General features: G+C 54.0%; 131 protein-coding genes and 1 riboswitch (2 of these 132 only partly in view). Of the genes, 8 read left to right on the top strand and 123 right to left on the bottom strand.

Annotated elements, in window-relative coordinates; genetic code table 11:
* From ligA to GZH47_RS18640, 7 genes are all read right to left on the bottom strand, one after another.
* Window positions 1–739: the start of an NAD-dependent DNA ligase LigA gene (gene ligA / locus GZH47_RS18670; protein ID WP_225446125.1), read on the bottom strand. The gene continues 1,307 nt to the left of window position 1, outside the view; the window shows 739 of its 2,046 coding nt (coding positions 1–739); it begins with the start codon at window positions 737–739; its stop codon lies off the left edge, out of view.
* A gap of 58 nt (window positions 740–797) precedes the next feature.
* Complete coding sequence (gene pcrA / locus GZH47_RS18665; protein WP_162642493.1) at window positions 798–3,131, bottom strand: DNA helicase PcrA; 2,334 nt, start codon at window positions 3,129–3,131, stop codon at window positions 798–800.
* A 204-nt stretch (window positions 3,132–3,335) separates the two neighbouring features.
* On the bottom strand, window positions 3,336–4,046 hold the full coding sequence (locus tag GZH47_RS18660) for a heptaprenylglyceryl phosphate synthase (RefSeq protein WP_162642492.1): 711 nt from the start codon (window positions 4,044–4,046) through the stop codon (window positions 3,336–3,338).
* A gap of 33 nt (window positions 4,047–4,079) precedes the next feature.
* The gene (locus GZH47_RS18655; protein ID WP_225446124.1) at window positions 4,080–4,448 is read right to left on the bottom strand and encodes an STAS domain-containing protein; all 369 of its coding nucleotides are present in this window, start codon (window positions 4,446–4,448) and stop codon (window positions 4,080–4,082) included.
* Between the two features lie 15 nt (window positions 4,449–4,463).
* Entirely contained in the window at window positions 4,464–6,626 is a 2,163-nt protein-coding gene (locus GZH47_RS18650) for an ATP-binding SpoIIE family protein phosphatase (protein ID WP_162642491.1), read from the bottom strand.
* Window positions 6,617–8,464, bottom strand: a complete 1,848-nt coding sequence (locus GZH47_RS18645; protein WP_162642490.1) for an AfsR/SARP family transcriptional regulator — start codon at window positions 8,462–8,464, stop codon at window positions 6,617–6,619. The genes GZH47_RS18650 and GZH47_RS18645 overlap by 10 nt, the downstream gene beginning before the upstream one ends.
* A gap of 214 nt (window positions 8,465–8,678) precedes the next feature.
* Complete coding sequence (locus tag GZH47_RS18640; protein ID WP_162642489.1) at window positions 8,679–11,228, bottom strand: U32 family peptidase; 2,550 nt, start codon at window positions 11,226–11,228, stop codon at window positions 8,679–8,681.
* Between the two features lie 409 nt (window positions 11,229–11,637).
* On the opposite strand from GZH47_RS18640, the gene GZH47_RS18635 reads away from it, so the two are divergent.
* Window positions 11,638–12,606 carry a sugar phosphate isomerase/epimerase family protein gene (locus GZH47_RS18635; RefSeq protein ID WP_162642488.1) on the top strand — a complete coding sequence of 323 codons (969 nt, stop codon included), beginning with the start codon at window positions 11,638–11,640 and terminating at the stop codon, window positions 12,604–12,606.
* A 164-nt stretch (window positions 12,607–12,770) separates the two neighbouring features.
* Here GZH47_RS18635 and GZH47_RS18630 read toward each other — a convergent pair whose 3' ends face one another.
* Complete coding sequence (locus GZH47_RS18630; RefSeq protein ID WP_162642487.1) at window positions 12,771–12,986, bottom strand: hypothetical protein; 216 nt, start codon at window positions 12,984–12,986, stop codon at window positions 12,771–12,773.
* Window positions 12,987–13,290: 304 nt separating this feature from the next.
* Here GZH47_RS18630 and GZH47_RS18625 point away from each other — a divergent pair, with 304 nt between their 5' ends.
* Window positions 13,291–14,901, top strand: a complete 1,611-nt coding sequence (locus tag GZH47_RS18625) for a nitrite/sulfite reductase (protein WP_162642486.1) — start codon at window positions 13,291–13,293, stop codon at window positions 14,899–14,901.
* Window positions 14,902–15,075: 174 nt separating this feature from the next.
* On the opposite strand, the gene uvrA is transcribed toward GZH47_RS18625, so the two are convergent.
* From uvrA to ftsE, 7 genes are all read right to left on the bottom strand, one after another.
* Window positions 15,076–17,961: an excinuclease ABC subunit UvrA gene (uvrA, locus tag GZH47_RS18620; protein ID WP_162642485.1), complete on the bottom strand. Its 2,886-nt coding sequence runs from the start codon at window positions 17,959–17,961 to the stop codon at window positions 15,076–15,078.
* 23 nt (window positions 17,962–17,984) lie between these two features.
* The gene (gene uvrB / locus GZH47_RS18615) at window positions 17,985–19,988 is read right to left on the bottom strand and encodes an excinuclease ABC subunit UvrB (protein WP_162642484.1); all 2,004 of its coding nucleotides are present in this window, start codon (window positions 19,986–19,988) and stop codon (window positions 17,985–17,987) included.
* Window positions 19,989–20,311: 323 nt separating this feature from the next.
* Complete coding sequence (locus tag GZH47_RS18610; RefSeq protein WP_404823692.1) at window positions 20,312–21,619, bottom strand: PDZ domain-containing protein; 1,308 nt, start codon at window positions 21,617–21,619, stop codon at window positions 20,312–20,314.
* Window positions 21,620–21,719: 100 nt separating this feature from the next.
* Window positions 21,720–23,189: a S41 family peptidase gene (locus GZH47_RS18605; protein WP_162642482.1), complete on the bottom strand. Its 1,470-nt coding sequence runs from the start codon at window positions 23,187–23,189 to the stop codon at window positions 21,720–21,722.
* Between the two features lie 144 nt (window positions 23,190–23,333).
* Complete coding sequence (locus GZH47_RS18600; RefSeq protein ID WP_162642481.1) at window positions 23,334–24,509, bottom strand: murein hydrolase activator EnvC family protein; 1,176 nt, start codon at window positions 24,507–24,509, stop codon at window positions 23,334–23,336.
* A 12-nt stretch (window positions 24,510–24,521) separates the two neighbouring features.
* Complete coding sequence (ftsX, locus tag GZH47_RS18595) at window positions 24,522–25,439, bottom strand: permease-like cell division protein FtsX (protein WP_162642480.1); 918 nt, start codon at window positions 25,437–25,439, stop codon at window positions 24,522–24,524.
* On the bottom strand, window positions 25,429–26,115 hold the full coding sequence (gene ftsE / locus GZH47_RS18590) for a cell division ATP-binding protein FtsE (RefSeq protein WP_162642479.1): 687 nt from the start codon (window positions 26,113–26,115) through the stop codon (window positions 25,429–25,431). The genes ftsX and ftsE overlap by 11 nt, the downstream gene beginning before the upstream one ends.
* A gap of 324 nt (window positions 26,116–26,439) precedes the next feature.
* Here ftsE and GZH47_RS18585 point away from each other — a divergent pair, with 324 nt between their 5' ends.
* Complete coding sequence (locus GZH47_RS18585) at window positions 26,440–27,924, top strand: VanW family protein (protein ID WP_162642478.1); 1,485 nt, start codon at window positions 26,440–26,442, stop codon at window positions 27,922–27,924.
* Between the two features lie 234 nt (window positions 27,925–28,158).
* Here the strand turns inward: GZH47_RS18585 and argH are convergent, their stop codons facing one another.
* From argH to GZH47_RS18525, 12 genes are all read right to left on the bottom strand, one after another.
* Complete coding sequence (gene argH / locus GZH47_RS18580; RefSeq protein ID WP_162642477.1) at window positions 28,159–29,574, bottom strand: argininosuccinate lyase; 1,416 nt, start codon at window positions 29,572–29,574, stop codon at window positions 28,159–28,161.
* Window positions 29,575–29,658: 84 nt separating this feature from the next.
* Window positions 29,659–30,894 carry an argininosuccinate synthase gene (locus GZH47_RS18575; protein ID WP_162642476.1) on the bottom strand — a complete coding sequence of 412 codons (1,236 nt, stop codon included), beginning with the start codon at window positions 30,892–30,894 and terminating at the stop codon, window positions 29,659–29,661.
* Between the two features lie 356 nt (window positions 30,895–31,250).
* Complete coding sequence (gene argF / locus GZH47_RS18570) at window positions 31,251–32,210, bottom strand: ornithine carbamoyltransferase (protein WP_162642475.1); 960 nt, start codon at window positions 32,208–32,210, stop codon at window positions 31,251–31,253.
* Between the two features lie 16 nt (window positions 32,211–32,226).
* Entirely contained in the window at window positions 32,227–33,432 is a 1,206-nt protein-coding gene (locus tag GZH47_RS18565; RefSeq protein ID WP_162645320.1) for an acetylornithine transaminase, read from the bottom strand.
* A 42-nt stretch (window positions 33,433–33,474) separates the two neighbouring features.
* The gene (gene argB / locus GZH47_RS18560; RefSeq protein ID WP_162645319.1) at window positions 33,475–34,263 is read right to left on the bottom strand and encodes an acetylglutamate kinase; all 789 of its coding nucleotides are present in this window, start codon (window positions 34,261–34,263) and stop codon (window positions 33,475–33,477) included.
* A gap of 49 nt (window positions 34,264–34,312) precedes the next feature.
* Complete coding sequence (gene argJ / locus GZH47_RS18555; protein WP_162642473.1) at window positions 34,313–35,554, bottom strand: bifunctional ornithine acetyltransferase/N-acetylglutamate synthase; 1,242 nt, start codon at window positions 35,552–35,554, stop codon at window positions 34,313–34,315.
* Window positions 35,555–35,636: 82 nt separating this feature from the next.
* Window positions 35,637–36,686 carry an N-acetyl-gamma-glutamyl-phosphate reductase gene (argC, locus tag GZH47_RS18550; RefSeq protein WP_162642472.1) on the bottom strand — a complete coding sequence of 350 codons (1,050 nt, stop codon included), beginning with the start codon at window positions 36,684–36,686 and terminating at the stop codon, window positions 35,637–35,639.
* A gap of 135 nt (window positions 36,687–36,821) precedes the next feature.
* The gene (locus tag GZH47_RS18545) at window positions 36,822–37,661 is read right to left on the bottom strand and encodes a YitT family protein (protein WP_162645318.1); all 840 of its coding nucleotides are present in this window, start codon (window positions 37,659–37,661) and stop codon (window positions 36,822–36,824) included.
* 454 nt (window positions 37,662–38,115) lie between these two features.
* A protein-coding gene (prfB, locus tag GZH47_RS18540; RefSeq protein ID WP_162642471.1) for a peptide chain release factor 2 occupies window positions 38,116–39,229 on the bottom strand; the annotation gives its coding sequence in 2 pieces (ribosomal slippage) (window positions 38,116–39,156 and window positions 39,158–39,229; 1,113 coding nt in all).
* A 57-nt stretch (window positions 39,230–39,286) separates the two neighbouring features.
* On the bottom strand, window positions 39,287–41,794 hold the full coding sequence (gene secA, locus GZH47_RS18535; protein WP_162642470.1) for a preprotein translocase subunit SecA: 2,508 nt from the start codon (window positions 41,792–41,794) through the stop codon (window positions 39,287–39,289).
* A gap of 172 nt (window positions 41,795–41,966) precedes the next feature.
* Complete coding sequence (hpf, locus tag GZH47_RS18530) at window positions 41,967–42,512, bottom strand: ribosome hibernation-promoting factor, HPF/YfiA family (RefSeq protein ID WP_162642469.1); 546 nt, start codon at window positions 42,510–42,512, stop codon at window positions 41,967–41,969.
* 253 nt (window positions 42,513–42,765) lie between these two features.
* On the bottom strand, window positions 42,766–42,963 hold the full coding sequence (locus GZH47_RS18525; protein ID WP_161745713.1) for a cold-shock protein: 198 nt from the start codon (window positions 42,961–42,963) through the stop codon (window positions 42,766–42,768).
* Window positions 42,964–43,318: 355 nt separating this feature from the next.
* Here GZH47_RS18525 and fliB point away from each other — a divergent pair, with 355 nt between their 5' ends.
* Window positions 43,319–44,395, top strand: a complete 1,077-nt coding sequence (fliB, locus tag GZH47_RS18520; protein WP_162642468.1) for a flagellin lysine-N-methylase — start codon at window positions 43,319–43,321, stop codon at window positions 44,393–44,395.
* A 279-nt stretch (window positions 44,396–44,674) separates the two neighbouring features.
* Here the strand turns inward: fliB and GZH47_RS18515 are convergent, their stop codons facing one another.
* From GZH47_RS18515 to pgsA, 45 genes are all read right to left on the bottom strand, one after another.
* Entirely contained in the window at window positions 44,675–45,364 is a 690-nt protein-coding gene (locus GZH47_RS18515) for an acylneuraminate cytidylyltransferase family protein (RefSeq protein WP_162642467.1), read from the bottom strand.
* Entirely contained in the window at window positions 45,361–46,413 is a 1,053-nt protein-coding gene (locus GZH47_RS18510) for a nucleotidyltransferase family protein (RefSeq protein WP_162642466.1), read from the bottom strand. The genes GZH47_RS18515 and GZH47_RS18510 overlap by 4 nt, the downstream gene beginning before the upstream one ends.
* Complete coding sequence (neuC, locus tag GZH47_RS18505; protein ID WP_162642465.1) at window positions 46,400–47,578, bottom strand: UDP-N-acetylglucosamine 2-epimerase; 1,179 nt, start codon at window positions 47,576–47,578, stop codon at window positions 46,400–46,402. Before neuC ends, GZH47_RS18510 begins: the two co-directional genes overlap by 14 nt.
* Window positions 47,575–48,573: an N-acetylneuraminate synthase gene (gene neuB / locus GZH47_RS18500; protein ID WP_162642464.1), complete on the bottom strand. Its 999-nt coding sequence runs from the start codon at window positions 48,571–48,573 to the stop codon at window positions 47,575–47,577. Before neuB ends, neuC begins: the two co-directional genes overlap by 4 nt.
* A gap of 21 nt (window positions 48,574–48,594) precedes the next feature.
* The gene (locus GZH47_RS18495) at window positions 48,595–49,656 is read right to left on the bottom strand and encodes a lipid II:glycine glycyltransferase FemX (RefSeq protein ID WP_162642463.1); all 1,062 of its coding nucleotides are present in this window, start codon (window positions 49,654–49,656) and stop codon (window positions 48,595–48,597) included.
* Window positions 49,657–49,673: 17 nt separating this feature from the next.
* Window positions 49,674–50,342 (bottom strand): class I SAM-dependent methyltransferase, encoded by a 669-nt coding sequence (locus GZH47_RS18490; RefSeq protein ID WP_162642462.1) that lies wholly within the window; start codon window positions 50,340–50,342, stop codon window positions 49,674–49,676.
* On the bottom strand, window positions 50,339–51,427 hold the full coding sequence (locus tag GZH47_RS18485) for a DegT/DnrJ/EryC1/StrS family aminotransferase (RefSeq protein WP_162642461.1): 1,089 nt from the start codon (window positions 51,425–51,427) through the stop codon (window positions 50,339–50,341). The genes GZH47_RS18490 and GZH47_RS18485 overlap by 4 nt, the downstream gene beginning before the upstream one ends.
* A gap of 17 nt (window positions 51,428–51,444) precedes the next feature.
* Window positions 51,445–52,629: a LegC family aminotransferase gene (locus GZH47_RS18480; protein WP_162642460.1), complete on the bottom strand. Its 1,185-nt coding sequence runs from the start codon at window positions 52,627–52,629 to the stop codon at window positions 51,445–51,447.
* A gap of 31 nt (window positions 52,630–52,660) precedes the next feature.
* On the bottom strand, window positions 52,661–53,668 hold the full coding sequence (locus GZH47_RS18475; protein WP_162642459.1) for an NAD-dependent 4,6-dehydratase LegB: 1,008 nt from the start codon (window positions 53,666–53,668) through the stop codon (window positions 52,661–52,663).
* On the bottom strand, window positions 53,668–55,893 hold the full coding sequence (locus GZH47_RS18470) for a motility associated factor glycosyltransferase family protein (protein WP_162642458.1): 2,226 nt from the start codon (window positions 55,891–55,893) through the stop codon (window positions 53,668–53,670). The genes GZH47_RS18475 and GZH47_RS18470 overlap by 1 nt, the downstream gene beginning before the upstream one ends.
* The gene (locus GZH47_RS18465) at window positions 55,871–58,126 is read right to left on the bottom strand and encodes a motility associated factor glycosyltransferase family protein (protein WP_162642457.1); all 2,256 of its coding nucleotides are present in this window, start codon (window positions 58,124–58,126) and stop codon (window positions 55,871–55,873) included. The genes GZH47_RS18470 and GZH47_RS18465 overlap by 23 nt, the downstream gene beginning before the upstream one ends.
* A 78-nt stretch (window positions 58,127–58,204) precedes the next feature.
* Entirely contained in the window at window positions 58,205–58,534 is a 330-nt protein-coding gene (locus GZH47_RS18460) for a flagellar protein FliT (protein WP_162642456.1), read from the bottom strand.
* Window positions 58,527–58,928: a flagellar export chaperone FliS gene (gene fliS / locus GZH47_RS18455; protein WP_162642455.1), complete on the bottom strand. Its 402-nt coding sequence runs from the start codon at window positions 58,926–58,928 to the stop codon at window positions 58,527–58,529. The genes GZH47_RS18460 and fliS overlap by 8 nt, the downstream gene beginning before the upstream one ends.
* Window positions 58,929–58,940: 12 nt before the next feature.
* Window positions 58,941–60,512, bottom strand: a complete 1,572-nt coding sequence (gene fliD / locus GZH47_RS18450; RefSeq protein ID WP_162642454.1) for a flagellar filament capping protein FliD — start codon at window positions 60,510–60,512, stop codon at window positions 58,941–58,943.
* 12 nt (window positions 60,513–60,524) lie between these two features.
* A complete protein-coding gene (locus GZH47_RS18445; RefSeq protein ID WP_162642453.1) occupies window positions 60,525–60,917 on the bottom strand; it encodes a flagellar protein FlaG in 393 nt (130 codons plus the stop codon).
* A 126-nt stretch (window positions 60,918–61,043) separates the two neighbouring features.
* Window positions 61,044–61,814, bottom strand: coding sequence for a flagellin N-terminal helical domain-containing protein (locus GZH47_RS18440; protein ID WP_162642452.1), 771 nt, complete (start codon window positions 61,812–61,814; stop codon window positions 61,044–61,046).
* A 466-nt stretch (window positions 61,815–62,280) separates the two neighbouring features.
* Window positions 62,281–63,641, bottom strand: a protein-coding gene (locus GZH47_RS18435) for an IS1182 family transposase (RefSeq protein ID WP_162638950.1) whose coding sequence is annotated in 2 segments (ribosomal slippage) — window positions 62,281–63,074 and window positions 63,074–63,641 — 1,362 coding nt in all. Because the reading frame shifts where the segments join, the coding sequence is not laid out codon by codon here.
* 155 nt (window positions 63,642–63,796) lie between these two features.
* Window positions 63,797–64,567 (bottom strand): flagellin N-terminal helical domain-containing protein, encoded by a 771-nt coding sequence (locus tag GZH47_RS18430; protein WP_162642451.1) that lies wholly within the window; start codon window positions 64,565–64,567, stop codon window positions 63,797–63,799.
* Between the two features lie 122 nt (window positions 64,568–64,689).
* The gene (gene csrA, locus GZH47_RS18425) at window positions 64,690–64,932 is read right to left on the bottom strand and encodes a carbon storage regulator CsrA (RefSeq protein WP_162642450.1); all 243 of its coding nucleotides are present in this window, start codon (window positions 64,930–64,932) and stop codon (window positions 64,690–64,692) included.
* Between the two features lie 17 nt (window positions 64,933–64,949).
* Window positions 64,950–65,387 (bottom strand): flagellar assembly protein FliW, encoded by a 438-nt coding sequence (gene fliW / locus GZH47_RS18420; protein ID WP_162642449.1) that lies wholly within the window; start codon window positions 65,385–65,387, stop codon window positions 64,950–64,952.
* Window positions 65,388–65,478: 91 nt separating this feature from the next.
* Window positions 65,479–66,048, bottom strand: a complete 570-nt coding sequence (locus GZH47_RS18415; RefSeq protein ID WP_162642448.1) for a DUF6470 family protein — start codon at window positions 66,046–66,048, stop codon at window positions 65,479–65,481.
* A 14-nt stretch (window positions 66,049–66,062) separates the two neighbouring features.
* Entirely contained in the window at window positions 66,063–66,977 is a 915-nt protein-coding gene (flgL, locus tag GZH47_RS18410) for a flagellar hook-associated protein FlgL (RefSeq protein ID WP_162642447.1), read from the bottom strand.
* A gap of 18 nt (window positions 66,978–66,995) precedes the next feature.
* Entirely contained in the window at window positions 66,996–68,531 is a 1,536-nt protein-coding gene (gene flgK, locus GZH47_RS18405) for a flagellar hook-associated protein FlgK (RefSeq protein WP_162642446.1), read from the bottom strand.
* Window positions 68,532–68,545: 14 nt separating this feature from the next.
* Window positions 68,546–69,046, bottom strand: coding sequence for a flagellar protein FlgN (locus GZH47_RS18400; protein ID WP_162642445.1), 501 nt, complete (start codon window positions 69,044–69,046; stop codon window positions 68,546–68,548).
* A 10-nt stretch (window positions 69,047–69,056) separates the two neighbouring features.
* Window positions 69,057–69,335 (bottom strand): flagellar biosynthesis anti-sigma factor FlgM, encoded by a 279-nt coding sequence (flgM, locus tag GZH47_RS18395; RefSeq protein WP_162642444.1) that lies wholly within the window; start codon window positions 69,333–69,335, stop codon window positions 69,057–69,059.
* A 156-nt stretch (window positions 69,336–69,491) separates the two neighbouring features.
* Window positions 69,492–69,911 (bottom strand): flagellar protein, encoded by a 420-nt coding sequence (locus GZH47_RS18390; protein ID WP_225446556.1) that lies wholly within the window; start codon window positions 69,909–69,911, stop codon window positions 69,492–69,494.
* A gap of 302 nt (window positions 69,912–70,213) precedes the next feature.
* A complete protein-coding gene (locus GZH47_RS18385) occupies window positions 70,214–71,050 on the bottom strand; it encodes a ComFC family protein (protein ID WP_162642442.1) in 837 nt (278 codons plus the stop codon).
* Window positions 71,051–71,057: 7 nt separating this feature from the next.
* Window positions 71,058–73,484 carry a helicase-related protein gene (locus GZH47_RS18380; RefSeq protein WP_225446123.1) on the bottom strand — a complete coding sequence of 809 codons (2,427 nt, stop codon included), beginning with the start codon at window positions 73,482–73,484 and terminating at the stop codon, window positions 71,058–71,060.
* 382 nt (window positions 73,485–73,866) lie between these two features.
* A complete protein-coding gene (locus GZH47_RS18375) occupies window positions 73,867–74,598 on the bottom strand; it encodes a glycosyltransferase family A protein (protein ID WP_162642441.1) in 732 nt (243 codons plus the stop codon).
* A gap of 229 nt (window positions 74,599–74,827) precedes the next feature.
* Window positions 74,828–75,556: a response regulator gene (locus GZH47_RS18370; protein ID WP_162642440.1), complete on the bottom strand. Its 729-nt coding sequence runs from the start codon at window positions 75,554–75,556 to the stop codon at window positions 74,828–74,830.
* A gap of 6 nt (window positions 75,557–75,562) precedes the next feature.
* Window positions 75,563–76,723, bottom strand: a complete 1,161-nt coding sequence (locus GZH47_RS18365; RefSeq protein WP_162642439.1) for a sensor histidine kinase — start codon at window positions 76,721–76,723, stop codon at window positions 75,563–75,565.
* 72 nt (window positions 76,724–76,795) lie between these two features.
* Complete coding sequence (locus tag GZH47_RS18360) at window positions 76,796–79,498, bottom strand: stalk domain-containing protein (RefSeq protein ID WP_162642438.1); 2,703 nt, start codon at window positions 79,496–79,498, stop codon at window positions 76,796–76,798.
* 167 nt (window positions 79,499–79,665) lie between these two features.
* Entirely contained in the window at window positions 79,666–84,081 is a 4,416-nt protein-coding gene (locus tag GZH47_RS18355; protein ID WP_162642437.1) for an Ig-like domain-containing protein, read from the bottom strand.
* A gap of 185 nt (window positions 84,082–84,266) precedes the next feature.
* Window positions 84,267–85,469 carry a methionine adenosyltransferase gene (gene metK, locus GZH47_RS18350; protein ID WP_162642436.1) on the bottom strand — a complete coding sequence of 401 codons (1,203 nt, stop codon included), beginning with the start codon at window positions 85,467–85,469 and terminating at the stop codon, window positions 84,267–84,269.
* 320 nt (window positions 85,470–85,789) lie between these two features.
* On the bottom strand, window positions 85,790–86,059 hold the full coding sequence (locus tag GZH47_RS18345) for an alpha/beta-type small acid-soluble spore protein (protein ID WP_162642435.1): 270 nt from the start codon (window positions 86,057–86,059) through the stop codon (window positions 85,790–85,792).
* Between the two features lie 92 nt (window positions 86,060–86,151).
* Window positions 86,152–86,652, bottom strand: a complete 501-nt coding sequence (locus GZH47_RS18340) for a hypothetical protein (RefSeq protein WP_162642434.1) — start codon at window positions 86,650–86,652, stop codon at window positions 86,152–86,154.
* Window positions 86,653–86,789: 137 nt separating this feature from the next.
* The gene (locus GZH47_RS18335; protein WP_162642433.1) at window positions 86,790–90,110 is read right to left on the bottom strand and encodes a hypothetical protein; all 3,321 of its coding nucleotides are present in this window, start codon (window positions 90,108–90,110) and stop codon (window positions 86,790–86,792) included.
* A 176-nt stretch (window positions 90,111–90,286) separates the two neighbouring features.
* Complete coding sequence (locus GZH47_RS18330) at window positions 90,287–93,145, bottom strand: S-layer homology domain-containing protein (RefSeq protein WP_162642432.1); 2,859 nt, start codon at window positions 93,143–93,145, stop codon at window positions 90,287–90,289.
* 507 nt (window positions 93,146–93,652) lie between these two features.
* A complete protein-coding gene (locus tag GZH47_RS18325; protein ID WP_162642431.1) occupies window positions 93,653–97,714 on the bottom strand; it encodes an S-layer homology domain-containing protein in 4,062 nt (1,353 codons plus the stop codon).
* A gap of 173 nt (window positions 97,715–97,887) precedes the next feature.
* Window positions 97,888–99,021: a glycosyltransferase family 4 protein gene (locus tag GZH47_RS18320; protein WP_162642430.1), complete on the bottom strand. Its 1,134-nt coding sequence runs from the start codon at window positions 99,019–99,021 to the stop codon at window positions 97,888–97,890.
* Window positions 99,022–99,252: 231 nt separating this feature from the next.
* Window positions 99,253–100,452, bottom strand: a complete 1,200-nt coding sequence (gene csaB / locus GZH47_RS18315; protein WP_162642429.1) for a polysaccharide pyruvyl transferase CsaB — start codon at window positions 100,450–100,452, stop codon at window positions 99,253–99,255.
* Window positions 100,401–102,512: a DUF5693 family protein gene (locus tag GZH47_RS18310; protein WP_162642428.1), complete on the bottom strand. Its 2,112-nt coding sequence runs from the start codon at window positions 102,510–102,512 to the stop codon at window positions 100,401–100,403. The genes csaB and GZH47_RS18310 overlap by 52 nt, the downstream gene beginning before the upstream one ends.
* Window positions 102,513–102,569: 57 nt before the next feature.
* Window positions 102,570–104,282 carry a phospho-sugar mutase gene (locus GZH47_RS18305; RefSeq protein ID WP_162645316.1) on the bottom strand — a complete coding sequence of 571 codons (1,713 nt, stop codon included), beginning with the start codon at window positions 104,280–104,282 and terminating at the stop codon, window positions 102,570–102,572.
* 245 nt (window positions 104,283–104,527) lie between these two features.
* Window positions 104,528–104,959 (bottom strand): 3-hydroxyacyl-ACP dehydratase FabZ, encoded by a 432-nt coding sequence (fabZ, locus tag GZH47_RS18300; protein WP_161745759.1) that lies wholly within the window; start codon window positions 104,957–104,959, stop codon window positions 104,528–104,530.
* A 158-nt stretch (window positions 104,960–105,117) separates the two neighbouring features.
* Window positions 105,118–105,699 (bottom strand): CDP-diacylglycerol--glycerol-3-phosphate 3-phosphatidyltransferase, encoded by a 582-nt coding sequence (gene pgsA / locus GZH47_RS18295; protein ID WP_162642427.1) that lies wholly within the window; start codon window positions 105,697–105,699, stop codon window positions 105,118–105,120.
* A 426-nt stretch (window positions 105,700–106,125) separates the two neighbouring features.
* Here pgsA and GZH47_RS18290 point away from each other — a divergent pair, with 426 nt between their 5' ends.
* Window positions 106,126–108,315, top strand: a complete 2,190-nt coding sequence (locus GZH47_RS18290) for an Ig-like domain-containing protein (RefSeq protein WP_162642426.1) — start codon at window positions 106,126–106,128, stop codon at window positions 108,313–108,315.
* A 190-nt stretch (window positions 108,316–108,505) separates the two neighbouring features.
* Here GZH47_RS18290 and GZH47_RS34165 read toward each other — a convergent pair whose 3' ends face one another.
* The 28 genes from GZH47_RS34165 to GZH47_RS18155 all read right to left on the bottom strand — a co-directional run bounded on the left by GZH47_RS34165 (window position 108,506) and on the right by GZH47_RS18155 (window position 138,411).
* Window positions 108,506–108,856: a DNA-directed RNA polymerase subunit beta gene (locus GZH47_RS34165; protein ID WP_225446122.1), complete on the bottom strand. Its 351-nt coding sequence runs from the start codon at window positions 108,854–108,856 to the stop codon at window positions 108,506–108,508.
* Window positions 108,857–108,867: 11 nt separating this feature from the next.
* Entirely contained in the window at window positions 108,868–109,689 is an 822-nt protein-coding gene (locus GZH47_RS18280; RefSeq protein WP_162642425.1) for a flagellar hook-basal body protein, read from the bottom strand.
* 104 nt (window positions 109,690–109,793) lie between these two features.
* Window positions 109,794–110,660 carry a flagellar hook-basal body protein gene (locus GZH47_RS18275; protein ID WP_162642424.1) on the bottom strand — a complete coding sequence of 289 codons (867 nt, stop codon included), beginning with the start codon at window positions 110,658–110,660 and terminating at the stop codon, window positions 109,794–109,796.
* Window positions 110,661–110,846: 186 nt separating this feature from the next.
* Window positions 110,847–111,857 (bottom strand): rod shape-determining protein MreB, encoded by a 1,011-nt coding sequence (mreB, locus tag GZH47_RS18270; protein ID WP_162642423.1) that lies wholly within the window; start codon window positions 111,855–111,857, stop codon window positions 110,847–110,849.
* Between the two features lie 104 nt (window positions 111,858–111,961).
* Window positions 111,962–112,249, bottom strand: a complete 288-nt coding sequence (gene spoIIID, locus GZH47_RS18265) for a sporulation transcriptional regulator SpoIIID (RefSeq protein WP_090575384.1) — start codon at window positions 112,247–112,249, stop codon at window positions 111,962–111,964.
* Between the two features lie 186 nt (window positions 112,250–112,435).
* A complete protein-coding gene (locus GZH47_RS18260) occupies window positions 112,436–113,101 on the bottom strand; it encodes a M23 family metallopeptidase (RefSeq protein WP_225446121.1) in 666 nt (221 codons plus the stop codon).
* Between the two features lie 198 nt (window positions 113,102–113,299).
* Window positions 113,300–114,493 (bottom strand): stage II sporulation protein D, encoded by a 1,194-nt coding sequence (spoIID, locus tag GZH47_RS18255; protein WP_162642421.1) that lies wholly within the window; start codon window positions 114,491–114,493, stop codon window positions 113,300–113,302.
* 184 nt (window positions 114,494–114,677) lie between these two features.
* The gene (murA, locus tag GZH47_RS18250) at window positions 114,678–116,090 is read right to left on the bottom strand and encodes a UDP-N-acetylglucosamine 1-carboxyvinyltransferase (protein WP_162642420.1); all 1,413 of its coding nucleotides are present in this window, start codon (window positions 116,088–116,090) and stop codon (window positions 114,678–114,680) included.
* A gap of 214 nt (window positions 116,091–116,304) precedes the next feature.
* Complete coding sequence (locus GZH47_RS18245; protein ID WP_162642419.1) at window positions 116,305–116,550, bottom strand: DUF1146 domain-containing protein; 246 nt, start codon at window positions 116,548–116,550, stop codon at window positions 116,305–116,307.
* Window positions 116,551–116,564: 14 nt separating this feature from the next.
* On the bottom strand, window positions 116,565–119,066 hold the full coding sequence (locus GZH47_RS18240) for a S8 family serine peptidase (protein WP_225446555.1): 2,502 nt from the start codon (window positions 119,064–119,066) through the stop codon (window positions 116,565–116,567).
* Entirely contained in the window at window positions 119,009–119,845 is an 837-nt protein-coding gene (locus tag GZH47_RS34160; protein ID WP_225446120.1) for a hypothetical protein, read from the bottom strand. Before GZH47_RS34160 ends, GZH47_RS18240 begins: the two co-directional genes overlap by 58 nt.
* Window positions 119,846–120,128: 283 nt before the next feature.
* Window positions 120,129–121,691, bottom strand: coding sequence for an NADH-quinone oxidoreductase subunit N (locus tag GZH47_RS18235; RefSeq protein ID WP_162642417.1), 1,563 nt, complete (start codon window positions 121,689–121,691; stop codon window positions 120,129–120,131).
* A gap of 5 nt (window positions 121,692–121,696) precedes the next feature.
* Window positions 121,697–123,325: a complex I subunit 4 family protein gene (locus GZH47_RS18230; protein ID WP_162642416.1), complete on the bottom strand. Its 1,629-nt coding sequence runs from the start codon at window positions 123,323–123,325 to the stop codon at window positions 121,697–121,699.
* On the bottom strand, window positions 123,325–125,196 hold the full coding sequence (gene nuoL / locus GZH47_RS18225; RefSeq protein WP_162642415.1) for an NADH-quinone oxidoreductase subunit L: 1,872 nt from the start codon (window positions 125,194–125,196) through the stop codon (window positions 123,325–123,327). Before nuoL ends, GZH47_RS18230 begins: the two co-directional genes overlap by 1 nt.
* A gap of 5 nt (window positions 125,197–125,201) precedes the next feature.
* Window positions 125,202–125,504: an NADH-quinone oxidoreductase subunit NuoK gene (nuoK, locus tag GZH47_RS18220; RefSeq protein ID WP_162642414.1), complete on the bottom strand. Its 303-nt coding sequence runs from the start codon at window positions 125,502–125,504 to the stop codon at window positions 125,202–125,204.
* The gene (locus tag GZH47_RS18215; RefSeq protein ID WP_162642413.1) at window positions 125,505–126,023 is read right to left on the bottom strand and encodes an NADH-quinone oxidoreductase subunit J; all 519 of its coding nucleotides are present in this window, start codon (window positions 126,021–126,023) and stop codon (window positions 125,505–125,507) included.
* 3 nt (window positions 126,024–126,026) lie between these two features.
* Window positions 126,027–126,482 (bottom strand): NADH-quinone oxidoreductase subunit NuoI, encoded by a 456-nt coding sequence (nuoI, locus tag GZH47_RS18210; protein WP_162642412.1) that lies wholly within the window; start codon window positions 126,480–126,482, stop codon window positions 126,027–126,029.
* A 142-nt stretch (window positions 126,483–126,624) separates the two neighbouring features.
* Window positions 126,625–127,635 (bottom strand): NADH-quinone oxidoreductase subunit NuoH, encoded by a 1,011-nt coding sequence (gene nuoH, locus GZH47_RS18205; protein ID WP_162642411.1) that lies wholly within the window; start codon window positions 127,633–127,635, stop codon window positions 126,625–126,627.
* Complete coding sequence (locus GZH47_RS18200) at window positions 127,635–128,735, bottom strand: NADH-quinone oxidoreductase subunit D (protein WP_162642410.1); 1,101 nt, start codon at window positions 128,733–128,735, stop codon at window positions 127,635–127,637. Before GZH47_RS18200 ends, nuoH begins: the two co-directional genes overlap by 1 nt.
* Window positions 128,736–128,741: 6 nt before the next feature.
* Window positions 128,742–129,947: an NADH-quinone oxidoreductase subunit C gene (locus GZH47_RS18195; protein WP_162642409.1), complete on the bottom strand. Its 1,206-nt coding sequence runs from the start codon at window positions 129,945–129,947 to the stop codon at window positions 128,742–128,744.
* The gene (locus GZH47_RS18190; RefSeq protein WP_162642408.1) at window positions 129,944–130,462 is read right to left on the bottom strand and encodes a NuoB/complex I 20 kDa subunit family protein; all 519 of its coding nucleotides are present in this window, start codon (window positions 130,460–130,462) and stop codon (window positions 129,944–129,946) included. Before GZH47_RS18190 ends, GZH47_RS18195 begins: the two co-directional genes overlap by 4 nt.
* Window positions 130,447–130,818 (bottom strand): NADH-quinone oxidoreductase subunit A, encoded by a 372-nt coding sequence (locus GZH47_RS18185; RefSeq protein ID WP_162642407.1) that lies wholly within the window; start codon window positions 130,816–130,818, stop codon window positions 130,447–130,449. The genes GZH47_RS18190 and GZH47_RS18185 overlap by 16 nt, the downstream gene beginning before the upstream one ends.
* 311 nt (window positions 130,819–131,129) lie before the next feature.
* Window positions 131,130–132,161 carry an FTR1 family iron permease gene (locus GZH47_RS18180; RefSeq protein WP_162642406.1) on the bottom strand — a complete coding sequence of 344 codons (1,032 nt, stop codon included), beginning with the start codon at window positions 132,159–132,161 and terminating at the stop codon, window positions 131,130–131,132.
* Between the two features lie 59 nt (window positions 132,162–132,220).
* A complete protein-coding gene (locus GZH47_RS18175) occupies window positions 132,221–133,048 on the bottom strand; it encodes a hypothetical protein (protein ID WP_162642405.1) in 828 nt (275 codons plus the stop codon).
* Between the two features lie 444 nt (window positions 133,049–133,492).
* Window positions 133,493–134,926 (bottom strand): glycosyltransferase family 39 protein, encoded by a 1,434-nt coding sequence (locus GZH47_RS18170; protein ID WP_162642404.1) that lies wholly within the window; start codon window positions 134,924–134,926, stop codon window positions 133,493–133,495.
* A gap of 112 nt (window positions 134,927–135,038) precedes the next feature.
* The gene (locus GZH47_RS18165; RefSeq protein WP_162645314.1) at window positions 135,039–135,839 is read right to left on the bottom strand and encodes a glycosyltransferase family 2 protein; all 801 of its coding nucleotides are present in this window, start codon (window positions 135,837–135,839) and stop codon (window positions 135,039–135,041) included.
* 26 nt (window positions 135,840–135,865) lie between these two features.
* On the bottom strand, window positions 135,866–137,326 hold the full coding sequence (locus GZH47_RS18160; RefSeq protein ID WP_162642403.1) for an alkaline phosphatase family protein: 1,461 nt from the start codon (window positions 137,324–137,326) through the stop codon (window positions 135,866–135,868).
* The gene (locus tag GZH47_RS18155) at window positions 137,323–138,411 is read right to left on the bottom strand and encodes a lysylphosphatidylglycerol synthase transmembrane domain-containing protein (RefSeq protein WP_162642402.1); all 1,089 of its coding nucleotides are present in this window, start codon (window positions 138,409–138,411) and stop codon (window positions 137,323–137,325) included. Before GZH47_RS18155 ends, GZH47_RS18160 begins: the two co-directional genes overlap by 4 nt.
* A gap of 377 nt (window positions 138,412–138,788) precedes the next feature.
* On the opposite strand from GZH47_RS18155, the gene GZH47_RS18150 reads away from it, so the two are divergent.
* Entirely contained in the window at window positions 138,789–140,339 is a 1,551-nt protein-coding gene (locus tag GZH47_RS18150) for a glycoside hydrolase 5 family protein (protein WP_162642401.1), read from the top strand.
* A 235-nt stretch (window positions 140,340–140,574) separates the two neighbouring features.
* Window positions 140,575–142,119, top strand: coding sequence for a glycoside hydrolase family 5 protein (locus tag GZH47_RS18145; RefSeq protein ID WP_162642400.1), 1,545 nt, complete (start codon window positions 140,575–140,577; stop codon window positions 142,117–142,119).
* A gap of 172 nt (window positions 142,120–142,291) precedes the next feature.
* Here the strand turns inward: GZH47_RS18145 and GZH47_RS18140 are convergent, their stop codons facing one another.
* The 20 genes from GZH47_RS18140 to GZH47_RS18045 all read right to left on the bottom strand — a co-directional run bounded on the left by GZH47_RS18140 (window position 142,292) and on the right by GZH47_RS18045 (window position 159,694).
* On the bottom strand, window positions 142,292–142,690 hold the full coding sequence (locus tag GZH47_RS18140) for a F0F1 ATP synthase subunit epsilon (protein ID WP_162642399.1): 399 nt from the start codon (window positions 142,688–142,690) through the stop codon (window positions 142,292–142,294).
* Between the two features lie 61 nt (window positions 142,691–142,751).
* Complete coding sequence (atpD, locus tag GZH47_RS18135; RefSeq protein ID WP_162642397.1) at window positions 142,752–144,170, bottom strand: F0F1 ATP synthase subunit beta; 1,419 nt, start codon at window positions 144,168–144,170, stop codon at window positions 142,752–142,754.
* A gap of 136 nt (window positions 144,171–144,306) precedes the next feature.
* Window positions 144,307–145,167, bottom strand: a complete 861-nt coding sequence (gene atpG / locus GZH47_RS18130) for an ATP synthase F1 subunit gamma (protein ID WP_162642396.1) — start codon at window positions 145,165–145,167, stop codon at window positions 144,307–144,309.
* A gap of 123 nt (window positions 145,168–145,290) precedes the next feature.
* Window positions 145,291–146,805, bottom strand: coding sequence for a F0F1 ATP synthase subunit alpha (gene atpA / locus GZH47_RS18125; RefSeq protein ID WP_162642394.1), 1,515 nt, complete (start codon window positions 146,803–146,805; stop codon window positions 145,291–145,293).
* A gap of 16 nt (window positions 146,806–146,821) precedes the next feature.
* Complete coding sequence (locus tag GZH47_RS18120) at window positions 146,822–147,370, bottom strand: F0F1 ATP synthase subunit delta (protein WP_162642393.1); 549 nt, start codon at window positions 147,368–147,370, stop codon at window positions 146,822–146,824.
* On the bottom strand, window positions 147,367–147,849 hold the full coding sequence (gene atpF / locus GZH47_RS18115; RefSeq protein ID WP_162642391.1) for a F0F1 ATP synthase subunit B: 483 nt from the start codon (window positions 147,847–147,849) through the stop codon (window positions 147,367–147,369). The genes GZH47_RS18120 and atpF overlap by 4 nt, the downstream gene beginning before the upstream one ends.
* 103 nt (window positions 147,850–147,952) lie before the next feature.
* On the bottom strand, window positions 147,953–148,177 hold the full coding sequence (gene atpE, locus GZH47_RS18110; RefSeq protein WP_162642389.1) for a F0F1 ATP synthase subunit C: 225 nt from the start codon (window positions 148,175–148,177) through the stop codon (window positions 147,953–147,955).
* 74 nt (window positions 148,178–148,251) lie between these two features.
* On the bottom strand, window positions 148,252–149,025 hold the full coding sequence (gene atpB / locus GZH47_RS18105) for a F0F1 ATP synthase subunit A (protein WP_162642387.1): 774 nt from the start codon (window positions 149,023–149,025) through the stop codon (window positions 148,252–148,254).
* A complete protein-coding gene (locus GZH47_RS18100) occupies window positions 149,026–149,436 on the bottom strand; it encodes an ATP synthase subunit I (RefSeq protein ID WP_162642385.1) in 411 nt (136 codons plus the stop codon). It lies immediately after the preceding gene.
* The gene (locus GZH47_RS18095) at window positions 149,436–149,687 is read right to left on the bottom strand and encodes a hypothetical protein (RefSeq protein ID WP_162642383.1); all 252 of its coding nucleotides are present in this window, start codon (window positions 149,685–149,687) and stop codon (window positions 149,436–149,438) included. The genes GZH47_RS18100 and GZH47_RS18095 overlap by 1 nt, the downstream gene beginning before the upstream one ends.
* A gap of 189 nt (window positions 149,688–149,876) precedes the next feature.
* Complete coding sequence (wecB, locus tag GZH47_RS18090) at window positions 149,877–151,025, bottom strand: non-hydrolyzing UDP-N-acetylglucosamine 2-epimerase (protein ID WP_162642380.1); 1,149 nt, start codon at window positions 151,023–151,025, stop codon at window positions 149,877–149,879.
* 15 nt (window positions 151,026–151,040) lie between these two features.
* Window positions 151,041–151,670, bottom strand: coding sequence for a uracil phosphoribosyltransferase (gene upp, locus GZH47_RS18085; protein ID WP_162642378.1), 630 nt, complete (start codon window positions 151,668–151,670; stop codon window positions 151,041–151,043).
* A 184-nt stretch (window positions 151,671–151,854) separates the two neighbouring features.
* Window positions 151,855–152,913: a glycine-rich domain-containing protein gene (locus GZH47_RS18080; RefSeq protein WP_162642375.1), complete on the bottom strand. Its 1,059-nt coding sequence runs from the start codon at window positions 152,911–152,913 to the stop codon at window positions 151,855–151,857.
* Window positions 152,914–153,131: 218 nt separating this feature from the next.
* Window positions 153,132–153,923, bottom strand: a complete 792-nt coding sequence (locus GZH47_RS18075) for a sugar phosphate isomerase/epimerase family protein (protein ID WP_162642373.1) — start codon at window positions 153,921–153,923, stop codon at window positions 153,132–153,134.
* 355 nt (window positions 153,924–154,278) lie between these two features.
* The gene (locus GZH47_RS18070; protein WP_162642371.1) at window positions 154,279–155,526 is read right to left on the bottom strand and encodes a serine hydroxymethyltransferase; all 1,248 of its coding nucleotides are present in this window, start codon (window positions 155,524–155,526) and stop codon (window positions 154,279–154,281) included.
* 100 nt (window positions 155,527–155,626) lie between these two features.
* On the bottom strand, window positions 155,627–156,229 hold the full coding sequence (locus tag GZH47_RS18065; protein ID WP_162642369.1) for a TIGR01440 family protein: 603 nt from the start codon (window positions 156,227–156,229) through the stop codon (window positions 155,627–155,629).
* Window positions 156,230–156,241: 12 nt separating this feature from the next.
* A complete protein-coding gene (rpiB, locus tag GZH47_RS18060; RefSeq protein WP_162642367.1) occupies window positions 156,242–156,709 on the bottom strand; it encodes a ribose 5-phosphate isomerase B in 468 nt (155 codons plus the stop codon).
* A 120-nt stretch (window positions 156,710–156,829) separates the two neighbouring features.
* Window positions 156,830–156,912, bottom strand: a riboswitch (ZMP/ZTP riboswitch).
* 116 nt (window positions 156,913–157,028) lie between these two features.
* Window positions 157,029–157,610, bottom strand: a complete 582-nt coding sequence (locus tag GZH47_RS18055) for a low molecular weight protein arginine phosphatase (protein ID WP_162642364.1) — start codon at window positions 157,608–157,610, stop codon at window positions 157,029–157,031.
* 37 nt (window positions 157,611–157,647) lie between these two features.
* Window positions 157,648–158,208, bottom strand: coding sequence for a manganese efflux pump MntP (locus tag GZH47_RS18050; protein ID WP_162642362.1), 561 nt, complete (start codon window positions 158,206–158,208; stop codon window positions 157,648–157,650).
* 385 nt (window positions 158,209–158,593) lie between these two features.
* Entirely contained in the window at window positions 158,594–159,694 is a 1,101-nt protein-coding gene (locus GZH47_RS18045) for an L-threonylcarbamoyladenylate synthase (RefSeq protein ID WP_162642360.1), read from the bottom strand.
* 301 nt (window positions 159,695–159,995) lie between these two features.
* Here GZH47_RS18045 and GZH47_RS18040 point away from each other — a divergent pair, with 301 nt between their 5' ends.
* A complete protein-coding gene (locus GZH47_RS18040) occupies window positions 159,996–161,459 on the top strand; it encodes an MDR family MFS transporter (RefSeq protein WP_162642357.1) in 1,464 nt (487 codons plus the stop codon).
* An 87-nt stretch (window positions 161,460–161,546) separates the two neighbouring features.
* Here GZH47_RS18040 and spoIIR read toward each other — a convergent pair whose 3' ends face one another.
* The 3 genes from spoIIR to prfA form a co-directional block, all read right to left on the bottom strand.
* Window positions 161,547–162,320, bottom strand: a complete 774-nt coding sequence (spoIIR, locus tag GZH47_RS18035) for a stage II sporulation protein R (protein ID WP_162642353.1) — start codon at window positions 162,318–162,320, stop codon at window positions 161,547–161,549.
* 233 nt (window positions 162,321–162,553) lie between these two features.
* Complete coding sequence (locus GZH47_RS18030) at window positions 162,554–163,564, bottom strand: N5-glutamine methyltransferase family protein (RefSeq protein ID WP_162645313.1); 1,011 nt, start codon at window positions 163,562–163,564, stop codon at window positions 162,554–162,556.
* Window positions 163,565–164,087: 523 nt separating this feature from the next.
* Window positions 164,088–164,735, bottom strand: the 3' portion of a protein-coding gene (gene prfA, locus GZH47_RS18025; RefSeq protein WP_162642351.1) for a peptide chain release factor 1. Its footprint extends 426 nt past the window's final position; only the last 648 of its 1,074 coding nucleotides appear in the window; the start codon falls outside the window, past its right edge — the gene reads right to left on this strand; it ends in the stop codon at window positions 164,088–164,090.

Here is a 164,735-nt window from a genome sequence, read left to right as displayed (position 1 = left end):
CGCCTTCCGCAAAGCCGACATTATAGAAGTAAGCATTCAGTTTGCGCTCCGCCGTAATCCTTGGATTCTGGTTGCGAAGCGCCCCGGCCGCCGCATTGCGGGCATTCTTAAGCGGTTCAACCGCCGTTGTATTGTAAGCTGCCAGTACCGACAGGTTCATGATACCTTCGCCTTGCACTTCAATTAGACCGTCCGTAAACGGAATGCTGAGCGGGATGGAACGAATCGTCTTGACCTGCGCCAATATTCCTTCTCCAACCGTGCCGTTGCCACGCGTGGACGCCTGCACGAGATTGCCCCCGTCATACGTCAAATTCAAGGTAAGCCCGTCAAACTTCAATTCGATGGCATAAGACGGATCGGGAAGCGGAGCCGCATCCGGGTTCTTGGTGTTGTAGTCGGCGATTGCTTTCCGAACACGCGTATTCCATGCCAATAAATCCTCCGCATCCTGCGCTTTGTCGAGACTCCATAAACGGGCACGATGGCGATGCGGCTCAAAGCCTTTCAAAATCTCGCCGCCTACCCGCTGCGTAGGCGAGTCAGGGAGCGTAAGCCCGCTTTGCTGTTCCAGTCCAACGAGCTCATCGTAGAGCTCGTCATACTGCACGTCGCTGATCGTCGGTTGATCCAGCGTGTAATAGTTATGATTATGGACCGCTAGCAGGTCGATCAGCTCACGCATACGGAGTTGTTTCGTCGAATCGGCATTCGATCCCGGTTCCATCGCAGTCGTCATTGACGTCCTCCCTCTCTCGTTCGAATCGAACATTCCGCACTAAATTAAAATCGTTTCGTTATACTTTTTGAATCGGAGCATGGGCAGCAGAAAGCTTCCTGACTCCCGTCGGTGCGTTGAACGCAACCTGAATCTCCTGGCCATTGGAGGTTTCGCGAACGGCAACTACCGTGCCAATGCCCCATTTGCCATGGGAAACCTTATCGCCTACCGTGAATTTCTCGCTTGCCGCTCCGCCGGCGTCCGGCGTCCTTCCAGGAAGAACAGGACGCGAATGATCAATCACGCGCACACCGCTGCTGCCATTCGCTGCCGTCGCTCCCGGCCGCGGAGGCGTTGCAGCCCCTCCGCGGAAACCAAAGCCGTTCCCTGACGGGCTGCTCGTACGTCCGCCGCTGAAACCGCCCCCGCCCGCCGGACGCCCGCGACCAACTGCCGATGCATCCGTCTTGAGCTCGTCTGGCACTTCCCGCAAGAAGCGCGATGGCATGTTGGCATTCGTCCGTCCGAAGAGCGTCCGCATCCGCGCGCAAGTCATAAACAGCTGCTTCTCGGCACGGGTGATGCCCACGTACGCCAAACGGCGTTCTTCCTCCAGCTCGTCGTTATCGTTCAGCGCCCGGCTGTGCGGGAAGACGCCTTCCTCCATGCCGACGATAAAGACGATCGGGAACTCGAGTCCTTTGGCGCTGTGCATCGTCATCAACACGACCGCATCCTTAACGCCGCCTTCAGGCTCATCCTCGTCCATGGAGTCGATGTCGGCGATCAGCGCGAGGTCCGTCAGGAACGAGACGAGCGACTTGTCTTCGTTGCGCTTCTCGAAGTCCTGCGTAACGGACAGGAACTCGTCGATATTCTCGAGGCGCGCCTTCGATTCCAGCGTATTCTCGCGATGCAGCTCCTCGCGGTAGCCGCTTAACTCCAGCACTTTCTCCGTCAACTCCGTGACGGATAAGTATTCCACCATCCGCGTCAGGTTGAAAATCATCTCCTGGAACTCCCGGAGCGCCGTGCGGGCGCGTCCCGTTACGTCCAGCCAATCGAGCTGTTCCAACAAGTTAAAGACGGAAACGCCGCGGCGCCCCGCTTCCTCGAGCAGTTTCGCGACCGTCGTGTCGCCTATTCCCCGCTTCGGCACGTTAACGATCCGCTGGAAGCAGACATCGTCGTCGGGATTGGAGATAAGCCGCAGATAAGCGAGCAAATCCTTAATCTCTTTGCGGTCATAGAACTTGACGCCGCCGACGATTTGATACGGAATGTCGGATTTAATGAGCGTTTCCTCGATGACCCGCGACTGGGCGTTCGTCCGGTACAATATGGCATGATCGGCAAATTTGCGGCCTTTATTCACTTGCTGGCGAATTTGCCCGGTGACGAAAAACCCTTCATCATGCTCCGTGTCGGCCTGATAGATCATGATGGCCTCGCCCTCGCCTTGATCGGTCCACAGCTTCTTATCCTTACGGGAGCTATTCAGCTTAATGACGGCATTCGCCGCGTTCAGAATATTGGACGTCGAACGGTAGTTCTGTTCCAGCAAAATCGCTTTCGCCTCTGGATAGTCTTCCTCGAAGTTCAAAATATTCGTAATATCCGCGCCCCGCCAACGATAGATGGACTGGTCGCTATCGCCGACGACGCAAATGTTATGATGCTTCTCGGCGAGCATTTTACACAGCATGTACTGCGCCCGGTTGGTATCTTGATACTCGTCGACGTGAATATACCGGAATTTATTTTGGTAGAATGTCAGTACGTCCGGCTCTTCCTTGAACAGCTGGATCGTTTTCATAATCAGATCATCGAAATCAAGCGAGTTGTTGCTCTTCAGCTTCTTCTGGTACATCGTATACACTTTAGCGACGATCCCGTCGAAATAATCCCCGACCTTCAGCTCGAACTGCTCCGGCGTGATCAGCTCGTTCTTTGCGCCGCCCAAGGCCGCCTGCACGCTCTTCGGTTCGACTTTCTTCGTATCGATGTTCAATTCCTTCATGCAAGTGCGGATAACCGACAACTGATCGGCCGAATCCAAGATGGAAAAACTGTTCGTAAATCCGATCCGGCTGATGTCCCGGCGTAAAATCCGTACGCACATGGAGTGGAACGTGGATACCCAGATGTCTTGCGCAGACGGGCCGACGAGCGAGCCGACCCGCGTCTGCATTTCCCTTGCCGCTTTATTCGTAAAAGTAATCGCCAAGATGCTCCATGGCGCTACGCGTCTCTTCTCCATCAAATACGCAATGCGGTGCGTCAACACGCGCGTTTTACCGCTGCCCGCTCCCGCCATTATGAGCAGCGGCCCTTCTGTCGCTTGAACGGCCGCGCGCTGCGGCGGATTCAACTTACTGACAGCTTGATCGATGCTAAATTCATTCAACATAGTGAACATAAACCCCTTTGTTCGCATTTGTTCGCCTATCCTTCAGTCTAGACAACCGTGCGGGATGTGTCAATTAGAGGATGGAGGAAAAACAGAAACGGCCATAAAGAAAAACGGCCGTGATACGAAGGCCAGCCTGTCTGATGCCCGATTCGTTATCAAAGCCGTTGTCGTTATCGACTATCTTGTTGTCAGGCTCTTCCTCTATCTTCCAAACGCAACTTCCGCAACCGCAGCGACCGTCGATAAAGCCGCTTCCAAATCCTCATAGATGATATTGCCGACGATGACGGTATGCGCCGCTTCCGCCGCCTGACGCGCTTTATCGGCGTTGTCGATACCTCCGCCGTAGAACACTCTTGCGCCGGAAGCCAGCCTTGCCGCCCGCCTCACTAGCTCCATATCTCCGAACTTTCCGCTGTATTCCATATAAATAATCGGCAGCCGCATCAGCCTGTCCGCCATATACACATGCGCCGTCAATGTCTCCGCGTCCATCGCCGACCGGGCCCCCGTCAGCTTGGCGGCTTCGGCCTCCGCATTCAGAATTAAGTACCCCTCCGCCGAAGTATCTTCCCAAGGAATAAACGCGCCGAATTTGCGAAGCCCGTCAATCTGTCTGCCCGTCATCCATTCTGTCCGGTCCGTGTTCAGCACAAGCGGAACGAAATAGTGGTCGAAGCCCGGAACGGCTGCTTCCTCGCTCGATACCTCCAGCGCGCAAGGCACTTCGTACCGCCGAATGCGCGACATGAGGTCCACCGTGTTGTCGAACGTGACGCCCGTCGATCCGCCTACGATCACGGCATCCGTGCCTGACATGCATATGGCATCCAGCTGTTCGTCGCTGATTTCACGGTCTGGATCGAGCTTAAAGACATGCCGCCAATTCCCGTATATCGCTTGCAGCTCCATGATAGCCTCCACCGCCCCAATTACTTCTCATCGTTAAATATTAAGTGCCTCAATGCGTTGCATAACCGCGAATTCATTCGGATAAATCATCATATATTCCGTCAGTCCCACCATGCGGAACAGCTTCTCGTAGTGAGGCGTCACGCCCCAGGAAAACGTATGGACCCCGGCCTTGCTCCCCATGCGGGCAAGACGGATCAAGACGGCCATGCCGCCGCTGTTGATGTACTCTACCTTCGTCAGGTCCAGCGCCAGAAAACGGATCCCAAGACCCAGGTCAGTTTCCTGTTCCAGGCCCGCGATCAGCTTCGCCTCCGCTGATTTCGTCAGCTCGCCGCTCAGTTCAAGCACCACGCCGCTGGGAAATTTTCGCGCATGCATCGAAAATGGTTGTTCTGCCACGGTCTCTCTCCTCCTCTATGTAGACTGCCCATCCGGAGCATTTCTCGATTTGCGCATAAAATACAGCTCGGTATAAAATCCGCGCTCATCCCGTCCCGTCGTCCAGTAATCGGCAAGCGAATCAATCATGACAAGCCCCCACCCGCGGGGATCTTCCGATTCCAGCTTCTTGCGCATCTCGTCCTCGTCTCTGGAAAGACGAGGGAAATGGCCGCCTCCTTCGTCATAAACGCGGCAAACTGCCAGCATGCCGCCGATTTGGGCAATGACCGTCACATATTTGTTCGGCTGCAGCTTATTGCCATGTTCAATGGCATTAATCATCGCCTCGCAAATCGCGCTCTGCGCATCCTCGCGGATGTCGCATTCCGGCCATCGCTCATCCATCCAGTCGCCGATCTTCATGGCAATGAGCCGCTCGTCGCCCAGTATGCTGCGCACCGACCATTCACGGGAAAGAAACGGATTATCGAACGGCGCGGGGCTCGTTCCCTGCTCGCCCGGCGCCAAATTAAGCTTCCCGAGCAGGCTGCGATACTCTCCGGCAAGTTCGAGAACGACGACCGTTCGGTCGTCTTGGCCCGGACCGCACTCCCGATCGACGCGCGAAAGCCACTCGTCGATGACCGCCTCAAGGTCTGCGACCGTATTCCAAGTGGAAAGCTCGGCCTCCAAGCCTTCGAAGCTGTACATCTCTCCTCGTTGATTAACGGCCTCAATTAATCCATCGGTATAGAGCAAAAATCGATCCCCGCTCTCCAGTTGCAACGTGATTTCTTCATAAACGGCTTCCGGATCGAAACCAATTGGTAGCGAGCTGCAGTCAAGGGCTTTGAAATTGCCATCCCTCGCAACGACGTAGGGCGACAAATGCCCCGCGCTCGCATATTGCACTTGATTGTTCGTCAAATCGATGACGCCGACCCCGATCGTTACGGAGCCCTCCTCGCCCATGGCTTCGCAAAGCTGGCGATTCATGCGCGCAAGCACCTCCGACGGGCTGCCGTTACGCCGAATTTCGGAACGAAAGACGAGCAGCTGCGCGGACATCAGCAGCGCGGCAGGCAAGCCTTTGCCGGATACGTCCCCAATCATGATGGCAAACCGGCTAGGGCCAAGCGACACCACGTCGAAGAAATCCCCGCCTACTTCGCGGTAGGACTGGCAGCGTGCCGCGATCCGATAGGAACCGATGGTCAGATCGCCGGGCGGTAGCAGTTTCTGCTGGACGTTGTAGGCCAGCTTCAGTTCGCGTTCAAGCGAGTCGTACTCGCGATTGATCCGGTTCTTCAGCTCGTTGAAGGCGATCGCCAATTCCCCCGCTTCATCATGCAGGAATGCTTCCGCTTCGTTCGGCGGAAGGTCATAGCCGCCTACCAGTCCGCGAATGCCGCGAATCAGTCTCCGCAGTTCCTGCCTGAATTGCATCGTCACATAACAGAATAAGCTTAAGCCCATTATAAAATAAAACAACGCGATGATGCCAAATTTGTACGGATCCATCGTTTCATGTGGCCTGGAGGTTACGATGGCAAGCTGCAGCAAACTCAGTATCGTCACGATAAATGTGCACGTATACGTAATGACGAGCGGCTGCGCGACCGAAGCTCGGCCGTCGAATCCGCTTGGGAGCGGCTGCAGCCGCATGAGTACCGGTCTGAGCATGCGCCGCACCGATGTAAACAAGATAATGGCGATAAAGATAAACAAGCTTTGTTCTCCGACCATCGTTCCGAGAAGACGATAGCCATCCATTTCAAGGCCGATGCTTTGGAAACAATCCTTGCCGTGCAATACGACCGAGAAGAGCAACCCGAACAGTATGATGCCGTAAAGCAGCTCGTATGGGAGCCGGTACAGCCGGCGCAGCGCCGTATTGATACCTATTTCGTCCGACAGCCGGTTCCCCGGCGCTGCGCTGAACGGCAACACGCTGAACACCGGCTGCAGCCGTAAAGCCGAGATGAAGAGCAGCGCCAATCCCAGCAGGAGAGCGCCTAGGCTAACGATAACAAGCGGAAACGGAAACATTTCTTCAAAATGGGCGTCCAATGTGGACTCCGCTCCCAAAATCAGCACGCCTCCGAACATGGTTAGCAAATAGACGGCAAGCAAGCGATTAAGCAGCCCGGCATGATAAGAAAACGGAGACTTCTGCGGCTGCTCGTTCAACTCCATAGCAGTTTTCTTACCTCTTCCCGCGGCTCGATTCCGAGCTCTTCCTTGCAAATGCGCTCAAGCCTGCGGTACCAGCCGATCGCTTCCACGCGCCGAAATCCGCGAAGGCAAAGCTTGATCATAGCTTCATATGCCTCCTCTTGTTCCGGACGCAGAGCGATCCAATCCGAAAGCCGTTGTTCCTCGCGCGCCTCTTCGTTCGATTCCCCATAGTACGCCGCGAGCCTTCTCAGCATGTTCGTCTGCCTGTCCAGCAGCTGTTCTCTCGTGCGCTCCAGCCACTCTGAATAGGGGAGTTCTGGCGCAAGCATCCCATACAGCGGAATTGCCTTCTCGAACAGACGGGCAGCCTCCTCCCGGTCATCCGTCCAAAGCTGGTCGCCGACGCGGGATAAGGTCATAAACGTCTCGGCGTCCACCGATTCGACGATCTGTTCCGAAATGCCGATAACGCCGCGTTTGGCATAAACGGCATCCTCCAGCAGCCCGACCTCTTTGAGCGCAGAACGCAAGTCATGCAGCGTCACGTACAACTGATTGGAGCGCTTCGCGGGATCGCCTTCGCCAAAAACCCGCTCGATGATTTGTTCCTTGTTCGATTTATATCCTTGCTGCATCAGCATGTGCACGAACAATTCGCCCGCCTTCCGGCGTTTCCAGACCGGTTCGGAATGTTGTCCGTTCCCTTGACTGAAGGCAATGCCGCCGAACAGCTTGATTTTCCATTTCGATGGTTCTATAGCCGGCGTCGCTTGGGTGCTGCGGCGCTCGCTCTCATGCGCAGGAGCCAGGATCGGTTTCAAGCCCTTGCCCGACGAGGGTTGAACGGATTTGGCGGTTCCGGCCTTCCGGGCCTTCGGCGACTCCGCGGCTTCCGACGCTTGAGCGGCATTCGCCGCTTGTGCCCGCAATTCTAACTTTGCCCGCAATTCGGCGGCCAGCTGCTCGATCGCAGGCGTGGACACGAGCCGGCGCTGCCGATCGAGCAACCGGAGCCCCTCGGCCGCAGCGTCAAGCATCCCTTCCGCCAATTGCCTCCTAATCGCCGCTCCGGCGGCGTAAATGCCGCTCTCGACATCATCGCTCAGCTCTTCCGGCAGCCGCTCTTCCGCTTCGTTCAATAAAACGGCTTTCGTCAGATAGGCATAACGGGCGGGAAGCCGCCCGCACATGCCCTTATCCCGATTGACGCTCGTCAACACGCGCAAAACATCCTCCGTAAGCGACTGCTCCTCCGTACGCCGTTTCAGCCAATTCATCCAGAACTGCCAGTCCGGATGCGTCCGCTTCCGCGGATCGAAAATCAATCCGTCCAGCAGAACGAAACTAGCCCATAGCGGCCGTCCCTCTTCCCTGAACCGTTCCGCCGCAGCCATCAGCAACTCCGGCACATCCTCCATCCGAGAGACAAGGTCCCCCGCGTTCGCCGCGGCACGGGCCAACGCCCAAGGAACGAATCCGCTGCAGTTCTCCGGGTTGCGCTTCCACTCCTGTTCAAGCTGTGACATAAACGGCTTCGACTCCTGTTTGTCACCGACTTGAATATATAAAAGACCGAGCATCGCCATCATCGTCAACATCGCGGACTCGTCGGCCTGTGCGGCGAACCCGCGCAGCGCGGCTTCCAACCGCTGTTTCGACCCCGCTAGCTGCCCATGAAGCAAACCGTTCTCGCACTCGACGCGAAGCAATAGGGGGGACTTCATTCTTATTTCCGCCGGAATGGCAAGCAGCTGCTCCATCGGCGGAAGGTGCCCGTCCAGAATGATTTGCTCCGCTTTCATCACTTGACCCAGCCATTGATGCTGTTGTGGCACGTAATTGCTGTACTGATTCATTTGCATCCTCACCGCGCTTCGTTTATTGACGTTCGGCTTTTCAAAAAAAGCAATCCGCCGATCGTCTCATTACATGACGCTAACTGTTGCTACTATTCGCGTCTCGTCTCCAAAATCCTTTCTGCAACCGTCGATATTGAAAGAAATGTGTAAGAATCTGAACCTTTCGCATAAAAAAAGAGAGACCTTAGTAATAGGTCTCTCGTACGATGCGTTACTTCACCAGCTGGCCTCTCGTGACGCCAAGCTGGTTGATTGCTTTCAGGCTGCGCCACACCTGTGTGCCGCCAATACGTCCCGCAAGCGCGTCGCTGTATAACTCGATAACCTCATCCACTTTATCGGCTGTCTCTTCCAAAAATTCAATACGGAACGAATTCACGCCTAAATCGCGGAACTGAACCATGTATTCCGCCCCGGACTGTTCGATGGCGTTGTATACGGTGTTCCGGCAGCCTTCGTCGACGCGAACGGGATGCGCCATGCCGATTCGATCCTGCAGCGATGCGCGATGGTCCTCGCACGGCCGCCCGCAGTTCGTGAAATCCGTCCCTTCGCTCATGAAGGTACAGTAGACGCAATGCTCCGTATGGAACATCGGCAAATGCTGATGAATGACCACCTCGGTCCGCGACGTGTCGCTGGTGCGCAGCAGGTCGAACATTTGCTGTACGTTCAAGTCGTACGAAGGCGTGATCAGGCTGCAGCCGGCATCCAGGAAGAGATCCGAAGCTTTGTGGTTGGCTACGTTCAAAGAGAAATCCCCGATCAATTGCGGGAACGCCTCGTTCGGGTTGGCCGCCTTGGCGCGCAGGTAATAATACAAGGCGCCCGTATTGCGTACCAGCACCGCGTCCGGCTTCAGCTTGAGAATATTGGCGTGGTAGCCGTTCTCGCCAGGCATATGGATCCGCGGCGTCGCCAGCGCAATCGGCTTGCCTGCGCTCCGCGCGAGCTCCATAGCGGCGGGAAACTGTTTGATGAACTCGAAGTCGGCATAGACCATGTCGACTTTCTCGGATCGCACCGCCGCTTCCAACTGCTGCAAGCTGCGGCAGAGCACCGTCAGCTTGGCAGGCCGATCCGCCGGCACGCGCTGCGCAGCCTCGCTGCCGTGCGCGCTGCCAACGGCGGCTTTGCCGCCGCGCGCGTCGGCATAGACCTCGACCTCGCGCTTCACGTACACGGGCGGCTTCGGCCGTTCGCCCGCCAAAGCCTCCGCAGCTTCGCGGCGCATCCGGTTCAGCTCGCGCATCGGCACGATGAGATCGCCTCGCAGCTCGACCTCGAGCACCTCCAGCTGATAGACCGTGCCGCCAAGGCGGCCGAGCTGCTCGCGCAGCAGCGCCTCGTCCATCGGGCGCTTCTCCGCATGTTCAAGCGGCAGTTCGGAGACGACTTCGACCGTGTTCCCTTTCTCCACGTCCGTCCACCAGGAACGAAGCGGCTGTCCCAGCTCGCCCTCGACCTTCACGTGCAGCGGGAACACGCGGTACGGCTTCTCGGTTTCGAAAGTCGCGCGCAGCCGTTTGTCCAGCGCCGGATCGCTCGTCTTCCAGACGCGATCGCCGACATGGACGCGGCGCAAGTCGATATCGTTGCGGCCGGGCACGATCTCGAGCACGATGCCCTCCTGCGCTTCGCCCTCCAGCTTGACGCCTTGTCTGCGCACGTCGTAGACGCGTCCGCCTTCTTCTTTCTTCGTCGGATCTCCGGCGTCGAACACGATGCCGTCCCCGCGTTTCAACGGGGCTTCGATGCGGACGACGACGGCGTCGCGCAATACCCGCTCCACGCGGCCGAGGAAGACGCCCCGGCTCTTCGGAAACGTACCCTCCACGAGCTTCTTGTTGTTCGTGCCATCCAGGAAGCCATGCGTAAATCCGCGCGAGAAGCTTTGCTGCAGCTCGCGCATCTCTTCCTTCGACGGCGCGGAACGATCGCCGTCGAAATATTTGTCAATGGCCCGGCGGTACTTGCTCACGACGTTCGCCACATACTCGGGACTCTTCAAGCGGCCTTCGATCTTGAACGAAGACACGCCCGCTTCGATCAATTCCGGAACGAGCTCTACGGCAGCGAGATCCTTCGGCGAAAGCAGATAAGCCACGTCGCCCATCGGCTTCACTTCGCCGTCCACCATGAGGTCGTACGGCAGCCGGCAGGCTTGCGCGCATTCGCCGCGGTTGGCGGAACGTCCGCCCCACATCTCGGACGTGAGACACTGACCCGAATAAGACACGCATAACGCGCCATGCACGAACACTTCCATCGGCAGCTTCGCCTGCTCGCCGATCGTCTTAATCTGTTTCAAATTGTTCTCCCGGCCAAGCACGACCCGTTCAATGTCGAACGGCTTCGTGAATTCCACCGCTTCCGGCGAGGTGATCGTCATCTGCGTGGAGCCGTGGATCGGGAAATCCGGCGACAGCTCACGGATGAGCTTCACCAGCCCCAGATCCTGGACGATAACCGCATCTACGCCTGCATCGATACAAGATTCGATCAGCCGCTTCGCGTCCTCAAGCTCATTCTCAAACACCAATATATTAAAGGTCAGAAACCCTTTCACGCCGTAGCTGTGCAGAAAGGCCATAATTTCAGGCAGTTCGTCCGTTTGGAAATTATTTGCCCGCGCCCGCGCATTGAACTTCTCCACGCCAAAAAATATGGCATCGGCTCCGTTCGCCACAGCCGCGCGCATGCAATCCCAATCTCCGGCCGGAGCCAGCAGCTCGACATCTTGCCGTTTCATCGTATTCATGTAAACTTCCGCCATCCTATCTTTCAATTCGCATATTTACTTTCAGTTTACCAGAGCGGACGCGTAAACAAAAGCGAACGCGGGGGAGGGAACGGCTGGGCCTGCTTCCGGTTTATTAACCAAGTTCGCCTCCATGGAACCCGCCCTTCTTCTTTATCATTGCCAATCGCAGCACAACTTCATCTTCCTGATAACCGCAATACGAAATATTTTGCCATCTATATAAGTAGGGTCTATTAAAATCGTATCGAAATAGGAGGATCTAAATGAATTGAAAAGCGTTTTCATATTTGTCCTTTATGTATGCATTTTTGTCATTGGACCCTTGGAATCTTAACCTTGGAATTTGCCCATGCTATAATGAAGGCAGACTCACAGTACATAATTATCGGGAGGTAACTATACACGTATGAAACTCGGAGTATTTGCCGTACTATTCGCGCAAAAGTCGTTTGAAGACGCATTGGACTACATCGCTTCCAAAGGCCTCGATGCCATTGAAATCGGCACGGGCGGCTACCCTGGCAACGCGCACTGCGATCCGGACGTCCTGCTCGCTGACGAAAGCAAACTGAAAGCATTCAAAGACGCTGTCGATTCCCGCGGTTTGACAATCAGCGCACTTAGCTGCCACGCTAACCCGCTGCACCCGCAAAAAGCGATCTCCAGCGAGCATGACGCCATCATTCGTAAAACGATCGAACTGGCTTCCAAACTGGGCGTTCCGGTCGTTAACACGTTCTCCGGCTGCCCTGGCGACCACGAGGATGCGAAATATCCGAACTGGCCTGTAGCTCCATGGCCGAACGATTATCAAGAAATTCTGGACTGGCAGTGGGAAAACAAAGTTATCCCTTACTGGACGGAAATCGGCAAGCTCGCTACGGAAAGCAATGTCAAAATCGGTCTGGAGCTGCACGGCGGCTTCTCCGTTCATACTCCGGCAACGCTTCTTCGCCTGCGTGAAGCAGCTGGCGACGCAATCGGCGCTAACCTTGACCCAAGCCACATGTGGTGGCAAGGCATCGACCCGGTTCAAGCGATTCACATCCTTGGCCGCGCCGGCGCTATCCATCACTTCCATGCCAAAGATACGTCGATCGATCCGATCAACGTTAACCGCCACGGCGTAACGGACATGCAGTCCTACGCGCTGATGCTGGACCGCGCTTGGCAGTTCCGCACGGTCGGCTACGGCCACGACATGAAAGTATGGTCCGATATCATGAGCGCGCTTCGTCTTGTCGGCTACGACTACGTTGTCAGCATCGAGCATGAAGACGGTCTGATGTCCGTGGACGAAGGCTTCTCGAAAGCCGTGCAAAACCTGCAATCCATCCTGATTCGCGAGCCTCTTGGCGAAATGTGGTGGGTATAATAACCCTCACGCATGCAATTGCATGAGAAAAAGCTCCAGCTATTCGCTGGAGCTTTTTTGTATGGTACCGGAGCCTTTATGTAAAAAGCCGCCGCAATCTTGAGCCCAAGATCGCCGGCGGCTTTATTATCCAATCATCCGTTCATATGCGTGCGAAACAATGATTATGAAATCCAAACTTTGAAGATCATAACGTAGTTCGCGAACAGGAATACGAGCAGCGATACTGTAGTAAATCCGATTGCAAATAGATCCTTCTTCGGTTTAGCCGTCAGCAAACGAATCCATCCGATGAATATAACAATCGTAAACAGCAGCATCATAATATCCATGGGATCGAACTTCGCGAGCCCAGTTGATGCGGTTTCAGCTAAAAACATGGGTGAGATCCTCCTTCATTTTCGCACGTAGCCTATGTTACCTATGTTAGCCTCATCACGAGCCCGATGCAAGTCACATTGGACAATCGTAACAAGTTTGTCACCATTTCTGAAAGGTTGCTTTTATTATAAACAGACCTGAATTTAATTATAAAAAAATCTTATAATTCAATACCCGCTTTTCGTTGTCCGCTGAACTGAATTATGATACGATTCACTGAAGAGATATCATACGAAAATTGTCGGATTTTATCGGCTTTCCGCTCGCCGTGCGACACGACTAGACAAAGGGGAAAATAATAACATGGCATATGAAGCCGTATGGATGAACGATCCTTCCAAACTCAATAAATTCGAATTTATTAAGATGGAGAAAGACGGACTTGACGTTATCCGCACGATCATCGACAAGTACTCGAAAGAAGGCTATGCCTCCATTTCCGAAGATGACATGAACCGGTTCAAATGGGCTGGCGTCTATGAGCAGAAGCCTAGGGAAGGCTACTTCATGATGCGGATCCGAATTAATACGGGCATCATGACTTCCGCGCAAGCACGCGCGATCGCTTCCATCGGGCGCGATTACGGACGCGACTTGATCGACGTTACGACGCGCCAAGCGATTCAGTATCACTGGCTCAAAGTAGAAGACCTGCCGGACATCTTCAATCGTCTGGAGGCCGTTGGCCTGTATTCGTACGAAGCTTGCGGCGACTGCCCGCGTACAATCGTCGGCAATCCGCTTGCAGGCATCGACCGCGACGAGCTGATGGACACGCGCGAGATCGTCGAGCAAGTCAACGATTTCTACTTAATGAATCGCGACTTCTCCAACTTGCCGCGTAAATATAAAATGTCCATATCGTCCAATATCTATAACAATGCGAACGCTGAAATCAATGACCTTGCGTATGTGCCTGCTACCAAAGTCATCGACGGCGAAGAAGTTATCGGCTTCCATATCTATGTCGGCGGCGGATTGTCCGCGAAGCCGCATATGGCCAAAGAATTGGACATGTTCGTTCGTCCCGAGGACGTGCTGAAAGTTTCGATCGGCGTTACGACGATCTTCCGTGATTACGGCTACCGCGAGAAGCGTCACCAAGCCCGCCTGAAATTCCTTGTCGCGGACTGGGGTCCGGAGAAATTCCTCGAGAAGCTGAAAGAAATCATCGGCGACATGCCTTCGGCCGGACAAAACAAGACCGTCGGCTGGAACGGCGTGTATTACGATGGCGTTTATCCTCAAAAAGAAGAAGGCCTGAACTTCATCGGCTTGAACGTTCCTGTCGGCCGCACGAACTCCACTGAGCTGGAACAGCTTGCGGATGCCGCGGATGAATTCGGCGATGGAAAGATCCGTACGACAATGTCGCAGAACATTATCCTTGCCGGCATTCCGGACGAGAAAGTGGAAGCGGCGCTGCAAGTGCCTGTACTGAAACGTCTCTCGCCGAACGCAAAACCGTTCTTGAGCCGTACGGTTTCCTGCACAGGCAACGAGTTCTGTAACCTGGCCGTCGTCGAAACGAAAGAACGTGCCGTTCGCGTTGCGGAGTACTTGGACGAGCACATCCAATTGGATGAGAAAATCCGGATTCACTTCATCGGCTGCCCGAACGCTTGCGGTCAGAAGCATATTGCCGACATCGGCCTGCAAGGCGCGCTCGTGAAAACGCCTGAAGGCATGGTCGATGCATTCGACATCGCCGTTGGCGGTATTCTCGGCCCTGGCGCGAAGTTCAACGAATCGCTGAAAGGCCGTGTCAAAGGCGACGAGCTGGGCGGCGTACTCGTTCAGCTGCTTCACTTCTATAAAGAAAATCGCGAGTCGGACGAAACGTTCCACAACTATGTCAAACGTGTCGGCGTGCCGGCATTCCAAGAGAGATTGACGGCCATCTTGGCTGGTTAATTGGCTAGTTCATGCAAGAGTTGAAAGGCCCGGAGGTTTCTGCCTCCGGGCCTTTCTATGCATTTTGGTTGGAACGGACCTTCAACGGCCAAGTTGAAAAGGAAGAGGGATTGCTCCCTCCATTCAAAATGGTGGGGGCAATCCCTTTGTCATTCCTTGTTCTATTACTGCTGTCTATTGTTCGGAGCCTGCAGCTACGCTCTCCATCTCGCGCTGCTGGGCAATCGTCCGTTCGCGGTCGCGCTCCAGTACCGGTTTCAAGTAACGACCCGTGTACGAGCCCTCGACTTTGACGACCTCTTCCGGGGTACCGGTGGCCACGATTGTTCCGCCGCCTTTGCCTCCCTCAGGACCGAGATCCACGAGATAATCGGCCGTCTTGATGACATCCAGGTTATGCTCGATGACGAGCACCGATTCCCCGGAATCTACAAGCCGATGAAGGACAACGAGCAATCTGTCGATATCGTCGACATGCAACCCCGTCGTTGGCTCATCCAGAATGTACAGCATCTTGCCCGTGCTTCTGCGGTACAGTTCAGCGGCCAGCTTGACGCGCTGCGCTTCGCCGCCGGAAAGCGTCGTTGCAGGCTGTCCCAGATTCATATAGCCAAGACCAACATCAAGCAGCGTTTGCAACTTACGGTGGATCCGAGGCACGTTACGGAAAAACTCGCACGAGTCCTCGATGGTCATTTCCAGTAGGTCCGCGATGCTCTTCCCTTTGTATTTCACATCGAGCGTCTCGCGGTTATAACGTTTGCCTTTGCAAATCTCGCAGGGCACGTAGACATCCGGTAGAAAATGCATCTCAATCTTGATGATGCCGTCCCCGCGGCATGACTCGCAGCGGCCGCCCTTCACGTTGAAGCTGAAGCGGCCTTTCTTATACCCGCGCACCTTCGCTTCGTTCGTCGATGCGTACAAATCGCGAATATCGTCGAATACGCCCGTGTATGTCGCCGGGTTGGAACGCGGCGTCCGGCCGATCGGCGATTGGTCGATATCAATGACCTTCTCGACGTGTTCAAGACCGCGGATTTCCTTATGCTCGCCGGGGCGAACTTTAGCTTTATTCAGATCCCGCGCAAGCGTCTTATACAGAATCTCGTTGACCAGCGTCGATTTCCCCGAACCGGAGACGCCTGTCACTGCGGTAAACACACCGAGCGGGAACTTCGCATTAATGCTGCGCAGGTTATTCTCCTTCGCACCGCGTACCTCAAGCCATTTGCCATTCGTCTCGCGGCGCTTCAGCGGAACCGGAATAAACTTGCGCCCGCTCAAGTAAGCGCCTGTCAGGGAATTCTCGTCGGCCATGACTTCCTTCGGCGTCCCCATGGAGACCACTTGGCCGCCGTGAATGCCCGCGCCGGGGCCGATATCGATAATATAATCGCTGGCCAGCATCGTATCTTCGTCATGCTCTACGACGATCAAGGTATTTCCGAGATCGCGCATATGGAGCAATGTCTGGATAAGCTTGTCGTTATCCCGTTGATGAAGCCCGATGCTCGGCTCGTCGAGAATATAGAGAACGCCCATCAGACTGGATCCGATCTGCGTGGCCAATCGGATGCGCTGCGCTTCCCCGCCCGATAACGTACCCGCGGCGCGGTTCAGCGACAAGTATTCCAAGCCCACGTTCACAAGGAAGCCGAGACGGCTGTTGATTTCTCTCAAGATTAGATGCGCAATAAGCAATTCTTTCTCCGTCAGATCAAGACCGTTGAAGAACCGCTCCGCCTCGCCGATCGACAGTCCCGTCACGTACGAGATGTTCTGGCTGCCAATCGTGACGGCCAAGCTTTCCTTCCGCAGACGATGACCTTTGCAGCCGGAACACGGCTTCGCGCTCATGTACTGTTCGATATGCTCGCGGATGCCTTCAGAACCCGTGTCCCTGTAACGGCGTTCCAGATTGTTCACGATGCCTTCGAAAGGCACCAGCGCTTCCTTGGAATGACCGAAGTCATTCTCGTATTTGAAACGGACGCGTTCGCCGCCCGTTCCGTTCAGCAGCTTCTTCATTTGCTCCGACGTCAGCTCGCTGACCGGAACATTCCGCGGGATGCCGAAATGCTTGCATACCGCCTCCAAGAATTGCGGGTAGTAGTTAGAGGTGCTGCCCGCCCATGCCTCGAAAGCACCTTCTTCGATCGACTTGCTCAAGTCCGGTACGAGCAGATCAGGGTCGACGATCATCTTGGCGCCCAATCCGTCGCAATCCGGACATGCCCCGTATGGGCTGTTGAACGAGAACATACGCGGAGCCAGCTCGTCGATGCTGAAACCGCAGATCGGACATGCCAGGTTAGAACTGAACAGCAGCTCTTCCTTATCCATGACATCGACGAGCACTTGGCCCCCGGACAGCTTAAGTGCGGTTTCGAGCGAATCCGCCAAACGGCTGTGAACATCGTCCTTCACAACGATCCGGTCGACGACGACCTCGATGTTATGTTTCTTGTTCTTCTCGAGCTCGATATTCTCGCTGAGCTCGCGAAGCTCGCCATTCACCCGCACGCGCACGAAACCTTGCTTCATCACGTCTGCCAGCAGCTTGGAATGCTCGCCCTTGCGGCCCGAAACGATCGGCGCCATGATCTGCAGCCGTGTCCGTTCCGGATATTCCATGATGCGGTCGACCATCTGCTCTACCGTCTGGGACGAAATCTCGATCCCGTGCTCCGGACAGTGCGGCTTGCCGACGCGAGCGAACAGCAAACGCAAATAATCGTATATTTCAGTCACCGTACCGACGGTTGAACGCGGGTTGCGGCTTGTCGTCTTCTGGTCAATGGAGATCGCCGGCGATAGACCGTCGATAGAATCGACATCCGGTTTCTCCATTTGGCCGAGGAATTGACGCGCGTAAGCCGATAACGATTCAACGTACCGCCGCTGCCCTTCCGCATAAATGGTGTCAAAAGCCAGGGAAGACTTTCCGGAACCGCTGAGCCCCGTCAATACGACAAATTTGTCGCGAGGAATCGTTACATCGATATTCTTAAGATTATGGGCACGCGCCCCTTTGATTACGATCGAATCACTAGCCACTTTGTGTTACCTCTCCTCCCGGCCTACAGGCCCAACTCCGCTTTAAGCTCAAGCAGCGCGTCGCGAAGCTCCGCCGCACGTTCGAACTGCAGGCTCTTGGCCGCTTCCTTCATCTCCGCTTCCAGACGCTGCAGCAATGACTGGCGCTCTTTCTTCGACATCTTGTCGACGCCGACACCCGTCAAATAATCGCTCTTCTGCTCGGCGGCCTTCGTTGCCTCGATAACGTCATGCACTTTCTTGCGGATCGTCTGCGGGGTTATGCCATGCTTCTCATTATAAGCAATCTGAATGGCACGACGGCGTTCCGTCTCGCCAATCGCGGTGTTCATGGAGTCCGTATGCCGGTCCGCATACATGATAACCCGGCCCTCGGAGTTACGCGCCGCACGGCCCATCGTTTGAATCAAGGAACGCTCCGAACGAAGGAAGCCTTCCTTATCCGCATCAAGAATGGCCACGAGCGAAACTTCCGGCAAATCCAAGCCTTCCCGAAGCAGGTTAATCCCGACGAGCACATGGAATGTTCCGATCCGCAAATCGCGCAAGATCGCCAAACGCTCCAGCGTCTTGATATCGGAATGCAAATAACGCACTTTAATGCCGACATCCTTCAAGTAGTCCGTCAGATCTTCCGACATCTTCTTCGTCAGCGTCGTGACCAGAACACGTTCATCCTTGGCGATCCGGTCGCGAATCTCGATAAGCAGGTCGTCGATCTGTCCCTTCGTCTTGCGCACTTCGACGATCGGATCAAGCAGTCCTGTCGGACGGATGATCTGTTGAATCATGTCAGGGCAATGCTCCAATTCGTAGGGACCCGGCGTAGCCGAAACGTAAATGGCTTGCTTCACCTTCGCCTCGAACTCCTCGAAACGAAGCGGCCGGTTGTCCATGGCGGACGGCAGCCGGAAGCCATGGTCCACGAGCACTTCCTTCCGCGCGCGGTCCCCATTGTACATGGCGCGGATCTGCGGAAGGGTCACGTGGGACTCGTCGATGACGATCAGCATATCGTCGGGAAAATAATCCATCAGCGTATACGGCGTCGCTCCCCGCTCGCGGAACGTCAAAGGTCCGGAGTAGTTCTCGATTCCGCTGCAGAAGCCCATCTCCTGCATCATCTCCAGGTCGTAGCGCGTCCGCTGCTCCAGCCGCTGCGCTTCCAGCAGCTTCCCGTTATCGCGCAGCTCCGCAAGCCGCTCCTCCAGCTCCCGTTCGATATTCTTGATGGCGACCTTCATCGTATCTTCATGCGTTACGAAGTGAGAGGCCGGGAAAATCGCGACATGGTCGCGTTCGCCGATGATTTCGCCGGTCAGCACGTCGATTTCGGTGATGCGCTCGATCTCGTCTCCGAACAATTCCACGCGCATCGCGCGCTCGTTATTGGCTACAGGGAAGATCTCGATGATGTCACCGCGGACGCGAAACGTACCGCGCGTGAAACTGATATCGTTGCGCTGGTATTGAATGTCGACCAACTTGTGCAAAATCGCGTCCCGCGACTTCTCCATGCCGACGCGCAGGCTCAGAACGAGCTTCCCGTATTCGATCGGGGAACCGAGGCCGTAAATGCAGGACACGCTTGCGACGATGATGACGTCCCGCCGTTCGAACAACGAACTTGTCGCGGAGTGACGGAGTTTATCGATCTCGTCGTTGATGCTGGAATCCTTCTCGATAAACGTATCGGAGGACGGGATGTAGGCTTCAGGTTGATAATAATCATAATAGCTGACGAAATAAGAGACCGCGTTGTCCGGGAAAAATTCCTTAAACTCGCTGCAAAGCTGCGCCGCCAGCGTCTTGTTATGCGCAATGACGAGCGTCGGGCGGTTCAGCTTCTCGATCGTATTGGCGATCGTGTACGTCTTCCCCGTCCCGGTCGCGCCCAGCAGCGTCTGATGCATCGTGCCTGCTTCCACGCCGTTCACGAGATGACGGATCGCCTCCGGCTGATCGCCTTGCGGCGTATAATCCGATTTCAACACGAAGCGCCCGCCCTGTTCTTGCTGTTCAACCATAAATTCGCTACACCCCGATCCTATGTCTTCTATGAAATCCCTATTAGCTTGTATGCCCAAAATGCCTCGAAAAAATAGACGAGAGTTGTAATTTACACATAAGAAAGCGCCTTGTAAACAAGGCCGCTGAGGCCTAGGCGCTCATCCCCTTGAAAGATGGACTCGCATAAGAATATGTGTTCCCATTCTCGTATATTATACCGTGTTCCCTTTGACGTTGCAATGAGCGGTTCATCTTTCCAAGAGCAGGCTTGCTTCGTTTTCGGCATAGAAAAACCCCCGTGAAGTCGGGAGCGACTTCAACCGGGGGATCCGAATCGAGCTTATAAAGAGGAAGATGCCGACGTCGAACGGCTGCGGCTCTTGGCCGTCCGCTTGCGAAGCAAGTCGAACAGCGATGCCGGAGACGCGGCGGCGTAAAATCCGGCTTGATCGTCCGGCGACAGCACGACGCCAAGCTGATGGTGCTCACCGGCATAGCGGGCGCGCTGCACGAATTTCACATGCCCCTCCAGGTTAATCGCTTCCAGTTTGCAGAAAGCCGAGTTAATATGCAGCGCGGCATGCAGCTCTTCTTTCGACCTCACTAGCGCGCCGTTAACCTTCTGAATGATTTCTCCGGCCTGCAGGCCCATTGCCTCTGCCGGCGTACCCGGAATGACAGCCAGGATTCGCAAGCCGCGGCCATCGTGCACATAGAGCGATGTGTTCGCGTCTTCCTTGTAGTAGCTGACCGCGACAAGCGCCTCGTGAAACAGCAGCGCGCACAGCGCGGCCGCCAACATTAGCGGCGACCAGTAGGATGCCGCAACGGCCACGACGCCGACGGCAAGACCGTAGAGCAGCAGCGCTTTCGAGGCGCTGCGGGCCTTCGCGCCGGGCAGCATGGTCCGCGTGAGCTCCGTGAAACCGATCATCATCGGGAACCCGATCATCGTCACGCCATGGCTCCAAGCCGATCCGCCGCCTAGCAGCAGCGACCACGGCAGGTCAACGCCGCCGCCGCCCGCGGCAGCCGGCACAAGCAGCAGCATCGGCACAGGCCAATACCCTTGCAGCATGTAGCCGCCGACAAGCTTGCCCCGCTTGCCTTCCAGAAACAGCGGGCTTGCAAATCGCGCGCCTTGCCAGCGCACCAGCAAACCTTCGGCGATATGCATCAGCGCCACGAGCACGAGCAGGCCCGGTATATCCAATCCGCCGATCGAACGGACAGCGGTTCCGATCCAATCGCCCCGGCCGTCGAGCGATGACCAGCCAAGCCCCCATTGCAGCAGGCCGAGCATCCCTGCGCTGTAGGCGAAGCATAGATAACGCACGCGCACGAGCAGCAGCACGACAGCTGCGCCCCATAGCCAGAGCACCGCCTCGCCGTTAACCGTGACTCCAAGAAACAAGCCGATCAACGTAATCAATACACCGACAACGAGTCCCGCGAGCATCGTTCGGGCAAGTTGATTCGGCCAAGCGTGAAGGCGCACATGGAACAGTTTGCGCTCCAGCCGCGTCTGGCGAAAATATTGCAGCATGATGAGCAACACGCCAATATAGTAGAACGGGGACAGCAGCAGCCCAAGCGCCGCCGATCCCGCCAATCGAAGCAAATCCGTAGCCGCTTCCAATCCTTTCACCTCCGAGCGTTCATGGCAAAAAAAAGAAGGCCGTATCCCGAAATCAACGGAATACTAACCTTCTTCTTATTCGACATCGGCTTCCTAATCCCTGCTGGTTTTATTTTACATTCCCCAGCTTGGCTTGCAAAACGCTGACGGCCTTCTGCAGCTGCGCATCGCTCTTCTCGTCGCGAATCTTCGCGATCAGCTGCTCCTCGACCTTCTCGGCCGTCGCTTTGTCCGCATTGCCGGTCATGGACAAGCCTGCCTTCTGCTGGAACAAACGCACGCTGTCCGCCGTAGCCGTGCTATAATAACCGTCCTTGCGGTCGATCTTATAGCCCAAGCCCGTCAGCATGACCTGGAGGCTCTTCGTATCCTCGCTGATCGTGTTCGGCATCAGTGTTGTCGTCTTGGACATGCGCGCTGCCGTGTAATAATCCGGCGGTTGTACCGCAACGTCCGGCTTCAGCCCCTTCTCGTGCACCCAGTTGCCAAGCGGGGTCAGCCATTTCGCGATCGTCATCTTGATCATGCTGCCGTCCGCCAGCTGCTTGTCGTAGCTGACCTGCACCGTCCCTTTGCCGAACGACGTTTCGCCGACGAGCACGGCATTGGCTTCTTCCTTGAGCGCACCGGCCAGCACCTCGGAGGCGCTTGCGCTGCCTTTGTTGATCAACACCGCGACGGGGTACTGCTTGCCCGGTCCGTTCGAAGCGGTTTTCTCCCGGTGGCCGTTCTTATCTTCGACTTGCACGATCGTCTTGCCCTTCGGCACGAACGGCTGAGCGACGGACACAACAACGGGCAGCACGCCGCCGGGATTGCCCCTCACGTCTATAATGAGCGCCTTCATATGCTGCTTTTCCAGTTTGTCCAACTCTTCGGCGAAACGGTCTCCCGTGTTCAGCGAGAATTGACGGATTTCTATCACGCCGATGCCGTCGTCGCGCAAGTGCGCATAGACGGTCTCGTAATCGATATCGTCGCGGACGATGGTCAACTGCAGCGGCTGGTTCATACCGGACCGTTGAATGAGCAGTTTGACCTTCGAGCCTTTCGGCCCGCGAATCTTCGCCACGGCGTCGTTCAAGGACAAGCCGGACAGCTTCTCGCCGTTCACCGACAGGAGGACATCGTTCGGCATGACGCCCGCGCGCTCCGCGGGAGAGCCTTTGATCGCCGATTCCACGGTGATTTTGCCATCCTTGATTTGCACGCCCGCGCCGATGCCCGTGAACGAGCCTTCGATCGTCTCGGAGAACTGCTTGGCAACGCTCTTCTCCATATACACCGAATACGGGTCGCCTAGCGCGCCCATCATGCCGTTCACCGCACCGTCCAGTACCTTCACCCGGTCCACGTCGCGGAAATATTTCGTCTCGATTAATCCGAGCACGGTATTTAGTTTGCGAAGCTCTTTCTCATTGAGCCCGTATTGTCCGGACGATGCCGATGACGCCGCTCTTGTCGTCGTCCCTTCGCTTCCGAAGGCGATAAATCGATCCGCGACCGTCAGCGTGACCAGTACGGAGGCTGCCATCGTAAGCAAAATAAACGCCGCCACTGTTCGTCCTTTAAACTGCACGTCAACACCCCTTCATAAGCCGGCAGTTCAGCCGGCAGCAATATTCCCAACTTTCCTAGTATATGACAAGCCGCACCCAATTATTTGTGATCGGGTGCGGCATCGTCGTATCGGCAAGGGGCTTGCCTGCCCCTTGCCCGCTATTTATTTGAGATAAGGCGCCGGATTGACGGCTTTCTGATTCAGACGGACTTCGAAGTGGAGATGGTTGCCCGTGGAATCGCCCGTACTGCCGACTTCCGCAATCTTGTCGCCGCGTTTGACCGACTGTCCCTCTTTAACCATAATGCCGCCGTCGCGGATATGACCGTAAACCGTCCATAAACCGCCGCCGTGATCAATGATGACGCAGTTGCCGTAACCGTTCGACCATTGGGCAACTAGGACGACGCCGGATTCCGCCGCGTAGATCGGAGTCCCTTTCGGAACCGCCATATCCATGCCGGTATGCAGCCTGCGCACGCCATAAATCGGATGCGTTCGGTAGCCGAACGGGGAGCTGAGCCGCCAGCTGGCCTGAAGCGGCATGCCCAGCTTGCCGCCGGGGTTGTAATACACTTTGATCGTTTTCTTCTTCGCTTCCAGATCGGATACTTTCTTCGCCAGCTGAATGAGCAGTTCTTCCTGCTCCTCGCTGATTTCGTCGAGATCGTCCGCCTGGCTTTTATATTTCTGTACCATGACTTCTTTCTGCTGTTCCTTGTCTTTCAGAAGAGCCTTGTAGTCTGCCAGCTTGCCGTACATCGTTTTCACTTCAGCCAGCGATTGCTCGACTTCTTGTTTCTTCTCTGCGACCAGCACCTTATCTACCTTGCGCCCATCCAATATATCGCGGTCCTGTCCAAGGATGGATGAGAGCGAATCCATCCGATCGAGAAAATCGCTGAAGCTCGAAGCGCTGAGCAGTACGTCCAGGTAGGATACGATGCCGTTCGTGTACATGAGGCGAATACGCGATTGCAGCAGCTTATCCTGCGTCTTGATCCGCTCCTCAGCCGCTTCCAGATCCGCGCCAGCCTGTCTGGCCTGCGCTTCCTTCGCGTCGATTTGCGATTGCACCGTATTCAGCTGCGTGCCGACTTCATTGATTTGGGACACGATCTCCGTCACGGATTTCGCCGTCTGATCTTTCATGGCCAAAACGCTTTCCTTGTCCTTATCCGCCTGATTGCGGTTATGCGTGGCCGCGCTCATCTCCTTGCGGACTTCGGCAAGCTCCTTATTGATCTTATCGAGCTGCGAAGAAGCTTGACCTTGCGTTGGTTGAAAGATGTATCCCGCCAAAACGATGATCGCGAGAACCAATAGTCCTTTCTTCACGTTCACAGTCACCTACACTTTCAAATATTTCCGAACGGATAACGTGCTTCCCCATATTCCGATCAGCGTGCCGAGCGCCAGCGTAATGGAGGAAACGGTGAATCCCGCATCCTGCAGCGTCACCAGCTTGATCATCATGAGGCCGAGCTCGAACTGGGAGGCATCCACCAGCTGCGAATAGCCGAACAACAGCAGTACGATCGTGATGGCTGAACCCAGGATGCCGATTAGCGCGCCTTCGATAAAGAACGGCCAGCGGATAAAATTGTTCGTCGCGCCGACGAGCTTCATGATGCCGATTTCGCGGCGACGCGCCAGAATCGTCATTTTGATCGTATTGGAGATCAGGAACATCGCGGTCAACGCCAGACCGACGACGATGACGAGACCGATATTGCGGACGGCGTTCGTCACTTTGAACAGCGTCTCGACCGTCCCTTTCCCGTATTTCACGCTCGTGATCGGCTTGCTCTCGTCCGAACTGCCGATCGCGTCGATTTTCTTCGCGGCGTAAGCAATATTCTGCGGATCGAACACGTCGACCGTGAACGAATCGGGCAGCGGATTGTTGGTCTTGTCATAGCCTTCAAGCAGCTCCGAACCGTCCGCGCCGATGCTGGTGCGCAAATCCTCCAGCCCTTGTTCCTTGGAAACGAAAGCTACCTTCTTCACTTCGGGGATGTTGCCGATCGCATTCTTCAGTTCGGAAATCTTGGCTTCCGGCGTGTTCAGCTGCAGGTACACGCGGATTTGAACCTGACTTTCGATCTGATCGGCCAAATTATTGACGTTGAGCGCAAGCAGCAGGAAAACGCCGAGAATAAACAGCGAGATGACGATGGAGCTCACGGAGGCGAAGGTCATCCATCCGTTGCGTACCACATTCTTGACGCCCTCCCGCAGATGGCGCAGCAGGGTGCTAATTTTCATAACCGTACTCTCCTCTCAATTCGTCGCGCACGATCGAACCGTTCTCGATCGCGATGACGCGTTTGCGGAGCGTATTGACGATTTCTTTGTTATGCGTAGCCATGATGATGGTCGTGCCGCGGAAATTGATCTCTTCCAGCAGGTTCATGATGCCCCAGGAGGTTTCGGGATCGAGGTTGCCCGTCGGTTCGTCCGCCACGATGACGGAAGGATTGTTGACGATGGCGCGCGCGATGGCGACCCGCTGCTGCTCGCCGCCGGACAGCTGCTGCGGGAGACTGGCGTGCTTGCCTCGCAGTCCGACAAGATCGAGCACCTCCAACGTCCGTTTCTTAATGATGCGTTTGGGCGCCTCGATGACTTCCATCGCGAAAGCGATATTCTCATAGACGGTCAGCTTCGGCAGCAGGCGGTAATCTTGAAAAATAACGCCGATGTTGCGGCGGACAAACGGGATCTTGCGCGGCTTCAGCTTGCCGATGTTGAAACCGTTCACGGAGATTTGGCCTTTAGTCGGAATTTCCTCGCGATAAATCAATTTCATGAAGGTCGACTTCCCGGCTCCGGAAGGACCGACTAAATAAACGAACTCATTGCGTTCTATAAGAACGGAAACCCCGCGCAGGGCATGGGTTCCGTCGGCGTACGTTTTCCATATGTCTTGAAGCTCGATCACAATATCACATCCTGTAGATAGTCAGCTTTGCTATATTCGACATAAGGGTGTTAAATCCTCTACGAAAGTCCCACATTCTGCATTTTTCATAATTCTCATGAATGTCTTTTGGCGAATTGCGTGTATAAAGGCATATATTTTTCGACAAATCCGCTAGCTTGACAGCTTGTTAGCAAAAAACAGCCTGGCTCTGCATATACATGTACGAATCGCTTCTAAGACCGTGTTCTTCTTAGGCGAGCGCGGCGCGTCTATTCCGCAGAAATATAAGCTTAAACATGAGGTGAACCTTATCCATTCCTATAGTTCAAGGAGTTGAGTGAAGTGAAAATCAAATGGATCCATCTCACTTGGACGCTGCTCGTCCTGTGTCTGCTGCTGTTCTCCGCCGGCTGGGGCGGCATTTGGGTGTATGCATCGCAGAAAACGGTACCCGAGAAGCTGTCTCTGGCACTTGACGGCACAAGTTCGGGGAAAGGCATGATCCCGCTCAAAAGCGAAGCGGTTGTCGATCTCGGCAGCCTGAACATAGCCGAGGCCAAACAGAAAATCACGAATCGCCAAGCGGCCTTGGAGCAGCTGCGGCTGACCGTGAAAGGCGGACCTCCCGGCACCAAGCCGAAATCGTGGACGCTGGCCCAGCTCGGCCTATCCGTCGACGCCCGTGCAGCCGCAGCGGCGCTTGGTACGTTAGGCAACGGGAGCGTGCTGGAACGCGCGAAAGCCCGATGGCATTTCCCCGAGCGGTTAAGCGTCAGCGCGAACTGGAATCAGGCACAGTTCGTCAAGCAGATGCGGAGCGAGTGGGGCTATCTCGATGCCGGAGATCCTGTCAATGCGAAGCGGACGATTACAGACGACGATCAGATCGCATACGCCGCCCATAAGGATGCCTACCGTCTGGACACGGACAAGATGTTCAAGCAGGCGGTGCAGGCGGTGGAACAAGCCATTGGCCGCGGCTGGAGCAGCGCCATGAAGCCGGTCAGCATCCAAGTGGAGCTGAAAGTCGTTCATCCTTCGGTCACGCTCGATCGACTGAAAGCCGAGGGCGTCGACCGGATGATCGCTTCGTTCACGACAACCTTCAGAACGAGCGGCACCGGACGCGCGTATAACGTTGAGATGACCGCCCGCACGCTGAATGGGTGGACGCTTGCGCCGGGCGAAGTGTTCGACTACGGCAAAGTCGTCTCGGCCACGAACGAACATTACGGTTACCGCGCGGCACCGGTCATTCTGAACGGCGCTTTTGTCGAAGGCGTCGGCGGCGGCATCTGCCAAGTTTCCAGTACCTTGTACAATGCGGTGCTGCGGTCGGGACTCGAACTAGTAGAGCGGCGTAACCATTCATTGCCCGTCGCTTACCTGCCGCTCGGGCAGGATGCGACCTTCGCGGAAGGGGCCATCAATTTCCGCTTCAAGAACACGACAGGCAAAACGCTGGTCATCCGCACGGCCGTGAAAGACCGGCAGTTGACCGTGAAGCTGTTCGGTACGATGCCGAAAAACGTCAGCTACGCCATTACGTCGAAGACGATTCGCACGATTGCGCCGTCGGTCAAGGAAGTGGCGCGCGCCTCGCTTCAACCAGGTTCCAGGCTTTTGCTGACTTCCGGCAAGTCCGGCTACATCGTAGAAACGTTCCGCTCCAAGCTTGTCGACGGCAAGGCCGTATCGAGCAGCCGGGTCTCGCGTGATACGTATAAAGCGCAGCCAACCGTATATGCCGTTGCACCGGAGCAAACCTCGCCCGGCGGCAGCCTGGAGAAGGAGAAGCCGCTGCTGGAGGACGGCGTGGCGGAGTAAGCGAGGCAGCATAAGAAAGGAATGGTAAGTATAGCTAGGTGAACGAGGCTGAGTAAGCAAGGCTGAGTATACAAGACGTGGGAAGCAAGGCGAAGTAAGCAACAGCGAAATAAGCGGGATACAGAGTTGGGTTTCCTCCACTGGCGATCCGATACATAAAAAAGCCCCGTCTCGGAGCGCTGACCGTGAATTCGTCAGCCCGGGACGGGGCTTTATCGTATGCATGTGATTCAATTAGCGGCTGCGTTCCGCGTATTCCGTGACCCAAGACGCCGTTCCCGCCAATTCGCCTTCCGCGCGAACGATGGCTTCCGTGACCTGTTTCGTTGCCGTGCCGCCGTAAACGTTACGGGCGTTCACGACATTCTCCGGCTGCAATACGCTGTAGATCCGATCATCGAACAACGAGGAGAATTGCTTGAATTCATCGAGCGTCAGGTCGAGCAAATATTTGCCCTGCTGGATGCAGTAGAGCACCGTTTTGCCGATGACCTCATGCGCTTGACGGAACGGCAAGCCTTTGCCGACGAGGAAGTCGGCGATATCCGTCGCGTTGGAGAAATCCTGATTGACGGCTTGACGCATCCTGTCCTTGTTGACCTTCATTGTCGCGATCATCGGCGCAAACAACTGAAGTGCGCCTTGCAGCGTGCGAACGGTATCGAACATGCCTTCTTTGTCTTCCTGCATGTCCTTGTTGTACGCCAGCGGCAGCGACTTCAGTACGGTCAGCAGGCCGACGAGGTTGCCGTAGACACGGCCCGTCTTACCGCGGACAAGCTCGGGCACGTCGGGATTCTTCTTCTGCGGCATGATGCTGCTGCCCGTGCAGAACGCATCATCCAGCTCCACGAAATGGAACTCCGTGCTCGACCAGAGGATAAGCTCCTCGCTCAGACGAGACAGATGCATCATGATGATCGACGCATGCGACAGGAATTCCAAGATGAAATCGCGGTCGCTGACGGCATCCAGGCTGTTCTCGTACACGCGGTCGAATTTCAATTGGCTCGCCACGAAATGGCGGTCGATCGGGAACGTCGTGCCTGCGAGCGCGCCGGCGCCGAGCGGCAGCATGTTCACGCGCTTGTAGCTGTCCTGCAGACGCTCGATGTCGCGGCCGAACATGCTGACGTAAGCCATCATATGATGCGCGAACAGGATCGGCTGCGCGCGCTGAAGATGCGTATAGCCCGGAAGGATCGTATCGATATTGGCTTTCGCCTGCGAAACGAGCGCCTCCTGCAGCTTCTGAAGCATGTCGACGAATTCGACGACGCGTTTGCGCAAGTACAGGTGCATATCCGTCGCAACCTGGTCATTACGGCTGCGTCCCGTATGCAATTTGCCGCCTACGGAGCCGATATCGTCAATCAGCGTCTTCTCGATGTTCATATGGATGTCTTCGTCTGCGATTGAAAACTCCAAGTCGTTGCGCTTGATGCGCTGCAAGACGCGATGCAAGCCGTCCTTGATCGTCTCCACGTCCGCGGCCGGCAGGATGCCCTGCTTGCCCAGCATCGTTACGTGCGCCAAACTGCCTTGAATGTCTTCCTCGGCCAATTCTTTATCAAATGTTATCGATGCCGTGTATTCTTCAACCAGCTGGTCGGTTTTCTTCGTGAACCGGCCGCCCCATAATTTACTCACAAGCGGTGCACTCCTTTATCGTTTCGTGCCTTTTCTGACGAACGACCCGGACCGGCATGGTGCGCCGGCACGGGTCTGTCGTTATTACTTCTTGTTCTGCTCGACGCCGGACGATACTTTCAGGCGAAGCGCGTTCAAGCGGATAAAGCCGGTTGCGTCGCCTTGATCGTAAGCTTTGGACGGATCGGCTTCCATCGTCGCGATGTCCGGGTTGTACAGGCTGACAGGGCTCTTCACGCCTGCGCCGATGACGTTGCCTTTGTACAGCTTCAGGCGAACGACGCCGGTGACGTTCTTCTGGCTTTCCAGCACGAGCGCTTGCAGCGCAAGACGCTCCGGCGCGAACCAGAAGCCGTTATATACGAGCGATGCGTATTTGGAAATGAGCGAGTCGCGCAGGTGCATGACGTCGCGGTCCATCGTGAGCGATTCCATTTTGCGATGCGCGGTGAACAGGATCGTGCCGCCCGGTGTCTCGTAGACGCCGCGGCTCTTCATGCCGACAAAACGGTTCTCGACCATGTCGACGCGGCCGATGCCGTGCTTGCCGCCCAGCTCGTTCAGCTTCTCCATGACTTGCAGCGGGCTCAGCTGTTCGCCGTTAATGGCGATGCAATTGCCGGCTTCGAACGTCAGCTCTACGTATTCGGATTGATCCGGCGCATCCTCAGGGGAGACGGACAATACGAACATGCCCTTGTTGTCGTCGCTGCTCGGATCGAACCACGGATCTTCCAGCATGCCGCTCTCGAAGCTGATGTGCAGCAGGTTGCGGTCCATGGAGTACGGCTTCGCCGCGGAAGCCTGTACCGGAATGTCGTGCTTCTCCGCGTACGCGATCATTTCCGCGCGGCCCGGGAACTGCTCGCGGAATTCTTCGAGGCGCCAAGGCGCGATGACGGCGATGTCCGGTGCCAGAGCGGCAGCCGTCAGCTCGAAGCGCACTTGGTCGTTGCCTTTGCCCGTCGCGCCGTGCGCGATCGCCGTCGCGCCTTCCGCGCGCGCGATGTCGACCATGCGTTTCGCGATAAGCGGACGCGCGATGGACGTGCCGAGCAGGTACTGGCCTTCATACAGCGCGCCGGATTGGAACATCGGGTAGATGAAATCTTGCGCAAACTCGTCGCGCAGGTCGTCGATGTATACTTTGGACGCGCCAGTTGCCAACGCCTTCGCTTCCAGGCCGTCGAGCTCGTCCTTTTGGCCGATGTCGGCCGTGAAAGCGATGATTTCCGCGTCGTAGGTTTCTTTGAGCCATTTCAAGATGACGGACGTGTCTAGACCGCCGGAGTATGCGAGAACGATTTTTTCCTTTGCCATAAGTACGCTCCTTAATGGATGATAATTTCGGGAAAATGCTTAAGTGCATGCCCTGCGGGCGGGGTGGTTCTGCGCTCGCTGTTGTAGTCGGATTTCTTTGATCACCTCAATTATAAATTGGGTGAAATCCGACTACAAAGGCGACCACTTCGTTGCTCCGACTCCTCCCCGCCCTCCGGGCACTTCTTAACGCAATTCCCGGAGTGAGCTGGGGTAGAAAAACCGGTGCGGCCTAGGCATTGATCTAGGCCGAGTATAAGACGAGCATAAAAGCCAGACAACGTCTACTGTACCAGTACCAACGCCTAACCAATACAAAAACTTAAATCTAAATCAAAGCCAAAAACTTAACAACATTAACCCATAATAGCAGCCATAATCGCTTTCTGCGCGTGCAGGCGGTTCTCCGCTTGGTCGAAAATAATAGAATGCTTGCCGTCGATGATGCCTTCGCTGACTTCTTCGCCGCGGTGCGCGGGCAGGCAGTGCATGAAGATGAAGTCGCTCTTCGCGTAGCTGGCGAGCTCTTCGTTCACTTGGTAGCTCGCGAATGCCATTTCGCGTTCTTTCTGCTCGGCTTCGAAGCCCATGCTTGCCCATACGTCCGTATATACGACGTCCGCGCCTTCGATCGCTTCGCGCGGATCGCGGCAAACGGTAATGCGCGAACCCGTCTCAGCTGCGTAATCCTTCGCCATGCGTACGACATCCTCATCCGGCTCGTAGCCTTCCGGCGTCGCGACCGACATGTGCATGCCTAGCTTCGCCGCGCCGATGAGCAGCGAGTGAACCATGTTGTTGCCATCGCCGATATAGGCGATTTTGAGCCCTTCCAGGCGGCCTTTGTGCTCCAGCACCGCTTGGTAGTCGGCCAGCACCTGGCACGGATGCGCCAGATCTGTAAGGCCGTTAATGACCGGTACCGTCGCCGCGCGGGCAAGCTCGATGACCGTGCGATGCGCGAACGTGCGGATCATCATGCCGTCCAAGTAACGCGACAAGGTTTGCGCGGTATCGGACACGGTCTCCCCGCGGCCGATTTGCAGATCGTTGCGGCTCAGGAACAGCGCCTGGCCGCCAAGCTGGTACATGCCAACCTCGAACGATACGCGCGTGCGCGTGGACGATTTCTCGAAGATCATCCCGAGCGTCTTGCCTTTCAACGGATGATACGTCTCGCCCGCCTTCAGCTTGCGTTTCAGCTCGATCGCAAGATCGATCAGGTACCGGATTTCATCCGGCGTGTAATCGGACAGTTCTATAAAATCGCGGCCTTTCAGGCTGACCGCGAGCTCTTCTTTTAACAATTGGGACATGGTGAATCTCCTCTCGTTACAACTGCGCCGCAGCCGTTTGGTCTGCGAAAATCGAGCTCAGGATGCTTACCGCTTGATCGACTTCTTCACGCGATACCAGCAGGCTTGGAAGCAGACGAACGACGTTTGGTCCCGCCGTAATGACGAGCAAGCCGCGTTTCTGCCCTTCCGCAATGATTGGCGCGACCGGCCCCGTGCACTCGATGCCCACTAACAGGCCTTTGCCGCGAACGTCCTTCACGAATGGATTGCCGGCCAGTTTGCCGCGCAGTTCGTTCATCAGGTATTCGCCTGTTTCCGCCGCGCGGTCAGCCGCTTTCTCTTTCAACAGCGTTTCGATCGTCGCTTTCACGACGGCCGTTGCAATCGGCGTACCGCCGAACGTGGAACCGTGGCTGCCTGCCGAGAACGCCTCGGCCAGCTCGCCTTTGGCCAGCATCGCGCCGACCGGGAAGCCGCTTCCGATCCCTTTGGCCAGGGTGAAAATATCCGGTTCGATGCCGTAATGCTGGAATCCGAACATTTTGCCCGTACGTCCCATGCCCGTTTGGATCTCGTCGATGATGAGCAGAACGCCGCGCTCTTTGCACAGCTTCGCCAAATGCGCAAGGAAAGCCGGTTCTACCGGAATGATGCCGCCTTCGGCTTGAATCGTCTCGATCATGACTGCAGCTGTCCGGTCCGTAATCGCCGCTTCCAGCGCCTCGATGTCGTGCAGCGGAATGTAGCGGAAGCCTTCAGGCAACGGCAGGAAGCCTTCTTTCACTTTCTCTTGGCCGGTCGCCGTCAGCGTCGCCAAGGTGCGTCCGTGGAAGGATTGGGCGAACGTAAGAATCTCGTAGCGGCCATTGCCCTTCACTTTCTGCTGATAACGGCGAGCGAGCTTGATCGCAGCTTCGTTGGCTTCCGCGCCCGTGCTGCAGAAGAAGACCGCGTCCGCCGGGCTATTGTCCGTGAGCAGCTTCGCTGCCGCTTCCTGGTTCGGAATGTGGAACAGGTTGGAGACATGCCACAGCTCGTCGAGCTGCTTTACGAGCGCGTCCTTCACCGGCTTCGGCGCGTGGCCGAGGTTCGTGACGGCAATGCCGCACATAAAGTCCAGGTATTTGTTACCTTGGTCGTCCCACAGCCAACTGCCTTCTCCTTTCACCAAGGAGATCGGATATCTTGCGTACGTCGGGAACAGCGAGCTTCCGCCGTTGGCTGCTGCGTCTTTGTTCATATCGCTCATCTTACGTTCACCCTCTCATTTAAAATAAATGGATTATTGCTGGACGATCCGCGTGCCAATGCCGCCTTCGAGCACGACTTTGCTAAGTACGCCAGGCATGTCGCCGTTGACGATCACGACTTCCTTCACGTCGCCTTGGATGCAGGCGATCGCCGCTCGCACCTTCGGAATCATGCCGCCGTAAATCTCGCCGCTGGCGATCATCGCTTCGATCTCTACTACCGTCACGGACGGCAGTACCTGCTTCTCGCCGTTCACCGTCTTCATGATGCCCGGCACGTCGGTTACGACGATCATCCGCTCTACGCCGAGGCGGGAAGCAACCGCCCCTGCCGCCGTGTCCGCGTTGATGTTGTAACGCTGCGCTGCCGCATCGATGCCGATCGGCGCGATGACCGGTATATAGCCCATGCCCATCACGCCTTCGATAATCGCGGCGTTCACGTCCGTGACGTCGCCGACGAAGCCGATCTCGGCCGCGTTCGCAACCGGCTGCGCCTTAATCAATTCGCCGTCCACGCCGGAGAGGCCGAGCGCCTTCGCTCCGCTTTGTTGGATGCGGCGGACGATTTCCTTGTTAATGCGTCCAGCCAGCACCATCTCGACGACATCCAGCACCTCGTTGCTCGTCTTGCGCAGACCGCCCACGAACTCGCTCTCGATGCCGAGCTTGCCGAGCGTTTCGGAAATCGCCGGACCGCCGCCGTGCACGATGACCGCTTTCACGCCCCGCGCCTGCAAGTCGCGCAAATCCTCGAAAAAGGAAGCCGGCAGCGCCGCCAGCGTGCTGCCTCCGCATTTCATGACAAACCGTTGTTCCATATCAGCTTCCGTTCCCTTCATACCGAGATTCATCGTTTCGTATAGCCGCCTAGGTCCGATACGCCGCGTTAATGCGGACGTAATCATAGGTCAGGTCGCAGCCCCATGCCGTTGCGGCGCCTTCGCCCATGTGCAGGTCGACGTGAATGACGACCGTGTCGCCCTTCAAATATTCCAGCGCAGCTTCCTCGTCGAATGCTACCGGACGGGACTGCGTCAACGTAACGATGTCGCCGAGCGCGATATCGACCGTCTCCGGATTGACCGGTACGCCTGCGCGGCCGACCGCCGCAATGATCCGTCCCCAGTTCGCATCGGCGCCGAATACAGCGGACTTCACGAGCGAGGAACCGATGACCGTCTTCGCGATCGCCTGTGCCGATGCAGCGTTCTCCGCGCCGCGCACTTGCACTTCGACCAGCTTGGTAGCACCTTCGCCGTCGCGTGCGATCGCTTTGGCCAGCACTTCGCACACGTAGCAAAGCCCTTCGGCGAATGCGGCAAGATCCGCATGCGCTTCCGTCAGCTCTTCGTTGCCCGCCAGCCCGCTCGCCATCGCGACCAGCATATCGTTCGTGCTTGTGTCTCCGTCCACGGTGATCATGTTGAACGTCAGGTCCGTCACTTGACGAAGCAGCTTATGCAGCGTCTCGCTGCCGATGGCAGCATCCGTCGTCACGAAGCCGAGCATCGTCGCCATGTTCGGATGGATCATGCCGCTGCCTTTGGACGCGCCAGCGATATGTACGGCCTTGCCGTCCACCGTGACGGACACGCAGACTTCCTTCTTCACGAGGTCCGTCGTCAGAATCGCTTGGCAGAAATCATCCGCCGCTTCATAGGAATCGCCAAGCCGAGCCGGCAGTTCCGCGATGCCGCCGCGTACGCGGTCCATCTTCAGCAGCTCGCCGATGACGCCCGTCGATGCTACCGCTACCTGCTCCGCCGGCACGCCGATGGCCTGCGCGAACGCGCTGCGCATCTCGTACGCGTCTGCTTCGCCCTGCTCGCCGGTGCACGCGTTGGCGTTGCCGCTGTTGACAATGACGGCGCGCAGCTTGCCGCCTGCGCCGATGCTCGCGCGCGTGACGGCGATCGGTGCCGCCTGGAACGCGTTCGTCGTGTACACGCCAGCTGCCGCGGCGGGTACTTCGCATACGATAGCGCCAAGGTCGTGGCGCGTCGTTTTCTTCAGGCCGCAGTGCAGGCCGGCGGCTTTAAAGCCTTTGGGGGTCGTGACCGAGCCGTTCGGCACGACCGTGTATGATGCGGATGTGTTCCCCTGTCCCATTGTTCAATCGCTTCTCCTTCTGCGTTTTTCACACCGCGCACAACGCTCCAGCTTGCAATGTGAAAGCATATTCATACTATTCTTAAGGATAAACCGGTACGAATCTGAGTCCCAGCGACTCGTCCCAGCCCATCATCAAATTGAGATTCTGAATGGCTTGCCCTGCAGCGCCCTTCACGAGGTTATCGATGACCGATACGATCGTGACGCGGTTCGTCCGCGGATCAACGGCAAAGCCGATGTCGCAATAGTTGGAGCCCGATACTTCTTTGGTCGCCGGCCACACGCCGTTCTGGCGAATGCGCACGAAAGGGCGGCCTTCATAATAATTGCGATACAGCGAGATGAAATCTTCATTCGTATGATTGCCGGTCATCGATGCGTACATCGTGCTCATGATGCCGCGCGTCATCGGAACGAGATGCGTCGTGAACGTCGTGACGACCTTCTTGCCCGCAATATCCGAAAGCACTTGCTCGATTTCCGGGATATGCTGATGCTTGTTGATTTTATAAGCTTTGAAGTTCTCGTTGACTTCTGAATAGTGGTTACCCAGGCTCACGCCGCGTCCTGCGCCCGAAACGCCGGATTTAGCATCGATGATGATCGAAGCCGGATCGATCAGACCCGCTTTCACCGCAGGTACCAGTCCAAGCAGCGTCGCCGTCGGGAAGCAGCCGGGATTGGAGATCAGGTCCGCGCCGCGCACGGATTCCCCGTAAACCTCGCACAAACCGAAGACCGCTTGGTCCAAGTACTCCTGCGCAGCCGGTTCTTTCTTATACCATGTCTCATATTCCGAGCGGTCCTTCAACCGATGGTCGCCGGAAATATCAATGACCTTCAAGCCTTCTGCAAGCAGCAGCGGCGTTATTTTGGACGCAACGCCCGCGGGCGTCGCGATGAATACTACATCGGCCTTGCTCTTCAAGAGCGCCGGATCGACGTCATCCAGCAAGTCTGTACGAATTTCATTCAAATGCGGAAAACCCTCCGCGATCGGCGCGCCTGCGCTCGAAGAGGAAACGACCGACGTCACTTCAACCTGCGGGTGTCCCGCCAGGAGCCGAATCAGCTCTACGCCGCCGTAACCGGTCGATCCAATGATCGCTGCTCTTACCACTGTGCTCATGTCCGTCTCTCCCATCCTTATCCTTCCTAGTTATTCATTCATTGTACACAAACGGAAGGATCGTGGAAATAGCTTTTACTCTGTATTATTATACATAGGTATTCATATAAATACAACGAGAAATTCGGCTCGTTTTCAGGGTAATTGGAACCCTTCCCCCAACACTTCCGCGGTGTCGCTGATAATGACGAACGCTCCGGGATCAGCCGTTCTGACCAAGCTTTTCAGCTTCGATACCTCGCCTCTGCCGACCACGACCATCAACACCGTCCTCGATTCGCCCGTGTATCCGCCGTGGGCGTCCAGCTTCGTAAGTCCGCGGTCCAGATCATGCAGCACGACCTGAGTGATCTCCTCCGGATGGTCGGAGATCACGAACGCGACTTTCGAGATCGCAAGACCCGTCTGCACAAAATCGATTGTCTTGCTCGTGGCGAACAACCCGACCAGTGCATAAAGCGCATTTTCCGGCGCGATCAGGATGCCCGCCGCCGCGATGACGATACCATCAAAAGCCGGGACGGCCAGCCCCAAGCGGACGCCCGTATAGCGATGCAGCAGCTGCGCAGCCAGATCCAGCCCCCCTGTCGATGCCTTGCCGCGAAACACAAGGCCAAGCCCTGCTCCCACGCCGATCCCGCCATAGATGGAGGCCAGCATGGCGTTGTCCGTCAGCGGCTCCCAATGAGAGGTGAAGAGCACGAATAGCGGCAGCAGGAATGAACCCAGCGCCGTCTTCAGCGCAAATCGCTTGCCGAGCAGCCACAGCCCGAGCAAGAACAAGGGTACGTTGAGCGCCCATTGCGTATAGGCCGGCGGGATGCCTGTCTCATAATGAACGAGGATAGATATGCCCGACACGCCGCCGGATGCGATGCCTAGCGGTACGAGAAAGACATTGAAGCTGAATGCAATTAGGAAGGATCCCGCTAGCAGCAGCACGACGCTTAGCAAAGTCTCCGTTCTGGCATTCATGTCCCGAGCCTTGCGCTTGTTGGCGCGAGCTTCGCGGTTTATTTGCTCTCTCGGTATCGGAACCTGTTCTGTCCCCTTCTGCCGGTTGTTCTGCTGGTTGTTCTGCTGGTTGTTCTTTTGGTTGTTCTTTTGGTTGTTCTTTTGGTTGTTCTTTTGGTTGTTCTGCTGCTTAGGATGTGAATGATTGCTCATGGATGTCTATATCGCTCCTTTTCATGTTACCGCCGCCGGATCCGCTTGCTTTACCGGTTTCCATGCCGTTCGCTCTGTTCGTTTCTTTGCCTTTACCGCATTCCCAGCCGCTCGCTCGCACGCTTTATGTATGACTTCTTTGATCCTTCGATACGCTGCCTCTTTACTGCGGTTATGTGTTTTTGGGCATGCAAAAAGAGTTCCAACACTTATCAGTGTCGGAACTCTCTGCAATCCCTATGCATCCAAAGCGATAATCGGCTTAATTGTCGTCATGGCGGATTTTGCTGCGCAAGTATCCGTCAATGAACGAATCCAGATCTCCGTCCATGACCGCGCCGACGTTGCCGGTTTCCACCGAAGTCCGGTGGTCCTTCACCATGCTGTACGGATGGAACACATAAGAGCGAATCTGGCTGCCCCATGCGATATCGGATTGTTCGCCGCGAATTTCCGCGAGATGCTTCTGCTGCTCTTCGATCTTCCGCTCATAGAGCTTGGAACGAAGCATCTGCATCGCGCGCTCCCGGTTCTGGATCTGCGAACGCTGCGTTTGGCACGAAACGACGATGCCGGATGGAACGTGCGTGATCCGGATGGCCGACTCCGTCTTGTTGATGTGCTGACCGCCGGCGCCGCTCGCCCGGTAGGTATCCACCTTCAAATCCTCGCTGCGGATATCGATTTCGATATCGTCGTCGATCTCCGGCATAATGTCGCAGGAAACGAAGGAAGTATGCCGGCGTCCCGCAGCGTCGAACGGAGAAATCCGCACGAGCCGGTGCACGCCTTTTTCCGCTTTCAAATACCCGTAGGCATTGTAACCTTTAACGGAAATCGTGACGCTCTTGATGCCCGCCTCGTCTCCGGCCAAATAATCGAGCAGCTCGATCTTGAAGCCGTGCTTCTCGGCCCAGCGCGTGTACATCCTGTACAGCATCTGGCACCAATCCTGCGACTCCGTGCCGCCGGCGCCCGGATGCAGCTCGAGGATCGCGTTCAGCTTATCGTAAGGCTCATTAAGCAGCAGCTGCAGCTCAAACTCGCTTACTTTCGCTACGAGTTCAGTTACGCTCTTCTTGAGATCGGCGTAAATGTCCTCGTCGTCTTCCTCTTCCGCCAGCTCCAGCATCGTCTGCAGATCTTCCTGCTCGCTGTTCATCCGTTCGTATTGGTCCACGACGGATTTCACGGCATTTAGTTCCGCGATTGTGCTTTGCGCACGCTCGTTGTCGTCCCAGAAGTCGGGGGCGCTCATTTTCTCTTCGAAATTCAAGATCATCTCCTGCTTAATATCTAAGTCAAAGAGACCCCCTGAGTTCTTGGAGACGCTTCGCCATTTCACGCAGGTCTTGTTTAACCGTTGTATCTAACATGACTGTCGCTTCACCTCAAAGTTCGGTTCTATGTCCTACCTTATGCAAAAGCTGGGCCTATTGTCCATGACACTGCTTGTATTTCTTGCCGCTGCCGCAAGGGCATGGATCGTTGCGCTTCACGCGCTCGTCTTTGCGGACAGGGCGTTTCTGCGCATTCTCGCTGCTGCCGCCGGATTCCGTTTGGCCTTTGGCAACCTCTTGACGCTCCAAGTTGTTCTCGACATGCGCCTTCATGATATATTTCGTCACTTCTTCTTGAATATGTTCGATCATTTCCTTGAACATCTCGAAGCCTTCGAATTGATATTCGCGAAGCGGATCGGTACCGCCGTATGCGCGCAAGTGAATCCCTTGACGCAGCTGGTCCATCGCATCGATATGATCCATCCATTTGCTGTCTACCGCGCGCAGTACGACGACCTTCTCGAATTCGCGCATCGTTTCCGCGCCGATTTCTTCTTCGCGCTGATCATACAAACCGATTACTTTGTCGTACAGGAATTCGATGATTTCCTGCGGTTCCTTGCCCCACAGATCATCCTTCGTGATCATGTCCTCGTTCAGGAAGTTGCCTTCCGCGTAATCGACGATCTCCTGCAGCTCCCAGTTCTCCGGAACATCGTCCGAAGGGCAGTGCGCTTCTACGATCTTCGTAATGCTAGGCTTAACCATCTCAAGCACGATCTCGCGGATATTCTCGGAGAAAAGCACCTCGCGGCGCTGCTTATAAATGATCTCACGCTGCTGGTTCATGACGTCATCGTATTGGAGTACGATTTTACGCTGATCGAAGTTATTACCCTCTACCCGCTTCTGCGCGGATTCGATCGCACGCGAGATGAGCCGGCTCTCGATCGGCTGGTCTTCCTCGAAGCCGAGGCGTTCCATCATGCCCATGATGTTCTCGGAGCCGAACCGGCGCATAAGATCATCCTCGAGGGACAGATAGAACTGCGATGAACCCGGGTCGCCTTGACGTCCTGCACGACCGCGAAGCTGGTTATCGATCCGACGGCTCTCATGGCGTTCCGTACCGATGATATGCAGACCGCCAAGCTCGCCGACGCCGTTCTCAAGCAAAATATCCGTACCGCGGCCGGCCATGTTCGTCGCGATCGTAACCGAATCCGAGATACCCGCGCGCGAGATGATTTCCGCTTCCTCGGCATGATACTTCGCATTGAGCACCTTATGCTGGATGCCGCGTTTCTTCAGCATCTCGGACAGTTTCTCGGAATTCTCGATGGAAACCGTACCGACCAGTACCGGCTGCTTGTTCGCGTGGCGTTTGACGATTTCCTCGACAACCGCTTTGAACTTGCCGTTCTCCGTCTTGTAGACGACGTCCGCGATATCGTTCCGGATATTCTTCCGGTTCGTCGGCACTTGAATAACTTCAAGACCGTAGATTTTCTTGAACTCTTCTTCCTCTGTCTTCGCCGTACCGGTCATGCCGGCCAGCTTGCGGTACATCCGGAAGTAGTTCTGGAACGTGATCGTCGCGAGCGTCATGCTCTCGTTCTGAACCTTGATCTGTTCCTTCGCTTCGATCGCTTGGTGCAGACCATCGCTGTAACGGCGGCCCTGCATCAGACGACCCGTGAATTCGTCGACGATCATGACTTCTTCGTCTTGAACGACATAGTCGACATCGCGCTTCATAATGACATGCGCCTTCAGCGCCTGTTGAATGTGATGGTTGATGAGGATATTAGCGTGATCATACAAGTTCTCGATACCGAAGGCTTTCTCGGCTTTCGCCACGCCTTCGTCCGTCATCGTGACGGAACGGACCTTGATGTCTACCGTGAAATCTTCTTCTTCTTTCAAACGCTGCACGAAACGGTCTGCTGCAAAATACATCTCGGTCGACTTTGCCGCCTGACCGGAGATGATAAGCGGCGTACGCGCTTCATCGACAAGAATGGAATCCACTTCATCGATAATGGCAAAATAAAGCGGACGCTGTACCATTTGTTCTTTATACAGCACCATGTTGTCGCGCAAGTAGTCGAAACCAAACTCATTATTCGTTCCATATGTGATATCGCATGCATACGCTGCCTGCTTCTCATCATGCGAGAGGCCGTGCAGGTTGCAGCCGACGGTCATGCCTAGAAATTGATACACTTGACCCATTTGCTCGCTGTCGCGCATTGCGAGATAGTCATTGACGGTAACGACGTGAACGCCTTTCCCAAGCAATGCATTCAAATAGACGGCCAGCGTTCCGACCAGCGTTTTACCTTCACCGGTTTTCATCTCGGCGATTTGTCCTTCATGAAGAACCATACCGCCAATCAGCTGTACATCGTAATGACGCTTTTCCAATACGCGTTTGGACGCTTCTCTAACAACGGCGAACGCCTCCGGGAGCAGAGCGTCGATATCCTCTCCTTGTTCCAGACGGGCTCTGAATTCCACCGTCTTCTCTCGAAGGGCCTCGTCCGAAAGCTGAGCGATCTGCGGCTCCAGTCCATTGATTTCCTCTACGGTACGCATAAGACGCTTAATCTCTCGTTCGTTGGCGTCTCCGAATAATTTCTTTACAAGTCCGAGCATGGTCTTCCCCTTTCGATGTTACGCCTGTTTGCATAAATTGTAACAGTTTGCGGCTGTTCTCGCAATGTTAGTGCCCTTTAGGAGCCTAGGAATAAGATGGGTAAACCGTGCAACGACATTGCGTCGACATGAAAAGAAGCCCTGGTTGCCCAGGGCTTGCTTGCGATTGATCCTAATCGGCTTCCAGTAAGCCGTATCGGCCGTCGCTGCGGCGGTAGACCACATTCACTTCCTTCGTATCCGAATTGGCGAACATATAGAAGGAATGACCTACCATATTCATTTGAAGAATCGCCTCTTCAACGTCCATCGGCTTTAATAGGAAGCGTTTCGTGCGAACCAGTTCGTAGTCTTCCTCTTCCTCTATGACGCGTACAGCCGATCCTTCGTCCGTGAACATGGCCCGGATGCCGTTTCCTTTTCTGAACTTGCTATTTATTTTTGTTTTATGTTTGCGTATTTGCCGTTCCAGTTTGTCCACCACCAAATCAATGGACGCGTACATATCCTCGCTTCTTTCCTCGGCTCGCAGCATCACGCTCGCAAGCGGAATGGTTACCTCGATGACATGTCTACCTTTCGTAACGGATAACGTTACGTTCGTTTCGGAGGCTGAAGGCTCTTCAAAATACTTTTCCAGGCGGTTTAGTTTCTTCTCGACATACTCGCGCAAGGCGTCTGTCACTAAGATGTGTTGACCTCGAATGTTGTATTTCATGTGGCATTCCTCCTTTTACATGAACTTATTATAACATCTTATTCGGGCGATCTCAAAGATATTTTCAGTATTTTGTGAATTATCTAAAAACTTTGTGTCGAATGATACTTAATAGAATGCTATTTTAAACACGTTTAGAACGCGCTGTCTTTAAATAGAACAACAAAAAACCCCGGTTGCCCGGGGCTGTTGTTTATCACATTCGGTTAAGCGTGCAAACCGTGTATGATGTGGCCGCTATACAGCGGAATAATTACAGTTTTTGAACGTTAGCAGCTTGAGGGCCGCGAGCGCCTTCTACGATGTCGAATTCGACCGATTGGCCTTCTTCAAGAGTCTTGAAGCCTTCGGATTGGATTGCGGAGAAGTGAACAAATACGTCGCCGCCTTGCTCAGTCTCGATGAAACCGTAACCTTTTTCAGCGTTGAACCATTTAACTTTACCTTGCATTCAGAACATTCCCTTCATCTTCAAATAGCTGCGAGATCACGTAAGCGTGGCCCACAAACAGAATATAACAGAGGCTTCACAAATTTGTCAATAAGTTTTTGTAAGCGAATACATTTCACTTCTTATAGAATTGCAATCGAGCAGCCCAAGGTAAGATTACCACACCAATGTCAAATTATGTAGTAGAATGAACTTTGAAATTGATATCGGGAGATAGAGTCGCGTTACTACATATCCACAACGCGAGACAGATCCTGTTGCGTTCCCGCGCTACAGCAATATGACTTAATAGAATCTTCTACCTATTTTTTGTATAATGTTCACATCCCTATATGTAACGAATGGAGGATTTACCTTGCCCTCGTTAATCCCAGATTACTTCGAACAATTCAAGTGCATTGGTTCCAGCTGTGAAGATACATGCTGTGCAGGTTGGCGAGTCACGATTGACGCAAGCACGTTGCGTAAATATAAATCAGTGCCCCGAAATGAACTCAATATTATGCGAGATGTAGAAGGCAATCAATTCCGCGTCCGCAACGATTGCTGTGCTTTCTTGAATGAGGACAAGCTCTGCAAGATTCAACTCAATCTAGGCGAATCGTACTTATCGACGACGTGCGATCAATATCCCCGCAGCTATCAATTAGTAGATGGCGTCAAGGAAGCTTCCGCGACACTTTCCTGCCCTGAGATCGCTCGGCTAGCCCTGCTAAATCCAGATGGGATCAATGTTCACTATTCAGAACACGATCAATCAGGACCAGTTCAACATGTGTTTAACTCGAACGAATATTTTCAGAGTGTCCGTGATCTTGTCCTTGGTATGCTACAAAATCGATTGTATACCGTTGCCGATCGGCTCATCGTACTCGCCATGTATTTTACCGGGCAGAACCAATATCGCGGTATGGAACACGCATTCGCACAAGAAGATTTTCACGGCATTCTAAGTGAGGTAAAAGGCAATCGCATGGAACAGTTTAAACGTAGCCACTACCTTGTCGAGTTGCTAAAGGACGAGAAAAAAGAGACAAAGCGATATGCCGCGCTCTATCGGAATATTACAGCCTACTATGGTAATGATCCGATACGTTATGGAGAAGCATGGAAATCATACATGGAGCTGTTCAACGAGAAGCACGAGTACGTCTTGGAAAATTATCTTGTGAACTACGCGTACCGCACCGTTGATTTCTCGCAAAACAGCGACGCGTTCGCGCTGATGGTTGTTTACTATGCGATGCTGAAATGGCACTTAGTTGGAATTGCCGGACAGAAGCAGGAAATGAATCCTCATCTAGCGGTGGAGACAATTCAAATTTTCACAAAGCGCTATGAGCATCATCCTGCAACACAGATGGTCACACAACATTTGAAGCAATCAGGGTTGCTGGAATTGTCGGAACTTATTGTTTTTCTGAAAGATTAGAGGCAGTTTAATGTAGTGTTAAGCTATTTAGACGACACTAGAGGAATTCGGAATAAATAACTCAATTCTTAAAGATAAGATCACGGGTTGGTCCATTCGTTCAGAAGTTGTTCATCCCGAGGTTAAAACGTTGAAAATGTTGATACGGCAAACAAAAGATATGCGCATGTTCTTTGAACGCCATCAAATGGTACTCCTTCATCTGCAAGGCATGACCTATGCACAAATCGTTAAGATTATGGATCGTTTAGCTATGACGGTTGGCAAGTATGTGCAAGCTCATCGACTATGAGCTATCATCCACTCAACATGAACAAATTCTTCGATCGTATCAATATCCTGCGAGCGTTCACGCGGCATAACATAAGCCACGGTTTCGTCATTTATGAATAGCCCTTGCTTCCGTAACCAGTCACACTCCGTTGCATAAACAGCACCATTTAGCATATAGAAAACAGGAAGTTGTTGACGTGTGGCTGCACGGGTATTCGTATCAAGCAACGGCACCATCGAATCCCGATCACCCAGCGTATACATCCATAACGGAGACTTATCCACAGTCGTTACAGATACGCACGAAGGTGTATCGGACTCCCTAAGCTTGTCCAAGCAACCGTCAATATCTCCGCTCGTTCGTAACGGGGAGGTGGGCTGTAAGAGCACTACATAATCATAGCCGGAGCAACTATCTAGCGCGTGTAGGACAGGTGCAATACCCGGGGTATCATCTTGCGCGAGATGAGCCGGACGAAGAAACGGAACATCCCCCCCCCACTGACGAGCTACAGCTGCGATTTCCTCATCATCCGTGCTGACGATACAGCGATCAATGTATTGGGAAGCTGCCGCCGCTTCCAGCGTCCACGCAATGAGTGGCTTGCCTGCAAGCTCACGGATGTTTTTGCGCGGTAATCCTTTAGAACCACCACGGGCGGGTATAACAGCTAGCACTTTTTTATTCCCTATCATAGCATACCCTCCTTATAAATCTCTCGATTCGCTCGTTCGAAATCATCCATTCGTCCGATATCAATCCAATACTCCCGGATTGGAAATACAGAGGTGTTAAGTTCTCGCCCAATAGCTTCATCGAACAGTGTCGGCATATCATAGAAAGAATCTTTCGGAATCATTTGCATGAGTTCTTGATCGATAACATAAATGCCCCCGTTAACAAAAAACTTCTGCGTTGGTTTTTCTTCAATTTTCCTCAGACAGTGTCCTTCCGCCTGAACAACGCCATACGGGATTTGAAACTCATATTCCCTTACGCACATCGTTGCTTTTGCATTCGTCTCTACATGAAAATCAACCAATTGACGGAAATTCACTTTCGTAAGCAAATCACCATTCATCACGATAATCGGATGGCTCGGCACTTCCTGAAGTAATCTAAGCGCCCCGGCTGTCCCTAACCGTTTTCCTTCGTGTATGTAGCAAATCTCCACTCCCCACTTCGATCCGTCACCAAAGTAATCTTTAATCATCTCCGCCTTGTAATTGACGGATATAAAGAAACGATGGAAGCCGTTAGAAATGAAGCTTTCGAGAATAATTTCCAATATTGGCTTCGTACCTACTCTAAGCAACGGCTTCGGGCAGTCCTTTGTCAATTCTCCGAGCCTTGTCCCAAGTCCACCAGCCATAAGGACAACCCAATTGTCGCGGTTATTCCGTTGCAGCAACTCATCAATTAACTCCAGTCGAATTACGCGCCCCGCTTCGTCCAGTACGGGAAATTGACGCAAATTCAAATACTGCATTACACTCAGAATCATATCCCGGTCCATGTCCAGTTTTGCAGTTCGTGGTTCCCGATTCATCACTAACGATAGGGGAGATTCCAAACTAATACCACGTAATATCCCCCTGCGAACATCGCCATCTGTAATCGTCCCTAGCAAACGCTGCTCCTCATCCACAACCAGAGCAATTTGCACCGATCCGCGATCGATAATTTGAAGAGCCTCTATGATTGACGCTGTCGGAGAAACAAAGATGTCTTCAATGGCTTTCATAGCGATCCCCTCTGTAAAAAGATTTGTGCATTCCTGAATAATTGGCGAGGCATTCTTTCATTCGTGCTACGATTTGTTCCGATGTGCCGTTCGATTCATACGGATTTACGGTTTCTAGCATCTTAAGTCTGTAAGCATCCGAACTCACTCGGTCCAATGCAGCTATAATTTCGTCTTGGTCCGGTTTGCAATGAAGGACACTATCCGAGCAGATTCGGCCTCGTTGCCGATTTCCAATGTTGATCGTCCCAACCTTCAGGCTCGGTACTTCGACAACCCCACTTGAAGAGTTGCCTACCATCGCTACGCAGTACGATACTAAGCTTAAAAATCTCATATAGCCCAGTGACGCAAAAGCATAACTACGATGAGCATTTCGTCCTATAAAATTATCGATCATACGGTTTAACGCCGTACTGCCTCTATCCGCATTCGGCCTCGTAAAGACGATTTGAAAGCTTGGTCTTTCCTCAAGAGCGGCCAGCAACTGTGCAAACTGTTGTTCGGAGTCATCCTCCAACGTCGTAGGATGGAACGTAACTTGCAGCATTGAATCCCCTATGGAAATGCCTATATTATCTTCAAGCTGCTCTTTGGTCATTCTATTTAAATGTTGGATGTTCTCTATACCTAAATCACCGACGTTAAACACCCGCTCCGGCGATTCGCCTAGCTGTATGACTCGATCTCGATAAGCTTCTGTTGACGTAAAGTGAAGATACGACAACTTGGATACCGCATGCCTGATATATTCGTCATATGCCCCCTCCGAAACCTCTCCTCCGGAAATGTGCGCAATCGGTATCCTTAATACGACACACGCGCTTGCAATCGGAAGCAATTCGTATCTGTCTCCGAGGAGAACGACCATGTTGGGCTTCAATTCGATGAGTGCTCTGCCGATCTCTGAACTAGCTGTGGCAATCGTCATTAGAACTTGATCTTCATCGTTACCTTGATAGACGGGGATTTTTCGCGTAATTTTGATCCCATCGGACTCTATTTCCTTATAGGTCAATCCAAACTCTGGTGCCAGATGGGTGCCTGTTACGATAAGCTGCAGTTCGCATTCTGGATCGTCTTGAATCCGCTTGATGACCGAGCTCAATAGCCCATACTCTGCTCGAGTGGCCGTAACCACACAAATCTTATACTTGCTTGTCATAACTCGATCAGCTCGTCTTCTTGGAAATCCCTCTTAGCGGCCCCGCCTAACACCTCATACCACTTCATTGGGGAAATACCAGTACCTGGTCTTTTCGTTGTAATATTCTCCACTGTGAATGCTTCACCTCGTGAAATCTTCTTTGATGCTACGATACTTTTCCTTGCCACAGCCATATTACCCCGCTCAGATTCCGTTACATGCTTCCCTGTGTCCCCTAGCGCCAGCTCGATATTACGAATTGATCTCACCATATCGGTAAGTTCCGTTGGCTCTAGACTCGCTTTATGATCAGGCCCTTCCATGTCCCGACTTAACGTAAAATGCTTCTCAATGACTTCTGCGCCCATCGCCACCGCCGCAACAGGAACTTCAATGCCAAGCGAGTGATCAGATAGGCCAATAGGAAACTTAAACCGTTCTTCCAGCGTTTGTATCGCTCGGAGATTAACGTCCTTCATCGGAGTCGGATACTGCGTATTGCAATGCAAAATCGACAGATTGTTGTTACCCTTGCTTGTCAATATTCGAACGGCATCCTCGATTTCTTCAATCTCACACATTCCAGTTGAAAGAATGACCGGACAGGCATGATCCGCAATCACTTCGAGGAACGGCAGATTCGTTATTTCACCTGATGGAATTTTGACCATATCCACACCCATGGAAAACAAGAACAGCGCGCTCTCAATATCAAACGGAGTTGACATGAAGCCAATGTCTTTCTTCTGACAATACTCCTTCAGCAATATAAAATTTTCGAACGGAAACTCCAGCTTTTTTTCCATTTCTAGCATCGATTCGTCTTCGCCGGTCGTTTCCTTCTGATACTCCGCCTTCGGAGCGTGCTTCGATATCACGTTCTCGCTCTTCCAGGTTTGGAACTTAACATAATCTGCACCGGCTTCTACCGCAGCATCAATTAGCCGGTAAGCCAAGTCCATCTCCCCATTATGGTTTACTCCAGCTTCAGCTATAATGAGCGTTTGTTTCATTATCGGTGCATCCCCTTGTATTTAGGCTCTATATTGAATCATGTGATTGTTATTCGGATTAAAATTCGCATCGGCCTCTGAACGAATACCGAGTAAATCTTCATAGCTGCTCATAGAGAACACGTTCCGTCCGATATAGAAATAAACCAAGCCATGCTTGTTAAATGATTTCTTGAAGGATAACAGACTGTCCTCAGCAGCTACACCTCCCCCAAGGTGAAACTTCTTATAGCCATGTTCGGCTCCCCAGCAAGCGGCAGTATACAATAATAGATTGTTAGGTGCCAAATGCATATAGTCTCGTCGCGATGCAGACAAATGATAGTGTAAGTTCCCGTTACAATGCATAATGATCGCAGAACTTATAATCTGATCTTCGTATCGTGCATTAAAAAGTGAGTAGTTCCCATTAAGACTCGTAAACATATCTTCAAAAAACGCTGTATTGAAATAATAATACTCCGATGCCTGATTTCGATCCATTGTGCTTCTATAAAGTGTAACAAAAGCTGACTTGGCTGCTTCACTGCTATTTACTTGAATCTCAATTCCATTTTTTTCAGCCTTCTTACACATATTTCGGTTTTTTGCATCCATATTTGAATAAATAAGATTCTTATCTGAGGTATCGATAACAACCGTATTCTTGAGCCTTCGTAAGTCACAATAACCTTCAAATAATTGTTGATTTTGTAAAAGAGGGTGAAACCGTATGAATTGAGAAACAATGTGGTTAGTTTGGCAATAGTCGGTTAACTGTTCAAAAAAATCGGCGATCTCTTGTTCAGAGAAGCCATCTACCAATGGCCCACCGTAGCCGTATGGCGTTGTCCAATCATAGTATTCCCCATGCTTCAATCGACCGGAGAACAAAGCAGCATCTGCCACATCGCTTTGCTGGACGACATAACACAGCTGCATATGATCGCCATGATAATAAACCAAAAGCGGCTTACCATCACTTGTATGACGGAAAGCCGACACGTACTCGTTCAAGTAATAGACATCGCAACGCTCAAATGACTTGACGATACAATTCCACTTCTCTTGGTCTTCAAAAGGAATTAGCTCAAGACAACCCATAATGGTCCCCCATGATTCTACTTCTCAGATTCTACCATGTAATAGCTGACATGAACGGTACCGCCTCGATCCGTACGATCAACGGAATCGATTTTAAGATTTTTAAACCCTGCCTCTGACCAGAGCTTGATAATTTCGTCTTGATCAAAAAAATGTGCTGTACCTCGGTGTGCCAATGCCCCTTCAGTAAGCTCTCTGAAGGTATGCTCTTCGAGCTTTTCCCCTGTGCCGTAACCCGTCATCCCGACTTTAAACAATCCCGTTGAGAACAGCTTCCCACCTGGCTTCAAAACTCGATAACACTCTCCAAGAATCGTTCTAATCGCATCCACCTTGTTAGCATAAATCATAGCCGAATCGACTATCCCATCAAAGTGATCGTTCGAATAAGGCATTGCTGTTGCATCGACTACTTGTACATCTGCAAGCAGCCCCTCCTCCTTCAGCCTTGCTTGTGCCTTAGCAACAGCAGTCTTGGAGCCATCAAAGGCACTTACCTTAAACCCTTCCCTTCCCATAAACCAGGTTACTGCCCCTGTGCCGCAGCCGACCTCAAGCAATGTTGTTTCTGACCGGTCCATGCCAAAGTAGTTTCGGGCTACGAATCGTATGACTTCTTCGCCTGGGTATTTACCCCACTCTTGTTCTTTATGGATTTGCTCCCACATTTCATCGAAAGCTTTCATCGCAATCCCTCCGTGCTGTCTTCTTCGTATTGATTGATGATTCGACTAATATATTCCATCGCAACAAGATCGTAACGTTGATCAATAGGGATGGATATTAAATGCTCCGAAATATACTTGACAGTGGCGAATTCAAAGAGCCGCTGGTCCTCAATCGGCCAATGCACCGGACAATAGATATGATGCCGGTTCAAATAGCTGCGAAATCCATCTCGTTTCTCGACATAGAGCGTATAAAAAAAGGGACTCTCCTCTGCACGATACGTCCCAAGCGCAGGACTCACGAACCGGTTATTTATGTGGTCAGCCAAGTAATTGGCATTCTCGCCTCGTTTGCTCACTGCATCTCCGACATCAAAGCCAGCTATGAATTGTTTGGACAGCTCGGACATTTCTCCTGCTTCATTGTCTCCGTCCATCCACTTCTCCGCTTTTGCGAATAAATCCCGGTAAACTTCATGTCCGCCCGTCAAACCCTCAAGATACAGCCCCTTTAGAAACATACCCGCCGCCCGTGCATTCGTAAATGAGCGATTGACGCAATTCGGTGCTGCATTCAGTTCTCCTGATACACGATAAGCAACTCCGCCATCCGGCAATGCAAACCATTTACGCAGGCTCGCCACGCAATAGTCCCCGACCGTTCGCGGCTTAGTCAGAATGCTATGCGTCGTGTCTTCAACAATAGTTGCAGCGCAGCTCCTACACAAGTTATGTATCGTCTGTAAATCATCATCACTTTGAAGCTTACCGAAATAATGCATAAGAAAAAAAACATCCGTAGCTTCAGTTAGTTTTCTACTCACATCATCGATGTCGATCGAAAAATCTTTATTTATGGTATAAAAATCTAAAATGTAATTCTCCTGTTCAAAGGCCTCAATGACCGATTGGCATATATAAGCCGGAATCAATGCACGTCTGCCATTGATTTGACTCACAACGCCTCGAATAGCACTCCGTCCGCTGCGATAGTACATCGTCTGAAAATCTTCTAGCCTATGTAAAAAAGTATCATCTTTGGGGATAGAGTGTTGTGCATCAAGCGAAAATTCACTGCCGATTTCGATTCGTTGGTGCGTCAACCACTCACCACCTATTATTATTGTTTTCGTAACACAGAAGGCCCGCTAGGCAGATTAATAATCTGATTCTGCAATTGCTCTGTAACTAACAAGTCCATACGAGGACAATACTGGTACATCGGAAGTTCATGCATTGGCGTCCAGATTGGCCTTGTTAACAGGCCCGCTTCGTTCGTTATTCGCAGCACTTCATCTCTAACCGCAATATCCGACTTGTCCAGCATAATGGCATTCAACCAATAGTTGCTAGTAGCATATTCCGGTTCCGCGATGAATGATACACCTTCAACCGCACGCAACCGCTCACTATACAAATTCGCCAATTGACGCTTCCGACTCAGAAAATCAGGAACTTGCTCCAATTGTGCGCAACCAAGTGCTGCATTAAGGTTCGGCATCCGATAGTTGTACCCTACAACATCATGTTCAAATGCCCACTGATGCGGAAGCTTGGCGGTCGTTGTAAGATGCTTAGCCTTAGCAGCCAGCTCCTTATTCTGCGTCAGAATTGCTCCGCCGCCGCCGGTGGTCATAATTTTGTTCCCATTAAAGCTCATAACTCCAAAAAGGCCGAATGTTCCCGTCGCTTTGCCTTTATATAACGAACCTAGTGACTCCGCCGCATCTTCAATAATCACAAGGCTGAAGCGTTCTGCTACTTCCATAAGAGCGTCCATATCCACGGGATGTCCAAACGTATGCATAGGTACAACTGCTCGAATACGATTTCCCGTCTTTCGATTATACGTCGCTCCGTCACTTCTTCTCTCGCCGATATCCTGTAGATAGTCTTTCAATCGAACGGTATCCAGTCCTAGATTGGAAGTAGATACATCCACAAAATGAGGAAATGCCTGACAATAAGAGATCGCATTAGCGGTCGCCACAAATGTAAGGGAAGGTACGATCACTTCATCATTAGGCTTTACTCCCGACAGCAGCAAAGCAATGTGAAGAGCGGCCGTACCATTCACAACGGCAACCGCATACCCCGATTGCGTGAATGAGGCCATTTCGCTCTCCAGCCGATCCACGAATCGCCCAGCAGACGAGACCCATCCGGTGTCCAAACATTCTTTCACATACACCCATTCATTCCCCGAAAATTCAGGCTCGTGCAGCGGGAGCACCGCATCCGTTCTCCCTGATATTTGCTTGATCACCTCAACGATTTCCAATCCTAACGATCGAGCATCTGTCATAGTTGCCCCAATCCTTCCTCATATGCTTGAATCAAATGTTATAGCGATCAGCTTTATAGCCCGACAGATTCGAAGCCTCCGTGAACCATTCGATCGTTTGTTTCAACCCCACCTCAAGCCCTGCGCTCTCCGCATACTTCGGCTTCCAGCCGAGCAGAGTCTCCGCTTTGCGGTTATCCGCCCACAGCCGCTCTACCTCGCTCTTCTCTGGACGCAGGCGCTGCGCATCCATACCTATTACGGCATCAGAATTCATCAACCGAGCGATCATTTGCGCCGTATCGCCGATCGATATCTCGAAATTGCTTCCGATATTAATTTCTTCGCCGATACTCCGCTCCGATTCCAGAAAGGCGATAAACCCGCCTACGGTATCCTCAACAAAGTTGAAATCTCGTGTCGGATGAATGGAACCTAGTTGAATATTTTTAGCACCATTCGCAAGCTGAGTAATAATCGTCGGGATGACCGCTCGTGCCGATTGACGTGGACCATACGTATTGAACGGACGAATGACTCCTACTGGCAGTCCGAATGAACAATAGAACGACAACGCCATCTGATCCGCTCCGATCTTGGAAGCCGAATAGGGCGACTGTCCTTGCAATGGATGCTTCTCATCAATCGGTACGTAGCGGGCTGTACCATACACCTCGCTAGTAGACGTGTGTACCACCTTGCGAACCCCGAGCTGCCGTGCAGCTTGAAGTACGTTTAACGTCCCCTTGATATTCGTGTCCACATAAGTGTCCGGAGAGTGATACGAGTACGGAATAGCAATCAACGCAGCCAAATGTAGTACGGCGTCGCAACCCTTCATCGCTTCCAGCACACCATGAGGGTCTCTTATATCGCCGGCAAATACTTCAAAGCGTCCCCGAACATCAGCGGCAGCCTGATCCAGCCAGCCCCAGGAATTAAACGAGTTGTACATAACAAAAGCGCGAACATCATACCCTTGGCGAACGAGCGCCTCTGTTAAGTGAGAACCGATGAATCCGTCGGCTCCGGTTACTAATATTTTCTGGAATGGTTGCATCAAATTCTCCTAATCGATTCGTCTACGATCTCCAGTAAGGTTGGCGTCCCCTGCAAAATCGTTTTAATTAACGGAATCATCACTTCATATGTTTTTTCTGCCCGCTTGACTGCATCGAACTCCTGAACTACATCTGAGAGCTCGCGCTCCATATCGACGATCTCGTTCCTGTACAGCTTTATGTAAAGAGCCCTAAACGCATTACTGTGAACAACGGAACGCCAATCAATACTGAGCTTGTCCATTTCACTATGAAACTTATTCACATTCACTCTACTCAGCTCGGAAAGTTTTGACAAACTTTGTTCCAGCATCCTAAGCTTTCTTTCATTCTCCGTGAGTTCCTCACGCAGTTGTACGATTTTGGCGGTAAAATGTGTGACTTGACGTTCATCGTGTCGCGGCAATTTCTCAATCACTTTTTTGAAGACATCTGGATCAACAACCTTGTCCTTATACCGCCCCAACACCTCAGTCAGAGGTTCCCACACCGTATGCTTAATCTTCGCACCCATTTGAGTAGCGTTCGTGAATCGAGTCTGCGGATATTGAGCCAGTAAGTCTTGAATCGACGCTAACGTAATTTGCATATTTGCATTCGTACGGTTCGTCGTTCCCCGAATGTTCTCAACGAAATGAGTAGCTTTTGAGATCACATCATCGGAATATTGTTGACTGAAGTGATTCGCGCCAGGTGCGTAAATGTTTGCTCCCGGATATGATAAGTCTTGGCCTGTAAAAATAATTTCATGGCTTCCCATATAAATCGCAGCTTGAATTGCAGCTCCAGTTACTGAATCCGTAGGTCGGAAATACGGATAATTCTCATCTAATTCGAGTAAATATTTAATCGTAATATCGCTATTATAAACGAAAGTCACCAGGTTCTTGATCGGCTTCTCTAGGATCTGATGATGAACCATCGGGCTGAACAAGAATGGAATGTGTTCGAAATTCAAATCTTTAAATGCGTTGTAATTGTCCTCCGTACCATCGATGCAGACGATGAGATGCGGCTCTACACCATAATGTAGCAAAGATTGCGTAGTCGTGCCTGCTGCAATAATTAACGCATGTTTCTTAAGCTCTCTTAAACATTCAATATCGGCTTCTAATGATGGCCCTGCACCAACAATGACTACTGGAATACCCTCGAATTTACCCCGCAAGTCTATAACGGACGGAGAATTCATCGTTTTTGCAAAATTGTACATATAGTTCGTAACCCATTGAAGACCGTATCTCTCATACATAAGATATGCACTGTCGTAATTGATGATGGAAATTCTCGCTTCGTTGAAAAACTCAATCTTCTCCTCTTTCTTAATCCGGTCATAGACGGGGAGCGAAAGCGTGTCGGCTCCACCTTTCAAGTATCTAAGGAACTGATAGAGGAACTTGTCCCTATTCCCCTTCGTTCTCCCTACTATTATTTCTTTCACCTTAACATTCATGAAAAGTGCTGTAAAATCAATAACCATCATCGCAGTTAGCAGCACTTGTTCGTCCGGCTCATAAACGTAAATATTGTGCTCCGGATTAGCCTCCGCATAGGTACGCACATGGTAGCCCAAGCCGAAGCCGAACATTATTATGTTCGGTGTGCGCTCCCCATTGGTCATCACCCACTCCGTCCAACGTCTCGCTTCATGCTCAGGGTCGTATTGACTGTACAAATAAGTAGAAACTTCTCCTCCAATGTACACATTCGGGAACCCGTTTTGAGCATACGTTATCTGATAGTTATCAGTATCTCTTGTTAGCGCACCTAATTGTTCATATGCGTTCGGAAAATTTTCTTTCAAGTAAGCCAAGTTGCGGACGAACCGTTCATCCATCACATACTGGGGCTCTCCCAAATTCGTTACATGACGTTGTAAGAGCGGGATCAACTCATATTCGATACAGCCGCTAGCGCTGACATAATCCTCATTGTCCATATGCTGATTCATCACCTGAAACGTACGACCAAGCTCTGATCGCATTTGATCAATCTCATACACCAAGCAGCTTAGGCATCCAGACTGACTCATATCGTTATAAAGGACATTCAGCGTACGATACAAATCATCGATCCCTTCGACAACACTTCCAAACTGCTCCCACGATTGGTCGGTCATTGGTCTGTAAAGTAGCAGCGATACCGATCCACAAGCCGTGATTAGCGTAGGTAGAAAATCTTTGATTTGTTCGACCACCGCGTCAACCTGGTACATATTGTTCATCAGTCCTTCGTATCGATTCAGCCACGATCCCTTTCATAGTCGGAAGCATCTCCACGATCGCCTTCGATATCGCTCCAAGAACTTGACAGAATAGATCCGCTTTGCGCACAAGATTAATCTCTTCCACAACTTCCTTGACATCGCGATCGAAGTTACGAATTTCGTTAGAAAGTGTAGCCCCTAGAGCGTACTCGAACACCTTAGTATGGACAACAGTCCCCCACATGACTTCGATATCAATCATCTCTTTATGGCACTTCTGCGGCTTCACTCGGCTTAAGGCTGGAAGAGCGCGAAGCTTGCGATCGATCTTCCTCAATGTCGTCTCGATGTGCTCAAGCTCGTCAGGAGTCCGGATTAGTCGATCGTAAATTACGCTCTTACGCTTGGCATCGTATGGACGAAGATGCTCCTGCATAGCTTTATCAAATGCATCTGAAGGCAACTTTTCGCCACCAAGTCGCCGCAACACACTCTCCATAGACTCCCATTCTGTGTGTTTTATTTTCGCACCGACTTGAGACGAATTCGTAAACTTAATATGCGAATTAGATTCGAGTACTTTCTCTATTTCTCCCAAAGTAACTTGCATCATATCGTTCGTACGATTCATACCACCACGAACATTCTCTATCTCTAGCTTCGCCCCACTTATTATTGTGTGATTTTGTTCTTCATCAACATGTTTTGCGCCAGCAGCATACATGTGTTCGGATGGATATGAGAAATCCTGACCTGTAAAAACAATTTCATCACAACCCATATAGATCATCGCTTCGACAGTTGGACCCGTAACAGACGGCGTCGTTGAGAATAAGGGCTCATCACTCTCGCAAGCAAGGTGATAATAAGCCTCATAATCATTCCTCATTAAGAAGTGCATAAGTTTCTTCTTATGATCAAGGATCTTGTATTTCAGCTGTGGCGAATATAGTATCGGCACATCATCAATATCCATATGACTAAACGCACGATTATTCGCTTCCGAGTAATCAAGCGTAACGACCAAATGAGGAGTGATACCAAAATGCATTAACGATTGAATCGCGCTTCCCGCCGCTATTATAAAAGCATGATCTTTGAGTTTGCGTAACAGCTCGATATCTTTCTCCAATGAAGGTCCAGCTCCAACGATAACCGCTTTACTACCCTTCAACTTATTTTTCATCCCCATAATAGAAGGTGTATTGATCAAATGAGACATATTATACATTCTATTCTGATAGATTTGAATCCCGTAGTATGCCATTGTTCTCGCAGACATACCGTAGTGCTTTATGGCGACCTTAGCATCTTCAAAAAAAGTCAGCTTCATTGCCGCATTCAGCTTATCATACACAGGTAACGATAAAATAGCTGTATCTCCTTTGGCTAAATTAGCGAATTGGAAAAACACTCGGTGTCTTTGCATTTTGTTGTCACCAATAAAAAACCAATCAATTTTAAGCTGAGAGAACAACTGTTCTAAATCAATAGCTTGCACAGTTGCAAGCAAAACTTGCTCATCCGGCTCATAGATAAAGAAATTATATAATGGATACTTCCGCGCCAACTCGGATAAATGATAGCCAAGCCCAATTCCGTAGACTATGATATTGGTCTTGTCGACCATGGCATCTCGTTGTGATTCGACCCACTGAGCCGCCTCGTACTCGGGTACATAATTGCTATACATGTACAAGGAGCGATTATCGTCCGTGCGGATGTACAAATTAGGCGAGCCGTTACTTGCATAGGTGATCTGATAATTCATATGATCGAGTTGGATGTTATGAAGCTGGTCATAGACATTAGGATAATGTTCCTTGAGATAAGCCATATTCTTCTCAACTCGAAGAGCGATGATCTCCTGCTTCTCGCCAAGCTTCATTGCAAAGGCTTGAAACAATCCCAGTAACTCATATTTTAAATAATCGGCTGCATGAACGTACTGCTCCTCGTCCATCAGTCGATTCATTTCCGAAAATTTATAAGCAAGCTGATCTGCAAAGCCCGCAATCACCGTGTAGAACACATCTATATTCGCTCTCGGTTCCAGTTCACTTCTGAGCCAGACTACCGTTTTGTAGAGATCATTAGTACCTTCGAGAAATTCACTGAATTCCGTCCAAGTCTGCTCGGTTACCGGAACGTAAAACAACTCAGATACAGAGCCACAAGCTCCAATCAATCTCGGTAAGAAGTCCTTAACATCTTCAAGAACAGATTCGAATGATATCGTTTCGTGCTGCATAATATTCCCTTCAAACCCCTCTTAAAATAAGATTAGCGCGACGTCGTTCCCGGAATAGGATTCGTCGCGCATAGATAATCACTTCTTTCGATCAAACATAAACCCTGCTACGGATTCATGAATATCATACGCATTTCTCTGCTTCCGATAACCATGCAAGCGAAGCAGTCCTTCCCGAGCCTCATCTTTGATCCGCTGCATCCGTGCAATAATCGAGTCATCATATTCTCGCAATTTTCTAATGCCCATCTTACTAGCATCTGACAAATCATGATGTTGACCTAGATAATCGACTAACTCTTGGCGCTTCTGAACAAGAGCCACATAACGTGTATAATCAACATCTTCTTCCACAACGCTGAGCAACGACTGCGTCTCTTCTAACACTTCTTGCACGAGCTTATCCACGCACTTCCATCCCCGTCGTTGTTGAAGACGTCTTGGGCTTTGCGATACTCGCCCACGATTCCCGCAGATCAATCAGGTAAGAGAGTGCTTCAGCCGCTGGCTCTCTGTCCTTCTTCGTATTCGAAGTGATGAGTAGATGTATCATATACTCATAAATACGAACCAACTCTGCTGCAATTGGATAGTCAAAATTAAGCGTAACCATGAGTTCATTCACAACATTCTGAGCCTTGATCAGACTCGTGTTCGCTTGTTCAATATGACCATGCTCTATCGCCTCGATGCCTTGCTTTACAAACCGAATCGCACCATCGTAAAGCATCACAACTAACTGCCCTGGGGACGCTGTCTTTACCGACGATTGTTGATACTTCTGGAGAGGGCTAGACAACATTTTCTTCACTCCTTAAGATGAGAAACCAAGACTGCTTCCCTGAGACTGATACTTGCTCATAGCCGTCTCCATAGCCGTGAATTTCGCGTAGTAGCTATCTTCAAGTCGAGAGAGCCGATCATTCTCATCACTGATTTGCGTAGTAAGACTACGTAGCTGATCGCCAAACTGGCTTGTCGCTAAGAAACTGGCAGTCGCATCCGCACTAATTTGAGACGTACCTACTCTGGAGGACAAATCGCTAAGCGCTGACATCACTGAACTAGAAAGTCGGTTAAATACACCACTGCTTGCGTCATTAGGAGAGTTCTTAACCTTAGGATCACTCGATGTCGATTGCTGCATGAATACCTTCATAACTGCATCTGGGTCCGCTTCAATCGCTGCCCGCAGCTTCGACTCATTCGTAATCGAAAGCTGACCGAGTTTCTCCCAAGAACCCGAATCAATCCCAAGATCACCTAACGTAATCGTATCCCCACCGCTGGTATTGATTCTATTACCTGGAACAGAAACTGGTGTAAGCGAAGCTAGACGCATATTGTTTACCAACGCCGATAATGTTGAATCGTTATGCAGAAGACCCGTCTTCGCTTTCGTCTCCCAATTCTTAATATCATCATCCGTCATTGCTTTCTTCTGGTCTGCAGTTAGCGGCCCATAATCTCTGCTATGCACTTCATTGATCTTACTTGTTACCGTAGACAAAACCGAGTTGTAATCATTCAGATAAGACTTGATCGCATTCACAATTGTATCTGTATTTGTCTTCGTAGTGATCGTTGCAGCAGACCCATCGCTTACCGCATTCAACGTAATATCCACACCGTTTTCTGTGAAAGAGTTACTGTTGCGCGAAGTTAAAATGCCGTTAATAACGACACTAGCAGTTGAACCAAGAGGTTGACCCTGACTATCTCTAACTGTTTGGAGATTGAAATTATTCAGAAATCCATCAGCCGAGATAGTACTCACACCGGTTGTCTTGGATGTCAAGGACAACTTCCCCGTTGATTGGTCAATGTATGCTGTCACATTAGCTGCACTTTTATTAATCTTATCGACCATAGAACTCAATGAGTCCGTATCTTCATTCAAAGTGATCGTAACCGGTTGACTTGAAGTGCCACTATTAGTAATCGTGAAATTAAAGTTCCCATCACCATCAGCCGTATAATTACTTAAGCCTAGCGTGCTTATTGCCTTACTTGCATCTACCGAACCAATACCTACCCCACTCACTGACTGTGCCGCTGTTGCTAAACTATTCACCTGAATCGTCATCGATCCTGTCAGCGCGTTTGCGCCAGCACTCACACTGACCGATGCCTGAGCCGCTGCTGTGCCTGAAGCTGTCGCAGACTTTGCAGCCATCGTCGTTTGCAAATTGTAACTAGCCAACTTGTTATTGCGGAAATCAACCAATTTTGCCGAAATATCGCGGTATTGATCACGTTGCCATTCCAGCGTCGTCTTCTTCGAGTTCAAGCTGTTCAGCTTACTTTGCTGGGCGCTCATTAACTGCTTAACAAGCGAATCAATATCCATTCCCGAAGTTAATCCCGTTATCCTCGTTACAGTCATACTCTATCCCTCCTATACCCTCTTATCAACTAGAAGACCAGCCAATTCCATCATATTAGTGACCAAATCCAATGTTTTCTCTGGTGGGATCTCTCGAATCAAATCGCCAGTTTCCTTGTTAAACACTTTAATTGAGACTGCATGGAGCTTCTCATGTACCTTCAACTCGACTGCCGTTTCAGGACCTTGCAATGCCTTGACTGCACGATCTAGCGCTTTAACTAACTGTGTGTCTGCGACCGACAATTGAGCCCCCTCACGCTCGGCTACTCTTAATTCGGAACCTGTCTGCAAAGGTTGTACAGATACATCCTCAGACGGCTTGCTTTCTCCTCCCTGCTGCCCTCCTGTCGGTAACTGAACTGGTCTCACCGAAGTCGCTGAACTAACTCCCTGAATACTCATACGCCCACCTCGTCGTAGAATTGTCTATTTATTATATCGTCATTTTCCGACTTAATAATTAGCCCTAGGAGACAAAAAACAGAGACCCTAGATAATCTAAGGTCTCTGTTCGAGAAACAATAACGATTAACGAAGCAGTTGCAGAACGCCTTGCGGCTGTTGGTTCGCTTGAGCCAACATTGCTTGGGAAGCTTGAAGAAGAATGTTGTTCTTCGACAGCTTAACCATTTCGCTTGCCATGTCCGTATCGCGGATGCGGGACTCAGAAGCTTGCATGTTCTCAGACGTTGTGCCCAAGTTGTTGGACGTGTACTCAAGACGGTTTTGCATAGCACCAAGTTTAGCACGCTGTGTAGACGTTGCTGTAATAGCATCCGAAACACTTGTTAATGTGGTGCCGCTGCCAAGACCAGAAATGCTCGTAGTGACGATACCACTAAGCGTGATTTGCACAGTCGAATCATTCGCTTGGATCGTAATTGTAGTACCCGCGACGCTGATGCCGTTAAACGTCGTATTGTTTAGGATCGAATCAATCTGGGAGCCAAGTTGATCCAACTCAAGGTCGATATTCGACTTGTCCGACGTCGAATACGTGCCGTTTGCTTTCTGAACGTTCAGCTCTTTCATACGAACGAGCATTGCGGAAACTTCGTTCATTGCACCTTCAGCTGTTTGTACGAACGAGATACCATCTTGCACGTTACGTTGAGCTTGGTCAAGACCACGGATTTGACCGCGCATTTTCTCGGATACTGCCAAGCCTGCTGCATCGTCAGCTGCACGGTTGATACGAAGACCCGAAGACAGCTTCTCCATGTTCTTGCTAGCTGCTGCGTTGTTCAACAACATATTGCGGTGCGTGTTCATTGCTGGTAGGTTGTGATTGATAATCATTGGTAATTTCCTCCCTGAAATTGTGTAATGTGTGCCACATCCTTGTGGTCTTTACAATTGCCGCTTGGCCGCACGGCAATTGATATACATTATATCGGAAATACTATTTCAAAATTGATAGCTATTCAACATGTTTTTCGCTACTCATCAAAAAACCTAGAATCGAGTAGGAGGAGGCGACTAGCCCCCGTCCTCTCACACCACCGTACATGCGGGTTCGCATACGGTGGTTCCAAAATCCAAGATCCAGATAACCTGAAAGCTCGACCATCCGATCCACAGCAGATCGCTCTGGTCTTTGCGAGCGGAAGGGGTGGCCTAGAAATAACGCCCATGCTGGGCGTACAACAAAATAGAGACCCTAGATAATCTAGGGTCTCTCAGAGTGTAGAGAAACCCACGTTTTTTTAAAAACGGCGGGTTTCTTTTTTATCTCTCTTTCAATTTCAGGGCTTCGGAGGGCGTATTACCCCTCCGAAGCCCTCTTCTCTAGTTGGAGGGCAATCTTCTTCATGTTCTGTACGGCGGCGGTCATCAACGCTTGTTCCATCACGTTATGTAACCCCCGCAAACGGCAATAGCGAAACCCGTGGAGCTGTTTAGCATCCGCGAAGCTTCGCTCAATTGTTTCTTTTCGTTTTCGGTACAACTTTTTCCCCGACTTGCTCAGGCGATTCAAACGTACTTTCTCCTTGCTGTCCTCCCAGATATGCCGGGTCACAATCTTTCGCTTGTTGTGGGATCGTGTGCACTTCTCCAGCATCGGGCAGGATGCGCACTGTTTCGGGTTTGAAGCATAGTGCCGGTAACCTTCACGGTCCGTGGTTCGGTAGGGCAGCTCTTGCTGCTGTGGGCATACGTAAACGTTTCGCTCTGCATCATAGGTAAACTTCCACTTTGGAATCAGACCCTGTGTTGGTTGAAATCTTCGGTGCGCAATGACGCCGAAAATGTTACGGTCTTCAAGTCCCTTGCAAATCGGCGTTGTCATATAACCAGAATCAAGTGCGACAGCTTCTACGGCAAAACCAAATCGGTTACGTTGGCGGTCCAAGCGTGAGAGATACGGCACGGAATCATGCACATTGCCTGCGGTGACGAAGACATCGGTAATGAGGTTGTGTTTCGCATCGACGGTGCGGTGGTCCAGATAGAAGAAGCCTTCCGGCTTGCCTTCTCGAAACATATAACCGCTGTCCGGGTCGGTTGTACTGACCTTCACTTCCTTGTCTTCATTCACCTCCTCTCGTGGTTTTAGAGCTTTTTTCCTTGCGCTTTTCGGTCAGATTCGACCGCGGAATTTAACTCGTCCAGATAATCACGCGTGTTTTGCTGAACCTGCTCTTTGGTGTATTTGTGTTTATTCGCATTGGCTTTTACGTGCGTGGAATCGGAAACGAGCATACGACCGCCAACCATCCGATGCGAGATGGCTTGCAGCACAATCTCATCGAAGATGTCCTGGAAAACCGAGGTACCTTTGAAACGCGTACGACGATTCCAGCTGATCGTGGTGTGGTCCGGAACACGATCGGTGAGTCCCAATCCTAGAAACCAGCGATAAGCCAAGTTCGTTTGGACCTCGCGTTCCAGTTGACGTTCGGAACGAATGCCGTAGAAATAGCCTAAGAAGATCATCTTGAAGAGAACAAGGGGATCGATAGCTGGACGCCCATTGTCTTGCGAATAGAGATGGCGAACCTTCTCGTCGATAAAGGTGAAGTCAATGTATTTATCGATCTTGCGAAGCATGTGATCCGCAGGTACCAAATCTTCTATGGAAACCAATTCGTAATTCTGCTGTTTTTCTTTGTTCGATCGTAGCACCGCGGCACCATCCGTTCGTAAATGTTACTTATATTATAACATATTAACGCGGTGTCGTATTAAATTAATTGGGCAAAGTGAAGGCTGTCGAGACTTTCTCGACAGCCTGAGAGACCCTAGATAATCTAGGGTCTCTGTTCGAGAAACAATAACGATTAACGAAGCAGTTGCAGAACGCCTTGCGGCTGTTGGTTCGCTTGAGCCAACATTGCTTGGGAAGCTTGAAGAAGAATGTTGTTCTTCGACAGCTTAACCATTTCGCTTGCCATGTCCGTATCGCGGATGCGGGACTCAGAAGCTTGCATGTTCTCAGACGTTGTGCCCAAGTTGTTGGACGTGTACTCAAGACGGTTTTGCATAGCACCAAGTTTAGCACGCTGTGTAGACGTTGCTGTAATAGCAGTCGAAATACCTCCCAATGAGGCAGTGCTATCAAGACCAGTGATGTTCGTAGTGGCGACACCACTAAGTGCGATTTGCACAGTCGAATCATTCGCTTGGATCGTAATTGTAGTACCTGCAACGCTGATTCCGTTAAACGTCGTGTTGTTTAGGATCGAATCGATCTGGGAGCCAAGTTGATCCAACTCGAGGTCAATGTTCGACTTGTCCGACGTCGAATACGTGCCGTTTGCTTTCTGAACGTTCAGCTCTTTCATACGAACGAGCATTGCGGAAACTTCGTTCATTGCACCTTCAGCTGTTTGTACGAACGAGATACCATCTTGCACGTTACGTTGAGCTTGGTCAAGACCACGGATTTGACCGCGCATTTTCTCGGATACTGCCAAGCCTGCTGCATCGTCAGCTGCACGGTTGATACGAAGACCCGAAGACAGCTTTTCCATGTTCTTGCTAGCTGCTGCGTTGTTCAGCAACATATTGCGGTGCGTGTTCATTGCTGGTAGGTTGTGATTGATAATCATTAGTAATTTCCTCCCTGAAATTGTGTAGTGTGTGCCACATCCTTGTGGACTTCGCAAGTTCCGCTCGGCCAATTGGAACCGCCATATTTATCTTATCGGCTAACCACGCTAAAGTTTTATAGCTATTGGAAAGTATTTTTGATTTTTTTCAAATTCACCATAAGGCTCTGGAGATCATGCGATTTACTCGCCGCCTCTTGATTCGTTTCCGTAACAGATGTCAACAATTCCTTGCGCACAATCTGCACGCTCTGAGGAGCCGATATCCCTAGCTTGATCGTCTCACCGTCGATTTCAAGTATCGTGATTTCAATTTGCTCATCAATCACTACGGTTTGCCCTTTCTTCCGAGATAGAACCAGCATACATATCGCCCCTCTCTCTATTCAATTTCTTCCGACTTGTACAAACGTTGCCTAGTTGAGTATGACGCTGCTGTAAGTATGACCTGCTTGCCTAAACGTTTATTCGTATTCATTATGATTGGAGCAATTAAATTCGCTGTCGCTTGTTCTAATTCACCGTTGATGGAGACAATGACTCGAATACTGACATGCTCTTCCGAACTAATCTGCAACTCATTCATGACAGACTCAGGCAAATTAAATTCATAGTTTGGGAAAAACACAAATGGATCTGTAACAATAAATGCTAATTCTCCATCTTCAAGAGATTGCATATGGGCAAAAGGCTCGAGTTCTTCTGTTGTAACGAACATAAACTGTCGATCGTGTTCAAACCCCGGAATTCCGCGCTCGAAATGGTATGTTTGATCCTCTTTAATAACAATTTCTCCAAATCGTCTAGTCTCAAATTTCATCCTATAACCTCCATATGAATCAGAATGAAAAAAGCTATAGTGCGCTTGACTCCGCCTATAGCTGCGTTATTTAAATTAACAACTAATAACTCTATACTACCATATCAATTCTCGGAGGAGTAATGGTCAACTCCGGATTCTGCCGCATATAGATCCGAACGTCACCGCGTTCATATTGAACATCCGGTTTATGCATTTGTACGCGGACATCCACTTTTCCCTCTTCAACCTGAACAGACGGCTTATTCACCGTAAACGAAATGTCCACATTATCACACGATGCCGGTCCGAAATATTGAATTTTCTGCCGCCCTGGATTCATCGCTTCAAAAGCGATTTCAGGAATCGGATTCTGCTTTGTGCGTAAATCACCTATCCGATTCCATTTCTCTACTATATTCGCGATGCCTTGCAGCGCAATATTCGGCATTTGGGAGTAGATCCGATGCATGAATTCAAGCGGATTCCCACCGGTCAAAGCCGCCCACGTCCGATCCTGGTTAATATGCATCTCCGCACGCGACGTGTGAATATTGAGTTGCGTTGGCTTCGTTTCAATCTGCAAGTCAGCTTGCTGTGACTGAATATGATACTGGGCACGCTGTGTTTCGATGCCAATCAAACCACGCTGCGATTCAATTTGCATCATCGGAAGCCGCATGAGTTACTCACCTCTTAATGAAGAAAGTCCACGAGCGTAGGCGTAATGACTTTAGCACCTACAGAAAGCGAAGCCTGATAAATATTCTGGTTAACCTGGGAATCAATCAGCAGCTTGTCATAATCCGCATCTTCAACTTTGGACTGCAAATCTGTTAAATTGGTTTCTAAATCGCCCAATCGATTTTGCATCAGTTCGACACGATTAGTCCTCGCCCCTATCTCCGAGCGCGCATTTAAGATTTTATTCGTGCGGCTATCGAGATTAGCAAGCTCTGCCCCTGCTCCGCCATGGTCACCAGCAGCAAACTTGCTGATGATGTTATCGAGTACAGCAAATACATTATCTGATTCAGTCGGATTGCCGCCGCCGAATACTTCGTTCCCAGACATATTGATCTGCAAAGTAACACCCGAGCCAACAACATAGGAAACGTCTCCGGTATCGGTAGCCACTTGCTTCGCATCAAAGCCTGGCTGATTTTGATCATAGGGAACTTGATCGAACTTCTGTCCGCCGAAAACGTACTTGCCGTTTAATTGACTGTTCGCAATATCAAGCAATTGGCTCTTAAGCTGAGTCAACTCGTCGTTGATTGCGTCGAGCGCAGTCTGTGGATTCGTCCCCGTCGCTCCATTCACGACCAATTCCTTGACCCGCTTTAAGACATCGCCCGCTTGCCCAAGCACGGTATCATTGTAATCCAACCATGACTGCGCGGAATCAGCATTTTCTTGATATTGACTGTTGGACGACAATTCGGCGCGATAACGAAGGGCGTAGGTAATGCCTACAGGGTCATCAGACGGCTTATTGATTTTGCGGCCGGTTGACATTTCATTCTGCAAGCTGCTCATTTGCGTCAGGTTGCGATTCAGGTTACGAGAGAGCTGCAAATGCATCATGCCAGGCGTAACACGTAAAGCCATTACTATTCAGCTCCTATTCTAACGTCCGACTTGGCCGGTACCGTTAATCAATTTATCCAGCATTTCATCGAACGCTGTCATGAAACGGGCAGCAGCGCTGTAAGCATGCTGGAATTTGACCAGATCCGACATTTCCTCGTCCAACGAAACGCCGCTGACGGATTGCCGGGTACTCTCCACTTGGTCTTGTTGCGCGACGGAGTTCGAATATTGCCGCTGCGCTTCCTCGGATTGAACGCCGAGCCCCCCGACCATCGAGCTGTAAAAGTTATTGAGCGTCGCCTTCGAGATTCCATTACCCGTTGCGGATTGGTCGAAACTGAACTCCACCTCGCCAAGTTCCGACATGAGCAGCGCCAGTGTATTATTACCTTTCACAACCGTATCTGTCCCATTCACATTGGTTGTCCGCATCGACGAAGCTATATTGTTCGTATCATCCGCAATGACCGGATTCAACCGAATACTGGCAGCGGTTATTCCCGATGCGCTTGTTGTATCAAAGTTGAAGAAGTCCTGACCCGCCGTGGCCGGATCCCCCAGTGTGTAACCGAGCTTATGCAGACCGTTAATCCCGTTCACTGTTATCGTTTGGGGTTGCGTGGTCGCCGTACCTGTACCCGGTAGGACGGAGCCGGCCGGAATCGTTACTTGAATCTCTCCATTGGCCAGCGTATTCGCCAGCGAATCCAACTGTTTCTGATAATCCGCCACATACTTATCGCGCGATACAATCATGCCGAACGCTTCGCCGTTGTTTAACTGGCCGCCCTGATACGCCGCTTCCAGGCTCGTACCGTCCAACGGAATTGTCGTATTGCCGCTCACCAGGTTAATGCCGCCCATCGATACCGTATAGCCGTCAGGAAGCTCTGTCACGTCAACGTTCACGATCTGGGAGAGCTTGTCCACGAGTAAATCACGTTGATCCCGCAAGTCATTGGCATCATCGCCGAGTGATTCAATGCGACGGATTTCCGAATTCAAGGAAGAAATCGTGTCCGTGTAGGTATTCGCTTGAGTTGCTTTAACATCGATGCTGCTCGTCAAATCACTACTCAAGTCCGACAACTGCTTGCTTGTTTGGTTAAAGGAATCGGTGAGCGCCAGCGCAGTTTCACGGATGATTTTGCGGCTGGTCACGTTCTCGGGGTCTTTGCTAAGATCAGACCAGGCTTGATAAAACTTGTCCATTACCGAACGAATGCCCGAATCTGACGGTTCGTTCACGATGGACTCCAACTTGCTTAAAGTATCCGACTGAACGGACCAACTGCCGACATATTTGCTCTCGTTCCGGAATTGATCATCAAGGAACGCAGTACGGACACGCTTGATCGCTGTAGCCTCTACGCCGGTACCCAATTGACCGGCCGTGAGAGACCGCTGCATACCGAAAGCTTCCATCGGACGGCTTGCCACCATCGTCACGCGCTGCCGGGAGTAGCCTTCCGTATTCGCATTGGCAATATTGTGGCCGATCGTATTAATCGTCGTCTGCTGCGCAAACAAACTGCGTTTTGCTGTTTCTAATGTATGAAAGGTAGATGTCATTGCGGATGTCTCCCCTATCCTTTAGTATTGAAAAGCCCCGTCCGAACATTGCCATAGCCGTTGCTACGGGGATGCTGATAGGTATAATCGCCGTTCGGGTCCTCGACCAGAAGATCGACGGAATAATTAATAAATTTGAGCGATTGCTCGATTAGCTGCTTATTCAGCCGTCCTACTTTCTGTAGCTCGTCCAGCGCTCGAGTCAATTGTTGATGGAGTTCATTCAGCCTGGACTTATCTTGAGGCGAAGTCACGGTCTTGATCATGTCGCTGATTTTGCCGCCCTTATACCGCAGCATGCCGAGACTCGAGAAGTAATGACTCGAAAGCGTCATCCGCTGCAATTCCAGTTCATCCGCCGTTTTCAACAGTTTCCGTTCCTTTTGGATCGTTGCATTCAAGAGATCTACTTTATTATGAACGAGATATGGAGTTTTCTCTTTGGCCAGAGCAAGCAGATGTTCGTAGACTGCCGCTTGTTTCTCCAGCGTTTCGATTATCGATCGGACATCCACGAAAACTCACCTATTCTTGGTTGTTATTTTTAAAATACGGCAGCAGCTTCTCGGCGAGTTTGCCGGCATCTACCTGATAGGTTCCCGAGCTGACGGATTCTTTGAGCTCGTCGATGCGCTTCGCCCGCTCCGGGTCATTGACGCGGCTGTACGAAAGCATTTCTTGCGCTTCGGCGGAAATTTGAACTTCGTCTCTCTTCCGCTTGCGGTCCAATCCGCCTGTCTGTTGATCGTTCTGCTTCTGGTACGGATTCACGGCACCGATTCGCTGTGATTGATTGATCTTCATGTTAACCCCTCCAACTTCAAAACCGATTCGCTAATACAACTATTATCGGCAGTTTTTAATAATTATTTATAGTCAATCCCTGTAAATGAAAAAGCCCGAGGAAAGAGAATCGCTAGGATTCGCTTTCGCCGGGCGCTATGACGAGTATGTATTCCATTAGCTCCGATCCATAATGCGGTAAACGGACGCTGCGGAAGTAGGCGCTTTCGTAGGTTCTTTCGTTTCCTTCTTCGCCGGCGGGTTCGGCCGTACCTTATCCACCTCTTGAAGCAGCTTCGCTCGGCACCCCTCGCACTTGTTATGCTCGCGGATCAGAGTGCCGCACATCTCGCACGGATACATCAGGTTCGGCGCGCCGATCAAGGAGATCCGGCCCTCTTTAATAAATTTCGTAATTTGTTTGATGCTTACGTCCGTTGCGCCGGACAATTCCGTAATGGTGGTGCCTTTATTTTTGCGGAGGTAATCCGAACAAAGCATATATTCGTTGTCGATGGCTTTAATGCATACTGGGCAAACGTCACGGAAGTTCTTCGCAAATAATTTCCCGCAGCGAGGACAGTTATCGAGATCCATCATTCATGCTCCCTTCCAAGTGGCCGATTGTGACTTCATATTAACTCATTAACAGACAAAATTCATCCTTTTTTTTGGACAAGTTCGAAGGAGGCAGCCGATTGAAATAACGCTGTCAAGCTTGTGGTAGATTGTCTGATATTGGGGATGTTGTGCGCAAGTTGCTAACGATAAATCAGCAGTCATTGGATGATTCCTACGTGAACGGGTCATTGTTAGTCGAAAGGGTCACCATGGACGGGCCGGCGATAAGTGAAAGAATCGTCATGAACGAGCAATTGAAAGCGAAAGTAAAAGGAGCATTATGAACGCGCAAGGGTTACGCAGTAGATTTCGATCGGCACGGCAGGCGCCGCCTGCTTCATTGCGATTAAAAGCGTTTCGGCGCATGCATTGGCCGTGCTTCCGGTCGTATAAATATCGTCCACGAGAAATAGCCGGCAGCTGACGGGGGCAACTGTGGAAGGGCGTTGTTGGATCATCGACTGAAGCAGATGCGTCATCTCGGCAACGTCAGCCGCGAACAGATGAAGCGTATCGCGAAGCCTTGCGCCGCGCGTCTTGAGACTCTGTTTGTCTGAATGCCGCGTTCGCCGCAAGACGTCCCAGAGCGGGAGCTCTTCGGACGCAGCAAGACGGGCAGCCAGCCGTTCCGCTTGGTTGAACCCGCGTTCGAGCAGCCGGGATTCGCTAACGGGCACGGGAACGACGGCTTCGAAGTACTGCGGGACTGAATTGTGATTGTGTCGTGATAATTGGGCCTTCAATCCGCGAAAGGCAATTATCAGCATGTCCCCGAGCAACGGCTCAAGTGCTTGATGGCCGCGATATTTGTAGAGTGCCAACCATTCTCGGATCGCTGCGTCATAGTGTACGGCCGAACGGTTGGCAATGAAAGCCGCTTGTCGGCGGCGGACGCAATCGGGACAGCGCTCCGGGCGTCCGCACACCGGACAGTAGACGCGTGTGATCCACGGAATCGCGCGATAACAGGATTCGCATAAGGCGCCGAACTGTCCGGGCTGCTTCGAATCGCAGCGGTTGCCGCATATTAGGCAGCCCCGTGCCCGTTTGGCTAGCAGCGCCGTGAAAGAGGGAATTATGTGCCGAATCGTTTGCCAAATGCCATCTGCAGCCATGTTTCGCTCACTTCCTTTCCTTGTCGAGAAGATAGCCTTGACGCTTCGCAATCCGGTTCATGCCTCGAATTTGCGCAACCGCCGATTGCTGCGCGCGCGTCCGCGCAGATCCGCAGAAATAGACGTTACCGGCTGGATCGTCTTTGGATCTGCCTGCCCGGCCGGCCATTTGGATGAGCGAGGCGTCATCGAACAGCTTGCCGTCCGCATCGAGAATGAACACATCGCTCTTCGGAACCGTCACTCCTCGCTCAAGAATGGTTGTAGTGACAAGTAAACGGATTTCGCGCGCCCGAAATCGCATGACCTTGCTCGCACGGTCGTGATCCTGCGATGATGTGCCGCCGATCGTTATCGAAGGGAAAAGGTGCCTAAGCTGAGCGGCGAGCGGCTCAACGTCCCGGATCTGCTGTACGAATACGAACAGCTGGGCGCCGCGTTCAATGGATCTGCGGAGGGACAGTGCAAGACGGCGCGGCAGACTTCGCTGCTTAAGCAGTTTGCGGACGGGCGGAATTCGGATCAGGACCGGGACGGGGAGCGGATGCCTGTGAAAACGGACGGGAACGCGTACATGCGCGAGCCGGCCGAGCCTGGCTTCCATGCGAAGCGCAGCCGGCGGCGTTGCGGACAGCAATACGTGCACGCCATCCGGCTTGCGTACGTTCTCCGCGGCATAATGCAGCATTGGGTCGCCGTGATAAGGAAAAGCATCGATCTCATCCACGATGACAAGGTCGAACCCTTCTCGGAACCGAAAAAGCTGGTGCGTCGTGGCGAGTGTTATTACGCCTTGCTCCCATCGCTGCTCGCTGCCGCCATAGAGCGTAACTACGCTCGCATCCGGGAAAGCTTTGCGGATACGAGGGTCCAGCTCCAGTACGACGTCCCTTCTTGGCGTGGCAATTAACGCTCGGCCACCACGGTCCAGGCAAGATTCGATGAGCGGAAAAATCATCTCGGTCTTGCCCGCTCCGGTTACGGCCCATAGCAGAAATCTGCGGCGTGCTTGGCTGCGCGTTTCGGAGGCGTTGATGTAAGCGAGCGCCGCTGTGGCTGCCGCCGTTTGGGCGGGGCTGAGGCCCCAGTGGGTTAGATCCGGGGTGATGGCAGCGGCGCTGCCCCGGGCCGGCGGGCCGGTGGGCGGCTGGGTGGCCGAGTTAGTGATGGGGCCGCTGGCACCATGGGCTGGCGCGGCAAAGCTGGCGGCATCGTAGCGGGCTGCGCTAGCCGGCGCGGCATTGTGTGCCTGGGCGGCGGATTGGGCGGCTATTCCGCTAGCCCCATGGGCTGGCGCGGCAAAGCTGGCGGCTCGGCCGCGGGCTGCGCTAGCTGGCGCGGCATTGTGCGCCTGGGCGGCGGATTGGGCAGCGGATTGGGCGGCTATGCCGCTAGCCCCATCAGTTGGCGCGGCAAAGCTGGCGCCACGGCCGCGGGCTGCGCTAGCTGGCACGCCATTGTACGCCTGGGCGGCGGATTGGGCGGCTATGCCGCTAGCCCCATCAGTTGGCGCGGCAAAGCTGGCGACATTGCCGCGGGCTGTGCTAGCTGGCGCGACATTGGCCGGCGAGCCAAGAATGAGCAGGCCGCACTCCCGGCTGCGGCCCATCGTGAGGCACGCCTCGCAGTACGCGCATGCGCGGCCGCACGCGGCGCATGGCGTGCGGCGCATGCGCGCCGTGCCGCTGCCGCAGCGCTGGCAGCGGAGCCGCGGGCGCGGCCTGGCGCCCAGCGCCGACCGCCACCGCAGCAGCCGGGGCTGCGGCTGCGGGGCGACCGCGCCGCCTAGGCGCAGCCGGCCGAGCAGCGCGGCCAGCTGGAGCGCGGGAGCCCACGCGCTCCAAGCAGGCGCGGCGCCGGCCGGCCCGGCCGCGCCCGCGGCCTCGAGCAGGGCGAGCGCTTCGCTGCTGAGCAGCGCTCGGCCCTGCAGCAGCGCAGCGGCGCGGCAAGCGCGCGCCGCCAGCGCCCGTGCCCATGCGGGGCCGTCGCCGGGCTCGGCCCCGCGAAGCACATGCTCCGCATGTGCCTCCGGCTGCCGCGGAACCGGCAGCCCTAGGCGGGCGTCGCCCGCCCAAACGTTGTCGATCAAGCGCGACAACGTTTGCTCCATCCGCTTCGCCGGCATGGCTTCGCCCGGCCAGCGCGCCGCCACCTGCAGCGCGTGCCCTAACGGCAGCGGCTCCGACCACGCGACAATCCGATCGACCTCCGGTCTCTTGTGCCTCTTTCCTTCCTTAACAGCGAAGTCCCCCGAGCAGAGCTCGTCCCACCCCGAATCACTGCTCACACTTAAATAATCAATCGACTCCTCTGCCGCCTCCGCTTCTTCCCGAAAACGCGGATTCAGCCAATACGCGTAATCAACCTCCGGAGCAATCGACCAGCCCGCCCACGAGTTTGCTGGCGTTCCGACAGCATAAACGATTACTTTCATCCCCAAAACCTCCTCTACATGAGAGCTTACTCTCACTCGCTCCTGCTCTTGCCCTTGCCACTCACCGAACAAACAAAAAAACACACCCATCGCTGCCTTGCGGCAGTCATACGGGTGTGCTTCACACGTCTGTTCATTCAATTGGACTCATTATACATCGCCCTCACCATTACAAGCAATCCCGCTTCCGCAGCATTCATCCCGTTCCATCCCAACGCTCCCACAGCGCCTAGCTCTTCCGGTCTCTCCACAGAGTTCCCTCACACTACTATCCGCTCCGCGCCTAGCTCTTTCGGTCTCCTCACAGGTCCCCTTCACGCTGCTATCCGCCACAGCGCCTAGCTCTTCCGGTCTTCTATCAGCCCCGCGCCAACTCCCACGCTCAAAAAGGCAGCTTCGACAAATCATCCGGATTCTGCAAATCGATCAGCACGGCATGCTCCTTCGCGGATACCACGCCCTCCGCCTGCAGCATCCATAGCAAATGCATAGGCTCTACCGGCTTGCTGTGCTTTACCGCCTTGCTGTGCTCTACCGCCTTGCTGCTCTCTACCGCCTTGCTGCGCTCTACCGCCTTGCTGCGCTTAACCGCCGTTCCCGCTTCATCAGCCGGAACGCCATCGCTTCCATCCTGCTCGCCCATCCGCCAACGCCAAATCGCGCGTAAACGTTTCCATTTTTCAGAGCGTCCATCCGCGGACGACGCCTGCTCTTCAATACTCGCTCCGGCCTGAAGCTTCGAGGCCTCTTCCTGTTCAACCTTCGCATTCAGCACCGGCAATTCTCTTGCCTTCTCCACGCTGTCCTCTTGCCCGCTTTCAACGCCCGAATGAAACTGCACGTCCATCCCGCGCCTCGCAAAAACCTTCGCGATGCTCAGCGTATCGTCCTCCGAACCATTGTCCACAACCGTCACTTTCACGTCCGTACCCGTCAGATGCGAGAATCGGCGCAGCGAACGCATATACCACTCCATCCGCTGATCCTCATTGCCTGCAATCAGTACGTAATGCTTCACGCTTCGCGCCTGCCGGCGGCGCATAACCGATAAAGCGTAAATGACGGCGGCAGCCAAGACGTAACAACCGACTATCCACAGCAACGCCGTGATCAAAGGCAGCCACCTCCTTTTTGTGACAGCATATGCCGTGCAGCGCCCAGAGGTTACGGTCATTCATGGACAAGAGAGATGCCTATTTTATCGGTCTTCCCGGTCCATATTCATCTCCTGCGCTTGCCCCGCCATCCTCCCCTTCTTACCTCCCGCCCGAATGCCAAAAAAAGGACCCCCGCAACAATACGGAGGCCCTTCTCGTCCTTATGTATACTTGATTTATACTTGCTTAAAGCGTCACCCAGCCAAACTTGATCGAATGAATAACGGCTTGCGTACGGTCGTCCACTTCCATCTTCTGCAATATGCTGCTGACATGGTTTTTGACCGTCTTCTCGCTGATAAACAGGAATTCGCCGATCATCTTGTTGCTCTTGCCCTCCGCCATGAGGCGAAGCACTTCGGCCTCGCGGCGCGTCAGCGGGTTGTCCTCGCTCGGAATGAATTTCACGCCGGTCTCGCGCGCCGCCGCCGCTCCGGACGTTGCGCCGATCTCGTCGAGGTACGTCATGCGGCGAAGCTGGTTGATGAGCTTGCCCGTTACTTTGGGATGAATGTACGCATAGCCGTTGACGACTGACCGAATCGCGTTCGCCAGCGCCTCCGCCTCCATGTCTTTCAAGAGATAGCCGCTCGCGCCCTTGCGAAGCGTCTCGAAGACATAGCTTTCATCATCGTGGATGGAGAGTATAATGACTTTTACTTCCGGAAAAATATCGCGAAGCCGTTCTGTAGCCACCACGCCATTCTCGATAGGCATATTAATGTCCATCAGTACGACTTCCGGTTTGGTCTGATTGCAGAATTCGAGCACTTGAATGCCATCGTTACATTCGCCGATGACTTCCAAATCATCTTCCATATTGAGGATCCGCTTAAGACCTTCGCGGAATAGCTGATGATCGTCAGCGATCAATACTTTGATTTTGCGTTTACCGCTAGCAGCTTTGATTTCCATCGTCATTTACTCCTTTCTAGATTCAGCGTTGATGGGGATATGAATCGTAATCTTGGTTCCTTGATTGATAGCGGATTCGATCTCCATCCTCCCTTCGAGCAGTTCAACCCGCTCACGCATGCCGATCAATCCGAAATGGACGCTGTTCTTGACCTTAGACTCGATCTGATTCGTATGAAATCCGACACCATTGTCATTAACGACAATTTTCACCATTTGTACCTGATAGGTCATTTCGAGAGAGACAAAGGTCGGATTCGCATGCTTGAATGCATTGCTGAATGCTTCCTGTACCATCCGGTATACCGCAGCTTCCATCGCCGAGGGCAGACGGATTTCTTTGCCGATCGTGTCGAACTTCGTGCGAATCTTGCTTTTTTCTTCATAATCCTGAATATATTTGCGAAGGGTTGGCACAAGGCCCAAATCATCCAATGCCATCGGACGCAGGTTGAATATGATTTTGCGTATTTCTTCGATGCCTGAACGTACCTGACTCTTCAAGTCTATTAATTCGTCCTGCACGATTTGAAATTCCTGCTTCATCAGCATCCGTTCTGCAATTTCCGTCCTAAGCACTATATTTGCGAGAGACTGGGCCGGACCGTCGTGAATTTCCCGGGCGATCCGTTTCCGCTCTTCCTCCTGGGCCAAAATAATCTTCAGCCCGATCTGCTGACGGTTCTTGGCGGACTCCAGTATGCGCGTTACCTGATTCAGATCCCCTGACAGATACTCCAGGACCACATTGATTTTGGAAGCGATCGATTCTGCCCTCTCGATCGATTTCTCGACATTGCGGACCCGCTTCTGCAAGTCGTCGCGGCGGGTCTTGAGATACGTTTCCTTCTCGCGGAACATCATCAGATCCAATTGAAGCTGCGTTGCCTTCTCGTATGCGGCTTTGATGTCTTCTTCTTTATATCGGACGAAATCCCGGCTAACTTCAGTCAACCGGATTCTCGCCCTGCGATAATCCAGCTCGAGCATATCGACCTTATCGATAATCGTCCCGGCCTCGGTCAGCACTTGGTTCAATTCTTGGCCAAGAGAAAACATTTCCTTCCGCGCAGATTCGCAAATTTCAAAAATCTGATATTTGCTATCCTCCATGACGGAGACCGCATTTTTAATGACTCGATCTATATCCTCTACGCGATACTCCATGCTCTTCCAAGCCTACTTTCTCCATGTTCTACTACTTCTATCATAGCACAGATTTGATCGCAGGCACCCATATCATTCCACGGTAATCGTGCCCAGTTTGCCGTCCCAATTGACGACTAGGCCTAATTGCTCGGAAACGAGGCGAATCGGGACGAGCGTCCGTCCGCTGCGGGTAATCGGCGCCACGTCGGACTGTTTGCGCACGCCGGTGAGCACGAAGTCCTTGCTTCCGACCACCATCTCCAGCAGTTCTGCTCCGCGCAGCACGGAAACGCGCTTCAGCACGGCATCCCAACCGATCTGCGCGCCCATGGCTTCCGTCACGAAACGCAGCGGGAGGTAGGTCGTACCGTTCAGCAGCAGCGGCGCCACATCGAGCTGATACGGCTTACCGCCGACGGTCGCGTTCTTGGATCCGAGCTTCAAGTCGATCCGCGTCCGCGCCGGCTCCGGCACGACTGCCGGATATTGGAACGAGACATTGTCGAAGGCGAGCGTCCCGGTCAGCAGGCGTTCGTCTTGGCCGTCTTCCAGCGAAGCCACATAGAGCCGCTTCAGCGTTACAGGAGCCGTCATGCCTTCCGCTGCCAGATTGACTTTGATCGTCTTCCAGCCGCTCCAGTCCACCTGCTTGGCGAGCGTGATTAAATGCGAGGCGCCTTTGCCGTCGATAAACTCCGCGCGCACCCAGTTCAAGCTTTTATCGCCCATCACGTCGATCGTCATTCCGGACGGACTTCCGTCCACTTTGCGTCCCGTGCCGTTCAGTACGGCATAGGCCGCCTTTGTCCCGCTGCCATTCGTAAAATCATACTGCAGCTGTACGACGCTCGAACTATTCGAGCCCGATAGTCCCGACACGATGGAAGTCGTTCCAACTACACCATTCGTACCTTGGAACGAAATTGGATAGGTCTGCCTCTCGAAATCGTCGAATTTTTTATCTGCGCCCGCAGCCAGCACCGCCATCGAAGAGAAGCCGTCATAGCGTGCGATGGCATAACCGGCTTGCGCTGCTGGATTAACGGTACCGATCGTCAGGGTGCCGTTGTTCACCGTTCCCGTAAAACCGCGGAACTCCCACTTGACCGAAGAAGCCGGCAGCGTAAGCTTGCGGCCGTCCTTCAGCGTAACTTGAACGGGCAGCGCCATCGACTTGCCCTGCTCCAATACAAGCGAGCTGGCGTCTACCGTCATGGAAGCAATGTCAGCGCCGCCGATAACTTCAACGGCGAGCTTGTCGCTGACCGTGCCGGATTTAACGGAGATCGTCGTCGATCCCGCTTTCGTCGCCGTAAATGTATTGCCCGAGAAGCTGCCGAGCGCCGTGCCGGCCGTCCATACCGGCTTCAATTGGCTTGGATCGATCGGATTATAAAACGTATCGTACGCCTTCATCGCATACGCGGCCTGCTGGCCGATGAACAGCACGCTGCTGCCGCTTGCTTTGATCCCCATCAGCGCGCCGGAGGGCGCTGTCGAGAAGACGCCTAGGCCGTTCGCTACAAGGCGCTGCGTCGTGCCGTACTCTGTCGGGAATGTCAGCTGGGTTGCCGTCTCTCCAAGCGGACGCGATATCATCGTCGTGGAACCGCCCCCGTCGAGATTCATGCCCTTCCATACGCCCAGCTGTACCATTATCTGCTGCAGCTCCGCGAGCGTTACGCCTTGGCTGTGATCGCTGTCCTCGACCGTAATGATGAGCGCCTTCTTGCCGTCCTTCGTATACCCCAACGCCGTGCGTGCACGATCGGAATTCGGACTGATGCTGCTCGGATTGCGGGAGTAGGCTGCCGCAGCGCCGCCGTCGACCAGAATGGTATGGCCGCCGATCAGCATTTGCAGGGCATCCGGGTTGATTTTCTGCCCGGTAGACTGCGCGATCAGATTGTAAGCGGCCGTTACCTTCGTCCCCACCTGCAGATGCGCGCGCGCAAATTCGGCCGCTTTGCCATGCGTCCGCAAAATATAGCCGTCCGCCGGGATGCTGCCCGAGATCATTTTATTGTCCGCAAACTGCGTCACGATGCCGTTCTGCACGAGTACTTCCGTCGGCGTCGTGGAGCTGTCGCTAACGTCCGGTCTCGTCTGGGTCCAGGCGCTCGTGTAGATATGCATGGTATTCGCATGGCTGTAAGCATCGTTCGGCTCCGTCTTATAAGCAGCCTTGTTGATACCGGAAAGGGGGAAGACCGAACCATCGGCCGCGGTTACGTTTCCTTCGAAACCATAGGTATCGATTGTCGGTTTATGATCGGCCGTTAAGGCGAAGGCGTACATGCCTGTCAACTGAGACGGGCTCGACACCAGCTGGCCGCCGGTTACTTCTGCGCCGATCGGGGCGCCTTTGCCGTTCGCCGTATTGAAGTAATCTCCGTTAACGCCCGCAACCGCCCCGGAGTTGCTCACCATGCTCCCGACGGAGCCGACGCCCGAGACCGAACCCGTCTTGCCGTTCATGACATCGAGCTTCACGTACGGATTCGTCAAATCCACCTCTATGACATGCACGGCCGACGGCGTCGCCCCCGCCTTGCTGATCCAGCTATAATCGACACGTTTCGCGCCGGACGTAATCATTTCCTGGCTGGTCACGGCCAGCTTCTTGACTGCCGCTTGCGTGACAGCCGCTGTTGTCGCCGCTTCGTTCGCAGCCGCAAAGGCCGGCACTGCAATCAGAATCGGCTGCACGAGCAATGAAGCTCCGAGCGTCCATATGAGCAATCGTCTGCCGTTTCTTGCCGGCATCCGTTTCATCTTGTGTTCATTACGCATCTCTCTAGCAACTCTCCCATCACAAAGTCTAGTTAGTTAGACTATGAAACCGCTGGAAAAGTTACGGATGATAGAAGACTCCTATCAACATCTTTCGACCGACAAAAAAAAGCTATCCGCGTCTATTCGACAGGATAGCCCTTTTCCTACTCACTTGCATCATTCTACTAGATATCCAGGAAGCCTAGGTAATTAAGCAGCCGCTTCACCATGACTGCCGCCTCTGCTCGCGTTGCTTGGTTCTTGCCGCCGAATGTCGACGACGTCTGACCGTTGATGATCTTAGCCTGGACAGACTTTGCCACATCCGTCTGCGCCCAAGTGCCGATTTTGCCGCGGTCGCTGAACTTCTTCAGAATGTCGGCGGCCGAAGTGCTCAGCGAAATTTGAACGCCTGCCGCGCTGGCCGCGCGAATCATCATCGATGCCATCTCTTCACGGGTGACCGGGTTGTTAGGCTTGAAGGAACCGTCCGTCATGCCTTGGACGATGCCGGCCGTCGCCGCTGCGCCGATATAGGCAGCCAGGCTCGTGGACGTGTTCACGTCCTTGAACTTCGCCGCTGCCGCCCGGTCGCCGGTAAGCCCCAGCCCTTTCGCGATAAACATCGCGAACTCGCCGCGCGTAATCGCCTTGTTCGGCGCGAAGGTGGTCAGCGTATTGCCTTCCACGATGTACTTGTTGGCAAGCAGTAGAATATCGTTGCGGGCCCAGTGGTTATTCAAGTCGGTGTAACTGGTGGCGCCTTTCATGACCGCGTATTCACTGTTGCCTTTGCGTTTGAACGTAATGACGGACTGGTTATTCACTTGCTTCACTTGCGTCGGTACGTAGGACAGCTTGCCGGACTGCGGATCCAGCCATACGACTGCCACTTGGCGGCCGTCTAAGCTTGAAGCCGTCGTGATCGTGCGCGTCACGTAACCGTTCAAATTCTCGACGGTCTTCGTCTGACCGTTGTTCGTTACGGACAGCTGGAAGCTGATCGGGTTAACGAGCGTTTGCGCTCTCGCGATACTCAGCTGCGTGTTCAATCCGGTTGCAAGCGAGCTCGCGTTGGTATCGATCGAGACGATCAATTGGCCGACAGCGCTGCCAGCATTCATCATTTGCGCCAGCTGCATGAAATTGAGCGCGCTGAGCGGAATTTCGTACGTGACCGATTTATAGGCCACCATAATAGAGGCATTAGAGGTAAGCTTCTTCACATCCTCCAGTGCGCCAAGAGGCAATGCCACTACAGCCGCGTCTTCCGAGTCCGGAACGGTAAAGACGACGCGCGGAGCCATGCCGCTTACGGAGCGTATCGTATTATAGGCGTTCGTTACCTTCTCCGAGGACAAGGCATACTGATGCACGGATTTGCCGGAAGGCGATACTGCCGATGACGTAGTTGCGGCCGATGTTTTAAACAATAATCCGCCGCCTTCTGCCGTGTCGAAATCGCCGCTTGCGTTATCCGCCCATGTCGTCTGGTTGGCCGCTGCTGAATCGGTGAAAGAAGCCGGCATTACGCCAGAGGTCGATCTCGGGCCGTATCCCGAATTGCTGTAGGTAACCTTGACGGTATCGCCGATATTAACCGGTGCCGACAGCGTCAACACCACCGCGGAGCCGCTGACCGCCGTATTGAGAATCAGCCGCGATGCATCGTTTACTTTGACAGCGAACTGGGATCCGGAAGGAACATAGCTCGTATTTAGCGCCGACGAGAAGCTGAGCGTAATCGTGCTGCCCTTGGCGATGATGCCATACAGGCTGAGTGACGATGCACTCCCGTTATTCGCAGGCATATTGCTGAAAGCAGAGGCGGCATTCCCGCCCAAGTCCGACAAGGCAGGCGATCCCACGACATAGGAGACGAGTACGGAATCTCCTGCGGACGTTGCGGACGAAAGCGTGAGATACACTTGCGCGCCGCTTACGCTGACGCTGCTGACTGCACGGCTCGATCCATTCACGGTCACGTAGTATGCCGTTCTTGGCGGTGTAAGCGACGGATTCAGCGCCTCGTCATAACCGAGCGTGATCTGATATCCGGAAGCCGCTACCGATTGCAGAACCGGCACCTTCTGATCTTGACCGTTCTGAATATAGAACTCGTTGAAAGAAGACAGCAAATTCCCAGCCAAATCCTTGAGTGCATACGACGAACTGTAGTTATAGTAGGAGACCGACACCGTTTGTCCGAATGTCGCTGCCGTCCCGCTGTACGTCAGGAATATAATATTGCCGGAACTGGAGATGCTAGTGACGGTTCGGGAGGACCCGTCAATCCTCAACGAGAACAGCGAATAAGCATAGGAACTGGCCGGAGTCAATTCTTCGCTGAAGGTTAACAGAACCGAATTGCCGGTGATCGACCCATTGACTTGGTACGGCGCCGTCGTATCCGCGACGTTCGTAACGTTCACATTGGAGAAGCTGGCAGCCGCGACGCCGGACAAGTCTTTGATCGGCGTCGTTCCAGCCGTATACGAAACTTTGACCGTCTGACCGTAAGCGACCGCGCTCTGCAGCGTCAGCGTCACGACTTGGCCGCTGATGGCCACGCCCGTCACCGAGCGCCCCGAACCGTTCACCGTCACGTAGAAGTTTGCAGCCGACGGTATCGCAGCTTCATTGAGGTTCTCGTTGAATGTAATTCTGATCATCGTCGTACCGACCAATTCCGCTTTCGAAACTGTCGGCGCGCCCGTCGTGTTGCTGGACGTCCGGAATGTCCACTGGTATTGATTGAGAATGCCGTCAAAAGCATTCCCCGCTAGGTCGGTTACCACGCCCGCCCCCATCTCGACATAGTAATCGGTGCTAGCCGTCATTGTACCCGTCACTGTAATCAGTAGTTTACGATTGTTTGTTGGGTCGATGGATAACGTCGTCGGGAAGCTGGTTGTGCTGCCGGATACCCGTTTAATGCTGATCGCCGATGAATTCGTACCCAGCATGATCGGTTCGCTGAAAGTCGCTTCCAGCTTGGCGCCTTGCAGCGGAACGTTCGTCGCTGCATTGGCCGGCAATTGCAGGACGAGCGTCGGCTTGACCGTGTCCGATGTCACCGTGAACCGCCACGCGTTACTCCCGCTTGCGCCGGAGATGCCGGCATAATAATTCCCCTTGGCATCGGAGAATGCTTGTCTATCGATCTCGACGTAATATGTCGTATTATTCGTATACGACTTGTTGACATTGGTAACCGTGATCTTCGCTGTTCCTCCGCCAGTCACGCTTGAAGACGTTACTGGAATGCTCGCGAATAACGCACCGGACGGATAGGAACGAATCGTAATATTCCCTGTTCCCGGATAGACCGGCTCGGAGAAGTTCAACTCCAAGCTTGGCGTCAGTGTCGCCTGCGTATTTAGGGGCTTGCGGTCAGCGTCAATTAACGTCGGAGGCGTTTGATCGTTGCCGGGATCCGTACTGAAGCCCCATGCCCTTGCATCCGAGATGCCTTGATAAAGCGAGTTCGAGTCTGTTGCGGATTGGAAGGCGTTTGTATCAATCAGCACGTAGAAACTCGTATTCGCAGGCAAACCGCCAGTCGGCGTTATCGTCACATCGGTTCCATCGCCGTTATTGACGTAAGTTACCTGACTTGCGTCCGTTACGCTGATCTGGCGCACGCTGGAATTGTCAGAAACTTTGTTAATCCAGATATAGCCCGCGTTCTTTGCGACCTTGCCAGGGAATCTAAGAACCAGCGGCGCGGAAACGCTGACCCCGTAGGCGCCATCCATTGGTGACAACGTTGGTGTGCCAAGCGGCGGCGGCGATGTCTTAAACTTCCACGCCGGCGCGTTAATGAAGGAATTATCGGCCGCATCTTTGAAGGCACCGTCCGGTATAACGACGGCATATTCCGAATTGCCTTGCAGCACGTTCGGCAGCGTAACCGTAATCGTCGAAGTCGAACTGCCGCTAACGCTCGTCGAATTGACGCTGATCGCCTGAGTATCCGACGATTTTAATGTATTGGTAACCGTAATGATTCCGCTTGCCGCGTAGACCGGCTCGCTGAAATTCATCGTAAGCTTCGTGCTTACGCCAACCGTATCGTTATTGGCCGGAACGAGCGGTGTTGCGTTACTTAAGACCGGCCTCTCCTTATCTTCAGCAGCCGTTCTGAAGCTCCAGTCCAATGCGCTCGTCAGCCCGAGAAAATTACTGTTATCGCTCTCGCTGACGAATGCGCCCGGATCAATGGTCACGTAGTAACTGGTATCTGCATTAAAGTTGCTGCTTGGCGCAATCGTGACCACGTTGCGATTATTGCCAGTCCCGATGACGACATTGGTGCTGCCGGCAGCATCGAAGGATTCGACGAGCGCATTCGTCAATTGCTTATGAATCTGTATCGTCGCGCCGCCCGTTCCTTTCTTCACGTTCTGATCAAATGTAATGACAAGCTTGGCATCCGTCCGCACATTCGTCGCGCTGGCCGACGGAGACTTGCTTGAAATAACCGGCCCGGCGGAGTCAGCCTTGACCGGAATCGGTTTGGCGATCAACCCGCCCACGACGAATTGAAGGACCATTATCGCTGCAATGAAGAATGATACCCATCTGTGATTTCGGACCACAATTACCCACTCCCTAATTAAAGACACTCGTACTTTATTTTTCGGCTGGAGGACGCTCGAAATGAATACGTTACCGCAAAAATCAGCCTGCTAATTAGGGAGCTTCTCAATGCGTTTAACGTTCAGAAGACACGAAAAAAGACCACTCCATTAAAGGAGCGGCCTGTATGGCGTTCTTCATTGTCTTAACGAAGCGCGTCGGATTTCAATTTATCTGCTTTGTCCACGCGTTCCCAAGGAACATCGATGTCCGTACGGCCGAAGTGACCGTAAGCAGCCGTTTTTCCGTAGATCGGGCGACGAAGGTCAAGCATCTTGATGATGCCTGCAGGACGCAGGTCGAAGTTGTTCTTGATGACTTCTACAAGCACTTCCTCGTCGACTTTGCCCGTGCCGTACGTATCCACGTTGATGGAAACCGGATTTGCTACGCCGATTGCGTAAGCCAATTGGATTTCGCATTTGTCCGCAAGGCCAGCGGCTACGATGTTTTTGGCAACGTAACGTGCTGCATAAGCTGCGGAACGGTCGACTTTTGTAGGATCCTTGCCGGAGAATGCGCCGCCGCCGTGACGAGCGTAACCGCCGTACGTATCAACGATGATTTTACGGCCAGTCAGACCGGCATCGCCTTGAGGACCGCCGATAACGAAACGGCCTGTAGGATTGATGAAGTATTTCGTTTCTTCGTCAAGCCATTCTGCTGGAACTACAGGTGCAATGACATGCTTGCGAATGTCCGCTTGGATTTGCTCCAGTGTTACTTCTTCCGCATGCTGCGTGGATACGACGATCGCATCGACGCGAGTCGGTTTGCCGTCGACGTATTCAATCGTTACTTGCGTTTTGCCGTCCGGACGCAGGTAGTCCAACGTGCCGTTCTTGCGCACTTCGGACAACTGACGGGAAATACGGTGCGCGAGCGCGATCGGAAGCGGCATCAGTTCAGGCGTTTCGTTCGATGCAAAACCGAACATCAAACCTTGGTCGCCAGCGCCGATATCTTCGTTCTCTTGACGAACGTCTACGCCGTCACGGGATTCAAGCGCAGCGTTAACGCCTTGCGCGATATCCGCGGATTGCTCGTTAAGCGACGTCAAAACCGCGCAAGTGCTGGAGTCGAAGCCGTATTTTGCACGCGTGTAGCCGATTTCTTTGATCGTGCGGCGCACGATTGCCGGAATATCGACATAATCCGCACTGCTGCTGATCTCGCCGATAACAAGCACCAAGCCTGTAGCGACGGATACTTCGCACGCTACGCGTGCATATGGGTCAACTTCCAGAAAAGCATCCAAAACCGCGTCAGAGATCTGATCGCATATTTTGTCGGGATGTCCTTCCGTTACAGATTCAGACGTGAATAGATGACGTCCTTTTAACGACATGATACCTCAACCTCCTGCAACTCGAATTTCTAAGTATGATGCATAATATGCACATTTTGCTGGGACTCTATAAGAAATCGTCGTCCCATACGGGATCTAACGCTGAACGTTTCGATTCCAAGGTGAAACGGTGTCGCCGTCTTATAACGGCTAGTGAGTTTCATTCCGGAGAAATCCAGGGGTAGGAATAAGTAAATCTTGGATTCCAAAAAATGAACCTTTTCCGATGTGGAAAAGGTCTCATTAAGAACTCTCTAAAACAGTATGATACCGAATCTGTCGCTTGGTGTCAATGGATGACAGTCTTTATGGGCTTGGCTTTACAGACCTTTTAATATTTGCTCCGCCTGCTGGACAAGCCTTCTCGTGATGTTGCCGCCAATGAAGCCGGCATCCCGCGTAGCGATCTGCGACCAATTGACATGCGCCCCGCCGCCTCCCGACGTACCGCCCAATTCTGACGCAAATTCCGTATCGGCACCGCCTGCGGAGCCACCGGACATTAAGCCCAGCTCAGCTGCGATTTCGTACTTCATTTCATTCAATGCTTGAGCACACTCAGGAACGACCTTGCGATTACTTCTCGACATCGTAAGCACCTCCTAATGGGATGCTTGTATTGTGTGCCGATGACAGACATTCGAAGCGGATAAGTTGTTGTCAATCCGGGTAAAAATAACTACTATTGCACGAGAAGCTCATATTTGCCGCGTACCATCACGGTTAACCCCGTCTTTTGACCAGGAGCGGGCGTAACGCCTCGACCGCCGCGCGGGAATAAGATGAAATGATTATTCGGGACCGGCTTGCCGTTCGTAATATCCACTCCGTCCGTCAAATCCGATATGCCGTTGCTGTCTGCGCTATAGACCACGGCTTTTCCCGCACGAACGATGAACTCCGCCCCATCATCCGCGATTAAGAACTTACCAACCGGTACGGTTACCACTTCCACCTGCTGACCCTGATCAGCTTGTCCGCCGGATTGTTTACCAACCTCGGCTTTAACCAAGTCAGCTACTTGTTGATCAATGTAGCTTTTCGTAACGACCGGGTCGTTAATGGAGCCTGGGGTAACAGAAGTACTGTCTCCTTCTGCCATCGTCGGTATCTTTAATCCGACCCACAATGCGGCCCCCACAACTGCAACTGAGAGCGTCAACTTGTATCCATTTAACCTCACGCGTTAGTCCTCCTTGCCTCTCTTCATCTTGCATTTGTCATACTAGACTTATATCGGCATGTGCCTCTGTTTTCATGAAAAAGAGCCGACTGTTTCATAGCCGGCTCTTCTCAGGTTTAGGTTTGGATGCGGAATTCTTAAGGAGTCGTCGTAAACCAGTTCATTTCTTTGCTTGCCAGCAGCAGTTTGCTATTTTGGAAGACGTCGTACACATTTACTTTATACGTGTCATAGTGCAGGATTTTGGATTGAATTGCAGTATCGTTGTCGAACGCGATCGTTAACGGGCTATCCTCGGTCTCTACCAGTACTTCATCATTAGCTGCGCCGGTTAAGAGAGAGAATTGCTTGGAATAAGTCAAATGGTTATTATCTTGATTCACGAATTCAACCAATAGCTTATGATCGCCAGTAATGACTTCGTAGTCGTTGTTTTTCGCTAGATTATAATCCAACGTCATTTTCAAGCCGTTAACATCATACTGACCCGCAACGCTAAGGAAGGCATTGATATAATGCAGTCCGAGCGTGTATCCGGCAAATTGGATTTTTCCGAGGTCGGAGCTTGTTACCGGTGCAGACGCGCTTAATGGATAGGAAACCATATTTACAAGTACAGGGTTTGCCGCAGGCGTGTCCGTATCTCCTGTTCCAGATCCGCTACCCGATGTTCCAGTACCGCCAGTTCCGCTATTACTGGAAACAATCGATTGGCCCAAAATCAAATTATACGACGACGTATCGAAGCTCTTCGGAATCTCTGCATATGCGCTGAGCAGAGCTTTGCCGCTTGGCGAAAGCTTGTCTTTCACGGTCGCGAACTGAACCGGAATGACAATGCCTTTCTTATCGACGATATAACCGCCTAGTGGCGCAATTGCCGCAGATCGCATTTCGTTATTGACCGCTTCGAATTCTGCGTAGAAATTATTTTTCGTTGTACCGTTGAAAACGGCCGTACGCAGCACGTTAACGGTGGAACGTTTGCCAATGCTCTTGATTAAGTAAGAGTCTTCCTGCTTTTTGAACGGAATCGCACTTAAGCTTTGCGCATTGAATTGATAGAGCTGTTTGCCTGCTTTATCCTGCACCGTCTCCGTGCTCACAAACGTGATTTTATCGATCGCAGTCGTGTACGGAATTTCGGAGTAAACAACGAAGTCCGCGGAGGCGCCAGGACCGATCGTTACCGAATCATCCAGGGCAATCGCCTTTTGCTCCGTGCCGATCTTCACGCCGTTCACCATGAAATATCCGCCTAGTGCCGGAACCTGCTCGGCTGCCGTGCTCCTGTTCGTCACCGTAAACGATGCCACAAGCATGTCATCCTCGCTCGACGGCGCGCGTTGAATCGTGTTCAGCTTCACAGCAAAATCATTGTAGATAAACGATCCGCCTAACGAGCCTTGCTGGCTCGCAGATTGAAGCGTATACGTTCCGACATTATACGCTTTATCTTTATCCGTTGCTTGCGTCTTCACGACAAGCTTCGCATTCGTTAAATTTACGGTCGAAGGGATTTGTCCGGACAGCGCAAAGGTTTTCTCGATTTTCGGAAGCAGTTTACCGTTATCATCTTTCGTGTAAGACAGCGGATAGTTGGTGCCGGACGCCGTCACAAGGAAATAGTCCAGTGCCGGATCGGCAATCGCGACCGTTCCGTTATTCGTCATCTTAAACTCTACCGAAACATCTTTGCTGCTCGTCCCCTGGGAGACGTAAATTTGACCAGCCAGCGTATTAACTGGCGTATTCGATAGCGTGACCGATTGCGATTTGCCCACTCCAGCAGCCTCGGCATCTACCGGATTTTGAATGGTATACATGCCAATGATATATGCATTTGCTTTATCCGATGCTTGGGACCGCACGACAAGGCGCGCATTCGTTAAGCTTACGTTCTTAGGAATCTGTCCGGTCAGCGTAACACTGGTTTCAATATTCGGGAGCAATTTGGCATTATCCACTTTCTCATAGGACATTGGATAACTTGTACCGGAAGCAGTGACGATATTGTAATCCAACGCTGGATTATCGACCGCGACCGTGCCGATATTCGTCATTTTAAACTCCATTGAGACGTCTTTGCTGCTCGTCCCTTGGGAGACAAACACTTTATCTGCCATTGTATTGATTGGCGAATTCGTCATGTAAACCAATTGCGACTTACCCACGGCCGCGGCAGCCACCGGACTTGGAACCATATACTTGCCGATGATATAGGCACTTTCTTTTTCAGTCGCTTGGGATTTTACGACAAGTTTCGCATTCGTTAAATTGACATTCGACGGGACTTGTCCGGTTAACGTCACGGTTTTCTCGATATTTGGAAGCAGCGTGGCGTTATCTTCTTTCATATAGGACAGAGGGTAGCTTGTACCCGATGCAGTAACGATAAAATAATCAAGCGCCGGATTCGCAATCGAGGCCGAGCTGATATTCTTCAACTTAAATTCCATCGAAATATCTTTACTGCTCGTCTCTTGGGATACGAATACTCGACCTGCCGTCGTATTGACCGGCGTGCCCGCCATATATACCATTTGCGTTTTGCCAGCCGCTGCTGCGGCCAATGGTTTCATTGCTGGCAAGGAGTAAAGTCCGAGTGGCAGCTGAAGTTTACTCGCTTCATCGTTCTGCGCGACTAAGAGCGACAGCGGCTTTCCGGCAACAGCCAGCGGAATGGTTGCACGCAGCGTCACGATTTTGCGTTCATTCGGCTGAATGGTCATTTGATCCATACCGGAAGCGGTCACATTATATTTGGAGAAACTATCCGTCTGTACAAAGAAGTTCATCTTTGACAGATCGCTAGATTGGAAGCCAACATTCTCTACGAGAAGGTTTACGACCAAATACGCATTCGTTGCATCGGTTGTTATGTAAGACTGTTTAATTGCACTGCGAATTTTATTGTTATCGTAAAGCATGACTGCAGCTTTATAAGGTGCAATTCGATCCGTTCCATTCGCGGGATAGGCGATATTCCCCAATACTCGCTCATAATCCGCCGCCGAGAAATCCCATTTCACGACCTGGAACGTAAGGTCGGTCAGCTTGGTTTGGCTGTCGACTGTCGTGTAATAGGTTAAATATTGCGTAGATTTGGCCGGAATATCTTTGATGTCCTTATCGGCATCGATAACCGTTGTCTTAAAAGACTTGCCTGACTTCGTCTTCACGCGAAGCCAATAATCGATCAAATCGAGCGAGGTATTCCCGTTGTTGGTAATACTTACCGAATACACGAGAACCTTGCCTTGATTCTGCATCGTCAGATGTACATCTCTAATACTTAAGTACGCCGATGCGTTCAGTTTGACGATCTTACTGGAAATCGAGTTCGTCGTCGTACTTGCCGCAGCCGAAACCGGCGATACGGAGAAGTCGACATTCTGAAACAATAAGGCCGAACTTGCTAATGCCACTACCCCGAGCTTAACCCACTTCTGTGCCACGAACATCCCTCCAGATATCTAATACTCTAATAGACGCTTGAATGATTGAATTAGTTTCATGCCATTCTTCTTTTTTGAGTATAGCGCTCTGAGATGAAGGGGATATGAATCTATTTGCATAGCATAAAAAAAGCAGACGAGGAAATCCTCGTCTGCTTTTCGTGATGAGTTAATGATTAAGCATTTGTTACAAGCACTGCAGTGTCTTGTACGCCATTGGAAGTGATGTACGTGATTGTTGTGCTTGCGCTCGCTGTAGTAGCTGTGATTTCTTTAGTAGCTGCATCATACGTAGCGATGTTGTCTGTGAAGAGAATCAGACCGTTTGGATTCGCGATTACGATACCGTATTGGTCTTTTACAGTTACAACAGGCGTTACAACGTCATTAACCGTTGTGTACTCGTCTTTGTCGAACTCAACAGTTTTAGCAACTGGAGCTTCTTCGGATACCGTTACTTCTTGATCGGACACTTTCGAGCCGTTGTAGTATGCGGATACCGTTGCTTTACCAGCTTTAACGCCGGCAACAGAAGTACCGTTTCCTGCTACAGTCAGAACGTTAACATCCGAGCTCACTACGAATGTAGGAACGTTGTTAACCAGTGCTACAGTCGTGCCGCCAGCTGTTTTACCAACAAGCGTTACGGCTTTCTCATGACCAACTACTTTAGCAGCGTCAGAGTTGCCATAGAGCGTGGCGATCGTGTCGATTGCGTAGGATTTGATGTCGCTGGATTTAACGACAGTTACATCGAACGTGTAGTCAGCAATTGCTACTGCTTTACCGTCTTTATCCACATTGCCAGCAATGTTGGATTTAACAGTGATTGTAGCAGTACCAGCTGCTACGCCAGTCAACTTGCCGTTAGCTACGGATACGATGCCGTTGTCGCTGGAAGTAACCGTTACACCGCCAGTGATATCAGATACGCGACCATAGTTGTCTTGGATCTTGATTTTAGTAGCATCGAAATCGTTGGATGCGCCAACTTCATACGTCGTTGCAACGTCGTGGATGCTGTCCACTGCCGTATACCATTTAGCCGGTTGTACGGAGATGCTAACTGGGTTAGCTTGAAGTACGCCGTTAACGTATACGTAGATTGTAGTCGAACCTGTTTGTGTGAAAGTGAATTCCAATTCGCCTTTAGCGTTTTTAGTAGGAACTACTGGTACGCCGAATGCGTTGAAAGTTACTTTGTCAGCAGTGATGTTCGCGTCTTTAGCCGCGATCGGAGCGCCGAATTGGTCAACCGCTGTGAAAGGAAGAACAACTTTCTCGTTTTGAACGATCAACGAGCCGGAGTTGCCCAGTTGGAACGTGCTGATCGCTGCGCTAGCGTTAACAACTACGGAAATCGCAGCATTTGCACCTGTAGCAGGGTTAGTTACTGTCAGGTATACTGTACCGGACTTCAGCGCGTTGAACTTAACTACGCCGTTCGAATCAACTTTCAATTCTTTAACGATAGCTGCGTCGCTGGAGTAGAATACCAGACCAGCTGCGGACTTCGTGTTAGCGGAAAGGTCAATTGTAGTGTTGATTGGCAGTTTAACCGCTTTGCCATCCGCATCTACCATGGACAGTGGCAATACGTATCCGTCTTTAACGACGATGCGCGAATCGCCAGTTTGCGGTTGTACTTGACCCAAAGTAATAACTGTAGCTGCGCTGCCGTTCGTGATTTTCAGAACTTTGTTAGCAGACAGACCAGCCGATGGCAATACAGCCGTGACAGCAAAGCTATCGCCGATCTTGAACTTCGTGCTGTCGCTCAGATCGATAGTGTTCGTGTTGCTTGCAGCGGAGAAGCCGCTCGTGATGTCAACAGCCGTGATTTGCGGCGACGAAGTGTACTCTTCACCGAATTGGTTGTAGACTTTCACGCCCAGATCTTGGTTAGCTGCGTTTTGGATCGAAGTTGCGCCGATGTCGATTTTCTTAGGACCTTCAGCTTCAACTTTCAGGTTGATAGCGTCGCTGCCTTTAACTGTCAGTGCATAGTCACCAGCTGGCAGGTAAGCTGCCGCCAGAACTGCGGATTGACCGTCAGCCGCGAACGTTGCTGTTACAGGGAATGTAGTAAGGCCGGATTTCAGCTCGTAAGTCAGAGCTTTTTGGTCAGCAGCGGATACTGCTTGGTTGAACTTAACTGTTACTTTTTTAGCGCCTGTTTGTGCTGCTTCAGTCGCTTTCAAAGCTGGCAGTGTAACTTCAACTTCGTAGGATTTGCCGTTGTAGTCTACGGATACTTTAGTAGCTACGCCTGCAACCAGTGCAGTTGTCAGTTCTTTCTTAACAACGCCAGCATCGGAGAATGTTACTTCGATGTGAGTAGCGTCAACAACTTTAGTGGAAGCTACAGTTGCTTCTGCTGCGCCTTCAGCGAGGTCATAAGTAACGTTTACCAACAGGTCGCGAGTTGCGTTTGTTTGGTAGGAAGGAAGCTCAGGAAGAAGGCCGGCTTTGATTGCTGCTGCAACATAACCTTTAGCCCAACCGGATACTGTACCAGCAACTTCTGCGTCAGCGATTGGTTCTACACCAGCAACCAAGTCAGCTACTTTAGCGATTTGCTCGATCGATACTTTACCGGATGGAACGAACTTGTTGTTGCCCATGCCGTTCATGATTTTCGCTTCAGTTACAGCGCCAACGAATCCAACTGCCCAGTGAGTAGCAGGAACGTCCGTGTAAACTTTTGCTGCAGCTGCGTTCTCTTCCAATTGGGAGAGTTTCGTAAGTACTTTCGCGAACTCAGCGCGAGTCATTTCTTTGTCAAGACCAGCATCGCCACCTGGGTAGCCGCTGAAAATACCAAGCTCTTTAAGAGCGTCAAACTTTTGTTGCGAAGTAAGGTCCGTTGCTGTTGGAGCTGCTGCGTCAGCGAATGCTACCGATGCCGTAGTCAGCGTCATTGCTGCTGCTACTACTAGAGATAAACTTTTTTTCATAACCTTTTTTTCTCCTCCTCTAAATACCTTCGGTTCTTGAGAGTTTTGTTTAGAATATTGTTTGCTCGTTTGTCTCATTGGCCGATTCACCCCCTTTCACGAGTTGAGCATGATTCGTATAATAATGTCTGCAAAAAGTGACTCCTTGTAGGAACTTGTCGCAGAATCTTGTAAACAAAAATAGACAAGAAAAAAATGGTAGGGTCTAAACGCCACTTTAACATTATACAATGGGCACCTACTAGCGTAAAGAGCAATTTCACAAATCATACCAAGCTCTATTACCCGTAGCTACAGGTTTCTAACTGCCATCGTCATGTAATTAAACGCACCGGTTTCGAAAAAGTTGCGCTGTCGATTAAAAAACTTTTAAAAACTTTTCACGACATGCTTCTTTCGAATTTGTCGATGAGTCATATGTATCAGGACAGATTGTCTACCACGTTTCTCATTATATGACGTTTGTCCTATTTCCGTCGATAGATAACATTTCCCATGTAAAGAGAACTCTAGCAATGGTTAGTAGCTAATGCAAGAACAAGCAGACTGCCCGGGATTCCCCCAGGCAGTCCTATGTCATCCAATTTAGTTCAGTTTAGGCAGACGCTTCAGATCGGCAAGAACTTTACCGACGATGATCGCTGCATCAGACCGGAGCAAGCTGGATTGCGGCTCGAACGTAAAGCCCTTCTTCGGATCCTTCGGATCTACCGGCGAACCCTGAATATAGCCCTTCTTGGCAATAGCAGTAACGGCTGCACGCGCGTAGTAGGTAATTTGAGCATAATCTTTGAACTGCTTCTGCAGATTCGCATTGATTTTGTTCGCATCCGTATCCAGTTTCGTATCCAGCGCTCTGGACAGAATGACGGCAGCCTCTTCGCGGGAAAGATTGTTCGTTGGTTCGAACGTCCTTGGCTGCGTGCCCCTGATAATCCCTTCACGGGCCGCGGTTTCGATATAACGGAAATCCCATAGTGCGTCTGCATTCACGATTCCCGGCACATCGTCAAAATGCAGTTTGCTAAGCTCATAGTTCAACGGAACGTCCAGAGCCTTGATCAGCATGCGGGCAAATTCGCCGCGCGATACGTACATATCGGCACCGAACTCATCCAGCCCTGCCGCATTCATGATGCCCTTGGAGTACATGGCCTCCATATAGTTACGCGCGTACGGGTGGCTAGTTACATCCGTGAAAGAGTACAACATCGATCCGGCAACATAGTAACCGAAATCGCTGAACGGAACCGTGATCGTATTCTTCTTCGTGTCGACGACGCCGCCGATATTCTCCCAATACTTGTTCTTCACGTCATAGCGGAATACGGTAACGATCGTACCGACCGTGTCTCGCATGCTTGGATCGAATGACAAGGTAAGCGACCCTTGTTTAGATGTCGTCAGAAGTCTGTCATCCGGCCGCAGATCATACGTTGGAACATCCGTTCCGTAGCTGCCTTTGGCGTTCGGGAACTGGTATGGATCCACGCCATATGTCAGCGGATCATAGTTGGCCGTCTTCAAATCATCAGCCAGGCCGGCATCGACCCAGAAGACCGGGCTCGCTTTGGTGAAGCGGTTCGGGAATTTGATTCTGAAGCTCGTACCAAAGCTATCCAACAAGGCATCAAAGTTCTGCGGCAAGGTTTCGAAATCATGCCGGTCTACGACGCCGTCTTCGGAGTTTGCAATTGCAAACAACAGTTTATGTCCCGTAAACACCTGATTCTTGTATTTATCCGGAGTGTTGTAATCTTTCCGAACCAATGAGGTTCCTTTCGGGAACGTCAGGGTTAACGAACCGTCGAACACTTTATTGGTGCTGCCCATCGCTTGTAGATATTGCGCACCAGGAATGTTCGTCGGAGCGTACGTAATATTGAAGAAATCAGTTGTTTTGTCATTTGCGTTGGAAATCGTAAACGTAATTTTGTTTACCCCAGGCTTAAGTCCTTCAACGACAGCATGATAAGCATCGTAATCGAAGGTACCGTCGTTATCCGCATCATACTTGATTTTCTCCGCGTTGACTTTGTTGACTACGACCGTTTCGGCGCTAGGAGCCTTAATGACTACCTCTACGAAGTTTTGATTCACGATCGCTTTGGTCGGCAGCAACGGGCGAACCAGGTCATACGGAAGCGCGATTGGATCGACTTCCAGACGGTAGCTGGATCTCGGGCCGGCAAGTCCGCTGTTGTAGACAAAGAAGTTATACACGCTGGAGCTGCCATCTGGATTCAACTGCTGCGTATCCAGAATGAACGAGAACGATTGCGTATACAAATCATAACTGACTGTTATGCCCGAGGCCGGATTATTAGTATTGATACTCGTATAAACAGTCTTTGTGTTGCTGTTATAGAGCTGCAGCTCATTTTGTTGTAAGTCCCAAGTGATAGGCGAAGTGAAATTCGTGCTATCGACTTTTAGAATGTATTTTCCCGCTGTCAAAGCGCCAATCGCAGTAGCGACGGCCGTTTCTGTCGTACCTAAATCAATAAAGTCGAAAGTTCCGTAAACCTTCATTTGCGACTTCTTTGTCGTATAGATGCTGCCCGACAACGTAAAGTCCATGTCATTCGGAATCGGATCGCTATTCACGTCATACGGGAAGACGCCAAGCGTATCCTTTGCCGGAATTTCCGGCAAATTTGTCGGTACCAGGTACACTTTAATTGTTTTCTCATAGGAGCTCTTCGTGCCTTGGTAAACGTAGCGAATCGAGTTCTCGCCCGTTACGAGCGCATCCAACACTTTTGCAGGATCGGCAGTAAAACGCGTTACAGCTCCATCCTGCGTTAATGGTACCAGGGTATTGTTGATATAGAAGTAGATAGTTTGTGGAACGTGAGTAGTCGTGTTTGCCACATAATGAATATCATCTGGATTGGAGATATTCAGAAGTTCACCAGCGAATGAATCCAATTTTCCCTCTACGAGGTTGGTTTGCCGGTTAGGATCTGTCGTATCGTCATCGATTTTCATATTATCGAATACTTGGTCAAAGGTCACATACGGACCGAAGAGCAGCGTAATCTTGGCCGATGCCGCAACATTCGTATTATCAAGCGAAACGTTAAGCGTCTGTGATCCTTCATAAGGCAGTCCGCTGACTTTGATCAAGTACCGAGTAAACGATGTCGGTACGCCGTTAACAACTTTCGTCACCGTATCCGGGGCAGCCAATGCTCCTTGCGTGATGCCTGAAGTCGTTGTAATTCCGCTGCCGCTTGTTGCACTCAAGATGGTGGCAGGAGTCGCTGATGCATTTCCGACCAGAACCTCGACCGCAAGCGGCAAATTATATATATTCTTGCCATCCAAGCCTACGCCTTCGATGCCATCATAAGCTCTGTCCTCTTTATATCCCGGCAGGTAATTGAACTGATAGACGTAAGGGGCGGCTGCGTTCAAGATTGAAAACGCATAAGTCGGGCTGGAATCAACGACACTTTGATTGTTGTTCAAGTACTTCTTCTCTTCGTTGACAGCCGATAAGACCAAGCTGTAATTACCGAAATTCAGTACGCTGCCCAAGTCAGCAGTCGCGTCTATCGTGAAATTATATACGAAAAACTTGCTCGTTGCCGTTACAGGAGTGGTGGTATCCAGCGTAGCTTGAATCGAACCGGATTTGTCTCCTGTCGTTGTGGTGTTATCGCCATCCTTCAATACATAGTTAACAGGAAGCACACCACTCGCCGGGTCCGGATGGGGATCCAGGATACCGTCATTATTCACGTCATTATACTGTTTGTTGGGAACGATTAATTTACCTGTCAACTTCGAATTATTCGGAGTCGTTGTGAGAAACTTGGGGCTGTACTCCAATGCGTTCTTGACGCCCCCGTCATCAATGTTAACATCATAGAAGGTAACGTCTCCATTATAGAAGGCGATCTCTCTCGTTGTTTTGACGGTTTGATTCTGGTTGGAGATCGAAATCGTGACAAGATTCTTTCCTTTTAATAAATTGATCGGCGAAGCGGCAAACGAATAGTTGTTCGTGCTGTTCACCGCATACGAGTGGCTGCTGTTGTTGACGTCGATCGTTACTTTGGTGGCGTTCGGCGCATTACCCGTAATGCTAATGTCGGCCGAGCTCTTGCCGCGGGAATATTGCGATTCCACGACCGTCGTTCCTAGTTCGCTAATCGGGAATACATTCCCGTCCAAGCTTGCTTTGAGGTCGTAAAACAACGGACCGTTCCGATAATTGATATAGATCGAGCTCGAGACCTGGCTGCCGCCTTGAATGCCCGTGAACGTAATACGGTTGAGTCCGGGGAACAATTGAAGGCCGTAAATCTGCAAGCTGAAGCCGTTAATATAGATATTGCTAGTCAAATTCTCGCGCGAATTTCCGATTTGATCATTAGTCGGATCAACATCGCCCTTCGTGTCGATGACTTGAAACACGCTGTACGTGATGCTGGATGCATTCACATTGTTAACGGATCCGTTCAATGTTACGCGCTCATCCGAAGTCGTGCGGGGGGATACAGGATCGTAACTCTCGTCCGGGAAGACAAAGCTGCCTGCAGGTGCCGGTGCTGCATTTGCAATAGACACGCCTAGCGGCGGCAATAGCTGTAATACGAGTGCGAGCATCAGTAGTAGTGCGCCTAGTTTCTTACTCACGGTAAACCTCCTCCAAAATGTAAATGCTTCAGCTGAATTCTGTATTGTAGTTATCGGTCGTATTTAGAAGAAAGTTTAGGCTCCGCGAAGAATTGAACCGGAATCGGTTTTTCAAAAATTGTAAAAAAAAAGCTTTGACCACTTGAAGGGTCAAAGCTTTTTTCAACCGTTATTTATTTCGACCGCGACTGCTCGGTTCGCAGCAGCAAACGCTGCAGGAAGCTGAGGAGCGGTCTTCGGGACTTGTCGACGATACCGATCAGCTCTGCGCCGATCTGAAGGAAGAAGACAAGAACCAGGATGACGCCGAAGGTAATCCAATTGGCGGCGGCGGATTGCACAATCGTAGATTGCAGCACCGCGCAAATTCCGAAGAATGCCGCAATCGCGTAAATAATCAAAACCGTCTTGCGGTGGCTGAAGCCGAGCTCGCGAAGGCAGTGATGCAGATGGCCTTTGTCCGGCGCGAAGATCGGTTTCTTGTTGATCCAGCGGCGAACGATCGCGAAGAACGTATCCGACAACGGAACGCCGATAATAAGCAGCGGTGTAACGAACGAAACCATCGTTACTTGTTTGAAGCCCAGCATCGAAAGCGTCGCAAGACCGAAGCCGAGGAAGAGCGACCCGGTATCCCCCATGAAAATCTTAGCCGGGTGGAAGTTATAGACCAGGAACCCGATAACGCCGCCAAGCAGCAATGCGCTTAGCAGAATAACAGGCGCGAAGCCCATGACTGCCGCCATGACCAGGATCGTGCCGATCGCAATACCCGAGACGCCCGCGGCCAAACCGTCCAAGCCGTCGATCAGGTTAATCGCATTCGTGACGCCTACGATCCAGAGGATCGTGATCGGAATACTGATCCAAGACGCTACGGGCTGCATCGCCTCGCCGAACGGAATGTTCAGCAGGTCGATCTTGACCCCGAAACCGAAGACGACTACGCAAGCCGCGATGATTTGACCTAGCAGTTTTACTTTAGCCGATAATTCGAAACGGTCGTCCAGTGCGCCGATGAGAACGATGATGGTTCCGCCTGCAAGCAGCGCGTTGACCAGGTTCTTATCGTAACTGCGGAAGAGCCCTTCAGGAATAAACGGTTGTATGGCGAAATAAGCGCCGATAAATGCAGCATATATACCCAAACCGCCAAGCCGCGGCATGATCTTCGTATGAACTTTTCGGTGATTCGGCTTATCGATCGCCCCGATTTTGTATGCCAGTTTAATGACCAACGGGGTGAGTGCCAGCGCGAGACATAACGCAATTATGAATGCGGCTGTATAGAGAACGACGTGACTCATTTCCATCTCCCTTTCATAGCTATCGCCGGATAGAATTATACGCTGTTTGCAAAAGAATCTCCACTCTCATTTTCAAGCAATTTTCACGAAATATACCGATATTTCGAACGCTTGGGCATGCTTTTGCGACATTTTCTTTCACTCACAGCGCTTTCGCTTCATTTTACGGCCGCATAACTACATGTCCGCAGTAACATAGGGTTCCATCAGGTTGCAGCTTCTATATCTAGATTAACGTAATTGAGAAGCAATTTGTTTCGCGGGCGTTCGCGCTTCGCGTTTCAACCGCTCGATTGCCGCTCCATGTTCCGCGCGCCATTGCGCAGACCCGTCAAGCAACCGCCCAACAGCTTCCGCAAAAGCATCCGGATCGAGCGATTCCGTCGTTCCGATCGGCTTCAAGCCGAGTCGGTTCAAGAATTGATCGATCTTGGGATCATAGGAAAGTCCGATCAGCGGCACCGACTGGTTCGCCGCATAGATCAGCGCGTGCAGGCGCATGCCGAACAGCGCGTCGCATCGGCTGACCTCGAGCAGCATCGCCTGCGGGTCATCGCCCGGCGACGCGATCTCGGCGGTGCTCTCGCCGAGATCGCCCAGTTGTTCCATCACCCGCAGGGACGCTTCCGCGTCCGACGGAGTGTGGAACGGGAGAAACCGCAGCCGCACCGCCCGGCTGCGGGCCAGCGCGCCAAGCGCGGCGGCTGCGCGCGCCAGGTCGGCCCCGTCCTTGCGCCAATGCCGCAAGGACACGCCGACCACCGGCGGCAGCGACGGCGGCGAATCCCCCGCCGCAGCTGCCGCCTGCGCGCCCGCCTCGGCCGCCCCCTCCGCGCCGGCGGCCCAACCCCCGCTTGCGGCTTCGCCCGCAAGCGGCAGCGCCATGACCGGATCGGGCACGACGTCGATCCGGTCACGCGAAACGCCCATCCGCCCAAGCAGCTCGGCGGATTCCGCGTCGCGCACGGACACGTACGCGCTGCGCCGCATCACGCCGCGAATCAGCCGGTCCATCCACCGGCGATTCACGGGACCGATGCCCTGCGCGTAAATAAACGTGGGCTTGCGAAGCAGCTGCGCCAGCTTGATAACGCCCGTATAATACGGGATCGTCGCGGCGCCGGTCGCATCCTGCAGCAAGCTGCCGCCGCCGCTGATCAAGCCATGGCTGCCGCGAAGCGCGCGAATGATTTCGCCGAGTTTCATCCGATGCACGGCTTCCACGCCGTACATCTCCGTCGTCCAAGCCGGATCGCCCGAGAGGACGACCGGCACGATTGTAACGCCTTGCTGCGCGCCTTCTTCTGCCAGTGCGAATAGGATCGACTTTAGAACCGCTTCGTCGCCGCTATTTCGAAATCCATAATAGCCGGAAATGACTACGCGCCGGATTTGAGCGATGTTTTGTTCGGTTTGAACCGCGGTGCCCATCGTTTCCATGCTCCTTCCACAACTTGCCAAACGCCCATCAGCACAAGTCCGATCAATGCGCCCAGCGCAAGGCCAAGCAAATCGCGAATCAAGGAAATCTGGAGCGGCGTATGAATATGCGCGAACGTATCGACCATGGACAGCTGCCCGATCGAACCCACTATGAATAATACCCACGCCGCGCGATATCGAAGCGCAACGAAGATACCGGCGAAGAAGAGCGGATGGGACAGCAGGAATTCTTTGGTTCTTGGCCGCACGCCGAACGTGTTTTCCAAGAAATTGCGGAACGTCAGTTCGAGCGACGAAGCCGAGCCTGCATTACCGGTACGGGACAAGTAATACATCGCCATAATGCCCAAGACCGCGGCCACGGCAACCCATAATACCGTAATCTGCATTTTCAGCACTCGCCTCACATTGCCGATAACGGACTCGCCGGTGTACAGCACCAGATAAAGCCCGGACAGCGCGATCGGCGCGAGATGAAGCAGGCTGACGCCGCGGAACTGTTCCAACACGAGCTTATACGTCATATTGTTGAGCAAGCCGACGACGAACGGAAGGCCGCACAAGGAAATCAATGAAGTTGTCGCAAAGATAGCGATGGCCATCAGGAACCGGCGTCCCGCGCTGATGCCTGGGAACACCCAGCGCATGCCGCCGTTAACGCGCCCTGGAGCGATATCGTCAGTGCCGCCGACAGGTCTGCGGTTGCCGACCGTATGCGTACGCACCCGGCGAATCGCCCAGATGACGGCCAGCGTCGGAGCGCTGATCGCCGCGCCGAGCGCAAGCCCCTGCTCGAATGTCGATTTGGACAACACGTACAGTCCTGCGCTTCCGATCAAACCAATAATGAAGGCCGGAACGGCAGCACCAGGCAAGAAAGCTTGGATAAGCAGCGCGATGAAGGCAATCGCCCCTAGCGCGACAAGCGCCTTAAGCGGCTTTTGCCAAGACGGAATCGAATAATCGAACTTCTCGGCCGGCCCAGGCGTGAAACCAAGCTTGTCCATTTTGGTTAGGAAGCCGTCCGGACCTTGCAAGGAGTTATAAATGTTTTCCATCGGATCCGTAATCATGGACTTCGCCGTGCTGCTCGAGGCAGCGGCATGGATATAGAACATCCGGATGCTCCGATCCTTCACGGCAAGCTGGAAACGGTCCGCAAGATCGATCGGGCTCTTGGCTGCCGCATCGCGAGCCGGGAGCGAATACAGTCGGGCTACATTATAATCCGTCAGATAGGCGAGCGTGCTCAGACCCTTCTGAGGAGTAGAATTCTCAATCGTCGTGATTCCGATTCGATGCTTGTTCAGCGAATCGGCAAACAGCGTCAAACTGCGCTGCTCCGCGTTGTCGGCATACCCTTTAACCGAGTTGCCGTCAAACAAAATGCGATTCACGCCAAGCGCTTGATACGAATCCAGCATCTTGTCCACTTCGGCCGCGTTATACGGGATACGGTCCGACAGCCGTGGAATGATGCGGAAACCGGCGTCGTGCAGCATTTGGAGCGTGGACGGGTCAGGCGGCATCACCTTCAGCATAGCATCCTCGACAGGCGTTTCCAGCTTCAAGCCGCTGCTGTCTTTGAAGCTCCAAGGCGATACGGCGATGCCCCAGCTTTCGAAAGTTGCTTCAATCATAGGACGCAGCGATTCCTCGTCCGCCTTCGAATTGAACAACACATACGTGTAATTCTCGTCTTTATCGTACGGCGTACCCGTCAGGTCGCTGAGCGTATCCGAGCCGTATAAGGAAACGCGCCCGATCCACTTCAGCGTCTGAAGCGAGGTTTCGTAGACGGCCATCGAGCCGATGCCGGCCGACTTCATTTTGACGAGCTCATCCTGAATGAATTGCTGCGGATGCGTTTTGTAGGCCGCGACTTGCATCAAATCACGGTAGTCGAAAATAATGTCGACCTGTTTAGACGTACGCTCCATCTTCCAACGCGTCGCGCCCACGGGCAACGCCGCGATAATACCGATGATGATCAAAATAACCAATACCGCAACGCCCTTGCGGTTCCAATGCTGCCAGTTCTGACGCACAACTTCCACTCCTTAACATATTTCCGGCGGGGATTGCCCCCGCCTGGAAGCTTCTGCTTATGCCTTGCTGTCTACGCGCTCCATCACGGCTGCCGTCAGCTTCCCGATGGCGTCTTTCGCCATGCTCAAGGATTGACTGCGAACGGCAAAATAAACTTTGATCTTCGGTTCTGTACCGGAAGGACGAAGGCAGAACCAGGAACCGTCCTCCAGCATGTATTTCAGCACGTTCTCCGACGGCAGGCCGTCCAGCCCCGGCAAGTAATCCAATACGGTCGCAACGCGTACGCCGGCGATTTCTACCGGTGGTTTGCTGCGCCAATCCTGCATGATGCCCGCGATTTGCTGCACCCCGTCTACGCCTTTCAGCGTACGGGACTCCAAATGCTCCAGATAGTAGCCATGCTGCGCATACAGCTCGAGCAGCACGTCGTACAACGTTTTCCCTTGACGCTTATAGTAAGCGGCCGCTTCGCAGATCAACAGCGAGGCAACAACCGCGTCTTTATCGCGCGCATATGTACCTGCCAAATATCCGTAGCTTTCCTCGTAGCCGAATAGGAACGTACGATTGCCGTTTTGCTCGTACTGGGTCATCTGCTCCCCGATGTACTTAAAGCCGGTCAGCGTATTGACGACCTCTGCGCCGTAGGAAACCGCAATGTCGGCGCCCATTTCACTCGTAACGATCGTTTTGACGATGACGCCGTTCGAAGGCATCTGGCCGCGTTCTTTCAGCGTGCCGAGCAAGTAGTTGACCATGATGGCACCGGACTGGTTGCCCGTCAATACGACGAACTCGCCCTCATTATTACGTACAACCGCGCCCATTCGGTCGCAGTCGGGATCCGTGCCCACAATAATGTCGGCGCCGATTTCCTGTCCCAGTTTGATCGCGAGCGCGAAAGCATCCCGCTCTTCCGGGTTCGGAGATTTGACCGTGCTGAAATAGCCGTCCGGCTGTTCTTGCTCAGGGACGATATGTACGTTCGACAAGCCTGCCTCCGCCAGCACTTCCCGCACGGGCATATTGCCCGCTCCATGCAGCGGCGTATACACGATGGTCAGATCCCGGCCAAGTCCGCCTTTCAACAGCTCGCTGTTCAAGCTTTGCGCGGCTACCGTACGAATATAATCGCGGTCTTCCTCTTCTCCAAGCCATTTCAGCAAGCCTTTGGCTTCCGCTTCTTCGCGGCTCATCCGCTTCACTTGATCGAAGGCAGTCACCGCTTGAATCGCGCCAATGACTTCCTCCGCATCCGCCGGAACGAGCTGGCAGCCGTCGGAACCGTAAGCTTTGTACCCATTATATTCAGGCGGATTGTGGCTGGCCGTAATGACAACGCCACTGGTCGCGCCGAGCTCTCGCACCGCGAAGGACAACTGAGGCGTCGGACGGAGCGCCTTAAACAGGTAGGCCGTCACGCCGTTCGCCGCCAATACCAACGCGGCATCCAAAGCGAATTCCGGCGAGTTGTTGCGCGAATCGTGGGCGATAACGACAGAAGGCGCAGACGACTTGCCAAGCGTCCAATTCGCCAAGCCTTGCGTCGCCTTGCCGACCGTATATACGTTCAACCGATTCGTTCCCGCCCCCATAACACCGCGAAGACCGCCCGTACCGAACTCCAGCTCGCGATAGAAACGATCCTCGATTTCCTTATCGTTTCCCCGAAGAGCAGCCAGTTCCTCACGAGTTGCAGCGTCTATAGAAGGGTCAGCAAGCCAAGCCTCATAACGTTCAACAGCCAATTGGTTCATCTCCAGCATCCTCTCCATGTATAATCTTTTCTTTTTCTTTTTCTTTCTGCTCCACAATGTTGTGCTGTTAGATTTCGGAATAAGCCCTGCTGAAAGAAGTGAGCCCGGAGGGCGGTGTGAAGCCGGAAAAGCGCAGCGTTCGCCTTTGTAGATGAATTTCCACCTATAAATGTCTTATTTAATCGGAAGAAATCCATCTACAACAGCGATTGCAGGCTCACACCGCCCGCAGGGCGAATAATCTTTCAGCTCAATTATTCCGGATCCTTCAGCGCAAACATGATCTCCCCTTCGGCCACCACTTTATCGCCCACCTTAGCGGTTGCTTGTCCCTTGCCGATCGGCCCTTTCAGGCGCGTGATTTCCACTTCCAGGATAAGCGTGTCGCCAGGCGTTACCTGTCCGCGGAAACGGAAGTTGTCGATACCGGCGAAGAAACCGATTTTGCCGCGGTTCGCTTCCACCATCAGAATCGCCACGGTGCCGACCTGCGCCAGCGCCTCTACGATCAATACACCCGGCATAACCGGGTAGGCAGGGAAATGTCCGGTAAAGAACGGCTCGTTCATCGTCACGTTTTTCAGACCGACGGCGCGTTTGCCTTCTTCCACCTCAAGGATGCGGTCAACCAGCAGAAACGGCGGGCGGTGCGGAATGATTTCCTGAATTTGTCGAATATCGAGCATTTCACGAACTCCCTTTCATCATGCATGTTATAAATTGCTTATTATTGTGCCACAATAAGGCCATCCTACACGAAACTGCAGTCGTGGGGTTAAGATAAGGGAGATTGAACGCGTAACGCTTGCAGAAGCGATGCCCGTGCAATCTCCTTTTTATGCCTTTATGCTTGCCGCACGTGATTCTCCTCGTGATTGGCATCCGCCGATGTGCCTTTCTTCGCTTTCCTGCCTTCCCGGTTCAACGTCATGAACAGCCCGATATAGATGAAGGAAGTCACGAACGAGAAGGCGATAACGCCCCATAAATAGGTGCGCGCCCAGGGCGCTTCGAAGAAAATAAAGCAAATGGCCAGGTAATACAGCATCGTCGTCAGTTTGCCCATCCAATTGGCGGGTACCGTCTTCTTGCCCCGAAAATGAAAATACGCGGATCCGACGATCATGCCTGCATCCCGAATGAATATCGCCGCTCCCGCGCTCCATGGAATATGACCCGTTACGAGCAAGGAGATAATAACGGCGATCATCATCGTCTTGTCGGCAAGCGGATCCAGCATGGAACCCACCGTCGTAACCTGTCCGTACTTGCGCGCCAAATAGCCGTCCAAAACATCCGTCACGCCCGCGAATACGATAATCACGAACGCCCACATCATATGATTCGCAGCATCCGACGCAAATACGACGATATAGACGGGAATTAACGCAAACCGAAGCATAGTGAGCAGATTGGGCACATTCATTACGCTTACGCCTCCTAGCCGGGCGATTAGGGTGTTCCCCCACACGGAATACTGGAAAACAGCATTCGTCACCGGTCGATGGGCTGCGTACACAGGACTTTGAGGTTTTCATCTCCCGGGGCAATCGGTTGCAGACATTCTCAACCATTATACCGCTACGCTGGAAAAAATAAAACCTCGTCCAATGTCGCAAACCCGCATCAAGCACCGCTTTCTTTTGCCTTTACCATAACGAAATCTGGGAGATTATGCACAATCCCTTCAATTTGGTTCCTCCGAAGCCGTTAATTAAAGAGACAAGATGAATCGGAAGCCGCTATCCGGCGGCGCGGCTGGTTCATCCCTTCTTTATAGAAGAAAGGTCCGGCTCATCGGCTTTCTTCTATATAAAAGGAAAATTCATGTCTTTGGAGGTAATGTAACAGCATGCGCATGAACAAACTCGTCGCCCCTGTCAAATTCCGGCCATGGCTCACCGTTGTACTGGCATTTGTCCTGACGCTCTCGTCCTTTGCCGGCCTCGCTTACGCAGATGATGCCGTCACGGGCATCTCTTTCGAAAATTCACCGTCGATGGCCCGCGTTTATATCGATGACGATGCGGTTCAGGTCGATGTCGTGGCTTCCATTTCCGGATCCGCATCCACGAAGAACGTAACGCTGAACGCTACATGGTCCACATCGAATTCATCCATCGTCAAAGTAACCAGCGGCCTCCTGACCGCAGTAGCCAAAGGTACGGCAACCATTAGCGCCAACTATCAAGGCTACAAGATTTCGCTGCCTGTCACCGTTGATTATCTATATGACAGCGTGACGATCAAGAATGACGGCACGGCGGTCGATTCTGCCATTAACGTGAAGCTGGGCGATACCATCGTCTACTCCCTGATGGCTGCCAAGAGCGGCGCGAACGATCAGGACTTCACGGCAGATGCAACTTGGACAAGCTCCAATACGAGCGCCGCTACCGTCGAAGACGGCGAAGTGACGCTGCTGGCAGCCGGCGAAACGACCATTACCGGCAAATATAAAGGCAGGACGGACACGGTGAAACTGACCATTACGTCGCCTTATAAATCGCTTACGCTTACGCAAGAAGACGGCACAAAGCCGGACCTGCTGGAGTTCAACATCGATACTGACTCGCAGCAGCTGACAGCTACAGCCGTAACGACCGACGGGACACCCAGCGGTCCAATCAAAGTCGTCTGGACTTCGAGCAGCACCGCCGTCGCAACGGTTGATAACGGCGCAGTAACGCCAGTCGGCGTTGGTACGGCAACGATTACGGCCTCGTATCTCGGCGTTAGCAGCAGCACCATGGTCGTCGTTAGACCGGCATACGAAGCCATGCGCATTACGCCGAAGGAAGATCAGCACATCACGCTGAAAGACACGCCGATTCAATTCAAGCTCGACGTGTTTGACGGCAACGACACTCCGATTCCGGTAACATCGGGAATCGTTTGGACTTCCAGCAATGTCTATGCCGCGACCGTTTCCTCGGATGGCGTCGTGTTCCCTAAGGGCGTAGGCGCCACGATTATCAAGGCAAGCTACAAAGGTCTCACACAGCAGTTGAATGTGACGGTGTATCCGACCATTACCAGCATTACGGCTGCCAAGATCAGCATCGACGCTTTCGTCGATGACAGCAATGTCACGCTCCCTAAAGTATCCGCAACCTCGCTTGCGGGAGACACTGTCGACGTGTCCAATCTAACGAACTGGACGAGCAGCGATACGACCGTATTCGAGAAGGCAGACGGTAAATGGACTGCGAAGAAAGCCGGCACGGCCGTTCTGACCGCAGTCGTGCAAGGCAAGACGGTTACGATCAAGGTGAACGTGCATGAGCATCCGCTCCTGCTGACCTCCGACCAGACCAACTTGTCCGTGGTAATCGGGAAAGACACGAAGCTTCCGACGATTACGATGACTTATGACACCGGCGAAGAGGAAGACGTCACCTCGCTTGTAACCTGGAAGAGTTCTTCGTCCAATCTGCTTGTGAAGGCACCGAATATCAAAGGCATTCAAGCAGCGTCCGCAACGCTCTCGGCGACTTATCTCGGTAAATCCGTGACGGTCCGCGTAACGATCGAAGAAGAAATCACGAAGCTGACCATCGACAATACGACGCTCACCTTCAGTCCCGAACGTTCCGCCACGCTCAAGGTCACAGGCGTGTACAAGAGCGGCAAGACCATTGCCCTCGGCGCCAAAATGAATTGGAGCATCAATCCCGAATCGCTTGCAACAATTAAGGGCAGCTCCATGAAGACGTTGAAGGAAGGTACGGGCACGCTGACCGGCGAATATCAAGGCAAATCCGTCAGCGTGACGATTTCCGTCATCGGCAAGCTGAGGAAGCTTACGCCATCGAGCAAAGCGCTTACCCTTGCGCCAGAAGGTTCCGAAACGGTGAAAGTCGTCGGCGAATACGAAGGCGGACGTTTGACGGACCTTTCGAAAGCAGTCGTTTGGACAACCGGCAACAGTAAAGTAGCCGTCGTAACGGACGGCGTCATCACGGCTGTCGCGAAAGGCTCGACGAATATCCGGGCCACCATAGACGGCAAGTCGGCAACCATCCGCGTATCCGTGAAATAGCAGCGCGAACAGCCTATCGGCAATCGAACAACAACAAGCCTGCGGTACCGTTCCAGAACGGCTGCCGCAGGCTTTTTCATGCCCTTCTGAGGGCCTTGCTTATAACCAGGCAATCCCGGAGGTGCATGAAGGGACGCAGACAGTAAAAGGCCTGCTTAGCTGAGCTAAACAGGCCGTTAAGCCGATTCAATCAATCGGCGAATATAAGATCGTACATATGCTTCCACGTCTCGACCTCGAAAATCTCAGCTCCAGGCCGTTTGCCCAACACCGCATAACCGATATACATCCCGCCGATAACAGCGAGAACGCACAAGATCGGCACGATGCTCTTAAGCAGCATCCACCTGATCACGCGGACGGCAGGATGACGCTTCTTGCGCGCAGCAGCCTTCGTCTCTTTCGCGGTCATTTCCCGTTCCGGGTGATTAGCGGTTCTGCGCGCATCGCCGGCCGTCGAAGCGCCAAGCAAATTATTGCGTTCCGCAGTCGTTACGCCTTCCAGGCCGGCTGCTGTTTCTTTCTTTGAATCCATAGGCATTCACTCATTTCCTATGCGCGCAAATTGTTCGCGAGCCCCATCATTGTATCGCTCGACGTCAACGCTCTGGCGCTAAGCTGATAGGCCCGCTGCACGCTGATCAAATCCGTCATCTCGTCAGCCAAGACGACGTTGGATTGCTCCAAATATCCTTGTTTAACGGCGATTTTCGATTCCGGACTAGCTGTTACATCATGCAGGACGGAAGCAGTAGCCACGCCGTCCGCAATGGCGAACAGATTATCCGATACCTGGTTCAGCAGCGCCGGCTTGTCCACTTGCACGAGTTGAAGCTGTCCAAGTTGAACGATTTGTCCCGCAGGCGACGTTCCGATCACATTGCCGGAGGCATCGATGCTGACTGCTTTCATTTCAGGCGGAATTTCAATCGGTTGACCGCTAGTCGAAGATACCGGGTAACCCTCTTTAGTCGTCAAGATGTTGATGCCGTTATTCGTAAAGCTCGTTTGGAACGATCCTCCGCGGGTATAGCCGAGATGGCCGGCATCGTCGACTTGAACCTGGAACAGGGCATTGCCTTCGATGGCTACGTCAAACGGTTGATCCGTCTGCTGCAATGGCCCCTGGGAGAGGTCTGGCTGCACCATGGTCAGGCGCGAACCCCAGCCTTGGTTGAATCCCATCGGCGTCAGCCGTCCAGGCTGGTTAAACGCCTCCGGCTGCTCCTTCAGCGTCGTCAGAAGATCTTCGAACGTACCGACCTTCTTCTTGTAGCCGACCGTATTCACATTCGCGATATTGTCAGCCAGCATGTCGAGCTTCTGTTGCAGTCCGTTCATGGACGCCATTGCAGTAATCATTGAGCCGTTCATTCCGTTAGCCTCCTTGGTTGCATAGGCGAGCAGTACTACTATGATGCGCATTAAAGCTGCATATCAGTACGACCAGCCCCCACCCTGCGTTGCTATACGCGAAGTTAAATGCGTCCAATTTCATTGACTGCTTTATCCATGCTTTTATCGTAAAATTGAATGACTTTCTGATTCGCTTCATACGCTCTGGATGCAGACATCATGTCGACCATCGACTGGGAAGCATCCACGTTGGAACGTTCCACGAAGCCTTGGCGCACCTCGACGCGATCTGCCGCATTGATCGGACGCGCGACCGTTTCGCCGTCCGCAAGCTTGAATTTGCCGTCGCCTTCGCGAACCAGCTTGTTCGGATTGTCCACTCGCGTAAGGAGCAATTGCCCCGCGCTCTGGCCGGTCACCGGATTAACAAGCCGATTGTCGGTCGTGAGAGACAGCTCGTTGAAGGTCATGCCCGCAGGAAGCTGAAAAGGTTTCCCGTCGGCGCCTAACACCCGAGAGCCGTCAGGAAGCGTCAGGAAGCCCTGTTCGTCCAATTTGAACTGGCCGTCACGCGTATAGCGCGTTTCGCCATCCTGGTTCTGCACCGTGAAGAACGCTTGCGGCTGGAAGATCAGTTGACCGTCCGCCGTTAACGCTTTACCGGAAGAATCGAAGTTGACGCCCGGCACGCCGATATCCGAGACGATAGCGAAGTCGCTGAACTGGTTCGTTTGCATCAGATCGCCTTGCAGGTTGATCTGCAGGCTCTCTTCCGCGAAGACGCCCGTATTCAGTTTACCGACCGACTTGCCGTTATCGATATCATTAGAACCTGTCAGGTGCAGCAGCATATCCGGAAAGGAATGGGTAACCGCGTATTTCTGTTTATAACCCGGCGTATTAATGTTAGCGATGTTATTAGTGATGGTATCATGTCTGTTCTGCTGCGAAATCATTCCGGCAGCAGCCGTATATAGACCTCTTAACATTGGAGCATCCTCCTGGCGCTTGTCGCTTATCCGATTACTATAACCTATCGTATATATCGGATAACGCCTTTCCATGATGAATAGACAGCCGCTATGTCTTAAGACCTATTCTGCAGCCTTCATCCCTCGGCGCGCCCCCCTATGGCGCCCTACCCGAACTTCGGCTTGCCGTCTATTCCATCCGGCCTAGCGCTTCGCGTTGTCCGCTCTGCGAGGCACGCGGTCCAAATAGTCCAGCAGTAAGCCTGTCCCTTTAACAACGCAATGCATCGGATCTTCGGCGATAAGCACCGGAACCTTAAGCTCTTCGGCAAGCAACGCGTCAAGACCGCCCAGCAGCGCGCCGCCGCCCGTCAAGATGACGCCGCGGTCGATGATGTCTGCCGACAATTCCGGCGGCGTCCGCTCCAGCACGGATTTGGCCGCCGAAACGATGGACGATACCGGTTCCCAGAGCGCTTCGCGCACTTCGTCCGAATAAATCGTCACCGTAAGCGGCAAGCCTGTCACCATATCGCGTCCGCGGATATCGATCTCGTCCCGGAAGCCGTTATCGTACACGGTACCGATTTTGATTTTGATATCCTCGCTCGTCCGTTCGCCGATCAGGAGCTTGTACTTGCTCTTGATATACTTCATGATCGCCTCGTCGAACTTGTCCCCCGCGACTTTAATCGAGGAGGCCGTAACGACGTCGCCCATCGACAGCACGGCAACGTCCGTCGTGCCGCCGCCGATATCGACGACCATGTTTCCGCTCGGCTGATAGATGTCCATTCCGGCGCCAAGCGCGGCTGCTTTCGGCTCTTCCTCCAGGAAGACATCCTTTGCTCCGCTGCGCTCCGCGGCTTCGCGAATCGCCTTTTGCTCGACCGACGTGATGTTCGTCGGCGCGCAAATAAGAATGCGAGGACGGCTGTACCAAGACCGGCCGCCCACGCGATCAATAAAGGCCTTCAGCATAATTTCCGTTATTTCGAAATCGGCGATGACGCCGTCCCGAAGCGGTCGGATGGCAATAATGTTTCCAGGGGTCCGTCCTACCATCCGATGCGCTTCTTCACCGACGGCCAGTACGCGTTTGGTTTCGCTCTCGATCGCTACGACCGAAGGCTCATCCAGAACGACGCCTCTCCCTCTGACATGAATGGACACGTTTGCAGTTCCCAAATCAATCCCAATATCCTTGCTAAACATACGTCTAAAGTCCTCCAGCGCGAATAATAGTCGAGTACAATCCTCATCTAGTATAGTATTCGCTGAAATCAACGAAAATCCTCTATTTTTGTAGAAAAAATCGCTTACGATTTTGCCGCAGCAAGCACTTCACGCTTGCGTCCGGAGCTCTTCTTGTACTTGATTTTGGTCGCTTCTCCTCCCCTCAGGTGCCGGATCGATTTGTGGTATTCCAGAATGTGCTTCACCTGGTCTGCCAAATCAGGATTTATTTCCGGCAAACGCTCGGTCAAATCCTTGTGCACCGTGCTTTTGGAGACGCCAAATTCTTTAGCGATCGTCCGCACCGTGTGCTTCGTCTCGACGATGCAACGGCCGATTTTTATGGTCCGTTCTTTGATGTAATCGTGCACGCTCCCGCCTCCCTACTCGAGATAGTTTGGTACAGTATATGAGGGGTACGGGTAGATATTCTTTATGTCCAAGCGTGACAAGCCTTAGAACTGCAAATATTTTCATTCCGGCTCCAAGAAAGCAAAAAAGAAGGCAGGAAATCCCTGCCTTCCGAAGGTTTCGCGGCCCGTGCCGCCTTGCCGATATTATTGTGCTTCCGTGCCGGAACTAGCGGCTTCGATCAGCGTCGAAGGATTCATTGGCTTGCCGTTCTGGCGTACTTCGAAGTGCACGTGGACGCCCAGATCCTTCTCCAGCTCGTCCCGTCCCGCTTTCGCGATGACGGCGCCTTGCTTCACGTCTTGGCCGACCTTCACCTGAACGTCGCTCAGGCTGTTATAGATCGTGACCATTCCGTTCGCATGCTTGATTTGAACCACGTTGCCGTTAATCGGGTTTTTCTCGGCTACCGTAACCACGCCGCTCAGTGCCGCTTTGACGTCGAACGCCACGTCATTCTTGCCAAGGTCGATCCCCATGTTCGGGATGAACTTGTTATCGTACGTTTGAATCAAAGCCGCTGCGCGATTCTCGCTGCTGGACTGAACGTCGTAATACGGCGCCAATACATCCAGTTGACTCTTGTCGGCAGGCCATTTCATAAGCTCGTCTTGCGACTTCTCTACCATTTTGTCAGCATCCGTCGTTTGATCGTCGAGCGTCGTTTCATCCGTTACCCCTTGAGTAGCGTCTACGCTGGTGCTGGCCGGTTTGTCCGATGTTTCCCCAGCTCCCCCATAGAGCCACATTAAGGTTACGATGATTGCTGCCGCGGCCAAAAATGCTGATGGTGCTGCCCATTTCTTTGCCATCAGTTTTCTCCACGCAGACGGTTTGACGGCTTTGCCTCCCATTGCATTTTTGGGAGCCTCTTCATTGAACTTTGATTTGTTATCACTCATTGTTCGATCACCTCACTAGCCATTGTTGCCGAAACCTAGCAGTTTATACGTGAGGGATTTATATTTTTTGAGATTCAAGGTGAAACGCAGATATAGAGTCGCAGGAAGCTAGTTTAAGGTGCCGGAAGCCGGTTCGACTTTCGCGCCGGAATAGTAGTGGGACAGAATTTGCCGCGCGGTTGCGCCGTTCTCGGCCATCCCGTCCGCTCCCCATTGACTCATGCCGACGCCATGCCCGTAGCCTTTGGTCGTAAAGCTTATCTCATTCCCATCGATCGTCCAGGCAAAATCCGAGGATGCGAGAGACAGTTTCTCGCGAATCTCCCTGCCCGTGAAAGTTTCGCCGCCGACCTTGATGTCCTTCACCCGCTCGCCGGACGTCGTGTCGAGAATGCGCATGCTGCGGACTTCGGCCGTCTTCACGCCCAGCTTCGCGGCCGCTTCCTTCAGCTTCATCGTCACCTTCTCTTCATACTTCGGCGAAATCTCCTTATCCCAAGGGCTGGCTACGCTGCGCAAATACGGCAGGTCGACATTCCAATAGTCGGATGCATTCTCCGTATAACCATTGCTGGTCGAGAAGAATGACGCCTGAATCGGCTCTCCGCCATACGTGACAATCAAGCCTTTCGTTCCCTCGACGGCCTCGTTCAGCTTCTGCAAATTCGCTTCCTTCTCCGAGCCGCTCCAACGCCCCAGCAGCGCGCCCAGCGAAACGTACACCTGGTTCATGACCGTATCGTCCACGTCGGCCTTCTTCGCTTTATCCGTCAGCCCGCTTCGGTCGCCTGTCAGCAATCGCCGGTAAATGTAAGTTCTCGCCGCGATCGCTTGCGCTTTGAGCGCTTCCAGCTCGAAATCCACCGGCATCTCGCCGGCCAGAACGCCGCGCACATACAGTTCGATCGGCATTCTCTCGATGCGCTTCTCTTCCGTCAAGTAGACGGATACCCATAAGCGGTCATAGTCGCTGACCGTCTCGGCCGGCTTGTCCGCAGCCGAGCCGGAAGCCGCCTGCGCGTCTTCCTGCGAGGTACCGTCGGACTCCGGGCTAGTAGAACCGTTACCTCCTGTAGTTGGGTTCGCTATCGTATTATCCGCCTCGGCAGGCGCCGATTCCGATAGAAAGGCGGGAGTTGGCGGGCGCAGTCCTTCCTCCTTCGCCCTCTCGTGCGCCAGGAAGTAGACAGCCCCTTTCACAAGCAGCACGAGCAGCAATCCCCATAGAAACCCGAGCCACCAGCCCCTTGTCCAAAATCGACGACGATAAGAGCGACCGGCCTTCCATCTTGCTCGATTCATGCGCAGCTCCTTTCGGTTCTTCGATTCTCTGTTCCTAAACTTCTTCCCTATGACAGTCTATGAACCGAAAAGATAGGATAGTACGCGCAGCAAAAAACCCTATTTTCACTTCTCCCGGAGAAAGGAGCGAAAATAGGGTTTCTTGAATTTACGATTCGGAGCATGGAAGAGGCAACGATTTGAATTAAGCCCAGGTTGGCTGAGCTTTCATGCGAGGCAATTCTTTCTCCCGTTTAGCCGGCTCCTGCGTCCGTGCGGCAACGATTGCCGGCTCCGCTTCTTCAAGCGCGGCAGCAACGTCTTCCAGCACCTTAACGTAGAGCGGCTGAGCCGATTCCGTATTCTCCTCGCGGAGAATATCGGCGCCAAGCGATGCCAGCTTGCCTGTAATATCCACATACCCGCGATCCACATGGTGGATGCCGGTGATTTCGCTCTCGCCGTCCGCGCAAAGCGCTGCGCAGACAAGGGCCGCACCCGCACGCAGATCGGTTGCCGTCACTTTCGCGCCCGTCAGCTTCGTGCCGCCGGAAACGATCGCCGTACGACCGTCGACTTTGATATGCGCGTTCATTTTCTGGAACTCCTCGACATGCATGAAACGGTTCTCGAATACCGTTTCCGTTACGATGCTCGTGCCTTCGGAGACCATCAGCAGCGCCATCATCTGCGATTGCATGTCGGTCGGGAAGCCCGGATAAGGGAGCGTCTTCACATCGACGGATTTCAGCTTCTTAGCCGCCGTAACGCGGATGCCGATGTCCGTCTCGGTAATAGCAACGCCCATTTCCTGCAGCTTCGAAATGACGGGCGCCAAGTGATCGCCGATCGCGCCTTCGATATGCACGTCGCCGCCAGTCATGGCCGCCGCAATCATGTAAGTACCCGCTTCTACGCGGTCAGGGATAACGGTATGCGATACGCCGCTCAGCGATTCCACGCCTTCGATGCGGATAATGCCCGTGCCTGCGCCGCGGACGATTGCGCCCATGGCGTTCAGGTAATTGGCCAAATCCACGATTTCCGGCTCTTTCGCCGCATTCTCGATCGTCGTCGTTCCATCCGCAAGCACGGCCGCCATCATAATATTCTCCGTCGCGCCGACGCTTGCGAAATCCAGATAGATCTTGGCGCCCTTGAGCTTGCCTTCCGTCCGGGCTTCGATAAAGCCTTGACCGAGCGCGATCTCCGCGCCCATCGCTTCAAAGCCTTTCAAATGCTGGTCGATCGGACGCGTTCCGATCGCGCAGCCGCCTGGCAGCGAAATTCTTGCGCGTCCGAGACGGGCGAGCAGGGGACCCATGACGAGGAAGGAAGCACGCATTTTGCGCACCCACTCGTATGGAGCTTCGAACGAAACGAGATTTTCGGCGGAAATGCGCATCGTCTCATTATCATATGTCAGCTTCCCGCCAAGCGCGGAAAGCACTTGTTGAATTGTTTGGACATCATCCAGAAAAGGTACGTCATGAATGACGCTTTCGCCATCCTTTGCGAGTAACGTGGCAGCGAGAATCGGTAATACGGCGTTCTTTGCGCCGCTTACGCGGACAGTTCCGGATAGTCGCTTGCCGCCGCGGACGATTATTTTGCTCATCTTAAGGTTTCCCTCCGCGTGCAGTAGATTCTTTAACCTAACATAGGAAGAAATGGTACCCCACCTCATACCCAAACTACATCTTACCATCCGCTTACAAGAATCGACAAGCGTTATTTTACGCCTGCCAAAAAGCGGCATTTTATATCATTCGCAAGCGATTTCGTGTTTCGTACCGTCACCTATTACCCATTGTTAACATGTTTCCGGGTTGTTATTCGACAATGCCCCTGAGCAGCCCCGACCAGTTCCAGTAAGCCAGGACGAAAGAAGCAAAACCGTGACCCAGCACGATGGACAGCACGATCTGCACCAAACGGACTTGAGGGCCGCGAGGTCGTTTCATGATAGCATCCCATTTAATTTCCTGAATGACGATCCAGGCGAGCGCGATGCTGAACAATTCGATGACGATCGACATTAAAGCATGCATGCCGGCCGATGAGGCGACTTGATCCATTTTCCATTGACTCCCTATCCTAAATTCGCATTAAGCGCACGCAGCAGCACAGAAGCAAACTCGGCCCGGGTGGCCGGGCGCTCCGGTTCGAAGCGATTGTCCGAATATCCTCCCATGAGGCCTTTGTGCGCAGCTGTCCAAATGGCAGGCGCGGACCAGCGGTTGGCCGGTACGTCGTTGAACGCCGCCGCCGTCGGACGCACGCTCTGCACATGCAACGCCCGCAGCAGGATGACGGTCATTTCTTCCCTGGTTACGGGACGTCCCGGGCCGAAGCCGCCGCCAGGATAACCGCCGATCCAGCCAGCCCCCGCCGCGTTCACGATGGACGCATATGCCCAGTGACTAGCAGACACGTCATTGAATTTCACCTTCGACGCGCTTCCTTGAGGCTTGATCGCCCTCGCGAGCATGGAAACGGTCTCCGCCCGCGAGATACTTTGGTCCGGGTTAAAGCGGTAGTTGCCGCTGCCGCCGACGATGCCCTTCTTGTTCAACGCCACGATCGCCGACTCCGCCCAATGGCCGTCAATATCCCGGAAGCCGGCCACCAGCGTCTCCGCTTTTACCTGCAGGCCGTAATATTGCTTATCGAAGGCGGCGCTTGCGGTCACCTTGATGTAATAAAGCCCGGCTTCCAGCCGCTGTTCCTTGGCGACGGCCGAAGCGCTCGGAGCCGACTTCATCGATGTTACCTGCTTCTGACGTTTGTCGAACACTTCTGCTTTCATCGATATGCCCGCGGGAATGCCGCTCAACTGCACGGTGACCATGCTGGCCGCGGCAAGCCTCACCTGGTACCAATCTACATCTCCCTGTACGCCAATGACGCCGGAGTAGCGGGCGCCCGGCGAAACGCCGGTTGCCTCGTACGATTTGTCATTAGGCTCGTTTGGATCGGCGTACCGCGTAATGAATTGCAAGTTCAGCTTATATTGCGATGCCGTCGAACTGGCCTGCGCCGACATCGCATTGCGCATACGAATGTAGTAAGTGCCCGGCGAGATGTCGATCGGCTCCGTGGCCTCGCCTTCCCCTTCGCTGTTCGCGTCTTCTTCCAGCAGCGTGCCGCCCTGCCGCTGGTACGCCAGCGCAGGGTCCATACGGGCGGAATCGGTCGTCACGGACAGCTTCAGCGTACCGCCGGTCTCAAAATGAATCGCATACCAATCCTGGTCGCCGGTCTGGTGAAAGTTGCCGACGATTTGCTGCGATTTGGGCTGTAAAGTAAACGCCTGGTATTGCTTATCGTTCATTTCGTAAGCATCCGGCGCGATCTGGAACGAGGAAGTCAGCAAATAAGCCATCTTCTGCTTGCTGCTTCTATTGAATAAACGCACCTCGAAATCGTTTCTCCCTTTCTTAACGTGCCACTCCACCGTTTGGTTGCTTAGTTTCGTTTGTTTTACGCTTTGGTCGGACGTATCGCCGCCATGGGTCAGCTCGAGCGTCGGGACGCTCTCCCCTGCGGCCGGCAGACTTTGAACCTGGATGGAAACCGTACCGTCGTACGGGGCTTCTATGCGGTACCAGTCGGCATCCGCGCTGCCGGACAGCTCAGCCGCAATCTTCGTGTCGAGCGGAAAAAGCTTCGCCGACTGCCGGCTGTTATTCGGTTCGAAGCTGTCGGCCTGCAGCGACGCGGTGACGGCCTTGTCGATCTGCAGCAGTCCGTATCCGCTCGCGTTATCGAAGCCCGGGTTGCCGATATCCTGCGCCGTCTGGCGAAGCAGACCCCGAATCTGGTAAGGCTTGTATTCGGGATGCACGGCCCAGACGAGCGCAGCCGCAGCCGCCACCTGCGGCGCTGCCATCGACGTACCTTCCTCCTGCGTATAGCCTCCGCCAAGCGCCGTCGTATATACGCGCCAGGGGGCGGCAAGATCGATTTCCGGTCCGGCATTGGACCGGGTCTCGGGACTGCCCCCGGGCGTCGCGCCGGCTACCGCCATGACGGTCGGAAAAGCGGCGGGATACTTCACCTTCGCTTTGTCCCCCAGCACTTCTCCGTCGTTGCCGCTTGCCGCAACGAGCAATGCGCCTTTGGACTCGGCATACGTGGCGATGTCTTTCAAATAAGGCGAGTAGCGATACAGGCCAACGGAAAGCACTACAATCCGCGCGCCATGGTCGACGGCATAGGTAATGGCTTCGCCAAGGCGTTCCTCGTCGCCGTAGCCATCGGCGTCCAGCGCTTTGACGGGCATGATTTTGGCATGCCAGAGAATGCCGGCAATGCCCAGCTTGTTGTTTCCTTCGCCCGCAATGACGCCGGCCACTTCGGTTCCATGGCCGTTGTCGTCCTCCGGCGGCTTGCCCGGAGCAACCAGATTGGTACCGGGCACGAGGTTGTCTTTGAGATCGGGATGATTGAGGTCGACGCCGGTGTCGATCAGCGCGATCGTGATGTCCTTCTGATCGCGGACCTTCGTCCACGCCTGCTTGGCGCCGATCTGGTTCAGGAACTGCTGCTTCGGCAGTTCCGGGTCATTGCTCGCCGGTTCGGCCGCCAGCATCTGCACGCGGCCGACCGGCTCCACGTAGGCGATCTCCGGCGTGTTCTGCAGCCGGAGAAGCCACTCGGCCGTGTCCGCCCCGGAATCGGCGGGGCGGACGACGTCCACCGCCGCCGCCGGGAGCGATAGGCGGCGGAGCACGCGCGTGCCGCGCAGAGGCTTCGCCTGCGCGGGGTCGCGCCATTTGATGAGCCAGGTTTGCGGCTCATCCTGGCCGCCGGAGGCGGCGTCTTGGGCAGGCGGCGCTGCCGGCCTGCCACGGCCGCCGCAGGCGGCGGGGCCGCGGGAGCGGCCCCTGCGGCGAGCGAAGCCGCCTCCGCAGGGGCGCCCGCGAGCAGCAGCGCTGCGAGCCCGGCGTGCAGCGCGAGGCGCAGCAGGGGCGCGGCGGGCGACAAAGCCGCCTTTGCCCTGCCCGCGCGGGTTTCACGGCTGCGCGGCATAGCAGCCGCTTCTTCGCTTGCTTGCCGATGCAGCGCATCTGCCTCTGCTTTGTCTCTTGGACGCTGCGACCCTTCACTGCCATGCCGATGCAGCGCATCTGCCTCTTCTTCGTTTCCTTGACGCTGCAGCTCTTCACTTCCTGGACCTTGCCACCCATATGTCTTCTCTTCGCATGCGCGGCTGCGTGGCGGGCCTTCCGCTTCCACGCTTTCGCCGCAGGGTACCCGGGCGCGGTTCCCGCTATCCCCGGGCATGACGGAATAGCTCTCGCGAGGCACGGAGTTCGGATCGGATGATATGGTCGTGGATCTCGCTTTCCAATGGCTATTGTTCATCATAATCTGCCTTTAACCTGCAATTTGGTATCTGAAACTGTTCGCTTCCGGACCCCCGATTTCCTTTTGACAAATTATTGAATTCGCGTGAAACAGGCCAATTGTCCCGGTTACCGCTTCAAGTACATCGATAAATATGCGCCTGCCCGCTTACTTACGCTTGAAGATTGTATGAACGCTCGATGGCCGGAGCATATAATCTTATTGCCGCGCACGCATAAAAATAACCTCCAGTCCCCGATGGCGATCGAGGCTGGAGGCTTCAAGAGATGCTTTGGCCGTTGGACTATTGAAAAGGAATGAACAGATCGTTCATGAGCGAGAAATGGCTGTTGATCCAGTCCAGCACCGGTCCTGGCACGATGCCGAGCGCGACCGTCGCGAGCGCGCACAGCCAGATGACGATGCCGCTCGTTACCGGTACGTGCACGTCCGCATCGCTCGTGGAACGCATGAACATTTGGCGGATCAGACCGAAGTAGAAGTAGTACGAAATGACGCTGCTGACGACCATGACGGCCGCGATCCAGTAGTCCTTGGACTGCGCTGCTCCGAGCAAGATGAACAGCTTCCCGAAGAATCCGCCCGTAATCGGCAGTCCGGCCAGGGAAAGCACGAAGACGATCATCGCGATCGCCGTCCACGGAGCCCTGTAATACAAGCCGGCAAAGCCGCCGACCTCTTCGTGCCCTGCGGATTTAGAAATGACGGCGACGACCGAAAGCGCACCGATCGTCATTAGCAGATAGACCGCCAGATAGAAGATGAATTCGCCGACGCCGGAGTAATGCATCCCTTTGATCGATAAGCCCACCGGAACGAGCATGTACCCCGCATTGGCGACGCCTGACAGCGCGAACAGCCGTTTGACGTTGAATTGCCGCAGCGCCATGGTGGAACCGATCAGCATCGCAGCGGCAGCCAATATGAGCAGGACGAGGAAGACGTCTTGCGTGACCGGTTTCCCCGGCGAAGAAGCATAGAATGCCAAATTGTAGACGATTCGGAAAATGACGGCGAAAGCTGCGCCTTTCGATACGACCGCGAGGAAAGCGGTAATCGGCGTCGGCGCGCCTTGGTAGACGTCCGTCGCCCAGTAATGGAACGGAGCAGCCGCGATTTTGATGCCCAAGCCCGCGATAATGAAGAAGAACGCGACATACAGCATGGCCGGATAATCAATGCCGTGCGTCTTGATGCCCTCGGCGATCGCTCCCAAGTTGGTCGCTCCCGTGATGCCGTACAAGTAAGACATCCCGAACAGCAGCAGCGCGGAGGATATTCCGCCCGTTACCACGTATTTGAAAGCCGCCTCGGTCGACTGCACGGCATGCTTGCGAATGCCGACGAGCACGTAGGTGGTGATGCTGAGCAGCTCGAGTCCGATATACAGCGTAATCATGTCGCCGGAGGATGCCATGATCATCGCGCCGCATACGGCCGGCAGCAGCAAGTAATAGAATTCTCCCCGGTCCGGAATGTCCGACCGTTTCACCGTGCCGAGGCTCATCAGCACGATCAGCGCGGTCGCCACGAGGAACACGATCTTCATTAGACTGGAGAAATAGTCGATGCGGTAGCTGTCCGCCATAATTCGTATGGCGGCGCTTGCCAGCTGCCCATTCGCGTTCATCTGCGGCGCCGCATTCGCAAGATCGATCAAGCGATAAATGACGGCTCCGAGCGAAACCAGCAGTCCGGCGAGCGTCAGCCAGCCCGTTATCGCACGGCGCGGCAGGAACAAGTCCAGCACCGCCAGCGCGATCATGCTTACGATCAAAATCCATTCCGGGGCGAGATAGGCCGCATCGCTCCAAGTGAGTGACTGCAGTTGTTGTGCAGCGTCCATCGTTCCTACCTCCCCGCCTTATCAGATAGCTGCTGCAGCAGCGAGTCGAAGCCGTGCTTCATCGGATCCGTCAATACGGCCGGATATACCCCGATCAGCACGATGAAGGCCAGCAGCGTGATCATCGGCACCGCTTCCACGAGCCGAACGTCCCGCAAAGCCCCGAACCGTTCCGGCATGGTACCGAACGTGATGCCCAGCACGCTTCGGAGTACATAGACCGCCGTTAAGATAACGCCCAGGACGGCGATGCCCGTAAGGACCCGCATGGAGTCGAACAATCCGAGCAGCGAGAGGAACTCGCCGACGAAGCCGGACAAGCCCGGCAGCCCCAGCGACGCCATCCCCGCAGCCAGCAGGACGCCGCTTAAGAACGGCATGCTCCGGGCAAGCCCGCCCAGGTCCTTCAGCTCCGTCGAGCCCGTGCGTTCGTGGATGCTGCCGACGATCAAGAAGAGCAGCGCGGATATGAATCCGTGCGAGACGAGCTGAATGATCGCGCCATGCAGCCCTACCTCGTTCAGCGAGGCGATCCCGAGCAGCACGATGCCCATATGACTGATGGAAGAGTAGGCCAGCACGAGCTTGAACTCCTTCTGAACGAGCGCGAGCACCGCGCCGTACAGAATATTAATGACGCCGAGTATGGCCAGCACCGTCGCCCAGTCCTTCGTCTCCCCCGGGAACATGAAGACCCCGAACCGCAGCAGGCCATAGGCCCCCATCTTAAGCAGCACGCCGGAGTGAATCATGACGACGGACGGAGGCGCCTCCGCATGCACCTTCAACATCCACGTATGGAACGGGAAGATAGGCAGCTTGATGCCGAATGCGATCAGCAGCAGCAGATAAATGACCCAGTGCATGCGGTCGGACAGATAGAGCGGGTTATCCGAGCCCTGCGACAACTGCGGCATATTGACGTAAGCATCCTTGTCCGCGAGATTGGAGCTGATCACTTCGTAGCTTCCGCTGTAGGACAGATGCGTCTGCTGCAGTTCCGGCTGTTGATCGGCTCTAAAGCCGGCCGTGGCTACAAGCAGGACGAACGCCAGCAGCATGATCGCAGATCCGATTCCGTTGTAGAGCAGAAACTTGTTCGCTGCCTGCTCGCGGTTCATATAACCCCAGATGCCGATTAAGAAGAACATCGGGATGAGCGTCATTTCGAAGAAAACGAAGAAGAGGAACACGTCCCGCGCCAGGAAAACGCCGATCATGCCGACCTCCAGCAGCAGGAACCAAATGTAGAACGCCTTCCACCGCTTCTTGATATGGACGGAAGCCAGCGCGGCCATAACGCCGACGATGGTCGTCAAGAGAAGCAGCGGCATGGATAAACCGTCCACGCCCATATGGTATTGCATTTGCAGCGTGTAGGAGCTGACATCGCCGACAGCCTCTTTATTCAGCGATGTCGACAGCCAGGTCGCCGTTTCCTCGTACGCTTTGCCGCCCTTGACGCTGTCATAGTCCGCATACAGCCAGAGCGACAGCAGAAGCGGAAGAACCGTTGCCGTGATCGCGGTTATTTTGATCCAGCGGCTTCGCTGCTTCGGCAGAAACAACAGCACGAGCAGGCCGAGCAGCGGCGAGAACGTAATCATCGATAATATCGGAAGATCCGCGAGCATTACCAGAACCTCCTTAAGGCGACCGCCGCGATTAGGATAACGAGCCCGAACACGGTGATAAGGCCATAGGTTTGCAATTGACCGTTCTGCATGCGCGTGCCGCCTCTGCCAAGCAGTACCGCCGCTCCGCCAGCCGCGCGTACCAGGCCGTCCACGATATAATCGTCAACGGCATTGAGCAGCCCGCCGACCGAACGGAGCGGACGCACGATGATCAGATCGTACAGCTCGTCGATATAATATTTTCGTTCCAACAGCTTCACGAGCCATGGCGCCCGCGAAGAAATGAAATCACGCGAGATCATGCCTTTGACGAAGACGAGCCAGCCCAGATACAAGCCGAGCAAACCTACTGCCGCGGAGATGACCATGACCAGACCGCCGCCGCCGTTCTCCTGCTCCGCCCCGTCCGTCAGCCACGTGCCGAGCGTATCGTTCCACGGTGTTTGCACGAATCCGGCGACGACCGCCAGCACGGCAAGCACGATCAGCGGAATCGTCATCGAAGAAGGCGACTCATGGACTTGCGCATGACCTTTGGGCTTGCCCGTAAAGACGAGGAAGAAAAGGCGCGACATGTAGAAGGCCGTGAAGAACGCCGCCACGACGCCGACGACGAACAAGACCGGTTTCTCGTGATAGGCGATGTTCAAAATCATATCCTTGGACCAGAAGCCCGAGAACGGCGGGATGCCGGACAGCGCCAGCGTGCCGATGCCGAACGTCCAGGCGGTGATCTTCATCTTGGAGCCCAAGCCGCCCATCTCTTGAATGTTCTGCGTATGTACGGCGTGAATGACGCTCCCCGCTCCGAGGAAGAGCAGCGCTTTGAAGAACGCATGCGTGAACAGGTGGAATACGCCGCCCGTCATGGAGTTCAGCCCTAGTCCCATCATCATGTAGCCCAGCTGGCTGACCGTCGAATAGGCGAGGATGCGTTTGATGTCGTTCTGCGCCACCCCGATGGTAGCCGCGAAAATCGCGGTAAACCCGCCGATGTACGCTACGGTATCCATCGCTGCCTGCGACGCCTGGAAGATATCAAACGTCCGTGCGACCAAGTATACGCCTGCGGCGACCATCGTCGCAGCATGGATGAGCGCGCTGATCGGCGTCGGGCCTTCCATCGCGTCCGGCAGCCATACATGAAGCGGGAATTGACCGGATTTGCCGACCGCGCCGACGAAGATCAGAATGGCGATCCACGTTGTCACGCTTGCCGCGATGACGCCGGATCCGCCTTCGAATGCATTGCCGATCCGCACGAAGTCAAGCGCGTGATCCGGCATGTACCAGTAGAGCAGCAGAATGCCGAGCAGCAAGCCCGCATCCCCGATGCGCGTGACGATAAACGCCTTCTTCGCTGCCGCCTTCGCTTCCGGCTTGCTGAACCAGAAGCCGACGAGCAGGAAGGAGCATACGCCGACGAGCTCCCAGAAGATATACAGCGTCAGCATATTGTCGGCGAGCACCAGCCCCAGCATGGAGAAGGTGAACAGCGCGACATAGCCGTAGAAAACCGAAATTCGTTCATCGTCTTTCATATACCCGGCGGAATACACGTTGACCAGGAAGCTGACCGCAGTGACGACGACGAGCATCAGCGCCGTCAAATTCGTCACTTCGAAGCCTGCCTTGAAGACTACGCTTCCCGTATCGATCCACTTGAACGCGTATTGATAATACTTCGTCCCGTCCGTCATATGCTCGATCAAGACAAGCACCGAGAGCACGAGTCCTGCCAGCGAACTGACCGAACCGAGCGTGACGCCGATCATTCGCGATGAACGGCCGAAGGCCAGCAGCAGCAGGAACGCGACGAGCGGGAAGAGCGGAATGAGCCAGGCTGCCTGCGAAAAAGTCGTATCCATGGCGCTTACCTCCTCATCTCGTCGTAATCGTCTACGTTAACCGTACCGCGCGCCCGGTACAACGCGATCAGCACGGCGATACCGACAGCCGCCTCTGCTGCCGCGACCGCGATGCTGAAGAGCGTGAACATCTGGCCCGTCAGCGACGGCATGATGCCGTATTTGGAGAAAGCGACCAGGTTTAAGTTGACGGCATTCAGCATCAGTTCGATGGACAGCAGGACGATGACGGCATTTCTTTTCGTCAAGGCGCCGTACAGACCGACGCAGAAGAGGATTGCCGCTATCGTTAAATAGGAAGATAACATCTAGTCCGCCTCCTTCTTCGCAAGCACGATCGCGCCGATGAACGCGACCGTGAGCAATACGGATACGAGTTCGAACGGCACGACGTAACTCGTGAAGAGCGCCTGGCCGATAGCCATCGTATTGTCCGCCGTTCCGTCCGGCACCGCCTGGGGCTCCGGAAAGTCCGATTGGCGAATGGCGTAGAATAGGATGCCGAACAGCGCCAGCGCGCCGATGGCCGTCAGCGTCTCTTGCATCGTGCGGGGCTGCTCTGTCTCGGCTTCCTGATGCTTCGTCATCATAATGCCGAAGATCATGAGAATAGAGACGGCGCCGGCATAGATGAGCACCTGTACGAAAGCCAAAAATTCGGCGTTCAGCAAAATGAACATTCCCGCCACGCCGATGAACACGGCAGCCAGCGAAACGACCATATGCACGACTTTCGTAAAGCTGACCATCAGAACCGCGCCGCTAATAATCATGACGGAGAAAACGAAGAAGGCGACGAATTCACCGCTGAAATCGATATTGAACATGCGTTATTTCGCTCCTCCCTTGGCTGCAGCAGGAGCACCGATGTTGTTATTGTCCTGGCGGACAAGCCGATTGTTCTCGTCCAGCCATTTCATATCCTTGAACAGATCGTCGCGGCTGTAGGAGGCCAATTCAAAATTGCCCGTCATCACGATGGCTTCCGTCGGGCAAACCTCCGTGCAGAGGTCGCACAGAATGCAAATCTCGAAATTGATGTCGTACGTATCGATGACCTTCCCCTTCTTCTCGGGGTCCGGGTTCGCTTTGCCGGTTAACGTGATGCATTCCGTCGGGCAGATGCGCACGCACTGATTGCATACGATGCATTTGTCCGGTTCAAAATGCTGAATCCCGCGGAAGCGGTCCGGCATGATGATGGGCACGTCCGGATAGGAGGTCGTTACTTTCTTCTTGGTCATGGATTGCAGCGTAACGCCAAGTCCTTTCAAGAGACCTTTCATTCGTTCTCCCTCCTACAAGTTTTGTGCAGAGCTATTGCCGGCGCCTCCGGCAAGTAAAACAAAACTACTTCGGAAGCTTATGCTTAAGTTTTGTGCGAAGCGAAGACTTGCCGGAGCTCCCGGCAAGCCGGGAGCCGTCGGTTTATTTGACGAACAGCTCCAAGTACACCGCGGTCAGAAACACGTTCAGAATCGCCACCGGCAGCAGCACCTTCCAGCCGAGTCCCATGAGCTGGTCGATTCGAATCCGCGGCAGGGTCGCCCTGATCCAGAACAAGAAGAAGACGATCGACGTGAATTTCAGCAGGAACCAGATCAGCCCCGGCACCCAGTCGAGGAACGGAAACGGCGCATGCCAGCCGCCCAGGAAGAGCACCGTCGTCAGCGCCGCAATGGCGTAAACGTACACATACTCCGTGAGCATGAAGAAGGCGAAGCGAAAACCGCTGTATTCGACATGATAACCGGCGACAAGCTCGGATTCCGCTTCCGGCAAGTCAAACGGCGTCCGGTTCAATTCCGACACCGCTGCAATGATGAAGACGACGAAACCGATGATTTGCGGCAGGAAGTTCCATTGCCAGAACCAATCGCCCTGCTGGTCTGCGATGGTTCGCAGGTTGAGCGAGCCCGACAGCATAATGACGCCGACGACGGAAATGACGAGCGGCACCTCATAGCTGATCATCTGCGCGGCGGAGCGCATGCCTCCGAGCAGCGCGTACTTGTTGTTCGACGACCAGCCGCCCAAGATGATCGCGATCGTCGAGATCCCTGACAAGGCGACATAGTAGAGCAGCCCCACGTTGATATCGGCAAAATACAGCTTCTGCGTATACGGGATGACCGCCAGCACCGCAAAGGCAGGCACGTATGCTAGCGCCGGGGCCAGAATGAACAATGCCCGGTCCGCCTTGCGGGGAATCGTATCTTCTTTGATCAGCAGCTTCGTGATATCCGCGACCGATTGGAGCAGCCCCCATGGGCCGACACGGTTCGGACCGATCCGATACTGCATCCAGCCGATGACCTTCCGTTCGAAGAATATCGCGTACGTTACGAAACCGAGAACGACCAGGAGCAGAATGACGCCCCACAGAAAGAACAAGAGCGCGTGGCCCCAGGTCAGCGTTTCGTCAAGCCAAGCTCCCATCAGCAGTCGACCTCCCCGACGACAATATCGATGCCGCCCAGAATCGTAATGAGGTTCGTCATCGTTTCGCCGACGAGCAGCTTCGGCAGAATTTGCAGATTAACGAACGACGGACGGCGGAACTTCAGGCGATACGGCTCCGCTTTGCCTTTGGATACGATATGGCAGCCGATCTCGCCGCGCGGCGACTCGATGCCGACATACAGCTCGCCGGCCGGCGGCCGGATAACGCGCGGCACTTTGCCCATGACGTCGCCGGGACCCGGGAACTGTGCGACCGCCTGCTTCAGAATACGAAGCGATTGGCGGATTTCCTCCATCCGGACGTTGTACCGGTCGAAGCAGTCGCCGTTATGGCCGAGCGGCACGTCGAATTCGAAGCGGTCGTACAAGCTGTATGGCTTGCTCCGGCGAAGATCCCAATTCACGCCCGTGGAACGCAGGTTCGCGCCCGACAAGCCGAAGTTGATCGCGGTCTCCGCATCGTAACGGCCCACCCCTTGAATCCGGGCGAGGAAAATCTCATTGCCGCTGACGAGATTGTGGTACTCGGCCAGTTTGCCTTCCATATAAGGAATGAAATCGCGCACCTGCTCGATCCATCCGGGCGGAGCGTCCCATTTCACGCCGCCGACGCGCATGTAATTGTACGTCAATCTTGCGCCGCACAGCTCGTTGAACAGATTAATGATGATTTCGCGGTCTCGGAAAGCGAATAGAAATGGACTCATCGCCCCGATGTCCAGCAGGTACGTGCCCCACCAGACGAGATGGCTCGCGATGCGCTGCAGCTCCATGACGATCAGCCGCATGAATTCCGCCCGCTCCGGCACCTCGAGGCCCATCATTTTCTCGACGGCGTGGCAGAGCGCATAGTTGGTCGTCATCGCGGACACGTAATCCATTCGGTCGGTATACGGAATGATCTGCGTATAGTTCAAATCCTCCGCAAGCTTCTCCGTCCCCCGGTGAAGGTAACCCATAACCGGTATCGCCTCAGTAATCACTTCGCCGTCGAGCTTGACGATAATGCGAAAAACGCCATGCGTACTGGGATGCTGCGGGCCGACGTTAAGCAGCAGTTCTTCGGTTCGAATCACGGCTCATCACACCTCCAGGTCCAGCGGTTCGTAATCTTTGCGCAGCGGATAGCCGACCCAATTGTCCGGCATCATAATGCGCCGCAGATCGGGATGGCCGGGAAAATCAATGCCTAGCAAGTCGTAAATCTCGCGCTCGTTCCAATTCGCCGTCTCCCAGACCGGGACGACGGAAGGCACAGAAGCCGCTTCGCGATTCGTCTTCACTTTGACGGTGATCTCCTGGCCGGATTGCAGGGAGACCAGGTGGTAAACCACTTCCAGATGCGTCTCGTAATCGACGCCGGATAGATTGCGCATATAATTCATCTGCAGCTTGGCATGCGTCTTCAGCAGCTGGGATGTCGCAAGCAAATGCTCGCCGCGTATGATCAAGGTCGGCCTATGGCCGTCCAATTCGTTAATGTAGGCTTCTTCGATGGCGTCTCCGGACACCGCCGTGCGGATAAGCTCCGCCGCGAGATCCAGCTGCGGCTGCATCGGGGACGGCGGCTTCGGCTCCGCGGGAGCAGCGGCTTCGCCTTCGGCCGCAGCTTTGGCGGCGGCTCGGGCCGCTCGGGCTTCCGCGGCCGCCTTCACCTTCGCTTCCTTCTCGGGATCGACCGCGGGCGCTTCGCCGCTGGGCGCGGCTGCATCCGCTGCGGACGCTCCGCCCTCGGCGGCGGCTTTGGCCGCGGCTCGGGCCGCTCGCGCTTCCGCGGCCGCCTTCAGCTTCGCTTCGCGCTCGGGATCGACCGCTGGCGCTTCGCCGCTTGGCGCGGCTGTTCCCGCTGCGGGCGCCTCGCCCTCGGCGGCGGCTTTGGCCGCGGCGCGGGCCGCTCGCGCTTCCGCGGCCGCTTTCAGCTTCGCTTCGCGCTCGGGGTCGACCGCGGGCGCCTCGCCGCTTGGCGCGGTTGCATCCGCCGCGGACGCTCCGCCGCTTGGCGAAGTTGCTTCCGCCGCAGGAGGAGCAGCGCCTGATGCGGCAGCATCAGCAGCAGCCGGACCGGCGCCTTGTTCGGGCTCCCCAATTAGCGGTGCAGCATCTGACGAAGCGGCCGGCGTGCTGGCGCCGTCTGCTTTCGGTGAAGCATCCGTCACTTCGGACGGCACGGGCTCGCCTTCCGGCTGAACCGTGGCCGAACTTTCATTCGCAGCAGAATCACCTGCAGCAGGCTCGGATGATTCCGGCGCAGGCGGCTGGCCGGACTCCTTCTCTTTGTCGTCGCTCATCTGTCCGTCACCCGCTTCCCGGTTTTCGCTTCGTAGCGGATTTTCTCCTGCAGTTTATTGATGCCATAGATGAGTGCCGCGGGGTTGGGCGGACAGCCCGGTATGTACACATCGACGGGAACGATCTGGTCGACGCCTTTCATGACGGCGTACGATTTGACGTACGGCCCGCCAGCGGTAGCGCAGGAACCCATGGCAATGACCCATTTGGGCTCGGGCATTTGGTCATACAGCCGGCGAAGCAGCGGACCCATCTTCTTCGTGACGGTTCCCGCGACGATCATCACGTCGGACTGACGCGGCGACGTACGGAACATAACGCCGAAACGGTCCAGATCATAGTGCGAAGCGCCTGTCCCCATCATCTCGATGGCGCAGCAGGCCAGTCCGAATGTCAGCGGCCACAGCGAATTGCTGCGGGCCCATGCCTTGAGCTGCTCCAGCGTGCCCATGAACACGTTGCGTTCCAGCTCTTGTCTCTCTTCAGGGGTAATCGACTCTAAATTGAATTCCATTTCAGCACCTTCTTCTTCCAGGCGTAGAGTAGACCGATCAATAAAAGTCCCGTAAAGATTGCCATCTCAACAAGCACAAAAAGGCCGAGCTTCTTATACGCAACGGCCCACGGATATAGGAAAACGGTTTCGACATCAAAGACGACAAACATGAGCGCAAACAAGTAGTAGCGCACGTTGAAGCGGACCTGCCCCTCTCCGACGGGCTCGTTGCCGCTCTCGTAGGTCGTTTTTTTCTCTTCGTTCGGCTTATGGGGCCGAAGCAGCCGTCCAACGGCCAACGCGACTACCGGAAGCAAAATCCCGAGTAAAATGAAGATTGCCACAATAACGTAATTGTTGATGTACTTCTCCACAACTTTTCGCCTCCACGGTTGGAAATCTATAGGGCGTAATACGTACGGTGAGCATGGACAAAATTCCCTCACAATTATAACAAAAGCTACCACTTGCGTCTATGACCGAGTTGAATACGCTTCCTCGCCCACTGATCAGTTATGCCCAAGTCCCTCCGACTTAAGAACGCCTCCGTTTGAAAAGGATATGCAGGATGAGCCCCGAAAAGTTGTGGCAATTCTGTCAACATCTCCGGAAACGCAAAAAACTCCCCTTCCGGCAAGCGAAAGAGAAGTGATTTATCGGCCCAGGCCAACGCCGCCAAACCTGTCTATATGGCCGTCGGCGTATCTTTTCCAGTCGTTGATTCCGGTCCGTTCGCCTGACTCTGCGCCATCGCATCGGAAGCGACGGCTTCTGCTACGCTGTCCTGCGTGGCGTTCGCATCATCATCCTTCGCCTTCGCGGAGGCCAAGGATGCAACCTTCTTCTGCCTGGCGATGAGAACGAAGACGAACACGTAATACAGCCAATAACAGATGAATTCTTCCAATGAAGGATCCTCGGAGTAACCGAGGAAGGCTTTCAAGAACACGCCGATTTGACCGTGAAACACCGGATGATGCCCGGTATCGCGGATGTAGTTCGCTTCGTCGATCGGATGCTCCGGGAGGAGCCAAGTCAAGTCGTACATCGCCGCGATTTGGCCGCCCGGCGTCTTATACGCGCTGCCGATAACGTTCAGATCCTGCATGACGCCGACCGCTTGAACCAGCAGGCCCGCGGCGATCATGATGAGGAACACGCTCGTCACTTTGAAGAAGGTGCCGAGCGCAATCCGCTTGCTGCCTTTGAAGACGAGCAGACCGAGCACCCCCGCCGCAGCTAGGCCCGCGAGCGCGCCCCAGCTTTGCAGCGACTTCGAGATATCGCCGGAAGAGATCGCCGCGAAGAAGAAGACGGTCTCCACGCCTTCGCGCAGCGTAACGAGAAAAGAGTGCACGATCATATTGATCGCGCCCCCGGCCGTAAGTATGAGTGCCACTTTGGTCTGCAGCTTGCTTCGCATTTCGCGGTTCTGCTTGCTCATGAACATGATCATATGGGTCAATAACCCTGCCGATACGATCAAGATGCCGATCCGTAAGTAATCCTTGCTGCCCATGGTCGCGTATCCGTCCAGCACGTTCTGGAACAGCATCGCAACCCCCAGGCTAGCCGCGATCGCAAGCGAGACGCCGACCCACACGTACTTGTTCCATTTCGACTGTCCGATCCGGTTCAAATACGTAATGATGATGCCGACGATCAGAATCGCTTCGAACGCTTCCCGAAACATAATAAGAAATGCCTGCACGTTCATGGTGAATGCTCACTCCCTAACCTTAAACCTTGTTCGGAGGCCTCTGACTTAACTTTCGGTTACAGCAGCCCTTTGCGCCGTGCCCAATAGACAGCCCCGCCGCCGATAACGATAACGCCGGCAATGACGCCGACCGTAATAGCGGGATTCGTCTTGGTCTCATGGGCCATCGCCGCATGCTGCTTGGTGCCGTCAATGGTGTCGGGCTCAGCTTCTTGAACGGCCGCATCCGGATTTTTCGAGTCACCCGTCCCCGTGTTAGCGTTTCCCGCATTGCCTGCGGACGCTTCGGGCGTATAGGGGAACAACGGTTTGAGCGCGCCGTAGATTTGGTTCACGGCAGCCTTGAGCGCCTTCTCGTCGGCTTCCTTCTTCCCTACGCCGAACAAGCCGGGATTGCCGATCGCCTCCAGGGCGGCATCGAAATCGGCCGACAATCCGTCCAGATCCTCCTTGGACAGCTTCGATTCCGCATAGGGGGCAAGCGTTTCATACGTTGCGCGGGCTTTGGCCAGCAGCAGCTTCGCTTGCGTATAATCGTTGACGCTCTGAATGGCATTGTCGAACCGGCGGTCCAAATTCATGACGAGCATGGCTTTATAATTGGCGATCGTGACCTCTGCATTCTGGGACTTCATATTCGCGTCCAAGGTAGCCGCTACTTCTTCGCCGAAATGGGAGGCGAACTCGTCACGCCTTTCCTTATGGGCGGCTTCGGCCGTTTTCCAGTCGGCCGGCGATTTGCCGAGCGCGGATACGACGATTTTGAACGTTTCCGCTACATCTTCCGTATTGGCGTCCCCGTATGAGTACGCCCCTGCGCTAGCTGGCGCTATAGCGATAAAAATCGCCACGAACAGCATCGCGGCCTTGAACAACATGCGCATGATTGCAGATCACCTTTTCCTGTCATCTTGCTTCCCGGCGAGACGCATCTATCGCGTTCGCACGATAATAACGATAATCATTTTCAATTGGTGTGTCAATAGGTTCATAACGGCCTCCGGGCCCGATTGTAAGCGTGTGAACAATTCGCGTAAAATCCTCTTCGGTTCATGGACGGGCGGCGGGCTCAGCGGCTGCCGCCGATCCATTCATACAGCGTGATGTCGTGGTAGACCGGCTCGAATAACGGATCGCTGCCGTATACGGCGATCGGTTTCACTTGCGCTTGCAATGATCCGACCTGCGCCTCGAAGCCTTTCAGCACATGGTCGGTCAGCAGCACCGTCGCTCCCGGATCCGCTTGGACGTCCGCGATGAAGTAGCTGTACGTTTCGATGCGGCGGCTCGTCACCGGGACGCGAAGGTAGTCCAGGACGCGCGTCTCTTCATAGGTGTAGACGACGAAACGGCTGTTCGGGTGGGCCGCCGCCAGTTCGCCCAGCCCTTCCGCGAGCTGGTAGACCGCCGGCGGCTCGTCGGCCTGCCGCGCGACGAGCGCGCTGCCCTGCGCGGCTTGCAGCGCGATCACGCCGGCGGCGATCATCGCGCATGCGATCCGCAGCGCGCGGCGGATGCGCTCGCCGCGCGGGTTCGCGCCGGCGCCGGGGTCTGCCGGCGCGGACGGGCGCCGCTGCGCAGCAGCGTCTTCGCCTGGCCCGCCGGCGAAGGGGCGCGGCAGGCCGCGCTGGCGGCGCTGCCGCGCAGAGCAGCGCAAGCAGCAGCCACATCACGCCGATGAGTGGCGTGATGTGGCGCGGCTTGTCGATGTTCTGCGCCAGCAGCGCCCAGGCGCCGTAGGCGCCGGCGAGCGCGGCGAGCGCCACCGGCAGGCCCGGGCGGCGAAGCCACGCCGCCGCCCGGGCCGCGGGCCGCGAGCCCGCGCTCGCGCTGCCGCGGGGCGAGCGGAGCGCCGCCCCCGCGGAGAGCACGGCGGCGAACAGCAGCCCCGCCGCCGCAGCGAACAGTGCCGTGGACCGGGCGAACATGCCGGTCCACAGCACGTTGTCGCCTGCGAAGCGCAGCGCGCGCTCCGCAAAAGGCATATCATCGGCGGCGGAAGCGACGCCGCCGCCCCACTGGCTGAAATGGCCTTCCGTGAAGGCCGCGGCCAGCTTCAGAAACCCGCGCACATTGCCCTCGCTCAGAACAAGGGCGCCCAGCCACAGCAATTGAAACGCACCCGCAAGCACAACGAACAGCGCCAGACGCGGCCAGACGCGCTTTCGTGCAAGCCGCCAATCGGCGGCGCCCAGGCCAAACAGCCAGAGCAGCCCCAGTCCGAAGGGGGCGAACGAGAGACGCACGCCCATCAGCAGCCCGAAGAGAAACAAAGCAAGCGCCATGCGCTCCCACGACCGTCTCTCCATCGCCCGCTGCCAGGTCCACAAGTACCACCACAAGACGGCGATGCCCGCAGCCTCCGACATCGGCCGGACCGATTGCAGCCATAGATAGGGCGAGGTCAGAACCAGCAGTACGACGACCAGCGACCATAGCGGCGACAGGCGGCGGCGCGACAAGCGCCAAATCGGAAATGCCGCTGCCGCGCCGAGCACGATATTCAGCGACTCGTAGGCGCGGACAGGGTCGCCGACGAAACGGCGCATCGCCATGGCGCCCATCACGAAGTACGGATAGCCCGGGAAATGCGGCTGCATCGCCAGCAGATCGAATCGGTCCAGCGCCAATACGAAATCCACCTCGTCCCAGCTTGCGGCAAACGGGCTTCGATGAGCCCAGCAATACGCCGCCCACAGCAGGACGCAGCAAACAGCCGCAATCGGCGAAGCCTTCCGGGCGAGCATATCGCCAGTGTGCATATCCCTACGCTCCCTTCGGCGCCCTGCCCTACGGACGAACATACCGCCGGCCTGCTTGCCCATCCGCTCCCTGCGGAGCTCCTTCCTCCGGACGAGCATACCGACAGCCCGATTACCCATAGCGCTGCTTGCTCTCTCCCTGCGGCGCGCTGCCTGCCGGCGTCGCGGCATAGGCGGCCTGAGGCACAGCCGCCCGCGGAACCCGCTCGCGCTCCGCAGCCGGCCGCCGCATCTCTCTCCATATAGCAGGCAGCACGTTGCCGACGTATTTGCGGAACTTAATGAACGACTGCCCATGCACCCGAACTTGATACGTAATCGGCACTTCCTCCATCACGAAGCCTTGGCGCACCAGATTAAGCGTCAGCACCTGCGCGTAATTATAATCATGGATAATGTCCGCGCAATCCATCGCTTCCCGCGAGAAGCCGCGCATGCCCGACTGTCCGTCCCATATCATGCGGCGCAGCAGTATCGCTTGCAGCATGGTGAAACAGATGTTTCCGAGACGCCGATGCAGCTTCATGCCGCGAATCGTTCCTTTGAACCGCGAGCCCATCGTATAATCCGCCCGTCCTTCCCGAATAGGCGCAATGACCTCCGGAATCTCTTCGGCCGGGTATTCATTGTCCGCGTCGATCATCAGCCCGATGTCGGCGCCCAGCCGCACGCAGCCCGCCAGCCCTTCGCGCACCGCGGCGCCAAGTCCCCGGTTCTCCTTGAAGGACACCACATGGTCGGCGCCCGCCCGCAAAGCTTCTTCGACGGTGCCGTCCGCGGATCCGTCATCGATGACCAATACCTCGACCGTCCAATTCCTACCCATTTCCCGGGGAATACGTTCGATCACCTGTCCAATATTCCGTTCTTCATTGTGGGCGGGCAGGAACACGACCAGCTTCCTCTTCTTCATCACATTCAACTTCTTTCCACTGCGTTTCATTCGAATGCATCCGTCAGCACCGGGCCTCTGCTATGGCTCGGCAGCGGCGTTCCCAGCAAGTAGCTGAGCGTCGGTGCGACCGACACGAGGGAGTGCTTCGCATCCACCTTCACGCCTGAGCGCACGTCCGGACCGTACAGGAAGAACGGCACGTAACGCTCCCCTTCGTCCAGATGCCCGTGTCCGCCGATGCCGTCGGCCTGTCCGTGATCCGCGCATACGATGAACGTTGCGTTATCCGCATCTCCCCGTTCCGCGAGCCAGCCAACGAACTCCGCGATCAGCGCATCCGCTTCTTCGATTTTTTGCCGGTATTCGTCGTACAAGGCGCCCATGCTGTGCCCCGTCTGGTCTGTCGCAATGAACTGCACGACCAGCAGATCGGGATCCTGCTCCGCCATGATGAGCTTCGCCCGCTCCATGATGTTGCGATCCGCCTTATCGTTATGCATGACGGCCGTGACGCTCTCCACGTCGTCGCCCATGGAATCAATCAGATGGGCGATGCCGAGCAGGCGGCCGCGTTTGCCGACTTTACGCAGGCTGTCGAAGATCGATTCGACCTTGATGCCGAGCTTCCATACCATATTGGACGTTATGCCATGCTCGCGCGGATAGGTGCCCGTGAACATGGACGAGAAGCAGACGACCGTTCGTGCCGGATAGACGGTCTCCATCTGCGTGTATTCCGTGCCTTCCGCCCGCCATTTCTTAAGGAAAGGCGCGTTCGCTTCCTCGAACCGGTCCTTCCTCATGCCGTCGATCACCAGCACGAACACTTTGCCGTCCTGCGTTCTCGCAGGCACCGCCGCCGGTACCGTATACCCTGCGATTTCTTTCGGCTTCCAGTCGAATAAATAACGGTGCAGCACCCATGCATAGATCGCGGTTCCGATCAGAAACCAAACGTACGTCCCCCATCCGAAATCGCTCGTCTCCAAGGAAGTCCCCGCCCACTTCGCGCCAGCCGTATCGACGACGAACAGCAATAACAGAAATTTCGGCAGCTGCTCTTGCGCGTTGCCGCTCGTCGAATCGCTGTTCTTCAGCACCAGTTTCCAGAACCGCTTGAAGTTCCACCACGACGTGCCGATGCGGAGATGATAATAGAACGTTCCCCAGAAGTAGATCGTAAAGAACAGGAACAGTCCGATGCCAAGCGCGTACATGCCCAAATCGAGCGCCGTATCCCGCCACAGCAATAACGCGGCAACGACCGGGAACCATAAATAATTGCGCAGAAACAAAGGGAAATCATAATAAAAGTATAGCGCGAACAACGGCAGGGCAGCCAGCAGGCCGAGCGCGAAACGCTCCCAGAAGCCCCCGTCCCCCCATTGATTCATATGATAGAGCGCATATACGCTGATCGTGAATATCGGCGTGAACGGCTTCCCCTCGTTCAATAAATTCCAGCAGCGCGCCGCTACGATTTCAAATCCCGACGCTTTCTTCATTCGCCTTGCCCCTCTTTCTTTCGCAGCCGAAGCCAGCTTCGCATTTCACTCCAAGTTACGGCCGACATCGCAAGCGATATCGCTCCCGTTAGAAAAGCAAACATAAATTTATACCCATGCGATAATAACGCTGCCGTGTACGCAGCGCTTCCGGCGATGCCAAGCACGCCAAGCGATGCCGTCATCGTCGTCTCGTACGTTCCGATGCCGCCCGGCGTAATATGAAAGATCTGTCCGGCGATCGTCATCCCGGTCACCCATATCGCTTGCAGCGGACCGACGGATAAACCAAGCACGCGGACGACGCCATAGAGCACCGCGCCCTCCAATAGCCAGCAAGCCAGCGTTAGCAAAGCCGCAGCCGCGCCTCGGCCCGACGCAAGCGTCGTCCTTAAATGCTCGTAATGCCGCAGCAGTATCGCTTTATCCCGTTCTGCTCGTCTTATGCGGCTTGTCTGCACGCCATCCCGTTCCGCTTCAGGCAATGAGGAATCGGAGAGGCTGTCTGCAAGCATTGACGTTTCCAGCTCCCGTGTCGCTTCCGTTCGTCTTTCGGAACGCTCCCGTAGCCGCAGCCGCTCCAGCCCCCGCCAGCAAACAGCGGAAACGAGCAGCGCACCTCCGAGCACGGCCATATACAACGGGGAAGCCTCGAGTCCAAGCACAAGCGCGCCGGAGGACCCAATGAGCAGCAAGGATGCCATATCCAGCACCCGCATCGCGGCTACGGAATGCAGCGCATCATCCCAGCGGATCGACGTGCTCCGCACAAGCAGCCCTGATCTTGCCAGGTCCCCTGCCTTCACGGGCAGCACATGGTTAACCAGCAGACTCACGAACAACGGATGGATATATCTCGCTAAGGGATCGATCGTCTCCCGCCCGGCATATAACCGCCAAGACAGCGCCTTCAGCCAGAACGACAGCCCGTAGCCAGCGGTCATAAGAACGAGCATGCCGGGCGAATGCAGCAGCCGCATCGCGGCTTCGCCGATCAATTCCCCTTTGAACCAACGCATCGTAATCCAGACGAAGAAAGCAGCCAAGACGAGCCCGCCTAAGGGAATGCCTATTTTTCTCATCATTCTATCCTGCCGTTTCAGCCATTCTCGTCGTCAATAGTGAGAATTGTTATCATTCAGTATAGAGTCATAACTTGTATGCGTCAAACCATTTCCGCATACGGCCGCAAGACTGCGCTGCAGCGCGCATATGCCCGTTTCCTCTCCGTCTCTCCAGCTCTATATTTCATTCGAAAACCGGGTATTTATACCTAGTAATAGCATTATTTACTGGGATATACTTACAGTAAATATCGCGATTATAGATTTTTGTTCACTGTAACTTATTACAATCTTCTATTTACAAAAACAATGCCAATGATTAAAAATGGAATTGTAAGCGCTTTATATATGGTTGTTCCAGCTTGCCAGCCTTACATTCGAGAGGAGAGACTCATGAAATGATGCAACGTACGCGCCATGGTTTATTATCGCTTGTCCTCGCTTTCTCCGTATTATTCGGCTCCTTCTGCGCACCATCCTCCACCAGCGCGGCGTTCGGCGATCGGATTACGGTCAGCGGGACGAATTTCTATGCCGGGGGCAAGCAGATCTTCCTCAACGGCGCCAATACGCCTTGGAATAGCTGGAACGATTTCGGCGGCAGCTTCGACTATTCCTGGTGGGACAACCACTTCCAAACGCTGCATGACAACGGCATTAACTCCACACGCGTTTGGATTACGTGCAACGGCGAAGTCGGCATTACCATCGATAGCTCCGGCCAAGTTACCGGCGCGACGACCGCGCACTGGAACAACCTCGACAGCCTGTTCCAAATTGCGCAAAGCCATGGCGTTTACATTCTGGCGACGCTCATGTCCTTCGACCATATGAATAATTCGCATGCCAATTATAACAGCTGGCGCAATATGCTCCTGAGCGACGCGAACATCGATTCTTATGTCGCCAACTATCTGATTCCGTTTGTTAACCGCTACAAGAACAATCCCTATCTCTTTGCGATCGACTTGATGAACGAGCCGGACTGGGTCTACGAGGATGCGGCGAACGGGCAGCTTTCCTGGGATCGCCTGCAAACGTATTTTGCCAAGACTGCAGTCGCCATTCATCAGAACAGCAGCATTTTGACGACGGTTGGTCTCGGGATGGTGAAATACAACAGCGCCACGCAATCCGGCTCGACCGGCAATAAAGTCAGCGATGCCGCTCTGCAGGCCAAAGTAAGCAGCACGCTAGCCAAGCTCGACTTCTACTCGCCGCACTACTACGGCTGGCAGGATCCTTACTTCGGCATCCCGTTCTACGAGACGCCGACCCAGTATGGCATCGTGCACGATAGGCCTGTCATCATTGGCGAGTCGCCCGCAATCGGCTCGACGAACCATACCATCACGGATGATTTCGCGAATGCTTACACGAACGGCTATGCAGGCGTTATGCCTTGGACGTCCAACGGCGTAGACAGCAACGGCAGCATCACCAATTTGGGGCCGGCAACGAAAGCGTTCCGCGATGCCCACTACTCGCTCGTTTTCCCGCCTGCAACGAACGATACGGCAAAGTTCAATTTCGAGAACAATCAGCTTCAAAGCTTCAAGAGCATTACAAGCGGTCTGACGGTAGCCTCGAGCTATGATCGAGCCTATGCAGGCAGTTACGCCATGAAGATGAGCGTAGTCAGCACGGCATCCGGCCCCTACTCCGCGCAGCTCGACAATCCTAGCGGCATCAGCGCGAACAGCACGCTCACCTTCCGCGTCTGGGTACCTAGCGGCGCCGCCATTACTTCTATTCAGCCTTATGTCCAAGGCAATAACTGGACCTGGTACGGCAATTACCAAGCCTATACGGGATTGACGAAGAACGCCTGGAATACCATTGCTGTTACGATTCCTTCGACAGCTACCGTTCCGGTCAAAAACATCGGAATCGAGCTTGTCACATCCGGCGCGTGGACAGGAAGCATCTACGTAGACAGCATCAATTAATCTTCGCGAAGCCTCCAACGCCTGACTCTTGCAGGTTTTGGAGGTTTTTTTTGCACATTTTGGCGAGCAAATCTCATTACAATCTTCTATTTACAAACCTTCGGCAATCATCAAAAATGGAAATGTAAGTGCTTTATATTTCAGCTTACCGGATAGGAGTGAGGTTCAGTTCCCAAATCTGTTTGTTTCGAAGATGCTTGCTGATTGACATTATGAGAGGAGCGATTAATGAATCATGAAGAATGTACGCAGTGGCTTGGTATCCCTATGCTTGTCTCTTGCGTTTCTGTTTGGCACATTGAGTATTCCGTCGTCCGTGCACGCAGCTTATGGGGATCGTATAACAATCAGCGGAACGAACTTCTATGCCGGCGGCCAGCAAATTTTCATGAATGGCGCCAATACGCCGTGGAACAGCTGGAACGATTTTGGCGGCTCCTTCGACTACGCCTGGTGGGATAATCACTTCGCATCCTTGCACAGTAACGGTATTAACGCGACAAGAGTCTGGATTACGTGCAACGGCGAAGTCGGCATTAACATTACCAGCAGCGGCCAAGTGACTGGCGCAACGACGGCGCATTGGAACAATCTCGACAGCTTATTCCAAATCGCTCAAAATCACGGCGTGTACATTATGGCTACGCTGATGTCGTTCGACCATTTCAAGAACAGCCATACGAATTATCAAAACTGGCGCAATATGCTCCTCAGCGATACCAACCTCGACTCCTACGTCACCAACTACCTCATTCCTTTCGTTAATCGCTACAAAAGCAATCCGTGGCTCTGGTCCATCGATCTGATGAACGAACCGGATTGGGTCTACGAGAACGCCGATTCCGGCCAAATCTCTTGGGATCGTCTGCAAACGTACTTTGCTAAAGCTACAGTCGCCATCCATCAGAACAGCAGCATTCTGACGACGGTCGGCATGGGAAGCGTGAAGTACATGAGCGCAACGGCCGGCGGATCCAGCGGCAACAAAATCAGCGATGCGGCGCTGCAGGCCAAAGTGAACAGCCCGCTTGCGAAATTCGACTTCTACTCGCCGCATTACTATCCATGGCAAGAGCCTTATTGGGGTATCCCTTTCTATGTAACGCCAACGCAATGGTATCTGGTTTGGGACCGTCCGGTCGTTGTCGGCGAAGCGCCGGCGCTCGGATCGACCGGGCATACGCTCACGAACGATTTCGCTAACGCGTACACGAACGGATACGCAGGCGTCATGCCTTGGACGTCCAACGGCGTTGATAGCAACGGTAACATGACCAATCTGTCGCCTGCTACAACGGCGTTCCAGAGTGCGCACAATTCGCTCGTATTCCCTGCCGCCAGCGGCGATACCGCCAAATTCAATTTCGAAGGCAACGCGCTGCAAGGGTTTGTTGGCACGAATGGCCTTACGGTCGCTGCCAGCACGGACCGCGCGTATGCCGGCACTTACGCGTTGAAGATGACGGCAAATTCGACGGCCGCCGCCACGTACTATGCACAAATGGATAATCCGGCGGGTTTCGCCGCGGGAGCCACGGTCACCTTCCGCATATGGGTGCCTAGCGGGGCCGCGATTGCGTCGGTTCAACCGTTCGTGCAAAGCAATGCTTGGGCATGGCATGGCAACTTCCAAACCTACGCCGCACTGACCAAGAATGCCTGGAATACGATTACCGTATCCATCCCGTCGAACGCGCCGACGCCGATGAAGCGAATCGGCATCGAGCTCAAAACGAGCGGAACCTGGAACGGCAGCATTTACGTCGATAGCATCAACTAAATGAATGCCCAAGAGCCTTCGGCGCTCGCTGCTAGCGGACGCCGAAGGCTCTTTCTTGTCTTTCTTATTAACCCGACAAACGGCATCTCTTCAAATCTCGGCAGCATGAATAACAAAAAGGCTGACTCTCGCACAGATGAGATCCGTGTAGAGAGCCAGCCTTACTTGTTTCTTAGCCGTTCGATTTTACGGCGATCCGGTTCATAGCGCGCTGCAGAGCAAGCTCGGCGCGAAGTTGATCGTAATCGCTCTTGCCACCTAGACGTTGCTCCGCACGTTGCTTCGCTGCTTCTGCGCGGGCGAGGTCGATATCGCCAGGCAGTTCAGCGCTCTCGGCCAGAATGACCACTTTATCCTTGCGGATTTCGAGAAAACCGCCGCCAACGGCGATTTTCTCTTCCGTGTTCTTCTTCTTGACCGTAATGGGAGCAATCTTCAAAGGCGTGACCATCGGGATATGATTAGGCATAATGCCCATCTCGCCCTCAGAGCCTTTGACGATGACCATATTTACATCCTCAGCGTAAACTTTACGCTCAGGCGTTACAATTTCCAGTAAAAAGGAGCTCATGATCTTACCCTCCCATGCGCCCTACGAGGTAAGACGCAACTTCGTAAGCTTAGGCGACGAATTAAACCTCTTGTGCGAGTTTTTGCGCCTTCGCAACTGCATCTTCGATCGTTCCGACGTTGTGGAATGCCGGTTCCGGAAGGTCATCGTGCTTACCTTCGAGAATTTCTTTGAAGCTGCGTACCGTTTCTTTAACCGGTACGTACAGTCCAGGCATACCATTGAACGCTTCGGCAACGTGAAGCGGCTGCGACAGGAACAATTGGATACGACGAGCGCGGATAACGATGAGTTTGTCTTCTTCGGACAACTCGTCCATACCGAGGATCGCGATGATATCCAGAAGCTCTTTATAACGCTGCAGAAGTTTCTTAACGCTTTGAGCAACTTGGTAGTGCTCTTCGCCAAGAATTTCAGGCGTCAGGATACGGGAAGACGAAGCGAGCGGATCAACAGCCGGGAAGATACCCATTGCCGCGATGTTACGCTCAAGGTTCGTCGTTGCATCCAAGTGGGCAAACGCCGTTGCAGGAGCCGGATCCGTATAGTCATCGGCAGGAACGTAGATGGCTTGAATGGAAGTAACGGAACCTTTTTTCGTCGAAGTGATACGCTCTTGCAGTTGACCCATTTCAGTTGCCAGCGTTGGCTGGTAACCTACCGCGGACGGCATACGGCCGAGCAATGCGGATACTTCCGAACCGGCTTGCGTGAAGCGGAAGATGTTATCGACGAACAGCAGAACGTCTCTTCCTTCTACGTCACGGAAATACTCAGCCATTGTCAGACCTGTCAGAGCTACGCGAAGACGCGCGCCTGGAGGCTCGTTCATTTGGCCGAATACCATCGCTGTCTTAGCAATAACGCCGGAATCGCTCATCTCGTGGTAAAGGTCATTACCTTCACGAGTACGCTCGCCTACGCCGGCGAATACGGAGATACCGCCGTGCTCTTGAGCGATGTTATGGATCAGCTCTTGCATCGTTACGGTTTTACCTACGCCCGCGCCGCCGAAGAGACCGATTTTACCGCCTTTGGAGTAAGGCGCCATAAGGTCGATAACTTTAATTCCCGTTTCCAGGATTTCTTGGGAAGTCGACAGCTCTTCGAATGGAGGAGCTTGACGGTGGATCGGATTTGCAATCGAACGGTCAACGTCGCCGTTGTTGTCGATCGGATCGCCGAGTACGTTAAATACGCGGCCAAGCGTTGCAGGTCCTACAGGTACTGTGATCGGGTTACCCGTATCAACGGCATCCGTTCCTCTGACCAGACCGTCAGTGGAAGACATTGCAACGCAGCGAACCAGATTGTCGCCGAGGTGCGTCGCAACTTCAACCGTGAGGTTGATGTCGACTTCGCCCGGGTTTTGAGCTTTACGCTCGATTTTGATCGCATTCAGAATCTCAGGCAAATGTCCGTTCTCGAACGCGATGTCGACAACTGGACCTGTAACCTGGACTACATGCCCCTTGCTCATTCTTGTACCTCCTAAAAAGCTTTCCGGAGAAAAGCTTGCTCCGGAAGCGTGGACTTAAGTTTTCCGGAGAAATGCTCCCCCGGATACACTGATTTATAGCTGTTTCGGAGGCTGCCTCCGAAACGATCGTTTACCATTATTGCTGCGCGTTCGCGCCGCCGACGATTTCCGCGATTTCCTGCGTGATTGCTGCTTGGCGCGCACGGTTGTACGTCAACGTCAAGCCGGCGATCATCTTCGTCGCGTTCTTCGTCGCATTACCCATTGCAGTCATCCGCGCGCCGAACTCGCTCGCTTTGCCTTCCAATACCGCGCTGTAAATCACCGTCTCCGCGTATTTAGGCAGCAGCACGTCGAGTACCTTCTCAGGTGACGGCTCGTATTCGTAGGACGCTTTCGCGCCTGTGAATTGAGATTGGTCCAGCGGAAGCAGCTGCTTGATGACAGGCACTTGGGTCATTGCATTGTAGAATTGGTTGTACACCAGGTTCAGTTCGTCGTATTTGCCGCTTTCGAAGCCTTTGACAGCAGCTGCCGCCAACGACTTGATATCGGCGAATTTCGGCGAATCCGAAAGTCCCGTTATTTCATCCGCAAGGGCAATACCCCGGCGCTTGAAGTAATCGCGGCCTTTACGCCCGATGACGAACACGTCGTACTCAGCAGGAGACTTGTGCTTCTCTTGGATCGTAACCCATACTTTGCGAAGCACGTTCGCATTGTATCCGCCCGCCAATCCGCGATCCGACGTGACGACCAGATAGGCCGTACGCTTGATCTCGCGGCTTTGCAGCATCGGATGCTTGATTGCGCCTCCACCCGACGCGATGCTCGCTACAACTTCTTTGATCTTGTCGGTATATGGACGCGATGCTACCGCAGCCTCTTGTGCTTTTCTAAGCTTCGAGGATGCAACCATCTCCATTGCCTTCGTGATCTGCTTCGTGTTTTGCGTAGTCTTGATCGAGCGTTTGATTTCGCGCATACCTTTAGCCATTCGTTGTCACCACCTTGTTACCGGCCTTCCTGGCGAAGCGAAGCTTCACCCTTTGCCGGGTTTATTCCGCGCTATTGACTCGAACCGCACGCATAGCATGCGGCCCGAAGGTGAGTCTATTATTTATACCGATACGGCAAAGCTGTTTTTGAACGATTTGATCGCTTCAACCAGCGCTTTTTCGTTGTCGGAAGTCAAGTCTTTCGTATCGCGGATCGAAGCGAGGATTTCCGGCTTGTTCGCATCCACGTAAGCCAGGAGGCCTTGCTCGAAACGACGTACGTCTTGAACCGGAATATCGTCCGTATGGCCGCGTGTAACGGTATACAGGGATACAACTTGACGCTCTACAGCCAGTGGCTGGTTAACGCCTTGTTTCAGGATTTCAAGCGTACGCTCACCGCGGTTCAGACGGGATTGCGTTACTTTATCGAGATCGGATCCGAATGCTGCAAATGCTGCCAGTTCGCGGTATTGGGCAAGGTCGGTTTTGAGCGTACCCGCAACTTTTTTCATGGCTTTGATTTGAGCGGAGCTACCTACACGGGATACAGAGTTACCAACGTTAACCGCTGGACGCTGACCGGAGTAGAACAGATCGGACTCTAGGAAGATTTGACCGTCCGTAATCGAGATTACGTTCGTCGGGATGTAAGCCGAGATATCGCCGGCTTGCGTCTCGATGAATGGCAGAGCAGTCAAGGAACCGCCGCCAAGCTCATCGTTCAGCTTAGCTGCGCGCTCAAGCAAACGGGAGTGAAGGTAGAAAACGTCGCCCGGATAAGCTTCCCGACCCGGAGGACGGCGGAGCAGCAAGGAAAGCTCGCGGTATGCTGCCGCTTGTTTGGAAAGGTCATCATAGATAACAAGTACGTGTTTGCCGTTGTACATGAAGTACTCGCCCATCGAGCAGCCTGTGTAAGGCGCGATGTAAAGAAGCGGGGACGGCTCGGAAGCGCTCGCCGTTACGACGATCGTGTATTCCAAAGCGCCTTGTTGGCGAAGGGATTCAACTACCGTACGAACCGTGGATTGCTTTTGACCGATTGCAACGTAGATACAAATAACGCCGTTGCCTTTTTGGTTCACGATCGTGTCGATCGCGATTTGCGTTTTACCCGTTTGACGGTCGCCGATGATCAACTCACGCTGACCACGGCCGATTGGAATCATCGCATCGATTGCTTTGATACCTGTTTGCATCGGCTCGAATACGGATTTACGGGCCATAACGCCCGGTGCCGGAGATTCGATTGGACGCGTTGCAGTTGTTGCGATTGGTCCGTTGCCGTCAACTGGTTGGCCCAGTGCGTTAACAACGCGGCCAAGCAAAGCTTCGCCAACTGGAACTTCCATGATGCGGCCTGTTCTTTTCACTTGGTCGCCTTCGCGGATACCCGTGTACGGTCCCATGATAACGACACCGACGTTGCTCTCTTCAAGGTTAAGGGCCATACCCATAACGCCGTTCGAGAATTCGAGCAGTTCGCCAGCCATTGCGTTCTCAAGGCCGTGCACGCGAGCGATACCGTCACCGACTTGGATGACCGTACCGACGTCTACGACTTGAATTTCGGATTTAAATTGTTCGATCTGTTGTTTAATCAGCGTGCTGATTTCATCAGGTCTGATACTCAATTCCGTTCACCCCTATCTACAATGCTTGAGTTTTCAACACTTGTTCAAGTCGAGCAAGCTTGCCGGAGAGGCTTCCGTCATACAGACGATCGCCGATGCGCACTTGTACGCCGCCGAGCAAAGCAGGTTCAACGATTTGTTTTGCAATGATGCGTTTGCCGATCATTTCGCCGAATTGCGCCGCTACCTTGGACATTTCCTCGGCAGTCAGCGATTTGGCCGAATATATCGTAGCGTGTGCCTGACCGAGCGCATCGCCCGCTACTTTCGTATAAGCTTCATAGACATCAGCGAGCGCGCCTTGACGGCCGCGGACGATCAGAAGCTCTACCGTGTTCAGAACCATAACCGATACTTTGTCGGACAAGGCACCTTGGATAATCTCGATTTTCCGGCTGACTTCGACGTTTGGCAGCGCCAGGAATTTGCGGATTTGCGCATCTTCCGACAATGCTTCGACAACGATTTTCAGCTGTTTCTCGACATCGGCCACAGCATTGTTGCTTTGTGCCAGTTCAAACAGCGCTTTAGCGTAGCGTTTAGCTACGACGCTCTCGCGGCTCATTTGCTTCCAACCTCGTTCAAGTATTGGTTGACGAGTTGTTCTTGGGACTTGTCATCGATTTGTTTCTCGATGATTTTGGATGCGATCATAACGGACATGCCGCTAACTTGGCCGCGAAGGGCCGCAATCGCTTTGTTTTTCTCGCTCTCGATATCTTTCACGGCTTCGTCCTTCAGGCGAGTCGCCTCGGATTTAGCAGTGTGTACGATTTCTTCAGCTTGTTTCGAGCTCGTTTGTTTCGCCTGCTCGATAATGTCGTAAGCATCTTTACGCGCTTGTTGAAGCGTGGATTTCTGCTCTTCGTATTGCTGCTCTGCTTGCTTGCGGCTGTTCTCCGCGTTCTCAAGCTGTTCCTTCACGAACTGCTTGCGCTGTTCCATGATGGAGAAGAGCGGACCGAAAGCATAACGGCTAAGCAGCCAGTAAAGGATGCCGAAGGCAATCAGTTGAATGAAAAAATTGGACCATTCGATATGCACGCGCAGGTCACTCCTTTCCGAAAATTAGCCGGCTCTCCGCAGAAAGCTGACAAAAGGAAGGCGCGGAGGCAATGGCACTCCCCGCCGGATTGCGATAATCGTCTTAAGCTTTTGCGTAGAAAAGGAACGCGAGTACGAGGGAGATGATCGGCAATGCCTCTACGAGTGCTACCCCGATGAACATTGTTGTTTGAAGCGTACCACGAAGTTCTGGCTGACGGGAGATACCTTCAACCGTGCGACCTACGATCAAACCGTTACCGATACCCGCGCCAAGTGCACCAAGTCCGAATACAATCGCTGCTGCGATCAATGCCAAGTTTTCCATTTAGAAAAATCCTCCTTAAAAGTGTAGAAAATTAGTTTTATTGTTTCCTGCAAGATTGCAGGTTTGATACTGTGTTAATGTTCTTCATGAACAATCGCCTGCGACATGTAAACCATCGTTAGCATGACGAATACGAAAGACTGAATTGCGCCTACGAAGATACTAAAGCCCTGCCAAACGATCAGAGCAGGAATACCGAACCAGCCCATGCCCATGATAACGGAGATCATGACCTCGCCCGCGAAAATATTACCGTAAAGACGAAGCGAAAGCGACAACGGTTTCGAAACCTCTTTGATAACGTTCAGCGGGAAGAAAGCGATGTATGGTTCGAAATAGTGTTTCAGGTAATGTTTGCGATTGCGGCGCAAGCCCTCGACGTGCGTCAATACGATGACGATCGCCATGAGCGCTCCTGCAACGGCAACATCGGCCGTCGGCGATTTCCACCACGCGATGTGAACTTCCGTTTCATCGGCTGCAAGATCCGTCGGCATTACCAAATCCATTCCGAGGAACTGCGCGCCGTGATGAACGTCGACTTTCGAGATAATGCCGAAAGGCAGACCCAGCAAGTTGGCTACGAACAAGTACATGATCAGCGCAATACCGAGCGTCAAGTACGGACGGCCCTTCTTGATGTCCATGGAAGTACCGATGATGTTGATTACGAATTCAATAACCCACTCCAGGAAGTTCTGCATCTTGGTCGGATTCGTCACCGAAGCACCCCGAACCGCAAGCTTTGCGAGAACGAACACCACGATACTGGAGACTAGGATCATGAAAATGGCAGCTAAGTCAAAGCTGATGCCGCCCAGTTCCACTTCAGGGAAAATGTGATCCATTTAGTTGTTTTCACCCCTTTCATCAGTAGAATGCCGTACCGCCGGTTTGCTCTTGGCTTTAAATCCCAATATGAGTGTTGCCAATTGAGCGGTAAATAATCCGGCTATTGTTCCATAGAGGCTGAACGAAAAGTACCTGGTTGCGATTACATACGCGAGCAGGGCGATACACGCGCGCGTGAGAAAACCCATGTTTACGCGTCGCTTGTTCCCCTCCGCCGCGCCCGCACCGACGCGCTGTACTTTCCACGAAAGATGGAAGGCGTTTGCAAGACTTGCCGCAGCTCCGAGAATCAATCCGCCGAAGAACGGTTTCAGGTCCGGAAACAGGGCCCATCCAACGAAGCATAGAGACAAAAAAAAGAAAGTAATACGCTTAACCGTTCTAAGGTGGCCGGACAACTGATCCATTAGCTTGCATTGCCCCCTGTAAACGTTCGAATCAGTAGTATGGTTGCTATAGCTGCCACGATAAAACCTGCGGCCATGCCGTAAATGCCGCCATACTCGGCGTTAATCTTGGAGCCGATCCAGAACCCTAAGCCCAAACTTGCGCCTATCGTTCCGCCGACGGATCCGATCAGGCCCATTGCTCGCCACGGATTATCGCCAAAACTACCGTTTTCTGCTTTGCGATTCTTGTCGTTATCGGATCGATTCATCGTGAATCACTCCAAAACTCTTATTTATTTTAGCCATGAGCGTTACGGTTTGTCAATTGATATAAATTCAAACATTTAGTGAACAGGTAGCCGGAAACCCTTGATTTACCTAGGGTTTCCGGATTTCCAAACCGTACAGTAGCACTGTATGCTGTAGCGTTACCGAGCATGCATGCCTATCAGCGCATCCTATGAACGTTGTGTGAACGGTTCCGGCCGTTCATCACGTCTCCCAAAATGATGCAAAATCGCCTGCACAATCCGAATCGACACTTCTCCGTCGCCGTACGGATTAGCCGCATTGCTCATTCTCGCATACAGCTGCTCGTCCGTCAGAAGCGCCCTTGCGCGGTCGTAAACAACGGCTTCATCGGTGCCCACCAGCTCGAGCGTTCCGGCCTCGATCCCTTCCGGACGCTCCGTCGTATCGCGAAGCACGAGCGTAGGCACGCCAAAGGACGGCGCCTCTTCTTGGATTCCGCCGGAGTCGGTCATGATCATGTACGCATGAGGGAAGAAGTTATGCGTTTCGAATACATCGAGCGGCTCGATCAGCTTGATTCGCGGGTGGTTGCCTAGAATCTCGTTGGCCGGTTCGCGCACAGCCGGATTCATGTGAACGGCGTAGACGATGGCGACATCCTCGAACTCGTCGGCGATTCTCTTCACCGCCCGGAAAATGTTGCGGTGCGGCTCGCCCAGCGATTCGCGGCGGTGAGCCGTCATGAAGATCATCCGCTTGTCAGCAGCCCATTCGAGCACGGGATGGGTGAAGGACTTGTCCACCGTGTATTGGAACACGTCGGTCGCCGTATTTCCCGTTATGTATATGGCAGATTCCGGCTTGTTTTCTTTGCGCAGATTGTTGGCGGACCAATCGGTCGGCGCAAAGTGAACGTCCGCGAGGACGCCGACCAGCTGCCGGTTCATCTCTTCGGGATACGGCGACATTTTGTTCCATGTCCGCAGTCCCGCTTCCACGTGTCCGACCGGTATCTGCTGCAGGAAAGCCGCGTAGCTGCCCAAGAAGCAAGTCAGCGTGTCGCCGTGAACGAGCACGATGTCGGGCTTCGACTCGCGAAGCACGGGCTCCAGTCCTTCCAGCACGCGCATCGTCGTTTCGGTCAGCGTTTGCCGGTCTTTCATCACGTTGAGATCGTAGTCCGGCGTGATTTTGAAGAAATCGAGCACTTGGTCGAGCATTTGCCGGTGCTGCGCGGTCACGCAGACGATGGATTCGATCTCTTCGGGATGCTTCTGCAGCTCCAGCACGAGGGGAGCCATTTTCACTGCTTCCGGCCTTGTGCCGAATATCGTCATTACTTTCAACTTCGCCAATGGAGTCACTCCTAATTATTTGGTTCCGAACATGCGGTCGCCGGCATCGCCGAGCCCCGGTACGATATATCCGTGATCGTTGAGATGGCTGTCGAGCGAAGCCAAGTAAATATCAACGTCCGGGTGCGCCTCTTGGACGGCTTTTACGCCTTCCGGCGCAGCGATCAGGCACATCAGCTTGATCTGGGTGCAGCCGCGCGTTTTCAGCGAATTGATCGCCGATATGGCCGAACCGCCCGTTGCCAGCATCGGGTCGACGACGATCAGCAGCCGTTCCGTCGCGTCCGCAGGCAGGTTAACATAGTATTCTACGGGCTGCAGCGTCTCAGGGTTGCGGAACAGGCCGATATGGCCGACTTTCGCGGCCGGAATCAGCTTCAGCATCCCTTCGACCATGCCGAGGCCCGCGCGCAGGATCGGAATCAGCCCCAGCATGCGGCCGGAAATCACCTTGCTCGGCGCTTCAACGATCGGAGTCTTCACGTTAACCGTCTCAAGCGGTAAATCACGCGTAATCTCGTAGGCCATCATCGTCGCGATTTCGTCCACGAGTTCGCGAAAATCCTTTGTCTTCGTCTCTTTATCACGAATATACGTCAGCTTATGCTGAATAAGCGGATGGTCACAGATTGTAAGAGTGCCCATTAGTTCAACCTCCCGAAAATCTTCTTCAACTGAATAGTATAGCATTCGGCGCTTCATTGTGCACATCCGTACGGCAACGAAAAAACCCTACTCCAAAGTATGCCCGAACGCGCCGATTTCTTGCAATTGAAGAATGCGCATGCATGGCTAACGCCAATTGGGCCGATGCACCGGTCAACGAGCGTTAATCGCCGCCTCCCCCGCCGCAGGAGGAACCGCAGGATGAGCCTCCCCCGCAGGAAGAACCGCTGTCTCCTCCCCCGTCGCTTCCGCTGCAGGAGGATCCGTCCCCTCCGTTTCCGTCCGTACCGTTGTCGCCGCTGCAGGCATAAGTACCGCTGCATCCGCTGTTGTTGTTGTTCTCTCTCGGCTCTTCCTCTGGCTGATAGGCATCCATCTGCGACTGGAAGTTTTCTTCGGGACCCCACGAAGAGTAGAAGAACGCCCCCGACATTATTCCCGTCATGAGCATCGTCGAGGACAGATCGCCATCGTTATCGGTCTGCGGGGCGCTTCGCGAGGAAGCCAGGCTCCGGCCGCGTTCGATCAAGTAATCGACGGTCGCCGCCAAGTCGGGAAACAACGCGGCCGCGCCCGTATTGAAACGTCTGCCGCGCAGCTCCTCCGCGCTGCCGGTCGCAAGCTCATGCATCAGTTCGCGCGGCATCGGCGTCCGATAGAAGGAGCCCCACAACCGCGCGCTTCCGAACACGGGCAGAAACAGCTCGCCGTACACCCAATCGAACCACGCGCGCGCGCCTCGATCCGGCTGTGCATCCGCCGTATGCGGCGCGTGATGGATAAGGCTTCCGCAAAACTGCCTGCAGAACTGTTCGTATTCCCGCGTGAACATGAGCATTTCATGCCAGACATCGTCGACCTGGGCGCTGTACATCGGCACGCCGCGAAGCACGCCGCATAAGAGAAAATACCGCTTCAGCTCGAACCAGCGCCACTGCCATTCGCCTTCCCGCATGCTCGGCGCAAGACGAAGCACCCGATCCTTGACGCGCGCCTCGAAATCCGGCGTCAAAGCCTCCTCCAAGCGCTCTGCCGCAGGCCGCACGGGATGTCCGGCCGGAACGCCGAGGCATTCGGGAGGCGCAGGGAGCAGCGCAGCGGGACGGCTGATGCGCGGACCGCCTCTTCCTCCGCGCTGCGATGGACTGCCGTTCCTGGACTTCATCAGGTTCGACAAAACGAAGAAGGTGATGATAACGATCATTGCCATAAAGAAAAACATGCGGCCTCACCGCCTTCCGAAATATGTACCTCCATCATAGCATGCGCCTTGCAGGCGGCATGCGGTTTTTGAGGAAAAATTAACGTTTGATTGTCAAAAAAAAGCATCCCTTACCGGCAGGCCGGCGCATTTCGCGCCAACTGGCCGGGAAAGGGATGCCTGTGCCTCCCGGAACGAAATGCCTTTCGGTCCATAGGAGACGCGTTCGAAGGGGCGCTTTAGCTGCGCAGAAGAAGCCTGTTCATGTAATCCACCGTAAACTTGACGCCTTGCTGGCCAAGCTCTCCCGTCCATGTGTTGGAATGCGGCTCGATGCTCAGTCCGCCTTGGTAGCCCACGCCGTACAGCACGGCCATGAACGTTCCCCAGTCGGTCTGGTCAAGGCCGGCCGGCGGATCGTCGAAGCGTTTGCCGTTCACGATGACGGAGCCTTTGATGTGCACGTGCAGGAAGCGATGTCCCCAGTCCGTCATCTCTTGCAAATAATCCTGTCCCGCATAACGGGCATGGGACGGATCGAACTTAATGCCGAGCTCCGGCAGATGGCCGTGAATGAGTTTCCACGCCGTCCCGTCGACGATAAAGCTGTTCCAATGGCAGTTGTAGGTCGCGATGCGGACTCCGCGCTCTTGTCCATATTCGAGCAGAAGCTCGAAATAAGCGATAGCAGATTGCACGTTCTCGAAGTAAGAACGCTCTTCGATATAGTTGGCGCCGCATACGAATACCGGACAGCCCAGCTCTTGGCAGGCGTCGATCAGCGTATAAGACGCTTGCAGTTCTTCCTCGACGATGCTGCCGTCCTTGGCAATCCGGTCCGGGCCCCAGCGGCCGATGGATCCCACGGCGACGCCGGTGCGGGCGCTGGCTGCTTTCAGTTCGGGAACGACCGCGGCGAAGTCGCCTGCCGGCGTGCCGACGTTAATGCAAAACTCCAAGAATTCCAATCCGAGTCCAGCGGCGTAATCGAAGCTTTCCGCCTTCGGTTCGGCAATGATGCCCAGTTTCATGTTCGATTCTCCTCCACGATCCATAGTGTGCATATTCAATAATCAGCCGATGGACGGCCGATTGTTAAAGGATTCGACGAAATACGGCAATCACCTGCCGATTATCCGTCACAATCGTTACGACATCATCACGAGAAACAGAACGAGAAGCAGAACGAGAGGCAGAACGAGAGGCAGAACGAGAGGCAGAACGAGAGGCAGAACGAGAGGCAGAACGAGAGGCAGAACGAGAGGCAGAACGAGAGCAAGAAAAAGCCACCGGCCTGCTGCGCGGGGCAGCGGCCGATGGCTTTCATTGGGATGTTCGCGTTCCGCGCAGCGCCGGGAAATAGGCTGGCTGCAGCACGAAGGGCGATTAGTATGCGATGCCCGGGTACAGCGGGTATTGCGATACAAGGTCGCTGACCATGCCGCGCGCTTTGTTCAGCACGGCTTCGTCTTTCGGGTTCTTCAGCGTCATCGCGATGACTTCCGCGATCGTCTTCATCGCCTCTACGCCCATGCCGCGGGATGTTGCCGCCGGCGTACCGATACGGATGCCGCTCGTGATGAACGGGCTCGTAGGATCGAACGGGATAGCGTTTTTGTTAACGGTGATTTGAACGGAATCCAATACATGCTCCGCGTCTTTCCCCGTGATGTTCAGATTGCGCAGGTCGATCAGCATGAGGTGGTTGTCCGTGCCGCCGGATACGATGTTGATGCCTTGCGCGATCAGCGCTTCAGCCAGCGCTTGCGCGTTGTCGATCACGTTCTTGCCGTATTCCTTGAACGAAGGCTGAAGCGCTTCGCCGAAAGCCACCGCTTTGGCAGCGATGATGTGCATCAGCGGGCCGCCTTGGGAGCCCGGGAATACAGCTTTGTCGATCGCCTGCGCCCATGCTTTGCGGCACAGGATCATGCCGCCGCGCGGTCCGCGGAGCGTTTTGTGCGTCGTCGTCGTAACGAAGTGCGCATGCGGCACCGGGCTCGGGTGAAGACCCGCCGCGACCAGACCCGCGATATGCGCCATGTCGACGAAGAGCAGCGCGCCTACGTCGTTCGCGATTTTGCCGAGCTCTTCGAAATCGATGATGCGCGGGTAAGCGGACGCGCCTGCAACGATCATGCGCGGACGGTGCTTGAACGCCAGCTTGCGGACTTCCGCATAATCGATCGTGAACGTATCTTCGCTAACGCCGTAAGGAACGAAATTGTAAAGGAGGCCGGATGCGTTAACCGGGCTGCCGTGCGTCAAGTGGCCGCCGTGCGCAAGGTTCATGCCCAGCACCGTGTCGCCAGGGTTCAACGCAGCCAAGTAAACCGCCATGTTCGCTTGCGCGCCGGAATGCGGCTGTACGTTCGCGTGCTCGGCGCCGAACAGTTCCTTCGCACGGTTGCGTGCGATATCTTCCGCGATATCCACGTGCTCGCAGCCGCCATAGTAACGTTTGCCCGGGTAGCCTTCCGCGTATTTGTTCGTCAGAACGGAGCCCATTGCTTCAAGAACCGCTTCGGACACGATGTTCTCGGATGCGATCAGCTCGATGTTGTCGCGCTGGCGCTGCAGCTCCAGGCCCATTGCTTTCAGAATTTCAGGATCTTGCTTACGTAGGTTTTCCATGATTGTATATCCTCCTAAAGTTTATTTAACGCAGTTCCGTGCGAAGCGTTTACGTACTAGTCAACATACGGCATCGAAAACCTGCGCTTATTCAAAATGGTTAGTCGCAATTGCCGTTCGCGGCATCCGCCTTCGAATCGAGGGCATAGACCGCGCGTTCGCCGCCGATCAGCTTCGGACGCGTGAACGCCATCGTCAGATGAGCCGACCCGATGGACCGGATCGACGGCCGCACGGGGACGGCCACGCGCTTCAAATGCATGCCGATAAACGTATCGCCGATATCGATGCCGGCATGCGCCTGCACCGTTTCGACAAGACAAGCATCCGACAGCGCACGGAACGCATGCGCCGCCATGGAGCCGCCGGCCTTGCGCACGGGGACGGCCGAGACGAGCTCGAGCCCGTACCGTTCCGCCGCCTCCCGTTCGATAACGAGTGCCCGGTTCAAATGCTCGCAGCATTGAAACACGGGATAAAACCCAACGTCGCGCCGGACCGCTTCGATGCCGGCATAAATCGCCTCCGCCGTCTCCGGCGTGCCGGATGTGCCGATCCGCTCGCCCAGCACCTCGCTCGTGGAGACGCCGATGACGAGCAGCTGTCCTTGACGCAAGCTTGCGGCTTCCGCCAACTCGCGGACTACCGTCTCCACGTCCTTAGCCAGCTGCGCCGAATTCCATGCCGTTCCCGTTTCGCTCACGGTATCCGCTCCTTATTCCGCGTGAACCGGCTGCGCGTATTTCGCTTCGATCCGCTGCACCTTGCTCAAGCGGCCGACATGGCGCTCGCCGTTCGAAAACGGCGTTTCCAGCCAGATGCGAATGATTTCCTGCGCGATGCCGGGTCCGATGACGCGTTCGCCCATGGCCAGCACGTTCGTGTCGTTATGATCCCGCGTCGCTTGCGCCGAGAACATGTCATGCACGAGCGCGCAGCGGATGCCGGTCACTTTGTTGGCCGCGATCGACATGCCGATGCCGGTGCCGCAAATGAGAATGCCGCGATCCGCTTTCCCTTCCGCGACAAGCTCACATACCGGAAGCGCATAATCCGGATAGTCGACGGACTGCTCGCAGTCACAGCCGACGTCCTCGACTTCATGGCCGAGCGATTGAATGAAGGGGACGACGATTTCTTTCAGGCTGTAGCCCCCATGGTCTGCTCCGATGGCGATTTTCATACTTGCCTATACCTCCCATTTGAAACCGCGCGATGGCGGAAATTGTCGATTCACAATGGTCTTAGTATACCTGATTTCGCCGGAAAAGACGAAAAAAGAGCGAGCATGCTTACGCACGCTGCTCTTTGCCCAGGCGACCGGCCGTATGATCCGATGCTCCACCGTGGTTGGACCCACTTTCGTCGCCAGTTACATCGGAAACCGTCTTTAATTGCTTTTATCATACCGGATCGCGCCGGCAAAATCAATGGAATTAAGAAGAAACGGCTGACGCCCGCTAAGCGGCGCAGCAAGCTTCTCCCCCGCATAAGGCTCGCCGTTATTTGCGATGCTGCAGGCGGTCGAGCAGCTTGCGAAGAGCCGCTTCGATCTCGGCCGCGCTGTCTTCGTAAATCTGCAGCGAGCCGCCGAAAGGGTCAGCAATATCGAAGCTCGGAATGGCAGCTTCCAGCTCCAGCAGCCTGCCGCGTTCCTCTTCCGTCAATTGTCCGCCGAGCGCCTGCTTCATCTGGAAATCCGTGTAGAGGCTTTCCAACTCCGCAATGCGCCGCTCGCCTTCTTCGTCGCGATGGGCATACTCCAGCAGCGTATACGTCTTGTCCACGGCGCTCGGAAAGCGCTGCAGCAGATTGCCTTTATGGCCGGCGGTCATCGTCAATATGAGATCGGCCCAAGTCACGGAGCCGTTATCGAGCGCCGTGGAGCCGTTGTTGTGCTGAATGCTGCGGCGCCGAAGCACGGACTGCGCATTCGCCGAGACCGGCAGACCGTCGACGGTCGATACGCCGGCCGAACGCACTTCCAAGGCCATGCCGCGTTCCTGCGCCATCGCCCGGAGCATCGCTTCCGCCATCGGCGAGCGGCAGGTATTGCCTGTACATACGAACAAGATCCGTTTCATGCGAAAAACCTCCTAGGGTGATGATCAAGATACGGTGTCAGAATATTATAAGCAGCCCGAACGTAAATAAAATGACGCCGCCAATGGCTTCTCCATATTCGCCGAAGCTGGATCTGACCTTGCGGCCGATCATGAGCCCGGCGATGGACATGCATCCGCCGGCCACCCCGAATAGCAGCACCGCGAGCAGCATATCCACGGCGAACATGCCAAGCGACAGCCCGACCGAGAAGGAGTCGATGCTGACGCTGAGCGCGAAGATCAGCATGCCCCAAGCGCTGCGGTGGTTAATGGACGTCACCGCGTCGCCTCGGAGCGAGCTATAGATCATATGGCCGCCGAGCAGCAGGAGCAGCCCGCCCGCAACCGAAGTCGCCACGCCGCCTAGCAGCGAGCCGACGTATTGTCCGGTGAAAATCCCCATAATCGGCATCAGGATATGAAAAAGCGCGATCAATGCGCTCAATTTGAAAATATCCAATAGCCGAATGCCCTTAAGCCCGATGCCCACGCCCAGCGAAAAAGCGTCCATCCCGAGCGCCAACGCGATAATAACCAGCGTTAGCAGCTGTCCGGCATGCATGCCTGCCTCCACCATCCGATCCACTCCCTGTCCATCATCTCATCCAAGCATATGCGGACAAGATGGGAAAGATGACCAACGGGCGGGATGGCGGGGCGGGAGTGGGTGCGTGAGCGCGTGCTGGTTGAGCGTGCCGCGTTAACTTGCTGTGTGAGCGGACTGCGAATGCGGACTGCGAATGCGGACTGCGAATGCGGACTGCGAATGCGGACTGCGAATGCGGACTGCGAATGCGGACTGCGTGAGCTTGTGCCGCGTGAGCTTGCTGCGAGAGCATGCCGCGTGAGCTCGCTGCAAGAGCATGCTGCGAGAGCATGCCGCGTGAGCTCGCTGCAAGAGCATGCTGTGAGAGCGTGTGCTGCGTGAATGCGGCGCACGCGCGGCGGGTTCTGCCGCCGCGCTAGACGTGGACGACCGCGTGGCCGGCAGCCTTGGCCAGGCGGTTCATGAGCGCGTGCCCGATGCCTTGCTCGGGGCACGTCTCGGCCCAGATGCGCTGCACGCCCTGCGCATCGAACTCGCGCAGCGAGGCGTACAAGCCGTGCGCGGCGGTATCGAGCCGCGCCAGGCTGCCGACGACGAGCACGCAGTCGGCGTCGTACCGAGCGGCATGCTCGGCAAAGGCGAGCACGCCCGTCCGCTCGCCGCTCTCCCGCGCCGCGCGGACGGCCGCCCCGATCCAGGCGGCGACCGCGTCCGGCTCGCCTTTGACCAGCTGCATATGCCCTTGCGGCGCATAATGCGCGTATTTCATGCCGGGCGAGCGCGGAGCCTGCCCGGCCGCCGCGTCTTCCGCGGCCTCGGGCGCGGCGACGGCGTCATAGACGACCGCCGCGCCGGCATCCTCCAGCGCTTCGGCGGTTACTCCGCCCGGGCGCAGAATGCGTACCGTACCGCCGTCGACCACCTCGACGACGGTAGATTCCAAGCCGACGCCCGCGGCGCCGCCGTCGACGATGCCGTCGATGCGTCCGTTCAGGTCGCCCTCCACGTGGGCCGCCAGCGTCGGGCTCGGGCGGCCCGAACGGTTCGCGCTCGGCGCGGCAAGCGGGCAGCCCGATTGCGCGATCAGCGCCAGCGCGACGGGATGCGCGGGCATCCGCACCGCGACCGTATCCAGGCCGGCGGTGACGCGCGGCGACACGGCGCCCGGCCTGACCGGCAGCACGATCGTGAGCGGCCCCGGCCAGAAGCGGTCCATTAGCCGGCCGGCCAACGCCCCGGCGCCTTCCCCTTCGAGCGGCAGCGTCAACGCTTCAAGCTGCTCCCGCTCCGCGATATGGACGATAAGCGGATTGTCCGAGGGCCTGCCCTTGGCCTCGAAAATCCGTTCCACCGCCTCCGTGCGGCGCGCGTCGGCGCCAAGCCCGTATACGGTCTCCGTCGGAAAAGCGACGGTGCCTCCCGCTTTCAACAGCTCCGCCGCCGCCTTCAATTGCTCTCGATCCGGCGCATGACCGTCCACGCGCCAGTGGTTTGTATTTCGTATAGGTAGGTTCAATTTCTCGTCTCCGGATTCTGCAAGAATAGCTTCTTTTTATTTCTATTATACCATACGCGTCCCCGCGCGAAACAAAACCGCGTTTGCTCGCAGCAGCGCAGGTTTTGCGGGCGCCGGCTCTGCCTGCGGTAGCATTATAGAGAAAAACGAGTCTCCCGCCCTCTTGTATGCGTTTCAATTGCCTCCCCGCGCCCGCTGCGGCCCTGAAGCGCCTTTGACTTCGGGAATATGGCGCGTTATGCTTCTAAAGCTATTTTATATGTCATCAGAGACATATACGGAAATTAGGAGGCACTCATTCATGCAAGATTCAGTTCCAAACAAGCAAGTCCGCATCTTGCCGATCATGATTGCCATCTTCTTCGGCAGTTTCGTCTCGGTGCTCAATGTCAGCACGATCAACATCGCGATTCCGGTGCTTACGGAACGTTTTCACACAGAGCTCAGCACGACGCAGTGGACCTTGACGGGCTTTATGCTCGCCATGGGCACCTTTGCTCCGATAACGGGCTATTTCGGGGAACGGTTCAGCTACAAGCGGCTTTTCCTGTTCGCCATGTCCGGTTTTACGATTGCCAGCATCTGCTGCGCGCTCGCTTGGAACGTGGAATCGCTTATCGCGTTCCGCATCCTGCAAGGGGCGTTTACCGGCATGATTTCGCCGATCACGATGGCAATCGTGTACCAGATCATCCCGCGCGAGAAAATCGCCATGGCGATTTCGCTCTGGGCGGCCTCGTCCATGCTGGCTCCGGCTATCGGCCCCACGTACAGCGGCTGGCTTCTCGACAACGTCTCGTGGCACTGGCTGTTCTGGCTGAACGTACCTATTGCCGTCGTCGGCATCATCCTGATCAGCATCTACATTCCGTACTACCGGCTCAACGTGCCGAAGAAATTCGATCTCATCGGCTTCGTGACGGTCATCGTCAGCAGTTCCACGCTGCTCGTCGCCTTGTCCCACGGAAACGAATGGGGCTGGGGATCGGCGCAGACGCTCTCGCTGTTCATCACCGGCATCGTGTTCCTGGGGCTGTTCATCTGGCGCGAGCTGGCGACGGATGCGCCGCTGCTTAATCTGCGCGTGCTGAAAATCAGCCGGTACAGCGTTGCGCTGCTGATCACGAGCATCATTACGATCAGCCTGTATTCCGGTACGTTCCTGACGCCGGTATTCCTGCAGAACATCCAATCCGTCACGCCGCTCGACACGGGCTTGATCCTGCTGCCGGCATCCCTCGCGATGGCGTTCATGATGCCGATCGTCGGCAAATTGTACACCAAAGTCGGTCCGCGCTTGCTGCTCTGCGTCGGCATCATCCTGATGGCTGCCGGCACCTTGCCGCTCAGCTGGCTCAGCGTCGATATCTCGCACCGGTATATCATCTTCTGCATGATCATTCGGAATATCGGTATTTCGTTCGCGATGATGCCTGCAAGCAACGCGGGCATGGAGGCCGTGCCGAAGCAGTTCAGCGGCCACGCCTCGTCGATCAACAACTGGGTCCGCAACGTGCTCGGCTCGTTCGCGATCGCGGTCTTCACGTCCTTGCTGTCTTCGCGGGCAGCCAGGCATGCGCAGGATTTCGTCAAAGCCGGCGCAACGGACAAAACGCATATCACGATCATGTCCTTCACGATGAGCGTCGACGACGTCTATCTGATCGCTTCGATTATCGCGATTATCGCGCTTCCGGTCTGCCTGTTCCTTCCGAAGCTGAAGCAAGCCAAAGCCGAGCCGGAGCCGGAGAAAGCCGCTGCGTAAGCAGCACTCCGCTCAGCTCGGACTCATTCGTCTTCTAAACAACAAAAGGCTCATTCGCATACGTGCGAGTGAGCCTTTTTGTCGTCTCTAGCTAAACAGATGCTTGAAGAAGCTGAAGATAGCTTTGAGAATTTCCCAGAGGAAAAACTTCACTTCCGGCTGCTTCGCCTCATCGTTGCTGCTTGCATCGGCTTGCTGAACGCTCCCGCTTGCTTTGTTATCTGCCGATGCTTTCACCGAAGTATTTTTAGCGTCGGCTTTTGCCGTAACGCCGTTCTGCTGCGATTGCGAATCTTCCGCTTTGGCCGATGCAGTCGTGACTGCCGCTGCCGCCGGCGTCGAGGCTTCGCCGCTTACCGCGTCCACGAAGCAGAGCGGCGGGAACAGTACGCACCACCAGTTCTGTCCGGCGCCTGCGCCGAGGGTGATGCGGAGCGCTTCGTAGTTGCCTGCGGGATAGACTTCCGTGCCGTATATTTTCGTGGGGAACGGGACGATGCCCAGCTCCGCCTTATAGCCATAGTTGAAACCGCGCGATGCCAGCTTCGCGGCAATGATGGCATTGATATCACCGATGTGCGCAGTAATCGTACCGCGGGCTTCCTCGATCGTTTGCGGACCGGCTACCCAGGTTTTCATTTCTTCGACGACGGCGTCGCGCACGTCGCGTTTCACCAGTTGGTCGAGTGCGCTGTCCGAATTGGCGAGAATACGCAGGCGGATGGACTCCGCAGGAATGCTGCCGCCGGCAATCGCCGCGTCGGCGCGCTGGTTTTCCCAGCTCATCAGAAGAATTGCCGCAATCAGAAGAACGTAGCCATACACCGGACGATAAGGAAAACGGGAATAAGTGCGGATCATTTGACACAAGCTCCTTTGTGGCACCCGTCGGTGCGGCGGCTTGCGTTCCGGAACGATAATATTCCCAGTATGTCCGGCGATGGCGGTCTCTAAACCTAGCAATCTAGCAAAAAGCCCTTATGGCAAATTAACGCAGCCGCAGCCGCGACAAAAGAAGCTCCGGCCGCGTAGCCAGAGCTTCTTTCAAGTAGCTGGAAGACTAGTTCCGTGCTTACAGGACGCTCTAGTCTGCGCTACTCCACCGCCAGTACGTGCCGGTCAATGCCCGCGTAGTCGGGTATGATGCGGACTTCGCGCCAGGCGCCGATGCCGCGGAGCAGGTCGGCAACGGCTTCCGCTTGGCCGATGCCCAGCTCGAAGCCTACGATGCGCGGCAGGGCGGACAGCTGCTTGAGCTGCTCGGCCATGCGCCGGTAAGGCGTGAGGCCATCGTCGCCGCCGTCGAGCGCAAGACGCGGCTCGTGATCGCGCACCTCCGGCTGCAGGCCGGAAATGTCGCCCGCCGGAATGTACGGCGGGTTGGAGACGAGCACGTCGATGCGCAGGCCGGCTATGCCCCCGGCCGCGTCGACGTCACTATCGGGCCGCGGCTGCGCGAACGGCCCGAGCAGGTCGCCCTGCACGAACGTCATGCGCGCCGCCGCTTCATGGCGCGCCGCGTTCGTGCGGGCGACCGCCAGCGCGTCCGGCGACAGGTCGGACGCGCACACCCGCCATCGCGGACGCAGCGCCGCCAGCGTCACGCCGATGGCGCCGCTTCCCGTGCCGACATCGACCACCGTCGGCACGGCAGCCCTGCCGGCGGCCGCGTCAAGCTGCGCCCCGCCGGCACCCGCGGCACCGGCCGGCAGCTCCTCAGCCGGTCCCCCAAGACCCTGCTCGTCGCCCGCCTCTCCCTCGCCCCCGGCGAGCCCGCCGGCTTCCTCGGCTCCCGCCGCCTTCGGCCACAGCCGGTCGGCCGCTTCCAGCACGGCCTCCACGAGCAGCTCCGTCTCCGGCCGCGGAATCAGCACCGCCGGCGTCACCGTAAACGGCAAGCCATAGAACCACTGCTCGCCGATCAAATATTGCACGGGCTCGCCCGCCGCCTTGCGAGCCAGCAGCTCGTGCCATCGCTTCGCATGCTGCGGCGGGAACAGCTCCCGCCAATCGCGCAGCAGCTCCGCGCGAGTCAGGCCCAGCACATGCAGAAGCAGCAGCTCCGCATTATTGCGAGGTTCCGCGATGCCGCGCGCCTGCAGCATCGCGGTCGCTTTCAGGCAAACATCCGCGATCGTCATCGGGTACAGCAGCGATACGCCGACTCCCTCCGTGTTTAATAAGGCAGCCACTTCTTCGCCGACCATGCCGCCAGGCAGTGACAATCCGGCCTTTTTGAACTTTCCGACGTTCTCTTCAGCATCGCCGACCTCTTTGGCCTTTCCGGCATTCCCTTCAGCATCGCCAGCCTCGTTGGCCTTTCCGAGATTCTCTTCAGCATCGCCGGTTCCATCGGCATCATTGGCTATATCCACCTTATGGTCTTCCCGACCCTCATGCTCCGCCATCCGCACCCCGCCTCTCCATCCGTCTATTCCATCGGCTTGTCCATCCGTTTATCCATCCGACTGCTCCGTCCAGTTGCTCCCCGACTCACTCACTACGCTCGTCCAACCGTTCATATCCGCCATTACGCGGCAAAAACGGGAGCCCACCAACGGAAAGCGCTGAAATTCCTTTCAGCATTCTCCCCAAGGCTGCTCCCGTTCATTGCATCTATTCAGACGATTACGCCAGATTCTCGCGTTCCATCAATTCCGTCTGCGCCGTCAGCGTCAGCGCGTTGATGATCTCTTCCATGTCGCCGTTCAGCACGGAATCCAGCTTGTGCAGCGTCAGGCCGATGCGGTGATCCGTCACTCGGCTTTGCGGATAGTTGTACGTGCGAATCCGCTCGCTGCGGTCGCCCGTACCGACTTTGCTCTTCCGTTCGCCGGCGTACTTCGCTTCTTCCTCTTGACGCTTCAAGTCCGAAATCCGCGCGCGAAGCACTTGGAGCGCCTTCGCCTTGTTCTCGTTCTGGGACTTGCCGTCCTGACATTGCGCCATGATGCCCGTCGGCACGTGAAGCACGCGCACGGCGGATTTCGTCGTATTAACGGACTGGCCGCCCGCACCGCTGGAGCAGTACGTATCGACGCGAATGTCTTTATCCAGAATTTCGACTTCGACTTCTTCGACCTCCGGCATAACGGCTACTGTCGAAGTCGACGTATGAATCCGGCCGCCGGACTCCGTCACTGGAATACGCTGTACGCGATGCGCGCCGCTCTCGTATTTCAGCTTGCTGTACGCGCCTTTGCCCGTCACCATGAAGATGACCTCCTTGAAGCCGCCGAGATCGCTCTCGCTCGCCTCCATCAGCTCCACGCGCCA

The sequence above is a fragment of the Paenibacillus rhizovicinus genome, assembly GCF_010365285.1.
Lineage (GTDB): Bacteria > Bacillota > Bacilli > Paenibacillales > Paenibacillaceae > Paenibacillus_Z > Paenibacillus_Z rhizovicinus.
The sequence above is the reverse complement of the archived record's forward strand: the minus strand, read 5'-3'. Positions and strand labels throughout refer to the sequence as shown.

Bases quoted from the DNA above. Each gene is read 5' to 3' on its own strand.
- pcrA (WP_162642493.1), bottom strand. From the start codon at position 3,131: ATGTTGAATGAATTTAGCATCGATCAAGCTGTCAGTAAGTTGAATCCG.
- GZH47_RS18660 (WP_162642492.1), bottom strand. From the start codon at position 4,046: ATGGAGCTGCAAGCGATATACGGGAATTGGCGGCATGTCTTTAAGCTC.
- GZH47_RS18650 (WP_162642491.1), bottom strand. From the start codon at position 6,626: ATGGAGTTGAACGAGCAGCCGCAGAAGTCTCCGTTTTCTTATCATGCC.
- GZH47_RS18645 (WP_162642490.1), bottom strand. From the start codon at position 8,464: ATGAATCAGTACAGCAATTACGTGCCACAACAGCATCAATGGCTGGGT.
- GZH47_RS18640 (WP_162642489.1), bottom strand. From the start codon at position 11,228: ATGAATACGATGAAACGGCAAGATGTCGAGCTGCTGGCTCCGGCCGGA.
- GZH47_RS18635 (WP_162642488.1), top strand. From the start codon at position 11,638: ATGAAACTCGGAGTATTTGCCGTACTATTCGCGCAAAAGTCGTTTGAA.
- GZH47_RS18630 (WP_162642487.1), bottom strand. From the start codon at position 12,986: ATGTTTTTAGCTGAAACCGCATCAACTGGGCTCGCGAAGTTCGATCCC.
- GZH47_RS18625 (WP_162642486.1), top strand. From the start codon at position 13,291: ATGGCATATGAAGCCGTATGGATGAACGATCCTTCCAAACTCAATAAA.
- uvrB (WP_162642484.1), bottom strand. From the start codon at position 19,988: ATGGTTGAACAGCAAGAACAGGGCGGGCGCTTCGTGTTGAAATCGGAT.
- ftsX (WP_162642480.1), bottom strand. From the start codon at position 25,439: ATGAAAATTAGCACCCTGCTGCGCCATCTGCGGGAGGGCGTCAAGAAT.
- GZH47_RS18575 (WP_162642476.1), bottom strand. From the start codon at position 30,894: ATGGCAAAGGAAAAAATCGTTCTCGCATACTCCGGCGGTCTAGACACG.
- argF (WP_162642475.1), bottom strand. From the start codon at position 32,210: ATGTCCCAATTGTTAAAAGAAGAGCTCGCGGTCAGCCTGAAAGGCCGC.
- GZH47_RS18565 (WP_162645320.1), bottom strand. From the start codon at position 33,432: ATGAACAAAGACGCAGCAGCCAACGGCGGAAGCTCGCTGTTCCCGACG.
- argB (WP_162645319.1), bottom strand. From the start codon at position 34,263: ATGGAACAACGGTTTGTCATGAAATGCGGAGGCAGCACGCTGGCGGCG.
- argJ (WP_162642473.1), bottom strand. From the start codon at position 35,554: ATGGGACAGGGGAACACATCCGCATCATACACGGTCGTGCCGAACGGC.
- argC (WP_162642472.1), bottom strand. From the start codon at position 36,686: ATGAGCACAGTGGTAAGAGCAGCGATCATTGGATCGACCGGTTACGGC.
- GZH47_RS18545 (WP_162645318.1), bottom strand. From the start codon at position 37,661: ATGAATGCCAGAACGGAGACTTTGCTAAGCGTCGTGCTGCTGCTAGCG.
- secA (WP_162642470.1), bottom strand. From the start codon at position 41,794: ATGCTCGGACTTGTAAAGAAATTATTCGGAGACGCCAACGAACGAGAG.
- hpf (WP_162642469.1), bottom strand. From the start codon at position 42,512: ATGAAATACAACATTCGAGGTCAACACATCTTAGTGACAGACGCCTTG.
- GZH47_RS18525 (WP_161745713.1), bottom strand. From the start codon at position 42,963: ATGCAAGGTAAAGTTAAATGGTTCAACGCTGAAAAAGGTTACGGTTTC.
- GZH47_RS18515 (WP_162642467.1), bottom strand. From the start codon at position 45,364: ATGATAGGGAATAAAAAAGTGCTAGCTGTTATACCCGCCCGTGGTGGT.
- GZH47_RS18510 (WP_162642466.1), bottom strand. From the start codon at position 46,413: ATGAAAGCCATTGAAGACATCTTTGTTTCTCCGACAGCGTCAATCATA.
- neuC (WP_162642465.1), bottom strand. From the start codon at position 47,578: ATGACAAGCAAGTATAAGATTTGTGTGGTTACGGCCACTCGAGCAGAG.
- neuB (WP_162642464.1), bottom strand. From the start codon at position 48,573: ATGAAACAAACGCTCATTATAGCTGAAGCTGGAGTAAACCATAATGGG.
- GZH47_RS18495 (WP_162642463.1), bottom strand. From the start codon at position 49,656: ATGGGTTGTCTTGAGCTAATTCCTTTTGAAGACCAAGAGAAGTGGAAT.
- GZH47_RS18490 (WP_162642462.1), bottom strand. From the start codon at position 50,342: ATGAAAGCTTTCGATGAAATGTGGGAGCAAATCCATAAAGAACAAGAG.
- GZH47_RS18480 (WP_162642460.1), bottom strand. From the start codon at position 52,629: ATGACAGATGCTCGATCGTTAGGATTGGAAATCGTTGAGGTGATCAAG.
- GZH47_RS18475 (WP_162642459.1), bottom strand. From the start codon at position 53,668: ATGCAACCATTCCAGAAAATATTAGTAACCGGAGCCGACGGATTCATC.
- GZH47_RS18470 (WP_162642458.1), bottom strand. From the start codon at position 55,893: ATGAACAATATGTACCAGGTTGACGCGGTGGTCGAACAAATCAAAGAT.
- GZH47_RS18465 (WP_162642457.1), bottom strand. From the start codon at position 58,126: ATGCAGCACGAAACGATATCATTCGAATCTGTTCTTGAAGATGTTAAG.
- fliS (WP_162642455.1), bottom strand. From the start codon at position 58,928: ATGTTGTCTAGCCCTCTCCAGAAGTATCAACAATCGTCGGTAAAGACA.
- fliD (WP_162642454.1), bottom strand. From the start codon at position 60,512: ATGACTGTAACGAGGATAACGGGATTAACTTCGGGAATGGATATTGAT.
- GZH47_RS18445 (WP_162642453.1), bottom strand. From the start codon at position 60,917: ATGAGTATTCAGGGAGTTAGTTCAGCGACTTCGGTGAGACCAGTTCAG.
- GZH47_RS18440 (WP_162642452.1), bottom strand. From the start codon at position 61,814: ATGATTATCAATCACAACCTACCAGCAATGAACACGCACCGCAATATG.
- GZH47_RS18430 (WP_162642451.1), bottom strand. From the start codon at position 64,567: ATGATTATCAATCACAACCTACCAGCAATGAACACGCACCGCAATATG.
- csrA (WP_162642450.1), bottom strand. From the start codon at position 64,932: ATGCTGGTTCTATCTCGGAAGAAAGGGCAAACCGTAGTGATTGATGAG.
- fliW (WP_162642449.1), bottom strand. From the start codon at position 65,387: ATGAAATTTGAGACTAGACGATTTGGAGAAATTGTTATTAAAGAGGAT.
- GZH47_RS18415 (WP_162642448.1), bottom strand. From the start codon at position 66,048: ATGCGGCTTCCGATGATGCAAATTGAATCGCAGCGTGGTTTGATTGGC.
- flgL (WP_162642447.1), bottom strand. From the start codon at position 66,977: ATGGCTTTACGTGTTACGCCTGGCATGATGCATTTGCAGCTCTCTCGT.
- flgK (WP_162642446.1), bottom strand. From the start codon at position 68,531: ATGACATCTACCTTTCATACATTAGAAACAGCAAAACGCAGTTTGTTT.
- flgM (WP_162642444.1), bottom strand. From the start codon at position 69,335: ATGAAGATCAATCAATCACAGCGAATCGGTGCCGTGAATCCGTACCAG.
- GZH47_RS18390 (WP_225446556.1), bottom strand. From the start codon at position 69,911: ATGGATCTCGATAACTGTCCTCGCTGCGGGAAATTATTTGCGAAGAAC.
- GZH47_RS18385 (WP_162642442.1), bottom strand. From the start codon at position 71,050: ATGGCTGCAGATGGCATTTGGCAAACGATTCGGCACATAATTCCCTCT.
- GZH47_RS18380 (WP_225446123.1), bottom strand. From the start codon at position 73,484: ATGAAAGTAATCGTTTATGCTGTCGGAACGCCAGCAAACTCGTGGGCG.
- GZH47_RS18370 (WP_162642440.1), bottom strand. From the start codon at position 75,556: ATGGAAATCAAAGCTGCTAGCGGTAAACGCAAAATCAAAGTATTGATC.
- GZH47_RS18365 (WP_162642439.1), bottom strand. From the start codon at position 76,723: ATGGAGTATCGCGTAGAGGATATAGATCGAGTCATTAAAAATGCGGTC.
- GZH47_RS18360 (WP_162642438.1), bottom strand. From the start codon at position 79,498: ATGCGTAATGAACACAAGATGAAACGGATGCCGGCAAGAAACGGCAGA.
- metK (WP_162642436.1), bottom strand. From the start codon at position 85,469: ATGTCGTTAAAAGGACGTCATCTATTCACGTCTGAATCTGTAACGGAA.
- GZH47_RS18345 (WP_162642435.1), bottom strand. From the start codon at position 86,059: ATGTCGAGAAGTAATCGCAAGGTCGTTCCTGAGTGTGCTCAAGCATTG.
- GZH47_RS18330 (WP_162642432.1), bottom strand. From the start codon at position 93,145: ATGAGACAAACGAGCAAACAATATTCTAAACAAAACTCTCAAGAACCG.
- GZH47_RS18320 (WP_162642430.1), bottom strand. From the start codon at position 99,021: ATGAGTCACGTCGTTCTCTATACAGCCGCATTCATAATTGCGTTATGT.
- csaB (WP_162642429.1), bottom strand. From the start codon at position 100,452: ATGGGCACCGCGGTTCAAACCGAACAAAACATCGCTCAAATCCGGCGC.
- GZH47_RS18305 (WP_162645316.1), bottom strand. From the start codon at position 104,282: ATGCTGGAGATGAACCAATTGGCTGTTGAACGTTATGAGGCTTGGCTT.
- fabZ (WP_161745759.1), bottom strand. From the start codon at position 104,959: ATGCTCGATATTCGACAAATTCAGGAAATCATTCCGCACCGCCCGCCG.
- pgsA (WP_162642427.1), bottom strand. From the start codon at position 105,699: ATGAATGTGCCCAATCTGCTCACTATGCTTCGGTTTGCGTTAATTCCC.
- GZH47_RS18290 (WP_162642426.1), top strand. From the start codon at position 106,126: ATGCGCATGAACAAACTCGTCGCCCCTGTCAAATTCCGGCCATGGCTC.
- GZH47_RS34165 (WP_225446122.1), bottom strand. From the start codon at position 108,856: ATGCCTATGGATTCAAAGAAAGAAACAGCAGCCGGCCTGGAAGGCGTA.
- GZH47_RS18280 (WP_162642425.1), bottom strand. From the start codon at position 109,689: ATGAACGGCTCAATGATTACTGCAATGGCGTCCATGAACGGACTGCAA.
- GZH47_RS18275 (WP_162642424.1), bottom strand. From the start codon at position 110,660: ATGTTAAGAGGTCTATATACGGCTGCTGCCGGAATGATTTCGCAGCAG.
- mreB (WP_162642423.1), bottom strand. From the start codon at position 111,857: ATGTTTAGCAAGGATATTGGGATTGATTTGGGAACTGCAAACGTGTCC.
- GZH47_RS18260 (WP_225446121.1), bottom strand. From the start codon at position 113,101: ATGGCAAAGAAATGGGCAGCACCATCAGCATTTTTGGCCGCGGCAGCA.
- spoIID (WP_162642421.1), bottom strand. From the start codon at position 114,493: ATGAATCGAGCAAGATGGAAGGCCGGTCGCTCTTATCGTCGTCGATTT.
- murA (WP_162642420.1), bottom strand. From the start codon at position 116,090: ATGAGCAAAATAATCGTCCGCGGCGGCAAGCGACTATCCGGAACTGTC.
- GZH47_RS18245 (WP_162642419.1), bottom strand. From the start codon at position 116,550: ATGGATCAAGTCGCCTCATCGGCCGGCATGCATGCTTTAATGTCGATC.
- GZH47_RS18240 (WP_225446555.1), bottom strand. From the start codon at position 119,066: ATGCTGGCGGCCGAACCGGCGAGCAATGACCCGGAACTGCCGAAGCAG.
- GZH47_RS34160 (WP_225446120.1), bottom strand. From the start codon at position 119,845: ATGATGAACAATAGCCATTGGAAAGCGAGATCCACGACCATATCATCC.
- GZH47_RS18235 (WP_162642417.1), bottom strand. From the start codon at position 121,691: ATGGACGCTGCACAACAACTGCAGTCACTCACTTGGAGCGATGCGGCC.
- GZH47_RS18230 (WP_162642416.1), bottom strand. From the start codon at position 123,325: ATGCTCGCGGATCTTCCGATATTATCGATGATTACGTTCTCGCCGCTG.
- nuoL (WP_162642415.1), bottom strand. From the start codon at position 125,196: ATGGATACGACTTTTTCGCAGGCAGCCTGGCTCATTCCGCTCTTCCCG.
- nuoK (WP_162642414.1), bottom strand. From the start codon at position 125,504: ATGTTATCTTCCTATTTAACGATAGCGGCAATCCTCTTCTGCGTCGGT.
- GZH47_RS18215 (WP_162642413.1), bottom strand. From the start codon at position 126,023: ATGTTCAATATCGATTTCAGCGGTGAATTCGTCGCCTTCTTCGTTTTC.
- nuoI (WP_162642412.1), bottom strand. From the start codon at position 126,482: ATGAAAGGTCTCTTGAAAGGACTTGGCGTTACGCTGCAATCCATGACC.
- nuoH (WP_162642411.1), bottom strand. From the start codon at position 127,635: ATGGGAGCTTGGCTTGACGAAACGCTGACCTGGGGCCACGCGCTCTTG.
- GZH47_RS18195 (WP_162642409.1), bottom strand. From the start codon at position 129,947: ATGAGCGACGACAAAGAGAAGGAGTCCGGCCAGCCGCCTGCGCCGGAA.
- GZH47_RS18190 (WP_162642408.1), bottom strand. From the start codon at position 130,462: ATGGAATTCAATTTAGAGTCGATTACCCCTGAAGAGAGACAAGAGCTG.
- GZH47_RS18180 (WP_162642406.1), bottom strand. From the start codon at position 132,161: ATGAACGTGCAGGCATTTCTTATTATGTTTCGGGAAGCGTTCGAAGCG.
- GZH47_RS18175 (WP_162642405.1), bottom strand. From the start codon at position 133,048: ATGCGCATGTTGTTCAAGGCCGCGATGCTGTTCGTGGCGATTTTTATC.
- GZH47_RS18170 (WP_162642404.1), bottom strand. From the start codon at position 134,926: ATGCACACTGGCGATATGCTCGCCCGGAAGGCTTCGCCGATTGCGGCT.
- GZH47_RS18165 (WP_162645314.1), bottom strand. From the start codon at position 135,839: ATGAAGAAGAGGAAGCTGGTCGTGTTCCTGCCCGCCCACAATGAAGAA.
- GZH47_RS18160 (WP_162642403.1), bottom strand. From the start codon at position 137,326: ATGAAGAAAGCGTCGGGATTTGAAATCGTAGCGGCGCGCTGCTGGAAT.
- GZH47_RS18155 (WP_162642402.1), bottom strand. From the start codon at position 138,411: ATGATGAGAAAAATAGGCATTCCCTTAGGCGGGCTCGTCTTGGCTGCT.
- GZH47_RS18150 (WP_162642401.1), top strand. From the start codon at position 138,789: ATGATGCAACGTACGCGCCATGGTTTATTATCGCTTGTCCTCGCTTTC.
- GZH47_RS18145 (WP_162642400.1), top strand. From the start codon at position 140,575: ATGAAGAATGTACGCAGTGGCTTGGTATCCCTATGCTTGTCTCTTGCG.
- GZH47_RS18140 (WP_162642399.1), bottom strand. From the start codon at position 142,690: ATGAGCTCCTTTTTACTGGAAATTGTAACGCCTGAGCGTAAAGTTTAC.
- atpD (WP_162642397.1), bottom strand. From the start codon at position 144,170: ATGAGCAAGGGGCATGTAGTCCAGGTTACAGGTCCAGTTGTCGACATC.
- atpG (WP_162642396.1), bottom strand. From the start codon at position 145,167: ATGGCTAAAGGTATGCGCGAAATCAAACGCTCGATCAAGACTACGCAA.
- GZH47_RS18120 (WP_162642393.1), bottom strand. From the start codon at position 147,370: ATGAGCCGCGAGAGCGTCGTAGCTAAACGCTACGCTAAAGCGCTGTTT.
- atpE (WP_162642389.1), bottom strand. From the start codon at position 148,177: ATGGAAAACTTGGCATTGATCGCAGCAGCGATTGTATTCGGACTTGGT.
- atpB (WP_162642387.1), bottom strand. From the start codon at position 149,025: ATGGATCACATTTTCCCTGAAGTGGAACTGGGCGGCATCAGCTTTGAC.
- GZH47_RS18100 (WP_162642385.1), bottom strand. From the start codon at position 149,436: ATGGATCAGTTGTCCGGCCACCTTAGAACGGTTAAGCGTATTACTTTC.
- GZH47_RS18095 (WP_162642383.1), bottom strand. From the start codon at position 149,687: ATGAATCGATCCGATAACGACAAGAATCGCAAAGCAGAAAACGGTAGT.
- upp (WP_162642378.1), bottom strand. From the start codon at position 151,670: ATGGGCACTCTTACAATCTGTGACCATCCGCTTATTCAGCATAAGCTG.
- GZH47_RS18080 (WP_162642375.1), bottom strand. From the start codon at position 152,913: ATGTTTTTCTTTATGGCAATGATCGTTATCATCACCTTCTTCGTTTTG.
- GZH47_RS18075 (WP_162642373.1), bottom strand. From the start codon at position 153,923: ATGAAACTGGGCATCATTGCCGAACCGAAGGCGGAAAGCTTCGATTAC.
- GZH47_RS18070 (WP_162642371.1), bottom strand. From the start codon at position 155,526: ATGGAAAACCTACGTAAGCAAGATCCTGAAATTCTGAAAGCAATGGGC.
- rpiB (WP_162642367.1), bottom strand. From the start codon at position 156,709: ATGAAAATCGCCATCGGAGCAGACCATGGGGGCTACAGCCTGAAAGAA.
- GZH47_RS18055 (WP_162642364.1), bottom strand. From the start codon at position 157,610: ATGAAACGGATCTTGTTCGTATGTACAGGCAATACCTGCCGCTCGCCG.
- GZH47_RS18050 (WP_162642362.1), bottom strand. From the start codon at position 158,208: ATGGTGGAGGCAGGCATGCATGCCGGACAGCTGCTAACGCTGGTTATT.
- GZH47_RS18040 (WP_162642357.1), top strand. From the start codon at position 159,996: ATGCAAGATTCAGTTCCAAACAAGCAAGTCCGCATCTTGCCGATCATG.
- spoIIR (WP_162642353.1), bottom strand. From the start codon at position 162,320: ATGATCCGCACTTATTCCCGTTTTCCTTATCGTCCGGTGTATGGCTAC.
- GZH47_RS18030 (WP_162645313.1), bottom strand. From the start codon at position 163,564: ATGCTGCAGGCGCGCGGCATCGCGGAACCTCGCAATAATGCGGAGCTG.